Source organism: Cellulosimicrobium sp. GQ32, assembly GCF_059758455.1.
In genome coordinates this window covers 1-225,798 of the sequence record NZ_JCAXEP010000002.1, presented here as the reverse complement: position 1 = coordinate 225,798, position 225,798 = coordinate 1, and the positions used below count along the sequence as shown (strand labels likewise).

Genomic DNA, 225,798 nt, shown 5'->3' with positions numbered 1-225,798 from the left:
ACGCGTTGCTGCACCCCCGCTGCGTGGGCGTCGGGCCGGACGGGTCCGTCTTCTCCAAGGAGGACGACCTGGAGAGCCACCGCTCGGGTGCGCTGCGGATCACCCGCCTGGAGGAGGAGTCGCTGGACGTCCAGGAGGACGTCGCGAGCGGGGTGACCCGCCTGGTCGCGGCCGTCGAGGCGATCCAGGGCAGCGCCGCGGTCTCCGCTCGGCTGACCTACACGCGCCTCTGGGTGCGGGCGGACGACCGCTGGCAGGTGCTGGCCGCGACGCTCGCACCGGCCTCCGAGCCCACCTGAACCGCGCCGGGCGTCACCCTCCGGTGAACATGTCGATGGTCAGCGGTGCGCCGACTGCGTCGCACGCGTCGCCGAGGTCACCCTCGGCGTCGTCCCACTCCGGGGAGTGCACACCGGTCGACTCCGCGAACGCCCCGGGCGGGAGGGCCGGCGCGACCTGCTGGAGCTCGCCGATCGCGGTCTGCACGGCAGTGTCCCCGTCGGACGGCAGACGATCGAGCACGCGGGCCGCCAGCCGGTACCAGCCGTCGTGCTCCTGCGCGTCCATGCGACCGTCGGCCAGGCTGAGGTCGGCGTTCTCAAGGATCGTCAGGACGTCGCCGTAGGCGGCGCAGGCGGCAGCGTCCTCCGCGGTGTCGTCCCCCGCGGCGTCCTCGACCGCAGCGGCGTCCGGGGCGGCCGGCGGAGCGGCATCGGCCTCACCGTCGCTGTCGCAGCCACTGAGAACCACGGCGCCCAGCACCACCGCCGTCACCACGGCCCACCGCTTCGCTCGCACCTGCGCACGCTCCCGACGTCGATTCTTGGGGGACGACTGACGGCGAGAGTCTGCCGCGAGCACGCCACGACGTCGAGAGACACGCCCAGCGCGCGAGCACCGGTCGGCACGACGCCCCCAGCGCGCCGTGCCGACCGACCCCCTCGTCGTCCCCGTGAGGTCGTGGTGACGGCCGCGCGTCTCAGCCGACCGCGCGGAACGGGCCCCACGAGCCGGCGCCCGGCTCCTGCCCGCGCGACCACCACTGCGCGACCCACACCGCACCGTCGTGCACGACCGCGTCGCCGGCCCGGAACACGCGCGTCGGGGTCCAGACCGGCACGCCGCGCCCGTCGGTGGCGAGCTCCTCCCACGGACCCCACGCCGAGCCCGGGCTCGTTCCCCGCGCGTACCACTGGGCGCGGAACACCGCGCCGTCGTGGACGACGACGTCGCCCGCGCCGTACGTCGCGGTCGGGTCGTAGGCCGGGGCTTCGACCGGGCCGAGACGGCCCGCGCCCGCGGACGACCGCACGATCGCGGGGACGGCCCACGTCGGGTCGATGCTCCCGTGCAGCGTCGGCGTCCAGCGCGCCTCGTCGGCGAGCCGGTCCGCCTCGCCCACCGAGGCGTTGTAGGCCGCGAGGAGGTCGACGGGCTCGCCGTTCACGGTCGAGCCGGTCTCGAAGAGCCGCTCGCCCTTGTACCGGCCGATGATCCGGGCCGGGTCGACGCCCCGGGCGAGCTCGAACGCGTTGTTCTCCGCGTAGATGCTCGAGTCGACGCCCGCGCCCCAGTAGTACTGGAAGATGCCCTCGCGCGTCTGCTCGTACAGCTCGTTGTAGACGTGCACGTCGCCGAACCGCACGCGCGGGGCGCGCTGCCCGACGTCGGTCCACCGGTTGTGGTGGTAGGTCACCTTGTGCTTGCCCGCGTCCTGGGTGCGGCTGTCCGAGGAGCCGAGGATCGCCGTCTTGTCGTGGTCGGAGAAGTGGTTGTACGACACCGTCACGTGGTCCGAGCCGTGCGTGATGTCGAGCAGCCCGTCGTGGATCTCGTACGGGCGGCCGAACACGGTGGGCAGCGACGATGGCGGGCGCTCACCGTCGTCGAACGTGCTGTGATCCACCCACACGTTCTCCGACGTCCACACCGACACGTTGTCGTACGCGGAGTTCCAGTTGCCGGCCTCGCCGTCGCTCGGGTCCCACGCGGGGAAGCAGTCGCGCGCGTCGGAGAAGGTGACGTTGCGGACGATGACGTTGCGCGCGTCGCGGATCCGCAGGCTCGCGCCCACGAGCTGCGCGTCCGCGCCCAGGCCGACGATCGTCACGTTCGACCCGACGTGCTGGAGCGTGAGCCTCGCCTGCTCTCCGGCCGCGACCACGCGCGCGTCCTCGAGCGGACCGACCGGGTCCACCCACCCGTACGTCGCGGGGTCGTAGGCCGCGACGTAGTCGTCCATCGAGAACGGCGCGTCGCTGCCTGCGACCGGGACGGTCACGGCGATCGCCTCGCAGCTGGTCCCGGCGAACGCGTCGATACGTCCGTCGACGTACACGATGCGCGGCGTCGTGTCCGTCCGCGCCCCGGCACCGCCCAGCGCGGCGCGCAGCTCGTCCCAGGTGTCGACGACGTACACGTGCTCGGCGCTCGCCGCGCTCCCGCCCGTGGTGCCGCCGTTCGCGGCGCCCCAGCCGTCGTCCGCGCCGAGCACCTGCCGGCCGAGGTCCGCCGCACCCGGGCCGCCCGGCGTCGCGCCACCTCCTCCCGCGGCGTCCGGCGCTGCGCTGCTCGTCAGCGCGGTCCCCGTCACCGCCATCACGACCACGGTCGCCGCGGCCAGCGGGACCCTCACCCACCGTCCTGCCATCACCCAACTCCTTCGTCGGTGCGAGAAACCGGTTTCACGCCGGCGCCGCCGAGTCTGGCACACGGAGGACGGAAAGCGCTACCCCGCCGGGCTCTCGCCCCGGGTGGCCGCCGAGCGGGTGTCGCGCGCCCCGCTCCAGGCACGCTCGGCGGCGAACGCAGCCGTGAGCGGCCCGACCACGAAGGGCCACGCGCCGAGCACCACCACCGCGGAGCTCTCGCCTGCGTCGAGCGCCGACAGGGCCAGGGTGCCGAGGAGGTTCGGTACCACCGCTGCCGCGAGGGCGACGCTCGCGATCGACCAGAGCGGCAGCGGCTGCGCTCGGTCGACGGGGTCTCGGGCTCGCCCCCGAGCGACGAGGATCCCGACGCACGCGAGCCCGACGGCGGCCAGCGAGACCCCCGCGACCAGCAGCACGGCCCCCACGCCGACGACCTCGACCTCGACCGGCGGGCTGCTCGAGCGCGTGGGTGGCTGGACCGACCAGAGCAGCCGACGCGACGGCGCGGCGAGCACCAGCAGGACGGCCGCCGCGACGCTCGCCAGCCAGACCACGCCGGCGCCGACCGCGATGCGCCGCGCCCGGGCGAGCGCCCACCGTGCCGCGGCGACGCGAGCGGCCCGCGCCGTCGCGCGCCGCTCACCCCGACGGGGTCGCCCTCGTGACACCACGGGCACAGTGTGCCGTGCGCCGGGACGTCGGAGTGCGCGGACGTCACCCGCGCGCGGACCGGCGAGCCAGGCCCGGGGCGGCGAGGGCGACGAGCACCGCGGTCGCGGCGGCGAAGACGACGACCATGAGCCGCAGCGGCTCGACGGTCAGCGAGAGGCCCAGGAGCAGCACGGGCACCGCGAGCCCGACGTACGCGACGAGGAAGATCCCCGCGAGCACCTCGCCGCGCCGCTGCGGTTCGGCGAGCGACCCCGCCGTCGCGAGAGCGCCGCGGAAGAGGATGCCGACCCCCGCCCCGGCGACGACCGCGCTGGCGACGAAGCCCGACAGGGACGCGAGCCCGACCGACACGGCGAGGACGACGAGCCCGGACAGCGTCAGCGCGACCGCGAGCACCACCTGCCGCGCCGGGGCGAGCCGCCCCGAGGCGAGCTGCGCGAGAGCGGCGGACGCGAACACCGCGGCGGACACGAGTCCTGCGACGAGTCGCGACTCCTCGTGCATGACCGTGGCGAGGACGCTCGGCGTGAGGGACGTGAAGAGCCCGAACACGGCGAAGCCGGCGAACGCAGCTGCCGCCGCGGCGACGAACGTGCCGCGACCGGACCGCGGCACCGCGACGCGCTGCGGGCGGTAGGCGTACGGGCCGGCTGACGGCGCGACCGTCTCGGGCACGAGCGCGGCGGCGAGCACCGCGGCGGCGAGCAGGACGGCGAACGCGACGTACGGCGTCGTGAGCGGGGCGGGCGCCGCCTGGGCCAGCAGGCCGCCGACGAGAGGCCCGAGCGCGAGGCCGCCGATGTTCGCCAGTCCCGCGACGGCGCTCGCGTCGCGCGAGCCGTCCGGGCGCGCGACGGCCCGCAGCTCGGCGAGGTGCGCCGTCGCCGTCGCGGTGACGGCGCCGATCCCCGCTCCGGAGACGAGCCGCGCGACCACGAGCCCGCCGAGCCCGTCGAGCGCGAGGAACAGCACCGCCGCGACGAGCTCGGCCGCGAGGCCGAGGAGCAGCACGCGCCGGCGCCCGAACCGGTCGCTGAGGTGGCCGACGAGGTAGAGGCTCGCGGCCACCCCGACCGCGTAGGCGGCGAAGACGACGGTCACGGCGACCGTGGGGAGCCCGTCGCGCACCTGGTAGAGGGGGTAGAGCGGGGTCGGGACGGTCGAGAACGCCATCGCGGTGGCGAACGCGAGCGCCACGACGAGGAATCCGGAGCCGTGGGAGACGACCGGACGCCGCCGGGTCGCCAGCGGCGAGGTTCGGACGACGTCCGGGGTGTGCGTCGAGGTCGAGTTCGAGGTCATGTGCACCACCGTGCGCCCGAACGGGTGATCGCGTCCAACGACTTCTATCGATACGCGTGATCGTCTGGACCGATTTCTGAGTACCCTCGCTCCATGGAGACGCGCCAGCTCGAGTACTTCGTCGCCGTCGCCGAGGAGCTGAGCTTCACGCGCGCCGCCACGCGCGTGTTCGCCGTGCAGTCGAGCGTGTCCGCGGGGGTGCGGGCGCTCGAGGCCGAGCTGGGCGCCCGGCTGTTCGAGCGCACCAAGCGCACCGTCGCGCTCACCTCGCAGGGCGAGGCGCTGCTCCCCCGAGCCCGCGCGGTCCTCGACGCCGTCGACGAGGCGCGCGCCGTCGTCGCGCCCGGCCCGCACCTCGTGCGCGGCACCGTCCGCCTCGGGGTCTTCACCAACCTCGGCTACCTCGGCCTGCCGCGCGTGCTCGCGGCGTTCCGCGAGCACCACCCCGGCGTCGAGCTGCGCCTGACGCCGAGTCCTGCCGGCTCGACGGGACTCGGGGAGGACGTGCGCCGCGGGGTCGTCGACGTCGCGTTCACGGGGTTGGACCCGCAGGACCATCCTGGCCTGCAGTACACGCGCCTCACGTCCGCGACGTTCGTCGCGGTCCTGCCCACCGGGCACGCGCTGGCGGAGGCGGCGTCGGTCGCGCCGGGCGACCTGGCCGACGAGCGCGTCGTGACGACGCCGCGCGGGTTCGGCAACCGCGTGGTCGCCGAGCGCGCGTTCGCGCACGCGGGCGTCGCGCCGCGGGCCGACACGGAGGTCGCGGACGTCGGGGACCTGCCCGCGTTCGTGGCCGCGGGGTTCGGGGTCGCGGTGGTGCCGGCCGACATGTACGAGCCCGCCGACGGCGCGGTCGCGGTCCCGCTCGACGCTCCCGAGGCGTGGTCCCTCGGCCTCGTGACACGCCCGCACCCGAGCGCGGCCGCCGCGGCCCTGGTGGCCGGGCTCGTGCACGCGCTGGGGAGCAGGCCGACGCCGGACTGAGGCGCGCTGATAGCATCGGCACGTGCTCATCGAGGTCGACAGACTCTAGCCGCCGAGCCGTCGGCGGCCCGTCCCAGCGCACCCCTCTCGCCCCGGCTCCGTGACGGAGCCCTCGCGGGCGAACCCTCCCGGCTGCTGCCGTGGCTTCGTCGTGCCTGGACCCGCCGCACCGCTCCGCGCCAACCTGTCCTTCCCCAGCACGATCCTGCCCGCGCCCGCGCGGGCACGAGGAGCACCTCATGTCCACCCTGCACCGCTCCGCGGTGACCCTGACCGACCTCTCGTTCGAGTGGCCCGACGGCACCGTCGCGCTCTCGCACCTCACCGGCACGTTCGGCACCGGCCGCACGGGCCTCGTCGGCGACAACGGCGCCGGCAAGTCCACCCTCCTGCGCCTCGTCGCCGGCCTGCTCACGCCGACGTCGGGCCGCGTCACGACCAGCGGCGACGTCGCCTACCTCCCTCAGACGCTGACCCTCGGCCAGGGCGCGAGCGTCGCGCGCCTCCTCGGCATCGACGGCACGCTCGCCGCGCTGCGCGCCATCGAGTCCGGGGAGGTGGACGTGCGCCACTTCGACGCCGTCGGCGACGACTGGGACGTCGAGGCGCGCGCCGCACAGGCGCTCGCCGAGATCGGGCTCGACGGCGTGGGCCTCGACCGGCGCGTGGGCGAGCTGTCCGGCGGCGAGGCGATGCTCGTCGCGATCAGCGGGCTGCGCGTGCGGCGCAGCGCGATCACGCTGCTCGACGAGCCGACGAACAACCTCGACAGAGGCACCCGCGCACGGCTCGCGGCGCTCGTCGACGACTGGCCCGGGACGCTCGTCGTCGTGAGCCACGACCTCGACCTGCTCGAGCACGTGGACGACACGGCGGAGCTGCACGCCGGCCGCCTCAGCACGTTCGGCGGTCCGTACAGCGCGTGGCGCGACCAGCTCGAGGCGGACCAGGCCGCCGCGGCACAGGCCGCGCGGACCGCCGAGCAGACGCTCCGGGCCGAGAAGCGCCAGCGCGTCGAGGCCGAGACCAAGCTCGCACGCCGCGAGCGGACCGCGCGCACCGCCCAGGCGAACCGCACCGGGTCACGCATCTCCATGGGCCTGCGGGCGTCCGCCGCGCAGGTGTCCGCCGGCTCGATGCGCCAGGGCCTGGACGCGAAGGTCCAGGCGGCGCAGGACGCGCTCGACGCCGCGGCGGCCCGCGTGCGCGACGACGAGCACGTGCACCTCGTGCTCCCCGACCCGGACGTGCCACGCGGCCGACGCCTCGCCGAGCTGCGGGGGACGAACCGGACGGTCGTCGTGCAGGGGCCCGAGCGCGTCGCGCTCGTCGGCGCGAACGGGACGGGCAAGACGACGCTCCTGGAGAACCTGCTCGCCGGTCGCGCCCCGGAGCCGGGACGCGCGGGCGGCGTGCTGCTCACCGACCGCGTCGGCTACCTGCCCCAACGGCTCGACGGCCTCGACGACGACCGGAGCGCGCTCGAGAACGTGCGCGACGGGGCGCCCGGCACGGCCCCGGGAACGATCCGCAACCAGCTCGCGCGACTGCTGCTGCGCGGGTCGAGCGTCGACCGCCCGGTGTCCACGCTGTCGGGCGGCGAACGGTTCCGCGTCTCGCTCGCGCGGCTCCTGCTCGCCGAGCCGCCCGCCCAGCTCCTCGTGCTCGACGAACCGACGAACAACCTCGACGTGCGCAGCGTGGACCGGCTCGTGGAGGCCCTGTCGGGTTACGCGGGCGCGCTGCTCGTCGTCAGCCACGACGACGGCTTCCTCGCCCGCCTTGGCGTCGATGTCGTGCTCGAGCTCGACGCCGCGGGTGCCCTGCACGAGGTCCCGGCGGCGCGCCGCTGACGCACCGGACGGCGCCCCGATCACCGCCGGGGCGCCGTCAGACCGGGTCCGGTCACGTCAGGTCAGGTCGGGCGCGTCCCGCACGACGGCGGCCATCGTCGCCGTGGCCGCGGCGTCGGCGTCGGCGTAGGGCCAGCCAGGGCTCGCGACGCGCGCGTGGTCGTTGAGCGCGCCCAGCACGTCGAGCGCCCGAGCGCCCACCGCGCGAGCCTGCGGCGTGAGGCCGCCGCGGATCTTGAGCTGCCCGAGCACGATCGCGACCTGCGCCCGTGCCTCCGCCGCGAGCGCCTCCTCGTCGAGCGCGCCGGAGCGCAGCCCGTCGGACGCGGCCTGCCGTCCGGCGGACCAGACGTCCTCCGGCACCCCGAGGTCCCAGGCGGCGAGGAGCCCGTCGACGAACGCGGGCAGCGCGTCGTCACGACCCTCGGCCGCGTACCACTCCTCGAGGTCCCGCAGCGCGTCGTGCCCCGAGTCGTTGCCGAACGGCGAGAAGTCCTCGCCCTCGTCGTAGAACGGCTCGGGGGCGAGGGACACGAACGCGGGGTGGCTCGTCGCGGGAGACAGGCCCTCGTCGCGGTCGTCGAGGTAGAGCGTCATGGGGGCGACCCTAGACCCGTGCCGGACCGTCGTCGCGCCGTCCGGGTGTCAGTCCCGGTTCCACCGCTCGAGCTTGGACGGGCTGAGCACCACCCACGCCTCGACCACCCGGCCGGACCGCACCGCGACGCTCACGACACCGGTCACGACGCCGTCCTGGCGCACCACGAGGCCCGCGGCGCCGTTCACCGAGCGCGCCGCCACCTCGACGCCCGGGCCGGGGCGCAGGACGCGGCACAGCGCCCGCGCCGTCTCGTCGGCGCCCTCGACCGTCCCGGGCGTCGCGGCGGCGCTGCCCGCCGCGTCGACCCACAGGGTCACCGCCGGGTCCAGCAGCCCGCGCACGGCGGCCCGGTCCCCTGCCGCGGTCGCGCGCAGGAGCACCTCGACGACGCGGTCGTGCGCGGCGCGGTCTGCCTCGAGCCGCGCCACCGCCCTGTCTCGCTGGGGCATGCCGGGCCTACGCGGGGACGGCCGCGAGCTTCTGCGGATTCATCATCCACAGCACGCGGTCGATGCCGTCGGTCGTGGCGCGGACCGTGAGCACGGCGAAGAGCTCCCCGTCGCGCGAGAGCTTGACGGCCGGGTACCCGTTGACGTCGGCGGGCTCGACCTCGACGCCCGCCCAGAAGTGCTCGGCGAACGCGTGGTGGTACTTCGCGACGCGCGGGCGCCCGACGACCGGGAACTTCGACGCGCGGACCACGCCCCCGCCGTCGGAGTAGGAGATCACGTCCTCGGCGAAGAGCTGCTCCAGGAGCGCGACGTCGCCCGCCTTGGCCGCCGCGACGAAGGCGGTGAGCAGACGGCGCTGGGCCTCCGGGGCGACGGGCGTGCGGCGCTCCTCGCCGAGGTGGCGGCGCGCCCGGCTCACGAGCTGGCGCACGCTGGCCTGCGAGTGCCCGATGATCTCCGCGATCTGCTCGTACGGGTAGTCGAACGCCTCGCGCAGCACGTACGCCGCACGCTCGGTCGGGGTGAGCTTCTCAAGCAGCATGAGCAGCGCGACCTCGAGCGCCTCGCCCCGCTCGGCGCCGAGCGTCGGGTCGGCGCTCGTGTCCACGGGCTCGGGCAGCCACGGGCCGATGTACGTCTCGCGGCGCACGCGCGCGGACTGGGCGACGTTGATCGCGAGGCGGGTCACCGTCGTGGTGAGGAACGCGTCCGGGTTGCGCACGGTGGACCGGTCGTACGTCTGCCAGCGCACCCAGGCGTCCTGGAGCACGTCGTCGGCCTCGGCCGCGCTGCCCAGGATCCGGTACGCGATGCCGAACAGCCGGCGCCGCGCCGCGCTGAACTGCCGCTCCGCCGACTCCAGGTCCGTCCCTCGTCCGTCCACGTCCGACATCCTCGCCCGCCCTCGCCTCGCCGTGAAGCCCTGCCGGTCGGCAGGACGCTCTCGTGGTCCCGACCGGACAGGGTCCGGATCTGTGACAAGGGCACGACGAACGGGCCGTGCGTGGGTCCGGCGGCGGGTGGGACCAGCCGCGATCTGCTTGGCGCGTACCCACGAAGGGCCGCCTGAAACCCGGTGCTCCCGCTCTTACCTCACGACTCGACCGGACCCGTCCGACGCGCGTCGTCCTGCTGCCGTCTCGACCGGGCGAGCGTCTGGCGTGTGACACGCGGCCCGCCACGCACGAGTCCTGCGTGCGTTCTTCGTGGTGCTCTGGCCCGGCGGTCCGGAGGCTGGAGGGGCAGGGGACGACCGATCGCACGAAGGAGAGATGACCATGAGCAAACCCGTCCTGGAACCGGAGGCACAGGCGTTCGCCGACGCCGTCGCGACACCCCCGTTCGTCGACGAGCTCGGCCCCGAGCGCGCCCGCAAGGTCCTCGACGACCTGCAGGCGCAGCTCATCGAGATGGCACAGGTGGAGGAGGTCTGGGTGACGGTCCCCGCGGGCGACGGCTCGGTCCGGGTCCGCGTCGTCAAGCCCCGTGGCACGACCGGGACCCTGCCCGTCGTCCTGTACATGCACGGCGGCGGTTGGGTGCTCGGCGACGCCGGCACGCACGACCGCCTGGTGCGCGAGCTCGCGGTGGGCGCCCGGGCCGCCGTGGCGTTCGTCGAGTACGACCGCTCCCCCGAGGCCCGCTACCCCGTCGCTCTCGAGCAGGGGTACGCGGCGGCGCGATGGATCACGACCGAGGGCGCCACCCTTGGTCTCGACGCGTCCCGCCTCGCCGTCGCGGGTGACTCGGTGGGCGGGAACCTGACCGCCGCGCTCACGCTGCTCGCCAAGCAGCGAGGTGACGTGACGTTCGTCCACCAGTCGCTGTACTACCCCGTGACCGACGCGGCGCAGGACACGGCCAGCTACCGCGAGTTCAAGGACGGCCCGCACCTCACGGCCCGGGCCATGGCGTGGTTCTGGGACAGCTACCTGCCCGACGTCGACCGCCGGTCCGAGATCACGGCGTCACCGCTGCGCGCCTCGCTCGACGACCTCGCGGGCCTTCCGCCCGCGTTCGTGATCGTCGACGAGAACGACGTGCTGCGCGACGAGGGCGAGGCGTACGCGCGTCGGCTGCTCCAGGCGGGCGTCCCGACGACGAGCCTGCGCTACAACGGCACGATCCACGACTTCATGATGCTCAACCCGTTGCGCCCGACGCGTGCCACCACGGCCGCGGTCGAGCAGGCGGTACACGTGCTGCGCACCGCGCTCGGCACCCTCTGACCGGTCATGACCCGGTCCTCGCCCGCGCCGTCCGGTCGCCGGGCGGCCTTTCCCGCACCGAGAGAAGGAAGAACTATGACTACCACCCAGCCCCTCGTCCTCCTGGTCCACGGCGCGTTCGCCGGCTCCGACAGCTGGGACGGGGTCGTCGAGCGCCTCCTCGCGCGCTCGGTCGACGTCGTCGCCCTCGCCAACCCGCTGCGCTCCGTCACGGGCGACGCCGCGTACGTCCGCGACGTGGTCACGGCGGTCGACCGTCCGGTCGTCCTCGTCGGGCACTCCTACGGCGGCATCGTGGTGACCGGCGCCGCCGCGGACAACGAGGCCGTCAAGGCCCTCGTCTACGTCGGGGCGTTCGCGCCCGACGCCGGGGAGTCCGCCCTCCAGCTCTCGGGCAAGTTCCCGGGCAGCACGCTGGGCGACACCCTGATCGGCTACCCGCTCACGAGCGGGGGCAACGAGCTGCGGATCCGCGGCGACGCGTTCCCGTCGCAGTTCGCGGCCGACGTCCCCGTCGAGCGCGCCGTGGTCATGGGCGCCGAGCAGCGTCCCGTCACCGAGCTCGCGCTGAGCGAGGGCCTGCCCGGCACCGACGCGGCCTGGCGGCACGTGCCGTCGTGGTTCGTCTACGGCGAGGAGGACCGGAACATCCCCGCCGAGCTCCAGCGCTTCATGGCCGAGCGTGCCGGGTCGCGCGGGATCACCGCGGTCGCCGGCGGGTCGCACGCCCTGTCGGTGTCGCGCCCCGCGGAGGTCGCGGCCACGATCATGGACGCGGTCGCCGCCGTCTCCTGACGCGCCGACCGGCGCGGCCCCCGTCGTCCCGGCGACGGGGGCCGCCGTCGTCCCCGGTCCGGACGAGGGCGCCTGCCGCGCGCGCGGCGGCGAGGCCCTCGGCGTCGCCCGAGCCCTCGAAGAGCTCGACGGCCCGCGCCAGGTCAGCGCGCGCGCCCGCGTGGTCGGCCTCGGCGCGTCGAGCGCGGGCGCGGTACACGTGCATGTGCGCCGCCGACGGCCGGGCGCCCTGCGCCAGGAAGCCCGTGATCGCCTCGGCGGCGACGTGGCGCGTGGTCGCCCAGTCCTGCCGGTCGAGGCTGATGCGCGCGATCGCGCCGAGCGCGTGCAGCGCGGTGAACTCGGCGACCTGCCCGCGCGGTGCGGTGCGGGGGTCGCGCACGAGCGCGACGACGTCGCGCAAGTTGGCGATCGCCTCCTCCTCCCGGCCCAGCCCGGCGAGCCCCTGGGAGCGCTGGAAGAGCGCCTGCGGCAGGCCCTCGCGGTCGCCGGCGCGCCGGAAGAGGTCGGCCGCCTCCTCCGACGCCGCCACGCACAGCTCACGGTCGCCGGCCGCGCTCGCGCACCATCCCACGTAGTAGGCCGCCCAGGCGCGCAGGCCCGGGTCGCCGTCGCGCTCGGCCGACTTCCGCGCACTCCGGGCAGCGGCCATTCCCGCGACCACGTCGCCCTGGCAGTGCACCGCCGCCCAGGCGAGATAGCCCTGGTGGGTCGCGAGCAGCGCGTCGTCGCCGAGCGCCGCCGCCGCGGCGGCCGACGCCCCGTAGACCTCATGCCAGTGGCCCCAGTAGGGCCACAGGTCGGAGAACCAGTGCAGGGCCTCCGCGACCTCGACCACGACGGCGTGGTCCCCGCCGCGGGCGGCCCTCTGGAACGCGGCGAACCAGGCTGTCGCCTCGTCGACGAGCCAGGCCCGGGCGCCGTCGCTCGACGCCAGGCCGACGACGTCGGCGGGGTCCGCGGAGCCCTCCCCCAGCACGTCCGGCTCGAACCAGCGTCCGGCCCGCACCGTGGTGCGCAGGAGCCAGGCGTCCGCGCGCCGCCGCACGGCGGCGCGCTCCCCGGCCGGCTCGGCGTCCTCGAGCGCCCGGTGCGCGTAGAGGCGCAGCAGGTCGTGCAACGCGTACCGGTCGTGCTCCGCCGGGCGGACGAGGCTCAGTGACACGAGCTCGTCGAGCAGCTCCTCGGTCGTCCAGACCGGCTGCTCCGCGAGCGTCGCGGCGAGGCCGGTGCCGACGTCGCGCCCGTCGACGAGCGCGAGGCGCCGGAACAGCCGCTGCGCCGCCGGCCCGAGCTGGTCGAACGAGAGGTCGATCGCGGCCCGCACCGAGAGGTCGCCGGCGGACAGCGCGTCGAGGCGCCGGTCGGCGACCGCGAGGCGCGAGGCGAGCGCGTCGACCGTCCACGTCGCGCGGCTCGCGAGCCGGTTCGCCGCGATGCGCAGGGCGAGCGGGACGTCGTCGCACAGGGCGGCGAGGCGCGCGAGGTCGTCCGCGGACGCCTGCTGCTGCGGGACGAGGCGCGCGAGGAGGGTGCGCGAGTCGTCGGGGCGCAGCGGCCCGAGGTCGACGCGCACGACGTCCTCGAGCCCTTCGAGGTGCCGCCGGCTCGTGACGAGCACCGCCGCCGGTGCCGCCGACGGCAGCGCGGCGCGCACCTGCGCCTCGTCGTGCGCGTCGTCGAGCACGACGAGGACGCGCCGGCCGTCGAGGAGCGCGCGCAGCCGGGCCGGGTCGGAGCTGCCCCGCGTGCCCGTCCCGACGAGCGCCTGGACGAGCCGCGCGACGACGCTTCCGGGGCTGACCGCGTCGGGAGACGTGCCCGCGAGCTCGAGGAAGAGCTGGTCGTCGAACTCGCCCTGGAGTCGCTGCGCGGCGCGGACCGCGAGGCTCGTCTTGCCGTATCCCGGTGGTCCCGTGACCACGACGACGGGCGCGGGCGACCCCGGGGCCGCCCGCAGCGCGCGCGTCACCCGGTCGAGCTCGTGCTCGCGCCCGGTGAAGTCGGCCGCGCCGCGCGGCAGCGGCAGCCGCCAACCGGGCCCGGGGCGGGACCGGCGTCGTCCCTCGCGCGCCGCGCGCAGGACGAGCGCCCGGTCCTCCTCGTCGAGGTCGAGCGCGTCGACGACCGCGAGCATCGTCCGGTGCTGGGGGCCGAGGGCGGCGCCCCGCTCGATGTCGCTCAGGGTGCGGTCGCTCACGCCCGACAGCTCCGAGAGCCGTTCGAGCGTGAGGTCGGCGGCGAGCCGGAACCGGCGCACCGTCGGGCCCAGCGCTTCCGTGTCCATGCGCGCCTCGCCGTCGTCTCGGGGTGAGTCCTCGGGTGGAGCGGGGACGCGCACCCCGCGGCGTTCGACCGCCGGGCGCGCGTCCGGTCGTGCTAGCGCCCGGCAACCGCCTGCTGCTGGCGCCAGTCCGCGAGGCGGGTGCTCGCGATCACGGCCCCCTCGCCCGGGACGAGCGAGTCCTCGGACAGCGGTGCGCCGAAGTACCGCGCCTGCGGGTCGGCGACGACCTCGCGCGGGTCGCCGAGCGACGCGAGCGTGGTCCGCACGAGCTCGTCGAGGCGGAAGACCTCGGGCCCCGCGACCTCGACGATCCCGCGCACCGGCGCGCCCGTGGCCACGTCCGCGACGGCGACCGCCACGTCGGAGGCGGCGATCGGCTGGAACAGGACGGGAGCGAGGTGCACGACGCCGTCCTGCGTGGCGCCGTCCGTGATCGACTTCAGGAACTCGAAGAACTGCGTCGCGTGGACGATCGAGTACGGCACCGGAGAGCCCGTGACGAGCTCCTCCTGCGCGATCTTCGCGCGGAAGTACCCGCTCTCGGTCAGGCCCTGCGTGCCGACGACGGACAGCGCCACGTGGTGGCGGACGCCGGCCTTCTCCTCGGCCGCCAGGAGGGTGCCCGTCGAGGTGCGGAAGAAGTCGAGGACCGCCTGGTCCTCGAACGAGGGCGAGTTCGAGACGTCCACCACGACGTCCGCGCCCTCCAGCACCTCCGCGACGCCCTCCCCGGTGAGGGTGTTGACGCCCGAGTTGGGCGAGGCGGGCACGGCCTCGTGGCCGCGGTCCCGCAGCACGGTGACGAGCTTCGAACCGATGAGCCCCGTACCGCCGATCACGACGATCTTCATGGTGTCCTCCTGTCGCTGCGTGCGGCGCGCGCCGCCCTGTCACCCCTGTCGACCGGACGCCCGCGCCGCGTGTGACACGTCCCGGCGCCCTCCCCGGCGCAATCTGCTCGATCCCCGTCGGTGACGCGTGCCAGGGTGGTGCCCATGGCCGACACCACCGACGTCCGTCCGGACGCCCTCGACCGGGTCGCCTGGCCCGTGACGACCCCGCGCCTCGTGCTGCGCCGCGCCCGGCGCGAGGACGCCGACTCCCTCTTCGCCTACCGCAGCCTGCCCGCCGTGGACCGCTGGCTCACGCAGCGGTTCACCGACGCCGAGGAGTGGCGCGAGCACCACGCCGATCCCGGCCGGCTCGCGACGACGCTCGTCGTCGAGCTCGACGGCGAGGTCGTGGGCGACCTCTACCTCGCGGTGCGCGACGGCTGGGGCCAGCGCGACGTCGTCGACCGCCCCCGACCGGACGAGGCGGAGATCGGCTGGGCGCTCTCGCCGTCGCACCAGGGGCGGGGGTACGCGACGGAGGCCGTCCAGGGCCTTCTCCGCGTGTGCTTCGAGGACCTGGGCCTGCGGCGGGTCGTCGCGAACGCGTTCCTGGCGAACGAGCCGTCGTGGCGGCTCATGGAGCGCGTCGGCATGCGGCGCGAGGGCGTGGGCGTGCGCGACTCGCTGCACCGCGACCTCGGCTGGGTCGACGGCGTGACGTACGCGCTGCTCGCCGAGGAGCGGCGCGCCGGAGCCTGACCCCACGCCCCAGGAACGCGCTACGTCGCGCTCGACCGCGTCGCGCGCCACATCGCGGCGACGTCCCGGACGGGGTAGCGCAGGTAGGTCCGCTGCGGTCGGGTGCCGCGCACCAGCGCGTCCGTCCCGCCGTCGCAGTACACGACCTGTCCGGTGGTCAAGCGGTTCTCCGCGGAGGCCAGGTGCGCGAGCAGGTGCGCGACGGGCGCGACCGGTCCGGGGGCGCCGAGCGGTTGCGGGAGCGCCGTCTCCAGGAGCGCCCGGTCGCGCTCCCACGTGGCCAGGACGGGCTCCGTCGCGACGATGCCCGGCGCGACGGCGTTGAGGACGATCCCCGCACCGGCCCACTCCTCGCGCACGGCCGTCGTCCGCACCCAGTGGTTCAGCGCGATCTTGCTCGACCGGTACAGCTGGCTCCCCCGCCGCGTCCGGACCAGGTGCCGGGCGATCGCGAGCGCCCGCTCCTCGTCGCCCCGCTCGCAAGCACGGACCAGCGTGCCGCTGCCCCGGTGGAGGGTCGAGGAGGACGACACGACCACGGCCGTCGGCGCGGAGGACGCGACGAGCGCGGGCCGGAGGCCGTCGAGCACCTCGACCGTGCCGAAGTAGTTCAGGGCCACCGTCTCCGGGCGCGGGGCGCCGGACCCTGCGACCGCGACGACGGCGTCGAGCCGGTCGTCCGTCCGCCGACGGACCTGCTCGACCAGCGCGGCGCGACCCGTCCGGGTCGTGAGGTCGGCGCGGACGTCGACGTCCGCGCCCACCCCGCACGCGACGACCTCGCCGGTCCTGGCGAGGAGCCGGGCGACCTCTCGCCCGAGGCCGGAGTCCGCTCCGGTGACGACGTAGCGACGGGGGTGGCGGGTGTGCTCCATGGACCCACCCTGCCAGGACGCCGCGCTCGCCGGCTTCCGGGACTGAGCGACCCGGGATGTCGGTGCGCCCGGCCACGGTCGCCCCGAGCGCCTCGCACCGGGACGTCGCACCCGACCGGGCGGAGCCTGCGCACGCCCGTGACCGCCGACGACCTCGACGCCGCGACCGCGAGCGTGGCCCGGGCGCGGGGACCCCGTGCGGGCATGCGAGCGGCCCGCCCCCGGGTGAGGCTGTGACTCCGCCGCACCACCGTCCGAGGAGTCGTCGATGTCCGGCACCTCCGCCCGCGGGGCGGTCCCCACCAGCACCGTCCACGCGCGGGCCGGGCTCGTCCCGGGCGACGTGGTGCGCGCGGCGGCGGCGGCGAGCGTCGTGGTCGCCGTGGGCCTGGACGGCGTCGCGGTCGCGCTCTTCCTGCTGGTCCTGGGCGCCACGATGGTGCCGCGTGCGCTCGGGCTCGCCGCTCCCCTGGACGTGGCGTACGGCGCCACGCTCCTCGCCTCGGCCTGGGCCGCGCAGCTCGAGTGGTACCGCGCCGTGCCGTGGCTCGACCTCCCCGTCCACGCCGCGTGCACCGGCCTCGTCGCCGCCGTCGCGTACGTCGCCCTCGTCCGCGCGGGCATGCTCGCCGACCCGGGCACGCTGCGTCCCGGACGGGCCAGGGCCGGCGTCCTCGTCGTGACCACCGGACTGGGCGCGGTGCTCGCGATCCTGTGGGAGCTCGGCGAGTGGGCCGGGCACACGTACCTCGACGACCGCATCGGCGTCGGCTACGGCGACACCGTGACCGACCTCGCCGCCGGGCTGCTCGGCGCCGTCGTCGCGGGACTCCTCGTGCCCGCGTCCCTCCGGCGCGGAGGGACGCCGTGAGCCGCCCCACGGTGTCCGTCGTCGTCCCCGTCCGGGACGACGCCGACGCGCTCGACCGGTGCCTCGCCCTGCTCGCCCGCCAGACGGTCGCACCGCTCGAGGTCGTGGTCGTCGACAACGCCTCGAGCGACGACTCGGCGCTCGTCGCGCGCCGCTGGGGCGCGGTCGTGGTGCGCGAGGCCCGCGTGGGCATCCCCGCGGCGGCCGCCGCCGGGTACGACGCGGCGCGCGGCGACGTCATCGCCCGCCTCGACGCCGACTCGCGCCCGGACGCCGGCTGGGTGCAGCGGGTCGTCGACCGCATGGCTGCCGACCCCTCGCTCGACGCCATGACCGGCACCGGGACGTTCGACGACCTGCCGCGCGGCGCGCGCACGGCCGTCGCGATCGCCTACCTCGGCGCGTACTACGTCCTGTGCCACCTCGCCCTCGGGCACACCGCGCTCTGGGGGTCGTGCATGGCGCTGCGCCGCACGGCCTGGGCGGCGGTGCGCGACGTCGTCGTGCGCGAGGACCCGGAGGTGCACGACGACCTGGACCTCTCCTTCCGCCTCGGGCCACGGCGGCGCACCGCCCTCGTCCGGTCGTGGCGCGTCGGCGTCTCGGCGCGGTCGCTCCGGGGACGGCGCCAACGGCGGCGCCGTCTCGACCGTGCGTGGCGCACGCTGCGCGTCAACTGGTCGGTCGCGCCCCCGTGGGAACGGTGGCGCGACCGCTGGCGCTGACTGCGCTCACGCGACGCTGTTCCGCCACGTGCGCCGACGCGCCGCCCTCGTGCCGTCCTCGCGGTCGAGCCGTGCGAGGAGGCCCGCGAGCGCCGCGGCGATCGGCTGCCCGGTCGCGTACTCGACGAACAGCCACTGCCCGGCCGGGTTGATCTCGAGGAAGACGTACTCGCCCGCGGGGGTACGACGCAGGTCGACCGCCCCGTACCAGAGCCCGAGGACGTCCATGAGGCGCAGGAGCGCGGCGGCGACGTGCTCGGGGAGGTCGTGGGCCGTCGTCGGGCAGTGGTGGGTGTCGACCCGGAAGTCGTAGGCGTACCCGGACTCCTCGGTCCGCAGCTCGGCCGCGAAGAGCTGCGTGCCGACGATCGTCACGCGCACGTCCGACCCCGCGACGGCCTCCTGGAAGATGACCGGCGCGAACCGCACGCTCTCGAGGAGGTCGAGGTCCGCCTCGCGCACCGGGCGGGTCTCACGCCACGTCGCGGGCGTGCCGCTGAAGGGCTTGAAGATGACCGGACCCGGCTCGCGGCGCAGGAACTCGCGGGCTCGGGCGGGGTCGTTGGTCATGCACGTGCGGGGCACGCGCAGCCCGAGCCGCGCGGCGACCTGGAGCTGCCACATCTTGCGGGACCCGGCCTCGTCGCGGTCCGGGTCGTTGACCCAGGTGGCGCCGAGGCACGACCACAGCCCGGACACCGCGGCGGCGATCTCCCCGTGGGCGAAGCCGCGGTCCTGGGGCGAGCGGACGTCGTCGTGCAGGGCGAAGGGCTGTGGCCGCCGCCACCACACGGCGCGCAGCTGCGTGGCGTCCACGGCGCTCACGCCCTCGGCGCTCGTGTCGACCCAGTCTGCCCGCCACCCGGCCGCGTCCTGCGTCGAGGTGAGCGACACCGACCGTGGGGCGTGCCCGGTGTCGAGGAGCACGTGGGGCGCGCCGAGCGCGTCCAGGTGGCGGACGACCTCCGTGGTGTGGAGGTCGTCCGCGTGGGACACGATGCCGATCATCGCGTCACTGCCCAGCCTGGAGCTGGGTGAGGGCCGCCTCGACGGCCTCGAGCGTCGCCCGCGCCTCGGCGACGGCCTCGACCAGCGCGCCGACGACGTCGCCGGGCTCCGCCTCCGTCTCCTCGTCGACGAGCGACTCGGCGCCCTGGACGAACGGCCGCGCGCCCGCGAGCGCGCCCGCCTGGACGAGCCGTCCGATCGCGGGGTTCACCACGGGGTCGAACAGGTCGTCGATGTCCAGGATGCCCTCCTGGAGCGTGTCGCCGGGTCCGGTGCCGACGTCGCCCGCGAACCCGGTCGCGACGGGGTTGTCGGCGGCGAACCGGGTGTCGGCCTGGAAGATCGAGTCCAGCGCCAGCGGGGTCCCGCCCTGGTCCCGGAGGAACGAGGTACCGATCTGGTCGGCGACGGTATGGGAGTCGGCCTGCCGGATCGTGAGCACGTCGACGGCCCGTGCGGTGTCGGCCGCGCGGAGCGTGCCGACCTGGTCGGCGGCCTTGACGGTCGCGATGACGTCCTGCGCCAGGGACGTGAACCCGTCGTCGGCGGTCGCGGTGCGCGCCCCGTGCGGCAGGGCCTGGAGCGTCGGCGACACGGCCCGGATGCCCGCGATCGCGGTGCCGAAGTTGGAGCCGGTGCCCGCCGCGTTGCAGCCGCCGTTGGTGTGCACGCCGACGAGCTCGCCCGCGGGCCCGAGGATGCCGGACCCGGAGTTGCCTCCGAGCGTGTCGATGTCGTCGTAGCGGATCTGGTTGGTCGTCACGGTGGTCGCGGGGCCGGCCTCGACCCGCTTCGGCATCCCCGCGGGGTGGCCGATGATCGCGAGCATGTCCCCGACGGCCGGGTTCGCGGTCGCGACGGCCGTGAACCCGTACGTGTTCCCGGGGTTGCCGCCCACGCGGACGACCGCCATGTCGAGCCCGCCGAGCCGGTACTCGACGAGAGCGACGATCGGGAAGCTCACCTCGGTGCGCAGCACGCCGCTCGCGTCCACCTGGTAGAGCACGTTGATGTGCATGCTCGTCGCGATCTGCTGCGGCGTGACGACCTGCATCGAGCCGTTCTGGCGAGGCAGGACCCAGCCGTCCGCGCTCTGGTCGAACAGGTGCCCGCACGTGAGCACGAGGTCCGGGGCGATGAGCGTGCCGCTGCCCCAGCGGACGCCGTCCACGTTGCCCGGGTTGGTGAAGACGCCGCCGAGCCCGGTGTTCCACTGCACCTGCACGGCCTGCTTCTGATGGGCGCTCACGTACGCCTGGGTGACGCCCAGCGTGCCGTCGTACTGCTCGACGGGCTGGGAGTCGTCGGTGGCGCCGCAGATGGACTCGAGCATCTCGGCGTAGGTGGGCTCGTCGCCCGCGATGGACTCGAGCGTGAGCGGTATCCGCTCGGGCAGCGGCGGGTAGAGCGCGTCGACCGTGTCGGGCGTCTCCGGCACCTCGCGCCGGCTCGGCTTCTTCGGTGCCGACTTCCTGGTTCCAGCCATGGGGTCCCCCTCGGTTCGGTCCCCTGCACCTGGAGAGAGGCGGGGACCCGCCCGCGCGGACGCGGACGGGGCGGGTGAACCGCGCGGGCGGGCCCCGGCCGCGGCCGGGCGCCCCCGCGTCGCGAGGGCGCCCGGCCCGCGGGTCAGCGGCTCGCGGCGACGTCGAGCACCCAGGTCACGCCGAACCGGTCCGTGAGCATCCCGTACAGGGGCGCCCAGTCGGACGACGCGAGCGGCGCGACGACGGTCGCGCCGTCGGCGAGCGCGTCCCAGTAGCCGCGGACCTCCTCGACGTCGTCGCCGCGCACCGAGACGAAGAACGGCGCCTCGCCGGGGCTCCAGGGTCGTCCCGCGGGGACGTCGTAGGCCATGACGCGGAAGCCGCTCGGCGCGCTGACCTGGCCCCAGACGACGAGGTCGGCCTCGGCCGGGTCCGGGGCCTGGCCCAGGTCGCAGTACGTGGTGAGGACGAGGTCGCCGCCGAACACCGCGCGGTAGTGCTCGAGCGCGGCGCGGGCGTCGCCGCGGAAGTTGAGGTGGGGAGTGGTCTGGACGGACATGGCGTCGCCTCCGGGTCGGTCGTCGGGCCCGCGGTCGCGGCGCCCGTCGGTCCCGGACGTCGCCCGGGCTCGTGCCACCACACTCTCGACCCATCAGGGCGAATAGCGTCCGCATTGTGCGCGAGCATGGGCGCATGACCGAGACGTCGCGCCGGACCCTCCTGCTGCTGTCGCTCCTCCAGGCGCGCCCCGACCGCACGGGTCCCGAGCTCGCCCGGCGGCTCGGCGTCGACCCGCGCACGGTGCGCCGCGACGTCGAGCGCCTGCGCGACCTCGGCTACCGCGTCGTCGCGACCCGCGGGCGCGACGGTGGCTACCGCCTCGACGCCGGCGCCGAGCTCCCGCCCCTGCTGTTCGACGACGAGCAGATCGTCGCGCTGACCGTCGCGCTGCGCACCGTCGCGGCGAGCGGACCGGGCGACGCGATCGAGGAGGCGGCCGTGCGGGCGCTCGCGACCGTGCGCCAGGTGCTGCCCGCGCGGCTGCGCCACCGGGTCGACGCCGTCGACGTGGCCCCGGTGCCCGCGCACCCCGGGCGGCCGGCGCCGTCGGTCGACCTGGACGTCCTGCTCGCCGTGAGCATCGCGGTGCGCCGGCGAGAGGTGCTGCGCCTCGACTACGCGCCACCCCTCGCCGCCACGGGAGCAGGAGCCGAGACCGGGAGCGCGGACGGCCCGGGCACCGGCGTGGGCCGTGCCGCGACGCCGCCCCGGCGCGTGGAGCCGCACCACGTCGTCGTGCGTGACGGACGGTGGTACCTCGTCGCCTGGGACCTCGACCGCGCGGACTGGCGCACGTTCCGCCTCGACCGCACGACTCCCCGGGAGCCGACGGGGCCGCGCTTCGTGCGCCGCGAGCTCCCCGGTGGCGACGTGGGTGCGTTCGTCGCGGCCCGCTTCGCCGGGTCGACGCCGTCCCTCGGGTCCGCGTCGCCCGCGGGCGAGGCGGGATGGCCGTGCCGCGGGTGGGTCGAGCTCGCCGCCCCGGCCCAGGCCGTCGTCCCGTTCGTCGAGGACGGCGCGGTCGAGGTGCTCGGGCCCGACCGCTGCCGGGTCGCGCTGGGCTCGTGGTCCTGGGTCGCGCTCGCCGCGCGGGTCGCCGCGTTCGACGCGGACGTGCTCGCGGCGGGTCCGGCGGAGCTCGTCGCGGCGTGCGCGACCGTCGCCGGACGGCTGGGACGGCAGGCGACCGGGGGGCAGCCGTAGCGCGGCTACGACGACGCGGGTGCGCCGTCGACGGTCTCGTGCCGCTTCTGCCGGGCGAACCGCGCCGGGAGGTCCGGCCCGTCCCACACCTGGATCGCGCGCCAGATCGAGGCCGCGATCGGGACGGCGAGCACGGCGCCGGTGAGGCCTGCGAGCACGGTGCCCGCGGTCAGCGCGACGAGGATCACGAGGGGGTGGAGCCGCAGCGTGCGGCCCATGACGACGGGCTGGAGCAGGTCGCCCTCGAGCTGGTTCACGGCGATGACGATCGCGACCACGATGAGCGCCTCGACCGGCCCGACGGCCACGAGCGCGACGAGCGCGCACAGGATGCCGGCGAGCGTCGCGCCGACGAGCGGGATGAAGGCGAGCAGGAACACGAGCACGGAGAGCGGGATGACGAGCGGCACCCCGACGATCGCGAGGCCGATGCCGATGGCGACGGCGTCGACCGCTGCGACGATCGCCGTCCCGCGGACGTACCCGCCGAGCGTGCGGACCGTCGTCTCGCCGATCCGCTGCCCCCGCTCGTACCGCGCGCCCTCGAACGGGCGCAGCAGGAACTCCCAGATCGCCGGGCCGTCCTTGAGGAAGAAGAACAGCACGACGACCATGACGAAGAACCCGGCGACGAAGTCGACCGTCTGCGAGGCGCCCGCGAGCGCCCCGGCGCCCACGGCGTCGGACTGGAGCAGGCCGACGAGCGAGTCGCGCACCGAGGCGAGCTGCTCCTCGGTGATCTGGAACGGCAGGTCCTGCACGTAGGCCTGGAGCTCGTCGAACCCGTCGATCGCCTGGTCGCGCAGCTGGGGCCACTGGTTGACGACCGCCGCGACGACCAGCCACACGACCACGCCGAGCACGACGACCAGGGCGAGCAGCGCGACGACCGTCGCGAGGAAGGACGGCACGCCCTTGCGCCGCAGCAGGCTCACGAGCGGGGAGATCGCCGCGGCGAGGACCAGCGCGATGAGCACGGGGATGACGATGAGCGTCAGCCGCGTGACCGCGAACACCGCGACGGCGACGAGAGCGACGATCGCGAGGACCTGGACCGAGCGCGTGCCCGCGCGCCCGACGCCGTCCGACCACAGCGCGGAGACGCCCGACGGGTGCGACGGCGCGTCGGACGTGCCGATGTCGGCCGCGCCCGGGTCCGCCGCTGGGGTGTCGCGGACCGGTTCGTCGCGCGACGCGACGGCTCCCGCGCCCACTGCCTCGGTGGGCTCGCCCGTCCGCTTCCCCGACCGCCGTCTGCCCAGCCCCATCCCGACTCCCTCTCGCCGCACGTGACGGTCAGGCTTTCACGATCGCGACTCCCCCGCCGGGTGCCGGCACCGCGGGCTCCGTAGAGTGCGTCACATGGCATCCCGCATCAGCGAGCTGGTCCTCGACTGTGCCGCCCCGGAGCTGCTCGCGCGGTTCTGGTGCGACGTCCTCGGCTACGTCGAGCTCGACCGGGAGGGCGACGGCTCGATCGAGATCGGCCCGCCCGACGCCGGGTTCGGCGGCCTCCAGCCCACCCTGATCCTCAGCCCGAGCACCGACCCGCGGGCGGGCAAACTCCCGCTGCACCTCGACGTCAACCCCACCGACCGCGACCAGGACGCCGAGCTCGAGCGGCTCCTCGCCCTCGGGGCGCGACCCGCCGACGTCGGGCAGACGGGCGACGAGCCGTGGCACGTGCTCGCCGACCCGGAGGGGAACGAGTTCTGCCTGCTGCGCCGGCGCCTCGACCCCTGACGACGGGCGTCGGCTCACGCCGTGGCGCGCACGGGCCGGTACCGCACGGCGAGCGCGCCCGACCGGAACGGGGTGCGTTCCACCAGCTCGAGCGGGATGCGCTCGTGCAGGCCGGCGAGCAACGTCGGCCCGTGCCCGGCGAGCACCGGCTGCACCACGAGCTCGTACTCGTCGATCAGCCCCAGGTCCGCCAGTGCCAGCGGCAGGTTCACGCCGCCCACCCACAGGCCCTCGCCCGCCTCGTCCTTGAGCCGCCGCACCGCCTCCCCGAGGTCGCCCCGCACCAGCTCGGCGTTCCAGTCGACGTCGCTCAACGTGCTCGACACGACGTACTTCTTCGCCCGGTCGATGGCCTCGGCGAAGGGAACCTCCCACTCGTCCATCCAGTCGGGCCACACGCCCGAGGCAGGCCGGCGCCACGCCGACTCCATCATCTGGTAGGTCACGCGCCCGAACAGGAGCGCGTCGGCGCGCTCCATCTCGGCGGTCCAGTAGCGCATCGACTCCTCGTCCGGGGGAAGCCCGGCCTCGTGGTGGCAGCAGCCGTCGAGCGTGACGTTGATCGAGTAGCGCAGCGGTCTCATCTCGTCGATCTCCCTTGATACGCGATTGCCCGGACCAGGCTCAGACCACCGCCGACCCGCTTTCTCATCGGCGCCCCGTGGCACCGCCGCCCACGAGGTCCTGCGTCCCGACGACGCCGAGCAGCCGGATCCTCTCCGCCGCCTCCGTGCCCGGCGCCGCCGTGAGCACGAGGAGCACCTGGAGCTGGTCCTCCGTCACCAGCGCCTGGCAGTCCACCTCGATCTCCCCCACCACCGGGTGCACGAGCGTCTTGTGGTCCACGAACCGGCGCGCGACCTCCTGCCGCTCCCACAGCGCCGCGAACTCCGGGCTCGTGCGCCGCAGGACGCGCACGAGCTCGCCCGCGCGCGACGACGGGCCCAGCACCGCGACGGCGGAGCGCAGGCTCGCCACGAGCGCCCGACCCTGCCGGTCCCGGTCGTCCGCGGGGTAGATCGCGCGCGCCGTCCCCGGGTGGGCGAACCACCGGTAGATCTCGCTGCGGTCCCAGCCCGAGTACGCCGTCGCGTCCCCGTACAGCGCACGGGCCAGGTCGTTCTGCGCGAGCGTCTCCCCCAGCGGGTTGAGGATGAGTGCCGGGGTGTCGCCGAGGCGGTCGAGGACGCGCTGCAGCGCGGGAGCCACGTGCCCCGGGTCGGTCGCCCGGTCGGGGACGCCGTGCCCGGCGACCCGGTAGAGGTAGTCCCGCTCGTCGTCGGACAGGCGCAGCGCCCGCGCGATCGACGCGAGCATCTGCGTGCTCGGCTGCGGCCCGCGCTGCTGCTCCAGGCGCGTGTAGTAGTCCGTGGACATCAGCGCGAGCTGCGCCACCTCCTCCCTGCGCAGGCCCGGTGCCCGACGGCGCAGCCCGGCCGGGAGCCCCACGTCGCCCGGCTGCAGCGCCTCCCGGCGACGGCGGAGGAAGTCGGCGAGCGCGGCACGGTCCATGCGCCCATCGTCCGGTGTGCGACGCGCCCGTGCCAGGGATCGCCGGTCCCCCGATGACCGGACTCTGCCGCGGCGCTCGCCGCGCGCCCAGGATCGAGGCATGGACCTCACGAACAGCACCGTCTTCATCCCCGGCGCGACGAGCGGCATCGGGCTGGCGCTCGCGGTCGCGCTGCACGAGCAGGGCAGCACCGTCGTCGTCGGCGGGCGCCGCACCGACCTCCTGGAGCGGATCGCCGCCGACCACCCCGGCCTCGACACCGTGCGCATCGACACGACCGACCCCGAGAGCATCGCGTCGGCGGCCAAGGAGGTGCTCGACCGCCACCCCGACCTGGACACGCTCGTCACGATGGCCGGCATCATGCGTGCCGAGGACTGGCACCACCCCGAGGGCTTCCTCGACACGGCCGAGCAGATCGTCACGACCAACGTGCTGGGGCCGATCCGGCTCATCGGCGCGTTCGTCGAGCACCTCCAGACCCGACCGCACGCGACCATCGTCACGGTGTCCTCCGGGCTGGCGTTCGCGCCGCTCGCGGTCACCCCGACGTACGACGCGTCCAAGGCCGCGATCCACATGCTCAGCGAGGCGCTGCGCCTCCAGCTCGCGGACACGAGCGTCGACGTCGTCGAGCTCGTCCCGCCGTCCGTCGCGACCGACCTCATGCCGGGCCAGCGCGAGAGCGCGTTCGCGATGCCGCTCGACGAGTTCGTCACCGAGGTCGTCGACCTGCTGCGGGCGCAGCCGGACGCGCACGAGATCCTCGTCGAGCGCGTGAAGTTCCTCCGGTTCGGCGAGGCGCGCGGCGACTACGACGAGGTCGTGCGCGTGCTCAACGCGGCGGACCCGCACGGCCGCTGAGCCGCGGGACGTCCGGCGCGCGTGGCTGGGTGTCGTGCCCCGACGCCTTCGACGCGGTGGGCTAGAACAACGGCCAGGGGACGGCGGGCATGTCGCCCTCCGGCGCGGGGAACCGTGCCGTGCGGAGCAGCCGGTCGCAGCGCTCGGCGAGGGCCGCCACCTCGTCGGGCGTGAGAAGGCCTCGGAGCCGGTGGCCGAGGTCGCCGTCGGTGCCGGACGTCGTGCCGGTACCCGTGGCGGAGCCGGCCCCGAGGCCGGCGCGCACGCGCTCGACGCCCGCGAGCTCGTCGTCGTCCAGGCCCTCCCCGAGCCAGCCCCACAGCACGGTCCGCAGCTTGGGCTCGACGTGGAAGGTGACGCCGTGGTCGACGCCGAGGCGACGCCCGTCGGGCAGCGGCAGCACGTGCCCGCCCTTGCGGTCGGCGTTGTTCACGACCGCGTCGAACACAGCCATGCGCCGCAGCGACGGCGAGTCCTCGTGGACGACGCTCACCGGGCGGTCGTCCTCGTCGACGCCCTCCAGCACGGTCCGCACGCCGTCGCGCGGCACCTCGTCGGTGGGCACGACGTCGACGGGCGACTGGGCCGTGTCCACGTTCTGCCAGAGCTGCACCATGCCCGGGCCGAGCGGTCCGTCACGCAGCCACGTGCGCGGCACGACGCCCCAGCCGAGCGCCTCCGAGACGAGGTACGCGGCCACCTCGCGGCCGGCCAGCGTGCCGTCGGGGAAGTCCCACAGCGGCTTCTCCCCCGCGACGGGCTTGTACACGACCGGGACCTCTCCGATCCGGGCCAGGAACGTCGCGTTCGACGCCGCGCGGATGCGTCCGACGACCTCGAGCGGCTCAGTGTCTTGTGACGTGGTGTCGCGCGGTATGGCGTCGAGCGGTGCCGCGTCGAGTGGCGCCGCGTCGACGTCGTCGTGCGGGGACGTCACGCCTCGTCGGGCAGCACGCACTCGTGCCCGTCGGGGTCCACCGGCCGACCGCAGCGGGGGCAGGCCGGGCGGCCCGCCTGCACGACGGCGCGCGTGCGCTGGGCGAAGGCGCGCGCCGTCCCCACCGGCATGCGGATGAGGAACGACTCCGCGGGCTCGGGCTCGTCCGCATCGGGGTCGGGGTCGTCGTCCTCGTCCACGAGCGGGAACGCCTCGACGACCACCTGCGCCGTGCGCGGGTCCCAGCTCAGCCGCATCGACCCCGTGCGGAACTCCTCCTCGACGGGAAGGTCCAGCGGGTTGTCGTCGACGAGCTCGGCAGGCACGTCGACGGGGACGCTGTACCGGTTGTCGGGCGCCTCCATCAGCTCGTCGAGCAGGCGCTGGATGGTGTCGGCGAGGACGGCCGACTGCTCCTTCTCGAGGGCGACGCTCGTCGTCCGGGTGCCCGTGCGGGCCTGGAGGTAGAAGGTGCGGGAGCCGGGCATCCCGACGGTTCCCACGACGACGCGGTCGGGCCAGTCGTGCTCGTGGACCAGAGTGGGCATGCCCTCACTCTACGAGCGCTCGGCCCGTCCGCACCGGACGGCCACGGGTCGGACGTCAGGACGGCGGAAGATCGCTCGGGTCGTCAGATCGAGCCGGGCCTGCACCGCCGCCGACGGGCGCGTCGCCGACCGGCGCAGCCGTCCGCAGCCACGAGAGGTCGCCGGCCTCGGTGTTGACGGCCACGACCTCCGGGCGGTGCGGCCCGTACCGGACGATCGAGATCGACGCCGGCCCGACAACGATGCGCTGGAACAGGTCCAGGTGCATCCCGAGCGCGTCGGCGAGAACAGACCTGATCACGTCCCCGTGCGAGACGGCCGCCCACACCGCGTCGGCGCCGTGGCGCGCGGCGACCTCGGCGTCGTGCCGTCGGACCGCCTCGACGCCCCGCGCCTGCATCGCGGCCAGCGACTCCCCGCCCGGGAACACCGCCGCCGACGGCTGGGTCTGCACGACGGACCACATCGGCTCCGTGGCCAGGTCCTTCAGCGCGCGGCCTTGCCACTGCCCGTAGTCGCACTCGGTGATGCCCTGCTCGGTGACAGACTCCGGCGCTACGGTCTGGTGGTCGAGCAGGGCTTGCGCGGTCTGTCGGCACCGCTCCAGCGGGCTCGTCACGACGCGAACGAGCGGCGCGCCCGCGACACGCTCGGCGGTGCGGGCCGCCTGGTCGCGACCGACCGCGTCCAGCCGGACCCCGGCGGACCGCCCAGCGAGGATCCCTCCGGCGTTCGCGGTGGTGCGGCCATGACGGACGAGAAGGACGGTCGGCATGCCCTGAGCGTAGGCGGGTCCGCTCTCCGGTGCGGACGGCGCGCGGGCGGCGGGCCCACCTCAGGCAGCGAGGGCGAGCACGACGACGGCCGCCCCCAGGACGGCGTCGAGCGCACAGCAGAACGCCGCGAGAGAGGCGGAGACGACGCGACCCGTGCGCAGGTGGTGGACGTCCCACGCGGCGTGGGCGAGCAGCCCAGCCCCGACGACCAGCCCGGCCCACGGCTGGCCGAGCACGGCGACGGCCGCCGCGATGCCCACGACGACGGCCATCGCCGCGGCCTGGAGCGGCAGCCCCCAGGCTGGGCGAGCGGCCCCGCGCGCGAGGCCGTAGACCGCCAGCACGACGACGACGCCGAGCATCGCCCAGAACGGGTCGAACCCGGGGACGGCGAACCCGACGCCGATGAGCACGAACGTGAGCCCGAAGAGCGGCCAAGCGGCGTCACGGCGGCCGAGCGCGGCGGCGCCGAGGTAGACGAACGCGGCGGCGGTCAGCACGAGCGAGGACTGAGCGGTGTCGGAGAAGCCGACCCACGCGGCCACGGCGAGCGCGGCTCCGAAGAGCGCGCCCGCGGCGACGGGCCACCATCGCGCGGGTCGGGCGGCCGCCGCCTCTCCCGCGGTGGCCTCGGGGGTGCGGTCCGCGGTTGTCATCGCGCCACCTCGTCCGGGACGGCGGGCACCGGCGTGCCGGGCGGGGTGAACGCGGCGAGGACCGTCGCGGTGATGGTCGTCGCCGCGTCATCGGGCGCGAGCCGGCCCGCGTCGATCTCCTCCGCGGCACCATGCATGACCCGGTGCAGGGTGCCGACCAGCCAGGACGACGGTAGGTCGGCCCGGAACACCCCGTCGGCACGACCCCGCTCGACGAGCCGCTCGACCCGGGACGCCGGCCGCTCGTGCAGCGCGAGCACCCGCTCGGGCCCGAGTGCCTCCGTCGCCGCGGTGAGGAGCGAGCCCACCTGCACGACCGTCAGCCAGCTCTGCCTCACGAGCCGTGCCAGCGCGTCGCGCGCGTCGCCGGACAGGTCGACGGCGTCGAGCGCCGCGTCACCCTCGTCGATCGCGCGCACGACGACCGCCTCGACCAGCACGGCACGGTTCTCGAAGTGTCCATAGAGGGTGACCCTGCCGACTCCCGCGGACCGCGCGATCTCGGCGACGCTCGCGTCCGGGTCGCGGCTCAGACAGACGGCCGCAGCGTCGAGGATCGCCTGGACGTTCCGGCGCGCGTCGGCACGCCGAGGCTGTAGTTGGGTCAGGCCTCCGGACATCTCGCCCTCCATAGTCGAACACCGCTGTACGAGTTACACGACCGACTCCACCGCAAGTTCGTGGCCGAGTCAAGGATTCGGCGCGGGCGAGCAGCGCGCCGGTGCGGATCAGCCGATCACGCGGACGGACAGACCCCGCGACGGGAACGCCGTGGCACGCTCTCGCACACCCGACATGTCAACGTGCGTCGCCAGCCCAGCACGGGATAGACGAGGAAGCGCACAGTCGTCCCCGTCGTGCCGTCGTCGGCGAGCGGCACGAGGTCCGTCAGCGAGACTCCCGCGGCGTAGCGCCGAGTCCAAGAGCCGTCGAATCGGCGGTTGGTGTGTGCAATAGCTCGACACCGAGCGCGCTGACGACCGGCATTCCCCGTCGGGCAAGGATCTTCCAGCACGCCACGTCCAGGCGTGGCGGCGGAAACCAGATCGACGCCCAGCGCGCTGAGTCATGCGGGTGATAGGTCAGGATCGATCACCGCCCGGCCTCGGTCTCGACCGCGCGCCGGCGATGTGCCTTGCCTCAGGTATCACGAGAAGGCCCGGCTTAGCGAACTCGTACTCGATCCATGCCCAGAGCCAGAGGACCGCGAGCACCACGCAGAGGGACGCCAGGGCCCGATCTTCGTAGGCGGCGTAGGAGCCCCCGAGAACGCCGATCCCGAGCGGGAAAGCGCTGACACAGACCAAGCCTGCCGTGAGCTGCACCAGGATGCGCCCCTTCGGCCCGTTCACCTGGAGCTTCGGGCCTCGTCCCCGCAGCCGTAGAAGCAGACGCACGAGCATCCACCCGAAGAGCAGAACGCCGCCCAACCCGACAAGGACCAGCGTCACGCGAACGTCCAGCGCGTCATATCGCGCCTCGCGCCACTCCAGGGTCGTCTCCATCGAGCCCATCCCATCTCGTCCCCACACCCTGGCTCACGGTCGTCGGGAGAGGGAGTCACGCGCGGCGGGCGCGCTGCACGGCAGCGTACCGGTGGTCATCGTCATCCAACGACGAGGCATGTGCGGCGCACCGGAGAAACCAGAGGTGGGCGCCCACCCCCGAACGACGAAGGGCCGCACCTACGAAATGTAGGTCCGGCCCTTCGGAAGTCATGCAACATCACACTGTCGGGCTGACAGGATTTGAACCTGCGACCCCCTGACCCCCAGTCAGGTGCGCTACCAAGCTGCGCCACAGCCCGTGGCTGGATCACTGGGCCCGATCCGTGCGGACCGGACCCCGTGAAGCCTCGGATACTCTACCCCATCCGCGACGCCGCCAGCGCACCGTTTGGCCCGGTCGGGGCTGTGCGGTCGGTCTCGTCGACAGCACCCGAGGTGGCGTCCCGCTCCCCCGTCGGCAGGTGCGCGCGCCACGCGCTGGCGACGACCGCCAGGCAGACCGCGGCGATGACCAGTCCGCCGAGGAACATCTGCGCGTACGTCCACCGCACGGACAGCGCCGCGAGCGCCACGGGCACACAGAACCCGACGTAGGTGAGCGAGTAGTAGACGGCCGTGAGGCCGGCGAGGTCGTCGGGCGTCGCGATGCGCTGGACCTCGCTGAGCCCGGCGACGAGCGCGAGGCCGTACCCCGCGCCGAGCACCATGGCAGCCACCAGCGCGGTCGGCAGGTCGAGCCGCGCCGACGCGTAGGCGCCGAAGCCCATCCCGACGACGACGATCGACATCGCCACCACGGATGCCCGCGCGCTGTGGCGGGTGTCGATGAGGCGACCGAGCACCTGGATCCCGACCCCGCAGCCGAGCCCGAGCACGGTCATGAGCCCGGAGAACGCGATGGGCGCGCTGCCCGCACTCGCCGACACGAGCCCGGGCAGCACGGCGTAGGCGCTACCGGCGCACCCGAACACCCACGGCGCCACCGGCACGACGACGCGCAGGAACCGCCGGTGCGCGACGGCCGGCACGCGCAGGTCGTCGCGCAGCCGACCCCGCTCGCTGCCCGACGAACCCGCACGAGCACGGGTCTCCGGCACACCCAGCACCCACACCCCGGCGGCGACGGCCAGCACGCCGTGCAGCAGGTAGGCCGTGTGCGTGGGCCAGGGCGCCCACTGCGCGAGCACCGCCGCGACGCCCGCCCCGACGAGGAACCCCAGCGTGAGGGCGAGGCCGGCACGCCGGGCGCCAGAGCCGCCGTCGGGGTCGCCGGACGTACGGGCGGCCGCGTCGCTGAGCTCCTTGACCCACGTGGTCCCGACCGCCATGACGAGCCCGAGCGCGACGCCGCACAGCACGCGGCCCGTGGCGAGCAGCGGGGCGGACGACTCCCCCGCGGCGAGCACGAGCGACCCGACGAGCGCGATCGGCGCGGCGGGCAGCAGCAGCGGACGGCGCCCGTACCGGTCGGACAGCGGCCCGCCGAGCAGGAGCGCGGGGACGATGCCGAGGACGTATGCGGCGAGCAGCGCGTCGACGGTCACCGCCGAGAAGTGCCCAACCTCCCGGTACATGACGAGCAGCGGCGTGAACTCGTTGCCGCCCCACGCGACGGCGAACATCACCGCAGCGACGGCGAGCCACGCCTGCGGCCCGACGACGGCGCTTGCCCCGCGAGCGGACGCGGCGGTCTCACTCTCGGTCACCGAGGTCGACCCGGAGGTCACCGCGCTCACAGACCCGCCCTCGCGTCCTCGAGGTGGCGCTGGATGCGGCGCTTGTAGGTGCGGGTGTCGCGTACCTCGAGCGCGTCGACGAGGGCGCGGTGGCCCGCGACGAACGTCGCGGCCCGCCGCGGGTCCCACCGGACGCTGTGCGCGACCATGCGCTGCTGGCGCTCGCGCAGGCTCACGGAGAACGTTGTCAGAAGCGCGTTGCCGCCGGCCGCGACGATCTCCTGGTGGAATCGCGCGTCGAGCGTCGCGTACTCCGCGACGTCCCCGTCTGCCACCGCCGCCTCTTGCGCGGTGACGAGGTCGCGCAAGAGAGCGACGAGCGTGGCGAGCTCGGTGTCGGGCAGGCGCACGACGCTCTGCGCCGCGTGCGTCTCGACGAGCAGACGCGCGTCGAGGACGTCGTCCGCCTCCCCCGGCGCGACGGGCACGACGAGCGCACCCCGCTTGGGGTAGAGGCGCAGCAGACCCTCGGCCTCCAGGCGCAGGAACGCCTCTCGCACGGGCGTGCGACTCACGCCGAGCTGCTCCGCGATCTCCCCCTCGCTCGTCATGGACCCGCCGGGCAGGCTCCCGCCGAGGACGAGGGACTTCACGTGCCGATACGCCTGCTCGGTGGCAGAACCGCTGGTCGTTCGAGGCATAGATACATGATGCATCTATCTGGTGCGCGACATCGACACCAGCGGTGTCCGGAAAGCGTGGGCCTCGCCACACCCGGTGCGCGACCCTCAAGTGACCGTCCAGACCACTTCATACTTACAGTTTCGACGAAACTGTAAGTAAGGGCGTCGTGGTGCACCCAGTCGTACGCGCGTTCGGCAGCATGACGGGATCCTCGGTCTACACGGCGTCGACGCGCGGGGATCCGGCGCCGCTGTGCGCGCCTTGCGCACCTCAGTGGTGGTGCCCGCTCCGGCCCAGCGTCTCCTCCGGCGTCACGCCGGGACGGGTCCACTGCGGCACGGGCCGGGTGGTCGGGCCCCAGCCCGCGACGCCGTCGGCGTCCGCACGCCAGTACCAGCACACGCCCTCGCCCTCGGGCCAGTCGTCGGGAGTGTCCTCCCACGCCTCCCGGCGGCCGTAGGGGGTCATGTCGAGCAGGGCGAAGTGCGGGCTGGTCGGCTCGTTGCCGCGGCCCGTCGTGCGGTACGTGAGGAACACGCGGTCACCGTCGCGCAGGAAGCAGCTCACATAGCCCATCTCGCCGCCGATCGGCTCGTCCAGCCCGCGCACCGAGTACCAGGGCTGGGTGTAGCCCATGAAGTCCACGTAGGGCGCGACCTCCTCCCACCGCCCGACGGTGAGGATCGCGAACGAGACGCCACGCGCGTTGAGGTAGACGGCGTCCCGCAGGCCCCACGCCGTCCAGGTACACCCCTCGCACTGCCCCTGGTGCGGGGCGCCGTCGTGCCACATGTGCTGGTAGACCACGAGCTCGTCGCGCCCCTCGAACAGGTCGACGAACGGGACCGGCCCGTCGGGCCCGACGACCTCCACGGTGCCGTCGATCTCCACCATGGGCAGTCGGCGTCGCGCCGCCGCGATGGCGTCGCCCTCATGGGTGTGCGCCTTCTCGCGCACGAGGAGCTCGTCCCGGGCGGCCTGCCAGGTGGCGAGGTCGACGACGGGGGGTCGTCCCGGCAGGGTGGCGGCCGGGCTGCTGGGCGTGGTCGTCATGGTGTCCTCCGCGGTGTCGGACGCCGGACGGCGCACACCGCCCGACGGGTCACCTGCGCCGACCGACCGTGCCTCGCAAACTCATCGCTGCCACCCTTCCTGGGACGCCGCCTCTCGCAGCTCGGTGTCGAGGCGGCCGACCAGCTCGCCCACGCGCCCGCCCCCGCCGGGCGCGGGCGGGTACCGGCGCAGCACGTCGACGACCTCAGGCGTCGAGAGCGCACGCGCGGCGTCGAGGAGTCCTGTGGCGGCGGCCTCGTCCCCGCCCGCCGCGAGCTGCGTGGCGTGCGCCGCGTGGGCCGCCGAACCGAGGATGTGCTTCACCTGGTGGGCGTCGGCGATCGGGTGCAGGTACGCGGCGCCGGCCGCCGCCATCGCGGCCCGCGCGGCCTCGGCGGCGTCCGGCTGCTCCGCCTCCTTGGCCGCCCGGAGCGCCGCCCACGCGGTGTCCCGCAAGGCCTTGCCCCGCGCGCCGCCGCGGGCGAAGGCCCACGCCGCCTCGATCGCCTCGCGGGGGCGGGCGTCGTCCGGCCGCACCCCCTCGACGATCTCCAGCACCTGCTCCGCACACCGGGCCGCGTACCCGGCGACCTCCCGCAGGTCGTCGGTGCTCAGCTCGACCCCGCCGGTCGTCGCCACGTGCCGCTCCCTCCGCCGCTCCCGTTCACCCGTCCGTCACGGGCCGCAGGTCCCGCCCGAGCACACTACCCAGCCGTGCGACCGCCCCGGCGAGCGCGTCGTCCGGCGCGCGACCGCCGTCGAACCACGCGACGTGCACCTCCTCGCCCGCGAGCACCCAGGTCCCTGCGACGACCCCGCCCACGGTGACGGCGGCCGACCCGCGGCTCACCACGCCGCGGTGCGCCGGTGGCACGACGTTCGGGTCCGCGGTGCCCGGGCCGAGCACCCACTGGTCGAGCGCGGGAAGGAATCGCACCGCCTCCGACGCGCGCGTGCCCGCGAGCTCGTCGACGTGCTCGCGACGCACGAGGGCGCGGTCGCCCTCGACGTCGACCTCGACGAGCGCGTCGTCGCGCAGCTCCGCCAGCCACCGGTTCAGCCGGGCACGGCCGGTGCCCAGTCCCTGCCCGAGCCAGTAGTGCACGTGCTCGGGCGTCGCGGGACCGTACGTGCCGACGTACGCGAGGATCGCGTGCCGGCCCGCGGCGTCGAGGTCGGGCCAGTGGACCCACCGCGGGTTGGTGTCGAGGCGCTGGAACGTCGTGCGCCCGTCGCGCGCGGGGGCGAAGCTCATGTCGCCGAACCACGTGAGCGGCTTGAGCAGCGTGTCCGTCCCGTCGCCGAACGACGGCCGCAGGTGCGCGAACCGCGCGTGCGCCGCGATGGCGTCGCCCAGCGCGGACCGCGTGAGCGGGCCGTCGGCCAGCGCGTCGCGCACGACGGCCCGCAGGTCGGGCCAGTCCTCGGGCTCGAGCCGGTAGTACTCCCGCCAGCTCGCGCGCTCCCACATGCGGCCCGCCCGGCGCAGCGCCAGGTACGCACCGCCGTCCTCGGGCGTGACGAGGTGCGTCGCCCCGCGGAACGCATACGTGCGGACGAGCCGCCCGTCCGCGAGCGCCCGCCCGACCTCGCCCGCCTCGGACGCGCGCTGGCGGACGCGGACCGCGAGCCCGGCCACGTCGTCCGAGGCCGCCGGGACGGCGCCCAGCCGCCCGACGACGCCCTCGGCCGGGTCGTCGCCGACCGGGTCGAGCAGGTGCCGCCGCGCGCGCCAGGCGAGGGCCTGCGCCCAGGTGATGGCCACGTCCGCAGGCTAGCCCCGGGCGCCGACACCCGCGCCGGTCAGACGACGGGGCCGGAGCCGTGGGCGATCTGGAGCACGCGGGAGACGCCCGGCTGGTCGGGGTCGTCGGTGATCTCGCGCCCGTCGAGCCAGCACTCGATGACGTGGGCGAGCTCGCCGGGGTGGCTGAAGTTCATGGCGTGAGCGGCGCCGTCGATCGCGACGATCGTCACGTGCGGGGGCGCGAGCGTGCCGACCTCGTGCACGCGCCGTGGCGGCGGCATCAGGGGATCCCGCGTGCCGACGACCGCCAGGGTCGGCACGGGGACACGGATCACGCGTTCGAGCGACGGGAACCGGACGAGCTCGGCGAACAGGTGCAGCGCGTTGACGGCGCCGAAGCGCGCGTAGTCGGGCACCGCGATCCGGGCCATGCGCGGGCTCTCGCGCCCGGCGTCGCGCGCGAGCTGGGTGAGGGCGCGGGCGAACGGCTGGTTGTGCACGCCGCCGGCGGGCGACGCGAGGACGATGCCCGCGACGCGCTCCGGTGCCGCGTGCGCGACCTCGAGGCTGATGGGGCCGCCCATGGAGTTGCCGACGAGGATCACCCGCTCGAGCTCGAGCGCGTCGAGCAGCGAGAGCAGCGCCCATGCGAGCGACGGGATCCCGAGGGTGTGCCCCCACCGCTCGCTGCGCCCGTAGCCGGGCAGGTCGGGCACGACGGCGGTCGCCCGGTGGGCCAGGCGTTCGGCGGTCGGGAGGAGGTACGTGCCGGAGACCGCGAAGCCGTGCACGTGGACGATCGGGACGGCACCCGGCACGTTCGGCCCGATCCGCACGAACACGTCGTGCCCCTCCACGTCGACGTGGCGCGAGCGCCACCCGTCAGCAGCCATAGGCCGATGGTGGCACCGCGCGCGTCGCGGCGCCCGGGCAGCGGGAGCACCCTCGGCGGGTGAGGCGCGGGAGCCGTGCGGCCCGTGAGCATGGACGGCGGACGGGGGTCGACGTGGAGCAGAGCACCGAGAACACCGCCGGCCGGCCGACCGCGGCCGCCCGGCGCCTCGCGCTGCTCCTCGCGGCCGCGATGTTCGTCCTCGTCGTCGACACGTCGTTCATGAACGTGTCGATCTCGGCGGTCGTGCGCGACCTCGACACGACCGTGAGCGGCGTCCAGACGGCGATCGCGCTCGAGGCGCTCGTGTCCGCGTCGTTCATCCTCGTGGGCAGCAAGGTGGGCGACCTCGTCGGCCGGCGCCGGGCGTACGTCGTCGGCCTGCTCGCGTACGGCGCGGGCGCGATCGCGATGACGCTGGCGCAGAGCCTCGTGGCGGTCGTGATCTTCTGGTCGGTCATCGGCGGCCTGGGCGCCGCGCTGCTGCTGCCCGCCATGCAGTCGCTCGTGCACGGCAACTTCGACGGCGCCGCGCGCAAGTCCGCCTACGCGCTCGTGGGGGCCGCGGCGTCGATCGCGGCGGCCGTCGGGCCGCTGCTCGGCGGCGTCATCACCACGACGCTGTCGTGGCGCGTGGCCTTCGGGCTCGAGGCCGTGGTGATCGTGGTGGTGCTCCTGGGCGTGCGGCTCGTGCGCGACGTCCCGTACACCGGCGACCGCACGGTGGATGTCGTGGGGACGATCCTGTCCGTGGTCGGGATGGGCGGCATCGTCCTCGGCGTCCTCGTGTGGCAGGAGGGCGGGGAGGCCGTCGGGGCGTTCGTCGTCGTCGGCGCTGCGGGCCTCGTGGGTCTCGCGGCCTGGCTCGTGCGGCGTGCGCGGGCGGGACGGACGACGCTCGTCGACCCGAGCCTGTTCCGCTCCCCCGCGTTCCGCATCGGCGTCTCGCAGCAGCTCCTGCAGCAGGTCGCGCTCGGTGGCGCGATGATCGCGCTGCCGATCTTCCTCCAGATGGCGCTCGGCTACGACGCGCTGCTGGCCGGCCTCTCGCTCGCCCCGCTGTCGCTGACGATGTTCGCCGCCGCGCTCGTCGCGGGCAAGCGCCCCGGCCGACGTCGACCGGCCACGCGCGTGCTCGCGGGATTCGCGCTGCTCGTCCTCGGGATCGCGGCAGCGGTCCTGGTGGTGCCGCGTGCGACGTCGGGCTGGTGGCTGGCTCTGCCCCTCGTCGTCGCGGGCGCCGGGCTCGGCCTGCTCGTGTCGCAGCTCAACGCCTACACGCTCTCCCCCGTCCCCGAGGAGCGCGCGAGCGAGGCCGCGGGCGTCAGCTCGGCGGCGGGTTCGTTCGGGCTCTCGCTCGGGCTCGCGGTCGCCGGCGCGGTGATGCTCGCCTCGCTCGCCACGGGCTTCACCGCGCAGGCCGAGTCGAGCACCGTCCTGCCCCCGGACGACAAGCAGCAGGTCGCGGCGGTGCTCGAGGACGACGCCGAGATCATGAGCGACGCCCAGCTCGTCGAGCTGCTCGCCGACGAGCCGCCCGAGGTGCAGGACGAGATCCTGCGCATCAACGACGACGTCCGGGCCCGCGCGCTCCAGGTCGCGCTCCTCGTCCCGCTCGTCGCCGGGCTGCTCGGCGTGGTCGCCGCGCTGCGCATGCGGCGGATCCCCGATCCCGAGGTGCGCGAGGACGCGCCCCCGGCCCTCGGCTGAACCCGCCCGGACGCCCGACGACGGCGCACCGTGGGGCGAACCGCCCCGGAGCGCCCGTGACCGGAACGAGACACGCTTCGTTGCTCGCGCTAACCGTCGTGAAACGCCCGGGAAACAGGCTCTTGTGAGCATCGGTCCCGGCAGGGGGCTCCACCACCACCACGGTCGTGCGCGCAGTCGGCGCGCGCCCGAGGAAGGACCAGCTCCTCCATGACGCCCTCTCCCTCGCGCCGACGGCTCGGCCGGCGCGCCGCGCTCGTCGGCAGCCTGGCGGTCGCCGCGACCGCCCTCACCGCCCCGGCGCACGCCGTGCCGTCCGTCTCCGCCGTGGCCCTCGACGCGCCGTCGAGCGTCGAGGTCGGCGCCCCGATCACGGTGACGGTCGCCGCGACCGGAGCCGTCGACCTCTACGCCTACGACGTGGCGGTCTCCTACGACCCCGACCTCGTCGAGCTCTCCGAGGACTCCGCCGTCACGCCCGACGGCGGGTTCTCCGACGTGGCCGACGACGGGTCCGGGACAGTCGCCGTCACGCACACGCGGCTCGGCACGTCCCCCGGCCTCGAGGGCGACGTCACGCTCGCGACCCTCACGTTCACCGCCGTGGCCGGGGGCGACGCTCCGTTCGCCGTCCCCACGGCCACCCTCGTCGGTGCCGACGGAACGACGGCGTCGCTCACCGACGCCGCGTCCGCCACGACGACCGTCACCGCCGTCGTGACGGCACCGCCCACGGGCGACCCGACGGACGGCGCGACCTCCGCGCCGCCGACCGGTGACGGCACGACCGCCCCCGGGGCCGACGACGCGTCCGACTCGCCGTCGACCTCGACCGGCTCGGGCGCCCTCGCCTCGACAGGCGCGAGCGTCGCCTGGCTCGCCGGTGCCGCGCTGCTCGCCGTCGTGGTGGGTGCCGGGATCCTCTGGGCCCGGCGCCGGGCGGTGGTCTCCCGATGAGCCACGACCCGACGCCCGTCGCACCCGCCGTCCGCGCACCACGACGGCCCACCACCACGAAGGAGCAGCCCGTGCCCACCATCCACCGGCGAGCCGCGGCGGGCGGGCTCGCCGCGCTCAGCGTCACCGGCCTCGTGCTCGCCGTCGCCGCGGCTCCCGCCGCGACGGCGGCCCCCGTCACCGCGCCGTTCCTCGCGCCGTACTGGACCGAGCTCGACCTCACGGGCGACGACCAGGTGACCGTCGCCGACCTCGACGTCGTCACCGCGGCGCTCGGCGCGACGGCCGACGACGCCGCGTGGGACGACGTCGCGGCGGCCGACACGGACGGCGACGGCACGATCACCGTCGCGGACCTCGCGGCCGTCTCCCAGCGGATGATCTACGACGACGGACCGTTCGAGCTCGTCGAGGCCTCGGTGCTCGACATGCAGGCGGCGATGAACGCCGGGGTGACGTCGTCGGTCGCGATCACCCAGGAGTACCTGGACCGCATCGCGGCCTACGACACGACGCTCGTCGACACGGGCGCGGGCGGGCGACCCCTGCACTCGATCATCACGACGAGCGAGGTCGCGCTCGAGGCCGCGGCGCGCGCGGACGCAGCACGGGACGCGAACGGCATGACGAGCCTGCTCCTCGGCGTGCCCGTCGCGGTCAAGGACAACTACGACACGAAGGACATGCCCACCACGGGCGGCTGCGGGTGCTGGGACGCCAACCAGACCGCCACGGACGCGACGATGGTCGACGGGCTGCGCGCCGACGGCGCAGTGATCCTCGCCAAGGCGAGCCTCGACGAGTTCGCGTTCGGGTTCGTGTCCGAGTTCTCGGCGTTCCAGGACGCGGGGACGAGCACGCTCGTCGCGAGCCCGTACGTCACGAGCCGTAGCGCAGGCGGGTCGAGCGGCGGCACGGGCGCGGCGATCGCCGCCAACCTCGCAGGGGTCGGGTTCGGCACGGACACGGGCGGCTCGATCCGGGTGCCGTCGTCGTACAACCAGCTCGTGGGTGTGCGGCCGACGGTCGGGCTCGCGAGCCGCGACGGCATCATCCCCCTCGCGCTGAGCCAGGACACGGGCGGCCCCATGGCGCGCACCGTCCTGGACGCGGCCGTCGCGCTCGATGCGGTCGTGGGCGTCGACCCTGCGGACCCCGTGACGTCGCGCCAGGAGGGAGCGGTCCCCGCCTCGTACACGCAGTACCTGGACGCGGACGCGCTCGACGGCGCCCGCATCGGGTACGTGCCGTCCATGCTGGGGAGCAACGCCACGACCCTGCGCCTCTGGGCGCAGACGCGGGCCACGCTGGAGTCGCTCGGCGCCACCGTCGTCGAGGTGACGCCGCCCACGACCTGGTCGCCGGTCCTCCCGAACGGGTTCGCGAGCGTGCTCAACGAGGGGTCGGGCTCGACGAACGAGTTCAAGCACGACCTGGACGAGTACGTCGCGAACCACCTCTCGCCCGACGTCGAGGCCCGGTCCCTGGCCGGCATCGTCGAGTCCGGGCGGTACGTCCCGTCGCGGCGCGGCACCTATGTGTCGCGCGACGCCGTCACCCCGGAGACGTACCAGGCGTGGGCCGGCCCCGCGGGCACGCACACGAAGGTGCTCGCCGAGGGCAAGCAGCTCGTCACCGCGATGCTCGACGACGCCGACCTCGACGCGCTCGTCTACCCCAGCGCGAACCCGTACGGGACCATCGGCACCAACCTGCGGCTCAGCCCCAACACGGGCCTTCCCGCCGTGACGGTGCCGATCGGACAGGCGACCGAGGCCGACGCGACCGTCACGGGCGGCGGCGTCAACCTCGAGCTCCTGGGCCGTGACTTCGAGGAGGGCCCGATCCTCGGTCTCGCGTTCGCGCTCGAGCAGGCGACGCACGCACGGACCTCCCCGGCGCTCTACGGCCCGCTCGGCTGAGCTGGGACCGTCCACGTCTCTTCGGACGCCTCCACGGCTTGACGACGGTCGGATCTCTCGCAGGTCCGACCGTCGTCGGGCGTTGCTCGATCATGGGTGACCGTGCCCACCGACCACGTCCGTCGCGCGACCCGGACGACCTCCACGCCGTCGCCCGACGCGGTCAGGGACGCGTGACGTCGAGGAGGGCGTCGATCGACCCGACCTCCTCGACGAGTCCCGACCACCCGACCTGCGCGGCGGTCTGCGCCTCCGAGTCGGTGAGCAGCCGCAGGGTGCGGACGTGGCCGACCACGCTCCCTGCCGGATCGAGCACGTCGTCCAGCGCGGCACCCCACCGCGAGCCCGTCGCCATGATCGCGGAGATCCGCGTCCCGGACAGGAACGGGTCACCGTTGCGCCACGGCGTCTCGAACGGTGGGGTGCGGCGGTTGACGGCGATGTCGTCGCACACGATCCGCAGGGCGACGAGCGCGGCGCCCTCCTGACCCTCCGGCACCTCGACCGCCAGCTCGACGGGAGGCCCAGTCTCCACCGGCAACCGGGACACGCCCGCGGTGAGGAGTGTGAGCGGCCCGTCCGTCGGCTGCTTGGCCACGACCATGACGGAGCCGCCGATACGCTCGTCGAGCAGCGCCGGCGGGACGCCGAACGCGTCGAAGACGTGGTTCGGAAAGGCATCGTGGCTGGCCGCGAGCGGAAGGTCGGTCATGGCCCTCGACCCTAGGGCACCGGAGACGGGCTGACCGCGCTGTCCCGTCCTGCCGAGGGTCGTCAGTCCCAGACCAGCGACAGCACCCGGTAGCCGTCGGGCACGACCGGGACGTCCGAGAAGTCGCCCTCCTCGTACACGAGCCCGTCGAACGCGCCGTCGTACTGCAGCTCGTCCACGACGAGGCGCTCGTCGACCACCCGCTCCTCCAGCGTGGTGCAGACCGCGATGCCCTCGGCGAGCACGTCCCCGACGGAATCCTCGAACGTCTCCTCGTGGAGCTGCACCCGCACCCACGCGACGGCGTCGTCCCGCTCCAGCTCGCGCAGCCTGCGGCCGATCTCAGCCAACGGCGGACGGCCGAACCCCCACTGGTTCGGCGCGAGGGACTCCTCCTGCTCGTTGCCGTCGAAGAACTCGTCGAGCGTGAGCATCGGGTACGCGCCGTCGGCCGCGGCCGAGCGCACCATGACCTCGTCGTGGGTGATCACGCGCCGACCCTACGCGAGCGGTACGCGGTGCGGGCACGCGTCCCGCACCGGTACGTTCGTCCGGTGCGTGACTGGGACTACCTCCTCGACGTGATGCTGGCGCGGCCGGGCGTGTACGTGGGGCTGCCCTCGTTCGTGCACCTGAGAGCGCTCCTCTCCGAGTTTCGCGCGAGCGAGAAGGACGCCACCCGATGAGCTTCGACGTGTTCCTCCAGCGATTCGTCGACGGCGAGGCCACAAACTGCGACGCCCGCGCCCTGCTCGCCGTCCTCGATCCGTACGTCGAGCGCGATGTCCGCACCGGTGAGTTGACGAGAGCTGTGTTCGAGGACGGCGATGCCGAGGTCTACGGCACCGACGTCTCGCGTGGACTGATGCTCAGCCACATCGTCGGGCTGGCGGCGTGGGAGACGGTCACGGACCTCGCGAGAGCGGGCTCGCTGGCGATCCTCGCCGTCGGCTGCCCGGCAGCGGTGCCGCGCGGGAACCTCTTGCCGCATCTTCCGGCCGAGCTGCGCGAGGGCGCGGTCGTCGTGACACGCGGGAGCGAGTTGCGCGCGGCCCTCGGGATCCGCTGACGCGCGGGGCGCTCCTACTCGAGGTCGCCCACCTCCGCGACGACGCGCTCGGCGAGTGCCGCGAGCGCCGCGAGCTCGGCTGGCGTCGCGAGGTCGACGAGGTGGCGGCGCACGGACTCGACGTGCGCGGGCGCGGCGGCCGCAAGCGTCGCGAACCCGTGGTCGGTGAGCACGACGACGGCGTTCCGGCCGTCATCGGGGTCCGGCTCGCGGGCGACGAGCCCGCGCGCCTCCATGCGTGCGAGGTGGTGCGAGAGCCGGCTCCTGGACCAGAGCATGCGGGCCGCCAGCTCGCGGAGCTGCCACCGGTGGCCGGCCTGCTCGGACAGGGTCGAGAGCACGTCGTAGTCCGGGTCGGACAGCCCGGAGTCCCGCGCCAGGTCGCGCGCGAGCGCGACGGGCAGCACGGTCTGCATGCGGCGGTAGGCGCGCCACGCGCGCTCTTCGTCGGGCGAGAGCCATCGAGGCTCGGCAACGTCGGTCATGGGGCCAGCATCGCACACTCGTTGACATGTCATCGAGACTCGTGCTTGTATCGATGACATGTCAACGACACGTCGGCTCGTCCAGCTGATCCTCGGGCTCGCCCTCTTCGGCGCGAGCATCGCGCTGCTCGTGCGTGCCGAGCTCGGGCTGTTCCCGTGGGACGTCCTGCACCAGGGCGTCGCCCGCGCCACCGGCCTGCCGCTGGGCGTCGTCGTGATCCTGGCGAGCGTCGTCGTGCTCGCGCTCTGGATCCCGCTGCGTCAGCGCCCGGGCCTCGGGACCGTCGCGAACGTCGTGCTCGTCGGCGTGTTCGTCGACCTCACCCTCGCCGTCCTCCCGACGGTCGAGCCGCTCCCCTGGCGCATCGTGACGCTCGTCGCGGGCGTCGTCATCAACGCCGCAGCCACCGGCCTCTACATCGGCGCCGGGTACGGACCCGGCCCCCGTGACGGCCTCATGACCGGCCTCGCCGCCCGCGGCTGGTCGTTGCGCTGGTCGCGCCTCGGGATCGAGCTCGGTGTCCTGGCCGTCGGCTTCGCGCTCGGCGGCACGGTCGGTGTCGGCACCGTCGTCTACGCGCTCACCGTCGGGCCGCTGGTCCAGCCCTTCCTCACCGTGTTCACCGTCCGAGCGCCGCGACCCGCGGACCGCGCCGGCTCCCTCCCCACCCCCTCAGGAGACCCCTCGTGAAGCTGCTCGTCGTCGTCGCCAGCACCCGCCCCACCCGCGTCGGCCCCGCAGTCGCCGACTGGTTCCTCGCCCAGGTGCCCGTCGACCCGGACCTCGAGATCGACGTCGCCGACCTCGCCGAGATCGCCCTGCCGTTCCTCGACGAGCCCGTCGACGCGCACTCCGGCGGCTACGTGCACGCGCACACGCTCGCGTGGAGCGCGCGCGTGGACGCGGCGGACGCCGTCGTCCTCGTCATGCCGGAGTACAACCGCGGGTACACCGCCCCGCTGAAGAACGCGTTGGACTACCTCGCGGACGAGTGGCGCGACAAGCCCGTCGGGTTCGTGTCGTACGGGATGTCGTCGGGCGGCATGCGCGCGGTCGAGGCGATCACGCCTGTCGTCGTCGCGCTCGGCATGGTCCCCGTCGCGAACGCCGTCACGATCCACCTGCGCCGCTGGCTCGACGACGACGGTCGCCTCCAGGACGACGGCACGCTCGCACGGGCCGCCGCGCGGACGCTCGACGAGGTCCGCCGGCTCGCCGCCCTCCTGCGACCGGTCACCGTGGCCGGCTGACGCGCGCTCCCTGGTCCGACCCGTGCCGCGGTGTCCGGCGGCGCTCGTCGTCCCCGCCGAGGGCGGCGCCGAGCGCGGCGAGCACGAGCAGGTCCACCGCCAGCCCGGCGACACCGACCCACTGGAGCGCCCGGAACACGAGGAGCTGGGTGAGGAGCAGGGAGACGAGCACGCCACGCCGGACCCAGACGGCGCCCGCGCGCCGGGCGTCGGGCCGGCCGCTCCGCGCCGCCACCACGCCCGTGACGACGCACGCGATCGTCCCCGCCACCCCGACGACGATCCCGCCGCCGACCCACGCAGGCACGTCGATGTCTCCGGTGAGCACGCGGAGGCCCGCGAGCAGCGACCCGACCGCGGTCCCCACCACGAGGACCACGACCACGACCGCCGCCCAGCGCCGCTCCAGCGCCGCGGCGAACCAGGACGACGCGCGGCGCACGAGCGCGCGGACCGGGTCGGGGAGGTCGACGTCGTCGCGCGGCACGGCCTCGACGAGCGCCGCGACCTCGTCCGCCCCGGGCTCGCCCCGGCCGAGCGCGACGAGCGCCCGGGCCTCGTCGCGGGCGTCGTCGGTGAACCCGCCCGCGACGCCGGCGACCGCGCGGTCCGTCGCGACCGCGAGGTACTCCGCCGGGTGGTGGCGGCGCCGACCGTGCAGCGCCTCGACCACGAGCACGAGGACCACGACGGTCGCGTAGATGAGCGCCGCGGTCGGCTGGTAGAAGTAGTCGTTGTCGGCCGTGACGAACTTGCCGATCTCGTCGACGAACAGCCCGAACCCCACGCCGCCGAGCACCGCCCCGAGCGAGCGCAGCGCGGGGCCGACGAACGACAGCAGCACGACGACCGCGAGCGCCATCCCGAGCCCGCCCCAGAGCACGTGCGCGACGTGCAGGTCGCCCCCGCCCACCTGCGGATACCCGGAGGCGGCGAGGAGGAAGCGCGTGACGAGCACGGTCGCGACGGTCACGACGAGGAACGTCACGACGTGGCGCGTCGCGGCGGTGTCGCGCGCGACGCCCAGGCGCAGCGCACGTCCCCGCCGGGTGACCCCCGCGGGGACGTGGGCAGCGCCGTCGCTCACCGCTTGCGCTTCTCCCGCACGCGCACGCTGATCTCGATGGGCGTGCCCTCGAACCCGAACGTCTCGCGCAGGCGGCGCTCGATGAACCGGCGGTACCCGGCCTCGAGGAAGCCGGTCGCGAAGATCACGAACCGCGGCGGCCGCGTGGACGCCTGGGTCGCGAAGAGGATGCGCGGCTGCTTGCCGCCGCGCAACGGGTGCGGGTGGGCGGCGACGAGCTCGCCGAGGAACGCGTTGAGGCGACCGGTCGGGATGCGCGTGTCCCACGACTCGAGCGAGCGCTGGATCGCGGGCACGAGCCGGTCGGTGTGCCAGCCGGTGCGCGCGGAGACGTTGACGCGCGGCGCCCACTGGACCTGGACCAGGTCCTTCTCGATCTCGCGCTCGAGGAACGGGCGACGGTCCTCGTCCATGAGGTCCCACTTGTTGTAGGCGATGACGAGGGCACGACCGGCGTCGACCACCTGCGAGATGACGCGCGTGTCCTGCTCGGTGAGCGGGACCGACGCGTCGACGAGCACGACCGCGAGCTCCGCCTTCTCGATCGCGGCCTGCGTGCGCAGCGACGCGTAGAAGTCGGCGCCCTTGGTCTGGTGCACGCGGCGCCGGATGCCGGCCGTGTCGACGAGGACGTAGGGCACGTCCTTGATCGTCACGAGCTCGTCGACGGGGTCGCGCGTGGTGCCGGCCGTCTCGTCCACGACGACGCGGTCGGCGCCGGCGATCTTGTTGAGCAGCGACGACTTGCCGACGTTCGGCCGCCCGATGAGCGCGACGCGGCGCGGGCCCGTGGGCCGCACCTCGCCGTGCGCGGACTCGGTCGGTAGGGCCGCCATGGCGGCGTCGAGCAGGTCGCCGGTCCCCCGGCCGTGCAGCGCGGACACGGGGTACGGCTCGCCGAGCCCGAGGCTCCACAGGTACGCCGCGTCCGCCTCGCCCGACTGGCCGTCGACCTTGTTGGCGCACAGCACGACCGGCTTGCCGGACTCCCGCAGGAGGCGCACGACGCGCTCGTCCGTGGACGTGGCGCCCACCGTCGCGTCGACGACGAACAGCACGGCGTCCGCGAGCGAGATCGCGACCTCGGCCTGCTCGGCGACCTTCGACTCGATGCCCGCGACGTCGACCTCCCAGCCGCCGGTGTCCACGAGCGTGAACCGGCGCCCGGCCCACTCCGCGGGGTAGCTGACACGGTCGCGCGTGACGCCGGGCTTGTCCTCGACGACGGCCTCGCGGCGCCCGATGATGCGGTTGACGAGCGTCGACTTGCCGACGTTGGGGCGCCCCACCACGGCGAGCACGGGCAGCGGCGCCTCGGGCTCGTAGCCCTCGATCACCTCGCCGTCGGCGTCGAGGAGGACGAGGTCGGTGTCCTCGAGCTCGTAGTCCTCGAGGCCGGCGCGCAGCGCGCGCTCGCGCGCCGCGTCGTCCGCCGAGTCCGCGAGGTCCGCGGGCGCCAGGGGCTCCTCGGCCTGCCCGGCGTCGTCGATCTGTCCGGGCGTGCCGGGCTGGGCGGGGTCGGGTGTGGTCATGGCATCCATTCTCCCAGGCCGCGGGCCGGGCTCCGAACCGGCGGTCTCGGCGCGGCGCGCGCGTCCTCGCCGACCGCTCCCGGTCAGCCCGCGGCGCCGTCGCGCCGCGCGGCCAGACGCTCGACGACGGCCCGCACGACGTCGTCGGGCACGGGCTCGGCGAGCGGGAACCGCAGCGTGCCCTTGCCGTCCTGGTAGCGCGCGATGCGGCGCGCGAGCTCGTCGTCGACCTCCGGGACGGGGTACAGGGAGACGTGGTGCGCCCAGCCTGCGAGGTAGACGACGTACCGCCCGTCGCGCGTGAACGTCGGGATCCCGTAGCTGATGCGCTCGTCGAGGCCCGGCACCGTGTCGTGCACGACGGCGCGCAGGTGCGCGACGACCTCGCGCGCGTCCGGGGCGAGCGTCGCGAGGTACTCGTCGACGGTCGAGGGCTTGCCCGGAGCGTCCGTCATCCGCTCACTCCCTCCGCACGTGCTGGTCCGCGTCCGCGACCTCGCGACGGCACGGCCTCCTGACCGGCTACGCGCGAACCTACCGCGCGGCGGGCGACCCCGCGAGGCGCACGAGCACCACGCCGGCGACGACGAGGACGCCGCCCGCGGACTGCACGAAGGTCGGCACCTCACCGAGGAGGAGCCAGGCGATGACGACGGCGAACAGCACCTCGGACAGCCCGACGAACGATGCGAGGCGCTCCCCCATGCGCACGGTCGCGGCGACACCGGAGACGTACGCGAACGCCGTCGCCACGAGCACGACGACGGCGAGCGGCACGTACCAGGGCGCGGACGAGCCGAGCAGCGTGACGTCGACGAACGGTGCGGCGAACGGCAGGACGCCCACGAACCCGGCCACGCCCAGGGCGAGCGCCCCGACACCCAGTCCCGACGCGGCGAGCGCGACGGGCGGCAGGCGGGTGGGGCGCGCCGACAGCACGAAGTACGCCCCCAGCCCCACGGCCGCGCCCAGCGCGAAGAGGAGGCCGAGCAGGTCGGGGCGCGCCCCGGCGGGGTCCACGACGAGCACGAGCCCGGCGACCGCGACCACGCAGCCCGCGAGCGTGAGCCGTGGGGGTACGTGCCGGGTGCGCAACCACGCGAGGCCCACGAGCAGCACGGGTGCGAGGTACTCGACGAGCAGCGCGATGCCGACGGGCATGCGCGCGACGGCCGCGAAGTAGCAGAGCTGCGTCCCGGCGACCGCGACCAGGCCGAACCCGAGGACGAGGCGCCACTCCTCGCGCGGCAGCCGGTGGCTGCCCCGCAGCGCGACCGCCGCGACCGGGGCGAGGACGAGCGCCGAGCACAGCGCCCGCGCGAAGACGGCCGCTCCCGGCGTCCATCCGGCCTCGAGCAGCGGCTTGACGAACGGGCCGCTCGCGCCGAACGCGAGCGCGGACGCGAGGCCGACGAGGATGCCCGTGCCCGGGCGGTCGCCCACGACGTGCGCCGTCGTAGGTCCCGCCGGCCCGTCGAGGCGCCCCTCCGGCGACGCGGTCACGGCGCCGCCCGCCGCTCCCGGTTCGGGTCGTCCGTGGGCAGGGCCACACCCGTCGCGGCGACGGTGTCCGCGACGAGGTCCGCGAGGGCGGTGCGGATGCTCTCGTTCGCGTCCTCGAGCGCCTGCTTGCCACTCACGCCGCGCGCCCGCTCGACGGCGAACGGCTCGCCGAACCGGACGACGAGCCGGCGACGCAGCCCCGGGATGCGGTTGACGCCCTCGCCCGTGCGGCGCGTGCCGAGCACGGCGACGGGGACGACGCGTGCGCCCCCGTTGAGCGCGAGCCACGCGACCCCCGCGCGCGCGGACGTCGCGTCGCCGCGCCCGCGGTTGCCCTCAGGGAACACGCCGACCGCGCCGCCCCGGCGCAGCACGCCCAACCCGGTCGCGAGCGCTCTCCGGCCGCCGCTGCGGTCCACGGGGATCTGGCCTGCGGCGCGCAGGACCCAGCCGACCGGCCCGACGAACATCTCCTCCTTGACGAGGACGTGCAGCGGCCGGGGGGCGACGCCGAGCACGACCGGACCGTCGACCACGCCCGTGTGGTTCGCCGCGAGCACGACCGGCCCCTCGGCCGGGACGTTCTCCGTGCCGAGGACCTGCGTCGACCAGACGACGCGCGCGAGGAAGCGGCCCACCCAGCGTGACCAGGCCGGTCCTGCGGGCGACGGCACCCGCACGCCCGGCGAGGCCGTGCTCACGAGCCCTGGCGCGGGCCGACCACCCGCCCGGTGACCTGCTCGACGACGGCGAGCACCGCGTCGATCGTCTGCTCGAGGTCGAGCTCGGAGGAGTCGACCGTCACGACCCCGTCCGCCGCGACCTGGAACTGCGAGACCGTCGCGTCGTCGCGGTCCCGGCGCAGCACCTGGTCCTTGGTCGCCTCGACGGCGGCGGCGTCCGCCGTCCCGTGCACGTCCAGGGAGCGGCGCGCCAGGCGCGCCTCCTCGCTCGCGGTGAGCAGGACGCGCGCGTCCGCGTCGGGCGCGACGACCGTCGTGATGTCCCGACCCTCCGCCACGACGCCACGGCCCCCGGCGAACCCGGACGGCGTGCGCTCGGCCTCGATCACCGCGCGCTGGAGGCGGCGAAGCTCTGCGCGGACGTCGAGGTTGGTGGCGACCGCGCTCACGGCCGTGGAGATCTCGGTCGAGCGGATCGCCTCGCCGACGTCGGTGCCGTCCACGTGGACCGTCGGCCCGGTCGGGTCCAGCCCCATGACGAGGGGCATGACCCGCACGGCGTGCGCGACCGCCGCCTGGTCGGCGAGGTCCTCGCCGCGGTGCAGGCACCACCACGTCGCCGCGCGGTACATCGCACCCGTGTCCAGGTACGCGAGCCGGAGCCGACGCGCGACGCCCTTGGAGACGCTCGACTTGCCGGACCCCGAGGGCCCGTCGATCGCGATCGTCAGCGCGGCGCCCCCGGTGCTCGCGGCGCCCCCCTCCCCCGCGCTCACTGGGCCAGGTCCTTGCGCAGCGACGTGGCACCGTGCAGGTACACGTGCTGGACGGCGGACCGCTCCACGTCGAGGTCGGCGTGCGCCATGAGGCGCACGACACGCGGGAGCGCGTGCGGCACCGCGATCTCCGTCGCGCACATGAGCGGCACGTCGCCGAGCCCCATCTCGCGCGCCGCGGCCGCCGGGAAGTCGGCGACGAGGTCGGGCGTGCACGTGAAGAGGATCGAGATGAGCGCGTCGGTGTCGACGGCGTTCGCGTCGAGCACCTCCTGGACGAGCTCGCGCGTCCGCTCGAACAGGTGCTCGCGCTCGTCGACGTCGAGCTGGGTCGCGCCCCGGATCGCCCGGACCGGCATGGGTGGTGCTCCTTCGTGCGGGACGGCCCGCCTCACGGCGGTCCGTCGGGATGGTGCGGACTGGTGGTCAGGCGCCTAGAGCCCGACGCCCGCCATGAGCGTGCCGAGCTCCGTGCGCCCGAGGACTCGCGTCGTCCCCGGGCGCAGGTTGCCGAGGGCGATGGGGCCGATGCGCGTGCGCACGAGGCGCGTCACGGGGAAGCCGACCTCCTCGAACATCCGCCGCACGACGCGGTTGCGGCCCGAGTGCAGCACGACCTCGATCATCGTCTGGTCCGCGACCTGGTCCACGACCCGGTACGCGTCGGCGCGCACGACCCCGTCCTCGAGCTCGATGCCGTGCAGGAACTTGTTGGCGACGTTGCCCGGCACCTTGCCGCGCACCGTGACGAGGTAGGTCTTGGCGACCTCGTGCGACGGGTGGGCGAGGTGGTTCGCGAGCTCGCCGTCGTTCGTCAGCAGGAGCAGACCCTCGCTGTCCGCGTCGAGCCGCCCGACGTGGAAGAGGCGCTCGGAGCGGTCCGCGACGAGCTCGGCGATGGACGGACGACCGTCGGGGTCGTGCATCGTCGACACGACGCCGCGCGGCTTGTTGAGGGCGAGCGTCACGCGCGACGAGTCGAGCTGGAGCCGCATCCCGTCCACGTGCACGACGGCGCGCGCCGGGTCGATCCGCACGCCCAGCTCGCTCACGCGGACGCCGTCGACCTCGACCCGCCCCTGGGTGATGAGGTCCTCGCACGCGCGGCGGGACCCGAGCCCCGCCGAGGCGAGCACCTTCTGGAGGCGCACGCCGTCCTCGACGTGCACGTCCCGCTGGGGCTCCGTGGGCTGCGCGCGCACCGGGCGCCGCGGTCGCCCGCCCTGCTGCCCGCCGCGGGACGGCGTGCTACCACGCCCCGCACCACCCTGGCCACCCCGGCCCGCGCTCGCGCCCCGGCCCGCGGACGCGCCCTTCGACCCGGAGCCGGCGCCCCGCGGGGCACCGCCCGAGCGTGCGGCGTCCCCGCGTCGCGGGCCACCGCGACGCGCGTCGCCCGCCCCGTCACGCGGGGAGCGCCCGCGCCCCCCGTCACCGGGCTGGCGTCCGTCCTTCGAGCTCATGCGTGTCCTTCGTCCGTCGTGTCCTGCGTGGCGTCGTGCGCCACGTCGTGCGGCGTCGGGGCCGGCGCCGGTGCGTCGTCCCCGTCGTCAGCCGCGCCGTCGGAGAGGTCCGTCGCGGGCGCGACGGCGGCGGCCCGCGCGGGTCCGCGCAGGTCGGCGAGCCCGTCCATGCCCTCGAGGTCGTCCATGTCCGGCAGGTGCGGCGCGAGCGGGGGCAGCTCGTCGAGCGACGTGAAGCCCATGCGCTCGAGGAAGTAGCCCGTGGTGCCGAACAGGCCGGCACCGGTGTGCGGGTCCTGACCGACCTCGGCCACGAGCCCGCGCGCCACGAGAGTGCGCACCACGCCGTCCACGTTGACCCCTCGCACCGCCGACACCTGGCCGCGGCTGACCGGTTGACGGTACGCGATCACGGCCAGAGTCTCCAACGCCGCCTGCGTGAGCCGCGCCGTCTGGCCGCCCTGCACGAACCGTCCCACGACCTCGGCGTGCGCGGGCGCGGAGTAGACGCGCCAGCCGCCGCCCGCCTCGCGCAGCTCGAACCCGCGGGGTCGGCCGCCGTCGTCGCCGCGGTACTCGGCGGCGAGGTCGTGCAGCGCGCTCAGCACGTCGTCGACCGGGACCGCGAGCGCCGTCGCGAGCTCGAGGACGGGGATCGGCTCGTCGGCGACCATGAGCACGGCCTCCAGGGCGGCGGGAAGCCCGCCCGGGAGGTCGTGCACGGCCGGCGCGAGGACCTCGTCGAGGACGGGAGCACCGTCGGGCTGCGTCACGCGGGGACCTCCTGGTCGGTGGGTGCGAGGGCCTCGACCGGCTCGGAGCCGTCTCCCTCGTCGAACTCGCTGCCGACGTCGGCGAGGGCGGGCTCCGGAGCGTCGTCGTCGCCCGACCACCGCACGGTGAGCTCGCCGAGCGGCGTCACCTGGTCGAACGCGACGAGCGCCTGGCGGAACAGCTCGAGCAGGGCGAGGAACCGGGCGACGACCACGGCGGTCTCCCCCGCGTCCGCGACGAGGGCGCGGAACGTCGTCGTGCCGTGGCTGCGCACCCGGTCCACGACGATGCCCGCCTGCTCGCGCACGCTCACCGCGGGCGCGTGCAGGTGGTCGAGCGAGACGCCGGGAGGAGGCGCCTTGGGCGCGAGCGCCCTGGCCGCGAGCGCGGCGAGCTGGTCGGGCCCCATGGTCCACACGAGCTCGGGCAGGAGCGCGGCGAGGTGCGGCTCGAGCTGCACGACGCGCGGGAAGCGGCGTCCCGCGCTCTCGAACCGCTCCGCGAGGACGCCCGACACGTCCTTGTACGCGCGGTACTGGAGGAGGCGCGCGAACAGCAGGTCGCGCGCCTCGAGCAGCGCGAGGTCCTCGTCGTCCTCGACGCTGCCCGTGGGCAGCAGGCGCGCGGCCTTGAGGTCGAGCAGCGTCGCGGCCACGACGAGGAACTCGCTCGCGGTCCCCAGGTCCCACCCGGGGTGGTCCTCCCCCGCGGCGCGCGCTGCGGCGGCCGCTCGCTCGGCGTCGCGGATGTACGCGATGAAGTCGTCCGTCACGCGCGCGAGCGCGACCTCGGTGATGTCGAGCTTGTGCTTGGTGATGAGCGACAGCAGGAGGTCGAACGGGCCGCTGAAGTTGTCGAGCCGGACCTCGAAGCCGGTCCGCGCGGTCGAGGCCGGGCCGGGCGGTGACCCGGGCGGTGGCTCGGAGGGCGCGTCAGGCGGCGTCGCCACGGGCGACCAGCTCCCGGGCGAGCTGCCGGTAGGCGACGGCGCCGGGGTGCGTCGGCGCGTAGACGGTGATGGGCTCGGCCGCGACGGACGCGTCCGGGAACTTCACGGTGCGCCCGATGACGGTCTGGAGCAGCTTGTCCCCGAACGCCTCGTGCACGCGCGCCACGACCTCGCGCGAGTGGAGCGTGCGCGAGTCGAACATCGTCGCGAGGATCCCGTCGATCTCGAGACGCGGGTTGAGCCGGTCGCGCACCTTCTCGATCGTCTCGACGAGCAGCGCCACGCCGCGCAGCGCGAAGAACTCGCACTCGAGCGGGATGAGCACGCCGTGCGCGGCGGTGAGCGCGTTGACCGTGAGCAGGCCGAGCGACGGCTGGCAGTCGACGAGGATGACGTCGTAGTCGTCGACGACGGGCCGCAGCACGCGCGACAGCACGGACTCGCGCGCGACCTCACCGACGAGCTGGACCTCCGCGGCCGAGAGGTCGATGTTGGCGGGCAGGAGGTCGAGGTTCTCGACGTCCGTCGGGACGAGCACGTCGTGGATGTCCGCGCCTCGCTCCATGAGCAGGTTGTAGACCGTGCGGTCGAGCTCGTGCGGGTTGACGCCGAGCCCGACGGACGCGGCCCCCTGCGGGTCGAAGTCGACGAGCAGGACCTTGCGGCCGTACTCGGCGAGCGTCGCACCGAGGTTGATGGTGGTCGTCGTCTTGCCGACGCCGCCCTTCTGGTTGCACATCGCGATGATGCGTCCGGGGCCGTGCGACGCGAGCGGCGCGGGGACCGGGAACTCGGGCAGGGGGCGGCCGACCACGTCGGTGGGCGCCGCGGTCGCCTCGCGGCTCGCGCCGTTCGTGGCGTGGTCGACGACGGGTGCGACGTCGGGCTCGGAGGAGGTCACGGGGGCGGCCGGACGGACGGCGTCACCGTGCGAGCTCTGCGCGCCGCGCGTCTCGGGCTGGGTCTCGGCCTGGCTGCTCACGCTCGCCACGGTATCGCAGGACCCCGCCCCCGCCCGTGCGTACGCGCCCGCGCGCCGCGTTCCCGCCCGTGGCTCCGGGAACGGTTCCGTCAGCCGAGCGCGCGGGGATGGGCGGCGGCGTACACCTCGCGCAGCGTGTCCGGCGTCACGAGCGTGTAGATCTGCGTCGTCGTGACTGACGCGTGCCCCAGGAGCTCCTGGACGACCCGCACGTCCGCGCCGCCCGCGAGCAGATGGGTCGCGAACGAGTGCCGCAGCGTGTGCGGCGAGATCCGCTCGGGGTGGTCGATGCCCGCGCGCTCCGAGGCGGTGCGCAGCACGGCCCAGGCGCTCTGCCGCGACAGCCGCGCGCCCCGCGTGTTGAGGAAGACTGCGGGCGTGCCGCGCCCGTGCGCGGCGAGCGCCGCACGGCCCCGCACCAGGTACGCGTCGAGCGCGCGCCGGGCGAACGACCCCACGGGCACCACGCGCTCCTTGCCGCCCTTGCCGAGCAGTCGGACGGCGCCGGTACCGAGGTCGAGGTCGTCGACGTCGAGGCTCACCGCCTCGGTGATGCGCGCGCCGGTCGAGTAGACGAGCTCGAGCAGCGCCCGGTCGCGCAGCGGGGCGGCGCCGTCGCCGACGCCCGCCGCCTCGAGGATGCGCGCGACCTCGTCGGTCGAGATCGCCTTGGGCAGCCGCTTGCCCTGGGCGGGCGGGCGGACGTCGGCCGACGCGTCGGCGTCGGCCAGGCCCTCCGTGGCGCAGAAGCGGTGCCAGCCGCGCACGGCGGCCACGGACCGGGCGGTGGACGACGGCGAGAGGCTCGCCCCGCCGTCGGCCCCGGTCCGCAGCGCGGTGACGTACGCCGCGACGTCGTCCGCCTCGACCTCGCGCACGGCGTGGTTGCCGCGCGCGGCGAGGAACGCGACGTAGCGCGCGAGGTCGCGCCGGTAGGCGGCGACGGTGTTCGCGGACAGGCCGCGCTCGACGGCGAGGTGCGCGAGGTACTCGCGCGCGGCGCGGTCCAGCGCCTCGGGCACGTGCGCCTCGCCGGACCCCATCGTCCTACCGTCCCTCCGGCACGGCCGGGCTCACAGCGGGAGGAAGACGTCGACCGCCACCGCGACGAAGAGCAGGGTGAGGTACGTGATCGAGGCGTGGAAGACCTTCATCTCCCCGACCTTGCCGCCCTTGCCGTCGGCCCTGTCCCCCGCGCGACGCAGCATGGTCACGCACGACGAGAGGAACCAGACCCCGAGCACGGTGGCGACGACGCCGTAGACCCAGGTCATGCCGGCGAGAGGCCACAGCGCGAGCGACGAGGCGATCATCGCGACGCTGTAGACGATCATCTCGCGCGCGACCTTGCGGTCGTCCGCGACGACCGGGAGCATCGGCACGCCGGCGTTCGCGTAGTCGCGCTTGAACTTCATGGACAGCGGCCAGTAGTGCGGCGGCGTCCAGAAGAAGATGACGAGGAACAGCGCGAGCGCCGCCCAGCTCAGCGAGCCCGTGACCGCCGACCAGCCGATGAGCACCGGCATGCAGCCCGCGATGCCGCCCCAGACGATGTTCTGCGGCGTGCGGCGCTTGAGGATCATCGTGTAGCCGACGACGTAGATCGCGATCGCGGCGAACGTCAGCCAGGCCGAGACCACGTTGACCAGGAGCGCGAACCACACGAGCGACACGACGCCGAGGACGGTCGCGAAGACGAGCGCGGCCCGCGGCGTGACCTCACCCGTGACGAGCGGGCGCCGCTTGGTGCGGTTCATGACCTCGTCGATGTCGCGGTCGAGGTAGCAGTTGTAGACGTTGGCCGACGCGGCGGCGAGCGTGCCGCCCACGAGCGTCGCGAGGATCAGCCCGATGCCCGGCAGCCCACCCTGGGCCAGGATCATCGTCGGCACCGTGGTCACGAGGAGGAGCTCGATGATGCGCGGCTTGGTGAGCGCGACGTAGGCGCCGAGGCGCTCACGCACGGTGCGGGCCGCGCGCACCGCCTCGGCCGGGGCGACGGAGGTCGCGGGGCTCGTCGGCGAGGACGGCTGCTGGGTCGACGCGGCGCCAGACGGGCTTCCGGTCCCGTCGATCGGTGCCTGGCTCGTGGTGTGCACGCGCTTCGGTGTTCCGTTCTGAGGTGGGGGGCGAGCTGGGACGGACCGCCGGTCGTCCTCGCTCATCGTACGTCCCCGCCTGCGCCGGGGCCGACCGGACGGCCCGGGCGATTGTGTGACATCCGACCGAAATCCAGCACGTGGGCACCGCCCGGGCACGAACGGCGTCCGCGTATAGGCTGGGTCTGCAACCGTCCCGCGTCGGACCGCCCGTCAGGACCTGTGGCCCGCGGACGACGTGACCGGCACCGGGCCGCCCCGCCCCCTGAGGCGTGAGGCCGGGAAATGTTCAACGGTTGTTTCGAGTTGTCGCGAGGATCCGGGGCGCGCGCTCCGGACGGGAATGAGGTTCGGTGAACGCGTTGTCCCCTGCTCACACGCCCCTGGACTGGACGGACCTGGACGACCGGGCCGTCAAGACGATCAAGGCGCTCGCCGCCGACGCGGTGGAGAAGGTGGGCAACGGCCACCCCGGCACCGCGATCTCGCTGGCCCCGGCCGCCTACCTCCTGTTCCAGAAGGTCATGCGCCACGACCCGTCGGACGACCACTGGGTCGGCCGCGACCGGTTCGTGCTCTCGGCGGGCCACTCGTCGCTGACGATCTACCTCCAGCTCTTCCTCGCCGGGTACGGCCTGGAGATGGCGGACATCGAGGCGCTGCGCACGTGGGGCTCCAAGACCCCGGGCCACCCCGAGTACAAGCACACCCGCGGCGTCGAGATCACGACCGGCCCGCTCGGCCAGGGCCTCGCGTCGTCCGTCGGCATGGCGTTCGCGGCCCGCCGCGAGCGCGGCCTGCTGGACCCGTCGACCGCCCCGGGCGAGTCGCCGTTCGACCACCACGTCTACGTCATCGCGTCCGACGGCGACCTCCAGGAGGGCGTGACGAGCGAGGCCTCCTCGCTCGCGGGCCACCAGCAGCTCGGCAACCTCGTCGTCATCTGGGACGACAACAAGATCTCCATCGAGGACGACACGGACATCGCGTTCACCGAGGACGTCCTCGCGCGCTACGCGGCGTACGGCTGGCACACCCAGCGCGTCGACTGGACCAACGGTGGCACCGGCTACGGCGAGGACGTCGACGCGCTGCACGCCGCGATCGAGGCCGCCAAGGCCGAGACCGGCAAGCCGTCGATCATCGCGCTGCGCACGATCATCGGCTACCCGTCGCCGACCAAGCAGAACACCGGCGGCATCCACGGCTCGGCCATGGGCGCCGACGAGATCAAGGGCCTGAAGATCGAGCTCGGCCTCGACCCCGAGGCGAGCTTCGCGATCGACGACGAGGTGCTCGCGTACACGCGCGCCGTCGGCGAGCGCCAGGGCGACGCGCGCGCGGCCTGGGACACGGCCTTCGCGGCGTGGAAGACCGCGAACCCGGCTGGCGCCGAGCTCCTCGGCCGCCTGGAGAACCGCGAGCTCCCGGCGGGCTGGGAGGACGCGCTGCCGACGTTCGAGGCGGGCAAGGCCGTCGCGACGCGCTCGGCGTCGGGCAAGGTCCTCACCGCGCTCAAGGACGTGCTCCCCGAGCTCTGGGGCGGCTCCGCCGACCTCGCCGGCTCGAACAACACGACCATGGACGGCGAGCCGTCGTTCGTGCCCGTCGAGCACGCGACCAAGAAGTTCCCGGGCCACGAGTACGGCCGCACGCTGCACTTCGGCATCCGCGAGCACGCCATGGGCGCGATCCTCAACGGCATCGTCCTGCACGGCGGCACGCGCGCCTACGGCGGCACGTTCCTCCAGTTCAGCGACTACATGCGCCCCGCGGTGCGCCTCGCCGCGCTCATGGAGATCCCGACGACGTTCGTGTGGACGCACGACTCGATCGGCCTCGGCGAGGACGGCCCGACGCACCAGCCCGTCGAGCACCTCGCCGCGCTGCGCGCCATCCCGGGCCTCGACGTCGTCCGTCCGGCCGACGCCAACGAGACGTCGTGGGCGTGGCGCACGATCCTCGAGAACACCGAGCGACCGGCGGGCATCATCCTCACGCGCCAGAACGTCCCGACGTTCCCGCGCGGTACCGAGGGCTACGCCGACGCGTCGGGCACCGCCCGCGGCGGCTACGTGCTGCTCGACACCGACGGCACGCCCGACGTCATCCTCATCGGCACCGGCTCCGAGGTGCAGCTCGCCGTCGAGGCGCGCGAGATCCTCGCGGGCGAGGGCGTGCAGGCGCGCGTCGTGTCGCTGCCGAGCCGTGAGTGGTTCGACGGCCAGGACGACGCCTACCGCGAGTCGGTCCTGCCGTCCGCCGTCCGTGCGCGCGTGTCCGTCGAGGCAGGCGTGGCGCAGGGCTGGCGCGAGCTCGTCGGCGACGCGGGTCGCTCGGTGAGCCTCGAGCACTACGGCGCGTCGGCCGACTACCAGGTGCTGTACCGCGAGTTCGGCATCACGTCCGAGGCCGTCGCCTCGGCGGCGCGCGAGTCGATCGCGGCCGCGCGCGGTGGCGACACCCCGGGCGCCGCGCCGACGCCGTCGGTGGGCGGCACTGGCGACCAGCGCTGACCCTTCGTAGATTCCGAGGTGGGGCCGTGCGCGGCCCCACCTCGGAACTGCCCCGGGAACCGGCCGCCGTGCGCGACCGCCCGGGAGCACGCCCGCAGCGAGAGCACCACCGAGAGGAAGTCCGATGACGCAGTCCCCCACCGTCCCCGGCCCCATCGAGCAGCTCACGGGAGCGGGCGTGGCCATCTGGCTCGACGACCTCTCGCGAGAACGGCTGCGCACCGGCAACCTCGCCGACCTCGTCGCGACGCGCGGCGTCGTCGGGGTCACGACGAACCCCACGATCTTCGCGGCGGCGCTCTCGAAGGGCGACGCCTACGACGCGCAGCTCGCCGAGCTCGCGCCCGACGGCGCGGACGACGCGGCGGTCGAGGCCGCCGTCGAGCGGATCACGACGGACGACGTGCGCGCCGCTGCCGACCTGCTGCGTCCCGTGTACGACGCGACCGACGGTGTCGACGGGCGCGTGTCGATCGAGGTGGACCCGCGCCTCGCGCACGACGCCGACAAGACGGTCGTCACGGCCGAGCGCCTCTGGGCCACCATCGACCGGCCCAACGTCTACATCAAGATCCCCGCGACCGTCGCGGGCCTCGACGCGATCTCCCGCACCCTCGCGCAGGGCATCAGCGTCAACGTGACGCTCATCTTCTCGCTCGCGCGCTACCGCGCGGTCATGGAGGCGTTCGCGATCGGGCTCGAGCAGGCGCGCGCGGACGGCATCGACCTCGCGCCGGTGGGCTCCGTCGCGTCGTTCTTCGTCTCGCGCGTGGACACCGCGGTGGACGCCGCGCTCGAGAAGGTCGGCACCCCGGAGGCGCTCGACCTGCGCGGCCAGGCCGCGATCGCCAACGCGCGCCTCGCGTTCGAGGCGTACGAGGAGTTCCGCCAGACCGACCGGTGGCGCTCGCTCGCCGCGTCCGGTGCGCACCCGCAGCGCCCGCTCTGGGCATCGACCGGCGTGAAGAACCCCGAGTACCGCGACACGATGTACGTCGACGAGCTGGTCACCGACGGCATCGTCAACACGATGCCCGAGGCGACCCTCCAGGCGTTCGCCGACCACGGCGTCGTCACGGGCGACACGATCACCGGCACGGCCGCCGCCTCCCGCCGCACGCTCGAGACCGTCGAGTCCTTCGGCGTCTCGCTCGTCGAGGTCACCGACCGCCTCGAGGAGGAGGGCGTGCGCAAGTTCGAGGACAGCTGGACCGAGCTGCTCGCGACGACGCGCGACAACCTGCGCCGCATCGCCTCCTCCTGATCCCGGCGCGCCTGACCGCCGGGCGGCGGTCAGGCGTCCGACCTGCGGGAACGACGACGCGACGACGCGCGCCGCCCGTATCATCCGCAGACGCCTCAGCCTTCTGCAGTCCTCCCGACCCCTCCTCGAAACGGAACGGTGCCACCAGGTGAGACCGGCCAAGATCACGCCAGAGCACAACCCGCTGCGCGACCCCCTCGACCTGCGCCTGCCCCGGATCGCGGGCCCCTGCGGGCTCGTCATCTTCGGCGTCACGGGCGACCTCGCCCGCAAGAAGCTCATGCCCGCGGTGTACGACCTGGCCAACCGCGGCCTGCTCCCCCCGGGCTTCGCGCTCACGGGCTTCGCGCGCCGCGACTGGGAGGACCAGGACTTCGCGCAGGTCGTGCACGACGCCGTCAAGGAGCACGCGCGCACGCCGTTCCGCGAGGCGACGTGGCGACAGCTCGCCGAGGGGATCCGGTTCGTGCAGGGCACGTTCGACGACGAGGACGCCTTCGAGCGCCTGCGCGAGACCGTCGAGACGCTGGACGCCGAGCGCGGCACGGGCGGCAACCACGCCTTCTACCTCTCGGTGCCGCCGAGCGCGTTCCCCGTCGTGTGCCGGCAGCTCTCCCGCTCCGGGCTCTCCCGCTCGGAAGGAGACGCCTGGCGCCGTGTCGTCATCGAGAAGCCCTTCGGCCACGACCTCGAGAGCGCCCGCGAGCTCGACGCCGTCGTCTCGGAGGTCTTCCCGCCCGACTCGGTGTTCCGCATCGACCACTACCTCGGCAAGGAGACGGTCCAGAACCTCCTCGCCCTGCGGTTCGCCAACCAGATGTTCGAGCCGATCTGGAACGCGAACTACGTGGACCACGTGCAGATCACGATGGCCGAGGACATCGGCATCGGCGGCCGCGCGGGCTACTACGACGGCATCGGCGCCGCGCGCGACGTCATCCAGAACCACCTGCTCCAGCTCCTCGCGCTCGTCGCGATGGAGGAGCCCGTGTCGTTCGACGCCCCGTCGCTGCGCGCCGAGAAGATCAAGGCGCTCTCGGCCGTTCGCCTGCCGCGCGAGCTGTCGAAGCACACCGCGCGCGGCCAGTACGCGGCCGGGTGGCAGGGCGGCGAGGAGGTCATCGGCTTCCTCGACGAGGACGGCATCCCCGCCGACTCGACGACCGAGACGTACGCCGCGATCCGCGTGGACATCGACAACCGACGCTGGGCGGGCGTCCCGTTCTACCTGCGCACGGGCAAGCGCCTCGGGCGCCGCGTGACCGAGGTCGCCGTCGTGTTCAAGAAGGCCCCGCACCTGCCGTTCGAGACGTCGCAGGCCTCCGACCTGGGCAACAACGCGCTCGTCATCCGCGTCCAGCCCGACGAGGGCGTCACGATGCGCTTCGGCGCGAAGGTCCCGGGCACCGCGATGGAGGTCCGCGACGTCACGATGGACTTCGGGTACGGGCACGCGTTCACGGAGTCCTCCCCCGAGGCCTACGAGCGCCTCATCCTCGACGTCCTGCTCGGCGACCCGCCGCTCTTCCCGACCCGCGAGGAGGTCGAGCTCTCGTGGAAGATCCTCGACCCGATCACCGCCCACTGGGCCGCCAAGGGCACGCCCGACCAGTACCGGTCCGGCACGTGGGGCCCGGAGTCGGCCGACGCGATGCTCGCGCGCGACGGCCGTTCGTGGCGGCGCCCATGACGGCCGCCGTCCCGGCGTCGACCCCGCGGAGCGCGGCGCCCCCGAGAGAGACCTACCGACCCCGTCGTGCCCCGCAGGGCGGCACGACCCTCCGACCGGCGAGGACCCCGCGATGATCATCGACCTGCCCGACACGACGACGAACGCGGTGAACAAGCGCCTCGTGCGGCTGCGCGACGAGGGCGGAGCGATCGCGCTCGGTCGCGTCCTCACGCTCGTCGTCATCGCGCGCGACTCCGACGTCGAGACGTCGATCGAGGCGGCGAACGACGCGAGCCGCGAGCACCCGTGCCGCGTCATCGTCGTGGCGCCGTCCGGCCGGAGCACCGTCCCGCACCTCGACGCCCAGATCCGCGTCGGCGGCGACGCCGGGGCGTCCGAGGTCGTCGTGCTGCGCACCGCGGGGCCGCTGCTCGAGCACGCCGACACGCTCGTCATGCCGCTCCTGCTCCCCGACGCGCCGATCGTGGTGTGGTGGCCGGGCCAGCCCCCCGCCTCCGTCGACGACGACCCGGTCGGTGCGATGGCCCAGCGCCGCATCACCGACTCGATCACGTCCAAGGACCCCGAGGCGACGCTCGCGCAGCTCGCGACGACGTACGGCCCGGGCGACTCCGACCTGGCGTGGGCACGCGTCACCCTGTGGCGCGGCCTCATCGCCGCCGCGCTGGACCAACCGCCGTACGAGCCCGTGACGAGCGTCCTCGTCGAGGGCCAGGCGAAGCACACCTCCCTCGACCTGCTCGCGGCGTGGCTCGGCTCTCGGCTGCGCTGCCCCACGCAGGTCGTGCGCCGTCGAGGCGCGGAGGCGATCACGCGCGTCACGCTCGAGCGCAAGAGCGGGCCGATCATCCTCGACCGTCCGGACGGGCGCATCGTGACCATCAGCCAGCCGGGCAAGCCCGACCGCCGCGTCGCGCTGCCCATCCGTACGCTGAGCGAGGCGCTCATCGAGGAGCTGCGCCGCCTGGACCCGGACGAGATCTACGGCGAGGTGCTCACCAAGGGGCTCCAGAAGGTGGGCGCGTGACCGCCGCCCAGCCCGGGGGCGCGACCGCGTCCCACGGGCGCCTCGTGGTCGTCCACCCCGACGCGGGCGTCCTCGCCGAGGCGGTCGCGTCGCGGCTCGTGACGCGCCTGCTCGACGTGCAGTCCGTGCGCAGCCCCGTGCACGTCGTGCTCACCGGCGGCACCGTCGGCATCGCGAGCCTCGCGGCGCTCGAGCGCCACCCGGCGCGCGACGCCGTCGACTGGTCGGGCGTGCACCTCTGGTGGGGCGACGAGCGCTTCCTGCCGGCCGGGGACCCGGACCGCAACGAGACGCAGGCGCGCGACGCGCTGATCGCTCACCTCCCCCAGCTCCCTGCCGCGAACGTGCACCCCATGCCTGCGGCGGACGTCGTGGCGACCCCCGAGGAGTCCGCCGCCTCGTACGCGGCGACGCTCGCCGAGCACGCCCCGGACGGCACCGAGGTGCCCGACTTCGACGTCCTCCTGCTCGGGATGGGACCCGACGGCCACGTCGCGTCGCTCTTCCCCGGGCACCCGGGGCTCGACGTGGCGGGCGTACCGACCGCCGGCGTCCACGGTTCGCCCAAGCCCCCGCCGGAGCGCGTGACGCTGACCTTCGAGGCCATCGCGCGCGCCCGTCAGGTGTGGGTCGTCGCCGCGGGCGCCGAGAAGGCCCCGGCCGTCGCGTCGGCGCTCGGCGGGGCTCCTGCGGCCGAGACCCCGGCGGCCGCGGTCACCGGCACCGAGCGCACGCTGTGGCTCGTGGACGCCGCGGCGGCAGGCACGCGGGACGCCGACCGATGACGCCGGGCGGCGAGCGCGTCGAGCCCGCAGCGACTTGGGACGCGGTCGACGCGTATTTCGCCCCGCTCGTGGGCGAGGACGAGGTGCTCGCCGCCGCCAGCACCAGGGCACGGGCCGCCGGCCTGCCCGAGATCCAGGTCTCGCCCGCGCAGGGCCGCTTCCTGCAGCTCCTCGCGCTCGCGACCGGCGCGCGCCGCGTGCTCGAGGTCGGCACGCTCGGCGGCTACTCGACGATCTGGCTCGCGCGCGCGCTGCCGCCGGACGGGGCGCTCGTCACGTGCGAGATCGACGCGGCTCATGCCGCGGTCGCGCAGGAGTCCCTGGCCGACGCCGGCCTCGCGGGGGTCGTCGACGTCGTGCTCGGTCCGGCCGCGGACACGTTGCGGCGCCTCGTCGACGAGGGCGTCGAGCCGTTCGACCTCGTGTTCGTCGACGCCGACAAGCCGTCGAACCCGGTCTACCTCGACCTGGCGATCCGGCTCTCGCGCCCGGGCACGCTCGTCGTCGTCGACAACACCGTCCGTGGCGGCGCCGTCGCCGACGCGGAGAGCACCGACCCGAACGTGCTCGGGGTCCGGGAGATGGTCGACCGCGTCGTCGCAGACCCCCGGCTCGACGCCACGGCCGTCCAGACCGTGGGGTCCAAGGGCTACGACGGGTTCGTGCTCGCGCGCGTGCGCTAACCAGCGCGCGAGGCCTCCGGCGCCCGGCCCGGAAGGTCAGCGACCCCGGCGAGCCCGCAGGGCGGCGAGCGCCTCGTCGAGGATCGCGACGCCGTCCTCGTCGCTGCGACGCTCCTTCACGTACGCGAGGTGCGTCTTGTAGGGCTCGTTGCGCGACGGCGTCGGCGGGTTCTCCCGGTCCTGCCCGGCCGGGAACCCGCAACGCGGGCAGTCCCAGGTCTCGGGCGCCTCGATCTCCGCCTCCGAGGAGAAGCTGGGCCGCGTCTCGTGACCGTTCGCGCACCAGTACGACACCCAGAAGCGCGGCGCGATCTCGCCGCGCTCGGACTCCCCGAGCGGTCCCGCCCCGACGCGCGACCCGCGGATCGCGTTACCACCTGCCACGTGCTCTCCCCCGTCCGTGCCGTCGTCGGCACTCGATCCTGCCCGTACCGCGCCGTCCGGCGCGGCTGCCCCCTGCCGACTCCTCGAGCCCTGCTCGACCGCGCGACGCCCCGTGTGGGACGTCTGCGGGTCAGCTCACCTTCTGGAGGAGCCCCAGGAGCACGATGACGACCGCCCAGACGAGGGCGAACGACACGGTGATCCGGTTGAGGTTGCGCTCGGCGACGCCGGAGCTGCCCACCGAGCTCGAGATCCCGCCACCGAACATGTCGGAGAGCCCGCCGCCCTTGCCCTTGTGCATGAGCACGAGCAGGGTGAGGAAGCCGCTGGTGAGGACCAGCAGGATCTGGAGGATGATGCGCAGCACGTCCACGAGTACGTCCTTGAGGCTCAGGGCCGTCCCGACCGATGTCGAGCGCGACCGCACGGTTGTCGTGCGCAGGCGTGACCTGCCGCACAGGGGACAAGAGTAGGCGACGGGAGGCCGCTGCGGCCAACCCCGGCCGCCGTCGTCTCACGTCAGCGGCCGACGGCCCCGGGATCCGCTCCCGGGGCCGTCGGCGCGAGGGTCTCGCGGAGGTCAGGCCCCGGTCGCGTGCGACTGGTAGCGCGCGATCTTCGCGAACTCCTCGGGGTCGAGGCTCGCGCCGCCGACGAGCGCGCCGTCGACGTCAGGCTGCGCCATGATCGCGGCGACGTTGGACGACTTGACCGAACCGCCGTACAGGATGCGCGTCGCGTCCGCGAGGTCCGCGTCGTACAGGTCGCCCAGCGCGCCGCGGATCGCACCGCAGACCTCCTGCGCGTCCTCCGGCGTCGCGACCTCGCCCGTGCCGATGGCCCAGACGGGCTCGTACGCGATGACGAGCGTCGCGAGCTGTGCGGCGGGGATGCCCGCGAGGGCGCCCTCGACCTGGGCCAGCGTGTAGGCGATCTGCTCGCCTGCCTTGCGGACGTCCAGGCCCTCGCCCACGCAGAGGATCGGGGCGACACCCTGACCCACCGCGGCGACGATCTTCTCGTTGACCAGCGCGTCGGTCTCGCCGTGGTACTGACGGCGCTCGGAGTGGCCGATCGCCACGTAGCTCACGCCGAGCTTGGCGAGCATCGTCGCCGAGATCTCGCCCGTGTAGGCACCCTCGAGGTGCGCGGACACGTCCTGCGCGCCGTACTTGAGCTCGAGCTTGTCCGCGTCGACGAGCGTCTGCACCGACCGGAGGTCGGTGAAGGGCGGCAGCACGGCCACCTCGACGGCCGCGTAGTCGTGCTTCGCGTCCTTGAGGGTCCACGCGAGCTTCTGCACGGTGTGCGTCGCCTGGTGGTGGTCCAGGTTCATCTTCCAGTTGCCCGCCATGAGCGGGGTACGGCTGTTCGCCACGGTCCTTCTTCTCTCTGTGGGGGTCGCACCGCCCGCGCGCACGGCGTGCCGCGGGCGGTGCGTGAGGATGGTTCGGGAGGGGCGCTCAGCCCTCGAGGACGGAGATCCCCGGGAGGTCCTTGCCCTCGAGGAACTCGAGGCTCGCGCCACCACCGGTCGAGATGTGGCTGAAGCCCGCCTCGTCGAAGCCGAGGATGCGGACCGCGGCGGCCGAGTCGCCGCCACCCACGATCGTGAACGCGCCGTTCGCGGTCGCGTCGACGAGCGCCTGGGCCACGGCACGCGTGCCGCCCGAGAACGCCTCGAACTCGAACACGCCGGCGGGACCGTTCCACACGACCGTCTTCGCGTCGACGATCTTGCTCGCGAAGAGCCGCGCCGACTCGGGGCCGATGTCGAGGCCGATCTTGTCGGCCGGGATCGCGTCCGCGGCGACGACCTCGTGCGGCGAGTCCGCGGCGAACGCGTCGGCGACCACGATGTCGGTCGGCAGGACGATCTCGACGCCGTTCTTCTCGGCGTCCGCGAGGTAGCCCTTGACGGTGTCGATCTGGTCCTCCTCGAGGAGGGACTTGCCGACGCCGTAGCCCTTGGCGGCGAGGAACGTGAACACCATGCCGCCACCGATGAGCAGGCGGTCCGCCTTGGTGAGCAGGTTCGCGATGACGCCCAGCTTGTCCGAGACCTTCGACCCGCCGAGCACGACCGCGTACGGACGCGCGGGGTCTTCCGTCGCCTTGCGCAGGGAGTCGACCTCCTTGAGGACGAGCTCGCCGACCGCGGACGGGAGCACCTGGGCGACGTCGTAGACCGACGCCTGCTTGCGATGCACCACGCCGAACCCGTCGGAGACGAAGACGTCCGCGAGCTGCGCGAGGTCGCGCGCGAGCGACTGACGCTCCGCGTCGTCCTTCGACGTCTCGCGCGGGTCGAACCGGATGTTCTCCAGGAGCGCGACCTCGCCGTCGCCGAGGGCGGCCACGGTCTCACGCGCCGAGTCGCCGACGACGTCCTGTGCGAGGTGGACCGGCACGCCGAGCAGCTCGCCGAGGCGCGCGGCGACGGGAGCGAGGGAGTACTTCGCGTCCGGCTCGCCCTTGGGGCGGCCCAGGTGTGCCGTGACGATCACCTTCGCGCCGGCGTCCGTGAGCTTCTTGAGCGTCGGGAGCGCGGCGCGGATGCGGCCGTCGTCCGTGATGGTCGTCCCGTCGAGCGGGACGTTGAAGTCGGAGCGGACGAGGACGCGCTTGCCGCGCAGGTCGCCCAGGGAGTCGATGGTCAACATGTGGTCTCCTACGGTTCGGTCGCCGTCGTACGGGGCGCCTGCCGAGGACCGGCCGGGCCCGCACATGAGGACGTCCGCGTGCGCGTCACCGGGCGGTGCCGGGACGCGCACGCGGACGCATGGTTGCTACGCAGGGTCGTGCTGCGTCAGCAGGTGGCTCAGAGCTTGTCGCCGACGAGCTGCGTGAGCGCGACGAGGCTGTTCGAGTAGCCCCACTCGTTGTCGTACCAGGAGACGACCTTGACCTGGTCGCCGATCACCTTGGTCAGCTTCGAGTCGAAGATGCTCTGGTGCGGGTCCGTGACGATGTCGCTCGAGACGATCTCGTCCTCGACGTAGGCCAGGACGCCCTTGAGCGGGCCCTCGGACGCGGCCTTGACCGCGGCGTTGACCTCGTCCACCGTGACCTCGCGCGAGGCGGTGAAGGTGAGGTCCGTCGCCGAGCCGGTGATGACCGGGACGCGCAGCGCGAAGCCGTCGAGCTTGCCCTTGAGCTCCGGCAGGACGAGCGACACGGCCTTGGCCGCACCCGTCGAGGTCGGGACGATGTTCTGCGCGGCGGCGCGGGCGCGACGCAGGTCGCGGTGCGGGCCGTCCTGCAGGTTCTGGTCACCCGTGTAGGCGTGGATCGTGGTCATGAGACCGCGCTCGATGCCGATCGAGTCGTTGAGCGCCTTCGCCAGCGGGGCGAGGCAGTTCGTGGTGCACGACGCGTTCGAGATGATGTGGTGCGCGGCCGGGTCGTACTGGTCCGAGTTCACGCCGACGACGAACGTCGCGTCCTCGTTCTTGGCCGGGGCCGAGATGATGACCTTCTTGGCGCCGGCGTCGATGTGCGCCTTCGCCTTGGTCGCGTCGGTGAAGAAGCCGGTCGACTCGATGACGATGTCGGCACCCAGCTCGCCCCAGGGGAGGTTCGCGGGGTCGCGCTCGGCGAGGGCACGGATCTTCTTGCCGTCGACGATGATGTTGTCGTCGTCGAAGTCCACGCTCTTCGGGAAACGGCCGAGGACCGTGTCGTACTTGAGCAGGTGCGCGAGCGTCTTGTTGTCCGTGAGGTCGTTGACGCCCACGATCTCGATGTCGGCGCCCGACTCGACGATGGCGCGGTAGAAGTTCCGTCCGATACGACCGAAGCCGTTGATACCGACGCGGATGGTCACAATGCCCTCCTCAGGGCGCGCCGGTTGTCCCGACGCACACGGTTGATGCCGAACGATCACGTACGCCGTCGTACGCAGGTGGTGATCGCGCCCGTGCCCCGCTGCCCGAGATCCCGGCACAGCACCCTCCGTGCCCGTGGACCGTCACGGCGACAGCCGGGACCACCCACGCCCACGAGGGGTGTCAGCGAAGGAGCACGTCGTTGTCACCTGACGCATCCGAGCCTATACCAACACCACGCCAGCGTGTGACCTGGATCCCACGGTTCGGGACCATCGTCCCGTCGGTGCATGACGTCCAGGTGCCGGGCGGGTCGCCGGCCTGGTCGCCGGACTGCTCGCAGGCCGGCAGCGTCAGAGGTCGAGCAGCTCCGGGCTCAGGCCCGCCTCGGTGTCGGGGATGCCGAGCTCGGCCGCGCGCTTGTCGGCCGTGGAGAGCAGGCGGCGGATACGGCCCGCCACGGCGTCCTTGGTCAGCGGCGGGTCCGCGAGCTGCCCCAGCTCCTCCAGTGACGCCTGCTTGTGCGCGAGCCGGAGCTCGCCGGCCTCGCGCAGGTGGTCGGGCAGGTCCGGGCCGAGGATCTCGAAGGCCCGCTCGACGCGCGCGCCGGCCGCGACCGCGGCCCGGGCCGAGCGGCGCAGGTTCGCGTCGTCGAAGTTCGCGAGCCGGTTAGCGGTGCCACGCACCTCGCGCCGCGCCCGGCGCTCCTCCCAGACCTGCACGGTCTCGGTCGCACCCAGGCGCGTGAGGAGCGCACTGATCGCGTCCCCGTCCCGGATCACGACGCGGTCGACGCCACGCACCTCGCGCGACTTCGCGGAGACGCCCAGGCGGCGGGCCGCGCCGACCAGGGCGAGCGCGGCCTCCGGCCCGGGGCAGGTGATCTCGAGCGCCGACGACCGGCCCGGCTCGGTGAGCGACCCGTGCGCCAGGAACGCGCCGCGCCACGCCGCCTCGGCCTCCTCCACCCCGCCGGAGACGACCTGCGGCGGGAGCCCTCGCACGGGCCGACCTCGCTGGTCCAGGAGGCCCGTCTGGCGGGCCAGCGACTCGCCGTCGCGCACCACGCGCACGACGTACCGGCTGCTCTTGCGCAGCCCGCCCGCCGACACGACGATCAGCTCGCTCGTGTGCCCGTAGACGTCCGCGATCGTCTCGCGCAGGCGGCGCGCCGCGATCGCGGTGTCGAGCTCGGCCTCGATGACGACGCGGCCCGAGATGAGGTGCAGCCCGCCCGAGAAGCGGAGCATCGCCGAGACCTCCGCCTTGCGGCACGAGGTCTTGTCCACCCGCAGTCGAGCCAGCTCGTCCTTCACCTGTGCCGTGAGCGCCATGCGGGACATCCTGCCATCGATGCCGTGGCGTCGCGGCGGCTAACCGGGCGCCCGTGGGCCGCCGGTGCCTGCGTCCCCGCAGGCTCAGCGCGCGGGCGAGCCGACGTCGCCGAGGAAGTCGTCGAACACGTCCCGGTACGCCGCCGCCAGGCGCAGCGCGTCGTGCCGCGGCGTGCCGTCACCGCGCCGCACCTGCCGCAGGAGAAGGCGTGCACCCATGCGCGCGGACGCCTCTGCGAGCTGCTCCGTGTCCTCGACGGCGGACGGGTCCGCGACGACGGCGTCGATCCGGAGACCGGGCGCGTGCTTGTGCAGCGCCTCGAGGTGGTCCGTCGCCGACAGCCCGTAGGTCTCCCCCGTCTCGCTCGACAGGTTGAGCGTCACGCAGCGGCGCGCGGAGCTCTCGTGCAGGGCGCGCGCGAGGTCGGGCACGAGCAGGTGGGGCATCACCGAGGAGAACCACGACCCCGGTCCGAGCACGACCCAGTCCGCCTCCTCGACGGCCTGCACCGCCTCCGCGCACGCGGGCGGGTCCGCAGGCACGAGTCGCAGCTGCTCGATGCGACCGTGCGTGACGGCGACGTGGCTCTGCCCGACGACCGTCTCCAGCCGGTCCCCGGTCCGCACGTCGGCCTCGATCCCGAGGGGCACCGACGCCATGGGCAGCACGCGCCCGCGGGCGCCGAGGAGCTTGCCCACCCAGTCGAGCCCGGCGACCGGGTCGTCGAGCAGCTCCCACAGCGCGACGATGAGCAGGTTGCCCACCGCGTGGTTGTCGAGGTCCCCCTCCGACGTGAACCGGTGCTGGAGGAGCGCGCTCCACGTGCGGCCCCACTCCGAGTCGTCGCACAGGGCCGCGAGCGCCATGCGCAGGTCTCCCGGTGGCAGGACGCCGAGCTCGGTGCGCAGGCGCCCGGACGACCCGCCGTCGTCGGCCACGGTCACGACGGCGGTCAGCCGGTCGGACATGAGGCGCAGCGCGGACAGGCTCGCGGACAGACCGTGGCCGCCGCCCAGGGCGACGACGGCAGGGTTGCGCTGGGCGACCACGATCACTCCTTGCCGAGGTCGCGAGCGGTGACGATGACGCGCTGGCCCTGCGCGCGCAGGCGCGCGGCGATCGCCTCGCTGATCGCGACGGAACGGTGCTTGCCCCCGGTGCAGCCGACGGCGATCGTCACGTAGCGCTTCTCCTCGCCCAGGTAGCCGGCGAGCACCGGCTCGAGCGCGTTCACGTAGCGGTCGACGAACTCGAGCGCACCAGGGCGCCCGAGCACGTAGTCCCGTACCGGGGCGTCTCGCCCGGTGAGGTGACGCAGCTCGGTGATCCAGTACGGGTTCGCGAGGAACCGCACGTCGACCACGTGGTCGGCGTCGAGCGGCAGCCCGTACTTGAACCCGAACGAGACGACGTTGATCCGCAGGGTCTCGGGCGTCCCGTCCGCCACGGCGGCACGGACCTCGCGTGCGAGGTCGTGCACCGTGAGCTCGGACGTGTCGATGACGACGTCGGAGCGCTCCTCGAGGCTCGCGAGCAGCCGCCGCTCCTCGGCCAGGCCGTCGAGGATGCGCCCCTCCCCCTGGAGCGGGTGCGGGCGCCGGACCTGCTCGTACCGGCGCACGAGCACCTCGTCGGACGCGTCGAGGAACAGGATCCGGTAGAACACCCCGCTCTGGCGGAGGTGGTCGAGCACCTCGACGAGGTCGGTGAAGAACTCGCGGCCGCGCACGTCGACGACCGCCGCGATGCGCTCGAGCGCCGAGCCCGACCGCGTCATGAGGTCCACGAGCGGGACGATCATGCGCGGCGGCAGGTTGTCGACGACGTACCAGTCGAGGTCCTCGAGCACGGCCGCGGCCCGGGTGCGCCCGGCGCCGGACATGCCCGTGATGATGAGCACCTCGGCCTCGCGCGGCTCCGGGGCGTGGGTCGCCGCCTCGATCGCGGGGATCCCGCTGGGGACCGTGGTCGGTGAGGGCTCCGGCGCGCGGGCGGGCGGCCCCTGCGGGCTGAGGTCCGGGGTCGGCTCCGAGGTCATGGCACCAGCATGCCAGCCGCTCACGCCCGGGCCGTGGCCCCGTCGCCCACCGGAGTGTCCCCGGCGCGCTCGGGCACGTCCTCCGGGCGCGCGGCGCCGTCCGCGGGCGCCGACGCCGTGGGGGCCGCGTCCGTGGACGGCTCGGCGGCTCCGCCCAGGGCGGCGACCACGGCGCGCGCCGTGCGCTCGCCCATGCCCCGCACGGTCGCGATCTCCTCGACGCTCGCGGCCCGCAGCCGCTTGAGCGAGCCGAAGTGCTTGAGGAGCGCGGTGCGCCGCGCCGGACCGAGGCCCGGGACGTCGTCGAGCGCGGACGCGGTCATGCCCTTGCTGCGCTGCCTGCGATGCTGGGCGATGGCGAACCGGTGCGCCTCGTCGCGCACGCGCTGGAGCAGGTAGAGGCCCTCCGACGAGCGCTGGAGGATCACCGGGTAGTCGTCTCCCGGGACCCACACCTCCTCGAGGCGCTTGGCGAGGCCGCACAACGCGACGTCGTCGATCCCGAGGTCGGCCAGCGCCCGGGCGGCGGCAGCGACCTGCGGGGGGCCGCCGTCGACCACGACGAGATTCGGCGGGTAGGCGAACCGCGCTCGCTTGTCCACGGGGGCGTCGGCGTCGACCTCGCCGCTGCGCGGGACGTACCCCGCGGCCTCCGCTGCCCGCTCCGCACGGCGGTCCGGGGCGTCGGACCCGGTCGCGACGTCGTCGGCCTCGAGGTCCAGCTCGACCTCGCCCGAGCGCGAGCGGTCGGACAAGTAGCGCTTGAACCGACGCGTGATGACCTCGTACATCGCCGCGGTGTCGTCCGCGGCCCCGTCGCCGTCGGGCCCGCGCACGGTGAAGTGGCGGTACTCGCTCTTGCGCGCGAGGCCGTCCTCGAACACGACCATCGACGCGACCTGGTACGTGCCCTGGTTGTGCGAGACGTCGTAGCACTCGATCCGCAGCGGGGCGGTGTCGAGGTCGAGCGCCTCCTGGATCTCGCGCAGCGCCTGGCTGCGCGTCGTGAGGTCGCCCGCGCGGCGCGTGCGGTGCAGGGCGAGCGCGTGCTCCGCGTTCGCCCGCACGGTGGCGGCGAGCTCCTTCTTGTCGCCGCGCTGCGGCACGCGGACGTCGACGCGAGCGCCCCGCAGCCCCGAGAGCCAGGTCGTGACCTGCTCGGTGTCCGGTGGCAGGACGGGGACGAGCACCTCGCGCGGGACGACGTCGCGCGCGCCGGCCCGGCCCTGACCGGTCCCCTGGTCGGCCGCCGCGGCCTCCTCGGCCGCACCGTAGACCTGCTGGAGCAGGTGCTCGACCAGCTCCGCGTCGGTCACGTCCTCGACCTTCTCGACGATCCAGCCGCGCTGGCCGCGGATCCGCCCGCCGCGCACGTGGAACACCTGGACGGCCGCCTCGAGCTCGTCGCCCACGAGCGCGAAGACGTCCGCGTCGGTGCCGTCGCCGAGCACGACCGCGTTCTTCTCGGTCGCGCGCTGGAGCGCGACGATGTCGTCGCGCAGGCGCGCCGCGGCCTCGTACTCCATCGCGGCGGCGGCCTCGTTCATCTTGCGCTCGAGACGGCGCACGAAGCGCTGCGTGTCTCCCGCCATGAAGTCGCAGAAGTCCTCGGCGAGCGCCCGGTGGTCCTCGGGCGTGATGCGCCCGACGCACGGCGCCGAGCACTTGTCGATGTACCCCAGGAGGCACGGGCGGCCCGTCTGGTGGGCTCGCTTGAACACGCCCGCCGAGCACGTGCGCACCGGGAAGACGCGGAGCAGGAGGTCGAGCGTCTCGCGGATCGCCCACGCGTGCCCGTAGGGACCGAAGTACCGGGTGCCGGGCCGCTTGGCGCCGCGCATGACCTGGGCGCGGGGGAACTCCTCCCCCATCGTCACCGCGAGGTACGGATAGGACTTGTCGTCGCGGTACTTGACGTTGAACCGCGGGTCGAACTCCTTGATCCAGGAGTACTCGAGCGCGAGCGCCTCGACCTCGGTGCCGACGACGGTCCACTCGACGGACGCCGCGGTCGTCACCATCGTCTGCGTGCGGTGGTGCAGGTTCGCTACGTCCTGGAAGTAGTTCGACAGGCGCGCGCGCAGGTTCTTGGCCTTGCCGACGTAGATCACGCGCCCGTGGTCGTCGCGGAACCGGTAGACGCCAGGCGAGGTGGGAATCTCCCCCGGCGCCGGGCGATAGGTCGCGGGATCAGCCATGCTCTCCAGCCTAGGTGAGGCCACCGACGCTGCGGTGGCACGGGACGTGCGGGTACGGCCGTGCGGCGGAGACGTGGTGTGACCTGCGCCACTGCCCGTTAGGGTGGCCGCCATGAGCGCACAGCACGGGTACGCCGCCACGGTCCGCTGGACGGGCGCGGGCGACAGGGGCACGGCCTCCTACACCGCCTACGGCCGGGACCACGACGTCCTCCTCGAGGGAAGGCCGCCGCTGCCCGGGTCCGCGGACCCCGCGTTCCGGGGCGACCCGACGCGCTACAGCCCGGAGGAGCTGTTCGTCGTGAGCCTCTCGCAGTGCCACATGCTGTGGTTCCTCCACCTCGCCGCGGCGGCGGGCGTCGTCGTGCGGGAGTACGTGGACGACGTCACCGGCACGATGCGCGTCGAGTCCGGCGGCGAGGGACAGTTCACCGACGTCACGCTGCACCCCCGCGTCGTGGTCGACGACGGTCCGGGGACCGACGAGGAGTCGCTGGCCGCCCTCCACCACCGCGCGCACGACCACTGCTTCATCGCGCGCTCGGTGAACTTCCGCGTGCTCGTCGAGCCTGCGCCCGCGCGGCGGGCCGCCGCCTGAGCACTCCGTCCGTGGTCGTCGACGCCCGCGGTGACGCTCCGTGGACGCGTCACCGCGGGGTCGCCCGACGACGGCGCGCCGAGTCTCCGCTGCCGGGTCGCGGCTAGGCCGCGGAGGCCTTGCGGCGCGAGCGCGTCGTGCCCTCGTCCGTCGCCCGGCGGGCCTTCGCCGAGCGGCCCTTGGCCCCCTTCGCGGCGGGTGCCTGCGCGGCGCCGGGCTTCGTCGGCGTACCGACCGGCACCGGGTCGTGCTGGTCGAGGATCTCCGCGAGGAAGCGTCCGGTGTGGCTCGCCTCGACGCGCGCGACCTGCTCGGGCGTGCCCTGCGCCACGACCTTGCCGCCCCCCGAGCCACCCTCAGGTCCCATGTCGACGACCCAGTCCGCGCTCTTGATGACGTCGAGGTTGTGCTCGATGACGAGGACGCTGTTGCCCTTGTCGACGAGCGACTGGAGCACGCCCAGCAGCTTCCGGATGTCCTCGAAGTGCAGGCCCGTCGTCGGCTCGTCGAGCACGTAGATCGTGCGCCCCGTCGAGCGCTTCTGGAGCTCGCTCGCGAGCTTCACGCGCTGCGCCTCACCGCCGGAGAGCGTCGGGGCCGGCTGACCGAGACGGACGTACCCGAGTCCGACCTCGACGAGCGTCTTGAGGTGCCGCGAGATCGCGGGCACGGCCGCGAAGAACTCCGCGGCCTCCTCGATCGGCATGTCGAGGACGTCGGCCACGGTCTTGCCCTTGAAGTGCACCTCGAGCGTCTCGCGGTTGTAGCGCGCGCCGTGGCACACCTCGCACGGCACGTAGACGTCCGGGAGGAAGTTCATCTCGATCTTCAACGTCCCGTCGCCCGAGCACGCCTCGCAGCGGCCGCCCTTGACGTTGAACGAGAAGCGCCCGGGCGTGTACCCGCGCACCTTGGCCTCGGTCGTCTCCGCGAAGAGCTTGCGCACGTGGTCCCACACGCCCGTGTACGTCGCCGGGTTGGACCGCGGCGTGCGTCCGATCGGCCCCTGGTCCACGTGCACGACCTTGTCGAGGTGGTCCAGGCCCGTGACGCGCGTGTGCCGGCCGGCGACCTGCCGCGCGCCGTTGAGCTCGTTGGCGAGGACCGTGTAGAGGATCGAGTTCACGAGCGTCGACTTGCCCGACCCCGACACCCCGGTCACGGCGGTGAACGTCCCGAGCGGGAAGCTCACGTCGATACCCGTGAGGTTGTGCTCTCGCGCGCCGACGACCTTGACCTGGCGGCTCGGGTCCGTCGGGCGGCGCTCGGCCGGGAGCGGGATGCTGCGACGGCCCGCGAGGTAGGCGCCGGTGACCGACTCCGGCGCCTCCAGCAGACCGGCGTAGTCGCCGGAGTGCACGACGCGACCGCCGTGCTCGCCCGCGCCCGGGCCGATGTCGACCACCCAGTCCGCGGTGCGGATGGTGTCCTCGTCGTGCTCGACGACGATGAGGGTGTTCCCGAGGTCGCGCAGGCGCGTGAGCGTCTCGATGAGGCGGCGGTTGTCGCGCTGGTGCAGGCCGATGCTCGGCTCGTCGAGGACGTAGAGGACGCCGACGAGGCCGGAGCCGATCTGCGTCGCGAGGCGGATGCGCTGCGCCTCGCCGCCGGACAGCGTCGCGGCGGGGCGCTCGAGCGAGAGGTAGTCGAGGCCGACGTCGAGCAGGAAGCCGAGCCGCGCGTCGATCTCCTTGAGCACCTCCGTCGCGATGGCGCGCTCGCGCGCGCCGAGCTCGAGCGCCCCGAGGAACGCCGCGGCCTCGCGCAGCGGGAGACGGCACACGTCCCAGATGGACTTGCCTCCCACCTTGACCGCGAGGACCTCGGGCTTGAGGCGCGCGCCCTGGCACACGGGGCACGGGACCTCGCGCATGAAGGCCTCGTACTTCTCCTTGGACCAGTCCGACTCGGTCTCCGTGTGCCGGCGCTCGAGGAACGTGATGACGCCCTCGAACCCGGTCGAGTACTGCCGCTCACGACCCCAGCGGTTCTTGTACCGCACGTGGACCTGGTGGTTCTGACCGTGGAGGACGGCCTTCTTGGCGCGCTCGGGCAGCGCCCGCCACGGCGTGTCCATGGAGAACCCGAGGTCGTCCGCGAGCGCCGTGAGGACCCGCTCGAAGTACTCCGAGGAGATCTGCGCCCACGGTGCGACCGCGCCCTCGGCCAGCGACTTCTCGACGTCCGGCACCACGAGGTCGGGGTCGACCTCGAGGCGGAAGCCGATGCCCGTGCACTCGGGGCACGCGCCGTAGGGAGCATTGAAGGAGAACGTGCGCGGCTCGATCTCGTCGAGCGCGAGCTCGTGGTCGTTGGGGCAGGCCCGCTTCTCGGAGAAGCGGCGCTCGCGCGCCGGGTCGTCCGCGTCGGCGTCGACGAGCTCGATGACGACGAGACCACCCGCGAGGCCGAGCGCGGTCTCGACCGAGTCGGTGAGCCGGCGCTGCACGCCCTCGCGTGCCACGAGGCGGTCGACGACGACCTCGATGTCGTGCTTGAGCTTCTTCTCCAGCGCGGGCACGTCGGTGAGCGTGCGCACCTCGCCGTCGACGCGGGCGCGCGCGAAGCCCTTGGTCTGGAGCTCCTTGAAGAGCTCTGAGTACTCTCCCTTGCGCCCGCGGACCACCGGCGCCAGCACCTGGTACCGCGTGCCCTCCGGCAGCTCGAGGAGCCGGTCGACGATCTGCTGCGGCGTCTGCGCGGTCACGCGCTCGCCGCAGACCGGACAATGCTGCGTGCCGGCGCGCGAGAAGAGCAGGCGCAGGTAGTCGTAGACCTCGGTGATGGTGCCGACGGTCGAGCGCGGGTTGCGGTTCGTGGACTTCTGGTCGATCGACACCGCGGGCGACAGGCCCTCGATGAAGTCGACGTCGGGCTTGTCCATCTGCCCGAGGAACTGGCGCGCGTACGCGGACAGCGACTCGACGTAGCGGCGCTGCCCCTCCGCGAAGATGGTGTCGAAGGCGAGCGACGACTTGCCCGAGCCGGAGAGCCCCGTGAAGACGATGAGCTTGTCCCGCGGGAGGTCGAGGTCGACGTTGCGGAGGTTGTGCTCGCGGGCACCGGAGATGACGAGGCGATTGCTCACCGCAGCATCGTACGACCGACCGCCGACATTCGCACAGGTGTTCGACGTCACCTTCGCGCGTCCTCCGACGAACGCTCACCGCAGGCCCACCCGCGGTCCTGACGCGGACCGGCGCGGCAGACTGACCCCATGGTGTACACGGGACAGGTCGTCGTCGGCGGGCCGAGCGACCGGCGCCGCCTCGACGAGGTCGAGATCCGCAAGCTCGCCGTCGGACCGCTCGCGAACGACGTCTACCTCCTCACGTGCCGGCGCACGGGTGCCCAGGTCCTGATCGACGCCGCGGACGCGCCCGACGACGTCCTCGCGCTGGTCCGCGACGGGTCGCCGGCCGCACGCCTCGACGTCGTCGTCACGACGCACCGCCACGCGGACCACCTGCGCGCACTCGCCTCGATCGTCGCGGTCACCGGCGCGACGACGGCCGTCGGGGACCTCGATGCCGACGCGGTCGCGGCGGCCGCGGACGTGCACGTCACCCGCCGTCTCCGTCATGGCGACGTCGTCCGCGCCGGGGACCTCGCACTCGAGGTCGTGGCGCTGCGCGGGCACACGCCGGGATCCGTCGCGCTGGCCTACCGCGAGCCCGCCGAGGTGCACGAGCCGGAGGCGGTGGCGGGCCGGGTGCACCTGTTCACGGGCGACTCGCTGTTCCCGGGCGGCGTCGGGAACACCCAGCGCGACCCGGCCCGCTTCGAGCGGTTGCTCACGGACGTCTCGGAGCGCGTCTTCGACCGGTTCGACGACGCGACGTGGGTCTACCCCGGCCACGGCGCGGACACGACCCTCGGCGCCGAGCGCCCGCACCTCGGCGAGTGGCGCGAGCGCGGCTGGTAGCGGGGGGCCGACCAGCCCGGGTCGCCGCCGCCGGTGACGACCGAAGCGCGGACCCGACCGCGCGCCGTCGGGCGGTCCTGGTTCACTGACGGCATGCCGATCCACGCCGTCACCTACGTCTACGCCGATCGCGTCCCGGAGCTCGACGCCCTGCGTCCGGAGCACCGCGCGTTCCTGAGCGACCTGTACGCCCGGGGCACGCTCCTGGCGTCCGGCCCGCTGCCCGCGCACGAGGGCGCACCCGCCGGGGCGCTGCTCGTGCTCGACGGGGAGACGCCCGACGCCGTCGCCGCAGTCCTCGACGACGACCCGTTCGGGCGGGCGGGCCTCGTCGCCGAGCGCACGGTCCGCCCGTGGGCGCCGGTCATCGGCGACTGGGCCCACCGGGCCTGACCAGGCGCGCTAGCGCGCGGCGCCGTCCTGCGCGCCCGTGCCCCACGGCGGCGCCTCGCCGGTAGACGCGACCTCGTCGACGGTCTCGTCCGCAGGCGCCTCGACCGCGTCCTCGACGGGACCGGCGACGTCGTTCGTGGCGACCGTCGCGGCCGGGCCGTCCTGGGCGTGCAGCGCGCGCGTCCGCAGCAGGCTCGCGACGGTCGTGACGGCGAGCGCACCGACGATCACGACGAGCGACAGCCAGATCGGGACCGTCGGGACGGCGTCGAGATGCTCGCCGCCGTTGATGAACGGCAGCGTGTTCTCGTGCAGCGCCTCGAGGACGAGCTTCACGCCGATGAACCCGAGGATCACCGCGAGACCGATCGGCAGGTAGACCAGCCGCTCGAGCAGGCCGCCCAGCAGGAAGTAGAGCTGGCGGAGCCCCATGAGCGCGAAGACGTTCGTCGTGAAGACGATGAACGGGTCCTGGGTGAGCCCGAAGATCGCCGGGATCGAGTCGAACGCGAAGAGCAGGTCGGTGCTGCCGATCGCGAGGAACACGATGACCAGCGGCGTGAAGACCCGCTTGCCGTCCTCGACCGTGCGCAGCCGGCCGCCGTCGTACTGCGTGCCCAGCGGCAGCACCTTCCGCAGTGCCCGCACGGCGCGGTTCTCGTGGTACTCCTCCGGCTCGTCCCCGCCGGCCACGAGCTTGATCGCCGTGTAGATGAGGAAGGCGCCGAACAGGTAGAACACCCACACGAACTGCGCGATGATCGCCGCGCCCGCAAGGATGAACGCCCCGCGCAGGACGAGCGCGACGATGATGCCGACCATCAGCACCCGCTGCTGCTGGTCCCGCGGCACCGCGAACCTCGCCATGATGATGACGAACACGAAGAGGTTGTCCACGGAGAGGCTGTACTCCGTGAGCCACCCGGCGTAGAACTCCCCGGCCGGTGCCGCCCCGCCGACCGCGCCGACGATCGCCCCGAAGACGAGGGCGAGCGCGACGTAGAAGCCGACCCACAGCGCGCTCTCGCGCATCGAGGGGACGTGCGGGCGACGCCCCACGACGAACAGGTCGACCAGGAGCAGCACCGCGAGCGCCGACAGCGACGCCCACTCGAACCAGACGGGGAGCTCGTGAACCATCAGCGTGAGCCCTCCGAGCTCTCGACGGAGCGCCGGCGGTCGGCGCGGTCCTTGGCGAGGCTCGCGACCGTGGTGATCGTGAGCACGACGACGATGAACCCGAGGGACAGCGCGGTCGGGATCTCCGGGATGACGGTGATGTGCTCACCGCCGTTGATGAACGGCACCTCGTTCTTGTGCAGCGCGTGGATGAGCAGCTTGACGCCGATGAAGCCGAGGATCGCCGCGAGGCCGTACGCGAGGTACACGAGGCGGTCGAGGAGGCCGTCGATGAGGAAGTAGAGCTGGCGCAGGCCGAGCAGCGAGAACGCGTTGGCGGCGAACACGAGGTAGGTCTCCTGCGTGAGCCCGAAGATCGCCGGGATCGAGTCGACCGCGAAGAGCAGGTCGGCGCTGCCGATCGCGATCATCACGATGAGCATCGGGGTGATGTAGCGCTTGCCGTCGATCTTCGCCGTCATCTTGTCCTCGACGTACGTCTCCGTCGTCGGGAACAGGCGGCGGGTCAGCTTGAGCGCGCCGTTCTCGTGGAACTCCTCGTCGTGGCCCGAGCCCGCCTTGACCTGCGTCCACGCGGTGTAGAGCAGGAACGCGCCGAAGACGTAGAAGATCCAGCTGAAGTTCTCGATGAGGGCCGCGCCGAGGAAGATGAAGATCGTCCGCAGGACCAGCGCGATCGTGATGCCGATGAGCAGCACCTTCTGCTGGTAGAGCCGCGGGACGCGGAAGCTCGTCATGATGAGGACGAACACGAAGAGGTTGTCGACCGACAGGCTCTTCTCCGTGATGTAGCCGGCGAAGTACTCGCCGCCGTACGTCGAGCCCCAGACGGCCCAGACGATCCCGCCGAAGGCGACCGCGACGGCGACGTAGCCCGCGGACCACCAGGTGGCCTCGCGCAGGCTCGGGGCATGCGGGGTGCGCACGTGCCCGACGTAGTCGACGGCGAGCATCGCGAGGATCACGCCGATGGTGACGAGCCAGGCCCAGACAGGCACATCCATGAAGATTCCTCCGGTACGTGGGGAGCACTGTGTACCGAAGGTCTCTTCCGCCACGCACCGCCACGCGCACCCGCACGGGACGCGGGCTGGTGGTTGCGGGACCGGTGACACCGGGCCGACGACTGCGCCGGCCGTGATGACGACATCACCGCGGAGGAATACTCCCCTTCAACGAGGTGCCAGCATAGGCCATCGCTCCTCCTGACGTGACAACACCACGCCACCGTGGACTGTTCCTCGGGCGTTCGTGAGGTGCACGCCCGTGCCTGGCGAGCACCGCTCAGGCGGTCGCGGCCTGCATCTGCCGCAGCTCCTTCTTGAGCCCCGAGATCTCGTCGCGCAGCCGGGCGGCGAGCTCGAACTGGAGCTCGCCCGCGGCCGCGTGCATCTGGTCGCTGAGCTCCTGGATGAGCTGGGCCAGGTCGCTCGCCGCGGCGCCCGCGAGCCGGTTGCCCGACGACGCGCCCTCCTTGGGCGCTCCCGGCACCGGCGCCTTGCCCTTCGCGCCCTTGCCGGGCTGCCGGTACCCGCCCGCCAGGAGCTCGGCCGTGTCGACGTCCTCGCGCGCGAGCATGTCCGTCACGTCGGAGATCCGCTTGCGCAGCGGCGTCGGGTCGACCCCGTGCTCCGTGTTGTACGCGATCTGGCGCTCGCGTCGGCGCTCGGTCTCCTCGATCGCCGCGGCCATCGCCGGGGTGATCTTGTCCGCGTACATGTGCACCTGGCCCGAGACGTTGCGGGCCGCGCGGCCGATCGTCTGGATGAGGGACTTGGGCGAGCGCAGGAAGCCCTCCTTGTCGGCGTCGAGGATCGCGACGAGAGACACCTCGGGCAGGTCGAGCCCCTCGCGCAGGAGGTTGATGCCGACGAGGACGTCGTACTCGCCGAGGCGCAGCTCGCGCAGCAGCTCGACGCGCCGCAGGGTGTCGACCTCCGAGTGCAGGTACCGCACCCGCACGTCCTTCTCGAGGAGGTAGTCGGTGAGGTCCTCCGCCATCTTCTTGGTGAGCGTCGTGACGAGCACGCGCTCGTTCCGCTCGACCCGCTCACGGATCTCGTGCAGCAGGTCGTCGATCTGCCCCGTGGTGGGCTTGACGAGCACCTCCGGGTCGACGAGGCCGGTCGGGCGGATGATCTGCTCGACGACGCCGTCCGCCATCGAGAGCTCGTAGTCGCCGGGGGTCGCCGACAGGTACACGGTCTGGCCGATCCGCTCGACGAACTCCTCCCAGCGCAGGGGCCGGTTGTCCATCGCGCTCGGCAGGCGGAACCCGTGGTCGACGAGGCTGCGCTTGCGCGACATGTCGCCCTCGAACATCGCGCCGATCTGCGGCACGGTCACGTGCGACTCGTCGATGACGAGGAGGAAGTCCTCCGGGAAGTAGTCGAGCAGCGTGTTCGGCGCCGATCCCGCCTCGCGGCCGTCGATGTGCCGCGAGTAGTTCTCGATCCCGGACGCGGTGCCGATCTGGCGCATCATCTCGATGTCGTACGTGGTGCGCATGCGCAGCCGCTGCGCCTCGAGCAGCTTGTTCTGCCGCTCGAGCTCGTCGAGCCGCTCGGCGAGCTCGGCCTCGATCGAGGAGATCGCGCGCTCCATGCGCTCCGGCCCCGCGACGTAGTGCGTCGCCGGGAACACGTGGATGCTCGGCTCGGACCGGATCACGTCGCCCGTGATCGGGTGCAGGGTCTGGATGCTCTCGATCTCGTCGCCGAAGAACTCGATACGGACCGCGAGCTCCTCGTACACCGGGATGATCTCGACCGTGTCCCCGCGCACGCGGAAGGTGCCGCGCGTGAACGCCATGTCGTTGCGCGTGTACTGCATGGTCACGAACTGCCGCAGCAGGTCGTCGCGCTCGACCTGCATGCCGACGTCGAGCCGGACCATGCGGTCGACGTACTCCTGCGGCGTGCCGAGGCCGTAGATGCAGGACACGGACGCGACCACGACGACGTCGCGCCGGGTGAGCAGCGAGCTGGTCGCGGAGTGCCGCAGCCGCTCGACCTCGTCGTTGATGGACGAGTCCTTCTCGATGTAGGTGTCCGTCTGCGCGATGTACGCCTCGGGCTGGTAGTAGTCGTAGTACGAGACGAAGTACTCGACCGCGTTGTTGGGCAGCAGCTCCCGGAACTCCGTCGCGAGCTGCGCGGCGAGCGTCTTGTTGGGTGCCATGACCAACGTCGGGCGCTGGAGCTCCTCGATGAGCCACGCCGTCGTGGCCGACTTGCCCGTCCCGGTCGCGCCGAGGAGCACGACGTCTTTCTCCCCCGCGCGGATGCGCTGCGAGAGGTCCGCGATCGCCGCCGGCTGGTCGCCGGAAGGCTGATACTCGGAGATGACCTCGAACGGGGTGGTCGCACGCTGGAGATCGGTCACGGGACGCATGACTCCACGGTACGTCGAGCCACCCACACGGACCCTTCCGCACGCGGCCGGAGCATCCCCTCGGAGCCGTGCCGAGAAATCACCCCGACGTAATTCGGAAGGCGTCATTCCAAACCTCTAGTGTCACCTCGACCCTGCCGCGCTCCCCGACGCCCGTGGAGCAGCCCGACAGCACGGGCCACGGGCGCCGGAGTCCGCCCGCAGTAAGTCAGCGCCGCTAGCGAACCCTCGACCTGGAGCCGACATCATGCGCCTTCACCCCGCGCGCCCCCGCGAAATCCCCCTGCTCGCCCTCACCGCGCTCGCCCTGACGACCGTCGGCCTCGCCGCCCCCGCGACCGCTTCGCCGCTGGCTGCCTCGCCCACGGTCACCGCCGACGACGTCTGCACCGCGGACCCGTCCACGCGGCCGGTCGGTGTCTACGAGCTCACCGCCGTGGAGGACGCGGGCGTCGGCATCTGGGCGGGCGGCGGGCTCACCGTCACGACGGCGACCGAGCTCGAGGGCCGTGTCGTCGTGGGCGGGGACGCCGACCTCTCCGGCGCAGGGAGCCTCAACGTCGGGACCGCGGGTGGTGGCGGCTCGGCCATCACCCCTTCCGGTGGCACCGACATGCTCGTCGTCGGGGGCGACCTCGCGACCGCGACGAACACCCAGGTGGGCTTCCACGCGTCGAGCGGCGGCAACGTCGTCGTCGGGGGCGAGATCACCGGTGCGGCCCCGAGCACCGAGAGCCGCAACGCCCCGGGCCGCCCGGGCACGGTCACGCAGGGCGTGGGCCGCGAGGCCGCCCTGAGCCCCTATACGGCTCTCCCTGCGCTCGTCACGGGCATGGCGGCCGACGCCGCCGACGGCGCCGTCGCCGCCGCCCCCGAGGGCGGCGTCCTGACGGTCGCGGCGGGCGCACGGTACACGCTCACCGCCGCCCAGGCCGCCACCCTGACCACGCTGTACGTCACCGGGAGCGGTCCGGTGCTCCTCACCGTCACCGGGTCCTCGGTGGACGTGTCGGGACTGAAGCACGTGGAGTACGGCGGCGAGCGCGTCTACCAGAGCAGCCAGTACCTCTCGGCGCACTTCCTGTGGAGCTTCCCGGACGCGACGCAGGTGACGCTCGGCACGAACGACCAGTTCCCGGGTACGGTCGTCGTCCCGCGCACGGACGCGGCCCTCACCGTCGCGACGTCGACCAACGGGCGCATCCTGTCCAACGGCGCCGTGAGGTACACCGGGGGCGCCGGGATCGAGCACCACAACTACCCGTTCGCCGGACCGTGCGAGTCGACGCCATTCGTCGAAGAGCCCAAGCCGGAGCCGTCGCCGGAGGGGCCCCACCCGGGCGAGGACGTGACCACGCCGCCGACGACCACCGAGGAGACCCCCGCCACCGAGGAGCCGAGCGAGCCCTCGCCGGAATCGACACCGGCGGCCGAGTCCTCGGCGACGCCGAGCGCTGACGCACCCCCCGCGTCCGCCGAACCGGGCGACGAGACGCCGGAGAGCGGCCTCGCGACGACGGGCGGCTCGGTCGTCGTGCTGGCCGTGGTGGCCGCGCTGCTGCTCGCCGGGGGCGCGACGATCCTCGTCCTCGCACGTCGGCGCGCGACGAGCTGACGCTCCCAGCACGCGCCGAGGGCCCGGCAGGACGATGCCGGGCCCTCGGCGTCCCTGCGCCGCGCTCAGCTCTCCGTGCCGCCGGCGAGGACCGGCTCGGGGGTGCCGAGGAGCGCGTGCCGCACGACGGCGGCCACGGCAGAGACCTGGTCCTCGATCGGGACGACGTCGACCCCGGGGACGTGGACGAAGCCGGCACGCCGCCCCCGCACGGCACCCCAGTGGTGCATGAGGGCGTAGAAGACGTCGTTGCACACGTAGGTCCCCGCGGTGCTCGACACCGCCACCGCTACGCCCGCCGCGCGGATCTCCGCGAGCGATGCCTTGAGCGGGAGCGTCGACCAGTACCCGACCGGCCCTCCCTCCACGACGGGGACGTCCACCGGACGGTCGCCGGCGTTGTCGGGGATGCGCGCGTCACGCACGTTCACCGCGACCCGTTCGAGGCGCACGCCCGGCGCACCGCCCGCCAGGCCGAGCGCCACGACGACGGCGGGGTCGTGCTCGCTGATCGCCGCGTCGAGCACCGGCCACGCCCCGGCGAAGGTCACGGGGAGCCGGACGGCGACCACCCGGTCGCCCACGAGCTCTTCCCCGCGCTCGGCGAGTCGCGCGGCCGTCTCCCACGACGGGTTCGTGTGGGCGCCGTCGAACGGCTCGAACCCGCTGACGACGACGGTCACGCCTCGTGCTCCTCGATCTCCGCCTCGACCTCGGCGTCGACCTCGGCGCGGACCCGCACCCAGAGCTCGTCCACCTGCTCGCGCAGCGCCTCCGGCGAGCCGGAACCGTCGAGCGTCACGTCCGCCGCGGCGAGCCGCGCCGCATCGTCCGCCTGGGCGGCGAGGCGCGCACGGGCCTCGTCCTCGCTCAGCCCTCGCCCTTCGACGAGCCGGGCCACCCGCACGTCCGCGGGCGTGTGCACGACCACGACACAGTGGAACCTCGCAGGGTCGCCCGTCTCGACGAGGAGCGGGATGTCGTGCACGACGACGGCCCGCGGGTCGGCCGCGCCGGCCGCCGCCTCGTGCTCGGCCGCGAGCCGGCGCACTTCCGGGTGGACGATCGCGTTGAGGCGGTCGCGCGCGGCGTCGTCGCCGAACACGACGCGACCGAGCGCGGCGCGGTCGAGCGCGCCGCCGGGGTCGAGGACGCCCGGCCCGAACGCCTCGACGACCTCGTCGAGGCCGACCGTCCCGGGCGCGACCGCGTCGCGGGAGAGCGCGTCGTAGTCCACGACGACGGCGCCGAGCTCCGCGAAACGTGCGAGTGCGACGGACTTCCCCGCCGCGATTCCTCCGGTCAGGCCGATGCGAAACATGCGCCCCATCCTGCCAGTCGGTGGGCGACCTCGCGCCGGGACGCTCGACCCGGGAGGGAGGCCTCAGCCGTGCGCGCCCCGCGGCTCGCCCCCGCCGTCCACCGGCCGGTCGCCGGCGCGCGCATCGTCCTGCCGCTCGCCCGCGACGGCACGCAGGAGCCGCAGGAGCTCGGCGCGCTCGGCGGCGTCGAGGCGCGCGAGCAGCGTGCCGGCGCTCGACGAACGCTCCGCTCCGACCTGGGCGACGACCTCCCGCCCCCGCGGGGTGAGCTCGACGAGCGTCGCTCTCCGGTCGTGCGGGTCGGGGGTGCGCAGGACGAGACCGGCCTGCTCGGCGTCGTCGACCTTGGACGTCACCGAGCGAGGGGCGACGTCCAGCGCGGACGCGACCGCACCGAGTCGGCACGGCCCGTCGCAGCGCGCGAGGAACCGCAGCATCCGGTACTGGCCGGGTGTGGTCCCCGCCGGCTGGGCGCGCTCGCTCGCCTCGCGTCGCACGCTCCGGAGCGCCGCGTGCAGGAGCGCGAGGAACTCTCCCGCCTCGTCCGTCGAGGCCGGGTCGCCCACCATGCCCGGTGCGGGGCGCGCGCTCGCATCGCTCGTCACGAGGCCGAGCGTACCCGGCAGGACGGGGTCTTGCTGAGAACACTCATTGTGAGTTAGACTCACTATCGTTGTCGCGCCAGCGGTCCAGCGATCGAGCCCCCCAGCCGGCCGCACCGGCCGGCGCCACGCCGCCGCGGACGACCGCGCCCCTCCCCCACCCAGGAGGCCCCATGTCTTTCACCTCACCTCTTCCCGGCTCCGGCGGCGGGCGCGGCATGCGCTCGTTCCGCCAGGACTCCTCCGTCGCGTCCCGTCGGCTGCACCGCGGCACGATCCGACGCGTCCTCACCTTCGCCCGGCCCTACCGGCGCCAGCTCGCGGCCTTCCTCGTGCTCATCTCGGTCGATGCCGCCGCGGGCGCAGCCACGCCGCTGCTGTTCCAGCGGATCATCGACGACGGCATCACCGCGGGCGACGTCGGCGTCGTCGTCGCGCTCTCGCTCGTCGCCGCCGGGCTCGCGATCCTCTCCGGCGCCCTCGGCGTCGCCCAGCGCTGGTTCTCCTCCCGCATCGGCGAGGGTCTCATCGTCGACCTGCGCACCGCCGTCTTCGACCACGTGCAGCGCATGCCTCTCGCCTTCTTCAGCCGGACCCGCACCGGCGCGCTCGTCCAGCGGCTCAACGGCGACGTCCTCGGCGCGCAGCAGGCCTTCACGTCGACGCTCTCCAACGTCTTCTCGAACCTCCTCACCGTCGTGTTCGTCCTCGCCGCCATGCTCTCGATGTCCTGGCAGCTCACCCTGCTCGCCCTGACGTTGCTGCCCGCGTTCGTGCTCCCGGCTCGCTGGGTCGGCAAGCGCCTCGCCGCGATCACCCGCGAGAGCTACGAGCTCAACGCCGAGGCGGCGCAGACCATGAACGAGCGGTTCAACGTCGCGGGCGCCCACCTCGTCAAGGTCTTCGGCGACCCGGCGCGCGAGTCGTCGCGGTTCGCCGCCCAGGCCGGCCGCGTGCGCGACATCGGCGTGAGGCAGGCCATGTACGGAACGGTCTTCCGTGTCGGCCTCACCGTCGTCGCCTCCGTCGCCGTCGCGATCGTCTACGGGCTCGGCGGCGTCATGGCGATCTCGGGCTCGCTGACCGTCGGAACGGTCGTCGCGCTCACCGCCTACCTCGGGCGCCTCTACGGCCCGCTGACGGCCATGTCCAACGTCCAGGTGGACGTCATGACCGCGCTCGTGAGCTTCGAGCGCGTGCTCGAGGTGCTCGACCTCGAGCCGACCGTCACGGACCTACCCGACGCCCACGACCTCGCCCAGGACGTCGAGCGCAACGGCGCGAGCCTCGAGCTCGACGCCGTGACCTTCCGCTACCCGAGCGCCGCCGAGGTCTCCCTCGCCTCGCTCGAGTCAGTCGCGGTCGAAGGGGCGGACCCCACCACCGACACGCTGCACGACGTCTCGTTCTCCGTCCCCGCGGGGGCGATGGTCGCCCTCGTCGGCTCGTCCGGTGCGGGCAAGACGACCGTGTCGCAGCTCGTCACGCGCATGTACGACCCGACCTCCGGGCACGTGCGGATCGCTGGGCGCGACCTGCGCGAGGTCTCGCAGGAGAGTCTGCACGACGCCGTCGGCGTGGTCACGCAGGAGGCCCACCTCTTCCACGACTCCATCGCCGAGAACCTCCGGTACGCCAAGCCCGACGCGACCGACGCCGAGCTCGAGGCCGCGCTGCGCCGCGCGCACGTGTGGGACGTCGTCGCGGCGCTGCCGTCGGGGATGGACACCGTGGTCGGCGACCGCGGTTACCGGATGTCCGGCGGGGAGCGCCAGCGCCTGGCCATCGCGCGCGTCTTCCTCAAGGCGCCGCACCTCGTCGTCCTCGACGAGGCGACCGCGCACCTCGACTCCGGCTCGGAGGCGGCCGTCCAGGCCGCGCTCGCCGAGGCGCTGCGCGGGCGCACGTCGCTCGTCATCGCCCACCGGCTCTCGACCGTGCGCGAGGCGGACCTCATCGTGGTCCTCGACGCGGGACGCGTCGTCGAGACGGGCACGCACACCGAGCTGCTCGCCCACGACGGCCGGTACGCCGAGCTCTACCGGACGCAGTTCGCGGACTCACCCGCGCCGTCGGCCCCCGAGCCGGCGACCGCCACGGCCTGACGGCCGGATCGCCGGATCGCCAGGATCGCCGACCGGGCGATCCCGCACCACCGAACAGGTGGTTCGCGCTCGTCCGCGGCCGTCGACGGAACAGGACCATCTGCTCGGCACTGGTCGCCGCCCTCGTCGGGCATGGCGAAGGCCCGCCACCCCTCGGGGTGGCGGGCCTTCGTGCGACCTGCGACGTCTCCGCCGGAACGGCGGAGAGAGTCAGGAGATCAGTTGCCGGTGAGCTTCTCGCGGAGCGCGGCGAGCGCCTCGTCCGACGCGAGCGTGCCCGTGGCCTCGGCCGGGGCCGACGAGTAGGACGTGCTGCTCGAGGACGACGAGCTCGACGAGCCCGAGTCGCCCGACGCGGCGTCGAAGTCGGCCTTGACGGCCTCGGCGACCTGCTTGCGGTGCGCCTCCCAGCGCTCGTGCGCCTTGGCGTACTCCGCCTCCCAGGCCTCGCGCTGCGTCTCGAAGCCCTCGAGCCACTCGTTGGTCTCCGGGTCGAAGCCCTCGGGGTACTTGTAGTTCCCCTGCTCGTCGTACTCGGCGGCCATGCCGTAGAGCGCAGGGTCGAAGTCGTCCGACTCCGGGTCCACGCCCTCGTTGGCCTGCTTGAGCGAGAGCGAGATGCGACGACGCTCGAGGTCGATGTCGATGACCTTGACGAAGACCTCGTCACCGACGTTGACGACCTGCTCCGGCAGCTCGACGTGGCGCACGGCCAGCTCCGAGATGTGCACGAGGCCCTCGATGCCGTCCTCGACGCGCACGAACGCACCGAACGGGACGAGCTTGGTGACCTTGCCCGGCACGACCTGACCGATCGCGTGGGTCCGGGCGAACGTCTGCCACGGGTCCTCCTGCGTCGCCTTGAGCGACAGCGAGACGCGCTCGCGGTCGAAGTCGACGTCCAGGACCTCGACCGTGACCTCCTGGCCGACCTCGACGACCTCGGAGGGGTGGTCGATGTGCTTCCAGGAGAGCTCGGAGACGTGCACGAGGCCGTCGACGCCGCCGAGGTCCACGAACGCACCGAAGTTGACGATCGAGGAGACGACACCGGGGCGCACCTGGCCCTTCTGCAGCGTCTGCAGGAAGGTGGAGCGGACCTCGGACTGCGTCTGCTCGAGCCAGGCACGGCGCGAGAGGACGACGTTGTTGCGGTTCTTGTCGAGCTCGATGATCTTCGCCTCGATCTCCTTGCCGACGTACGGCTGGAGGTCGCGGACGCGACGCATCTCCACGAGGGAGGCCGGGAGGAAGCCACGGAGGCCGATGTCGAGGATGAGACCACCCTTGACGACCTCGATGACGGTGCCGGTGACGACGCCGTCCTCCTCCTTGATCTTCTCGATCGTGCCCCAGGCGCGCTCGTACTGCGCACGCTTCTTGGACAGGATCAGACGGCCTTCCTTGTCCTCCTTCTGGAGGACGAGGGCCTCGACCGCGTCGCCGACGTTGACGACCTCACCGGGGTCCACGTCGTGCTTGATGGACAGCTCGCGGGAGGGGATGACGCCCTCGGTCTTGTAGCCGATGTCGAGGAGGACCTCGTCGCGGTCCACCTTGACGATCGTGCCTTCGACGATGTCGCCGTCGTTGAAGTACTTGATGGTCGCGTCAACGGCGGCGAGGAAGTCCTCCTCGGTGCCGATGTCGTTGACGGCAACCTGGGGTGCGGACTTCGCGGGGGTAGAGATGGTCATTGAGTTCGATGCTCCGATGCGGACAGGTGTAGTCGAGCGGGTAGGGTTCTCGGCGCGCCGCTGCCGCTGACCCGTGGACGTCATGGTTGGCGTCGTGTTCCGGGACGAAGGCAGGCGCAACGCACCGCCGTCCACCTTATCCGGGTGTCACCCCGGTGGTCAACGCGGCGCCGGAGGCCGGGCAGGCGTCACCCGTTCCTGCGTCAGGCGAGCACGCGCGCGACGCGCAGCAGCTCCTCGGGCACGCGCTTGGGCCGTCCGGCCACCTCCGCCAGCGACACGAGCTCCACGCGCTCCCCGCGCAGCGCCGTCATCACGCCAGACGTCCCCGCGCTCACCGCGTCGACGGCGGCGACGCCGAACCGGCTGCCGAGGATGCGGTCGGTGGGCGTGGGCTCGCCACCGCGCTGCACGTGCCCGAGCACCGTGAGCCGCGTGTCGAACCCCGTGCGCTCCGCGATCTCCGCGCTCACGCGCTCTCCGATGGACCCCGCGACGATCTCGCCGAAGCGGCCGAGCTGCTGCGTGAACTCCATCGACGAGCCCTCGCGCGGGACGGCGCCCTCCGCGACGACGACGATCGAGAAGTTCGCGTGCGCACGGTGGCGGTGCCGCAGGAACTTCACGAGCTGGTCGATGTCGAAGGGCTCCTCGGGGGCGAGGACGACCTCGGCACCTCCCGCGATGCCGGAGTTCACCGCGATCCACCCGGCGTGGCGGCCCATGACCTCGACGACCATCACGCGGTTGTGGCTCTCGGCCGTGGTGTGCACGCGGTCGAGGGCCTCGGTCGCGATGTTCACCGCGGTGTGGAACCCGATGGACAGGTCCGTGCCCTCGACGTCGTTGTCGATCGTCTTGGGGATCGCGACGATCTTGACGCCCGCCTCGGCGACGCGGCTCGCGGCGTGCAGCGTGCCGTCCCCGCCGATGCAGATGAGCGCGTCCAGGTGCTCCGCCTCGACCGTCGCGAGGACGGCGTCCATGCTGCCGTCCTCCGCGCGCGGGTGGAACCGCGCCGTGCCGAGCAGCGTGCCGCCCACGGGGAGGACGTTGCGGATGTCCTGGCGGCCCAGCGGGTGCACGTCGCCGTCGACGACGCCGCGCCAGCCGTTGCGGAAGCCGATGATGGTGTGCCCGTACTCCCCCGTCCCCTGCTTGACCACGGCCCGGATCGCCGCGTTCAGGCCGGGGCAGTCGCCTCCGCCGGTGAGAAGTCCGATGCGCACCTGTTCCTCCGTCTCGTCGTCGCGTCGCGCGTCCTCGCGCGCGTGCCCGGCGTCGACGGAGGTGCCGACCTCCGCGGCACCGCGTCGCCCTCAACCCTAGTCAACCCGGCGCCGTGGGTCACGGTCCGTCCCGGTCCGCGGGCACGCCGACGACCAAGGTCCCGAGCGCCCGGGCCGTGCGGCGCGACGACGCCAGGAACGACACCGCCCGGGAGAATGGCCGCATGAGCGCGACCCCGCCCCCCGTGGCGCCCCAGGTCCCCGCCCCGCACGACGTCCTGCCCGGCCCGACGGCTGACGCCGGCTACCGCGACGTGCCCGCCGCCGAGGGCGGCCGCGCCGGGCGCGGATGGTGGGACGCGAACGCCGCAGAGTACCTCGACGAGCACGGGGCGTTCCTCGGCGCCGCCGACTTCTGCTGGTGCCCCGAGGGGCTGCGGGAGCGTGACGCCCGGCTGCTCGGCGACGTGGCGGGACTCCGCGTGCTCGAGGTCGGCGCGGGCGCGGCCCAGTGCTCGCGCTGGCTCGCCACGCAGGGGGCGCACGTGGTCGCGACGGACGTCTCCCGGGGGATGCTCGCGGCGGGGACGGCGCTCGACCGGGCCACGGGGGTCCGGGTCCCGGCGGTCCAGGCGGACGCGCGCCGCCTGCCGTTCGCGGACGACGTCTTCGACGTCGCGTTCACCTCGTTCGGCGCGATCCCCTTCGTCCCCGACGCCGACGCGATCCACCGCGAGGTCGCGCGCGTCCTGCGGCCCGGCGGGACGTGGACCTTCTCCGTCACGCACCCCACGCGCTGGGCGTTCCCCGACGACCCGAGCGAGCACGGTCTGACCGCGAACCGCTCCTACTTCGACCGTCGGCCCTACGTCGAGACCGACGACGTCGGCCGCGTCGTCTACGCGGAGTACCACCGCACTCTGGGCGACCACGTGCGCCAGGTGGTCGCCGCCGGGCTGGAGCTGTGCGACGTCGTCGAGCCGGAGTGGCCCGCCGACAACACGCAGGTGTGGGGCGGCTGGGGCCCGGTGCGCGGCGCCTACCTGCCCGGGACGGCGATCTTCCGCACGCGCCTCCCGGGCTGACGCCGCGCGGTCAGTGCCCCGCGTCGTGCCACGTGGCGCCGACGCCGACCGACACGTCGAGCGGCACGTCGAGGTCCGCCGCCGCGCCCATCTGCGTGCGCAGCACCTCCTCGACCGCGTCGCGCTCGCCGGGGGCGACCTCGACCACGAGCTCGTCGTGCACCTGGAGGAGCAGCCGCGAGTCCAGCCCGCGCTCGTCGATCGCGCGCTGGACGCCCAGCATCGCGACCTTGATGATGTCGGCCGCGCTGCCCTGGATCGGCGCGTTGAGGGCCATGCGCTCGGCCATCTGCCGGCGCTGCCGGTTGTCGCTCGTGAGGTCGGGCAGGTACCGACGGCGCCCGAGGATGGTCGCCGTGTAGCCCGTGGCGCGCGCCTCGTCGACGACGCCCGTGAGGTAGTCGCGCACGCCGCCGAAGCGCTCGAAGTAGTCGTCCATGAGCTTCTGCGCCTCGCCCACCTCGATGGTGAGCTGCTGCGAGAGCCCGAACGCCGACAGCCCGTACGCGAGGCCGTAGGACATGGCCTTGATCTTCGAGCGCATCGCGGGCGTCACCTCGGCCGCCGGGACCTCGAAGACGCGCGACCCGACGTAGGAGTGCAGGTCCTCCCCGGACCGGAACGCCTCGATGAGCCCCTCGTCGCCCGACAGGTGCGCCATGATGCGCATCTCGATCTGGCTGTAGTCCGCGGTCATGAGCGTCTCGTAGCCCTCGCCGACGACGAACGCGCGCCGGATGCGCCGGCCCGCCTCGGTGCGGATCGGGATGTTCTGGAGGTTCGGGTCGGTCGAGCTGAGCCGGCCCGTCGCCGCGATCGTCTGCTGGAACGTCGTGTGGATCCGTCCGTCGTCCGCGACGGACTTGAGCAGGCCCTCCACCGTCTGGCGCAGGCGCGAGGCGTCGCGGTGCGCGAGCAGGTGCTCGAGGAACGGGTGCTGCGTCTTGACGAAGAGGTCCGCGAGCGCCGACGCGTCGGTCGTGTAACCCGTCTTGATCTTCTTCGTCTTGGGCATCCCGAGCTGGTCGAACAGCACCTCCTGGAGCTGCTTGGGCGAGCCCAGGTTCACCTCGCGCCCGATGACGGCGTACGCCTCCGACGCGGCGGTCGCGACGAGGTCGCCGAAGTGCTGCTCGAGCTCGCGCAGGTACGTGACGTCCGCCGCGATGCCGCGCTGCTCCATGCGCGCGAGCACCTGGGACAGCGGCAGCTCGAGGTCGGCGAGGAGCGTCGTGGCCCCACGGTCCTCGAGCTCGCCCGCGAGGACCTCGCCGAGCTGGGCGACGGCGAGCGCACGCACCGCGTCGCGCTCCTGCTCGCCGCTGCCGTCGAGCGAGAGGTCGAGCGCGCCCTGCGCGTCGTTGCCCGCCTCGGTGTCGGGGCGCAGCTCGCGGTGCAGGTGCCGCACGACGAGGTCGCCGAGGTCGTAGCCGCGCTGGTCGGGGTGGCACAGATAGGCGGCGAGCTCGGTGTCGAAGGTGACGCCCGCGAGGTCGTAGCCGCGCGCGGCGAGCTCGTGCCAGGCCGACTTCGCGCCGTGCACGACCTTGGGGCGCTCCGGGTCCGCGAGCCACGCGGCCAGCGCCTCGTCGTCGGCACCCGCCACGTCGGCGAGCTCGAGCGCGACGGCCGCCCCGGCGTCGTCGGACACCGCGAGGCCCCACGCGTCCCCGCCGCCCGGCACGGCCTTGCCGGCCACCTCGACGCCCAGCGGGCGCGCGCCGCGCTCGGCGAGCCACGCGCCCAGGCCGCCCGGCAGGACGTCGGCGAGCGTGACGTCGAACCCCGCCTCGGCCTCGACCTCGCCCTCGGGGGCGATCGCGAACAACCTGTCGCGCAGGGCCCGGAACTCCAGGGCGTCGAGCACGCGGTGGGCGGCCTCGCGGTCCCACGGGCGCGTCGCGAGGTCGTCGGGACCGACGGGCAGCTCGAGGTCGCGCAGGAGCGCGTTGAGCTGTCGGTTGAGACGGACCTGGTCGAGGTGCGCGCGCAGGTTCTCCCCCGCCTTGCCCTTGATCTCGTCCGCGTGGTCGAGCAGGCCCTCGAGGTCGCCGTAGGCCGCGATCCACTTGGCGGCGGTCTTGGGACCGACGCCCGGGATGCCCGGCAGGTTGTCCGACGTCTCGCCGACGAGCGCGGCGAGGTCCGGGTAGCGCTCGGGCGGCACGCCGTACTTCTCGACGACCGCGGCGCTGTCCATGCGCGAGAGCTCGGAGACGCCCTTCTTGGGGTAGAGCACCGTAACGTCGGGGCCGACGAGCTGGAACGAGTCGCGGTCCCCCGAGCAGACGAGGACCTCCATCCCGGCCGCGGCTCCCTGCGTGGCGAGCGTCGCGAAGATGTCGTCCGCCTCGTAGCCCTCGCGCTCGAGCGTCGGGATGTGCAGCGTCTCGAGGATCTCCTTGATGAGCGGGACCTGACCGCGGAACGGCTCGGGCGAGGACTCGCGCGTGCCCTTGTAGCTCGGGAGGATCTCGGTGCGGAACGACTGGCGACCCGCGTCGAACGCGACGGCGACGTGCGTCGGCTCCTCGTCCCGCAGGAGGTTGATGAGCATCGACGTGAACCCGTACACCGCGTTCGTGTGCTGCCCCGTGGTCGTCGAGAAGTTCTCCGCCGGGAGCGCGAAGAACGCGCGGTAGGCCATGGAGTGTCCGTCGATGAGCAGGAGGCGAGGTCGCGCGGAGGTCGTCACGGGTGCCAACCTACAGTCCATGACCGACACGCACGGCCCCGACCGGGCCACCGACCCCACCGCGCCCACGCCCACCGCGACGGAGGCCGCCGAGGCCCCGCGCCACGCCTACGAGGCCATGGGCCTGCGCACCGAGGGCACGCTCATCGAGCGCATGGGCATCGAGCTGGGGGAAGTGAGCGCCGAGCGCGTCACGGCGCGCATGCCGGTCGTCGGCAACACGCAGCCCGCCGGCCTGCTGCACGGTGGCGCGTCGGTGGTGCTCGCCGAGACGCTCGGGTCGATCGCCGCCCAGCTCCACGGTGGGCCCGGGCGCGCCGCCGTGGGGATCGAGGTCAACGCGACGCACCACCGAGGGGTGCGCGACGGCTGGGTCCACGGGGAGGCCGTCGCGGTGCACCGGGGCCGTACGACGGCGAGCTACGAGATCGTGGTGTCCGACGATGCGGGGCGTCGCGTGTGCACGGCGCGTCTCACGTGCATGATCCTCAGCCTGGACTGACGAGTGGCCGCGGCGCGCAGCCGGGAGGGTGGCCGTCCGATCAGCCGGGCAGGGTCTCGTGGGCCTCGACGGGCGTCACGACGCCGCTGCGGCTGCGGTACTCCGCCTGGAACTCGCGCAGGTCGACGGGGCCGGACATCGTCTCGGTCCGGGCGCGGCGGCGGCGTGCGATGAGGTCCTCGAGCGACCGGGTGCCCCGGCGGGTGGGCGTGAGGTCGGCCGCGAGGCGGCGCTGGAGCACCGCCGTCGACACGACCCGGTGACCCGCGACCGGGCCGAAGCCGAGCCGCGCCAGGAAGCGCTGCACGCCGCGGGAGCCCGGGATCGGCACGGAGTAGACGTGCGTGGCGCCGGAGGACGCGGCGAGCTCGGCCGTCGCACTGAGGAGCGCGTGGCCCACCCCGCGACGCCGGGCGTCCTCCCCCACGTACACGGCCTCGACGTACAGGCTCGGCTCGTCCGCGAACAGGTGCGGGTCGAGCACGCGCGCCAGCACGAACCCGACGGGGCGGCCGTCGTGCAGGGCGACGAGCACGTTGCCGCCGGGCAAGGTCAGCAGCACCGACAGGTGCCGGACCAGGCGGTCCTCGTCGGGCGCGCAGATCTGGGCGCCCGACGCCGACTCGCGGCGGGCCTCCGAGCACAGCACAGCGATCCCCGGCAGGTCGTCACCGACCGCGGGCCTGACCTCCACTGCTGGGCGCACCGCGCTCCTCCTCGTTCGCACCGTGGGACCGACGGAACCGAGGGACGTGGGGCGTGAGATGGTTCCACGTCGCTCGGACGGCGCCGTCGGCCGTCGACTGAGCATTACGTGGCGACCGCGTGTCCACCGCCCCGGGAACTGCTGGACGCCAGTCCAAGACGATAGCCCGCTCGGGGCGCCGTGACAAAGGTCCTGCTCAGGACCCTCGGCCACGGCCGATCGGTCGCCGATCTGGGCTCAGGCGCCGCCGACCTGCTCGATGACGGCGTCCGCGACCTCGCGCATGGTGAGGCGGCGGTCCATCGACGTCTTCTGGATCCAGCGGAACGACTCCGGCTCCGACAGACCCATCTTGGTCATGAGCAGACCCTTGGCGCGGTCCACGCGCTTGCGTGTCTCGAAGCGCTCCGCCAGGTCCGCGACCTCGGACTCGAGCGCCGTGATCTGCGAGTACCGCGACATCGCGATCTCGACCGCGGGCAGCAGGTCCGCCGGCGTGAACGGCTTGACGACGTAGGCCATCGCCCCGGCGTCACGCGCACGCTCGACGAGCTCCGCCTGCGAGAACGCCGTCAGCAGGACGACCGGCGCGGCGTGCGCCTTGCCGATCTGCTCCGCGGCGGAGATGCCGTCGAGCTCGGGCATCTTCACGTCCATGACGACGACGTCGGGCTTGAGCTCGAGCGCCAGCTTCACCGCCGTGGCGCCGTCGCCGGCCTCGCCGACGACGTCGAACCCGGCGTCGCGCAGCGTCTCGACCACGTCGAGGCGGATCAGGGCCTCGTCCTCGGCGACGACCGCGCGGCGCGCGGGGCGGCCCGACGGGGCGGGGGTCGCGGCGGGCTCGGGCTCGATCATCGGGGGAAGGTCGAGCGGCTGCTTGTCCTCGGGCTGCGCTGTCTGGTCACTCACGGGGTTCACTGTAGTGCGCCGCACCCCCTGCCGCCCCCGCGTTTCGCCCTCGGAGGAGTGTGATTCTCGTGAAGGCGCGCAGGTGTGGTTCGATGGTGCACGCGCTGCGGACCGGTCGCGCCGGTCCCGACGCGCACCGCCCCGGTAGCCCAACCGGCAGAGGCGTTCGGCTCAAACCCGATCCAGTGTGGGTTCGAATCCCACCCGGGGCACCCTCTACCTCCTGACCGCGTCCCGACGTCGTGACGCGCAGGAAACCGCACGAAACACCCTCGACACACCTCGCTCGTACCGTCCCGAGCAGGGCACGTTCCTCGTGCCCGGGACGGAGGTGACGGTGCTCGAGCACGTGGACCCGTTCGTGGGGACGGGTGTGACCGATCTCCCGACGCCGACCGGCCTCGCCGCGACGTGGTGGTCCCCCAAGCCCCTCGTCGGCAACACCCACCCCGGGGCCGCGCACCCGCTCGGCATGGTCTCTGCGTGCGCCTACTCGGGCGCGTACCCGACGGGGTACGGCCGCTACGACCTCGGCACCGAGGGCGTGCCGACCACCCTGTTCGACCGCCCGGTCGCGTCGGGCTTCACGCACTTCCAGCAGTCCGGCACGGGAGCGATCCGCAAGTACTACAACTACGTGCGCGTGACGCCCATGCTCGAGCCGCTCGACGCGCTCGGCCGGCGGTGGGACCTGCTCGACGAGCACGCCTCCCCCGGGTACTACGCCGCCACGCTCGGCAACGGGGTCCGGTGCGAGGTCACGGTCGGGCCCAAGAGCGCCGTCCACCGCTACACGTTCCCCGCGCACCGCGACGCGCGCCTCGTCGTCGACCTCTCGCTCGGTGGCCTGGCGATCCCGTACGGCGCGACCGTCCCGCTCCGCGCCCACCTCGCGACGCTCGGGCCGGGGAGGGCCGCCGGCGAGATCGTCGTCGAGGGCGCGCCGCTCGCCGTCCACCTCGAGTGCGACGTGCACCCGTGGCGGCAGATGCTCTGGTACGACCGCCGCCTCATGCCGGGCAGCACCCGTCTGGACTTCGCAGACATCCGGCCGACGACGCTGCGCCCCTTCGGCCTCCTCTGGGCGGGCCCGACGACGGCCGGTCAGGTCGTCGAGGTCCGGCTCGGCTTCTCGCTGCGGGGGCCCGAGCAGGCGCGCGCGAACCTCCGCGCGGACTGCGGCCCCGGCCCCGCGGCGTTCGCCGCCCGGCACGAGGGCACCACGACGACCTGGGCGCAGCACCTCGACCGGATCGAGGTCGAGTGCCCGGACCCGGCACGCCGCACCGTCTTCTCGACGGCCCTGTACCACGCGCTGCTCAAGCCCTGCCTCGCCCCGGACGAGAGCCCGTTCTGGCCCGGCGACACGCCGTTCGCCTTCGACGTGTCGACGATGTGGGACGTCTACAGGACCCAGCTCCCGCTCCTCACGACCTTCTGGCCCGACCGCGCCGTCGAGCTCGCGACCGCGCTCCTGCACGTCTGCGAGGAGGAGGGGAACTTCCCGATCGGGTACCGGATGGCCCGCGGGGCCGACCGGTTCTCCCGCCAGGCGAGCGCGCTCGCGCACACGTTCCTCGCCGACCTGTGCGCTCTCGACCTCCCCGGCATCGACTGGGACTGGGCGCTGGTGCACCTGCACGCCGACCTGCGCCGGACCTACGGCGAGGACTACCTCCTCCACGGCGTCGCGCACCCGATCAGCCACACGCTCGACCTCGCGTTCGGCTACTGGTGCACCGCGCGCGTGGCGCGCCGCGTCGGAGACCGTTCGCTCGCCGAGGAGCTCGCGCTGCGCGCGCACGGCTGGACCGCGGCGTTCGACCCCGCCACCGGGCTCCTGCGCGACTCCACCTTCTACGAGGGCGGCCGGTGGAACTACTCCTTCCGCCTGGTGCACGACATGGCGGCCAGGATCGCGCTCGCGGGCGGCGACGACGCGTTCGTCGCGCTGCTCGACCAGTTCTTCGGGTTCGGCGCCCCGCCCGTCACCCAGCCCGGGGAACGGCCCGGCGCTGCCGAGATGGCCGCCGGGTACGCGCTGAACCGGTTCGAGGGCCTCAACAACGAGCCCGACATGGAGGCCCCGTGGGCGTACCACTACGCGGGCCGCCCGGACCGCACCGCCGAGGTGGTGCACGCCGCGGTCCACCAGCGCTTCGGCACGGGCCCCGGTGGCCTCCCGGGCAACGACGACTCGGGAGCGCTCAGCTCGTGGTACGTCTGGGCCTCGCTCGGGCTCTTCCCCGTCGCCGGGCAGGGCATCTTCCTCGTGAACGCGCCGTCGTTCGCCGAGTCACGCCTCCACGTCCCCGGCGGAACGCTGACGATCGAGACCACCGGCTTCGTCGAGCCCGGCCCGCGCACGCCACCGCAGCACGTGCGCGCCGCGTGGCTCGACGGGCAGCCGCTCGACCGCACCTGGCTCCCCGCGACGCGCGTGCGTCGCGGCGGGCGGCTCCTGCTCGAGCTCGGGCCCGAGCCCGCCGGGTGGGGCACCGCGCCCGAGCACCGACCGCCGTCGTACCCCGACGGGAGCACGACGCCCCACGCCCCCGACCAGACCCCGGAGACGTCATGACCACCACCCCGCGCCAGACGCCCGCCCGCCGCCTCGTCGTCGTGGTGCGCGCCGACCCCGTGATCTGCGGGCACTCCGGCGAGGCCCGCAACCTCGCGGAGGCCGCCCTGCACCGCGGCTTCACCGAGGTCCGCGTCGTCACGTGGCCCGTCGAGCGCCTCGAGGCCGCCGGGCTCCCTCTCAAGCCCGTCGACTCCGTCCTCCCGTACAGCGCGGGCATCACGGTCGAGCGCCCCGAACCCGTCGGCGACTACAAGGTGCCCGACGGCCGGTACCTCGCCGGGATCACGGGCCGCCTCGTCGAGCTCTTCACCGACGGCGTCCCCACCGTCTGCCTCTCCCTCTACCTCAGCCCGCACACGACCGCCGTGTCCGACGCCGTGCGCGTCGCCCGCAGCACGGGCCTGCCCGTCGAGGTCGCGACGATCGCGGAGGCCGTCGGCTCCGACGTGACGAACGTGGTGCGCTCGTGCGTCGAGGAGGGGCGATTCGGTGCCGCCGCGCACGTCCTGTCCGGGTACCTCGCGAGCGACCTGTGCGTCGCCGTCTCCCGGTACACGCGCGACCTCGTCGTGGCCTGCGCCCAGGAGATCGACGACCGCCACGGGACGTTCTTCGCCGAGCAGTGCGCCGAGCGTGTGCAGGTCTCCTACCCGGCCATCGACACGAGCGCCTACACCGACCTCGACACCACCGTCACGCGTGACGTGCTCGCGCGCCGCGGCCTCGCCGACCGCCCGTACGTGCTCTTCCTGTCCCGGCTCGCGGCGGCGAAAGGCGTCGACGACCTGATCGACGGCTTCGCGCTGTCCGCGGGGGCATCGGGCGCGCGCCTCGTCGTCGCCGGGCGCGGTCCGGCGGAGGCCGACCTGCGTGCGCGCGCCGCAGCGAGCGGCGCGGCCGACCGGATCGTGTTCCTCGACGACGTCGACGACGCCACCAAGCCCCACCTCATGGCCGGCAGCGCCGCGTTCGTCCTCCCGAGCAAGCCGCGCCCCGAGTTCGTCGAGACGTTCGGCATCGCGCTCGCCGAGGCGATGCTCGCGGGCGGCGGGCCCGTCGTCACCACGGACACGGGCGGCATCGGCGAGGCCGTCGGCCCGCACGCGACGATCGTCCCGGCCCGCTCCCCCGCGTCGATCGCCACGGCGCTCGACGACGCCCTCGCCCTCGACGGAGACGCCCGGCACGCCCGGGCCCGGGCAGCCCGGGCGTACGCGCTGCAGTTCGACCGCGCTGCCGTGCTCGACGCGATGCTCGCCCGCCTCGCGACGTCGCCCACCGCCCCGCGCTGGGTCAGCGACCTGCGGCCGGTGCGGGCCTGAGGGCTGCTCCGGGCCCAGGGGTGGGGACGGCGTCCGGCGGGGCGTACCGCGCGACGAGGTCCCGGAAGGACGCGGCGGCGACCGCTCGCGCGGCCGCCCGGTCGCCGTCGTGCCCCTCCCCTGCCGCAGACGCGAGGGCGAGCTCGTCGGACACGAACCGCGCGAGCGGAACCGGTACCGCGCCCGCGCCCATCTCGCGGGAGACCGCCTTGAGCGCGACCAGGTCCGACGCCGCGCCCACCACGTCGTCCGCCACCTCGCCCTCCACGAGCAGGGTGGCGAGGTCCATCGGCGGCACCGCGACGTCCGGACGCACGCGCAACCATCGCAGCGTCGCCGCGGGCCGCACGGCGTAGAAGACCTTCTTGAGCGGCACCTCGCGGTCCGCCCACCATCGGTCCCGCTGACCGCGCGCGACGTGCAGGTAGTGCCTCCGCAGCGCGTCACGGTTGACCACCTGCCCCGCGAGCGCGAGCAGGTCGGCCCGGAGCTCGGCGTCCGCCCGGTAGACGATCGGCGACCGCAGCCACTCCAGCAGCGTCGCGTTCCCCCGCACGAGGAGACGCACGGCCTTGAGCAGGTCCCACCCGTTCACGTCGAGCACCGCGTCCAGCGGCGTCTCGACGACGTCGCGCCGCGGCCACGGGTCCAGGTAGTCCGCCTGCGACCGCACGTACACGAACCGGCAGTCGTAGTCCGAGTCCGGCGACGGGAACCCCCACGCACGGCTCCCGCTCTCCACCGCGAGCGGGATCGCGACCCGCTCGTCGCGCACGACGGCGTCCAGCCGCGCGTCGACCCGACGCACGACCGCAGGGTCCAGGGAGTCCGGCACGGGACGCATCCCGCGAGGGTAGGGGTACCGAGAACCCCGTGTCGTGCACTTTCCGACACGGTGCGGGTCGGAGGTGACGTCCCCCCGGAGCGGGCCGGAGAGGAGGAGGGCGTCGCGAAGGCGACCGATCGAGCCCGGCCCGGAACGACGGACGGCGGCGCCCCCACGGGAGGGGCGCCGCCGTCCGACGTCTTGCGCGGTACACGCCCTCACGGGCGCTCTCGCGTCAGGCGCGCGTGTCGGAGTGGTCGCCGATCTTGTGCACGAGGATCGAGTTCGTCGTACCCGGCTGCCCCACCGGGGCGCCGGAGACGACGACCACGAGGTCGCCGACCTCGGCGAGGCCGTTGGCCTGGAGGGTCGTGTCGACCTGACCGACCATCGCGTCGGTGTTCTCGACCTCGGGCACCTGGTACGTCTGGGTGCCCCACGTGAGCGACAGGACGTTGCGCACGTGCTCGCGCGGCGTGAAGGCGAGCAGCGGGATGGACGAGCGCAGGCGCGACATGCGGCGCGCGGAGTCGCCCGACTGCGTGAACGTCGCGAGGTACTTCGCGCCGAGGATCTCGCCGATCTCGGCGGCGGCGCGCGTGATGGCGCCACCGCGCGTGTGCGGCGTCGAGCCGAGCGGCGCGATGCGCTCGCGGCCGGCCTCCTCCGTGGCCTCGATGATGCGGGCCATGGTCTGCACCGTGAGGATCGGGTACTCGCCCACGCTGGTCTCGCCCGAGAGCATGACCGCGTCGGCGCCGTCGAGGACGGCGTTGGCGCAGTCCGACGCCTCGGCGCGCGTCGGGCGCGGCGAGTTCGTCATGGACTCGAGCACCTGCGTCGCGACGATGACGGGCTTGGCGTTACGACGCGCGAGCTCGACGATGCGCTTCTGGACGAGCGGGACCTGCTCGAGCGGGAGCTCGACCGCGAGGTCGCCGCGCGCCACCATGACGCCGTCGAACGCGTCGACGATCTCGGCGAGGTTGTCGACCGCCTGCGGCTTCTCGATCTTGGCGACGACGGGGACCGTGCGGCCCTCCTCGTCCATGATCCGCTTGACGTCCTCGAAGTCCTTCGCGGACCGCACGAACGACAGCGCGATGATGTCCGCACCGAGCTTGAGCGCCCAGCGCAGGTCGTCCTGGTCCTTCTCGGACAGCGCCGGCACAGAGACCGCGACGCCCGGGAGGTTCAGGCCCTTGTTGTTGGACACCGGGCCGGCGACCTCGACTCGCGTGACGACGCGCGGGCCCTCGACGGCGGTGACGCGGACGAGCACCTTGCCGTCGTCGATGAGGATCGGGTCACCGACGCGCGCGTCGCCCGGCAGGCCCTTGTGCGTCGTGGAGACGAGCTCCTTGGTGCCGACGACGTCCTCGGTCGTGATCGTGAAGGTGTCACCCTCCTCGAGCCAGTGCTTCTCGTCGCCGCCGAAGCGGCCCAGGCGGATCTTCGGCCCCTGGAGGTCGACGAGCACCGCCACGGACCGGCCCGACTCGGCGGCGGCCTCGCGCACGCCGCGGTACACGGCCGCGTGCTCCTCGGCGCTGCCGTGGCTGCGGTTGATCCGCGCCACGTCCATCCCGGCGTCGACGAGCGCGCGGAGCTGCTCCTTCGACTCGGTCGCGGGTCCGATGGTGCAGACGATCTTTGCTCTGCGCATATCTCCAGCCTCTAGTCTTCCGACCGGCCGGGAGCCGGTCGTCGCGGGGTGCCCCTCCCTAGGATGCCCCGCTCATCGTCCCGGCGCCGGACACCCGACGTCGGGGTGCACGTCAAGCGCGCAAGGACACGGTGTTCGCGCGCACGGGCGCGGGCAGCTCGGTCCCTCCCTGAAGGTAGGCGTCGACGGAAGCCGCCGCCGCCCGACCCTCGGCGATCGCCCACACGATCAGCGACTGCCCACGACCCGCGTCGCCGGCCACGAAGACCCCCGGCAGCGACGACGCGAAGTCGTCGCCGCGTGCCACGAGACCGCGGCTCGTGAGGTCCGTGCCGGCCTGGGTCGTGATGGTCGCCGTCTCCGGCCCGGTGAAGCCCATCGCGACGAGCACGAGGTCCGCGGGGATCTCGCGCTCGGTGCCCTCCTTGGGCACGCGACGGCCGTCGGGCAGGTACTCGGTCTCCGCGACACGCAGCGCGCGCACGGCCCCGGTGTCGTCACCCAGGAACTCGACGGTGGACGCGAGGAACTCGCGCTCACCGCCCTCCTCGTGGGACGAGGACACCTCGAACAGGATCGGGTCCGTCGGCCACGGCTGGGTCGCGGACCGCTCGAGCGGCGGCTGCTTGCCGATCGCGAGCGTCGTCACGCTCGCCGCGCCCTGGCGCAGCGAGGTGCCGAGGCAGTCCGACCCCGTGTCGCCGCCACCGATGACGATGACGTGCTTGCCCGTGGCCGTGATCTGGTCGGGGACCTCGCGCCCGGCCACGACGGCGTTCGCCTGGTGCAGGAAGTCCATGGCGAAGTGGATGCCGTCGAGCTCGCGCCCGGGGACGGACAGGTCGCGCGGGACGGTCGCGCCCGTGGCGACCACGACGGCGTCGTAGCGCGCGCGCAGGTCGTCCCACGTGATGTCGACGCCGATCTCGACGCCCGGGCGGAAGCGCGTCCCCTCGGCCTCCATCTGCGCCACGCGGCGGTCGATGTGGTGCTTCTCGAGCTTGAAGTCGGGGATGCCGTAGCGCAGCAGCCCGCCGATCGCGTCGTCCCGCTCGTAGACGGCCACCGTGTGGCCGGCGCGCGTGAGCTGCTGGGCGGCGGCGAGGCCGGCAGGGCCCGAGCCCACGACCGCGACGGTCGACCCCGTGAGGCGCTGCGGCACCTGCGGCGTGACGTAGCCGCGCGCGAACGCCTCGTCGATGATCGAGACCTCGACGTTCTTGATCGTCACGGCCGGCTGGTTGATGCCGAGCACGCAGCTCGACTCGCACGGCGCCGGGCACACGCGACCCGTGAACTCCGGGAAGTTGTTCGTCTCGTGCAGACGGTCGATCGCGTCGGCCCACTGGTCGCGGTAGACGAGGTCGTTCCACTCGGGGATGAGGTTGCCGAGAGGGCACCCCTGGTGGCAGAACGGGATGCCGCAGTCCATGCAGCGTCCCGCCTGCTCCTTGAGGAACGGCTGGCCCTCCTCGAGGTGCGCGTGCACGTCCTTCCAGTCCCGCAGGCGCACGGCGACCGGGCGGTTGGGCGGGAGCTCGCGCTCCCGCACCTTCAGGAATCCGCGGGGGTCAGCCACGGGCCACCTCCAAGATCTGGTCCCAGACGCCCGGGGCCGCGGGGTCGAGCCCGGCCGACTCGGCCTTCTCGAGCGCCGAGCGCATGCGGGCGAAGTCGGTCGGCAGCACGCGCGTGAAGCGCTGGACGGCCGCGGGGAAGTCCTCGAGGAGCTCGGCCGCGAGCGGCGACCCCGTCTCCTCGTGGTGACGACGCACGAGCTGCTCGACGAGCGCCACCTCGGCGTCCTCGAGCGGGCTCAGGCCGAGCTCGCCCGTCGCGAGCGCGCTCGTGTTCACGGCGCCCTCCCGCAGGTCGAGCACGTACGCGGTGCCGCCGGACATGCCGGCGCCGAAGTTGCGGCCCGTCGGACCGAGCACCAGCACCGTGCCACCGGTCATGTACTCGCACCCGTGGTCGCCCACGCCCTCGACGACGAGCGTCGCGCCCGAGTTGCGGACGCCGAAGCGCTCCCCGACGCGACCGCGCAGGAAGATCTCGCCCGACGTCGCGCCGTAGCCGATGACGTTGCCCGCCACGACGTTGCTCGACCCGGTGAGGACCGCGTTGCGGTCCGGGCGCACGACGATCCGCCCGCCCGACAGTCCCTTGCCGACGTAGTCGTTCGCGTCGCCGAAGAGGCGCAGCGTGACGCCGCGCGGGAGGAACGCACCGAGCGACTGGCCGGCGGACCCGGTGAGGGTCACGTCGATCGTGTCGTCGGGCAGGCCCTCGCCGCGGAACCGCTTGGTCACCTCGTGGCCGAGCATCGTGCCCACGGTGCGGTTGACGTTGCGCACCGGCAGGGAGATACGGACCGGCTCGCGGCGCTCGAGCGCGTCCTCGGCGAGGGCGACGAGCTGGTTGTCGAGCGCCTTCTCCAGGCCGTGGTCCTGCGTCGTGGTGTTGCGCAGCGACGCACCCTCGACCGGCACGGGCCGCTCGAGCACGGGCCCGAGGTCGAGGCCCTGGGCCTTCCAGTGGTCGATCGCCTTGCGCGTGTCGAGGTACTCGACGTGGCCGACGGCCTCCTCGATGGTCCGGAAGCCGAGGCGCGCCAGGTACTCGCGCACCTCCTCGGCGATGAACTCGAAGAAGTTCACGACGAACTCCGGCTTGCCCGTGAACCGGGCCCGCAGCTCGGGGTTCTGCGTCGCGACGCCGACCGGGCACGTGTCCAGGTGGCACACGCGCATCATGACGCAGCCCGACACGACCATGGGGGCGGTGGCGAAGCCGAACTCCTCGGCGCCGAGCAGCGCCGCCACGACGACGTCGCGTCCGGTCTTCATCTGGCCGTCGACCTGGACGACGATGCGGTCGCGCAGGTTGTTGAGCACGAGCGTCTGCTGGGTCTCGGCGAGGCCGATCTCCCACGGCGTGCCCGCGTGCTTGAGCGACGTCAGCGGGCTCGCGCCCGTGCCGCCGTCGTGCCCCGAGATGAGGACGACGTCCGCGTGCGCCTTGGACACGCCCGTCGCGACCGTCCCGACGCCGAACTCGGAGACGAGCTTGACGTGGATGCGCGCCGCCGGGTTCGCGTTCTTCGCGTCGTGGATGAGCTGCGCGAGGTCCTCGATCGAGTAGATGTCGTGGTGCGGCGGCGGCGAGATGAGCCCGACGCCCGGCGTGGAGTGCCGGGTCTTGGCGACCCACGGGTACACCTTGTGCCCCGGGAGCTGACCACCCTCGCCCGGCTTGGCACCCTGGGCGAGCTTGATCTGGATGTCGTCCGCGTTCGTCAGGTACTCGCTCGTGACGCCGAAGCGACCCGACGCGATCTGCTTGACCTTGGAGCGGCGCTCCGGGTCGTACAGGCGCTCCGGGTCCTCGCCGCCCTCGCCGGTGTTGGACCGGCCGCCCAGCCGGTTCATCGCGATCGCGAGGGTCTCGTGCGCCTCCGCGGAGATCGACCCGTAGGACATGGCGCCCGTGTTGAACCGCTTGACGATCTCGCTCACCGGCTCGACCTCGTCGAGCGGGACCGCGGGACGCTCGCCCTCGCGCAGCGCGAGGAGGCCACGCAGCGTCATCAGCCGCGAGGACTGCTCGTCCACGCGGTGCGTGTACTGGCGGAAGATGTCGAACCGGCGCTCGCGCGTGGCGTGCTGGAGGCGGAAGACCGTCTCCGGGTCGAACAGGTGCTCCTCGCTGTCGCGGCGCCACTGGTACTCGCCACCCGTCGTGAGGCGCACGTGCGGGCGGTGGTTGCCGGACTTGGGGTACGCGTCGACGTGCCGCGCCGCGACCTCGGCCGCGACGACGTCGAGGCCGATGCCGCTGAGGCGCGACGTCGTCCCCGTGAAGAACGCCTGCACGAGGTCGTGGGACAGGCCCACCGCCTCGAACACCTGGGCGCCGCGGTACGAGGAGATGGTCGAGATGCCCATCTTGCTCATGACCTTGAGCACGCCCTTGCCGAGCCCCTTGATGAGGTTCGCGACCGCCTTCGCCGGGTCGACCGTGAGGTAGCCGCGCCGCGCGAGGTCCTCGACCGTCTCCATGGCGAGGTACGGGTTCACCGCGGCGGCGCCGTAGCCGATGAGCAGCGCGACGTGGTGCACCTCGCGCACGTCGCCGGCCTCCACGACGAGCGACACCTGGGTGCGCGTGTGCCGGCGCAGCAGATGGTGGTGCACCGCGCTCGACAGGAGCAGCGACGGGATCGGTGCGTGCTCGGCGTCGGAGTCGCGGTCCGACAGCACGATGAAGCTCGCGCCCGCGGCGACGTGCTCGTCGACCTCGGCGAAGATCTCCTCGAGCCGGGCGAGCAGCGACTCGCCGCCGCCCGAGACGCGGTAGAGGCCCTTGATCGTCACGGCGCGGAAGATGCCGGCGAGCTTGGGGTCCTTGTCGACGCGGATGATCTTGGCGAGCTGGTCGTTGTCGAGCACGGGGAACGGCAGCATGAGCTTGCGCGCGTGCTCGGGCGTGTCGACGAGGAGGTTCGGCTCCGGGCCGATCGCGCCGCCGATGGACGTGACGAGCTCCTCGCGGATCGCGTCGAGCGGCGGGTTCGTCACCTGCGCGAACATCTGCGTGAAGTAGTCGAACAGCAGGCGCGGTCGCTTCGCGAGGACGGCGATGGGCGTGTCCGTGCCCATGGCGCCCAGCGGCTCCGCCCCCGTGTTCGCCATGGGGGTGAGGATGACCTTGAGCTCCTCCTGCGTGTACCCGAAGGCGCGCTGGCGGCGCTCGACGGACGCGGGGCTGTGCGCGACGTGCTCGCGCTCGGGGAGCTGGTCGAGGTAGACCGCGTTCTCCGCGACCCACTGCGCGTACGGGCGCTGCGCGGCGAGCTGGGACTTGATCTCCTCGTCCTCGATGATCCGGCCCTGGCCGGTGTCGACGAGGAACATGCGCCCCGGCTCGAGGCGGCCCTTGCGGACGATCGTCGCGGGGTCGAGATCGAGCACGCCCGCCTCGCTCGCGAGCACGACGAGGCCGTCCTCGGTCACCCAGTACCGCCCCGGGCGCAGGCCGTTGCGGTCCAGGACCGCCCCGATGAGGGTGCCGTCCGTGAAGTTCAGGCACGCGGGCCCGTCCCACGGCTCCATGAGCGTCGAGTGGTACTCGTAGAACGCGCGGAGCTCCGGGTCCATGTCGGCGTGGTTCTCCCACGCCTCCGGGATCATCATGAGCACGGCGTGCGGCAGCGAGCGGCCCGACAGGTGCAGGAGCTCGAGGACCTCGTCGAAGCTCGCCGAGTCGCTCGACCCCTCCGAGCACACCGGCAGGAGCGGCGCGAGGTCGCCGACGGCGTCGCTCGCGAGGGTGCCCTCGCGCGCGGCCATCCAGTTGCGGTTGCCGCGCACCGTGTTGATCTCGCCGTTGTGCGCGATCATCCGGAACGGCTGCGCGAGCGGCCAGGACGGGAACGTGTTCGTCGAGAACCGCGAGTGCACGAGCGCGATCTCGCTCGCGTACCGCGGGTCGGACAGGTCCGGGAAGAACGGCTCGAGCTGCGCCGTCGTGAGCATGCCCTTGTACGTGAGGGTGCGCGCCGAGAGCGAGGCGAAGAACAGGCCGAGCTCGTTCTCCGCGCGCTTGCGCAGGCGGTACGTGCGGCGGTCGAGCTCGACGCCGGACAGCTCGCGCGCGGGGTCCGCGACGACGACCTGGCGGAACAGCGGCATGGACGCGCGGGCGCTCGGGCCGACGAGGTCGGCCGTCACGGGCACGTCGCGCCACGCGAGGACCTCGAGCTTCTCCTCGGCCGCGATCGCCTCGACGCTGCGGACCGCCTCGGCGGCCGCGCCGGCGTCCTGCGGGAGGAAGGCCATGCCGATGGCGTAGTGCCCGGCGGGCGGGAGCTCCGCGTCGACCACGTCGCGCACGAACGCGTCGGGGATCTGCGTGAGGATCCCGGCGCCGTCGCCGCTGTTCTCCTCGGCGCCCACGGCGCCGCGGTGGTCGAGGTTGAGCAGGGCCGTCAGGCCCGCGTCAACGATGTCGCGTCCGGGCGTGCCGCGGAGCGTCGCCACGAAGGCGACGCCGCACGCGTCGTGCTCGGCGGCGGGGTCGTACAGACCGGATGCCGTGGGAGGGGCGGACAGGGCAGGTGCCCGGTGCGCGTCCCGATACTGCGGCGTGGTCATCAACACCGTCCTCACAGGCGCCCGACCGAGACGGCCGGGCTGGTTCCAGCTGGGGGATTCGGGACGTCGTCGGCCCTATGGACATGACAGAACCCACCGGGCGGTCGCCCGGCGGATTCGCCTATGAATGACGGATGCTCAGCGACCGGGGTCTGGTCGCGCGGCATCTGCCTGCTCGGACTCCTCCGAGTCGTCGGAGTCCTCGGTCGTCGAGGTGTCCTCGTCGTCGGTCGACTCCTCGACCGGCTCCTCGGACCCCGTGGTGGACGCCTCGTCCGGAGCGTCGAGGGACACCGTCTCCTCGCGCCCGGGGTGGCGACGCCCGACAACGATAAACGCAATCAACGCACCGACGCCGACCAGGATCGAGGTCCAGACGTTCAGCCGGAGGCCGAGGACGAGCTCGGCCTCGTCGATGCGCAGCATCTCGATCCACACCCGACCGAGCGTGTAGACGAAGACGTAGAGCCAGAATACCCGACCATGACCCAGCCGGAACCGACGGTCCAGGTAGATCAGGAGCAGGGCAGCACCGATGTTCCAGACCATCTCGTAGAGGAACGTCGGGTGGAACAAGGTGCCCGGCGGATAGCCCGCCGCGGCGGCCACGGAGTCGTCGACGCGAAGCCCCCAGGGCAGGGTCGTGGGCGCGCCGAAGAGCTCCTGGTTGAACCAGTTGCCGAGGCGGCCGACGGCCTGCGCGAGCAGCAGCCCGGGCGCGAGGGCGTCGGCGAACGCGGGGAAGCTCACGCGCTGGCGGCGGCACCCGATGTACGCGCCGACCGCGCCGAGCGCGACCGCGCCCCAGATGCCGAGGCCGCCCTCCCACACGTAGAGCGCGCGGACGGGGTCGCCGTTCGGGCCCCAGTACGGGTCCGGCGTCGAGAACACGTGGTACAGACGTCCGCCGACGATCCCGAACGGGACCGCCCAGAAGGCGATCTCCAGGACGTCGTCCGCCTCTCCCCCGCGCTCCACCCAGCGGCGCCGGGTGAGCCACAGAGCCACGGCGATTCCCGCGAGGATCGCGAGCGCATACGCCCGGATCGGGAACGGCCCGACGTACCACGTGTGCTGCGGGGGGCTCGGGATCGCGGCGGGCAGGGCGCCCGCGGCCTCCACGAGCTGCCCGACGGCGAGCGCGGCGCTCATGCGACCACCTCTCCGGACGTCGTCGTGGCGGCCGGGACGTCGTCGCCGGCCCCTTCCCGACCCGAGCGCACGCCCGCGGCGAGACCGGCCGCGACGGTCTTGAGGGCGGCGATCCGCTCGTCCCACGGCGCGTCGGCCAGCAGGGGGCGGACGAACGCAGAGCCGACGATGACGCCGTCGGCGTACCGCCCGACCTCGGCGGCCTGGGCGCCCGTCGACACGCCGAGCCCGACGCACACGAGGTCGGCCCCGGCCGCGCGCGTGTCGGCGACGAGGCGTGCCGCCTGCGGTCCGACGGCCGCCCGCACTCCCGTGACGCCCATCGTGGAAGCGGCGTAGACGAACCCGCGCGACGCGCGCGCGGTGAGCCGCAGCCGCTCCGCGGTCGAGCTCGGGGCGACGAGGAACACGCGGTCCAGGCCGTGCGCCTCCGAGGCGTCCAACCAGGCGCGACCCTCGTCGGGGATGAGGTCCGGCGTGATGAGGCCGGCGCCCCCGGCGGCGGCGAGGTCGCGCGCGAACGCGTCGACGCCGTAGCGCAGGACCGGGTTCCAGTAGGTCATGACGAGCACGGGCACCCGCCCGCCCGTGCGCTCCGTGACGGCCGCGACGACGCGGAACACGTCCGCGACGCGCACGCCGGCGTCGAGCGCGGTCTGGGCGGCGGCCTGGATGACCGGGCCGTCCATCACCGGGTCGGTGTACGGGACGCCGAGCTCGAGCACGTCCACGCCCGACTCGACGAGCGCGAGCGCCGCCTCGATGGAACGGTCCACGGTCGGGAACCCGACCGGCAGATAGCCCACGAGCCCGGCGCGACCCTCCGCGCGGAGCTCGAGCAGCCGACGCGCCGTGACCGAGGTCGTCCCCGCGGTCGGCGCCCCGGGGGCGTCCTTGGTCTGCGCCGCGCTCACAGCTGTCCCTCCGTGCCCGTCGCCGTCTCGGCGATCGCCTCGTCGTCCACCAGGTCGAACCACCGGGCGGCGGTCGCGACGTCCTTGTCCCCGCGCCCCGAGAGGTTCACCAGGATCACGTGGTCCGTACGGCCGGCCTCGGCGGCCCGGCGACCTACCCGCAGCGCGCCCGCGAGCGCGTGCGCCGACTCGATCGCAGGGATGATGCCCTCCGTGCGGCACAGCAGCCGGAACGCGTCCATCGCCTCGGAGTCGGTCACGGGCTCGTAGGTCGCGCGCCCGAGGTCGTGCAGCCACGAGTGCGCCGGGCCGACGCTCGGGTAGTCCAGCCCTGCCGAGACGGAGTGGCTCGGAAGCGTCTGCCCGTCGTCGTCCTGGAGCAGGTACGAGCGCGCACCGTGCAGGACGCCCGGGGCGCCACCGCTGAACCGGGCCGCGTGCCGACCGGTCTCGACACCCTCACCGCCGGCCTCGAAGCCGTAGAGCTCCACGCCCTCGTCGTCGAGGAACGCGTTGAAGAGGCCGAGGGCGTTGGACCCGCCGCCGACGCACGCCGCGAGCGCGTCCGGCAGGCGACCGATGCGGTCGAGGATCTGCGTGCGCGCCTCCTCGCCGATGACGCGGTGGAACTCGCGCACCATCTCGGGGAACGGGTGCGGGCCGGTCACCGTACCCAGGAGGTAGTGGGTCGTGTCGACGTTCGCGACCCAGTCGCGCAGCGCCTCGTTGATCGCGTCCTTGAGCGTGCGCTGCCCGATCGTCACGGGGACGACCTCCGCGCCGAGCAGGCGCATGCGGGCCACGTTGAGCGCCTGGCGCTGCGTGTCCTCCTCGCCCATGTACACGACGCACTCGAGGTCGAGCAGGGCCGCGGCCGTCGCCGTCGCGACGCCGTGCTGGCCTGCCCCGGTCTCGGCGATCACGCGCGTCTTGCCCATGCGCTTGACGAGCAGCGCCTGGCCGAGGACGTTGTTGATCTTGTGCGAGCCGGTGTGGTTGAGGTCCTCGCGCTTGAGGAAGACGCGCGAGCCGCCCGCGTGCTGCGCGAAGCGCGGCACCTCGGTGAGCGGGCTCGGACGCCCGGTGTACTCGCGCTGGAGCCGCGCGAGCTCGTTGACGAACGCCGGGTCGTCGAGCGCCTTGCGGTACTCGGTCTCCAGCTCGTCCAGCGCGGCGATGAGCGCCTCGGGGACGAACCGTCCGCCGAACTCGCCGAAGTAGGGACCCTCCTGGGTCGCGAGGGAGCGTGTCAGGTCGGCGCGCACGGAGTGCTCGGCGCTCCGGGAGGTGGTCGAAGGTGTCGAGTCGGGCACGGGGCCGGTCCTCCTGCGTGGTGGGGTGTGCTGGGCCAGGGCGCGGCGCCTGCGGCGTGACGGACGGGGCCGTCGTGCCTCAGGGCCGCACGGACCACAGCGACGGGTGCGACCCGGCCGCGACGAGGTCCGCGACGGACGCGCGCGGGGCGTCGTCGGTCACGAGCGCCTCGCCGACGAGCACCGCGTGCGCACCGGAACGGGCGTAGTCCATGACGTCGTGCGGCCCGCGCACGCCGGACTCGGCGACGCGGACGACCTCGTCCGGGATGGCGGGAGCGAGGCGCGCGAACGTCGTGCGGTCGACGTCGAGGGTCTTGAGGTCGCGTGAGTTCACGCCCACGACGCGTGCACCGGCGTCGAGCGCCCGCGAGACCTCGTCCAGCGTGTGCACCTCGACGAGCGCGGTCATGCCGAGCGAGTGGACGCGCTCGACGAGCGACGTGAGGACCGTCTGCTCGAGCGCGGCGACGATGAGGAGGACGATGTCGGCGCCGTGCGCCCGCGCCTCCCACACCTGGTACGGCGTCACGACGAAGTCCTTGCGGAGCACGGGGACGTCGACCCGGGCGCGCACCGCGTCGAGGTCGGCGAGGCTCCCGTTGAAGCGGCGCTGCTCGGTGAGCACGGAGATCGCGGCCGCGCCGCCCTTCTCGTACTCCCCCGCGAGCTCGGCCGGGTCGGAGATCGCCGCGAGCGCACCCTTGCTGGGGCTCGAGCGCTTCACCTCGGCGATCACCGCGACGGCGTCGTCCGCCTTGAGACGACTCACGACCTCGAGCGCCCCGGGGACACGGGCGGCACGTTCCTTCAGCTCGTCGAGCGAGGTCGCCGCCTGACGCACCGCGAGGTCCTCGCGCACGCCCGCGACGATGTCGTCCAGAACCGTCATCGTCCCACCACTCCCCGTGTCGTTCCCGCCCCCCGGCCGGGCCGGTCGGCCGTCGTGCACCCACAGGTTCGGCCGACCCGTTGACAGGGAGGTACCTGCCATCGTAGAGCCGACCCCGAGTGACGATGACCACGGCCCAGCCCCCGAGACGACCGGCGCGGGGCTGCCCGACCGTCTCAGACCACCGCCGGGCCGAGCCACGGGACGAGGGCGGGCACGTTCCGCAGGACGCCGAAGAGCACGAGGACACCCAGCGAGGCCCACGCGAGCCAGGCCGGGAGCCGGGGAGCCGGGCGCCCGCGCCAGGCCCGGACGAGCCAGGTGGCCCACAGCGTGACGAGCAGCGGTGCGACGAGGACCCACAGGGGATTCATCGACCAGGCGGCGGCGAGGTCGAGGTGCACGAGGTCGTGCGTGGCGCGCAGCCCCCCGCACCCCGGGCACGCGAGGCCGGTCAGCGCGAGCAGGGGGCACGTGACGTAGTGCCCGGGGCGGTTCGGGTCGACGGCGCCGACGTAGGCCGTCGCCGCCGCGACGAGCGCGCCGACCGCGAGCGGTGCCTGCGCCGCGCGCGGGACCCGACGGCGTCGCACGGCCTCGGACGTCACGTGCGCGCCCGTCAGTACTGGTCCGGGATCGTGCCGACCCAGGCGAAGAAGGCGGGGAAGAACAAGAGGAGGAAGAGGACGCCGACGACCGACAGCCCGATCGCGACCCAGCCGAGGATGATCCCGGCCGTCGCCATCCCGTCGTTGTCCGCCTGCCCCTCCGCGACCGCGCGCTTCGCGGCGTTGCCGACGATCACCGCCGGGATGCCTGTGAAGAAGCCGCAGCTCAGCACGAACGCGGCGATCCCCAGCACGAGCGACCAGATGGCCAGACTGTTCTTGGGGTAGTACGGCGGGGCCCCGTAGGCGCCCGCCGGGTACTGCTGGCCGGGGTACTGCTGGCCGGGGTACTGCCCGGCGGGGTACTGCGGCTGCGCCGCGTAGGGCGCGCCCGCGGGGTCGCCCGTCGGCGGCTGGGGGCCGCCGGGCGCCGACGAGCCGTACGGCGCCTGCGACCCGTCCTGCGAGCCTGCGGGGTCGTACGGGCCGGGTCCCGGCGGCTGCGTCATCGCGACTGCTTCTGGCCGTAGCCCATGTTGCGGAGCACGAGGCCGCCGACGAGCGCCACCGCCACGAGGCCCATGCCGACCCAGAAGAGCCACACGCCGGACACCTGGGCCATGCCCGGGAGGAGGACACCGATCGCGGCCACGAGGGACCCGACCATGATGCCGATCATCGTGAACCAGGCGGCGACGGTGTGGCCGTGATTCGTGGGCGGAGCCGCGGGCGGCAGGTAGGCGATCTCGGTGGTCTGCTGGTTCTCGGCCATGAGGGTCGTGCCTTTCGTCAAGATGTGGTCAGAGCCTATCGGACCGGGCCGGTGCCCGTCCCCCGCGCGGTCCGCGCTGCGACGGCGCGAGGGGGTGTCCGCGCTGCTCAGCGGTCCGTGGGGTCCTCGCCGCGGGACAGCGCGTCCCATGCGTCGTGGTCGGTGAGGTCGTCGGGCGAGGCGGGCTCCGTGGCACCGGACGGGTCCGAGGGCCCTTCGGGCACCGTCGTCCCCGCTGCCGCCGAGGCGGCGGGCGCGGTCCCACCGGTCGCCCGCTCGTGCCGCGTCGACGCGCCGGCCCACGACCGCGAACCGACGGCGACCCACACCACCGCGAGCACCGTGAGGACGCCGAGCGCCGCCGCGAACCAGGGCGCGACGGTCAGGTCGACCGGGGCCGTGAGCTCCGTGACCCCCGTCGCGTCCGCGACGGCCGACCGCGCGCTCGGCTCCGGGTCGAGCGCCACGCCGAGCGCGGAGACGGTCGCGACGACGCCGCTCGCCGCGGCGACGGCGAGCACGACCCACCGGCCGATGCGACCCACGAGCCCCAGCGCGAGCGCGGCGGCGACGAGCACGAGCGCGGACGCGCTCACCCCGGGGGCCGCCGACGTCCCGGCGACGGTCACCTCGACCTGCGGGTCGAGCGCCGTCGCGCCGGTCGTGCTCAGCCAGGTCGGCACGGCCGTCGCGAGGGTCGCGCCCCCGAGCAGGAGCAGGACCCAGATCGCGGTGCGCCGGCTCGGCCCGGCCGGCCGGCTCACGCGAGCCCCCGCAGCCGTGCGGCGACCTGGACGGCCCGGACCGCGGCGGCCGCCTTGTTGCGCGACTCCGCGTACTCCAGCGCCGGCACGGAGTCCGCCACGATCCCGCCGCCGGCCTGGACGCTCGCCCGACCGTCGCGGATCAGCGCGGTCCGGATCGCGATGGCCATGTCCATGTTCCCGTCGAAGTCGAAGTACCCCGCGGTCCCACCGTAGATCCCGCGCGACGCGGGCTCGAGCTCGTCGATCAGGGCGATCGCGCGCGGCTTGGGCGCGCCCGAGAGCGTGCCGGCGGGGAACGTCGCCCGGAAGGCGTCCAGCGCGGTGGCGCCGTCGCGCAGCGTCCCGACGACCGTCGAGCACAGGTGCATGATGTGGCTGAACCGCTTGGTCGCCATGAACTCCACGACCTCGACCGACGTCGGCTCGCACACCTTGACGAGGTCGTTGCGCGACAGGTCCACGAGCATGATGTGCTCGGCGAGCTCCTTGGGGTCCTGGAGGAGCTCCTCGCCGAGCGCCACGTCCTCCTCCGGCGTCGCGCCGCGCGGGCGCGAGCCGGCGATGGGGAACGTCGTGACGCGGCCGTCCTCGACCTTCACGAGGGTCTCCGGGCTGGACCCGACGACCGCGAAGTCCCGCCCGTCCGCGTCCGTGAGCTGGAAGTAGTACATGTACGGGCTCGGGTTGATCGTCCGCAGCGCGCGGTACACGTCGAGCGGGTCCGCCGGGCAGTCGAGGTCGAGGCGCTGGGACAGCACCACCTGGAACACCTCGCCCTCGCGGATCGCGTCCTTGCCCGCGACGACCGACGCCTCGAACTCGTCGCGCGTCGAGCGGAACTCGAGCGCGGGCTCGGCGGCGTTCGGCGCCACGACCGACGCGACGTGCGCGCCCCCGGCGACCAGCCGGGCCTGCATCGCGTCCAGGCGCGTGACGGCGTCCGCGTAGGCCTCGTCCACGCGCTCGTCCGTGTCGTCGAAGTTGATCGCGTTGGCGACGAGCCACACGCTGCCCTCCGCGTGGTCGACGACCGCGAGGTCCGTCGCGAGGCACAGCGTGAGCTCGGGCACGCCCAGCTCGTCGGGCGCGTCCGACGGCAGGGTCGGCTCCCAGTGCCGGATGACGTCCCAGCCGATCGCGCCCGCCAGCCCGCCCGTGAGCGGCGGCAGGCCCTCGACGGCCGGCGTGCGGAGCACGTCGAGCGTCGCCTCGAGCACCTTTACGACGTCCCCCTCGAGCGGGACGCCGGCGGGCACGTCGCCGGACCACACCGCCCGGCCGTCACGCGCCGTGAGCGTCGCCCGGGACGCCACGCCGACGAACGAGTACCGAGCCCAGCGGCCGTCCGACTCCGCCGACTCGAGGACGAACGTGCCCGGCCGGCCCTGCGCCAACGTGCGGTACAGGCCGACAGGGGTGACGTCGTCGGCCAGGAGGCGCCGCACGACGGGGACCACCCGGCGCGACGTGGCGAGCGCACGGAAGCCGTCGAGCACGGGCCACGTCGCGCCCCACGCGGGACCGCCCGCGGGGACGGTGGTGGTCTCGGCCGGTTCGACGGTCGCGCTCACTGGTTCTCCTCCTCAGGATCAGGGTCGGGCGTGGTCGAGGGGTCGGCGGCGCCGGGAGGCAGGTCGCCGACCACGGCGCCCAGGTCTCCCCCGGCCTCGAAGCACGTGCGCGTGCCGGTGTGGCACGCGGCCCCCACCTGGTGGACGCGCACGAGCAGCGCGTCCCCGTCGCAGTCGAGCGCCACCGAGCGCACGACCTGCACGTGGCCGGAGGTGTCGCCCTTGCGCCAGTACTCCTGCCGGGAGCGGCTCCAGAACGTCACGCGTCCGGTCGTCAGCGTCCGGTGCAGCGCCTCGTCGTCCATCCAGCCGAGCATGAGCACGTCACCCGTGTCGTGCTGCTGGACGATCGCGGCGACCAGGCCCGCGTCGTCGCGCTTGAGCCGCGCGGCGAGCTGGGGGTCGAGCGCGGAGACGGTCGTGGGTCCGGTCGTGGAGTCGGGCACCCGAGAATCCTGCCAGACGCCGGGGCGGCCTCGGACCCCCGTCTCGCCGCCCTCCGCCCCCCGTCGCGAGTCGTCGCACCAGGCCCGCACAGGGCTCACCGGGTCTGGGAGACCCAGGCGTCGTGCATGCGGGCGTAGACGCCGCCGACGCGCGCGAGGTCGTCGTGGTGGCCGACCTCGACGACGTGGCCCGCGTCCACCACGACCACGAGGTCGGCCGCCTCGGCGGTGGAGAGCCGGTGGGCGATGGTCAGGGTGGACCGGCCCGCGGTGAGCGACGCGAGCGCCCGGGCGATGCGGACCTCGGTCGCGGGGTCGACGGCGGACGTCGCCTCGTCGAGGACGAGCAGGTCGGCCTCGGCGAGATAGGCGCGCACCAGGGCGACGAGCTGCCGCTCCCCCGCGGAGAGCGACTCGCCGCGCTGACCGACCGGGGAGTCGAGCCCGTCCGGCAGGTCCGCGACCCAGTCGGTGAGCCCGAGCCGCTCGACGGCGGCCTCGATCCGGGCACGGCGGGCGGCGTCGGGTTCCTGCTCTGCGTCGCCGCGCAGCCCGTACGCCACGTTGTCGGCGAGCGTGCCGTCGAAGAGAAAGCCCTCCTGGGGCACGAGCACGACGCGCTCGCGCAGGGACGCGACGGCGAGGTCGCGCAGGTCGGTGCCGTCGAGCAGCACGCGCCCCGCGGTCGGGTCCATGAGCCGCGTGACGAGCTTGGCGATCGTCGTCTTCCCGGAACCGGTCGCGCCCACGACGGCGACGGACGCCCGCGCGGGGAGATCGAGGTCGACGTCGTGCAGCACCTCCGGGCCGTCGGGGTAGGCGAACCGGACGCCCTCGAGCCGCACGTGGGCGGGCCCGCGCGGGCTGCGCTCCCCCGCGTCACCCTTGTCGGCCACCTCGACGGGCGTCTCCAGGACCGCGAGGACGCGGCGCCAGCCGGCGACGGCGTTCTGGAGCTCGTTGAGGATCTCGGTCGCCATCTGCACGGGGCCCGTGAAGAGCTGGACGAGGAAGAGGAACGCGAGGAGCTGGCCGACCGAGATGTCGCCCGCCACCCCGAGGTACGAGCCGACCACGACGACCACGGCGAGCACGAGGTTCGCGACGAGCACGCCGCTCGAGAAGACGACGGCGACGAGCTTCTGCGCCCGGACCATGGCGCGCCGGGTCGCGTCGACCGCGGCGTCGACACGTCGCGCGGTGCGGGCGCCCGCGCCGTACGCGCGGATGGTCTCGGCACCGACGATCGACTCCGAGATCGCGCCGAGCATCCCCCCGACGCGCGCGCGGACCTGCGTGTACGCGTCGTTGACGCGCGCCTGCGCGGGCCGCAGGACGAGGAACAACGGGACGAAGCACGCCCAGACGACGAGTGTGAGCTGCCACGAGTAGACGGCCATGAGGACCGTCGCGACGCCGATCTGGAGCACCGAGACGAGCAGCATGATGCCGCCCCACTGGACGAAGAGCGAGATGGTGTCGACGTCGCTCGTCACGCGGGACACGAGCGACCCGCGCCGCTCGGTGTTCTGCGTGAGGACGGAGAGGTCGTGCACGTGCCGGAACGCCCGCACGCGCAGGCCGGCGAGCCCCGCCTCGGTCGACCGGAACAGCCGGACGTTGACGAAGGCAGAGCAGAGGCCCGCGAGGACGATGACGACCGCGGCCACGCCGACGAGCACGGCGACGCGGGTCGTGTCCGGCCCGCCGTCGGCGAGCACGCCGGTGTCGACGGTCTGCTGGACGGTCACCGGGACGACGACACGGCCCAGCGCGGCCGCGACCGCGAGCCCGAGCGTGACCCAGATCCCGTCGAGGATCTGCGGCGAGACCTGGACGCCTCGGCGCAGGGTGGCGAGGACGCCCAGCGAGCTCGCCGAGGCGATGCGGGCCTCGGCCGCCCGGCCCGGCGCGCCGGCCGGGGCCGGCCGCTCCGTGGTGGTGGTCCGGCTCATTCCTCCAGCGCCCCCGTCTCGACGTGCTGCACGACGTCGTCCTCCTCGATCTCCTCGCGACGCGCGAGGTCGTCCTCCCGACGGTCCTCGTCGTGAACGTCCCGCCCGTCCTCGGCCGCCTCCCGCGCGGTGTCGTCAGTGGCGTCCGCACGCTCCTGCTCGCGCCGCTCGGCCTCACGCGCGTACGCGGTCGCGAGCTCGCGGTACCCGGCGTCGCGCGCGAGCAGCTCGTCGTGCGTCCCGACGTCGACCACACGGCCGGACTCCACGTGCACGACGACGTCCGCGAGCGCGACGCTCGACATGCGGTACGCCACCATGACGACGGTCGGGCGTTCCGCCCCGTCGCGAGCGAGACCCGCGAGGATCTGCTGCTCGACGCGCGGGTCGACCGCTGACGTCGCGTCGTCGAGGACGAGCAGGCGCGGGCGACGCACGAGGGCGCGCGCGATGGCGAGCCGCTGGCGCTGGCCGCCGGACAGGTTCGCACCGCGCTCCCCCAGCGGCGCGTCCAGGCCCTCCGGCAGGCGGGAGACGACGTCGTCGACGCGCGCCAGGCGCAGCGCCTCCCAGACCTGGTGGTCGTCCGGACCGGGGTCGCCGTCGTCGACGAGCGTGACGTTGGCGCGGACGGTGTCCTCGAAGACGAACGCCTGCTGCGCGACGAGCGCGACCTGGGCGGTGAGGTCGGCCTCGCGCACGTCGCGCACGTCGGTGCCGTCGAGCAGCACGCGACCGCGCGTCGGGTCGGAGAGCCGAGCGAGCAACGACACGAGCGTCGTCTTCCCCGCGCCCGTGGGACCGACGACCGCGACCGTGGTCCCGGGATCGACCTGGAGGTCGATCCCGTCGAGCAGGGTGATCACGCGTCCGCCGGCGCGGACGTCCACGCCGACGCCCTCGAGGCGCACGCCCAGACCGGAGCCACCGCCGGGCAGGCCGCCGGTCCCGGGGCGCAGGACCCCGCCCGCGTCGACGACGCGGCTGATGCGCTCGTACCCGACGAGGGCGCGCGGGAGCTCGCCGAGCACCCAGCCGAACGCCCGGACGGGCACGGCCATGACCGTGAGGAGGTAGGCAGCGGTGACGATGTCCCCCGCCGCGACCCCGCCCGACGTGAGGCGGACGGTCCCGACGGCCAGGACGAGGAGCGTGCCGAGCGACGGCAGCAGCTCGATGACCGGGTCGAAGAACGCGCGCACGACGCCGACGCGGACGTTCGCGGCGCGCAGCTCGTCCGTGCGCTCGGCGAAGCGGCGCTCCTCGCGGTCCGCGGTCCCGAGCGAGGTGACGAGCAGGGCGGCCTCGAAGCTCTCGTGCGCGACGTCGGACACCTCGGCGCGGAGCTGCTGCGCACGCGTGATCGCGGGCGACATGTAGCGCTGGAAGACGATGTTCACGGCGATCGCGAGCGGGATCACGACGAGCGCGGCGCACGCGAGCCAGACGTCCACCCGGAACAGCATCACCGCGGCGACGCCGATCATGACGACGACACCGAGCGCGAACGGGAGCGGGTTGAACACGCCCGTCGCAGCCTCGACGTCGGAGTTCGCGTTGGAGAGGAGCTGCCCGGCGGGGTGCGAGCGGTGCCACGACATGGGCAGGCGCAGGTACTGGCGCGTCACGGCGGTGCGGTGCCGTGCCTGGAGCGCGGCGTACCCGTTCCCCGCGAAGATGCGGCGCGCGGCCACGCTCGCGGCGAGCGAGACCGCGATGCCGGCGAGCACGAGGCCCGCGACCCAGATGCGGCCGCGCGCGGCCTGATCTCCGGCGAGCGCCGGGACGACGACCTCGTCCGTCGCGGTGCCGATCGCGCTGCTCACGGCGACGGTGAGCGCGCCGAAGAGCGCGGACGACCCGATCGCCAGCGCGTACGTGCGCGGCTCGTCGCGGATTCCGCGGCCCATGAGGACGAGCGACCGGCGCACGCGGGACCCGGTCAGGGCGTGCGGGCGGCGGACGGTCGGCTCGTCAGGGAGCGGGTCGGGCCGGTCCGTCGGGGCCGGCAGGTCGGTCGGAGCGGGCTGGGCGTCGGCGCCGGTGGGGCGCGTCCTGCTGCCGGGCACGGGACGGTCCTCGTCTTTCGTTCAGGGGGTTGCACGATCCTCTCATGCAGCCCTGACAGGGCCCGACGGTATTCCGCGGCGCGACCTCGTCGGGCCCGCAGGCCCGCGCGCGACCCGCTCAGCGCACCTCGACGCCCTGCGCGCGCATCGCGTCCTTGACCTGCGCGACCGTCAGGGCGCCGAAGTGGAAGACGCTCGCGGCGAGCACGGCGTCGGCCCCGGCGCGCGCCGCGGCCACGAAGTGCTCGGGTGTCCCCGCCCCGCCGCTCGCGACGAGCGGGACGCGGACCTCGGAGCGCACCGCGGCGAGCATCTCGAGGTCGAAGCCCGCGGTCGTGCCGTCGGCGTCCATCGAGTTGAGGAGGATCTCGCCGGCCCCGAGCCCCGCGGCGCGCGCGGCCCACCCCACCGCGTCGATGCCCGTCCCCCGGCGCCCGCCGTGGGTCGTGACCTCGTACCCGGACTCCGTGCGCACGTCGCCCGTCGTGCGCCGCGCGTCGACGGACAGCACGAGCACCTGGCTGCCGAAGCGGTCGGCGATCTCGGCGATGAGCTCGGGGCGCGCGATCGCCGCCGTGTTGACTCCCACCTTGTCCGCGCCGGCGCGCAGGAGGCGGTCCACGTCCTCCGCCGAGCGCACGCCGCCGCCGACGGTGAGCGGGACGAAGACCTGCTCGGCGGTGCGCCGCACGACGTCGTACGTCGTCTCCCGGTTCCCCGAGGACGCCGAGACGTCGAGGAACGTCAGCTCGTCCGCACCCTCGGCGTCGTACCGGGAGGCGAGCTCCACGGGGTCGCCCGCGTCGCGCAGGTTCTCGAAGTTCACGCCCTTGACGACGCGCCCTGCGTCGACGTCGAGGCACGGGATCACGCGGATCGCGACGGTCATGGGGACTCTCCTTGGTCGGTCGGCGCGTCGCCGGTCGTGTCGGTACCGGCACCGTCGGCGCCGCCCTCGGCGGCCTCCTCCGCGGTCACCGGGAACTGGGCATCGAGGATGTCGACGACGTAGACGAGGGTCTCGCCTGCGAGCGGGTTGGCCGTCTCGCCGTAGGCGAGGTCCGGTGGGACGACGAGCAGCACCTGGCTGCCGACCGACTGCTCGAGGAGGCCCTGCTCCCACCCCTCGATGACCTCCCCGATCCCGATCATGATCGACAGCGGCGCCGTGTCGTCCGTCCAGGTCGAGTCGAACACCTCACCGTCGGACCAGCGCACGCCCGTGTACCGGACGGTGACGACCTGGCCCACCTCGACCTGTCGGCCGTCGCCGCGGATCAGCGGCTGCACGACGAGCCCCGCGGGCGCCGCCGTCTCGGGCGGCACCGCGACGCTGGGCGCACCGTCCTCGGCGAGCGTCACGGTCGGCAGGCCCTCGACGGGGGCGACCGCCTCGCCCGAGGCGCGGGTCGGCAGCACGTCCACGACCAGCGCGACGGGGACGCCGTCGTCCTCCTCGAGCCGCAGGAGCCGCGCGCCCACCCGCTGGCCGCGCAGGAGGTCGCGCAGGTCGCGCCCGATCGACTCGTCCGTCAGCTCGCGCCAGCGCGGGGCGTCGGTGTACGTGTTCTGGAGGACCGTCCCGTCGCTCACGTCCTGCGCGTAGAGGTTGAGCAGGAGCGGACCGCCGTCGACGAGCTCGGCCCCGGCGCCCGGCCACACGACCTCCGAGGTCGCCTCGGGGACGTCGAGCGGGGCGCGGTACTGGAGCTCGGGCGGCGCGCCCGACGAGCCGGTCACTGCGAGGTCGGTGTTCAGTGGCGTCGGGGTCGCGTCCTCCGGCTCCGTGCACGCGGCGAGGACGAGGGTCCCGACGAGCGCCACGAGCAGCGCGAGAGCCGCCCGGACCGCGGACGCACGACGACGGACGGGCCGCGCGCCCCGCACGGGGCGCCCGGCCGCGAGGGCCAGGTTCGTCACATCACGTCCCGCGTCACATCGACTCGATGAGGCGTTCCACGCGCTCGTCGACGTTCCGGAACGGGTCCTTGCACAGGACCGTGCGCTGCGCCTGGTCGTTGAGCTTGAGGTGCACCCAGTCGACCGTGTAGTCCCGGCGCGCCTCCTGCGCGGCGCGCACGAAGTCGCCGCGCAGCTTGGCGCGCGTCGTCTGCGGCGGGACCGCCGTCGACTCGAACACCTCGAGGTCCGTCGTGACGCGCTCGACCATCCCGCGCGCAGCGAGGAGGTTGTACAACCCCTCGGTGCGCGAGATGTCGTGGTACGCGAGGTCCAGGCGCGCGATCCGCGGGTCGTCGAGCTCGAGCCCGTGCTTGGCCTGGTACCGCTGGATCAGCCGGTACTTGATGACCCAGTCGAGCTCGCGGTCGACCAGCGAGAGGTCGCCCGACTCGAGCGCGCGCAGCCCCCGCTCCCACAGGTCGAGGACCTGCTTGACGACCGGCGTCGGTGAGACGTCCTGCTCGACGAACTCCTTGACGCGCTGGAGGTACTCGCCCTGGAGGTCGATCGCGGTGACCGTCCGACCGCTCGCGAGCTGGACGGGCTGCTTGCCGGTCATGTCGTGGCTGATCTCGCGGATCGACCGGATCGGGTTCTCGAGCGCCAGGTCGCGCATGGGCACGCCCGCCTCGATCATGCGCAGGATGAGGTCGGTCGAACCGACCTTGAGCATCGTCGTCGTCTCCGCCATCGACGAGTCGCCGACGATGACGTGCAGGCGCCGGTAGCTCTCGGCGTCGGCGTGCGGCTCGTCGCGCGTGTTGATGATCGGGCGGGACCGCGTCGTCGCGCTGGAGACGGCCTCCCAGATGTGGTCGGCGCGCTGCGACAGGCAGTAGACCGCGCCGCGCGGCGTCGCGAGGACCTTGCCCGCGCCCGTGAGCACCTGGCGGGTGATGAGGAACGGGACGAGCACGTCGGACAGTCGCGCGAAGTCGCCCTGGCGGCGCACGAGGTAGTTCTCGTGGCACCCGTACGAGTTGCCCGCCGAGTCGGTGTTGTTCTTGAAGAGGTGGATGCGCCCGGGCAGGCCCTCGTGCTCGAGACGCTGCTGCGCGTCGGCGACGAGGCCCTCGAGGATCCGCTCCCCGCCGCGGTCGTACGCGACGAGCTGGTGCACGTCGTCGCACTCGGCCGTCGCGTACTCGGGGTGCGAGCCGACGTCGAGGTACAGTCGCGAGCCGTTGCGCAGGAACACGTTGGACGAGCGCCCCCACGCGACCACCTTGCGGAACAGGTAACGCGCCACCTCGTCCGCCGACAGCCCCCGGCCGTCGTCGGACGCGCACGTCACGCCGTACTCCGTCTCCAGCCCGAAGATCCTGCGGTCCATCGCGGTCCTACCCCTCGTCCGTCGCGGGGTCGGCGCCCGTCGCGTCGTCCGCGTCGTCGGTCACGGCGTCGGGGACCGCCGTCCGGCCGTCGCCGTCCGCGAGGAGGTCCTCCAGCGCGCTCCCCGAGATCCGGCGGAACGCGCGGCGCGGACGGGTGCGGTCCAGGACGGCGACCTCGAGCTGCGCAGCCGGGATGGCCCGCGCCCCCTCCCCCTCGCCGCCCGCACCGAGCGCGCGCACGGCGAGCCGCAGCACGTCGGCCAGGCCGAGGCCGGGCTCCCACGCGTCCTGGAGCACGCGACCGAGCTGGTCGGCCTGCCCGCCCATGACGACGACGCCCTGCTCGTCGGCGACGGACCCGTCGTAGGAGATCCGGTAGAGCTGGTCCTGCGCCGAGGTGCGCCCGACCTCCGCGACGACGAGCTCGACCTCGAGCGGCTTGGACTCCGTGGTGAACACCGTGCCGAGCGTCTGGGCGTACGCGTTCGCGAGCCCGCGCGCGTTGACGTCGGTGCGGTCGTAGGAGTACCCGCGCAGGTCCGCGTAGCGCACGCCCGCGACCCGCAGGTTCTCGAACTCGTTGTACTTGCCCACCGCGGCGAACGCGATGCGGTCGTAGATCTCCGAGATCTTGTGCAGCGCGCGCGACGGGTTCTCCGTCGCGAACGCGATCCCGTCCTCGTACGCGAGGACGACGACGGACCGGCCGCGCGCGATGCCCTTGCGCGCGAAGTCCGCCCGGTCCTTCATGAGCTGCTCGGGCGAGACGTAGAAAGGCATGTTCACTCGGCGTCACCTCCCGACGCGGGGCCCTGCGACAGGTCGTGCGGCTGGTCGTGAGGGACCGCCTCCGCGTTCGTCACGGCCGGTCGCCGACGTGGCACGCCCGTCCCCGACCGCTCGGCCACGATCTGCTCCACGACGGCGGCCAGCTCGTCGTCGCCGACGCGCTCGTACCCGGCCTGCGTCACGACCGCGACGACGGGCCAGATGCGACGTACCGGGTCCGGGCCGCCCGTGGCCGAGTCGTCGTCCGCCGCGTCGTACAAGGCCTCGACCGCGACGCGCACCGAGGACTCACGATCGAGCTCGGTGCGCCAGAGCTTCTTCAGCGAGCTCCGCGCGAACACCGACCCGGAGCCCACCGAGTGGTAGGCGCGCTCCTCGTACCGGCCGCCGGTGACGTCGTAGGAGAAGATGCGGCCGCCACCGCGGTCGAGGTCGAACCCGGCGAACAGCGGGACAACCGCGATCCCCTGCATCGCGAGGCCGAGGTTCTGCCGGATCATCGTCGACAGGCGGTTGGCCTTGCCGTCCAGCGAGAGCAGGGAGCCCTCGATCTTCTCGTAGTGCTCGAGCTCGAGCTGGAACAGGCGCACGAGCTCGACCGCGATGCCCGCGGTCCCCGCGATCCCGACCGCCGAGAACTCGTCGGCCGGGAAGACCTTCTCGATCTCGCGGTTCGCGATCATCGAGCCCATCGTCGCGCGGCGGTCGCCCGCCATGACGACGCCGCCCGCGACACCCTCGGCGCCGAACGTGAGCGCCACGATCGTCGTCGCGTGCGGCGCGTCGGGCGCGACGCCCGCGGACGGGTGCCCTGCGGCGCGGTGCGACGGCAGCAGGTCCGGGGCGTGCCCGGACAGGAAGTCCAGGAAGGACGACGACCCGGGGGTCGTGAACGCGTCGGGCAGGCGCCCTGGCTGATCCGTGCTCATCGGGTTGCCGTCACCCTTCCTACTCGCCGCCCTTCTGGACGAAGCCCCGGACGAAGGACTCCGCGTTCGTCTCCAGCACCTCGTCGATCTCCTCGAGGAGCGCGTCGACCTCCGCGTCACGCGACTGCGCCTGCGGCGCGACCGGGACCTCGGGGCCCTCGGGCTCGTCGTCGGGACGCCGGTCCTCGTGCGACGCGTGGGTGCGTTCGGTACCCGCCATGGCTGCCTCCTCGTCCGTCGGCCCGGTGCCGCGCCGACGCTCTGTCCGTTCCAACCCGGTCGGGGCTCGCGCCCTTCCCGGCCCTGCTCGCACGCGGCGCCCGTTCCGCGAGGGGCGGGGCGCCGTCGTACCTCCAGCCTAGTCGCCGCCGCTCACGACGGGCCCGCCAGACCCGCCAGGAGCGCCGCCGCGTCCGGGCTCGCCTCGAGCAGCGCGCCGATGTGCGCCCGCGTCCCCCGCAACGGGTCCATCATCGGGACTCGCTGGAGCGACGGGGCACCGGGCACGTCGAAGATCACGGAGTCCCAGCTCGCGGCCGAGACCTGGTCGCCGTAGCGCGCCATGACCTCGCCGCGGAAGAACGCACGCGTGTCCTCCGGCGCGTGGTGCACGGCGGCCCCGACCTCGCGCTCCGTGACGACGCGGTCGACCGCGCCCGCCGCGAGGAGGCGGTGGTAGATGCCGCGCTCCGGGCGCACGTCGGACCACTGGAGGTCCATCGCCGCGAGCCGCGGATGACCCCAGTCCAGACCGTCGCGCTCGCGCAGCCGGTCGAGGAGGCGCAGCTTGGCGACCCACTCGACGTCGCGCGCGCACGCGGCACGGTCCGTCCCGAGGCGGTCGAGCACGGAGGCCCACCGGGCGAGCACGTCGCGCGTGGGCGCGTCGACGCCGTCGGCGCCGGCGAGCCGTTCGGACGCCTCCGCGGCCACCGCGAGGTACTCGCGCTGTACCTCCAGCGCGGTCAGCTCGCGCCCGTCCGCGAGGGTGAGCCGACGGGTCAGGTCCAGGTCGCGGCTGACCCGCTGCACGTCCGCGACCGGGTCCGCCAGCCGCAGGCCGGCCAGCCGCGCCCGCACCCGCGGCCCGAGCTCCTCGAGGTGCTCGACGACGAACAGCACGAGCGACGTCGTGCCCGTCTTGAGGTACGTCGCGGTCTCGAGCATGTTCGCGTCGCCGATGATGAGGTGCAGCCGACGCCACCGCTGCCGGTCGGCGTGCGGCTCGTCACGCGTGTTGACGATCGGGCGGCGCAGCGTCGTCTCCAGACCGACCTCCGCCTCGACGTAGTCCGCGCGCTGCGAGATCTGGAAGCCGTGCTCCTCACCGGTCGGGCCGAGACCCACCCGACCCGAGCCGGCGAACACCTGGCGCGTCACGAGGAACGGCGTGAGCATCTCCACGAGCACCCCGAAGGGGACGTCCCGGTCCACGAGGAAGTTCTCGTGCGTGCCGTAGCTCGCACCCTTGCCGTCGACGTTGTTCTTGTACAGGACCACGGACCCGCCGGGCACCTGGTCCAGCTCGCGCGACGCCGCGAGCATCACGCGCTCCCCCGCCACGTCCCAGCACACGACGTCGTGCGGCACCGTGACCTCGGGCGAGGAGTACTCCGGGTGCGCGTGGTCGACGTACAACCGAGCACCGTTCGTGAGGATCACGTTCGCCGCACTCGGGTCGTCGTACTCCTCCGTCGTAGGCCGCGCGACCTCCTGCAGCGAGCCCTCGGGCACCCCTTCCCCGGCGGGCTCCGCCACCGGCCCCGACGGCGCGGGCCGGGCCGGGTCGTCGGTGAGCAGCGACGGGTGGGCCGACGCGCGCGGGACGTGGAAGCCCCGCGCGTCCTGGAGCGGGTCCTCGTCGTCGTAGTCCCACCGCGCCCGGCCCCGGGCACCATCGCTGCGCGCGGCGATCGCCCGGTAGGTGGTGACGACCTGGCTCGACATCAACATCGGGTTCGCCATCGGCTTCCCCGGCTGCAGGACGCCGTACTCGGTCTCGATCCCCATGACCCGTCGAACGCTCACGCGCTCACCCTATGTCGGTCCGCCGACGACACGCGGTCCGTGTCCACCGACGACGACGCCCTCCCGCGGCGCGGCAAGACCCCGCCGGGGCGGCGGCCCGCGCGTGCAGCTCGCCGCCCGGACGGGGTCTCGGGGCGTCGGTCGGGTGGTCCTACAGGTACTGGCCGGTGTTGGTGACCGTGTCGATGGTGCGCGGAGAGCCGCCCTCGCCCTTCTTCTGGACGATCGTGCGGATGAAGACGATGCGCTCGCCCTTCTTGCCGCTGATGCGCGCCCAGTCGTCGGGGTTGGTCGTGTTGGGCAGGTCCTCGTTCTCCTTGAACTCGTCGACGCACGCCGAGAGGAGGTGGTCGACGCGGATGCCGCGCTGGCCGGTGGCGAGGAAGTCCTTGATCGCGGACTTCTTGGCCCGGTCGACGACGTTCTGGATCATCGCGCCCGAGTTGAAGTCCTTGAAGTACAGGACCTCCTTGTCGCCGCTCGCGTAGGTGACCTCGAGGAACTGGTTCTCGTCCTCCTCGGAGTACATCCGCTCGACCACGGACCGGATCATCGCGTCGAGCGCCTCGCGCTGGTTGCCGCCGTGCTCGGCGAGGTCGGCGGCGTGGATCGGCAGGTCCTCGGTGAGGTACTTGGCGAAGATCTCCTTGGCGCCCTCGGCGTCGGGCCGCTCGATCTTGATCTTCACGTCGAGGCGGCCGGGCCGCAGGATCGCGGGGTCGATCATGTCCTCGCGGTTGGACGCGCCGATGACGATGACGTTGTCGAGACGCTCCACGCCGTCGATCTCGGCGAGGAGCTGGGGCACGATCGTCGTCTCGACGTCCGACGAGAGCCCGGTGCCGCGTGTGCGGAACAGCGACTCCATCTCGTCGAAGAACACGACGACGGGGGTGCCCTGCGACGCCTTCTCCCGCGCCCGGGCGAAGATCAGGCGGATGTGCCGCTCGGTCTCGCCCACGTACTTGTTGAGCAGCTCGGGGCCCTTGACGTTGAGGAAGTAGCTGCGCGCCGCGCCCGACCCGTCCTCGACCTGCTCGCCGCGCGCCCGCGCGACGGTGTGCGCGAGCGAGTTCGCGACGGCCTTGGCGATGAGCGTCTTGCCGCACCCGGGCGGCCCGTACAGGAGGACGCCCTTGGGCGGGTGCAGCCCGTGCTCGCGGAAGAGGTCGGGGTGCGTGAACGGCAGCTCGACCGCGTCGCGGATCTGCTCGATCTGCGGACCGAGGCCACCGATGTCCTCGTACTCGATGTCCGGGACCTCCTCGAGGACGAGCTCCTCGACCTCGGACTTGGGGATCACCTCGAACACGAACCCGCTGCGCGTGTCGATCGTCAGCGAGTCCCCGACGCGCAGCGACGTGTGCGCGACCGAGCCCGCGAGGCGCACGACGCGCTCCTCGTCGGCGCGACCCACGACCAGCACGCGGTCGGCGTCGAGGATCTCCTTGGCCGTGACGATCTCGCCCGTGCGCTCGTACCCGCCCGCCGCGACGACGGTCATCGCCTCGTTGAGCTTGACCTCCTGGCCGGGGCGCAGCCGCTCCACGTCCAGGCTCGGGCTGGCTCCGACGTGCATCTTGCGCCCGGCGGCCGACACGTCGACCGACCCGTCCGGGTGCGCGGCGAGGAACACCGCGTACGTGCCAGGGGGCTTGGCGAGGTCGTCGATCTGCCTCTTGAGGTCGAGGATCTGGTCCCGCGCAGCTCTCAGCGCCTCGGCGAGCCTCTCGTTCTTCGCGGACAGCAGCGCGAGCTCTCGCGCGCTGCTCTGCGGGGCCTCGTCGCTACGGCCGAATGTCTCGCTCATCGGGTGTTCCCCTCTCGCCGGCGGCTCGCCCGACCGCGTGCTGGACGGCGGACGGCGGACCCGTGGGGGCACCCGTGCCGACCACCGTCCGGCGGTCGGGTGTAGACCTTAGGCACAATCTTCGTCCGAGCACACGGACGACACCCAGCGTGAGACGACCGGCTCCCGATCGTTACCGGACCGTCATGCCTCCGACACGTCCGTGGAGCGCTCGTCCCGCGACCCGGGGGCCTCCGCCTGCTCCGGGCCCTGGCCGACGTCGCGCCGCACGCGGCGGATCTTCTTCTCCGACACCGGACGCTCGCCGAGCTCCTCGGGCGACCACTGCTCGGCGTCGGTCGGGTACGCGCCCTTGGCGGGGCGGCGCTTGCGCTCCGGCGGCGCGACGCCGTCGGCAAGACGGCGTGCGGTGAGCAGGAAGCCCGTGTGCCCGATCATGCGGTGCTGCGGGCGCACCGCGAGGCCCTCGAGGTGCCAGCCCCGCACCATCGACTCCCACGCGACCGGCTCGGCGTAGCGCCCGTCGGCGCGCAGGTCCTCCGCGAGACGCGAGAGCTGCGTCGTCGTGGCGACGTAGCAGACGAGCACGCCGCCGGGGACGAGCGCGCGGGCGACGACGTCGAGGTTCTCCCACGGCGCGAGCATGTCGAGGACGACGCGGTCGACGGTGCCGTCCTCGGCGACGGTCGGGAGCACGTCGGCGAGGTCGCCGACGGACAGCGTCCAGGCCGGGTGCTCTCCGCCGAAGAACGTCTCGACGTTGCCGCGCGCGATCGCGGCGAAGTCCTCGCGCCGCTCGATCGAGTGCAGCTCGCCCGCGTCGCCGACGGCGCGCAGGAGCGACATGGTCAGCGCGCCTGAGCCGACGCCCGCCTCCACGACGCGCGCGCCCGGGAAGATGTCCGCCATCGCGACGATCTGCCCCGAGTCCTTGGGGTAGACGACCGCCGCGCCGCGCGGCATGGACAGCACGTAGTCCGCGAGCAGCGGGCGCAGCGCGAGGTACTCGATCTCGGCCGTGTTGCGGATCACGCTGCCCTCGGGCTGCCCGATGAGGTCGTCGTGCCGCAGGTAGCCCTTGTGCGTGTGGAACGTCGCGCCCGGCGCGAGCGTGATGGTGTGCAGGCGTCCGCGCGGGTCGGTGAGCTGCACCTTGTCGCCCACGCGCAGCGGGCCGCGGCGCTCGTCCGCGCCGGTCGCCGCCACGCGGTCCGTGGTGGTGCCCGCAGGCACGGGAGCGCCGCCCGGTCCGGAGGGCGTCGTCTGGGGGCCGGGCGTAGCGGCGGGCTCGGGGGTCACGGGCGACCATCCTACGGGCCGGTCGGCCACGCCCCGCGGCGGGTCGCCGGACCGTGCGCTCGGCGGCGTGGGCGGGCCCGGTCAGCGGCCGCGCTGCGCGTCCCGCAGAGCCGCCACGACGCGGGCGACCTCGAGCGCCCCGACGACCCGGCCGCCGTCGGTCACGGCGACGACCGCGCAGTCCCGGCCGACGCGTGCGAGCACGGCGAGCATGTCCTGGCCCTCGAGCTGCGCGTCGATCGTGGCTCCCGCAGGCAGCGGGACCGCGACGGCGCCGACGGGGGTCGACTCGGCGGCGTCCGGCGGCACCGCCGCGGCCGCGGCCGGGTCCGCGTACCCGACGGGTCGTCCCGACCCGTCGACGAGGACGGCGAGGACGTGCGGCCCGCCCGCGAGCGCCACGGACCGGCCCACGGCCGCGACCGTCGCCGTGGACGGCACGGCGACGGCCGGCCGCGCGAGGCCGCGCACCGAGAGCCCGGAGACCGCCTCGCGCGAACGCCCTACCGTGATCGCCTGCCCGGCACCGCTCCACAGGAAGGCTCCGATGAGCGCGGCCCACGCGACGGTCCACAGACTGGGCCGCCCGCCGTACGTCAGCGGCCACACCAGGGCCCACGCGACGACGCCCACGGCGACGGCACGCCCGACCCACCCCGCTGCGACCGTGCCCTGGGTCCGCGAGCCCGTCGCCGCCCACACGGCCGACTCGAGGATCTGGCCGCCGTCGAGCGGCAGACCGGGCAGCAGGTTGAAGAACCCGACGAACGCGTTGGCGAACGCCCCCGCGTAGAGCAGCAGCGCGGGCACGGTGAACGTGGGCTGGGCCAGGAACGCCACCCAGAAGGCGACCGCGAGCGCCAGGTTGGTCAGCGGCCCCACGACCGAGATGAGGAACCCGTCGAGCGGGCGCGACGACGTCCCCGAGTACGCGGTGTGCCCGCCCCACAGCGTCACGGCGAGCTCGGTGACGTGCTGCCCCCGGGCGCGCGCGACGAGCGCGTGCGCCACCTCGTGCAGGAACACCGACGCGAAGAGCAGGAGCACGAACGCGAACGAGACGAGGTACACCTCGGTGCCGAGGTGCGGGGCGAGGTTGTCCACGGTCGGCTTGAAGAGGACCGTGAGGATCACTGCCGCGAGGAACCACGAGGGCGTGAGGATCACGGGCGCACCGGCCACCCGGCCGATGACCCACCCCTTCGTGCGCGGGCCGGTCGGGGCGGGCGTGCGGGGGGCTCGGGGCTCTGGTCCGTCCACCCCGGAAGCCTATGCGGTCGCGAGCTCCTGGGCGCCGGGAGGAAATGCCCTGCGGGCGGAGGATCGGACCGTGTCACCATCGGTCGGTGCGCACCGACGACCCCGGCCCCGTCGAGCTCGCGCTGTCGGGCGGCAACGTGAACGAGGTCGTCCGCGTCGGCGACACGGTGCACCGGACGGCGGGGCCCTGGACGCCGACGATCCACGCGCTCCTCGCGTGGGTCCGCGCCCAGGGGGTCTCGGTGGCGCCCGCCCCGCTCGGCCTCGACGAGACCGGGCGCGAGGTCCTGACCTGGACCGAGGGCGAGGTCGGTGGCTGGCCGCTGCCCGACTGGCTCTGGGACCGCGCGACCCTCCGCGAGTCAGGCGTGATGCTGCGCGCATGGCACGACGCGACCGTGGGCTTCGCGCCGTGCGGGGCCGTCTGGCGCTCGCCGGTGCGCGAGCCCACCGAGGTCGTGTGCCTCAACGACGCCGCGCCGTACAACATGGTCCGCGCGGACGGCACCCTCGTCGGGTTCATCGACGTGGACATGGCGTCACCCGGGCCCCGGGTCTGGGACGTCGCCTACCTCGCCTACCGGCTGTGCGGCTGGTGCGAGGACATGCCCGCCCCGCCCGGGCTCGCACCCGAGGAGCGGCTCGCCGAGCTGCTCACCGGCTACGGCCGCGACCGCGCGCCGGCTCCCGACGACGTGCTGTCGGTGATGCACGACCGTCTCCTGGACCTCGCCGACTGGACGGACACGCACGCCCGGGACACCGATCGGGCGGGCCTGCACGACCACGCCGCGCTGTACCGCCGCGACGCGTCGCGCCTCGCGGGGGCTAGGCCGCGTCGTCGGCCATGAGGTCGACGACCTCGCCGGAGACGAGCCTGGCGAGCAGGTCGAGGTCGACGAGCTCGAGCGACGGCGTCCGGCTCAGCCCGGGGGCGGGGAGCACGGGGACGACCGCCTCGACGCCCAACGTCGCGGCGCCTGCGGCGCGCGCGGACGCGATCCCCGCGGGCGAGTCCTCGATCGCGACGCAGCGCGTCACGTCGACGCCGAGCCGCTTCGCCGCGAGGAGGTACGGCTCGGGGTCGGGCTTGCCACGCTCGACCTCGTCCCCGCACACGAGCACCTGGAACGCGTCGTCCGGCGCGAGCTCGGCGACCGGCGCGGCGAGCTCGCGGTACGACATCGTGACGAGCGCGCACGGCACGCCCGCCTCGCGCAGCGCCGTGAGCAGCTCGCGCGCGCCGGGCTGCCACGGGACCTCCGCCCGGACCTGCTCGATGACGCGACCCATGAGGAACGCGACGATCTCGTCGATCGGCAGGTCGACTCCCCCGCGGTCCCGGATGATTCGTGCGGACTCGCGCAGGGGGTTGCCGACGAGGGACATGGCGTCCTCGTGCGTCCACGTGCCCCCGTGCGCGTCGACGAGCTCGTGCTCCGCCGCGATCCAGTAGGGCTCGGTGTCGACGAGCGTCCCGTCCATGTCCCACAGGACGGCCTGCGGGAGGGCGGGATCGGTGGCGGGGCGCGGGGACGTCACGGCATGGCTCCAAGGACGAGGGGTGGGGTCCGGGCGGGGCACGACGCGGTGCACCCGGTCGCTCCACCCTACGTGCGGCTACGCCACGCGCGAACCCGCTCCGCCGTCGTCGGGCCCGGCCGCATAGGCTGGGGCGATGACCGAGAACGCGACCGAGGGCACCCGGCAGACCGTGATGATCGCGGCGTTCGAGGGCTGGAACGACGCGGGGAGCGCCGCCACGGCCGCCCTCCAGCACCTGCACGAGGTGTGGGGGGCCGAGGACGTGGACGAGCTCGACCCCGAGGAGTACCACGACTTCCAGGTGAACCGCCCCGTCGTCACGACCGACGACGACGGGCTCCGCGAGATCACGTGGCCGACGACGACGATCGCCTCCGCGGTCCTGTCGCCCGGCGGGCGCCGGGTCGTGCTCGTGCACGGCATCGAGCCGTCGATGCGCTGGCGCCGGTACTGCCGGGAGCTGCTCGACATCGCGGAGGAGCACGACGTGCGCACGGTCGTCACGCTCGGCGCGCTGCTCGCGGACGTACCGCACACGCGACCCATCCCCATGACGGCGACGTCGGAGAGCGTCGGGCTCCAGGCGGTGCTCGACGTCGAGCCGAGCACGTACGAGGGGCCGACGGGCATCGTCGGGGTGCTCCAGCACGCCGCCGCCGAGCGCGGGCTCCAGTCGGTGTCGCTGTGGGCGGCGGTGCCGCACTACGTGGCGCACCCGCCGTCACCCAAGGCGACGCTCGCGATCCTCGCGCGCATCGAGGAGCTCCTCTCGGAGCCGATCCCGCTCGGGGACCTGCCCGAGGACGCCGAGGCGTGGCAGCACGGCGTCGACGAGCTCGCCGCGGAGGACGCCGAGATCGCGGAGTACGTCCAGCAGCTCGAGGAGGCGAAGGACACCGCGGAGCTGCCCGAGGCGAGCGGCGAGGCGATCGCGCGCGAGTTCGAGCGCTACCTGCGACGCCGCGACCGCGGCAACCCGGGCAAGGGACCGACGGTCTGACGCACCCGCGCCGCCGCGGGCGTGCGGCGGCGCGTCAGAGGCGCACGCCGAGCAGCGCGTTGACCGCGCGGGCGACCACACCGGGCGCGCCCTCGTCGTCGTCGGACGTGTCGCGCCCGGGACGCAGCGACTCCGCGGCCCAGGCGTCGACGGCCGCGAGCGCCGCGGGCGCGTCGAGGTCCTCGGCGAGGGCGGCACGCACGGCGGCGAGCGTCGCGGTGGCGTCGGGACCGCCGTTGCCGGAGACGGCGTCGCGCCAGGTCTCCAGACGCCGCGCGCCGGCGGGCAGGTCGTCGTCGGTCCACTCCCACTCGCCGCGGTAGTGGTGCGCGAGCAGCGCGAGGCGGATCGCCATGGGGTCGACGCCCGTGGCCCGCAGCTTCGAGACGAGCACGAGGTTGCCACGCGACTTGCTCATCTTCTCGCCCTCGTACGCGACGAGGCCGGCGTGCACGTGGGCGCGGGGCGCGCCGCCGCCGGAGAGCATGCGGTCGTGCGAGGACGACATCTCGTGGTGCGGGAACAGCAGGTCCGCTCCCCCGCCCTGCACGTCGAACGGCAGGCCGAGGCCGTCGCGCGAGATCACGGCGCACTCGACGTGCCAGCCGGGCCGCCCGGTGCCGAGCGTGCCGCCGTCCCACGCGGGCTCGCCCGGGCGCTCGCGGCGCCACAGCAGCGGGTCGAGCGCGTCCTTCTTGCCCTCGCGGTCGGGGTCACCCCCGCGCTCGGCGAAGAGGTGCTGCATGACGTCGCGCGCGAGGCGCGAGACCGACCCGAACGCGGGGTCGGCCGAGAGGTCGGCGTAGACGTCGCCGAGCCCCGGGTCGGTCCCGCCCGCACCGGGCTCGACCGGCACGCGGTAGGCGAGCCCGGCGTCGAGGAGCTGGGTGACCGCCTCGACGACGGCGGGGATCGTCTCGACCGCGCCCTCGTAGACGTCCGGCGGGACCACACCGAGCGCGGTCATGTCCTCGGCGAAGAGCGCCGTCTGGTCGACGGCGAGCGCGCGCCAGTCGACACCCGTCGCGGCGGCGCGCTCGAGCAGCGGGTCGTCCACGTCGGTGACGTTCGACGCGTACCGCACGCGCTGGCCGGCGTCCGTCCACGCGCGCACGAGCAGGTCGAACGCGACGTAGGTGGCCGCGTGGCCGATGTGGGTCGCGTCGTACGGCGTGATGCCGCACACGTAGAGGGTGGCGTCCTCGCCCGGGGCCGCGACGACGAGCTCACGGGTCGTCGAGTCGTGCACCCGGACCGGGAGGCCTCGTCCGGGGAGCTCGGGGATCTGCGGGGCGGGCCAGCTGTGCACGCGTCAACCTTATCGGTCGGGACGTCGGCGCCGGACCGTCGTCCGGGGGCCGGGCACCGCACGCACGGCGCGCGGGCGGCGAACCCGCGCGCCCGGGCAGGTCCGTGCCGGGCGCGGGACAATGCGGACGTGACGAAGCCCACCGATCCCCGCGTCGACGCCCCGCGGGACAGGTCGCGCGACGACGGCCCGCTGCTCCCCGGCGTCCGCGTGCTGGCGGCGTGGACCGTGGACCCGGGAGCGGCCGAGGTGCGCGAGGTCGATCCCGGCACGCTCGAGGACGCGCGCACCAGGGACGACGCGACCGGCGACCACGAGGACGGCGAGCGCGGGGACCGTCGGACCGGGCGGGGAGCGGCGACATGGGCGCGGGTCGCCGACCTCGACGCCGTGCTCGACGCCGCGGCCAGGGTCTCGACGGGCCCCGGCCCGACGCGCCACGAGCTGTCCCGGCACGCGCACCACCCGCTGGCGCACGTGCGCCGCCTCGCGGCCGACTGGCTCCTGCTCGTCACGCCGACGGCGTGGTTCACGGAGGCGGACCGCCAGGTGCACACCGGCCAGTTCGCCGCGCTGCTCGGGCCCGGGACCGTCGTCACCGCCGAGGAGGGGGACGCCGACGTGCACGCGACCATGCTCGACAAGCTCGCGGCCCCGGGCGACCCGCGGGGCACGCCCGTCCAGCGGATCGTGTCCGCCGCCGTCCTGGCGATCGTGGGCGGGGCGTCGCAGGTCGAGCTGAGCCTGGGCGACGCGGTCGCGGACACGGAGCGGGTCGTGTTCGACCAGCAGCGCGAGGACCCGGTCGAGCGCATCTACGACCTCAAGCGCGAGATCACCGAGGCGCGGCGCGCGCTCATGCCCGTCTCGGCCGAGCTGCCCGAGCTCCTCGACCCCGACGTTCCCGACCATCTCGCGGTGAACCGGCGCATGCTCGAGCGCGTGGTGACGACCGTCGAGCGGATCGACCGCCACCTCGACGCGCACGACGACCTGCTCTCGGACATGCTCCAGGTCCACATGTCCCAGGTGTCGGTGCGCCAGAACGAGGACATGCGCAAGATCTCGGCCTGGGCCGCGATCCTCGTCTACCCGACGATCGTCGCGGGGGTCTACGGCATGAACTTCCGGAACATGCCCGAGCTGCACTGGGCGTTCGGCTACCCGTTCGCGCTCGGGCTCATGGCCGCGGGCTGCCTGGTGCTCTACCGCGTGTTCAAGCGGGTCGGCTGGCTCTGACCGCAGGTCACGGGGTGGATGCGGCGGTCCCGCCGGGCTCGAGCACGCCGGTGAGCAGGAGCAGCACGACGAGCGCCGCGAGCACCAGGCGGTAGATCACGAACGGCGTGTAGCTGAAGGTCGAGACGATCTTGAGGAACGCGATGATGACGAAGTAGCCGACGACGAACGCGACGAGCGTGGCGATGAGGGTCGCGCCCGCACCGGGCGCGCCGGGCGCCGGCTCGTCCGCGGACTTGAAGAGCTGGTAGAACCCCGAGCCCATGACGGCGGGGATCGCGAGCAGGAACGAGTAGCGCGCCGCGGCCTCGCGGGTGAACCCCATGAGGAGGCCCGCCGTGATCGTGCCGCCGGACCGGGAGACGCCCGGGACGAGCGCGAGCGCCTGCGCGAACCCGAACGCGACGGCCTGGCCGGGCGAGAGCTCGCGCAGCGTGCGCCGCTTGGCGCCGATCCGGTCCGCCCAGCCGAGCAGGAGCGCGAAGACCGCGAGCATGAGCGCGGTGAGGTAGAGGTTGCGGAACGTGTTCTCGATCGCGTCCTGGAAGAGCAGGCCGAGGACGACGATCGGGACGGAGCCCAGGGCGATGTACCAGGCCATCGCCGCGTCGTGGTCGTGCCTGCCGAGGCGCGCCTTCCAGTCCGTCCCGTGGTCGCCGCGCACCGAGCGCCACCACGCCGCGCAGATGCGCGCGATGTCGCGACGGAAGTACAGGAGGACCGCCGTCTCGGTCCCGATCTGGGTGATCGCCGTGAAGGCGGCCCCCGGGTCCTGCGAGCCGATGAGCTCGCCCACGATGCGCAGGTGCGCGCTCGAGGAGATCGGGAGGAACTCGGTCAGGCCCTGGACGAGGCCGAGGAGGACGGCTTCCCACGCGTTCACGAGCGGCCACGATACCCGCTCGGGCAGGCCCTCCTGGCACCTCGCCGGCGGGTCGGCGCCCCCGGATGAACGCCGGGCGACGGGCACGTGAACACCGTCTGCGGACCTGTCCGTCAGGCTCGGGGCGGAGGGTGAACCTCGCCGCTCCCGGCGCCCTGCCGCGCGCCCCGACGGTCGCGCGGCAGGGTCCGCCGGTACCCTCGGCTCCCATGGAACACCGCCACCTCGGCAGCACCGGCCTGCGCGTGTCCGAGCTCGGCCTCGGCACCATGACGTGGGCCCGGGACACGGACGAGCTCGACGCCGCCGAGCAGCTGCGCGACTTCGTCGACGCGGGCGGGACCCTCGTCGACACGGCCGCCTCGTACGCCGACGGGGACGCCGAGTCGCTGCTCGGGTCGCTGCTGGGAGCGAAGGTCGACCGGCGCGACGTGCTCCTGTGCACCAAGGCCGGCGTGCGCCGCACGGCGCAGGGTCCGGTCGTCGACGCGTCCCGCGGGGCGCTCCTCGACTCGCTGGACGACTCGCTCGCTCGCCTGGGCACCGACCACGTCGACCTGTTCCTCGTGCACGCGCCCGACCCGCGCACCCCGTTCACCGAGACGCTCTCCGCGCTGCGCCACGCCGTGACGTCCGGGCGCGCACGCTACGTCGGCCTGTCCAACCACCCCGCGTGGGCGACCGCGCGCGCCGCGACGCTGCTCGGCGGCGCCGACGACGTGGGCCTCGCCGCGGTCGAGCTCGAGTACTCGCTGCTCCAGCGCGGCGCGGAGCGGGAGGTCGTCCCGGCGGCCGAGGCGCTCGGCCTCGGGCTGCTCGCCTGGTCGCCGCTGGGGCGGGGCGTGCTCACGGGCAAGTACCGCCGCTCGCTCCCCGCGGACTCGCGCGGCGCGTCGCCGCACCTGTCCGCGTTCGTCGAGCCCTACCTGGACCAGTCCTCGTCGGGGATCGTCGAGGCCGTCGTCACCGCGGCCGACGGCCTGGGCCGGGCCCCGCTCGACGTCGCGCTGTCGTGGCTCCTCGGCCGCCCTGCGGTGGCGAGCGCGATCGTCGGCGCGCGGACCCCCGCCCAGCTCCGGACGTCGCTCGCCGCGACGGACCTCGAGCTCCCCGACGCGGTCCGTGCGGCGCTCGACGACGTGAGCGACCTGGAGGTCGGCTACCCCGAACGGTGGTGACGCCGGCTCCTCAGCGCGCGCCGTCGGTCTCCAGCTCGCCGGTCAGGACGTCGTCGTCGAGCGTGTCGTCGAGGTCGTCGACCTCGTCCTCCTCGTCCTCCTCGTCGTCCTCGTCGTCCTCGTCGTCGTCCTCCTCCGCGAGGTAGAACGGCGTCGCCTCCCCGTGGACCTGGCCGAGGGCCTCGTCGTAGACCTCGAAGGCGTCCGCGAGCACGTAGTAGGCGTCGTCGACGGCGGGGTCGTCCTCCCCGCGGCGTGCGGCGACGGCGTTGTAGTGGGCCTCGAGCGCGGCGATGAACCTGTCGAGCGCGGCACGCGGGTCAGCGGTCATACCCTGACGGTAGCGCCGAGAGGGGCACAATGGCACTCGTTAGCCGAGCAGGTTCTCCCGCCCGGCCGACGACCGAGACAGGCGAGAGAGGACGGTGGCACGTGGAGGAGAGGCCGACGTCACGTCGGCGGTCCGGATGGGCCGCGCACGGCGGGCAGTACGAGTACCGCGTCCTGACGATCGACCGCTCCACGAGCCGGTCGGACGCGAGCAGGCTGCTCACCGACGAGGCCGAGTACGGACGCTGGGAGCTCGCCCGCACGCGGCTCTACGTCGGGGGCGAGCGCCGCGTCTGGCTGCGCCGCAAGATCATCCGGGTCAGCTCGACCCTGTGACCCCCGGACCATGAGGAGCCCTGGGGGCGCGCCATCGGGCGTCTTCACCAAGTCCCGCACCGACGCGCCCTCGGGGTTCTTCGCGTGCGAGGCCGCAGGGCTCGCATGGCTCGGCGACGCGGGCGGGCCCCGCGTCGCCCGGGTGCTCGACGTGGGCCCGACGCACCTCGGCCTCGAACGTGTCCTGCCCGCCGCGCCGACGCCCGAGGCGGCGCGGGCGTTCGGCCGGGCGCTCGCCGTCGTGCACGACGCCGGTGCCCCCGCGTGGGGCGCACCGCCACCAGGCTGGACGGGCGACGCGTTCTTCGGTCCGCTGGACGACCCGCTGCCGATGCCCACCGGAGCGTGGTCCGACTGGCCGACCTTCTACGCCGAGGCGCGCCTGCTCCCGGTCGCGCGGCAGGGCCGGGACCGCGGCGCCCTCGACGCCGACGACGCCCGCCTGCTCGAACGGCTGGGCGAACGCCTCGCGGACCTCGCCCGCCCCGCGCTCGACGACTCCCCCGCACGCGTGCACGGCGACCTGTGGTCGGGCAACGTGCTCTGGGCCCGGCGCGTCCCCGGCCCGGACGGCGCGCGGGACGCCGTCGAGGCGGTCCTCGTCGACCCCGCCGCGCACGGCGGCCACCGTGAGGCCGACCTCGCGATGCTCGCACTGTTCGGCGCGCCCTACCTCGACGAGGTCGTCGCCGGGTACGACGCCGCGCACCCGCTCGCGCGCGGGTGGCGACACCGGGTCGCGCTGCACCAGGTGTACCCGGTCGCGGTGCACGCGGTGCTGTTCGGCGGCGGCTACCGCGCGCAGCTCCGCTCGTCGGTCCAGGCGCTGCTGGGCGACGCCTGAGCGGTCGACCCGGACGGCGTCAGCAGGTGCGCAGCAGGCGGTCCAGCACGCGCACGCCGAACCGCAGCGAGTCGACCGGGACCCGCTCGTCGACCCCGTGGAACATCCCGGAGAAGTCGAGGTCGCCGGGCAGGCGCAGCGGCGCGAAGCCGTAGCCCGTGATGCCGAGGCGCGCGAGCGACTTGTTGTCCGTACCGCCCGAGAGCGTGTACGGCAGCACGGTCGCCTCAGGGTCCTCGGCGAGCAGCGAGTCCACCATCGCGTCGACCAGGTCGCCCTCGAACGGCACCTCGAGCGCGATGTCCCGGTGGATCTCCTCGACCCGCACGTGCTCGCCCGCGAGCGCGCGCAGCGTCGCGAACCCCTCCTCCTCGTGCCCGGGCAGCAGGCGCGCGTCGATCGCCGCCTCCGCCCGACCGGGGATGACGTTCGCCTTGTAGCCCGCGGTGAGCTGCGTCGGGTTGGAGGTGTGGCGCACCGTCGCCCCGACGAACCGCGACGCTGGGCCGAGCGCGGCGACGAGCGCCGCGACGGACGACGGGTCCTCGGGGTCGTACCGGAGCCCGGTGAGGTCGGCGACGCCCCGGAGCAGCCTGTCGACCGTCGGCGTGAGCGTAGTGGGCCAGTGGTGGGCGCCGATGCGCGCGACCGCCTCCGCGAGCCGCGTCACCGCGTTGTCGTCGTTCACCTGCGACCCGTGGCCCGCGCGGCCCTCGGCGACGAGGCGCAGCCAGGCGATGCCCTTCTCCGCCGTCTGGAGCAGGTAGGCGCGCCGCCCCCCGACCTCGACCGAGAACCCGCCGACCTCGCTGATCGCCTCGGTCGCGCCCTCGAACAGCTCGGGCCGGTGGTCGACGGCGTAGCGCGCCCCGTACACGCCCCCCGCCTCCTCGTCGGCGAAGAACGCGACGACGACGTCGCGCGCGGGCTTGCGCCCCTCGCGCGCCATCTGGCGCACGACCGCGAGGATCATCGCGTCCATGTCCTTCATGTCGACGGCGCCGCGGCCCCACAGCAGGCCGTCGATCTCCTCGCCCGCGAACGGGTCCACGGACCAGTCGGCGGCCTGCGCCGGCACCACGTCGAGGTGCCCGTGGAGCACGAGCGCCGGCCGCGTCGGGTCCGCGCCCTCCAGGCGCACGACGACGCTCGCCCGGCCGGGCTCCGACTCGAACAGCTCCGGCTCGAGCCCGACCTCGTGCAGCAGCCCCATGACGTACTCCGCCGCGCGCCGCTCTCCCGGCCCGGTCCCGTCGCCGAAGTTCGACGTGTCGATCCGCAGCAGCTCCCGGCAGATCCGCACCACCTCGTCCTCCGCCCGCGGCACCGTGCCGGAGGGGACGTCGACGGTCGCCGGGGTGCGGGCGCTGGCCAGGGAGTCCGGGTGCGGAGCGGTCATGGCCACACGCTACCCGCCGCCGTCGGCCCGGCCGACCGCCTCCGCCGCCCGCCCACATCCCGGACATCACCGAGCGAGAACCCCGGTGGGCCGAGGTAGAGCCCTGGTCACGCGAGGTAGAACCGTGGTCCACCGAGGTAGAACGCTCCCCGTTCGGGGTAGAACCGTGGTCGTGTCCGACGGCGGCCGGTCGCCCGTCGCGGTCGGGCCACCGTCGCGGCTGGGTCACCATCCGAGGTGGTCGTCCCCGCCGGCCAGGGCGCGACACCAGGGTGCAGCCGTGAGCGCCGCCGTGCGACGCGAGAGAAGTGCACCGCGACGCGCGAACCACGGCTCTACCTCGCGCAACCACGGCTCTACCTCGCGTGACCACGGCTCTACCTCGCGCAACCACGGCTCTACCTCGCGGGACCACGGCTCTACCTCGGCGGGTCAGTGGTCAGGGTCGTGCTTCCCGTCCGGTGCGAGGGTGTGGCGGGGGCCGGTGCCGTCGCCCGGGAGCGCGCCGGCGTCGTGCTCCTGATGGGTGCCGCCGTCGGGGACGTCGGTACGGGACGGCGCCTGCTCGCCCGGGGCGACGACGACGAGCTGGCCCATCATGCCGCGGTCCTCGTGCGTGAGGAGGTGGCAGTGGAACATGTACGGGGTGGTCGGGTCGGTCGTGCCCTCGGCGGCGTCGAACCGGACGAGCAGGCGCGTCACGTGCCCCGGCTGGACGTAGACCGTGTCCTGCCATCCGGCGAGGTCCGGCCCGGGCGGCTGCCCGGCGACGTCGAGGACGCGGAACTGGACGTCGTGCACGTGGAAGTTGTGCGGGGTGTCGTCGAGCCCGGTGACCTCCCACACCTCGGTCTCGCCGACCGTGACGACCTCGTCGATCCGCGCCATGTCCATGGAGCGCCCGTTGATCGCGGTACCCGCGAGCTGGAAGCGGCGGGTGCGCACGGCGTCGGACTCGTCGAGCGCGTCCGCGGGGTCGGCGGCGCCGAGCGTGCCCGGGACGTCGGGGCTCGGCTCGAGCGTGCCGGCCGCGCGGAGCTCGAGGAGGTCGAGGAGGTCGTCGCCGCCCGAGAAGCGCTCGAACAGCGGGTTGACGCCCAGCTCGGGCGGGAAGCTGCGCAGGACCGCGCGCTGCCCCGGGGCCATGGTCACGACGACCTCCGCCCGGTCGCCCGGGGAGAGGCGCACACGCTCGACCGTCTGCGGGGCGGGGAGCAGCCCGCCGTCGGTCCCGACGAGCTGGACCGTGCCGCCGTCGGCGAGGCCGACGTCGTAGACGCGTGAGTCGGAGCCGTTGAGCAGGCGCAGGCGGACGCGCTCGGTCGTGACGTCGAGGTAGGGCCCCGGGGTGCCGTTGACGAGCACCGTGCCACCGAGCGGGCCGACCGGCGAGAGGAAGGAGACGGCGTCGTCGAGCCGCCCGTCGGCGTGGAAGCTCTTGTCCTGGAGGATGACGGGGACGTCGTCGACGCCGTACTCGTGCGGCAGGTCGGCGGCCGGGCCGTCGGCGGCGGCAGGGTCGTCGAGGAGGAACATCCCCGCGAGCCCCCGGTACACCTGGCTCGCGGTCTGCCCGTGCAGGTGCGGGTGGTACCAGAGCGTCGCGGCGGGCTGGTCGATCGTCCACGTGGGCGACCACGTCTCGCCCGGCTCGACCATCTGGTGGGGGCCGCCGTCCATCGCGGGCGGCAGGTGCATTCCGTGCCAGTGGAGCGTCGTCGTCTCGTCGAGAGCGTTCGTCACGTCGACGCGCACGCGCTCCCCGCGCGCGGCCCGCAGGGTGGGCCCAAGGTAGTCGCCGTTCAGCCCGATCGTCGGAGTGGGGGCGGACGCGCCGAGGTCGGCGACGCCCTCGCGCGCCTCGAGCTCGAAGACGCGCACGCCGTCCTCCACGCGCGACTCCGCGAGCGGCGGGACGGCGAGCGGCCGCGTGAACTCCACGGCTCCCGCCGTGCTCGTCGCGGCGCGCGCCCACGCGACGCCCACGACCACGGCGACGGCCCCGACGAGCAGGACGACGACGAGCCCGAGCACGAGGAGGACGCGGACGAGCGGGCGACGCCGCCGTCGCGGGCGACGTCCGGGCGGTCCGCCGGGTGCCCCGGGGGTCGGGGGGACGGCGGGCGGCGGGGTGGTGTACGTGGTCGTCATCGGGTCTTCTCCAGGGTGGACGACGGCAGGCGGCGGGTGCGGTTCGACGGCGGCCCGGCGGTGCGGGCGACGCTGTCGACGCTAGGTACCGGGCGGTGCCGGGCGCGTCCGCCCGGAAGCGTACGCACGCCCGGAGCCGACCCCGAGCGCGCGCGGTCGCGGCTCGGGGTGGTGCCAGGGACGGGGCGGTCTCGGAGTCGGGGAGGCGGGGTGGCGCGGCGAGACGTCGGCTGGTGGGGCCTCAACGACGTCGGGCCGCGAGGAGACCGAGCGCCACGGCCCCCGCGACCGCGCCCCAGGCCGCGTTGGTGAGCAGCATCGGAACGATCGCGACGGGGTGCGCGACGGGCCCCTGGAGCTCGCCGGTGAGGATCGGCGACAGCAGGGCGCTGAGGATCAGCGCGAGGACGCCGTAGGCGAGCCCGACGGCCACGCCGGTCGCGAGCGGGTGCGCCGGGCGGGCGACGACGATCGCGCCGACCCACACGACCGTGAGCACGAGGGTCGTGAGCAGGGGCGCCGCGGGCCGTCCGATCGCGTCGTCGAGGCCGGTGACGCTCAGGAGCGGTCGGACGAGCGCGAGCGCGCCGAGCCCGAGGACGAGCGGCCAGCTCAGCGAGCGGACCGTCTCGCCGAGCGTGGGGCGCGGCGGGCCGGGCGGGACCGGGCGGTGGGGTGCGGGTCCGGGAGTCGGGTTCATGACGTCGACGCTAGGGAGCGGCGGTGCAGCGCCGCGTCCGCCCCGGCGCGTGACGCGATGCGTCGTCCCGCGCCCCGCGCGTACGCGTCTCGACGTAGTCGACCCCTGACGTGGACCCGCCCCACGACGGACGCGCGTCGGGGTGCGTCTTCCTAGACTCGGTGGTCGTGACGTCTCGCGATCTCCCGCACGACCGGCCCGCCGGGTCGCCTCCCGCGACCCGGCCGTCGCGCTCGTCGCCCCCGCCGTGGCTCGTCGACGCCCTGCTGGGGTTCGCGGTGTTCGACGTCGTCGCGTTCGCCATCGCCGCCGACGTCGGGGGCACGCGGGCCGACCCGTGGGTCGCGTACCCGATCGCCCTCGTGCTGGGGCTCCTCGTGCTCGGCCGGCGCCGCTTCCCCGTCGGGGTCCTCGTCGCGACCGCGCTGGTCATCTGCGCCTACTACACGCTCGACCTGCCCGCGATCGGCCTCGCCCTGCCCGTCTCCGTCGCCCTGTACTCGGCGGCCGTCGCGGGCCGGCTCGGCTGGGCCGTGGGGGTCGCGGCGGCGCTCGTCGTCGCCTCGACGTACTTCCGGCTCGCCGAGGGCGACGACGTCCGGTACGTCGTCGGCTACGAGCTGGCGACGACCGTGGCGCTCATGGCCGCGGCGATCGCCCTCGGGCACGGGTCGTTCACCCGCCGGCAGCGCGACGAGCAGCGGCGCCACGCGGACGCGCTGCGTGAGCAGACGCTCGAGCTCGAGGCCGCCGACCGGCTCGCGCACGACCGGGAGGCCGTCGCCCGCGACCTGCACGACGTCGTCGGGCACCACCTCGCCGTCGTCTCGCTGCACGCGGCCGTCGCCCGCGAGGCACTCGACGACGTGGACGCCGTCGGTGCCGCACAGTCGGACGCGCTCGCGACCGCGCGGGCCGAGCTCGAGCTCGTCCGGACGGCCACGACGACCGCCTTGGCGGACCTGCGCGCCACGGTGCGCGCGCTGCGCGGGACGGCCGCGCCCGCGGGGCTCGCGGACCAGGCGCGCATCGACCGGCTCGACGACCTCGCGCGCACGGCCCGGTCGGCCGGGCTCGACGTCACCCTCGACGTCGACCTGCCCTCGGGGACCGCGGAGGGTACCGCCGCGGGCGCGGCGGCGTACCGGGTCGTCCAGGAGGGCCTGACCAACGTGCTGCGGCACGCCGGCGCGCACGCCGCCGTCGTCCGCGTGGCGTTGGAGCGTGCGCCTGGTGCACCGGGCGACGTGCTCGCGGTCGAGGTGCGCGACGACGGCCCCGGGGCACGGGGCGCGGGTGACGCCACGGACCGTGGCGGGCTCGGGCTGCGCGGGCTGCGCGAGCGCGTCGCGGTCCTGGGCGGCACGGTCGAGACCGACACGCCCGACGGCGGCGGGTTCCGGCTGCGGGCGCGCGTGCCGGTCACGCCCGGCGCCGCGGTGCGCGGGACAGCCGCCGTGCGGGGCCCGCAGTCCTCGGGCGGGGGTGCCCCGTGATCCGCGTCGTGCTGGTCGACGACCAGCCCCTCGTGCGGACGGGCATCCGCGCGCTGCTCGAGCGCGCGGACGACGTCGAGGTCGTCGGCGAGGCGCCCGACGGTCGCGAGGGCGTCGCGCTCGTGCGCCGCGTGCGCCCGGACGTCGTGCTCATGGACCTCCAGATGCCCGTGCTCGACGGGATCGCGGCCACGCGGCAGATCGTCGACGACGCGGCCCCCGGCTCGGGGCTACCGGACGGCGCGACGGGCGCGGACGGGGCGGCGGCCGGACCGCGCGTCGTGGTCCTCACGACGTTCGACGACGACGCGAACCTCTTCGCGGCGCTACGGGCGGGGGCGTCGGGCTTCCTGCTCAAGGACGCGAGCCCGGACGAGCTGCGCGGCGCGGTGCGCACGGCCGCGGCGGGCGACGCGCTGCTCTCCCCCGCGGTGACGGCGCGCGTGGTCGCGCAGGCGGTGGACGCCGGGCGACGGGACGAGGCGCTCGTCGCCGCGGTCGCCGACCGGCTCACGGACCGCGAGCGCGAGGTGCTCGCGCACGTCGGCCGCGGCCTGACGAACGACGAGATCGGCGCGGCCCTGTTCATGAGCCCGGCGACGGCCCGCACGCACGTGGGCCGCATCCTCGCCAAGCTGGGGGTGCGGGACCGGGCCGGTCTCGTCGTCGTCGCCTACGAGACCGGCCTGGTCCGCCCGGGCACCCCGCCCAGGTAGAGCCGAGGTCCGCGAGGTAGAGCCCTGGTCATGACCAGGGCTCTACCTCGCGCTACCACGGCTCTACCTCGCGACGGGAGGGGCCCACACCTCAGGCGTCGAGACCGCGGCGGGCGAGCAGCGGCGCGATGTCGGCGTCGCGGCCGCGCAACTCGCGGAACGACTGCAGCGGGTCCTGCGAGCCGCCGCGCGCGAGCAGCACGCGGCGGAAGCGCTCGCCGTTCTCGCGCGACAGGCCGCCGTTCTCGCGATACCACTCGACGGTGTCGGCGTCGAGCACCTCCGACCAGATGTAGGAGTAGTACCCGGCCGCGTACCCACCCCCGAACACGTGGTTGTAGTACGTGGTGCGGTAGCGCGGCGGGACCGGCGCGAACGCGACGCCCGCCGCCTCGAGCGCAGCCGCCTCGAAGGGCACGACGTCCGCCTCGGACGACGGCACGCCGTCGGGCCCGACCTGGTGCCAGGCCTGGTCGAGCAGCGCCGCGGCGAGGTACTCGGTCGTCCCGAAGCCCTCGTTGAACTGACGCGAGGCGAGCATGGTGTCGACCCACTCGGCCGGCATCGGCTCGCCCGTGACGTGGTGCACCGCGTACGAGCGCAGGACCGACGGCTCCCACGCCCACATCTCGTTGACCTGCGACGGGTACTCGACGAAGTCGCGCGGCACCTCCGTGCCGGACTGCGACGGGTAGCGCACGTCGGAGAACAGGCCGTGCAGCGCGTGCCCGAACTCGTGGAACAGCGTGATGACCTCGTCCCAGACGAGCAGCGTGGGCTGCCCGGCCGGCGGCTTGACGATGTTGAGGTTGTTGACGACGACCGGCTTCTGCCCGAGCAGGTGGTTCTGGTCGACGAGGTTGTTCATCCAGGCGCCGCCGCGCTTGGACTCGCGCGTGTACCAGTCGGCGAGGAACAGGCCGAGGCCCTGGCCGGGCTCGCCCGGCGTCTCGGCGTCGAAGACCTCGAACACCCGCACGTCCGGGTGGTAGCCGACGAGGTCGTGGCGCTCGGCGAAGGAGACGCCGAACAGGCGGTTCGCGGCCAGGAACACGCCGTCGTGCACGACGCGCTCGAGCTCGAGGTACGGGCGCAGCAGCGCGTCGTCGAGCGCGAAGCGGTCCTTGCGCACGCGCTCGGCGTAGAACGACCAGTCGGACGCGCGGAGCGTGGCGCCCGGCTCGTCGGCGCGGAGCGCGACCTCGAGGTCGGCAGCCTCGCGCCGTGCGTTCACGACGGCCGCCGGAGCGAGGCGAGCGAGCATCGCGTCGACGGCCTCGGTGGTCTTCGCAGTCGCGTCCTCCGCGACGTACGCGGCGTGGTGCTCGTACCCGAGCAGGCGCGCGCGCTCGGCGCGCAGGCGCACGGTCTCCAGCACGATCTCACGCGTGTCGTGGTCGTCGCCGGTCGCCCCGCGCGACTCCGACGCCCGCTGCACGCGCTCGCGCACGTCGCGGCGCGCGAGCGAGGCGAGGACGCCCTGCTGGGTGGGGAGCTGCATCTCCAGCAGCCACGCTCCCTCGTGCCCGCGCGCGGCGGCGGCCGCCGCCGCTCCCGCGACGGCGTCCTCGGCGAGGCCCTCGAGCTCGGCGCGGTCGGTGACGAGCACGCTCGCCGCGTTGGCCCCCGCGAGGAGCTTGCGGCCGAACGCGGCCTCGAGCGTGGTGAGGCGGCCGTTGAGCGCGCGCAGGCGCTCCTGCTGCTCCGCGTCGAGCTCGACGCCGGAGCGGCGGAAGCGGACCAGGAGCGTGTGCAGCAGCCACGCGGCGTCGGGCTCGAGGGTCTGCTCGCCGGCGTCGACGGCGTCCTGGAGCGCGCGGGTACGCGCGTAGAGGCGCGCGTCCATGTAGATCGCGTCGTGGTGCGCGGCGAGCTCGGGCGCGAACTCCTCCTCGATCTGCTCCAGCCCGGGCGTCGCGTCGGCCGAGAGCTGGTTGTAGAACGCGTTGAGCACGCGCGCGAGGTCCCGGCCCGACCGCTCGAGCGCCGCGAGGACGTTGGCCTCGGTCGGGAGCGCGTCGTCGGTCGCTACAGCCTCGATCGCGGCGCGCTGGGCCGCCGTCGCGGCGCGCAGCGCGGGGAGGTAGTGCTCCTCGCGGATCGCGTCGTAGTCGGGCAGCTCGTACGGCAGCGCGGAGGGGGCGGCGAACGGGTTGGCGGGATCGAGGTCGATCAGGGCGGAGGTGACAGCGGGCGCGAAGGTGGGCGCGGGCGCGTCGGTGCGCGTCGTGGGCTCAGAGGTCATGGTGCCCATCTTGACCCGCGTGCGGGCGCGACGGAAACGCATTCGCGGACGCGCCGGGTCACCGGGTGCGCGGTGCGTCAGGCGGCGCGGCCCGACGACGGCGCGTCCGTCGGCCAGGGCTCGTTCGGCTCACGCGGGTCGTCCGGCAGGAGCGTGCCGAGCCATGCGTCGCGCCGCTCGCCGCGCTGGAGCGCGAACCCGCGCACCGCGCCCTCGACCCGGAAGCCGACCCGCCAGGCGGTGCGCCGCGAGGGCCAGTTGCCGACGTACGCCTGCCAGAAGAGCCGCGCGAGGCCCGCGCCCTCGGGGTCGAACGCCCAGTCGACGGCGAGCCGGCACGCCGCCGTCATGAGTCCGCGGCCCCGCGCCTCCGGTGCCGTCCAGTAGCCGATCTCGGCCGACCGCCGGCCCTCGGGCGCGTCGTCGAGGCTCAGTCCGATCATGCCGAGGAGCCGCCCGGCGCCGTCGCGACCCGGGACGCCCGACGGGCCGGCGCTCGCGCGCACGGCCCACGTCAGGACGTCCCCACGTTCCCACCCGGGGCCGACGTACTCCTGGACGAACTGCACCGCGTCCTCGCGCGCGTACGGGGACGGCACGACCGTCCACGCGGCGACCTCCGGGTCCTGGCACGCGGCCGTGATCGCGTCGACGTCGTCGAGGGTCGGGGTGGACAGATGGACGCGGCCGTCGTCGAGGGCGAAGGGGTGCACCGCCCGAGCCTGGCACGTCCCGGCCCGCGCCGTCACCCGGATTGCCGCCGGCCCCCGCGCGACGACGCCGCCCGTCCGCCCCGCCGGCGCGGGCGGCGTCAGGCGCGCAGGGCGTCCTCCGCGGGCGTCCACGGCAGGTCGTGCGCCGCCGCGACGGCCTCGTTCAGCAGGGCGCCGCGGTGCGTGGACGCGCCCGACCGCAGGAGCGGGACGTCGCGCACGGCGTCCACGCCGCCGTCCGCGAGCGCCGCGAGGTACGGCAGCGTCGCGCTCGTGAGGGCGAGCGTGCTCGTCACGGGGACCGCGCCGGGCATGTTCGCGACGCAGTAGAACGTCGTGCCGTGCACCACGAACGTCGGGTCGTCGTGCGTCGTGGGTCGCGACCCCTCGAAGCAGCCGCCCTGGTCGACGGCGACGTCGACTAGCACGGCGCCGGGTCGCATGCGCGCGACGAGGTCGTCGGCGACGAGGCGCGGGGCGCGCGCACCGGCGACCAGGACCGCCCCGACGACGAGGTCGGCCTCGAGCACCTCGCGCTCGATCGCGTACGCGCTCGACACGACGGTGCGTACGTGCCCCGAGAACTCCTGGTCGACGGCGCGCAGCACGGGCAGCGACAGGTCGACCACGGTCACCTCAGCGCGCATGCCGACGGCGATCTCGGCCGCGTTGCGGCCCGCGGTCCCGCCCCCGAGCACGACGACGCGACCGGGACGCGTCCCGGGCACGCCGCCGAGCAGGACGCCGCGGCCCCCGGCGGGGCGCTGGAGGAGCCAGGCGCCCACCTGGGTCGCCATGCGACCCGCGACCTCGCTCATGGGCGCCAGCAGGGGCAGGGTCCCGTCGGGGGCCTGCGCCGTCTCGTACGCGACGGACGTCATGCCCGCGTCGAGCAAGGCGCGCGTGCAGTCGCCGTCGGCCGCGAGGTGCAGGTAGGCGAAGAGCAGGAGGTCGTCGCGCAGGTGCGCGTACTCGCTCGCGACCGGTTCCTTGACCTTGCACACGAGCTCCGCCTCGCCCCACACCTCCTCCGCCGTCGGCACGACGCGCGCGCCCGCACCCTCGTACTCCGCGTCGGACAGGTGGGAGCCGGTCCCGGCCCCGGACTGGACGAGCACGTCGTGCCCGGCCCGCACGAGGTGGTGGGCGCCGGCGGGTGTGAGCGCGACGCGGTCCTCGTGGTTCTTGACCTCGGTGGGTATGCCGATCCTCATGGTCCAGTGTGGTCGCACCACCCCTCTCCGCGCAGGGTGGCAGGATCTTGCCGGAGAACGACTTCTCTGCCGCTCGTCCCTGGAGCGCCTTGCGGCGAGGGTGGAGCGCGTGGACACGTCGACACCTCTCGCAGCGCCGCGCGCCGCCCCCGACCACGCCGCGCCGGCGATCACCGCTCCCTCGCGCGAGCACGCGCCGTCGGGCACGCTCGGGCTCGCCCGCGGCAGCGCCCTGTACGTCGCGAGCGTGCTCGGCACGGGCGTGCTCGCGCTGCCCGGGCTGGCCGCGCGCGTGGCGGGCCCCGCGTCCGTGCTCGCCGTCGCCCTCGTGCTCGTCGCGAGCGTGCCGCTCGCGGGCACCTTCGCGGCGCTCGCCGCGCGGCACCCCGACCGGGGCGGCGTCGCGAGCGCGGTGCGCGCAGCCCTCGGCCCGACGGCGGCCCGCGCCACGGGCTACTGGTTCTACCTCGGCGTGTGCGTCGGCGTGCCCGTCGTGGCGGTGCTCGGGGCGGAGTACGTCGTCGCGGTGGTCGGTGCGGACCGGGGCGTCGTCCCGGTCGTGGCCATCGCGCTCGTCGTCGTGCCGGCCGTCGCCGTGGGGCTCGGCATCCGCGTGGCGGGCGCGGTCCAGCTCGGGCTCACGTCCCTGCTGCTCGCGGCCGTGGTCGTGGTGGTCGCGGTGGCGGCACCGGCGGTGAGCGGCGAGCGGTTCACGCCGTTCCTCAGCGAGGGCTGGTCCGGCGTCGGCTCCGCGGTGAGCCTGTTCGTCTGGGCGTTCGCGGGCTGGGAGGTCGGTACGCACGTCTCGGCCGACTTCCACGACCCGCGCCGCACGATCCCCGCCGCGACGGGGATCGCGCTCGTCGTCGTGGGGGTCGCCTATCTCGCGCTCCAGGTGACGACGGTGGGGGCCCTCGGGGCCGGAGCGGGTTCCGGGACCGTCGCGCTGCTCGACCTCGCCCGCACGGGCTCCCGCCGCGGGGCCCCTCGTCGTGAGTGTCGTGGCGGCGATCGTCACGTCCGGCGTGCTCACCGCCTACCTCGCGGCCTTCGCGAACCTCGGCCAGGCGCTCGCACGCGACGGCGACCTCCCGCGCCCCCTCGCCGCGCTCTCCGGCCGCGCCGGGGTACCCCGCCGGGCGCTCGCGGTCACGCTCGTCCTGAGCGCGGGATACCTCGCCGTCCTCGTCGCCACGGGCCTCGACCTCGAGCCGTTCGTCCGCGTGCACACGAGCTGCATGGTCGCGGTGTACGCGCTGGGGATGCTCGCCGCGCTGCGGCTGCTCCCCCGCCGCACCGTCGGCTGGTGGCTCGCCGCCGTCGCGACCGTCCTCACCGGCGTCCTGCTCGTCCTCGCGGGGGCGTCCCTCGTCGCCCCGGCGCTCCTCGCCGTCGGCGCCGTCACGGTCACGCTCGTACGGCGCCGGAACGCCACGTCCTGAGCGCGCCGCCCGGCCGCGAGAATCGCCCTCCCGACCCGTTCCCCGCCACGGCGCCGTCCGCTACGGTCGACGGCATGCCCACGTGGACGGACCCGGGCCCGGTGGAGTTCGACGCCGTCGTGATCGCCGCCGGGACTCGGTCGGGAGCGTTCGTGGCGCTCCCGTACGACGCCGTCGACCTTTTCGGCACGCGCGGCCGGGTCCCGGTGGTCGCCGAGGTCGACGACGTGCGATACCACGCCTCGCTCGTCGCCTACGGCGGCCCGCACCTGCTCGCCGTCCTCCGGTCGGTGCGCGCCACGACCGGCAAGGACGTCGGGGACACCGTGCGCGTCGTGGTCCGGCTCGCCGCGGAGGTCTCGGCCGTCCCTCGGTGAGGTCCGCCCCGCCCGGCTCCCGCGGGTCGACCGGGACTCAGTCCACCGCGTCGTCGGCCGTGCGACCCGCCGACCCGGGCAGGGCGTCGCCGAGCGCGATCTCCTTCGCCGTCGGCAGGTCCTCCTCCATGGGCGGGTCCTTGTGCCGCAGGTGCGAGAACACCGACCAGGCGACGGCGACCAGCGGCACGGACACGACCGCCCCGAGTATCCCCGCGAGCAGCGTCCCCGCGGTCACCGCGATCGCCACCACGACCGGGTGCAGCGACACCTGCTTGCCCATGACGAGCGGCTGGAGGATGTGGCCCTCGAACTGCCCGATGAGGGCGATGCCGATCGTCACCACGAGCGCGATCCACAGGCCCTTCGCGGCGAGCGCGACGATCGCCGCGATGATCATCGCGAGCGGCGCGCCGATGATCGGGATGAACGCGCCGATGAACACCAGCACCGCGAGCGGTGCGGCGAGCGGCACGCCCAGGATCCCGAGGAAGATGCCCGCGAGGATGCCGTCCGTGAGCGCGATGATCACCGTCCCGCGCGCGTACCCCGAGAACGTGTACCACCCCGCGCCGCCCGCGATCTTCCAGCTGTCGCGCGAGCGTGACGGGAGCTGGTTGAGGAACCAGGTCCACATGTCCTTGCCCTTGGCCAGGAAGAACACGGTGCAGAAGATCGCGAGGGCGATCGCGGCGAACGCCTCGAACACCGAGCCGGCGCTCGCGGCCGCCTGGCTCGCGATGTCGCCGCCGTGCTCGGTCAGCCACTGCCGACCGTTCTCGATCCAGCCGTTGACGTCGTCCGCGGTGATCGTCACCGGCAGCGGGCCGTTCTCGAGGAACTCGAAGATCTGGTCGATGCCGTTGCTGAACTGGTCCGCGAGACTCTGCCACTGGCCCGCCACCGACGTGATGACGTACGTCAGCAGCCCGGCGATGAACAGCAGCGCGGAGAGGATCGCCAACCCTGTCGCCAACCCCCGGGGCATGACCTTCGCGTAGAAGTCCGTGACGGGCCGCAGGACCGACGTGATGACGAGGGCGAGGAAGACCGCGACGAACACGAGCTGCACCTGCGCCGTGGCGAAGAAGATGAGCGCGACCGCCGCGACGATCAGGAGCAGGCGCCACGACCAGCCCGCCGTCGTGCGCAACCACGCGGGCACCGATTCGTCGTACCCGACGACCGACGGGTTGCGCCGCGCCCCGGCGACCTTCCGCGCCGCGCTCGACGCCCCTGCGAGGTGCTTCACCGACGCCGCCGAGCGGTCCGATCCGGAGCCCGGTCGCGGGGTGGGCACCGCTGCCGCCGGTCGCTGCTCGTCCGTCACACGCGCCTCCGCCCGGTCGTGGCCACCATCCCGCCCAGTGTGCCCCAGGTCGTCCCCTCACGCCGGGTGCCGCACCGGACCGTCCTCCCACGTCGGCCCGGTGCCGGTGGGCGACCGCGATGTGAGGACCACGCCCGAACCGTGCTATGTTTTTCCCCGCACCGGAACGGCGGAAACGCCGGGAAGGTCCACTCGTCCGGGTGGCGGAATGGCAGACGCGCTAGCTTGAGGTGCTAGTGCCCTTTATCGGGCGTGGGGGTTCAAGTCCCCCTCCGGACACTCTGTGAACGGCCCCTGTCCTGCAAGAACGCAGGACGGGGGCCGTTGTCTTTCGTCCACCCCTCGCACCTCGCGTACCTATCCGGTACCGGCCTTCCGGCGTCCGGCGCCCCGGAATACGCACCGGTGCGGGCGGGACCTTCGACCCTGGGGCCAGGACCGCGGCCGCAGAATCCTGAGGGCATCGACGACGATCGGAGCCCTCATGAATCGTCTGGTGATCCTCGGGGCCGGCACCGCAGGGACGATGGCGGCCAACCGTCTACGACGCCGCCTGCCGCGCGACTGGTCCGTCGCCCTCGTCGACCGCGACGACATGCATCTGTACCAGCCGGGCCTGTTGCTGCTCCCGTTCGGGGTCTACGAGCCGCACGACCTGCTGCGGCCGCGTGACCGCTTCCTGCGCGACGGTGTCGAGCTCGTCCTCGCGGAGGTCGAGCGCGTCGACGCCGACGCTTCGCACGTCCGTCTCCGCGACGGCCGCAGCCTGGGGTACGACCTGCTCGTCATCGCTACCGGTACCTCGCCGCGCCCCGATCAGACCCCGGGCATGACGGGCGCAGCGTGGCGACGCAGCATCTTCGACTTCTTCACGCTCGACGGCGCGCTCGCGCTGCGCGACGCACTCGAACGATGGCCCGGCGGCCGTCTCGTCGTCCACGTCACCGAGATGCCGATCAAGTGCCCGGTCGCCCCGCTCGAGTTCTCGTTCCTCGCCGACGCGTACTTCGCGGAGCGCGGGAAGCGCAGCAGCGTCGACCTCACCTACGTGACACCGCTCGAGGGGGCCTTCACCAAGCCGGTCGCCTCGCAGCAGCTGGGCGCGATGCTCGCCGAGCGGGACATCTCCGTGGAACCGGACTTCGTCGTCGACCACGTCGACCCCGATTCCCGGCTCCTCGTCTCCGTGGACGACCGCGAGATCCCGTTCGACCTGCTCGTGACCGTACCGCTCAACATGGGCGACGAGCTCGTCGCGCGCTCAGGTCTGGGTGACGAGCTCAACTACGTGCCCGTGGACAGGTACACCCTGCAGTCGCGCGCACACGCCGACGTCTTCGCGATCGGGGACGCCAACGACATCCCCGCCTCGAAGGCCGGGTCGGTGGCGCACTTCTCCATGGACGGCTTCGTGGAGAACGTCGTAGACCACGTCCGCGGACGGCCCATGACGCACCGGTTCGACGGCCATGCCAACTGCTTCGTGGAGTCGGGACACGGCAAGGGCCTGCTCATCGACTTCAACTACGACACCGAACCGCTGCCCGGGGTCTATCCGTACCCGCGGATCGGCCCGCTCAGCCTGCTCAAGGAGACCCGCGCCAACCACCTGGGAAAGCTCGCGTTCCGCCACTTGTACTGGAACGTGCTGCTCCCCGGGCGGTCGATGCCCGTCCCGTCGCTGATGTCCATGGCCGGCAAGGAGCCTGCCGGCGCCCCGGGGAGGTAGTCATGCCCACGATCGAGATCCACGACAAGATCGTCCACGTCGACGACGAGGGATTCCTCACCGAGTACGGCGAATGGGACGAGGACGTCGCGCGCGTCCTGGCGCAGCAGATCGGCGTCGAGATGTCCGACCGGCACTGGGACGTGGTGCGCTTCCTGCGCCGGGACTACGCCGAACGCGGCGAGACTGCGACCACGCGGCGCGTGGACGTCGTCGGCCACGTCCCCGTCAAGGAGCAGTTCGCGCTGTTCCCGAAGAAGCCCGGCAAGAAGATGGCCTACGTCGCCGGGCTGCCCAAGCCGCACGGCTGCGTCTGAGAGGTCCTCATGACCACCACCGACCGTCCCGGTCTCACCATCGTCCCGAGCTTCGACGACGAGGACGAGCCGGGCCGCAAGCTCGCCATCATCTGCTCCAAGGGCAACCTCGACATGGCCTACCCGGGCCTGATCCTCGGCAACGCCGCCCTCGGCGAGGGCGTCGAGACCCACCTCTTCTTCACGTTCTGGGGCTTCGACATGATCATGCGCTCGCGCGCGGACGACCTGTCCTTCTCCCCCGTCGCGAACACCGCGATGCACCTGCCGATCAAGGACGTGCGCCTGCCGCAGGCGCTGGCTCCCGCCCCGGGAGTCAGCGCGATGACGACTCGCATGATGAAGAAGCAGATGGAAGAGCTCGGCATCCCCCCGGTACCGGAGTTCCTCGACCAGATCGTCGCTGCCGGCGGCCACCTGTGGGCCTGCCGGCTCACGGCCGAGATGCAGAAGCTCGACGCGTCCGACTTTCGCGACGATATCGAGGGCGTGATCAGCGCCGCCGACTTCATCGACAAGACGGCCGGCGCGCAGCTCCTGTTCATCTGACCCGCCGTTGCGGAAGCGAGGTCGACGCCGTGCGCCGCTGGATCGTGCTCTGCGCCACGGCCGAGGCGGTCGGGATGGCGGCCTCGGCCGCCGCTGCCCGCGCCGGCACGGCGCTCGTCACGGCCGGCAGGGGCAGCGTGCTGGCGTGGACGATCGTGGTTCTTGGAGGGCTCGTCGAAGGCACCGCCCTGGGGCTCGCCCAGCGAGCCGCACTCACCCGTCTCGCGCCCACGCTGCACCGGCGCCGCTGGCTCCTGGTGACCGTCGCCGTCGCGGGGCTGGGGTGGGCGGCCGGCTCCGTGCCCTCGGTCCTCGCCACGGACGACGGCGCGACCGCACCGGGACCGGTCGCCGCGCTGGGTGGTGCCGCGGCTCTCGGCCTCGCCATGGGTGCGGTCCTCGGAGCGGCTCAGTCCTGGGTGATGCGACCCGCCACCCAGCACCCGTGGCGCTGGGTCGGTATCAGCGCAGCGGCATGGACTCCCGCGATGGTCCTGATCTTCACCGGCGCGAGCATCACCCCTGCGGACTGGCCGTTGGGAGCGGTGGTGCTCTTCGGGACGGCGACCGGCGCGGTCGCCGGCGCCGTGCTCGGCGCGGTGTGCGGCGCTCTCGCTCCCGCACTGACGGCGCCGTAGCCGTCCCCGCCCTCGTCCGGACGGGGCCGAAGGGCTCTACCGGACCCCGGCGCACCCGCTCACCCTGAGAAGACGACAGCCCACGACACGCACACCAGGGAGGACGTCACGGACATGGTCGTGGTCTACGAGACCCACTTCGGGCAGACCCGCGAGATCGCCGAGGCCGTCCCCGACGGTGCGCGACGGGCCGGGGCGGTCGCGGAAGCCGTCGAGCTCGCGACCGCCGGTCCCGACGTCGTGGCGCGGGCCAAACTGCGGGTCGTCGGCGCACCGACGCACGTGCGTGGCATGAGCCGACCCTGGACGCGGGGCCGGGCGCACGCCCAGGAGGTCGGCACCCAGGGCGAGATCCCCGACGGGGTCCGCGAGTGGCTGGCGACGCTGCCCGAGGGGAAGGGCGGCCCCGCCGCCGCCTTCGACACCCGCCTGCGCTCCCCCGCTGCCGGTGGCGCGATGCACGGCATCGTCCGTGGACTGCGACGCCACGGCTTCACCGTGATCGCCGACGGCGAGGGGTTCGTCGTCGACGGTGCGGAGGGGCCGCTCGGCGCCGGCGAGTCGGACCGCGCACGAGCATGGGGTCAGAGGCTCGCGCGCGCTGTGGCCCCGCGCCGCACGGAGGCCCGGCCATGACTCGCGCAGCCCCAGGGGACCGGATCATCGTCCGGTCCGGCCGGATCGGCGGACACGACCGCGACGGCGAGGTCCTCGAGGCCCGCGGACCGGGCGGGAGCCCGCCCCTCCTCGTGCGCCGGTCCGACGACGGCCACGTGACGCTCTACTTCCCCGGACCTGACACGGTCGTCCACGACGGGACCGGCGACGACCTGACGGCAGACACCATCACGCGCACACCCGCGTGAGACCCTGGCGACGTGATCAGGCGTGGCAGCCTCACGGCGTCAGCACCGCCGCGGCACGGACGGAGTCTGGTGTGAAGGACGACACGCGGGTCTTGGTCGTCGAGGACGACCGCCAGCTTGCGCGGATGCTCGCGGAGATCCTCGTCGGAGAGGGCTACGTGGTCGACGTCGCGCACGACGGACAGCGGGGCCTGCACCTGGGGCTGACCCAGGAGTACGACCTGCTCGTGCTCGACCGTGGCCTGCCCGCGATCGAGGGCCTCGACCTGTTGTCGCGGCTGCGCTCGCGCGGTGTCCTGACCCCGGTGCTGGTCCTGTCGGCGCTGGGCAATCCTGCCGACCGGGTGGTGGGCCTGGATGCCGGGGCGGAGGACTACGTGGGCAAGCCGTTCGACGTCGAGGAGCTCTTGGCTCGCCTCCGCGCCCTACGCCGTCGCACCGAGGCCTCGCCGTCCGGCTCGGGTGTCGTGCGCCTGCCCGGTGGCACGTTCGACGCGGCCTCTCGGCGGGTGACGACCGACGATGGGACCACGGTCGACCTCTCGTCCCGCGAGTCGGTGCTCACTGAGCTCCTGGCCCGGCATCCCCGCCAGGTCTTCCGTCGAGAGGATCTGCTGCACCGGGTGTTCCCCGACGCGACCGACCCCGGGGTGGTGGACACCTACGTCTACTACCTGCGCCGCAAGCTCGGGCGTCAGGCGGTCGAGACCGTGCGGGGCCTCGGGTACCGGTGGGGCGAGCTGTGATCACGGGCGCCGAGCGCGACCTCCTGCGGCGCACGAGCCGGCGACTCGCGATCCAGACGGGCCTCCTCGTGCTCGTGAGCCTGCTCGTGGTGGCGGCGGTCGTGCTGGTCGTCGTGACGCACGCGCTCGGCGAGGCGGACGACCGACGGCTGGAGTCGGCCGCGGCGTCGATCGACGACGTCGCCGACGCGGGCCCGGGGGTCTGGGTCGCCGTGGCCTCTCCGCGCGGAGTCGAGGTCTCGCCCGGGATGCCGTCCGGCCTTCCCGACCTCGACCTCGTCGAGCAGGTGGCCCGCACCGGGACGAGCACGCACGAGCGGGTTACGACGTCCGCGGGGACGTTCGAGGTGCTCACGGTAGGCCGGAGGGAGGGAGTCGTCCAAGCGGTCCTCGACCCGTCCGAGACGCGCGAGGAGCTCGCGCGCCTCCTCGCCGCGCTCGGCGTCGCGACGGCCGTGGGGGTCGTGCTCGCCACCGTCGGCGGCTGGTGGCTCGGGCGTCGCGCCGTCCTCCCGGCCGCCCAGGCCCTCGCGATGCAACGGCGCTTCGTGGCCGACGCGAGCCATGAGCTGCGGACCCCCCTCACCCTGCTCTCGACGCGCGCGCAGCTCCTGCGGCGCCGTCTCGAGCGACCGGGACCGGAGACGCCGGACCAGGTGGCGCGCGACGTCGACGGGCTCCTCGAGGACACGGCCGCGCTGAGCGACGTGCTCGACGACCTGCTGACGGCCGCGGACACGCGATCCGTGGACCTCGTCCCCGTCGACCTCCCCGCGCTGGCCGACGCCGTCGTGCGCTCGGCCGAGGCGCGCGCGGCGTCTCGCTCCGTCGCGCTGCGGCGCGCAGGGATGGACGAGCTCACGGTCGCGGGGGCGCCGGCGGCGCTGCGCCGCGCGCTCACCGCGCTCGTGGACAACGCGGTCGACCACGCGGCGCACGAGGTCGTCGTCACGGTGCGGCGCGCCGGGTCGGCCGCGCAAGCGCTCGTCGACGACGACGGACCCGGTCTGGGCGAGGACGCCGGAGACCTGTTCGCACGCTTCGCCTCCCGGCGCCCCGGTCCGGCCGTGGACGACGACGGCCGGCGCCACTACGGGCTCGGGCTCGCTCTCGTCGCGGAGGTCGCGGCGCAGCACGCCGGCACGGTGGCGGCGACGAACCGTCCCGACGCGCCGCACGGGGCTCGTCTCGTGCTCACGCTGCCGCTCGGCCCGCCGGCCCGTCGCTGACGACCGTCCCGTCCGGGAGGACGGCGAGCACGAGGGCGGCCCCCTGGTCCACCGCCCACGCGACCCCCTCCTCGCCCAGCGCGAGGACGCTCGTCGCGAGGACGTCGGCGGTCGTGAGGTCGGGCGCGACGACGGTCGCCGACAGGAGCCCGCGCGCGGCGGCACCCGTGCGCCCGTCCCACACGTGGAGACCGCGCTCGTACGTCCCCGACGTCGCCACCGCGCCGTCGTGCAGCTCGACCCGCGCCACGAGCTCGTCCGCGCGCAGCGGGGAGCGCACGCCCACCACCCAGGGCCGGCCAGGCTCCGGCCCGCCACGGACGGCGACGTCCCCGCCGGCGTTGAGGCACAGGTCGGAGAACCCCGCGGCGACCAGCCGGTCCACCGCGCGCTGCGCGGCCCAGCCCTTGACGACGCCGTCGGTGTCCAGGGTGCCGTCCGGCCGGTGCACGTCGAACGCGCCCCCGCTCGCGACGCGTGCCGCCTCCGCGAGGTCGAGCACCTCGCGCAGGTCCCGGGAGGGCCGCACGACGAGCCCGCGCCGGTGGCGGGACAGCTCGCTGTCCGCGCGTCGCCCGCTGAACCGCGCGTCCGCGGCGTGGAGCACCGCGAACGCCGCGCGGACCGCGGCCCGCGCGCGCGCGTCGTCGGGCGCGCGCAGGTCCAGCGACATCGGCAGGCCCATGACCGTCTCCGTCCGGCGCACCGTCAGCCCCGCGCGTCGATCGCGGCCTGGAGGGACTCGCGGTAGCCCTCGGAGGTGTAGGTCGCCCCGGACACGGTGTCGATGCGCGCAGACTGCGCCCGCACGGCCTCCTGCGCGAGCAGCGGCGTGGCGCGCGCGGAGACCTGGGAGCTCTCTCCCCCGCTGGGCGACCGCACGGTCTGCACCGCGTCGAGGTGCGTCCCGGTGAACGTCACCGCGACCTGCACGGGCCCGTACCGCGTCTGCACGACGGACCCCGTCACGGTCGCCCGCGTCGGGTCCGGCGTGCCGGTGCCCGGGCTCGCCGGGGACGTGCCCGGGGCCGTCGAGCCGGCGGTGGAGGGCGCCGGCGTCGGGGTCGCGGGGGTCACGGGCTCCGACCCCGCGACGACGGCGGGAGCTCCCGACGTCGCGGACGCGTCCCCGGCGAGGCCCGGCACCCCGCCGTACCGCGCGAGCGCGGCGGCGCCGAGCGCGAGCACGCTCCCCGCGTAGACGATCGTCCCTCTCCAGCGGCGTCCGGTCATGACAGGCTCAGCTCCTCGTGGTGGACGGCGGACCGCGGCACGCCCGCGCGGCGTGCCGAGTCCTCGACGGTCGCGACCATCGCGGGCGGGCCGCACACGAAAACGTCGCGCGACGCGAGGTCGGGGACCAGGGCGTCGAGCCGCCCCGGGCCCAGGGGGTCGTACCCGAGGTCGGCCCGGCGGCCCACGACGGGCAGGTAGGTGAGCGGCGCGTCGGCGAGCTCGTGGCCGAGGCCGAGGTCCGCCCGGGACCGGGCGCGGTGCACGACGACGACGTCGTGCCCGCGCGCGACCAGGTCCTCCGCGAGCGCCCGCACGGGCCCGACGCCCGCGCCCCCGGCGACGAGCAGCACACCGCGGCGTCGCGCCCGGGCGGCGGTGAAGCGGCCGAACGGCCCCTCGAGGAGCACGCGCGTCCCGGGCCGCAGGTGCGCCACCGCGCGCGAGTGGTCGCCCAGGCCACCGACGGTGAAGCGCAGGTGCTCGCCGTCGGGCGCGACGGAGACCGAGTAGGGGTGGGCGGTGACGACGTGGCCCCGCGCGAGGAAGCGCACGAGGAAGAACTGGCCGGCCCGTGCCCCGACGTCCGCGAGCGCCGGACCCGACACCCACACGCTCGTCATCCCCCCGGCCTCCGGCACGACGGCGCTCACGCGCGGCGCGTCCCGGAGCACGCCCAGGAGCGGCAGCACCACGCGCCACGTGAGGAGCGCCGCGGCGGTGCCCGCGTAGAGGAGCACCCAGGCGGCGCGGGCCGTCGGGTCGCCGACGAAGTGCGCGCCCGCCGTGACCTGGTGCGCGAACGTGAGGTACACCCCGGCGTAGATCGTCAGGTGCACGAGGAACCACGCCTCGTACGACAGGTACCGCCGCACGAGCCGCGCGCCGGACGCTCCGACGACGACGAACAGGCCCGTGCCGACGAGCGCGGCCGTCATGTCCGGCTCCACCAGCACGAGGGTGAGCGCGTGCCACCACGACGCGGCCTGCGCCGGCAGGGCGGTCCCGGCCACCATGAGGAGCGCGTGGGTGACGACGAGGAGCACGACGGTCGTCCCGAGGACGCGGTGCCACGCGACGAGCCGGTCCAGGCCGACCGCGCGCTCGAACCAGGGGACGCGCCCGACGAGGAGGAGCTGCGCGCAGACCAGCACCGACGCGACGAGCCCCACCAGCTCCCCGACGCCGGTGAGCGCACCGGCCGACGTCGCACCGGCGGACGGCGGCGTGCCCTGCCACCAGAACGCGACGACGAGCGCGAGGACACCGAGCAGCACCGCGCGCAGGGCGACCGCGCCCGGAGCGGGTGCGCCAGGGCTGCGCGGTGCACGGGCCTCGGCCCGGGGCGGGGCCTGGGCCGACGTCCGGCGTGTCGTGAGGATGCTCATGCGAGACAGCGTGCCCGGCGATTCTCAGAGCATTCTCGGAGGCGGTGCTCCGGGGTCGGACCTTTCGTCCGCGCGCGGGGCGGGTGGACGCCCGGTCTCAGCGGGACGACGCCGGCACGCGCGGCTCGGCGGCCCGGGCGGCGGACGCCTTCCGGGGCGGCCCGGGCGGGGTCTCGTCCCTGCCCGGGCGGGTGGCGAGCAGCGCCCACAGGATGCATGCGAGGTCGACGCCCTCCTGGAGCCACGCGCCAGCGAGCGCGGGGAGCCGTCCCGTCGCGGCCACGACCATGAGCAGCCCCGACAGGGCGATCCCGATGCCGATGGCCTGCCACGCGACCCGCACGGTGCGGCGCCCGATCCGCACGGCCCCGACCGCGCGCGCGAGGTCGTCGCGGACGACGACGGCGTCCGCGGTCTCGGTCGCCGCCGTCGAGCCCCGTGCGCCCATGGCCATGCCGACGTCGGCCACCGCGAGGACCGGGGCGTCGTTCACGCCATCTCCGACCATCATCACGGGGCGGTCCGGCAGCCCTCGCACGGCGTCGACCTTGTCCTGCGGGAGGAGGCCGGCCCGGACGTCGTCGATACCGACCGCGTCCGCGACGTGCCGGGCGGTCGCCGCCGCGTCGCCGGTGAGCATCACCGTGGTGCGGACCCCCGCCGCGTGGAGGGACGCGACCGTGGAGCGCGCCTCGGCCCGCAGCTCGTCCGCGAGGAACAGCGTCCCGGCGTACGCGCCGTCGACGCTCACGTGGACGGCGCTCCGGCCCGCTCCGGGGGTGGGCACCCCCGCTGGCTCCTCCGCGACGACGAAGCCCAGCCGGCCCACGGCCACGACGTGGCCGCAGACCGTCGCCCGCGCGCCCCGCGCGGTCTCCTCCACCGCGTCGCGCGCGGCGGGGAGGGCGAGGCCGCGTTCCTGGGCGGCGCGCACGACTGCAGTGGCGAGAGGGTGCACCGAGTACTGCTCGACGGCGGCCGCGAGGGCGAGGAAGCGGTCCGCAGGGAGGTCCCCCGCGGGACGGACCTCCACGACCACCGGCGCTCCGTGGGTCAGGGTTCCCGTCTTGTCGAACGCCACGGTCCGCACGCGGGAGAGCTGCTCGAGCGTGCCCGCCGACTTGACGATGATCCCCTTCCGGGCGGCGCGCGACATGCCGGACATGAAGGCGACCGGGGCGGCGATGATCAACGGGCACGGAGTGGCGACCACGAGCACCTCCGCGAAGCGCGCCGCCTCACCGCTGAGCGCCCACGCCGCGCCAGCGAGCACGAGGGCTACCGCCGTGAACGGCACCGCCACGCGGTCGGCGAGCCGTACGAACGGCGCTCTGGACGCCTGCGCCTGCTTCACCAGCTCGACGATCGCCTGGTACTGCGACCCTGCAGCCGTCGCGGTCGCCCGCACGCGCGCCGCACCGCCGCCGTTGACCGAGCCGGACAGAACCGTGTCCCCCCGTCGGTGCTCGACGGGGAGCGACTCGCCGGACAGGGACGACTCGTCGAGCACCGCTGCCTCGCTGAGCAGGACGCTGTCCACCGGGACGACCTCGCCCGGCCGTACCCACACCTCGTCGCCGGGGCGCACGTCGCCGACTGGGACGTCGGTGAGCGCGCCGTCCGGTGCGGCCCGGTGGGCGACACGCGGCGCCGCGGCGAGCAGGTTCGACAGCTCGCGCCGAGCCCGCCCGTTCGCGTAGTCCTCGAGCGCCTCGCCACCCGAGAGCATGAGGCACACCACGAGAGCGGCCCAGTACTCTCCGACCAGCACCGTCGCGGAGACCGCGAGGACCGCCAGCATGTCGACGCCGTACAGGCCGGCACGGAGATCGGCCACCATGCCGCGCGCGGTGACCACGACGACCGCCGCCGCGAACGACGAGATCACGAGCTGCGCGGAGCCCGCCGGACCCGCCAGCTCGAGCAGCCCTGCGAGGCCGCCCACGGCCACCGTGGCCGTCACCCAGGGGTAGCGACGGACGGCCCGCGCCAGGTATCGGCGAGGACGAGTCATATCCCAGCAGTAGCTCGACCCGGGGCGTCCGCCACAGGGGCGAACGACTCGTCGGCACAGGGCCTTGGACCGTGGGGCGCGACGTCGACGCGGCGTCGCTCCGGCGGTCGCGCCCGGGGCCCGATGGCGGCCGGATGGCGGCCGGATGGCGGCCGAAAAGGCAGAGCGGCCCTGGCGGTCGGGTCGGCAGGTCCGCTTCCATGGCGGTGGGAGGACCCGATGCCCGCAGAATGGAGCCGAGGGGTCGTCGTCGGGTTCGACGGCAGCCCAGGCAGCATCCACGCCCTGGAGTGGGCGGCCGACGCCGCCGACCGGCACGGGAGCGCGCTGCACGTGCAGTTCGTCCTCGAACCCTCGGGCCACGGCGAGCGGCACGATCTGTTCGACGAGGGCTACCGCGCGGGCCGCGTCCTGGACCTGGCCATGGACATCCTGGCCGGGTCTCGTCCGGGCCTGCACGACGTGTCGACGTCCGTGGTGCGCGGGATGCTCCTCCCGTCGCTGCTCGCGAGCTCGCGTGCGGCCGACCTGCTCGTCCTCGGCCGCAGTGGGACCGCCCTGCCTGCCGGACCTCTGACGTCGCGCCCCCAGGCATCGGTGAGCACGCGGGTCGCTCGCCGTGCCCGGAGTGCCGTGGCAGTCGTCCCGCGGGGGTGTCCATCGCATCTGGATGGCCGCGTGGTCGTCGGCGTGGCCGGCGCCGACGACGCACCGGCGATCGAGGTGGCGTTCGCGGCGGCGAACGAGTCGCACGCCGTGATCGTCGTGCACGTGCTCGAGCACGTGGGTGCGCTCCAGGCGGCGGACGGGTGCGGCTACCTGCGCTGGTGGAGATGGTCCACCTTCTCCCAGCTGTGGTCGGTGGCCGAGCGGTGCGCCGACCGGTACGGGGTAGATCGGGGGATGCTCGTCCTCTCCGGGTGCGCCGCGACCCAGCTCGCCGGCCAGGTCGGCCCCGAGGACATCCTGGTCCTCGGGTCGCCGGCTGGGTCGGGGTCGAAGGGCGCTGTGCCGGTCCTGGCGACGGTTCTTCGGAGTGTGGGGTGTCCGGTGCTCGTGGCCGGCCGGGGCTCGGCGCGCGTAGAGCGCCGGGACTCCGCCGACGCTGGAACCGGGGCCGGCGAGAGGCGAACAGGACGTCCGTCTCGGTCGGTCCCCCCGGGGATCGCAGACGGGAGCGTGCGCTCGGGTCGGTCGGGAACCAGAGCTCAGCCGGGCACGAGGACGAGCGAGCCGCTCGCGCGCCCGGAGCGTAGCTCCTCGAGCGCGTCGGGTGCCTGGTCGAGGGGGTAGGTCGTGACGGTCGGGGTGATGCGCAGCGCCGCGGCGAGGCGCAGCAGCGCCGCGCCGTCCGCCCTGGTGTTGGCCGTGACCGTGCGCAGGTCGCGTTCGTTGAAGAGGTGATGGTGGTAGTCGAGGACCGGTACGTCACTCATGTGGATGCCGGCCAGGACCACGGTTCCGCCGCGCGTGGTGGCAGACAGCGCGACTGGGACGAGCTCGCCTGCGGGGGCGAAGACGATGGCAGCGTCCAGCGGCTCGGACGGTGCACCTGTCGCGTCGGTGACGAACGTGGCTCCGAGGTGCCGAGCGAGGTCACGGTTCGCTTCGCCGCGGGTCATGGCGAAGACGCGTGCGCCGGAGGCGATGGCGATCTGCGCGGTGATGTGGGCGCTGGACCCGAAGCCGTAGATGCCGAGGTTGCCGCCGGGTGGGAGGTTGGCTCGGGTCAGCGCTCGGTAGCCGATGATCCCGGCGCACAGCAAGGGCGCGGTGGCGGGCGCGTCCGCCTCGTCAGGGAGCGGATAGACGTACGCCGCCGGTGCGGTGACGTACTCGCTGAAGCCTCCGTCGACGTCCCATCCGGTGTACCGGGAATCGGGGCACAGGTTCTCCCGGCCGGTCCGGCACCAGCTGCACTGCCCGCACGTCTGGTGGAGCCAGGCGACGCCGACGCGATCGCCGGGGCGCAGGTGGTGGACCTCTGCCCCGGCCCGCGCGACGGTTCCGACCACCTGGTGCCCGGGGACCACGCCGGGCCGGTGGACGGGCAGCTCCTGGTCGATGACGTGCAGGTCGGTGCGACACACCCCGCAGGCTTCGACCGAGACGGACACCTCGTGCGATGCGGGGACCGGGGCATGCTCGTCGACCAGGCGCAGCTCGCCCGGGTGCTCCCCGGCTCTCCATGCCCTCATGGGGTGTTCTCAGCGGTCGCGCCGGGAGGGGTGCACCACGATGACCGTCCCGGGGGACCGTCGCAGCAGCCGGTCGGCGACCGATCCCAGCGCACGGGCGGTGGCGGGATGATGGTGGCGCCCGCCGACGACGAGGACGTCCTTGGTCGAGACCTGAGACAGGACCTTGTCGGCGACGGGTCCCTCGGCGACGTAGAGGAAGGTATGGACGCCCGCGCGAGCCGCGACGGGGGTCACCATGGCGCTGATGCGCGAGGTCGCGACGGACTTCCAGGGCTCCCCTGCCCCCCAGTCCTCGTAGAGCGCGTGGACGAGGGCTGGCGTCTGGACGGCGTGGACGACACGCAGCGGGCAGCCCGCGAGCCGGGCTTCCTCGACCGCGTACCGGACGAGGTCGTCCTGATGGTCCTCGTCGGACAGCGCGAGCACGACGTGGTGAGGCGTGTCCGTGATGGCTATGGCGGGCACCACGACTGTGACGCCGCGGCCCGCGAGAGCCAGCCTGGTCGCGGTCGCGCCCAGGGTGGAGCGCTCGATGTGCTGGACGTTGCGTCCGACCACGACCATCGGGGCGGCCCCGACGCGGTCTCGGACCGCTGCGGCAACGTCGCCCGGCGCGATCTCGGTGTGCAGGTACGGGTGACCGGGGTAGACGTGGTCGAGGTGCGCGGTCGTGGTGCGCAGCACGTCGCGGGCGTGCGCCGTCCGGGACGCGCGCTCCTCCGCGCGCCGTGACGGCCGGACGTCGCTGTCGTCGACAGCACTGAGCAGGGTGACGTCCTGTCCGTGGCGTGCCGCGGTCCGTGCGGCCCACAGGGCTGCGTGCAGGCTCGCTGGTGAACCGTCGACCCCGACGACGATGTCGTTGCCTGACATCGTGCTCATCTCCCTCGTGTCCTAGTCGCGCTGCCCGTGCTGGTTGGTGTCGGCGAGCTTGCGGGTGTGGGCGATGACCAGAGCGCACGGTGCGTTCACCACGACCTTGTCCGGCACGGAGCCGAGCAGCCGCCCGACAGCACGGGGGTGGTGGCGTCCGCCGAGCACGAGCAGGTCGAAGGCGGTGACCTGGTCGAGCAGGACGGTCGCGGGGTCGCCGGGGCGGGCCGTGGCATGGCAGGTGACGTCGGGGTAGCGGTCGGACCAGCGGGCGGTCAGCTCCTTGAGCTCAGCGTGGATCTCGGGTTCTTCGCCGGCACCGGCGGCCTGTGCGACCTGTGTCGCCGGCTCGATCGCGTGCACGATCTCGACGGGACGGGTGCAGCTGCGCGCCTCGGCGAACGCCACCTCGAGTGCTGGGGTGGGGTCGTCGTCGAGGTCGACGCCGACCACGATCCGGTCCGGGGCGAGCCCGCGAGCCGTGGTCGGGATGATCGCGATCGGGCCGTGGGCGCGCGCCGCGGTCGCTGCCGAGACCGACCCCAGACCGCCCTGGTCCTCGCCCGAGCCGCGCTGCCCGACGACGACGAGGTCGGCATCGCGCGAGAACTCCACGAGCACGGCGGCGGCAGGACCGATGCTCACCGTGGCTTCGATGTCCGTCGCGCCGGGTGGGCGGGGATTGGCTCTGCCCAGGGCCCGGCGCAGGATGGCGTCGACCTCGGCGTCGAGCGCCTCAGGGATGTACGCCGGGACGGGCACGATCGGGCCGACCGGGACCGACTGGGCGTGCACGGCGCGCAGGCGCGCATGGTGCCGGTCCGCCACCGCGACCGCCCAGTCGAACGCGTGAAACGCCTCGGGCGACCCGTCGATGCCGACGACCACCCCTCGTGACCATGTGTCGCTCATCGTTGATCATCTCCTCACCTCTCAGCGCACCACCGGCGGGCGGGAGCGACCAGGTGCGGGATACCCGGTACCACCGGTGACCTTGGGCCCTGGTGTCGTCCGCGGTCCGCCGCCGGGTGCCGGGGCCGTTCGGCTCTTGGCCCGCGAGCGGCAGGAGACCTGTGATGGAGCATGGGCAGTTCTGAGGACCGCCCGGCCGGCTCGAGCCCGACCGAAGCACGTGAACCCGTCGCCCGCGGCCTGTCGGACGAGCACGCGGCGCGCGAGCTGGGGCGCCACGGGCCCAACGCGTTGCCTCAGGTCCGGGGACCCTCCGCGCCGCGGCGCCTGCTCGCCCAGCTGAGCAGCGTGTTCGCCGTCGTGCTGTGGTGCGCGGCGGGGCTGGCCTGGCTCGCAGGGATCCTCGAGCTCGCCGTCGCGATCGCGATCGTCGTGGTGCTCAACGCGGTGTTCGCCTTCTTGCAGGAAGCGCGAGCGGGTCGGGCGGCAGAGCGCCTGCGTGCGCTGCTGCCCTCGCGGATCATCGTCCGCCGCGACGGACGCGAGCTCGGTGTGTCGACGAGCGAGGTCGTCGTCGGCGACATCGTGTGCCTGCGTGCCGGCGACCGCGTCCCCGCCGACGCCACCGTCACGGGAGCAGGGGTTCTCCTGGTGGACATGTCGCTGGTCACCGGCGAGAGCGAGCCGGTCACCCGGTCCCGTGGGAGCGCGGTCGTCGCCGGGTCGTTCGTCGTGGAGGGGTCCGCGGACGCACGCGTGGACGCCATCGGGGCGCAGACCGCGATCGCGCGGATCTCGCACTTGACGGCGGACGTACCCGACCCCGTCACACCGCTCGCCCACGAGCTGCACCGCACGGTGCGCACGATCGCCGTCGCGGCACTGTGCGCCGGAGCATGCTTCGCCCTGGTGTCCTGGGCGGTCGGTCGAGAGCTCTCTGACGCCTACGTGCTGGGGATCGGTGTCGTCGTGGCCCTGGTACCCGAGGGGCTGCTGCCGACCGTGACCCTGGCACTCGCGTGGGGAGCCGAGCGCATGGCCGACCGCAAGGTCCTCGTGCGTCACCTCGAAGCCGTGGAGACCCTCGGGTCGGTCACCCTGGTGTGCACCGACAAGACCGGCACGCTCACCCAGAACGAGATGACCGTCGTCCGGGTCTGGACCCCCGAGGGGGCGGCAACCTGTGCTGCGCCCGGATACCGCCCCGACGGGCAGGTCGCGTGCCCCTTCCAGGCGCGCGAGGCAGTCGTCGCGACAGCGCGGTCCGCGGCGGCGGCCTCGGTCGGGTTCGCACAGCTCTCCGAAGGGCGATGGGTCCCGCACGGGGACCGTATCGACGTCGCGATCGACGTGCTCGCCCGGCGCCTCGGCGTGGACGTGGACCAGGACCGAGCCGCCCTGCAGGCCGCGACCAGGTACGCGTTCGACGCTCGCCGACGCCGAACGTCCACCTACGTGGACAGCCCTGGCGGCGGCCGTGTCTTCGTCAAGGGTGCGCCCGAGTCGGTGCTTCCGCTGTGTACCGACCCACCGGAGATGCTGGCCGCCGCCCACCGGGAGGCGGAGCGGGGGGCCGCCAACGGGCTGCGCGTCCTGGCGGTCGCTTCCCGCCCAGCGGTCCGGCTTCCCGAGGGGCCCGGGGACGCCGAGGCCGGGCTGACCTTGGGGGGCGTCCTGTCGCTCGAGGATCCTCCGCGCGAGGACGCCGCCCACGCGCTGCAGGAGTGTCGGCGGGCCGGGGTCAGGGTCGCGATGCTCACCGGCGACCACCCGCAGACGGCGAAGAGCATCGCCGACCAGGTCGGGCTCCGGGGTGCGCAGGATCCCGTGCTGGTCGGCGCCGACCTGCCTCAGGGCGACGCGGAGCTCGCGGCGGTGTTCGCTCGTTCTGGTGTGGTCGTGGCGCGCCTGGCACCCGAGGACAAGCTGCGCGTGGCGCACGCCCTTCGGGCCCAGGGCGAGGTCGTCGCGATGACGGGAGACGGGGTCAACGACGCGCCGGCCCTGCACGAGGCGGACGTCGGTGTCGCCATGGGACTCTCCGGCACCGACGTGGCCCGTGAGGCCGCGGACGTCGTCCTGCTCGACGACCGGTTCGCCTCCATCGTGGCAGGCATAGAACAAGGGCGTGCGACCTACGTCAACATCCGGCGCTTCATCACCTACCACCTCACCGACAACGTCGCCGAGCTCATGCCGTTCGTGGTCTGGGCGCTCACCGGCGGACAGTTCCCGCTCGCGCTCGGCATCCTGCAGATCCTCGCGATCGACATCGGTACCGACACCGTCTCCGCCGTCGCACTGGGCGCCGAGCCACCCGCCCGGCACCTGCTGACCGACCCGCCCGCCGCCGGGCGGCTGCTCAACGGCACCGTCCTTCGCCGTGCGTTCGCACTGTTGGGCCCGGTGTCCGCAGCGGCAGCCCTGCTCACGTTCACCGTGTGCCTGTGGTCCCAGGGGTGGAGGTACGGCGAGCCGGTCGGCGCTGCCGTCCTCGCCGCTGCCTCGGGGGCGGCGTTCCTCAGCGTCGTGCTGTCCCAGGCGGCGAACGCCTTCGCGTGCCGCAGCTCGACCAGGTGGCCGGGATCGCTGGGATGGACGACCAACCGGCTGCTCGTCGCCGCCGTACCGATCTCCCTCGCCATCTCCCTGACGCTCGTGCTCGTCCCGCCGGTCGCACGCGTGCTGGGACAGGCTGCCCCCGAGCCCCTGGGGTGGGCGCTGGCGCTCGGCTCGGCTGGGGTCCTGCTCACCGCCGACGCCCTCGACAAGGCATGGCGCGCGCGCCGACGGCCCCGGCGGGGGTGACGCATGCCTCCCTCGGCGGGCTCGGAGAGAGCAACCACGGGGACCGGCTACGCCCTGGCGACGCGCGTGACGACGTCGTCGACATCCCTGCGTGGGGTGTGTGGTCCGGGCGCGCCGCGGGCCAGCCGCAGGAGCATCTGGGCGCTGGCGTCCGGGCAGTAGGCGGTCTCGATCCCGCGCCGCGTCGTGGGGTTCTCCAGGGCCCGGGTGGCGAACGCAGCCTGCACGTCGTGCGTCGCCGCGACCAGGAGCATGCGCTCGAGCGCCTGCCCGGCGACGAGCCAGTTGTACGGTCCGTCGCCCACCGTGGTGAGGATCGCCAGATGCTGCCGGCCCTCGAACGTCCGGGCCCCGCTCGTCTCGTCACGCGTCGCATGGTGGACGTCGGTGATCGGGTCCGCATAGCCGGCGAGCATCACGTCCGCGGGCACCCCGTCAGGGCGCCCGTAGGGCACACCCATCCAGCTCCGGTCGGTCTCCAGCGCGACCGAGGACGTCGAGGCAGCGGCTTCCGCACGGCGCATCTCACCCACGAGGTGTCCCGAGCTGATGTCGCCGGCTCCGAGGAAGACGACGTCCGCCTGCTCACGGCGCACCGCTCGACGCAGCTCCTGCAGCACCTCGACCTCCGGCACGCGTCCCCGGGCGTCGCCTCGCAGGGTGTGGCGGGAGAGGATCGCGGCGAACATCCCGGGCTCGTCGACCGTCGCGACGACCCCAGGGCCCAAGGTCACGGTCGCGACGAGCAGCTCGTCGTCCCGGTCGGGCAGCAACCGGACGGCGGCGTCGAACCCCTCGTGCTCGGCCGCGACGCGAATGTTCATCAAGAAGGCTCCGCAGCTGATGAACATCTCTCGCCCGCTGGGATCGATCTCGTGGATCTTGCGGGCAGGGTCGGCCCGGACCTGCAGGACTGCGCCATCGCAGTCCACGGACCAGGGCTGGCTGTTGAGCAGGCTCGGGGCGCGCGTCCCGGCCGTCAGGACCCGATCGATCCTCCTGCCTCGGCTGTCCATGTCCCCACCCCGCTCGTCAGGCCAGGCGGCGCCCCGCACGACGACGCCACCTCCCACGCTCGGCGCCGCCGCTGCCCGGCGGTAGGGCCGAACGACCCGTCACCGGGCGCCGGACGGTTCGACATGCCGGACGCCCGCTCGCCTCACGCACCCCGCTGCCGGGCCGAACGGCCACAGGCCCCGATCCGTTCCACCCTGGTGCCGGGTCACTCTGTCGTCGTCTGCTGGAGGTACGAGCAGCTCGCGCGGCGATGAGCCGCCGAGGAACTCATCACGCCGCATCGGCGAGTACCGGGAGGAGCCGGTCATGGACGTCTTGGACTCACGGGTCGAGAGGATCCTCGCCGCGGCGGTACGCGCCCCCAGCGTGCACAACACCCAACCCTGGCAGGTGCGCACGACCGGCGACACGATCACGGTCCACGCGTACCCCTCCCGCTGGCTGCGTCACACCGATCCTCGACGTCGGGAGATGTTCATCAGCTGCGGAGCCTTCGTGCTCAACGCACGCGTCGCAGCCCGCCGCGAGTCTCTGACAGCCCAGGTCCGTGTCTTGCCAGATCCGGACGACGAGCTGCTGGTCGCGACCGTGACCCTGATCCCCGCGCTGGGTCCCGACATGGACGAGCTCGAGCTGTCCCTGGCCATCGGGCGCCGTTCGACCTCACGTGAACCGTTCGAGGACCAGCCGCTGGACGCCGACGTGCTGCAGGAGATCCAGACGGCGGCCCACGAGGAGGGGTGCGCGCTTCGTCTCGTCCAGCCCTCGGACCCGGCACGCGGACACGTGCTCGACCTCGTGCGTCGCGCCGAGGACCTCGCGGCCGAGGACGACGTGGCCCGCGAGGAAGAGCTCGCGTGGACGGCTACCGGTCCTGAGCGCGAGGACGGCATCCCGCGCGAGCTGCTCGGCCCCTCCAGGGCGGGTGAGGACCAGGCGCCGGTCCGCCGCTTCTCCCTCAGCACGGGGCACGCCGCGTTCGAGCGTCGCTCCACCCTGGCGGTGCTCTCGTCCCCGCGCGACGACCCGCGCGACTGGATCGCCGCGGGCCAGGCGACCGAGCGCATGCTCCTGGTCGCGACGACCTACTTCGTGCGGGCCTCCTTCGCCACGACGGTGCTCGAGAACCCGACGACGCGTCACGAGCTCCGCGAGGCACTGAGCCTCGACGGCTTCCCGCAGATGCTCGCGCGGATGGGATACAGCACGCTGCGCCGGTACAGCCCGCGGCGTTCGGTCGAGCAGATCCTCGCCCCCACGAGCGACGGCCCACCACCCGCCTGACGACCTGACGACCTGACGACCTGACGACTGATGGTCGTCGCAGGAGAGCGTCCCGTACTCGTGCTCCGTCCTTCGCACGGACGACGCTGCCCCGCCTCGTCCTCGGCGAGGATCACCTCGGTGTCAGCGCGACGGAAGACAGGTCCGCAACGGCTGGCCGCGCAGCTCGTCAGGCGGTGACGACGACCTTGAGAGCGCCGGTGTCCGCCGCGTGCCCGAACACGTCGTAGGCACGGTCGATGTCGTCGAGCGCGAACCGGTGTGTGACGAGCTGCTCGACCGGTAGCTGCCCGTTCTTCACCATGGCGAGCAGCGTCGGGGTGGTGAACGTGTCCACGAGACCGGTGGTGATGGTCAGGTCTCGGATCCAGTCACGCTCCAGGTGCAACGTCGCGGGTGCTCCGTGCACGCCGACGTTCGCGACGTGTCCGCCCGGGCGCACGGTCTCGACGCAGAGCTCGAACGTGCCGGGCGTCCCGACGGCCTCGATCGAGACGTCGGCGCCCAGGCCGCCGGTGAGCTCGCGCACCTGGGCGACCACGTCGGCCCGCGCGTCGAGGGTGTGGGTGGCGCCGGCGCGCTGCGCCGCGGCCACGCGTTCGGACGCGAGGTCGACCACGATGATGGCGCTCGGGGAGAAGAGCCTGGCAGTCAGGGTCGCGGCGAGACCGATGGGTCCGGCGCCCACGACGACGACGCTGTCGCCGGGGCGGACCGCACCGGCAAGGACACCGATCTCGTAGGCCGTGGGAAGGATGTCGGCGAGCATCAGTGCCTGCTCGTCGTCGATCGTGTCGTCCAACCGGTGCGTGGACAGCTCTGCGAAGGGCACGCGGACCGTCTCGGCCTGGGTCCCGTCGATCCTGTGCCCCAGGATCCAGCCACCGCCGCCCAAGCACTGGCCGAAGCGGCCCTGACGGCAGTAGGAGCAGCGGCCGCAGGCGGTGATGCAGGAGACCAGCACGCGGTCCCCTTCTCGCAGCGTGCTCACGGCGCCGCCGACCGCGGTGACCGTGCCCACGGCCTCGTGCCCGAGCACGCGCCCGACGTCGACCGTCGGGACGTCTCCCTTGAGAATGTGCAGGTCGGTGCCACAGATGGTCACCGCGTCCACGTGCACCAGGGCGTCCTGCGGTTCCTGCACGACCGGGTCGGGCACCTCCCGCCAGGCGCGGCGGCCCGGACCGTCGAACACCAGAGCCTTCATGATCTCCGCCTCCTCGATCTTGCCCTCGCTCGCTGCCCTCTCCACGTCAGCACCTCGCACCGCGTGCTGCTAGGACCACATGTCCCGTGACGGGTGGGGCCGTTCGGCGCCCCTGTCCACTCCCGCCGTCCGCAGGGCCCGCGCCCCACCAGCCGAAGTGCTCACCCGCCCGAGAGCACCACGGCACTGGTCCCGGGTCGGTGTCGCGACGAACGTGGGAGCAAGCGCGAACCACCGTGTCGGGAGGGTCATCATGAGAACCACGTCGGACTGGCCGATCGTCGTCGGGATCGACGGCTCCCCGGAGGCCTCGCACGCCCTGCGATACGCCGTCCGCGAAGCCGAACGCGAAGGCTGCTACCTGTGGCTGGTCAACGCCATCCACGAGATCGTGCCGCTGGCACCGATGTGGCCGCTGCTGACCAGCGACACCCTCGTCGACGTCGGCCACGAGCTTCTTGCCGAGGCGCAGACGGTCGTCGAGGAGCTGTCCAGCGGTCGCGTGTCCGTCCGGGTCCAGGCGGCCCTGGGCCCGGCGGTCGAGGTCCTTGCTGCCGCCGGGGAGCACGCGCGTCTCATCGTCCTGGGCCACCGGTCCCCGGCGCTGATGGAGCGCATCTTCACCGGCAGCACCACCTTCGGTGTGGCCGCACGCGCCTCGTGCCCGGTGCTGAGCGTGCCGCGCGACTTCGACGCGGACCGAGAGCACGGCATCGTCGTCGCGGCCGTCGACGGGACGGAGATCTCCCCGTACGTCCTCGACCGCGCCTTCACGGTGGCGGCCGAGCGCTCCGCACGTCTGGAGATCGTGCACTGCTGGCGCCTCGACCCGTTCTACAGCTATCTGATCGACGAGTGGTCGGTCCAGGACGAGTGGCGCGGTCACACCTCGGAGGTGATCGACCGCCTGGTCGCGGAGGCCTCCTCGACCCACCCGTCCGTGTCGTTCGAGACGTGGTTGGAGTACGCCGACGTCACCGACACCCTCGTCCGCCACTCCAAGGACGCCGACGTGCTGATCCTGGGCCGTCACGGCCACGGCACCCGCCCTTCGGCTCTCGTCGCAGCCGTGCTCGGGAGCGTGACCCGGGCCGTGCTGCACCACGCGCACTGCCCGGTCGAGGTCGTCCCCGCACCCCGCCCCGCCGAAGCGCACGACGAGGCCCCGCTGCCGTCCCCGGCCCGCGTTCCGGAACCTGCCGACGTCATCGACACCTGACCGTCACCCACGCCGCCCGGCCAGGACGGCACGCACCAAGGAGAAGAACGATGAGCACCATCCACGAGCCGCGCCGAGCCTCTCAGTCGAGCTCGGCCCCCACCGCTGCACCGAGCACCGCGGTCGAACGCGAGACGGTAGTCGTCGAGACGCAGGCGCAGGTCGCGCTGAGGTATGTCGGCGCCGTCATCCGTATCGCCCTCGGCTGGGTGTTCCTGTGGGCGTTCCTCGACAAGGCCTTCGGCCTCGGCCACGAGACCCTCTCGGAGGACGCCTGGGTCAACGGCGGCCAGCCCACGGCGGGGTTCCTCGGCAACGCCACCAGCGGCCCCTTTGCCGACTTCTACCAAGGGCTCGCTGGACAGGCGTGGGTCGACTGGATCTTCATGGTCGGGCTGCTGGGCATCGGGCTCGCGCTCATCCTCGGCATCGGGATGCGGATCGCGGCCGTCGCCGGCGCGATCATGCTGGTCCTGATGTGGACGGCCGTCCTGCCGCCCGCGAACAACCCCTTCATGGACGACCACCTGATCTACGCCCTCGTGCTCGTTGCCCTGGCCCTGGGCAACTCCGGGCGCACGCTCGGCCTGGGCACATGGTGGCAGAACACCCGACTGGTCCAGCGTTGGCCCGCCCTCACCTAGTGCCGCGCACATCGCGCCGCGCCGACCGGCGTGCGCCGTCCATCACGAGGCTCGACGGGCCCCCTGCCCGGCGGGCCTCTCCCCTGCCCTCTCGTCAACGCCGCAGCGCCGCAATATCCTCGAAGGCGTGGACCGGACCTCGGTCGAGGTGCAGGAAGCGATACTGCAGGCCGTCAGCGGCATCTCGACCGACTTCGACCTGCGCGACCTGCTCGCCGGCGTGGTGCGCGCAGCCTGCACGCTGTCCGGCGCACGCTACGGGGCGCTCGGGGTCATCGGACGCTCACGCCGTCAGCTCATCGAGTTCATCGCCGAAGGCATGAGTCGGTCCGAGCGCGAACGCATCGGCCACCTACCCACCGGGCGCGGACTCCTGGGTCACCTCATCACCCACCACGAAGCCTTGCGCCTCGAAGACCTGACCAGTCACCCGTCCTCGTCCGGCTTCCCGCCCGGGCATCCACCGATGACGACGTTCCTCGGCGTGCCCGTCAAGGTCCGCGGCCGCGTCTTCGGCAATCTCTACCTCACTGACAAGTCCACCGGTCCCGCGTTCACCGCCGACGACGAGGAAGCCGTGACCGCGTTAGCGGGTCTGGCCGGTCTCGCCATCGAGCACGCCAAGCTCCTCATGACGACCGAACGGCGGGCACGATGGCTCGAAGCCACGGCAGCGATGCAGCCCGACGTCCTTCGCGCTACCGAGCCGCGCCAAGCGCTCGAAGCCGTGCTGCGACGAGCGCTGCAAGGCGCCGACGCCACCACGGCCCTCGCGATCGCGCCGGGCGCAGGAGGACGGTTCACCGTCCGCGCAGCAGTCGGGGGTCGCGCCGACGACCCGGACCAGATCCTGCAGGAGATTCACCAGCCCGCCATGCTCGCCATGGCGACCGACCGCACCCGCTGGGCCGACCTGCCCGACGGAGGCGCCATCATGACGCGGCTGGCGATCGACTCCGTCACCCGAGGTGCGCTCGTCGTCGTCCTGCCCCGGCGCCGCTACGCCGAGAATCTCAGCGCCGACACCGACTTCATCACCAACTTCGCCAACCAGGCCTCACTCGTGCTCGAACGACATCACACCCGCGCCATCCAGCAACAGCTCGCCGTCATGGCGGAACGCAACCGGATCGCCCGCGACCTGCACGACGTCATCATCCAGCGCCTGTTCGCGCTCGGGCTCCAGGTCCAGGCCATCACCCAGAAGAGCCCGGACACCGTCCGCGAGCCCCTGACCACAGTCCTGGGAGACATCGACGCCACCATCCGCGAGATCCGCCGCTCCATCGTCGATCTGCGACCGGCCCAGGAGCGCCAGCACTCCCTGCGCTCCAAGGTGCACGACCTCGTCGTCGAGTACGCCCACGTCCTCGGCAGGGCTCCCGCGCTCAAGGTCGACGGGCCGCTCGACACCCTCGTCGATGCCGAGATCCACCACCACGTCCTGGCGGTGCTGCGGGAGGGTCTGTCCAACGCAGCACGCCACGCGGTCGCCGAGCACGTCTGGGTCGACGTGACGGTCCGCACCGAAGAGCTCGTGTGCACCATCAGCGACGACGGCATCGGACCCCAAGGCGGTGTGGCTCACGGCGGCTTGCTCAACCTCGCCGACCGAGCCGGTGAGCTGGGCGGGCAGGTGGACATCCGCGCACGCGAGCCGCAGGGAAGCGTCCTGACCTGGCGCGTCCCATTCCGACAACCCCACGCCGAGGAACCGCACTAGCGTGGGCACGTCCGCCACCGCAGCACGACCCTCGACCCTCGTGCTTCGTCCGTTCGACTGCCTCGAACCCGCCGGAACGGCCCTAGCCCGGCGGCCCTTGCTCCCGCTTGAGTGGTAGTGGAGCGTCAGAGCCCAGCCTCCCGGCGTACGTCGGAGCCGGACGGCTCTGGGACTGCTCGCTGAGCACCAGGGAAGGACTCGGGTGATGAGCCGATCGAGGAGCGACGACAGCACCGTGCCGCGGCAAGGGGGCCGACCTTCCCTCTCTGCGCGTCGCGGCGGCTACGTCGTCGCCGTGCTGATCGACGCGGCACTGCTGGTCTTCATCCACGTCTGGCCAGGATGGCAGGTGGTGCCGTTCCTCACGACCGAGCTCGTCGAGGTGCTCCCGGCCGTGAACGCCACCCTGGTCGCGGGCATCGCCGCCAACACGGTGTACGTCCTGGCCGACCCGCCGTGGCTGCGCGCGCTCGGTGACGTCATCGTCACCGGCGTGGGGGTCGTCGCCCTCGTGACGTTGTGGCGCGTCTTCCCGTTCAGCTTTCCCGAGGAGGGCTTCGACTGGACGCTCGTGGTTCGCGTCATGCTGGCGCTCGGCGTCCTGGGGAGCGTGATCGCCATGATCGTCTCGACGGTGCGACTCCTACGGCCCACCACGACGGATGCCGACAGACCTGGGCCGGTGCCCCGCTGACGGCCAGCGCCCTGATGGCCCGCCCGGGCCTTCGCGGACCGAGGCAGCTCACCCGAGACGCTATCCGAGGAGCCTCGTGGCCAGCACCGCCGCCTGGGTCCGGGACTCGAGATCGAGCTTCGTCAGGATGTTGGAGACGTAGTTCTTCACCGTCTTCTCGGACAGGAACAGCTTGCTCGCGATCTGGCGGTTCGTCAGTCCCTCGGCGATCGCCGTCAGGACGTTGAGCTCCTGCTCGCTCAGTGCCGCCAACGCCGGCTCCTGAGCCGGGCCGGCTCGTAGCCGCTCGAGGACGCGCGAGGTCAGCGCGGGGTCGATCAAGGACTGGCCTGCGGCCACCCTCCGCACGGCATCCACCACGTCCGATCCGGTGATGACCTTGAGCAGGTATCCCGACGCACCCGCCATGATCGCCGAGAAGAGCGCCTCGTCGTCGTCGTACGACGTCAGGATCAAGGACCGGACGTCCGGCGCCGAAGCGTGCAGCTCCCGGCAGACCTCGATCCCTGAACCATCGGGCAGGCGCACGTCGAGCACCGCGACGTCAGGACGCAGCTGAGGGATCTCTCGGATGGCCGTTCGTGCCGTGCCCGACTCGCCGACGACCTCGAGCCCGTCTTCGGTCACGAGCAGACCCTTGAGGCCGCGCCGCACAACCTCGTGATCATCAAGAAGGTACACGCGCACCTGCTCCATCGTTCTGTTGTACTCCCGCTCCTGAGGTCCTTCCACTCCTGGGAGGGCGAGGACGGTAGGCGTCGCGGGGTGGGCGACTCCCGTCGCTCGGAGCAACCACGTCCCGTGCCGCCGGAGGACTACCGCCAGGTGTGACCTTCTCCCCTACGTCGCGATCGCGACCGGCGTGAGCCTGAGAACGAGACAGCGAACCGGTCCACAAACGATCACAGAGGGGTAGAGACGGTCATGAGTCACACCTGGAGCATCACCGTCGAGCTGTTCGACGCCGACGACATCGAGCCAGAAGGCGCGATCACGACGGCTCACGCCGTACTGACGACCTCGAGCGGAACCACGCTGACGGGGCACGGTCGAGCTCGTCGCAGCCCCGGCGACACCCCGGTCAGGGAGATCGGGGAAGAGCTCGCCACGGCACGCGCACTGCGAGAGCTCGCAGACCGGCTGCTACGAGCGACCTCGAACGACATCGCGGCGATCGAGCACCAACCGGTCCGGCTGATGGGTTGACTGCCGCCAGGAACGAAGAGGTGACCATCATGACCGCTCGCACCACACGGTGGCACGGCCTCGCCGTAGCCCTTCTCGTCGCAGCGGCGCTCCTTCTCGGAGCCTGCGCAGCCGGTCCCAACGTCGTCGCGAACCCCGGTGGCTACGGCTTCTGGTGGGGCCTGTGGCAAGGCATCATCCTGCCGGTCACGTTCATCGTCTCGCTCTTCACCGACACGGTGAGCATCTACGAGGTCGACAACAACGGAGGCTGGTACGACTTCGGCTTCGTGCTGGGGATCGCGATGTTCTCCGGACCTGCGATCGCGATCGGCGGCCGCAGGTCCTGACAGCGGCACTATCCCGGGAGAGCCTGTGACGGAGCCGAGCATGACCGACGACATCAGACTGACACAGTGGTCCGACGACGTCGAACACACGGTCGGGCTGCGCCAGCTCCTCCCGTGGGATCGCCTCAGCGACGTGTGCGGCCGCGCGTTCCCGGCCCTCTCCCGGGCCCTGGAGGACGCGGGCGTGCGGATCACCGGGCCGCCCTACGCCCGCTACCGCGACAGCTCGGAGGAGCGGTTCGACGTCGAGGTGGGATTCCCCGTGAAGGAGGCGGTGGCCCCGGGCCGAGTCACGGTTGCGGTCCCCGTGGGCGGCTCGCTGGAGACCGGCGGTCTGCCGAGAGGCCGTGCCGTCGAGGCCGTGCACGTGGGGTCGCACGGCACCCTGCCTCTGACGTACGCCCACATGGAAGAATGGGCACGGGCGCGCGGGCTGGAGCCATCGGACCAGCTCTGGGAGTTCTACGAGATCGGACCGGACACGGATCCGGACCCGAGGACGTGGCGCACCCGGGTCTTCATGCCCGTCAGCGCGCCGGTGCACGAGACCTGCGAACGCGACACCCGCTGAGCGACCGCGCGACTCGGCACCCGTGACACAGTTCCACTCCGAGCCGATGCGCACGGTGGGTGATCTGCATGTCAACCCTGGCGGTGAGCTCCGAGGGTCACGGGCGGCGCCTCGGCCCCGCCGATACGTGGACGTCGACCAGCGCGAGATGAGACGACCAAGCTGGCATAGCAGGCAGCGCCGACAGGGATCGGCAGCCAGAACTGCAGCAGCCGCCAGGCCACGACGCCGAGAACGACCGGGCCCGACGGCTCGCCGAGACCGGTCAGGACGGAGATGACACCGGCTTCGACCACACCGAGGCCGCCGGGGGCGATGGGAACACCGGCCATGACGTTGGCGACACCGTAGGCGACACAGAGCGCGACAGGATTCGGCCGTACGCCGAAAGCTGCCAGGAAGACCCACAAGGCAGCCGCGTCCAGACACCAGTTGAGCGATCCCCAGACCGCGAACCTGCCCAGCAGGCGCCGCTCGGACAACAGGTCGACCACCCTGACCATGGTCGGTCGCACCCATCCCTGCAGTCGTGCACGCCACCGGGAGGACGACCACCGGGTGATGCGCTCTGCAGCAGCGGGAAGCCCGTCCGGGTGATGCTCCACAGCCCGCACGACGGCGAGCTCGGCCATCAGGACACAGATGACTGCCACTGCAACCCCCGCGTAGAGACCCGGCGCGACGCCGAGCAGCACGCCGGTCAGAGCAGCCACGCCGAGAATGAGCTGCAGAGTGGCTGCCGAGCCGAACCCCTGGACGGCTACGGCTGCGACGGCCTCCTCCACGCGCACGCCCCCTCGGTGCAGCAGACCGACACGGACGACGTTGCTCGTCGCCGCCCCCGCCGGAGTCACGTGCGCGACGCTCAAGGCTGACAGGTCCGTCCGGAACAGCCAGCTGAAGGCGGGTCTGCCCTCGCGGGGCAGAACGACCGAGGTCAGCACCGAATAGGTGGCCAGACTCAGTGCCTCGAGGAGCACACCCAGCGCCAAGAGGGTCGGCTCGACGTGGGAGAGCACCTCCAGGGCCCGTTCTGCAGCGGGCACCGACGGGACCAGGAGGAACCGCACGACGAGGAAGATCACCAACAGACGAGCTCCACGGCGAAGCCACACGTGCCGCGCACGATCGAGATGCCGAGGCACGTGACGTCGAGCAACCGAGCACCGCCGCGCGAGATGCGCCATGGCCTCCACGCTAGGCATCCGCGAGCACCACCGAACGAGGAAGAGTCCTCTGGTTCCCTGGGTCGAGTGGGACAGCCCCCGTCAGGGCCGGTCGACGGCAGATCTCAGCACTTCCCGTCCTCTCACAGGGACTCGCCGACCTGGCTGCTCGAAGCCCCGTGCGGCATCACGGATATCGCTTTAGGGTGTCGTGTCCCTTCTGATGCTTTTGAGGCGGTATGCAATGCTCGACGTCCATCACTTCACCTACGGAGCGGTGACGCCGCTCATCTCCTACGCGGCGGCGGTCTCCGGGTCGGCCTGCGGCCTGTCCGCGGTGTCCCGGTCCCGGATCGACGCGCCGTGGCACGTGCGGTCGGCGTGGCTGTGGCTCGGAGCCGCGGCCATCGGCGGGACCGGCATCTGGGTGATGCACTTCGTGGCGATGCTCGGGTTCACGGTCACGGGCATGCCGATCCACTACGACGTCCCGCTGACCGTCGCCTCCGCCCTCGTCGCCGTCGTGGTCGTCTCGATCGGGCTCCACCTCGTGATGATGTTCGGCTACCGGCCCGTTCTGCTGGTAACGGGTGGCGCCGTGGCCGGGCTCGGCGTGGCCGGGATGCACTACATGGGCATGGCCGCGATGCGGATGCACGGCACCATGCACTACAGCGCGCTCTCCGTCGCCCTGGCGGTGCTCATCGCGGTCGCGGCCGCGACGGCGGCACTGTGGCTGTGCGTCCACGCGAGAGGCGGGCTCTCGATGACCGTCTCGGCTCTCGTCATGGGGGTCGCCGTCGCCGGGATGCACTACACCGGGATGTGGGGTGTCTCGGTGACAGGCCAGCCGGGCACGCCCGACGACGGTGTCCCGATGCTGGACCTCCTCGGCGCCCTCCTGGTCGGTGGCGGCGGCTCCGTCGTGCTCCTCGTGTTCGTCGTGGTCGGTTCCCGGACCGAGTCCGAGCGCCTGCGGCACTCCGCCTTCCGGGACCGCCTGTCGCAGGAGACCGTCTCGCTCGGCAAGTAGCGCACGAGGGCGGGAGACGCTCGTCACGGACGACGTGCACGCACGCGGTCCTCCGCCTCGAGCACACGGCGGAGCCCGGTGAAGTCGCGTCGGAGGATCCCTGCCAGGACGGGCGTCGGGAGCAGCGCGAGGACGCGGAGCCAGTCGGCGACGTCGCCGTGGTAGTCGGCCAGGACGCGCGTGCCGGCGCCGTCGGGCGACGTGACGTACTCGACGCGGGAGTTCCAGGGCGCCGTGGAGTGCCAGACGACCCGCCGGTCCGGCTCGACGACCTCGAGCACGTCGGTGAACCGCACCCGGAACGGCCCGATGCGGTCCACGGCGGCCCACCGGTCACCCACCTGGAGCGGGGTGCCGTCCACCGCGCGACGCGAGTCGACCGCGGGCGCGAACTCGGGCCACCGACCGGGGTCGGCGAGGTACGGGAAGACGCGCGACGGCGGGTGGTCGAGGTGGACGTCGAGCGTCACGCGTCGCCACACGGCTCGGTCCTTTCCGTCCGGGCGTCAGACCATCGCCGGCACGGGGCGGTCCGGGTAGAGCTCGCGCATCGCCGCGTCGTACCGCCGCTTGAGCAGGAGCAGGTACAGCACCCGGACCGGAGCCGGCACGTTCGCGCGGAACCAGTCCTCGCGGTCGGCCTCGGGGACGCTCGCGACCAGCAGGCCGAGCTGGAGCGCCATGACGTCCTTGCCGAGCTCCTTGCGGTGCGCCAGCAGCGTGGCCCGTGTGTGCTCCTCCATGAAGTCCCACTCCTGCTGCGACATCACGTCCCCCGCCACGGGAAGGACGTCGACCTCCTCCTGCCCGAGGTGCGCCGAGAGGACGTCCCGCAGGCCCTCTATGTCCGTGGCGAAGTGGTCGCGGAGCAAGGGTTCGGCGGTGGCCACCCAGGGCTCCAGCTGGGGCTCGATCCGGGCGAGGTGCGCTGCGACCTCGGCGTGCTGCGCACGCATCTGCCCGACGTGGAGGGCGCAGGCCGGTGCGCGCGCCTCCAACCGGTCCCACAGCACCAGGTCCTCGGTCTCGTGGTGCATGTGCAGCGCGAAGAAGTCCAGGTGGGCGTAGCGGCCCACGATCGCCGAACGTGCGGTGTCCCCTGGCTCGACCTCGCGCACGAGCTCGGGGAGCTCCCGGTACAGCCAGCGGAAGATCCGGTGGACGAGGAACATGCCGGACGTGTCGCACCCGGGGTGCTGCCCTGGGGGCAGCGGCCCGGGGGGAGGAAGCCTGCTCGTCATCTCGTCCTCCGCCCGATCGGTCGACCTCGATGTCGTCGTGGCGTACTGCGAACGCTACTCCCGCCCAGGAACGGGCCACAATGCTCGCCCGGCACGTTCACCCGGGCAGCGAGAAGCCCCGCCGTGTGGAGCGACGGGGCTTCTCGATCCGCTGTCTCATCGGATCCCGCCGGCGTTCTCACGCCGGAAGCATGCGCCCAGCCTATAGCGTCGTCGGGTGACGACGAGCACCCGTGGCACCGACGACCGGGTCGAGCTGCTCTGGCTGCCGGTCGGCGCCGGCGGCCACGTGGTGCGGCGCACGAGCGCGTGGTGGGAGCGCGCGTGCGCCCTCCTCGAGCGCCGCCGCCCGGGCCCGCTGTTCCACGCCGCGCTCGAGGTGCACCTGGAGGGCGTCCCCTGCACCGTCGAGATGACTCCCGCGTGGGGCCACGGCCCGGACGTGCGCGGGGTCGTCGCCACCGGACCGGTCGGCGCCCGTCCGCTCGGCCGCTCACGCCTCTTCCGGTACGAGGTGCGCCGCTGGCCCTACGGGCTGATCCCCGACCGCTCCCACGCCGTGGGACCGGCCGTCGTCGTGACCCGTGACGCCGCCGCGGCCGCGCGGCTCCTGCACGCGGTCCCCGCGGTCCCGACGTTCACCTGGGGTCGCAGGCCGCCGGGCGCCCACGACATGTGGAACTCCAACTCGCTCGTCGCCTGGCTGCTGGTGCGGGCCGGACTCCCCGTCGACCAGGAGCCGCCCGAGGGAGGTCGCGCCCCAGGGTGGGAGGCCGGCGTCCTGGTGGCGGAGCGCACGGTGGACGCGTCCCGGCCCGACGCGCCGTGACCCCCGGGCCCGGACCGCGCCTGGTTCCACCCCCGGTAGGACCGCCTCCTCCTCGAGGAGGAGGGCGCTCCCCGGCGGATCTCGGCCGACGGCGGGAGCCGGCGACCCCGCCCCGTCCGTAGCGTCGACGACGGCGGCACCCGAGGACCGGGCGCCCCGCGACGACGGGAGGACGCATGATCCAGGTGGAGGCGCTCACCAAGCGCTACGGGCCGACGACGGCGGTGGACGGCCTGACGTTCACGGCGCGGCCCGGCACCGTGACGGGCTTCCTCGGCCCGAACGGGGCGGGGAAGTCGACGACGATGCGTGTGGTGGTCGGCCTCGAGCGCCCGACGTCAGGAACGGCGACCGTCGACGGCCACCGGTACGCCGACCTCCGGGCGCCGCTCCACGCCGTCGGGTGCATGCTCGACGCCCGGTCCGTGCACCCGGGGCGCACGGCGTTCCGACACCTGAGAGCCCTCGCGCGGACCCACGGGATCGGCCGGGGCCGCGTCGACGAGGTGATCGGGATGACCGGTCTCGAGAGCGTCGCCGGGCGGCGCGCGGGGACCTTCTCGCTGGGGATGGGACAGCGCCTCGGCATCGCGGCGGCGCTGCTCGGCGACCCGGGCACGCTCATCCTCGACGAACCCGTCAACGGACTCGACCCGGACGGCGTCCTGTGGGTGCGCGGCCTCGTGCGCGGCCTCGCCGCCGAAGGGCGGACCGTGCTCCTCTCCTCGCACCTCATGCACGAGCTCGCGCTCTGCGCGGACCGGGTCGTCGTCATCGGCCGGGGCCGGCTCCTCGCCGACGCACCGGTCCAGGAGCTCGCCGAGGACGCGGGCTCGCTCGAGGACGCGTACCTGCGGCTCACCGCCGGAGCGGTCCAGTACCGAGGCCGCGCCACCGGCGAGAGCGACCGCGCCGCCGCGGGCGGTGCCCGATGACCGCCGCGACCCCGGTCCCGGCCCGCACTCCCCCGGCCCCTGCGCGGACGACGCCCCTGGGCCCGACGCTCGCGCGCGCCGTCGGCTCCGAGTGGACCAAGCTCACGAGCCTCCGGTCCTCCTGGTGGGCCGCCGCGCTCACGGTCGCGGTCTCGGCCGCACTGACCTACCTCTCGGCCCAGGCGTCCTCCGTGGACCCGGGGTTCGACCCGCTGGGCTCCCTCACGTCGGGGCTGCTGCTCGCCCAGGTGCCCCCGCTCGTCCTGGGCGTCCTCGTCGGCACGGGCGAGCACAGCACCGGGACGTTCCGCACGACGTTCGTCGCCGTCCCGCGGCGCTGGCCGGTGCTCGCCGCGCAGACGGTCGTCACCGCCGCGTTCGCCGTGCTCACGGCCGTGCTCGCGGTCGGCGCCGCCGTCCTCGCCCTGGTCCCCTCGTCACGTGCCCGGGGGATCGCCCTCGACCTCGCGAGCGACGGCACGCCCCGGGTCCTCGGTGGGATGGTGCTCCTGCTCGTCGCGATGGCCCTGCTCGGCCTCGCGCTCGGCGCGCTGCTCCGGCGGCCGGTGCCCGCCCTGACGGTCGCGGTCCTCGTCGTCCTCGTCCTGCCCGTCGCGCTGGTGCTCGCGGCCGACCTGGCGGGCGACCCGCTCGCCGCGTCCTCGGACGTGCCGTCCGCCCAGGCCGCTGTCAACACCGCCGTGACGTTCCTCCCCGCCGGAGCGGGATCCCTGCTGACGGCCGAGGGCACCGTCGAGGGTGCGCCGGACCTCGGCGCGCTGGGCGGTGGGCTCGTCCTGGCGGCGTGGGTCGCTGTCCCCCTGGCCCTGGCTGACGTCCGCCTCCGCACGCGGGACGTGGTGTGACGTGGCCGCGACGAGACCGGCCCCCGCCGCCCTCCCCGCGGACCGCTCGCCGGTGACCCTCCGCAGCGTGCTCGCGGCCGAGTGGGACAAGCTCACGAGCCTGCGCGCGACGGGCTGGCTCGCCCTCGCGACGGTCGCGGCGTCGGCCGCGAGCGCCTGGGCGCTCGGCCTGTTCGCCCGGCCCGACGACGGCGCGTCCGGCGCGCCCGTGGCCGTCGCCGGGTACGTGCTCGCCCAGCTCGGGTTCCTCGTCCTGGGCGCGACGACCGGCGCGGGCGAGTTCCGCACCGGTGCGGCACGCGTCACCTTCGTCGCGGTCCCCCGGCGTGTCCCCGTGCTCGTGGCCCAGGTGCTCGTCACGACGGCGGTCGCGGCCCTCACGGCCGCGGTCGCGCTGGGGGCGGCGCTCGCGGCGACAGCCGGGCAGCGCGCGGCGGTCGGGCTCGTGCTGGACGTCGCGGACCCGGAGACGGCGCGCCTCCTCGGGGGGTTCGTGCTCTACCAGACCGGGGTCGCGCTCGTCGGGCTGGGGCTCGGGGCGCTGCTGCGCCGGCCCGACGTCGCGCTGGTCGCCGGCGTGGTCCTGGTCGTCGTGCTCGACCACCTCCTCGCGACGAACCCCGGCCGGGTCGCGGACACGGCGCGCGCCCTCCTCCCGGGCGCCGGGGCGCGGCTCCTCCAGGGCGACGAGCGGCTCGCCGCCCTCGACGCGACGACGCCAGGCCCGCACGTCGGTCCGTGGGCGGGCGGTCTCGTGCTCGCCGCGTGGGCCGCCGTCCTGCTCGTCGCGGCGGGGTACCGCCTCCGGCACCATGACGTCACCTGACGTGGACCGGCACGAATGGGAGAGTGGGGCCATGCCCCCGCCGTCCCCCGCCGCTGCCGTGCGCACGGCGACCGACGACATCCCCCTCACCACGCCCGACCTCCGGCGGCGCGGGCCGCTCGGCCGGTTCCTCGCAGACCGGCCGCGGGCCGCGGACGCCGCACTCGTCGCCGGTGTCGTGGTGCTCGGGCTCCTCACCGCGGTCCTCGGGCTCGCGACGGTCGAGGGTTCCACCGGGCTCGGCCTCTTCCGGCCCGACGAACCTGTCGCCCAGGTGGTCGTCACGACCTGGCTCGCCGGGGCCGTCCTCGGGGCGTTGCTCCTGCTCGGCCGCCGCACGCGACCGCTCGTCGTCGCGGCCGTGCTCACGGCGCTGGCCGTCGCGTCGCTCGCGACCGCGGGGGTGCTGGGGGTGCTCGGAGTGTGCCTGGCGTGCGCGGTGCACGCCGTCGCGGCGTCCCGTCCGCCGCGCACGGCGTGGCTGACGTGCGCGGCGGTGCTCGCCGTCGTCACGGTGGCGCTGTGGTGGTGGCAGGACATCGGCCTCGCCGAGATCCTGCTCTGGAGCGACCCGGTCGTGACACCGGACGGCGACCCCGTGCGGGACCTCGCGGAGCCGCCCTTCTCCCCCGGCCGCCGGTCCGCGTCCGTCTCGCTCCTGCTGGCGCTCCTGCTCCTCGGCATGGCCACCGGCTCCGGCACGCGCGCCCGCCGGCTCCACGCCGAGGACCTGGCGGAGCGCTACCGGGCCATGGCCCGGGACCGGGACCAGAGCGCCGCGCTCGCCCGTGCGGCCGAGCGCGCCCGCATCGCCCGGGAGATGCACGACGTCGTCGCGCACAGCGTCTCGGTGATGGTCGCCCTCTCCGACGGCGCGGGCGCCGCGCTCGACCGCGCACCCGACCGCTCGCGCGAGGCCCTGCGAGAGCTCTCCCGGACCGGGCGCGACGCGCTGACCGACATGCAGCGCGTCCTCGGCGCGCTCGACCCCGGCGACGAGGAGCCCGAGGCACCGGACGGGCGGCCCGAGCCGACCGCGACCGACCTCGCGGCCGTCGTCGCGCGCTTCCGCGCCGCGGGCGTGCCCGTGACGGCGACCGGCCTCGACGTCCCGCTCCCGGACGACACCTCGCTCCGGCTCGCGGTCGTGCGGGTCGTGCAGGAGTCGCTGACGAACGTCCTGCGGCACGCGCCCGGGACGTCGACGGCCGAGGTCGAGGTCCGGCGCGGCGCGGACGTCGTCGAGGTCGAGGTCCGCGACGCCGGCGGCACCCGTCCCGGCGCGGGCGGCGGGACCGGCCGCGGCATCCTCGGCATGCGCGAGCGCGCGGCCCTGCTCGGCGGCAGCGTCGCGGCCGGCCCGCGCCCCGAGGGCGGGTGGGTCGTGCGCGTCGTGCTCCCGTGGGACCGGCCGGAGGAGCTGCGACGGGACCTGCGGGAGGATCTGCCGGAGGACGAGGACGACGGAGGGGCCCCGTGACGACCGTGCTGCTCGTGGACGACCAGGCGCTCCTGCGCATGGGGTTCCGGCTCGTGATCGAGTCGGAGCCCGACCTCGAGGTGGTCGGCGAGGCGTCCGACGGCCGGGTCGCGCTCGACCAGGTCGCGGCGCTCGCGCCCGACGTCGTCGTCATGGACGTCCGGATGCCCGGGATGGACGGCATCGAGGCGACCCGCCGCGTCGTCGCGGAGCACCCCGGGACGCGCGTGCTCGTGCTGACCACGTTCGACGTCGACGAGTACGCGTTCGCGGCGCTGCGCTCCGGCGCGAGCGGCTTCCTGCTGAAGAACGCCCGTCCGCACGACCTCGTCGAGGCGATCCGCACCGTCGCGGCGGGGAGCTCGGTGGTCGCGCCTCGCGTGCTGCGCCGCATGCTCGACCTCTTCGCACCGCACCTGCCCGCCGGGGAGCAGCCGGCGGACGACGGCCTCGACCCGCGCCTGCGGTCGCTCACGCCTCGCGAGCTCGACGTGCTGCGGTGCGTGGCCGAGGGCCTGTCCAACGCCGAGATCGCCGAGCGCCTCGTGCTGTCGTCGACGACGGTCAAGACGCACGTGGGCAACCTGCTCGCCAAGCTCGGGGTCCGGGACCGCGTCCAGGCCGTGATCGTCGCCTACGAGAGCGGGCTGGTCGGGTCGCGGTCCTGACCGGCGTGCCCGGCCGTGGCCGGTGCGCCGCGTTCACCCCCGACGGGTGAGGCTCCGCCCCGGGTCCGCTGCGACCGTGGTGACGAGCGCCGGAGAGGAGCCCACGATGACGGCTGCGCAGATCCCCCGACAGCAGGTCCCTCCCGCCACGGGCCCGTGGCACACCGCCTCGACGGAGGCCGTGTGCGCGGCGCTCGACGTCGACCCGGCGGTCGGGCTGACGTCGGCGCAGGTCGCCGAGCGGCGCGCCCGGTACGGGCCCAACGCGCTCGCGGAGGAGCGCAAGGAGAAGCCGTGGCAGGCGTTCCTGCGCCAGTACCGGGACCTCATGCAGCTCGTCCTCGTCGGCGCGGCGGTGGTCAGCATCATCGCGCTCGGCGACGTCACCACGGGCGTCGTCGTCCTCGGGCTCACCGTGCTCAACGCCCTCATGGGCCTGCACCAGGAGGGCAAGGCCGCCCAGAGCGTCGCGGCGCTCCAGCAGATGCTCGTCATGACGGCCACCGTGCGCCGCGACGGGCGCCAGGAGCAGGTGCCCGCGGAGGAGCTGGTGCCGGGCGACGTCGTCGGCTTCGAGGCGGGGAGCAAGATCCCGGCCGACGGGCGGCTGCTCGTCGCGGCGTCGCTGGAGATCGAGGAGGCCGGCCTCACGGGCGAGAGCACCCCCGTCGCCAAGGGCGTCGAGACCGTCGTCGCGGACGACGCGCCGCTCGGGGACCGCACCGACATGGCGTACATGAACTCGCAGGTGACGCGCGGGCGCGGCGAGATGGTCGTCACCGCGACGGGCATGACGACCGAGGTGGGCCGCATCTCCGGGATGCTCAGCGGAGTCGAGCAGGACAAGACCCCGCTCACGCGCCAGCTCGACCGCATCACCGTGATCATCACCGTGATGGCGGCGATCGCCCTCGTCGTCGTGGTGGTCCTGGGCCTGGTGCGCGGCGAGGACTTCGACAGCCTCTTCGTGGTCGGGATCAGCCTCGCGATCGCCGCGATCCCGACGGGCCTCCCCGCGGTCGTGACGATGCTGCTGTCGCTCGGCACCCGGCGGCTCGCCGAGGAGGGTGCGATCGTCAAGCGCCTCAAGTCGGTCGAGACGCTCGGCTCGACGTCGGCCATCTGCTCGGACAAGACCGGGACCCTCACGCTCAACCAGATGACGGCGCGCCGGCTGGTGCTCGCCGGGCGCCGGTTCTCCGTCGACGGCGAGGGCTACTCCACGACCGGCCGCATCCTCGCGGCCGCCGGCGCGACGGACGTCCCGCTCGAGCCGGTCGCGCTGCCCCTGGCGCTCGCGAGCGACGCCGTCGTGCGCGACGGCGAGTGCATCGGCGACCCCACCGAGGGCGCCGTCGTGGTGCTGGCGGCGAAGGCCGGGCTGGACGTCGAGGAGACGCGCGCGGAGCACCCGCGCGTCGCGGAGGTCCCGTTCGACGCGGCGTACAAGTTCATGGCGACGTTCCACGACATCGACGGCGCGCTCACGTGCTTCGTCAAGGGCGCCCCGGACGTGCTGCTCGCCCGGTCGAGCCGCTACCTCACCGCCGACGGCGGGACGGCGCCGCTCGACGACGACGCCCGGGCGCGCGTCGTGGCCGAGAACGACGCGCTCGCGGGCGAGGGCATGCGCGTGCTCGCGGTCGCGCGACGGACCGTCGGCCGGGACGAGCTGTCCGGGGAGCTCCTCGACGCGGTGCGCGACCTCGAGCTGGTCGGGCTCGTCGGCATCGTCGATCCCCCGCGGCGCGAGGCGCGCGACGCCATCGCGGAGTGTCGGGACGCCGGCATCCGCGTCCGGATGATCACGGGCGACCACGTGACCACCGCGGCCGCGATCGCCGGGCAGCTCGGCATCGAGGGCCGCGCGCTGACCGGCGCCGAGTTCGCCGCGATGTCCGACGCCCAGCTCGAGGCGGAGGTCGGGGAGATCGGCGTGGTCGCGCGCGTCGCGCCCGAGGACAAGGTGCGCCTCGTCGACGTGCTCAAGCGCAAGGGCGACGTCGTGGCCATGACCGGCGACGGCGTCAACGACGCCCCGGCGCTCACGCGCGCGGACATCGGCGTGGCGATGGGCATCACCGGCACCGAGGTGACCAAGGACGCCGCGGAGATGATCCTCACCGACGACAACTTCGCGACGATCGTGGCCGCCGTCGAGGGAGGCCGCGGGCTCTACGACAACCTCATGAAGTACATCCGCTTCCAGATGGTCGTGCTCGTGGGCTTCATCCTCACGTTCGTGGGCGCCGGCATCTTCACCGTCGCGGGCGGCACGCCGCTCACGCCGCTCCAGATCCTCTGGGTGAACTTCGCGATCGACGTGCTGCTCGCCATCGGTCTCGGCTTCGACGCCGCGACGCCCGGCCTCATGCGCCGCCGTCCCCGGCCGCCGACCGAGCCGGTCATCGGGCGCGGGCTCGGGGTCCGGCTCGCCGTGGGCGGTGTGCTCATCGCCGTCGGCTCGCTCGTCGCCGTGGCGTGGGGCGAGGCCGACGCCGACCTGGCCGTCGCGACGACGATGGGACTCACCGCGATGTCGCTCCTGCACGTCGTCGCCGCGCTCGAGTGGCGCGACCCGCGGGCCAGCATCCTGTCGTTCGAGACGCTCGCCAACGGCCGGTTCGTCGTGCTGCTCCTCGCGTCCCTGGGTCTGACGTTCCTCGTCACGACCCTCGACGGCCTCCAGCGGATCTTCGGCACGGTCGACCTCGACGGGGGCCAGTGGGGCGTGTGCGCGCTCGTCGCGCTCGCGTTCCTCGTCCTGGCCGAGCTCGGCAAGCTCGTGCTGCGGCAGGTCGACCGGCACCGGGGCACGCCTGCCGACGCCGGCACCCCGGCCCAGGTCTCGCCCGCCCGGGTCTGAGGCGGCGGCTCAGGGCACGACGCCGAGCTCGCGGCCCCGTCGCACGGCGTCGCGGCGCGAGCTCACGCCCAGCTTGCGGTAGACGGACTTGAGGTGCGCCTTCACGGTGTTCACCGAGACGAAGAAGTCCTCGGCGATCTCGACGTTGCTGGCCATCGAGGGCAGGACGGCGAGGATCGCCAGCTCCCGCTCGGTGAGGGGCTCGACGAGCGGGGCCGGCTCCGGCGCGCGGTCCGCGGGGTCGAGGTGGGCGCGCAGGCGCGCGGCGAGCGCGTCGCCGCGCGCGGCGACCGCGCGCGCGAGAGCCGGGCGCAGCTCCCGCACGACGGTGAGGAAGGGGCGAGCGACCCGCTCGACGGCGGCGAGGTCCAGGGCGCGGGCCAGCGGGACCTCCACGCGGCGGGTTCCCGCCCGGGCCAGGGCCGACGCCTCGACGAGCGCCGCCTCGACCCGGGCGACGACGTCGACCTCGTCCTCCCCCGCGTCCACGAGCCCCGCGACGGCGCGCGCCGCGGCCCCGGTCCGCCCCGTGGCGAGCAGCTCGCGCGCGCCGCACACCGCGACGACGGCGGCCGTACCCAGCCCCTCCCGCCGGGCGCGCACCGGCAGCGCGGGCTGCGTCCCGTCGTCGAGCAGCCGGACCGCGGCCGTCGCCCGGACCCACAGGTCGGCGAGGACCGGGGGCGTCGCGACGGGCCCGAGCGCGCGGTCGGCCGCGACCAGCGCGTGCCGCGCGGCCGCGGCGTGCCCGCGGTCCGCCGCCACCAGGGCCTGGAGGAGCCGGACGGCCGCCTCGGACGCCGGCTCGCGCCCCCCGGCGTCGGCCGCCAGCGCGTGCGCGAGCTCCCGGTCGAGGGCGTCGTCCGACGCGCGCAGGTACAGCACCCACGCCCGGGCCGCGTGCGCCGGGCGCACGTGGGCGTACCCGTCCCACCCGCGAGGCTCGGCCTCCGCGACGACCTCGCGCGCGGCCGCGTCGCCTTCGTCGAGCCGGCCCTCCGCGACCGCGAGGAGGGACGCCGCGGCCCGTGCGCCCAGGACGAAGAGCTGGGGAGCCCGCCAGTCACGGCCGGGAGGCGGCGCGGACGCGGCCGCCGCCGGCTCGGGTCCCACCGAGCACCAGGCGAGGCCCGCGGCGCGGTGGGCTCGCGCGAGGCCGCGGTAGGTGTCGAGCGCGGGGAACGGGTAGGGCGCGGCGTCCGTGGTCGCGAGGGCGGCGCCGGCCGCCGTCGCGAGGCCGCGCACGTCCCCCGTCGCGCGCGCGATCGAGGCGTCGAGCAGCTCCAGGAGCACGGCGGCGGCGGGCTGATCGGCGGGGTCGAGGAGGTCGCGGGCCGTCGCGACGTGCTGGCGGGCGGCGTCGAACCGCTCGTCGACGTACGCGAGGGCGCCTGCGCACAGGTGCAACCGCGCGTCCACCCCGATCGTCGGGTACGGCACGCGGCGCAGGACGTCCGCGACGGTCTCGCGGTGGGGGCCCGCGAGCTGCGCGGCGGCCCCCTCGACGAAGACCTCACCCACGAGGGGCCAGTCCTCCGCGGCGGCCGCGTGCTCGAGCGCCCGCACCGCCTCGCCGTCCTGCGCGAACCAGCGCGCCGCCGCGCGGTGCGCGTCACGCAGCCGGGCCGGGTCCTCGACCCGGAGCTGGCTCAGGAGCATCTCGCGCAGGAGCGGGTGGTACCGGTACCAGGTGCGGTGCGCGCCCGCCGTCATGACGAAGCCGTCGGCCGCGGCGAGGCCCGGGAGCAGCCGCTCCGCCGGCGCGCCCGGGTCCAGCGCGGACGCGAGGTCGGGGCACACGGCCGACGTCACGCTCGTGCGCAGGAGGAAGCTGCGGGTCGCCGGGTCCTGGCCGTCGAGGACCTCGGCCAGGAGGAACTCCGCCGCCGAGCGGTCGGCGCGCGCCCGGCTCGCGGCGTCGTCGGCGTCGACCCGGAGGCGGACGCCCACCGCCCAGCCGCCGGTCTCGTCGAGGACGCGCCCCGCGTCGGACGCCGAGAGCGGCTTCCCCTGCACCGCGGCGAGCGTCGTGACGGCCGGGGCGTCGAACGCGAGGTCCGCGGCACCGACCTCGGCGACCTCACCCTGCGCGCGCAACCGCTGGAGCCGGACCAGCGGGTCGACGCGCGTGAGCACGACGAGGTGGAGGGGCAGCGGGTAGCGCAGCATGTCGTCGACGGTCGCCGCGACCTCGGCGCACGCCGCGTGGTGGAAGTCGTCCAGCACGAGCACCACCGGCTCGGGAAGCTGCTCGAGCGCGGCGAGCACCCGCCGCAGGAGCGCCGGCGAGAGCCGTGGCGGGACGACGAGCGTCTCGAGCGGGTGCCCCGGGGGGACGGCGCCGGCGCCGCGCAGCGCGGACAGGACGTCGGCCCAGAACGCGGCCGGCTTGTCGTCGAACGGCTCCAGCGTCAGCCAGGCGACCCGCAGGCCGGTCGTGGCACGCGCCCACCGAGCCACCGCGGTGGTCTTGCCCCAACCGGGCCCGGCCGACACGAGCGTCAGGCGCCGCGCCACCGCGGCAGCCACGAGCGCCTCGACCGCGGGCCGCGGGACCGTCGAGGCGGGGAGCGCCGGGACCGAGGTCCGGGCACGCATCGTCTCGAAGACGTCGGCGACGAGCGCGACGTCCTCCTGCTCGGCACGTTGCTCGACCGAGGTCATGAGGGCAGGCTATTCCCGCGGCCGGGGAGGCGCAGGGCGAACGCCGGGTGGAACAGGTCAGGTCGGTCGGACCCGGGACGGCGGGTCGACAGCGTCGATCACGACGAGCTCGCCGGCTCGGTGACCACGGGCGGTCGGGCGAGGATCTCGACCACGACGAGCAGGAGGCCGGCGACGAGCGCGACGCCGACCACGAGGCCCGGTGTCAGAGAGCCGGCGAGCAGCAGGACGACCGCCGCGGCCCCGACGACCACGACGCGTACGAACGCCTTGTGCCGCCCGAGCCAGTCGCCCACGGGACCCGCCGAGACCCCGCGGCCCTCGCCCCATCCCCGTACCGTGGCGCCCATGCGCCCGAGCCCTGCGCGCAGGCTGCGCGCCGACTCGCTCGGCCCGCCGAGGTACGCGGCGAGCGCGACGACCAGGCCGAGCACTCCCACCGTGCGGAGCGTGAGGCGCAGGTACCCCACGGCCTGGTCGAACACGACCTCGGCCGCGTCGAGCCGCAGGACCTGCCCGGAGAGCGCACCGAGGTAGAGTCCCCGCGCCACGGCGAGGCCGACGCCGAGCGCGACCATCGCCCCGGTCAGCGCCAGCCCCGCCACGACGAGCGCACGCGACCGACGGTTCGCGACGAGGACCCCGGCGGCGAGCAGGCCGAGGGCGACCCATGGCAGCCACGTCGTGAGCGTCACGATCTGCGCGTACCGGTTCTGGAGCATGACGAGCTCCGCGGACTGGGCGATGGTGAACGTCGCGTCGACCGACGGGATGCGGGCGGCGACGCCCAGCCCGCGGTCGACCAGCCGCTCCTTGAGCAGGTCGATCAGACCGGAGAGCTGGATGCTGAGGCGACCGTCGTCCACCTGGAGGATGTCGCCGTCCTCGCCGCGCATGACGGCGAGGAGCTGCTGGTGCGCCACGCGGTTCGCCTGGAGCCAGGCGCCCTCGAACGCGTCGCTCTCGACGAGCCGGGTCGCGGTCTCGTGCACGAGGGACTCGACGCCGCTGCGGAGCGGCGCCTCGAGCGCGGCGAGCGCCTGGGTGGCGCGCGGCGGGACGTCGCGCTCCTCCAGCCCGCCGACGAGGTCGTCGACGAGCGCCCCGACGTCGATGCGGGACATGACCTCCTCGGTGAGCCGCCCCGCGACCGCGGACTGCACGACCGGGTCCGCGGCGAGCGGACCGACCGTCGCGACGTAGCGGTCGGTGTCCGTCAGCTCTCGCTGCGCCCACGCCGAGACCGCACCCAACGGGGCCAGGAGCGCCCCCAAGGTGATGAGCACCGCGCACGCCACGGCCCGCAGGCGGCGCCGCGGACGGCGGACGGCGGTCGGCGGCTCCCCGCTCCCACCGGTGCCCGCGCCGCCCCCGCCGTCGAGCGCCGTCGGCCGCTCCTCGAGCCGGCGCCGCAGCTCGGCGTTCTCCCGCTCGAGCGCGGCGAGCCGTGCCGCGACGTCGGCGGTCTCGCCGCCCGCCGTCTCGGTCGTCTCGCCGGTGCCCGTCCCGGTGCGCGCGGCCCGGTCGGTGCCGGTCGCGGTCGTGCGCTCGCCCTCGTCCGCCATCACCGGGTCCTCAGGCGAGCGCCCGGGCCTTGAGACGGGCGAACTCGTCGGCGTCGATCGTCCCGGCGTCGTACAGCGCCTTCGCGTCCGCGATCTCGCTCGCCGGCGACCTGCCGGTGCCCGCGGTCGCACGGACGTAGTCGTCCATGACCTGGCGCCGTGCGCGGTCCTCCTCGGCGTGACGCTCCGCCATGCCGCGCCCGCGGGCGATGACGTAGATCAACGCGGAGAGGTAGGGCACGAAGATCAGCGCGATGATCCACAGTGCCTTCCACCAGCCGCTGAGCGCCTTGTCGCGGAACAGGTCCGCGACGATCTGGAACAGCACGACGAGGTAGGCGATGAAGAAGAACCACCACACCATGAGCCAGAACCAGTCCCAGAAGCCGTCCATCGGGCACCCCTCGTGTCAGGTCGCGAACGTTCGCGATGCTCCCACTGTGGGTCGCGGGGCGCCACCGGTGCTCACCCGCCGGGGGTAGTCGCCCGGCGCCCCACCCGGGTGCCACCCGCGCCGGGTGATCCGCGCCGCCCGGCGCGCACGCATCCTGGTGCGACGTGGGCGACCCAGGAGAGGCGCATGGACGGCACGACGATGATCGAGGTGACGGTGCTGGGTCCCGTGGCGCTCCCCGCGGCCGACCTGGCCGAGCTGGGCGTGCACCGGACGGCGGAGTGCACCCTGCTCGAGGCGACCGTGCGCGACCAGGCCGCGCTGTACGGGCTGCTCCAGCGCCTCGCCGCGCTCGGCCTCGACCTGCTCGAGCTGCGCACCGCGGCGCCGGGGCAGCGGGTCGACGTCGAGGTCGTCGTCCGTGGTCCCGTGGGCGCGCTGGTGCAAGAGATGCTGCGCGACGTCGGCCGCGCCCTCCCAGGGTCGCTCACGTCCTACCGGCTCCGGGACACCGACCTGGCCGACCTGCTCGCCGTCGCCTCCGGCCTGCGCGAACCCGCCTCCGGCGACGACCCGCCGCCCACCTCTCCCCCGGATCCGCCCGCCACGCCGGGGCAGCGCGCGTCCGACGCGATGGACGTGCGGATCGCGCAGCTGCGCGAGCTCGCGGCACTGCGCGACCAGGGGATCCTCACGGACGCGGAGCTCGCGACGCAGAAGGCGCGCATCCTCCGGCGGTAGCCGGCGTCCGTCGGGCAGGTGCGGCCTCGGACGCACCGCACGCGCGTGTCCCTTGACACTCGGAAAGCGCCTTCCCTACGCTGCGAGGGTCGCGCACACGGACGTGCAGCTCGAGCCGGACAGGAGAGCAGGACGCGGCGGCCGAGGGGCCGTCACCGACCGTGCGTGCGGCCCGTGCGGACCCCGGCGCAACGACGCGGCCGAGGGGAACCGGCGGTGCGCAGGAGCCCGACCCGGCGACGGACGGCCGGCGGGTCGGAGACATGACAGCGCTCACCGCTGTCGTGCCAGCACCATCCGACGAAACGGAGCAGACGATGACGTCTACGCATTCGAGCCGACGAGGGAGAGCGGCGATCGCCCTCTCCCTCGCGGCCGTCCTGGGAGGAACCCTCCTCGGACCACCGGCGGCCGCGGAGGAGGCCGCGGACGAGTTCAGCGAGATCCTCAGCTTCGAGGCCTACCAGCGCACCGCCCTGAACGGTCAGGACGGCTGGTCCGCCTCGTCCGCGGCGCGGGTCGTCGCCGACCCGCTCAACGGCAACAACCAGGTCCTCGAGATGGTCGGGGGCACCCAGCGCGCCCACCGCGCCGTCCCCGGGATCGCGGACGGTACGACCGGGACCGTGTTCTTCCGCTTCATGCGGACGGGCAGCGTCGACACGTCCTTCGGCATCACGGACCTCGACGCGCCGTCCGACTACGCGCACAGCCGCGCGTACGTGAACAACCAGAACAACGACGTCATGCTCGTGCGCGACGGCGGCGCGTTCAAGCCCGCCGGCGTCTGGTCGCGCGACACGTGGCAGTGCGTCTGGATCGTCGCCGACAACGCGACGGACAAGGTCAGCGTGTACAGCCAGGGCGGCCCCTACGAGGAGATCACCCGGCTGCCCGAGGGCACGGAGCAGCAGTTCGGCTTCCGCCAGGGCGTGACCTCGGCGCTCGACCGGTTCTTCTGGATCAACGGCGCCAGCAGCGCGGGCCGCCTCATGCTCGACGACGTCGCGGTGGACACGGCCGGGCAGAACCTCGCGATCCCGACGGGCAACCCGGCCGACTGCGCCGCGGGCGGCACGACGCCCAACGAGCCGCTGCTCAACCCGCTGCCCGACCCGACGCCGTCGACCCTCGGCATCGAGGTGACGGAGCTGGCCCAGCTCCCGGCGTCGCAGACGACCCCGGCGACGCAGGACCCGCGCCTCGTGCGCCACAACCGCATTACGCACCTCGACGAGATCCCCGACGGCTCGGGCCGCCTCATGGTGCCGGACAACAACGCGGTCCTCTACACCGTCGACAAGGACACGGGCGCGTACGTGCCGTACCTCGACGTGCGCCAGCAGTTCCTCGACAACTTCCACAACAGCGCGGGTCTCGGCACCGGCCTCGGCTCCGCCGAGTTCCACCCCGACTTCGCCGAGAACGGCCTGTTCTACACGGTCCACACCGAGGGCGGCACGGCGCTGACGGAGGACACCCCGGACTACCCCGCGTACGGCAACACGCAGTTCCACAGCGTCGTCACGGAGTGGAAGGCGACGGACCCGTCCGCAGCGGTCTTCGCGGGCACGAGCCGCGAGGTCCTGCGCGTGCCGTTCGCCGGCCGCGTGCACACGGTGCAGCAGATCGCGTTCAACCCCACGGTGACCGAGGGGGACGCCGACTACGGCAACCTCTACGTCCTCGTGGGCGACGGCGGCAACGGCGTCGGCAACGGCAACCCGCAGAACCTCGCGACACCGCAGGGCAAGGTCTTCCGCATCGACCCGCTGGGCACGGACGCCGCCAACGGGCAGTACGGGATCCCCGCGGACAACCCGTTCGTCGGCACGCCGGGCGCGCTGCCGGAGATCTACGCCGTCGGCCTGCGCGACCCGCACCGCATCAGCTGGGACCCCGAGGGTGACCACACGATGTACCTGGGGCACATCGGCGAGTGGCAGGTCGAGTCGGTGTACGCCGTCGAGCCGGGCGACAACTTCGGCTGGTCCGTGCGCGAGGGGTCGTTCCTCGCCGACAACCGCCAGATCTACCCGCTGCCCGCCAACGACGCCGAGAACGGGTTCACGTACCCCGTGGCCGCCTACGACCACAACCGCGACCCCGGTCAGACCGGCGACGCGGGCGTCGCGCTCAACGGCGGGTTCGTCTATCGCGGCGACATCCCCGAGCTGCGCGGACGCTACCTGTTCACGGACCTCGTGCGCGGCTGGGTGCTGGCCACCGAGCAGGACGAGATGGTCCGCAACGACGGCGACCTGGAGGACCTGGCCGAGATCGAGCACCTGCGCGTGTTCGCCGACGGCGCGGAGACGACCTTCCAGGAGCTCGTCGGCGACCAGCGCGTCGACCTGCGCTTCGGGTCCGACGCCGACGGCGAGCTCTACCTGATCTCGAAGGCCAACGGGAAGATCTGGCAGGTCACCGGCGCGCGGCGCGTCGGGGCGTCCTCGCCCGTCGTGCTCCCCGAGCTCGCCGGGAACGTCGCGGCGCACTACGACTTCGACCACCCGGTCGCGGGCTCGACGACGTGGGAGGCGGACCAGGGCTGGTCCGGCACGAACATCCAGCTCGTCAACGGCGGGGTCGAGATGCGCGTGGCCGACCGGGCCTACCCCGGCGCGGGCGAGGCGCTGCAGACGCAGCAGATGAGCCCGCGCACGGCGTCGAACGACGACTGGAAGGCCGGCGTCTACGACCCCGCGGGCGTGGACTCGCTCGGGGCGTTCGCGGGGGCGGACGAGATCTCGGTCATGGGCTGGTTCAAGCCGACCGGTGAGCACCCGGCCCTCAACTCGGGCACCGCTAACCCCGACGACCGCTACAACGCGATCGGGCTCGCGGGCGTCCTCACCGGGACCTCGGACGGCCACGCGGTGCGCGCGCTGCTCGAGGTCATCACGGTCGGGAACGAGCTCAAGCTCGTCGCGCTCGGCCGCCGGGTCGACGGCGCCGGGTCCTGGACGTTCGCGGCCGACCTGCCGTGGGACCAGATCCTCGAGCGCAACCGCTGGGTCCACCTCGCGGCGACGTTCGACTTCGCGGGCGGCGAGATGAAGCTCTACATGAACGGCGAGGAGCTCGAGGGCGAGTACACGGCCTCGAACCCCTGGGGCGCCGGGGCCACGTCCCCGACCGACCCCGCGGGGCTCAAGATCGGCGGCAGCTTCCCGCAGGACACGCGGGAGGCCAACCCGTTCAACGGCCGCATGGACGACCTCATGTTCCTCGACGTCGTCCCGACGCCGGAGCAGGTCGCGGCGCAGTACGCCCGGTTCGGCGCCCAGCCGGTCGAGCCCCCGGCCCCGCCGTCGTGCGCGCCGGCGGGCGAGCCGATCACGGACGTCATGGCGGCCGAGCACTGGGCGCCGCGGACGCCGGCCAAGTGGCAGTTCCCCGGCGACGCTGTCGTCCTCGCCCAGGCGGGCGACAACCCGAACGACGGCATCCGTCGCCCGTTCGAGTACGCCGTGCTCACCGAGGGTCCCGAGCTCGGCTCGTTCGCGCTCGACGCGGAGGTCAAGCTCGACGCACCGGCATCGGTGAACAACCGGGACGTGATCGTGGTGTTCGGCTGGCAGTCCGACACCGAGTACTACTACGCCCATCTCTCGCAGGACAACACGATCTATGCCCACAACGGCATCTTCAAGGTCGACGGAAAGGACCGGGAGCGGATCGACGACCAGTGGGACGGCGCGGTCGGTGCCCCGCCTGCGGTCACGGACGAGGAGTGGCACGACGTGCGCGTCGTGCGCTGCGCGGACAGCGGCGACATCGCCGTGTACCTCGACGGCCTCGACACCCCGCTCCTCACGGCGAACGACACGACGTTCACCGAGGGGCGCGTCGGCTTCGGCTCGTTCGACAACACCGGGAGCCTGCGCGGCCTCGTGGTCACGCCGGCCGCGGAGCCGTCCGGGGTCGAGCTCGACGTGGCGGTCTCCCCGCGGTGCCTCGCGGGCAAGGCGTACCTCGCCGTCGCGGCGACGAACGCGTCCGACGTCCCGGCGGACGTGACGCTCACGACGGCGTTCGGGTCGCGGACGGTCGCGGACGTCCAGCCCCGCAAGGCCGCCTACCAGTCGTTCGCGACGCGCGCCACGACGGTCGACGCCGGTGAGGTCACGGTCTCGGCGACCGCGACGGTCGACGGCGAGGAGGTGACGAGCGAGGTCGTGGTCGAGCACGACGCGCACACGTGCGGGTGACCCTGCGCGTGAGCGCCACCTCCTGACCGCGTGAGCCGCCCCGGCCCCGCGACGGCTGCGTCCGACCAGCCGGCGGGACCGGGGCGGCTCGTGCGTCCCGGTCCTGCGGTGGTGCGGGAGCGACGGAGCGAGACCGCGGTCAGGTGGCGGCGAGGACCCCCGCACCGCGCCGGAGGGCGAGCACGACCGCGCCCGCGACGAAGTAGTCCTCGTCGTCCTCCTGCCGCGCCGCCCGGACCGCCCTGCGCAGGTCCTCGGCGCGGGCGGCCAGGGCGCGCAGCGCCTCCTCGTCCGCGGGCTCGGTGCCGACGGAGCGCAGGGCGGCGGCGTAGGCGTCGAGCGCACGGGCCGCGAGCGGGCGCAGGCGGGCTCCCAGCGCCAGGTCGTCGCGCCCCTCGCGCTCCCACTCGACGAGGAGCCGGACGAGCGACCCCACGACGTCCGCGGACACCTCCAGCTCGTGCGAGCGGCGCACCTGGGAGAGCGCCCAGTCCCGGTGCCGGCGCAGGCGGAGGTTCGCCCGAGCGGCCTCGCGCGTGCGCGCGACGGCGTCGCGCGCACGGGCGAGCGTCGGCTCCAGCTCGCGGCGGCGTCCCTCCCACTCCTCCGCGGACGGCGGCCGCTCCCCCTCGAGCCCGTCCGCGAGCGCCTCGACCTGGTCGACGAGCGTGTCGCGCAGCCCGTCGAGCGCCTCCTCGGTCGGCGTGAGGGGCAGCGGAGGGACCAGCAGGTTGATCCCGACGCCGATCGCCGCGCCCACGACGACGAGCCCGGCGTAGGCGCCGACGAACTCGACCTTGGCCGCGTTGCCGATGATGAGGACGAACAGCGCCGACGTCACCGCCCACGTGCCCATCTCGCCGAAGCGACGCCACCCCGAGCACAGGAGCGCGAGGCCGACGACGAGCGCGACGGACAGCGCGCTCGGGGAGAGGACGAGGTCGACGCCGCGCGCGATGGCCGCGCCGACGAGGATCGCGAGGATCGCCTGGGTGGACTCGCGGACCGAACGTGCGAGCGTGCTCGTCGTCGCGACGACGGCGCCCAGCGGCGCGTAGTAGGGGTAGTCGGAGAACGGCTCGGGCGCGAGCACGCCGACGAACCACGCGACGGCAGCGGCGACCGCGCCCTTGACCGCGAGCGACCAGCGAGGGTGCCGCACCCAGCGCCGCGCCGCGGCGGCGACGGCACGGCGCGCCCAGGTCGCCCCCTCGCCCCCTGGCACGTGGGGCGCTGCCCGGTCGTCGGTCGTCACGAGCACGAGGATCGCGCGTCGTCCCCGCACCCGCACGTCGCCTCGGCCGCGGCGGCCCGGGGTGTGAGCGGGGCAGGCCGGTGCTTCACTGACGAGGTCGGTGCAGAGTCCCGCCGACGCCGTCGGGCACGGTGGCGTCTCAGGCGTGCTGACGCCGCCGCGGTCGGCACGACGACCACGGAAGGACGACGAGCCATGCGAGCACTGACCTGGCAGGGACGCGAGAAGGTGAGCGTCGAGGACGTGCCGGACCCCCGGATCGAGCAGCCCACGGACGCGGTCGTCCGCGTCACGTCGACCGCGATCTGCGGCTCCGACCTGCACCTGTACGGGGTGCTCGGGATGTTCCTCGACGCGGGCGACGTCCTCGGCCACGAGGCGATGGGCGTCGTCGAGGAGGTGGGGCCGGAGGCCGGGAACCTCCGGGTCGGCGACCGCGTCGTGATCCCGTTCAACATCGCGTGCGGGCACTGCTGGATGTGCGAGCGCGGCCTCCAGACGCAGTGCGAGACGACGCAGGTCCGCTCGCAGGACAAGGGCGCCGCGCTCTTCGGGTACACCAAGCTCTACGGCCAGGTCCCCGGCGGCCAGGCCCAGTACCTGCGCGTGCCGCAGGCCCAGTACGGGCCCGTCGTCGTGCCCGACGACGGGTCGCCGGACGAGCGCTACCTCTACCTGTCGGACGTCCTGCCGACCGCGTGGCAGGCGGTCGAGTACGCCGACGTCCCGCAGGGCGGCGCGGTCGTGGTCCTCGGCCTCGGTCCCGTCGGGCAGATGTCCGCCCGGATCGCGCTCCACCGCGGGGCGTCCCGCGTCGTGGGCGTCGACCTCGTCCCGGAGCGGCGCGCGATGGCGGAGCGGCACGGCGTCGAGACCCTCGACCCGTCCGCCGTCGACGACCTCGCCGCGGCGGTGCGCGACCTCACGTCCGGTCGCGGCGCCGACTCCGTGATCGACGCGGTCGGCATGGAGGCGCACGGCTCCCCTCTCGCCGAGGCCACGCAGAAGGTCGTCGGCGTCCTGCCCGACGCGATCGCGGCGCCGCTCACCGAGCGCGCGGCGACCGACCGCCTCGCGGCCCTCTACACCGCGTTCGATCTCGTCCGCCGCGGCGGCACGGTGTCGATCTCGGGCGTCTACGGCGGCGCCAAGGACCCCCTGCCGATGATGCAGCTGTTCGACAAGCAGGTGACGCTGCGCATGGGCCAGGCGAACGTACGGCGGTGGACCGACGACGTCCTGCCCCTCGCCGCCGACGCCTCCGACCCGCTCGGCGTGCTGGACCTGCGCACGCACCGGCTGCCGCTCGAGTCGGCGCCCGACGCGTACCGCACGTTCCAGCGCAAGGAGGACGGCTGCATCAAGGTCGTGCTCGACCCGTGGGCCTGACCGCCGTCGACGCGGTCGTCGTCGGCGCGGGGCCCAACGGCCTCGTCGCCGCGAACGCGCTGGCGGACGCCGGCTGGGACGTCCTCGTCCTGGAGGCCCAGGAGACGTACGGCGGCGCGGTCCGCTCCGCCGAGGTCGCGGCGCCAGGCTACGAGACGGACCTCTTCAGCGCGTTCTACCCGCTCGCCGCCGGGTCGCCCGTCGTCCGAGGGCTGCACCTGGAGGACCACGGGCTGTCGTGGTCGCGCGCGCCGGACGCCCTGGCCCACGTGCTCGACGACGGGCGCGCCGCGGTCCTGCGCGAGCGCCCCGTAGACACCGCCGCGGGTCTGGAGGAGTTCGCGGCCGGAGACGGCGACGCGTGGCTCGAGCTCGTCGCGGGCTGGGACCGGGTGCGCGAGCCGCTCCTGGACGCGCTCTTCAGCCCGCTCCCGGCCGCCGGGCCGGTGCTGCGCGTGCTGCGCCGCCTGGGGGCGGCAGGGACGCTCGACCTCGCGCGCCTCGCCGTGCTGCCCGTGCGCCGCCTCGCCGACGAGTCGTTCCGCGGCGAGGGGGGCGGCCTGCTCCTCACCGGCAACGCGATGCACGCCGACGTCCCGCCCGACGCCGCCGGCAGCGGCGTCTTCGGCTGGCTGCTCGCCATGCTCGGACAGGACGTCGGCTTCCCCGTCCCGACCGGCGGCGCCGGGCACCTCCCGGACGCGCTGGTCGCGCGGCTCCGGGCCCGGGGCGGCGACGTCGTCACGGGCGCGCGCGTCGACCGGGTCCACGTGGTGCGCGGCCGGGCGGTCGGCGTCAGCACGGCAGACGGCCGGCACGTGCGCGCCCGCCACGCCGTGGTCGCCGATGTCAGCGCTCCCGCGCTCTACCTCGACCTCGTGGGCGCCGACCTGCTGCCACCGCGCCTCGTGCGCGACCTCGGCCGGTTCCAGTGGGACCACCCCACGGTCAAGGTGAGCTGGGCGCTCGACCGGCCGATCCCCTGGACCGCGCCAGGCGCCCGGTCGGCCGGGACGGTGCACCTCGGGGTCGACCGGGCGGGGTTCGTCGACGTCGCGGCGGCGCTCTCCCGCGGCCACGTCCCCGAGCGGCCCTTCCTCGTGCTCGGCCAGATGACGACCTCGGACCCGTCGCGCTCCCCCGCCGGGACCGAGTCGGCCTGGGCGTACACGCACGTACCGCACGGTGTGCGCTGGACGCGCGAGGCGGTCACGGAGGAGGTGCGGCGCGTGGAGAACACGGTCGAACGCGCCGCACCCGGGTTCGCCGACGCCGTGGTGGGCCGGTTCGTGCAGACCCCCGCCGATCTCGAGGCCGCCGACGCCAACCTCGCAGGCGGGGCCGTCAACGGCGGGACGTCCGCCGTGCACCAGGAGCTGTTCCTACGGCCGACCCCCGGCCTCGGCCGGCCGGAGACGCCGGTCGTGTCGCTCTACCTGGCGAGCGCGTCCGCCCACCCGGGCGGCGGCGTGCACGGAGCGTGCGGGTGGAACGCGGCGCGCGCCGCGCTCGCCGCCGCGGGCGCACGCGGGGCGCTCCGGCGCGCGCTCGTGCGGACCGCGTGGGCGCGCCTCCTGCGCGATCCCTGACCCCGCCCGGCGGGCGATCGACCGCCTGACCGTCGACATGCCCCGGGCGCAGGACCCGCTAGGGGTTCCGGCGCTCGGCCAGGAACGCGAGCCGGCGCAGCGTCTCGACGTTGCGCGGGCCGATCACCGCGCTGCGCACGGGCCGCGGGACGAGCTTCCCCGGTCCCTTCTCCGCGTCCTCGGCGATGCGGACGACGCACCCGTCCGCGGTGGGCGCCACCTCGATCCGGACGCGCGCCTCCCCGGCGGGCCAGCCCCGCGCCTGCAGGTCGATCCCGCGGCCGGGCTCCCACGCGCGCACGACGGTCTCGTCGTCGAGCAGCGCGGGCCAGAGCCCGACCGAGTGGAGGATCCGCGACCCGGGCGCGGGCCAGGTGTCGTCGACGGCGCGGATCCGCGCCGTCCCGACGACCCACGTCGAGTACGACCACCCGTCCGCGAGCACGCCGAGCACCGCGTCCGGGGGGCATCCGACGGCTCGTGCGACGGTCACCATGAGGCGACGCTAGTCCTGTGCCCGGCACTGGCAACCGCTCACGGTCGGGGCGCGAGTGCGCGCGTGCTCACGCCTCGCGACGTAGCGTGAAAAGTCCTCGCGACGACGCGAGGACGACCCTCAGAAAGGGGCGCGCGCCATGGGCATCGCCAGCTTTCCGCAGGAGTTCGCGGTGCGCGCCGCGACGATCCTCGATCACGGCCTCGAGGTCAGCGTCACGATGCGCCAGGCCGGCGTCAGCGTGCGGGCCGGCAGCAGCAGCGACGCCGCAGCGCGGTGCGACCAGGCCGAGGTGCTGGACGACGCGGGTCCGTGCGTCGACGCGATGGACGCCGGCTCGCGGCTCGTCGTCTCGGTGGAGGAGGCCGCGCACTGGGAGCAGTGGTCGCGGCAGGCCCGTGCGGAGGGCTACGTCTCCGCCGCGGCCGTCCCGGCGGCCGTCGCGGACGACGTCGCCGTCGCGCTCAACCTCTACTCCCGCACCCCCGACCCGTGGACCGCCGAGCTCCTCACCGCAGCCGACTCGTTCGCCCAGCTGGTCGCCTCGGCGGTGCGGCTGCGCCTCGAGCTCGCGGAGCTCGAGGACTCGACCGCGGGCTTCTACCGTGACATGTCGGACGCCGTCGCCACGGAGCGCGCCGTCGGCGCGATCATGCAGACGAACCAGTGCTCCGCCGACGAGGCACGCCGCATCATCGACTCGGCCTCGCGGCACCGGAACGTGAGCCCGCGCGAGGTCGCGGAGCAGCTGCTGCGCGCGCTCGTCGTATCGGAGCCGTCCGAGGACGAGCAGGGCACGTGAGGGCTCGCGTCACGTCCCGTCGTCGCCCGCGTCGAACACCGCGCTGTAGAGGCGTCCGGCCTCCTCGACCACCAGCGGGTCCACCGACGCCGCGGGCACGACGTCCACGAGGAGGGGCTCGCAGTCGGGCCCGCGCCCCACGACCTCGCCCGTGAGCAGCCACGGGAAGCGCTCGGGCGTCATGAGGTGGGCGTACTGGCAGAGCTGGCGCGCGACCCAGTGCTCGACGGGGCGGTCCCACCACGGCTCGGGGTTCATCGGGTTGACGCTCAGTCCCGGCAGCAGGCAGCCGCTCTCGTGATCGCGGCTCACGGTCGACCGGTCCTGGTCGGGTCCGCCGCTGAACCGCACGTAGAGGGGGTGCACGACCGCGACGAGCTCGGCGACCTCCGCAAGGCTCCGCAGGCGGGGCAAGGCGTCGAGCGCGCTCGTCTCCTGGGACATCGGGACCTCCTGACAAGCGTGGCTGCGTGCCGGTCGGCCCCTTTCTCGACTCGCCGTGACGGCGTCCGCCCACCCGGGACCGCCTCCGTCCCCGCCAGGTTACGAGCGCCCGGCGGTGCAGGCACCCCGGGGGCCTGCGAGCGTCGCGGCGGCGTGCGACGGTGGCAGGACCGCGCCGCCCGGGCGCGGCCCGAGCATCGAGCACCGACCGAGGAGGCCGACATGAGCGAGAACGACGAGCGCGGCTACGACCCCGCCGAGGACCCCGACGCCGACCCCCGGTCGCTCAACCCTCGCGAGGGGCGCCAGGCGAGCGGCTCGGGGTCGGACGACGACACCGACCCCGACTCCGAGCCCGGGAACGTCAACCCGCGCACCGGCGGCGAGGCGTCCGGCGACTCCTGACGCTCGGCAGGACGAGGGCCCGGGTGCAGCGCACCCGGGCCCTCGTCGTGCGACCGCCTACGCCGCCGCGGAGGCAGGCAGCTCCGCGTCGCTCCGAGCAGTCCCGCCGCGCAGCCCGAACCGCAGGCCCAGGTGATCCATCGTCGGCGGGAGCGGGTCCTGCGCGAGGTAGCGACCCCGCCCGACGGCGAGGTCGAGGCGCGCGAGGCGCGCGAGCGTGTGCGACGCCAGCAGGAGCACGACGTTGCGGCCCGGGCACGACACGGGGCCGCCGCTGAAGGGGACGAGCCCCCAGTCGGCGTCGGCCCGGCCGTCGAGCCACGCTTCGGGGGTGAACGCGTCGGCGAACGGGAGACGGTCCGCGTCCCGGTGGAACCAGGCGCTCAGGACGACGAACCCGGTCCCCGCCGGGAGGACGCGCGCGCCCCAGCGCACCGGCGACGTCGCGTCGCGCAGGATCGCGAGCGTCGTCGGCCAGAGACGGACCGACTCGAGCACGCACCCGCGCGCGAACGGCAGCACGGCCGGGCCCGGCCCGGCGGTCGCCCGCTCGGCGAGCAGCCGCTCGCGCACGGCGGGCCGCGCCGAGGCCACGGCCAGCGCCCGGAAGGTCGCGGCGCCCGCGGCGTCGAACGCGAAGAGCCAGTGCGGGATCTGCCGACGCACCGCGTCCGCACCGCCCGCGTCGCGACCCCGCGCGGCGAGCGTCCCCGGCTCGGCCACGGCGACGTGCTCGGCGATCCGTCGTTCCAGGGCCGCCCGGAGCCACGGGCGGCGCGGCCGGAACCAGGACCAGTTCCCGTCTCGCCGCAGCGCGTCGAGCATCGCGACGAGCCGCTCGTCGTCCCGGGCGGCGCGGCCGAGGACCACCGTCCGCACCACGCGCCACCAGGACGCGGCGAACGCGTCCCAGTCGAGCCGTCCGGACTCCTCGACGGCGGCGACGAGGTCGCGCGTCTCTCGCTCGACCGCGGCCACGAACGCGCCGCCGTCGTCGTGGACGGGCTCGGACATGTCGAGCACCGCCTCGTTGTACGGGCGTCGCTCTCGTCGCGCGTCGAGCGACGAGATGAGGACGCCGTCGGGCTGGAAGTGCGCGAGGGCGCCCCGCTTCTCCCACGACGCCGGGGTGAACGGCTCGGGCGACCCGGCGAGGATCCGCTCGACGTGCTCGGGCCTGGTGGCCAGGACGAGCCGACGTGCACCGAGCCGGAGCACGAGCGGCGCCCCGTGGTACCGGGAGCGCAGACGGTCCAGCAAGCGGCGGGCCGTGCGGTCCACCTGGCGCCGCTCTGCCCACGCGGTCGCGCGGGGTCGGCGCACGATGGCGCCCTGCGCGACGAGCGGACCGAGCACGTCCCGCAGGACGCGCCCGGTCTCGCTCGCCGTGAGGTCGACCGGCGTGTCGGTCATGCGCCCGTCCGGGTGGTCGGCGTCGCCGGTCCGGTCTCGTGGCGCGCGGGCCACAGGGCGATCGCGAGGCCGGCGGCCGCGCTCACCGCGTGCAGCACGTTGTCCGCGCCGTTGATGTTGAGGACGTTGGCCTCAGCGTCGTTGACCACGATCAACCCGTAGACGAACGCCGCCCCGTAGCCGATCGCGAGGATCCAGCCGTACGTCCGGGCACTGGCCGACCGGCTCCACAGGAGCACGCCGAGCAGGCCGATGACGAGATGGACCACGTTGTGCAGCGGGTTGATCGCAAAGACGAGGAGCGTCTGCGAGTGGTCGTGCACGGTCCACCCGTCGAATCCCGTGATCGCGAAACCGACGACGCCCACGAGCAGGTAGACGACACCGATGACGAGGGCCAGGTACTGATGAGCGCCCCGCGCGGGGCGGTCCCGCGCGACGCTCCGGGGTGCGGATGCGGCGGTCATGACGGACTCCTCTCAGTCCTTGTGCAGGGCGTCCTTGACGGCACCCTTGGCCTTCTCGAGCGTCGACGGCTTGCCCGTCGTGCCGTGGAACCGCTCGTCGGGCGTCGTGGGCGGCGGCATCGGCACGCCCGCCGGGGGCTCGGCGACGTAGGTGAACTCGCCCTTGCCGTCCGGCGTCGGGCCGCTCGCCCAGCGTCCCTCGGACGCGTGCTCGCCGTCGGAGAAGTTGATGTACTGGTACGCCACGTCGCGGTCCTCCTTCGAGAGCGGGAACGTGCTGGGCACGGGCAGCTCCTCGACACCCTCGTCGCGCAGCTCCTGCGCGGCGGCGAGCCACTGGTTCTGGTGCATCGTGTCGCGCGCGAGCAGGAACGCGAGGAGGTCCTTGACGCCCGCGTCGTCGGTCATGTGGTAGAGCCGGGCGACCTGGAGCCGGCCCTGCATCTCGGCGTTCGCGTTCGCCGTGAAGTCGGCGAGCAGGTTGCCGCTCGCCGTCACGTATCCCGCCGACCACGGGTTCCCGTTCGAGTCGACCGGGCGGGCGCCCGCGCCCGCCACGATCGCCTGCTGCGGGTCCGTGCCGCCGACGATCGCGGCCACGGTCGGGTCGTCCTGCACGGCACCCTCGACCAGGCCGACGGGCGCCTTCTCCAGGAGCTGCGCGATCATCGTCGCCAGCATCTCGACGTGCCCGAACTCCTCCGCGCCGATGCCGTAGAGCAGGTCGCGGTACTTGCCGGGGAGGTGGGCGTTCCAGGACTGGAAGCCGTATTGCATCGCGACGGTGATCTCGCCGTACTGCCCGCCCAGCACCTCCTGGAGCTTGCGGGCGTAGACGGCGTCCGGGCGGTCCGGGGTGGCCTGGTGCTGGAGCTCTTGACGGTGGAAGAACATGGTCTCTCCCTCGGGGAGGTCGGCCCTCTCCGCACGGCGTGCGCGGGAGGACCACGGCACGCGCCCCGTTCTCGACGCGTCGAGCGTCCCTCCAGCGTGGGGCGGCCGGGACCCGGTCGCATCTGGGGAGAGCCGCGACCGGCCGAGCGGCGCTCAGGCGACCCGCGTGCCGGGACCCGGGGCGCCCAGCACCGCGACGATCGCGTCCCGGGCGTCGGCGGGAGCCGCCTCCCCCGCGCGCACGACGAGCGCGGCGAGCGTGCGCACCGGGACGTTGCGGTCGTTCGAGGTGCGGCGCAGCAGCGCGAACGCCTCGTCGGCGCCCACCCCGACCGCGAGCATGATCATGCCCTTGGCCTGCTCGATCGTCCCGCGGGTCTGCGCCGCAGCACGGATCTGCGCGCCGGCCTCCTCCGCCGCGCGGCTGCCGACGTACGCGGTGACGTCGGCCGCCCAGCCGCTGAGCTCCACGACCGCGCCCGTCGACGGATCACGGCGCACCCGACAGGTGGCGACGACGGTGCGCTCGCTCCCGCTCGCGGAGACGATCCGGTGCGGCAGGGAGAACGAGGTGCCGCCCGTCGTCGCCGCCTCGAACACGTGCGTCGCGCGGTCGAGGTCGTCGGGGTGCTTGTGCGCGAGGGCGAGGGCCGTCGTCGGCACCACCTCGCCGGGCGCGAACCCGTGGAGCGCGAACATGTCCGGGGACCACCACCACTCCTCGCGCACGAGGTCGTAGCGGTACTCGCCGAGGGGGCCGTCGTCCGGCAGCGCGCGGACGCGGTTCTGGTCGTGGTCGGTGCGGTCGGTGCTCATGGAGGTCTGCCTCGTCGACGAGACGGTCGCGAGCCACGTCCTGACCCGGAGCGACGACCCTAGCCCCCGCGAGCGCGGAGCGCAGGGCGAGCCAGTGCACGCGCCCCTCGGAACTTCACCCGCCGCCGGAGGGCGACGTGCGGCCCGAGAACCTAGCGTGGTTCCCGTCGCACGGCAGCCGGTGAAGAAGCCCGCCGCACGCCTGCCCCGCGACGACCGCCCTCGTCCCGGCCCCGCCAGGACGGGGGCGACGTGCGTCCGGGACGCTCGCGCGCGAGCGCGAGCGATCGCGCCTACGGTCGAGACCGGGCTTCGAGAACGGGAGCGCGACGACCCGAGGGGCGCCCATGTCCGATCCGCGCAGCACAGCCACCCGCGACGCCGCGGACTCCCCCGTCCTCCTGCGCCTCGCGCGGCGGCTCGAGGACGCGACCGCGCTCGACGACCTCTCGAGCACGGTCCGTGGCGTCGCGCTCGCCGTCGTCCCCTCCCACGGCCGCCTGCGCGAGGAGCTGCACGGCCGCTCGCTGGGCCACGCGCTCCACGCGACCCTCACCGACGTCCCCGTCGGTCTGTGGACCGGCGCCGCCGTGCTCGACCTCGTCGGGGGCGAGCGGAGCGCCCCGGCGGCGCAGCGGCTCGTCGGGCTCGGCCTGCTGACCGTCGCGCCGACGGCCCTCACCGGGCTCGCCGACTACCTCGACGTCGACCGGCGCGCCCGCCGCGTCGGCGCCGTGCACGCGGCCCTCAACACGGGTGTCTCGCTGCTCTACGGGACGTCGTGGCTCCTGCGCCGCGGCGGGCGGCACCGGTCCGGGGTCGCGGTCTCGATGCTCGGCTACGCCGTCGCCGGCGCGAGCGCGTTCCTCGGCGGGCACCTCGCCCAGGCGCTGCGGGAGCCGCCCGCGGAGGTCGCGCTCGGCGACGACGACGCCCCGGACCTGCCGTGACCGCCGGACGACCGTCCCGCCCCGCGCGGCCGCCGGCGGACCGCGGCGCCGCCCTCGTGACCGGCGCGACCAGCGGGATCGGGCGCGCGCTCGCGGTCGAGCTCGCGCGCCGGGGGAACGACGTGCTCGTGGTCGCGGACCGGGACGTCGAGCCCACGGTGCGCGACCTCTCCGCGCACGGCGGCGCGCACGAGGGGCTCACGGTCGACCTGGCGACACCCCGCGGGGTCGAGGCGACCGCCCGTCGCGCGCGCGAGCTCGGCGTCTCGACCGTCGTGCTCAACGCGGGGGTCGGCGTGCACGGCGCGTTCGCGCGCACCCCGCTCGAAGACCAGCTGCGGCTCCTCGACGTCAACGTGCGCTCGGTGGCGCACCTGACCCACCTGATGCTGCCGGACCTCCTGGCGGAAGCGCGCGGCCGGATCCTCGTCACGTCGTCCGTCGCCGGAGAGATGCCCGCCCCGCACTTCGCTGCCTACGCCGCCTCGAAGGCGTTCCTGCGCTCGTTCGCGTGGTCGCTGCGGGGCGAGCTCGCCGGGACGGGCGTCACGGTCACGGCGCTCCTGCCGGGCCCGACGCGCACGCCGTTCTTCCGCGAGGCGGGCATGGAGCGCACCCACGTCGGCCGGCTGCCCAAGCCCCGACCTGCCGCCGTGGCGCGGCGCGCGGTGGACGCGCTCCTCCACGGTCGGCCCGAGGTGGTCACGGGCGTCCAGGGCGGCGTGATGCTGGCCGCCGCGCGCGTGCTGCCGCAGCCCGCACGGGCCGCGTTCCACGGCTGGTTCTACGCGCCCGTCCCGGCCTCGCTCGCCGTGGAGCGGCCGTCGTCGTCCCCGCTGCGGTAGCCGTTGACCTTGTGCGTCCCGTCGCACCACGGCGGGATCGCGCTGCCGCCGCACCGGCACAGCGCGACGGTCGCGCGGTGCCGCTCGATCTCGTTCCCCTCCTGGTCGACGAGGCGGGCCGGGCCGCGCACGAGCAGCGGGCCGTCGGGGCAGGCCGTCACGACGACCTCCTCCGCGTGTTCTTGCGGCTCTCCCGTCACCGCGACGCCTCCCCGCTCGCGCCGCGCAGCTCCGCCAGCGAGTGGGCGGCGCGACGGATCCGCGTCCCGCGGTAGGGCACTCCGCCGCGCACCCACCACCCGAGGGCGACCCACGCGCACACCGCGCGCTCCAGCAGCCACGCGGGCGCCCACAGGGCGGCCGTCGGCGGCCAGACGGCGGCTCCCCCCGCGGCGCGCCGCCCCACCTCGGCGAGGAGGGCCGAGCTCCCCAGCACGGCCACGACCGTCACCGCCCACGCCGCGCGCCGGGCGCCGTCGGAGCGCGCCGCCCCGGCGACGCACGCGGCGAGGACCGGGGCGAGCGCGAGCTCCCCGGCGAGCCGCGCGGGCTGGGCGGACGAGTCGTACGCCTGCCGCACCCGCTGCTCCAGGAAGGTGCGGACCGTCGGCGGCCGACGGTCCACGAAGAGGTCGGGGCGGTGCACGACGCGTCCGCCCCGGACGAGCGCGGTGCGCTCGAGCTCCAGGTTCTCGAACAGCACCCGGGCGTCGTACCCCTCGGGTCCCAGCGCGTCGCGCCGCAGCACGACCGTGCCCGCCCAGTCGTGGCCGCGCGCCCGGTTCACGAGCGAGCGCGCGGTGTCCCAGCGCGCGTGCCACGGCGCCGGGCGAAACACGTTCTGCGGCACGACGACGTCGGCGTCGTCGAGCGCCGCGAGCGCCCGGTCGAGCGTCGCGGCGTCCCACCGCACGTCGTCGTCCGCGAGGACGACGACGGCTGTGGACACCGTGGCCAGCGCGGCGACCACGCCGACGACCTTGCCGTTGCACCCGGGCGGCGGCGCGGGGACGGCGATCGTCCGGGCCGCGTCGGGCCACGACGCCGCGTGGCGCGCGCGGACCGGGGCGGGCGAGCCGTCGGCCACGACGATCTCGGTCCGGGCCGAGAGGTCCGCCAGGTACCGCGACAGCTCCGCCGTCGCGCGCTCGTCGAACCGGTCGCGGCGCAGCGGGAGCACGTAGGTCACGTCAGGCACGCGGGCGGTCACCGTCCTCGGCGGGTTCCCCCGTCGTCGGGCTCGCCACGACGGGCTCGAGCGGCGCGCGCAGCGCCGACTCCCCCGCCTGCCAGCGTTCGAGCGCGTGCGCCGCGACGTCGCCCTCGACGGCGAGGCAGGCCGCCGCGCCCAGGAGGACGTCGTCGCGCAGCGCGGGCTCCTGCTCGACGAGGCGGCCGGCCAGGTCGCGCGCCGCGATCTGCTCGTGGACCGCGTCCGCCTCGACGTGCTCGTCGAAGTACCAGGTGGTGTCCGCGTCGTGGCCCAGGCGCCGGAACCCGTTGCCGTACAGCCGGCTCGGCACGGACGACGTCATCTCGAACGCGGCGAGGTGCCCGACGATCGCGCCCCGCAGCCGGCGGTGCAGGCCGAACAGCGACATCGTGTTGACCGCCGCGAGGGCCACCGCGGGCGCCGCGTCGACGTAGCGCCCATAGGTGTCGTCGAGCCCGACGCCGCGCATCGCGCGCGCGAACAGCTCCGCGTGCATCCGGCCGGGGCGTCCACCGCCGTACTCGTCGGCCTGGATCTCCACGAGCGCGGCCTTGGGCGTCCCGGCGAGCCGGGGCACTGCCCACGTGTGCGGGTCGGCCTCCTTGAGCTGGTAGAGCGACTTGAGCGCCAGGAGCTCGCGCGCCTGCTCGGCGTCCGCGCGCTTGGCGACGTAGCGCGACAGGCTCGGGCCGTCGTCGGCGGCAGCGAGCTCGAAGAGCCGGCGGGCCACGCCCGCGGCGTCCGTCTCCGTGCAGGCGGGCCGGCCGGCGCGCTCGCGCACCGCGGCCTCGAACGGGGCCTCGAGCCTCGCGCGGACGGCGAGCAGCGCCGGCTCCCACTCCCACGCGTCGTCGACGCCGTGCACCCCGCGGTAGTGCAGCTCGTAGAGGACGGCGAGCGCGAGCTGGACGTCGTCGTCGCGCAGGACGCGCGACGCAGCCGCCTCCAGCGTGGGTCCGACGGCATCGCGGACGGGGCGGAGCCGCACGTCCGCGTCGGCCGCGGGCGGACCGTCGACGAGCACCCCGAGGAGGGCTGCGGTGAGCGGTCCGCGCGGTCGCGGCAGCGGGAGCCGACCCGTTCCCGGCGCCGCGGGGGCGCCGGGGACGGGGTCGCTCGCTGCCGGGGCGGTCCGGGACGCCGGTGCGGCGTCGGGGACCTGGGCGGGGACGGCGGTGGAGGTCATGCTGGGGGCTCCTCGCGCTCGCGCGGACGGCGCCCCTGCTCGACACCACCGCCATGGTCCCCATGGTCGGCTCCGCTCGCGAGCCGAGACGCTGCTCGCGAGCGGCACCGTGCGGCGTCAGCCCTGCTGGGAGCCCTGCGGCGACGTGGCGGACGTCCCGTGCTGCGTGAGCTGGGCGAGGAAGCGGTGGCACTGCTGGGCCCGCTCGGAGTCCTCCGCCATGACCTTCTCGAAGAAGGTGGCGATCTCCTCCTTGCCCGCGTTGCGTGCGTCCCGCACGTACTGGCCGTAGTCGTGCCCGGCCTTGAGCGAGTGGTACTGCACCGAGATGAGGTCGAACGTGACGTCGTCGAACCCGGTCTCTCCTGTGGCCATGATCGGAAACCTCCTGCGCCCGGGGGCGCCGTGCTGCCGGGCGGCGCCCGGCACGGTGGCGGCCGGCTGCTCGACCACTCCCACCGTCGCAAGGGTGCCTGCGCTCGCAACCGCGGGCCGGGGTGCTCTCCAGTTGTGTGCGCCCGACCGCGACCTACCGTGGGAAGTGGTCCAGGAGGTGGCCGTACCGGCGGAGCGAGAGCCCGGCACGGCCTGCGCTCCGTCGCCAGTCACGCCGCACCAGCGCGGCGACGACGACGGGAGTCCGACCATGAGCGAGACGAACGTGCCGTACGGCTCGGGGCCCGGTTCGCCGGGTGTCGGGACGTCGCAGGGAACCGCGGACAGCGGCAGCGCCGCGACCGGGGTGAAGGAGCGCGCGAGCGAGGCCGCGTCCCACGTGGGCGACGCGGGTCGCGACGTCGCGCAGGACGCGAAGGAGAAGGCGCGCGACGTCGCGCACGAGGCGAAGGACCGCGCACGCGGTCTGGTCGACCAGACCCGCACGGAGCTCACCGACCAGGCGCGCACGCAGCAGGAGCGCCTCGCGGGCGGGCTCCGGTCCCTCGGTGACGAGCTCCGCCAGATGGCGGACGGCACCGAGGACCCCGGCTACGCGACCGACCTGGTCCGACGCGCCGGGGACGCCACCGGGCAGGTGGCGCAGTGGTTCGAGGACCGCGAGCCGTCGTCCGTGCTGCACGAGGTCGAGAGCTTCGCCCGGCGTCGTCCGGGCACGTTCCTCCTCCTCGCCGCCGGTGCGGGCCTGCTGGTCGGACGCCTCGTGCGCGGCATGAAGGACGCGCCGGACACCGGTGCGGACCGCGCGGACGACGCGACCGGCGTCGGCACGACGGGGACGCGCGGCGCCCACGCCGCCCCGGTCGGGACGTCGACCGGCAGCGCGGGGCTCACCGGCACGACCGGCACCACGGGCCTCACCGGGACCGCGGGTTCGACCGGCACCACGGGCCTGGGCGGTGAGACGGGGACGGGCGGCGCCGGCACGGCCGGGACGACGGGCACGCGGGGCGAGCCCGACATCGGGACCGCCGGGGCGTACCCGGGCCTCGCGAACGACCGGCTCGCCCAGGACCCGGACGTCGCGACGTCGGCGGAGGGACACCCGACACCGCCGACGTTCCCGCCGACGACGCCCGGCACGGGCGCCGCGCGACCGGGAGGTGGCCCCGATGTCGTACACCCCTGACCCGTTCGCCGCGGCGCACACCGCCCGGCACACGGCGGGCAGCGGGCCCGACCCGGGCGCCCCGCCCGCCCCGGCGACCGCCGCGGGCACGGCCGGCCCGACGGGGACCGGTGAGCAGCAGAGCCTCGGCGAGCTCGTCGCCGAGGTGAGCCGTGACCTGTCCACCCTCATGCGGCAGGAGGTCGAGCTCGCCAAGGCGGAGGCGAAGCAGTCGGCGCAGCGCGCGGGGAAGGGCGCCGGCATGCTCGCCGGCGCCGGGGTCGCAGAGCACATGGTGCTGCTGTTCCTCTCCGTCGCGCTGTGGTGGGCGCTCGGCGCCGTCATGGGCCGCGGCTGGTCGGCCGTCGTCGTCGCGGTGCTGTGGGCGATCGTCGCCGCGGTGCTCGCGGCGCGCGGACGCAAGGAGCTGCGCACGGTCGAGGGCATGCCCGAGACGACGGACACCCTCAAGAAGATCCCGAACGCCGTCCGAGGACACGAGGAGATGAACTCATGAGCAGCACCGATCCCGAGGAGATCCGCGCCGACATCGAACGCACGCGGACCGAGCTGAGCCGCGACGTCGACGCGCTCGGGGAGAAGGTCAAGCCCGGCAACGTCGCGCGGCGCCAGGTGGACCGCGTGCGGACCGGCGTGACGAGCGTCAAGGACCGGGTCATGGGCACCGCGCACGACACGGTGGACTCGGCGCGCGACTCGTCGCACGGCGTCGCCGAGCGCGGCCGCGAGGCGGCGTCGTCGGTCGCCGACACGGCGCGCAGCACCGCGTCCTCGGTCGCCGAGACGGTCGGCTCCGCGCCGCGCGCGGTCCGCGAGCAGACGCAGGGCAACCCGCTCGCGGTGGGCCTCGTCGCGTTCGGCGTCGGCCTCGTCGTCGCCTCGCTCCTCCCCTCGACCCGCACCGAGCAGCGCGCCGCCGTCGGGGTCAAGGAGAAGGCCGCTCCGCTCGTCGAGGACGTGAAGTCCACGGCGCAGGAGGTCGTGCAGGACCTCGAGGAGCCTGCGAAGGAGGGCGCGGAGGCCGTCCGCGACGCCGCGAAGGACGCGGCGCAGTCCGTGGGGCAGCACGGCAAGGAGGCCGCGGCCGACGTCCGCGACCAGGTCAAGGAGGGCTGAGGCCCGACGCGCACCGCGAGGCCCGGGAGACGAGACCTCGTCTCCCGGGCCGTCGTCCGTGCGGAGCCGGCGAGAGGCCGGGTGAGGCGGCGTCGGACGTCCGCCTCACCCGGCCTCGGCCGTGCGTCAGACCTGCGTCGGTGGCGTCAGCCGCACGACAGGGCGTCGTACCCGGACGTGGTGGTGCCCGTCCGACCCTCGGCGTCGGTCACCGTGACCGTCGCCGTGCCGGCAGCGACCTCGTCGGCCCGCGCGTTGAACGACTGGTACGCGTTCTTTCCCGGGGCCACGTTCTCGAAGGTCCTGCTGCCGTACGGCGTCTCCAGGGTGACCGTCAGCGGGACCTCGTCCTCGTTGAGGACGCGGACCGCCACGTACGCGTTGCCCGCGAGGCAGCGTGCCTGCGCGGTCACCGCGACGTCGGGCGCGGGCTCTCCGGCCGGGAGGCCGGTGAGGTACTCGAACCCGGTGGTGGCGAAGTCCTCGCCGTCCGGCGCCTGGTCGTACTCCATGACGTAGAACACGACGCCGGCCTCGGCCGCGGCGGACAGGATGTCCTGCAGGGGCACGTCCCCGTCACCGAGGTTCGTGAACCTGATGCTCCCGCCGAGCCCGGTCGCGTCCTTGATGTGGAGGAGCTCGATCCGGTCGCCGTGCTGCTCGAGCAGAGCCGCGACGTCGACCCCGGCGTGCGCCGCCCAGGCGACGTCCACCTCGAAGGTCACGTACTCCGGGTTCGTCTCCGCCACGAGGATCTCCCAGGCGGACATCTCGACGCCGTCGTGCATGTACTTCGTCGTGAACTCGCGGTCGTGGTTGTGGCCGAAGAACTTCTCGAAGCCGGCGTCCACTGCCCGCTCCCCGAGACGGTTCATCGCCTCGGCGGTGGCCAGCGTGTTCTCGTAGGTCCCGATCCCCGGGGAGGGGAAGCCGCCCGAGCCCACGTACTGCTGCCCGACCTCGCCCACGTACTCGAGGGTCGTGTCGAAGTCGGCCTCGCCCACGTTGTAGTGCGACGACGGCGCCTTCAGCCCCGCTGCGTCGGCCTGGGCACGGAACTGCTCGGCCGTCAGGCCTGCGTAGTTGCCGCCGTACGGCTCGACGTTCTGGAACCCGATCTCGCCCAGGCGGTCGAGCACGGCCTCCTGGCCGTCCGCCCGGACCCACGGGATCAGCGAGTAGAGCTGGATCGACACCTGGTCGGCCGGGACGACGACGTTCCGCCCGAACGTCAGGTTGTCGACGTCCACACCACCGGTGCTCGTCACGACGAGCGTCCCCGTGCCCTCCGGCACCTCGGTGAGCGTGCGGGTGACGTCCTTCCAGGTGTCACCGGCGAAGCGGAACTCCGCGAGCGAGTCGACGGTCTCGCCGTCCGCGCCCACCCAACCCAAGGAGACGGTGCCCTCGCCGCGGCCGATCATGGTCACGCCGTTGATGGCGTCACCGGTCGGGGCGTGCGTGAACGCGATCGGCTGGTACGAGAACGAGTCACCCTCGTCGAGCGAGGAGACGTAGTACCCGGCGTCCGCCGTGTCGTCCTGCACGAGCTCGACGCCCTCGGCGGCGTCGTACCACTCCGCCTGCTGCTCCTCGGGCTTGAGGATGTGCGTGGCCTCGCCCCGGATGGCCGGGACGCTGCCCTGCGCCTGGTCGGTGTAGGTCACGACGAGGGTGCCGTAGATCTTCTCGCCCTCGCCGTGCTCGACCGCGTCGGGGCTGGTCTGGATCGTGAACCCGCACCCGTCCGCGGTGTCCGCGGCCCGCCCGCTCACCTCGGGGTGCGCGTGGGTGTTGTGGCCGAGACCGAACGTGTACTGGATGTTGCGGCACGTCGGCTGGTCGCCGTCCTCGGCGTCCTCGACCGACACCGTGTACGGGACGGCGTCGCCCCAGGTGAAGATGGCGCCGTCCGGCTGGTCCAGGGTGATGACGGGGGCGGTGTTGCCGACCGTGATCTGCTGGATCGCGAGGCCGAAGTTGCCGCCCGCGTCGGTGACGCGCAGCTGGACGTCGTACTGGCCGAGCTCGGTGAACGTGTGCGTGACGGTGACGCCCTGGGCGTCGTAGACGCCGTCGGAGTCGAAGTCCCAGTCGTAGACGAGCTCGCTCGCCGGGGTCTCGGCGTCGGTCGAGGCCGACGCGTCGAAGGTCACCTCGAGCGGGGCGGCGCTGCCCGAGACCGGGCCGGCCGAGATGAAGGCCCGCGGGTGGGTGTTCGACGACCCGTAGACGACCTTGTACAGGCCGGCGTCCGGGTTCTGGCGGAAGAAGCCGTCACCGTACTCCAGCACGTACAGGGCGCCGTCCGGACCGAACTCCATGTCCATGACGTTGTCCCAGATCGGCTGGTTGACCGTCTCCAGGTGGTCGTTCGGCAGGAAGTTCTCGACCGCGGTGACCTCGCCGGCCGAGGTCAGCTCGTCCAGTGCGAACGCGGCGACGTAGTCCTGCGAGAACTCCGCCATGAGCGGGTGCCCGTCCCAGTACTCGGGGAACTTGACGTCCGAGTCGAGGTTCTCGTCGAAGCGGTAGATCGGGCCACCCATCGGGGCCTGACCGGTGCCGCCCCACTCGGTCAGCGGGTCGAGCACCTCGGGCTGGTCGCCGGCCTTGTCGCCGTAGTAGACCTGCGGCGCGGTTGCCGGCGGCAGCACCTCCAGGCCGGTGTTCCACGTCGAGTTGTTGACGGCACCGGCCTCGCAGTCGAAGAAGTCGCCCGGCGTCGACGTCGCGTAGTCCCACTCGTTGTAGTTCGCGTTGGGACCGTGGCAGTACGGCCAGCCGCCGTTCATCGGCTCCGTCGTG

Annotated in this window: 210 protein-coding genes, 3 tRNA genes and 1 pseudogene (1 of these 214 only partly in view); 83 read left to right on the top strand and 131 right to left on the bottom strand. The window is 74.0% G+C overall.

Going from position 1 to position 225,798, the window contains the following annotated elements; all coding sequences use genetic code 11:
• Window positions 1-299: the 3' portion of a nuclear transport factor 2 family protein gene (locus AC6CH9_RS04715; RefSeq protein ID WP_498153873.1), read on the top strand. 67 nt of this gene lie to the left of the window's left edge; 299 of the gene's 366 nt are visible here — the last part of the coding sequence; its start codon lies off the left edge, out of view; it ends in the stop codon at window positions 297-299.
• 13 nt (window positions 300-312) lie between these two features.
• Here AC6CH9_RS04715 and AC6CH9_RS04710 read toward each other — a convergent pair whose 3' ends face one another.
• From AC6CH9_RS04710 to AC6CH9_RS04695, 4 genes are all read right to left on the bottom strand, one after another.
• A complete protein-coding gene (locus AC6CH9_RS04710) occupies window positions 313-798 on the bottom strand; it encodes a hypothetical protein (protein WP_498153872.1) in 486 nt (161 codons plus the stop codon).
• Window positions 799-979: 181 nt separating this feature from the next.
• Window positions 980-2,650 (bottom strand): pectate lyase family protein, encoded by a 1,671-nt coding sequence (locus AC6CH9_RS04705; RefSeq protein ID WP_498153871.1) that lies wholly within the window; start codon window positions 2,648-2,650, stop codon window positions 980-982.
• A 78-nt stretch (window positions 2,651-2,728) separates the two neighbouring features.
• Window positions 2,729-3,322, bottom strand: a complete 594-nt coding sequence (locus AC6CH9_RS04700) for a hypothetical protein (RefSeq protein ID WP_498153870.1) — start codon at window positions 3,320-3,322, stop codon at window positions 2,729-2,731.
• Between the two features lie 43 nt (window positions 3,323-3,365).
• The gene (locus tag AC6CH9_RS04695; RefSeq protein WP_498153869.1) at window positions 3,366-4,625 is read right to left on the bottom strand and encodes an MFS transporter; all 1,260 of its coding nucleotides are present in this window, start codon (window positions 4,623-4,625) and stop codon (window positions 3,366-3,368) included.
• 93 nt (window positions 4,626-4,718) lie between these two features.
• Between AC6CH9_RS04695 and AC6CH9_RS04690 the strand changes: the two genes are divergently transcribed.
• Together AC6CH9_RS04690 and AC6CH9_RS04685 are read left to right on the top strand one after the other, a co-directional pair.
• Complete coding sequence (locus tag AC6CH9_RS04690; RefSeq protein ID WP_498153868.1) at window positions 4,719-5,612, top strand: LysR family transcriptional regulator; 894 nt, start codon at window positions 4,719-4,721, stop codon at window positions 5,610-5,612.
• A gap of 239 nt (window positions 5,613-5,851) precedes the next feature.
• Entirely contained in the window at window positions 5,852-7,465 is a 1,614-nt protein-coding gene (locus AC6CH9_RS04685; RefSeq protein WP_498153867.1) for an ABC-F family ATP-binding cassette domain-containing protein, read from the top strand.
• Window positions 7,466-7,522: 57 nt separating this feature from the next.
• On the opposite strand, the gene AC6CH9_RS04680 is transcribed toward AC6CH9_RS04685, so the two are convergent.
• From AC6CH9_RS04680 to AC6CH9_RS04670, 3 genes are read right to left on the bottom strand one after another with little or no spacing between them, the layout of a single operon-like run.
• Window positions 7,523-8,062, bottom strand: coding sequence for a hypothetical protein (locus tag AC6CH9_RS04680; RefSeq protein ID WP_498153866.1), 540 nt, complete (start codon window positions 8,060-8,062; stop codon window positions 7,523-7,525).
• 48 nt (window positions 8,063-8,110) lie between these two features.
• Window positions 8,111-8,515, bottom strand: a complete 405-nt coding sequence (locus tag AC6CH9_RS04675; protein ID WP_498153865.1) for a sigma-70 family RNA polymerase sigma factor family protein — start codon at window positions 8,513-8,515, stop codon at window positions 8,111-8,113.
• Between the two features lie 7 nt (window positions 8,516-8,522).
• Complete coding sequence (locus AC6CH9_RS04670) at window positions 8,523-9,401, bottom strand: RNA polymerase sigma-70 factor (RefSeq protein ID WP_498153864.1); 879 nt, start codon at window positions 9,399-9,401, stop codon at window positions 8,523-8,525.
• 394 nt (window positions 9,402-9,795) lie between these two features.
• Between AC6CH9_RS04670 and AC6CH9_RS04665 the strand changes: the two genes are divergently transcribed.
• On the top strand, window positions 9,796-10,746 hold the full coding sequence (locus AC6CH9_RS04665) for an alpha/beta hydrolase (RefSeq protein ID WP_498153863.1): 951 nt from the start codon (window positions 9,796-9,798) through the stop codon (window positions 10,744-10,746).
• 75 nt (window positions 10,747-10,821) lie between these two features.
• A complete protein-coding gene (locus AC6CH9_RS04660) occupies window positions 10,822-11,541 on the top strand; it encodes an alpha/beta fold hydrolase (protein WP_498153862.1) in 720 nt (239 codons plus the stop codon).
• On the opposite strand, the gene AC6CH9_RS04655 is transcribed toward AC6CH9_RS04660, so the two are convergent.
• Both AC6CH9_RS04655 and AC6CH9_RS04650 read right to left on the bottom strand, forming a co-directional pair.
• Complete coding sequence (locus tag AC6CH9_RS04655; protein ID WP_498153861.1) at window positions 11,513-13,828, bottom strand: ATP-binding protein; 2,316 nt, start codon at window positions 13,826-13,828, stop codon at window positions 11,513-11,515. The genes AC6CH9_RS04660 and AC6CH9_RS04655 overlap by 29 nt on opposite strands.
• A gap of 92 nt (window positions 13,829-13,920) precedes the next feature.
• The gene (locus tag AC6CH9_RS04650; RefSeq protein WP_498153860.1) at window positions 13,921-14,679 is read right to left on the bottom strand and encodes an SDR family oxidoreductase; all 759 of its coding nucleotides are present in this window, start codon (window positions 14,677-14,679) and stop codon (window positions 13,921-13,923) included.
• Between the two features lie 144 nt (window positions 14,680-14,823).
• Between AC6CH9_RS04650 and AC6CH9_RS04645 the strand changes: the two genes are divergently transcribed.
• Window positions 14,824-15,420 carry a GNAT family N-acetyltransferase gene (locus AC6CH9_RS04645; protein WP_498153859.1) on the top strand — a complete coding sequence of 199 codons (597 nt, stop codon included), beginning with the start codon at window positions 14,824-14,826 and terminating at the stop codon, window positions 15,418-15,420.
• Between the two features lie 20 nt (window positions 15,421-15,440).
• On the opposite strand, the gene AC6CH9_RS04640 is transcribed toward AC6CH9_RS04645, so the two are convergent.
• Window positions 15,441-16,295, bottom strand: a complete 855-nt coding sequence (locus tag AC6CH9_RS04640) for an SDR family oxidoreductase (protein WP_498153858.1) — start codon at window positions 16,293-16,295, stop codon at window positions 15,441-15,443.
• A 268-nt stretch (window positions 16,296-16,563) separates the two neighbouring features.
• Between AC6CH9_RS04640 and AC6CH9_RS04635 the strand changes: the two genes are divergently transcribed.
• Together AC6CH9_RS04635 and AC6CH9_RS04630 are read left to right on the top strand one after the other, a co-directional pair.
• The gene (locus tag AC6CH9_RS04635; RefSeq protein WP_498153857.1) at window positions 16,564-17,166 is read left to right on the top strand and encodes a DUF2238 domain-containing protein; all 603 of its coding nucleotides are present in this window, start codon (window positions 16,564-16,566) and stop codon (window positions 17,164-17,166) included.
• Window positions 17,163-17,891, top strand: a complete 729-nt coding sequence (locus tag AC6CH9_RS04630) for a glycosyltransferase family 2 protein (RefSeq protein WP_498153856.1) — start codon at window positions 17,163-17,165, stop codon at window positions 17,889-17,891. The genes AC6CH9_RS04635 and AC6CH9_RS04630 overlap by 4 nt, the downstream gene beginning before the upstream one ends.
• A gap of 6 nt (window positions 17,892-17,897) precedes the next feature.
• Here AC6CH9_RS04630 and AC6CH9_RS04625 read toward each other — a convergent pair whose 3' ends face one another.
• From AC6CH9_RS04625 to AC6CH9_RS04615, 3 genes are all read right to left on the bottom strand, one after another.
• Window positions 17,898-18,899 carry an MvdC/MvdD family ATP grasp protein gene (locus AC6CH9_RS04625; RefSeq protein ID WP_498153855.1) on the bottom strand — a complete coding sequence of 334 codons (1,002 nt, stop codon included), beginning with the start codon at window positions 18,897-18,899 and terminating at the stop codon, window positions 17,898-17,900.
• A 4-nt stretch (window positions 18,900-18,903) separates the two neighbouring features.
• Window positions 18,904-20,385, bottom strand: a complete 1,482-nt coding sequence (locus AC6CH9_RS04620) for a trypsin-like serine peptidase (RefSeq protein ID WP_498153854.1) — start codon at window positions 20,383-20,385, stop codon at window positions 18,904-18,906.
• Window positions 20,386-20,528: 143 nt separating this feature from the next.
• A complete protein-coding gene (locus AC6CH9_RS04615; RefSeq protein WP_498153853.1) occupies window positions 20,529-20,945 on the bottom strand; it encodes a VOC family protein in 417 nt (138 codons plus the stop codon).
• A gap of 134 nt (window positions 20,946-21,079) precedes the next feature.
• Between AC6CH9_RS04615 and AC6CH9_RS04610 the strand changes: the two genes are divergently transcribed.
• The gene (locus AC6CH9_RS04610; protein WP_498153852.1) at window positions 21,080-22,150 is read left to right on the top strand and encodes a helix-turn-helix transcriptional regulator; all 1,071 of its coding nucleotides are present in this window, start codon (window positions 21,080-21,082) and stop codon (window positions 22,148-22,150) included.
• A 5-nt stretch (window positions 22,151-22,155) separates the two neighbouring features.
• On the opposite strand, the gene AC6CH9_RS04605 is transcribed toward AC6CH9_RS04610, so the two are convergent.
• Window positions 22,156-23,418, bottom strand: a complete 1,263-nt coding sequence (locus AC6CH9_RS04605) for an AI-2E family transporter (RefSeq protein ID WP_498153851.1) — start codon at window positions 23,416-23,418, stop codon at window positions 22,156-22,158.
• 94 nt (window positions 23,419-23,512) lie between these two features.
• Between AC6CH9_RS04605 and AC6CH9_RS04600 the strand changes: the two genes are divergently transcribed.
• Window positions 23,513-23,893, top strand: coding sequence for a VOC family protein (locus AC6CH9_RS04600; protein ID WP_498153850.1), 381 nt, complete (start codon window positions 23,513-23,515; stop codon window positions 23,891-23,893).
• A 14-nt stretch (window positions 23,894-23,907) separates the two neighbouring features.
• Here the strand turns inward: AC6CH9_RS04600 and AC6CH9_RS04595 are convergent, their stop codons facing one another.
• Window positions 23,908-24,477, bottom strand: a complete 570-nt coding sequence (locus AC6CH9_RS04595) for a dihydrofolate reductase family protein (protein ID WP_313663294.1) — start codon at window positions 24,475-24,477, stop codon at window positions 23,908-23,910.
• A gap of 64 nt (window positions 24,478-24,541) precedes the next feature.
• A complete protein-coding gene (locus tag AC6CH9_RS04590) occupies window positions 24,542-25,405 on the bottom strand; it encodes a helix-turn-helix transcriptional regulator (protein ID WP_498153849.1) in 864 nt (287 codons plus the stop codon).
• A gap of 100 nt (window positions 25,406-25,505) precedes the next feature.
• Here AC6CH9_RS04590 and AC6CH9_RS04585 point away from each other — a divergent pair, with 100 nt between their 5' ends.
• Window positions 25,506-26,270, top strand: coding sequence for an SDR family oxidoreductase (locus tag AC6CH9_RS04585; protein ID WP_498153848.1), 765 nt, complete (start codon window positions 25,506-25,508; stop codon window positions 26,268-26,270).
• Between the two features lie 61 nt (window positions 26,271-26,331).
• Here AC6CH9_RS04585 and AC6CH9_RS04580 read toward each other — a convergent pair whose 3' ends face one another.
• From AC6CH9_RS04580 to AC6CH9_RS04520, 13 genes are all read right to left on the bottom strand, one after another.
• Entirely contained in the window at window positions 26,332-27,147 is an 816-nt protein-coding gene (locus AC6CH9_RS04580) for an SCO1664 family protein (RefSeq protein ID WP_498154119.1), read from the bottom strand.
• 56 nt (window positions 27,148-27,203) lie between these two features.
• On the bottom strand, window positions 27,204-27,755 hold the full coding sequence (locus AC6CH9_RS04575; protein WP_498153847.1) for a DUF3090 domain-containing protein: 552 nt from the start codon (window positions 27,753-27,755) through the stop codon (window positions 27,204-27,206).
• 55 nt (window positions 27,756-27,810) lie between these two features.
• The gene (locus AC6CH9_RS04570) at window positions 27,811-28,530 is read right to left on the bottom strand and encodes a histidine phosphatase family protein (protein ID WP_498153846.1); all 720 of its coding nucleotides are present in this window, start codon (window positions 28,528-28,530) and stop codon (window positions 27,811-27,813) included.
• 60 nt (window positions 28,531-28,590) lie between these two features.
• Window positions 28,591-29,187, bottom strand: a complete 597-nt coding sequence (locus AC6CH9_RS04565; RefSeq protein WP_498153845.1) for a hypothetical protein — start codon at window positions 29,185-29,187, stop codon at window positions 28,591-28,593.
• Window positions 29,184-29,807 carry a TetR/AcrR family transcriptional regulator gene (locus tag AC6CH9_RS04560; protein WP_498153844.1) on the bottom strand — a complete coding sequence of 208 codons (624 nt, stop codon included), beginning with the start codon at window positions 29,805-29,807 and terminating at the stop codon, window positions 29,184-29,186. The genes AC6CH9_RS04565 and AC6CH9_RS04560 overlap by 4 nt, the downstream gene beginning before the upstream one ends.
• Window positions 29,808-30,269: 462 nt before the next feature.
• Window positions 30,270-30,692, bottom strand: coding sequence for a hypothetical protein (locus AC6CH9_RS04555; protein ID WP_498153843.1), 423 nt, complete (start codon window positions 30,690-30,692; stop codon window positions 30,270-30,272).
• Between the two features lie 228 nt (window positions 30,693-30,920).
• Window positions 30,921-30,994: transfer RNA gene (locus AC6CH9_RS04550), tRNA-Pro, on the bottom strand.
• A gap of 57 nt (window positions 30,995-31,051) precedes the next feature.
• The gene (locus tag AC6CH9_RS04545; RefSeq protein WP_498153842.1) at window positions 31,052-32,401 is read right to left on the bottom strand and encodes an MFS transporter; all 1,350 of its coding nucleotides are present in this window, start codon (window positions 32,399-32,401) and stop codon (window positions 31,052-31,054) included.
• Window positions 32,402-32,427: 26 nt separating this feature from the next.
• Entirely contained in the window at window positions 32,428-33,072 is a 645-nt protein-coding gene (locus tag AC6CH9_RS04540; RefSeq protein ID WP_498153841.1) for a GntR family transcriptional regulator, read from the bottom strand.
• 253 nt (window positions 33,073-33,325) lie between these two features.
• Window positions 33,326-34,108, bottom strand: a complete 783-nt coding sequence (locus AC6CH9_RS04535; protein WP_498153840.1) for a DUF899 family protein — start codon at window positions 34,106-34,108, stop codon at window positions 33,326-33,328.
• Between the two features lie 81 nt (window positions 34,109-34,189).
• Window positions 34,190-34,747, bottom strand: coding sequence for a putative immunity protein (locus AC6CH9_RS04530; protein WP_498153839.1), 558 nt, complete (start codon window positions 34,745-34,747; stop codon window positions 34,190-34,192).
• Between the two features lie 25 nt (window positions 34,748-34,772).
• On the bottom strand, window positions 34,773-35,873 hold the full coding sequence (locus AC6CH9_RS04525) for a DNA glycosylase AlkZ-like family protein (RefSeq protein WP_498153838.1): 1,101 nt from the start codon (window positions 35,871-35,873) through the stop codon (window positions 34,773-34,775).
• A gap of 38 nt (window positions 35,874-35,911) precedes the next feature.
• Window positions 35,912-36,748 (bottom strand): alpha/beta fold hydrolase, encoded by an 837-nt coding sequence (locus AC6CH9_RS04520; protein WP_498153837.1) that lies wholly within the window; start codon window positions 36,746-36,748, stop codon window positions 35,912-35,914.
• Window positions 36,749-36,939: 191 nt separating this feature from the next.
• On the opposite strand from AC6CH9_RS04520, the gene AC6CH9_RS04515 reads away from it, so the two are divergent.
• From AC6CH9_RS04515 to AC6CH9_RS04505, 3 genes are all read left to right on the top strand, one after another.
• The gene (locus AC6CH9_RS04515; RefSeq protein WP_498154118.1) at window positions 36,940-38,457 is read left to right on the top strand and encodes an MFS transporter; all 1,518 of its coding nucleotides are present in this window, start codon (window positions 36,940-36,942) and stop codon (window positions 38,455-38,457) included.
• 210 nt (window positions 38,458-38,667) lie between these two features.
• The gene (locus AC6CH9_RS04510) at window positions 38,668-39,414 is read left to right on the top strand and encodes a cohesin domain-containing protein (protein ID WP_498153836.1); all 747 of its coding nucleotides are present in this window, start codon (window positions 38,668-38,670) and stop codon (window positions 39,412-39,414) included.
• Window positions 39,415-39,485: 71 nt separating this feature from the next.
• Entirely contained in the window at window positions 39,486-41,336 is a 1,851-nt protein-coding gene (locus AC6CH9_RS04505) for an amidase family protein (RefSeq protein ID WP_498153835.1), read from the top strand.
• 163 nt (window positions 41,337-41,499) lie between these two features.
• On the opposite strand, the gene AC6CH9_RS04500 is transcribed toward AC6CH9_RS04505, so the two are convergent.
• Together AC6CH9_RS04500 and AC6CH9_RS04495 are read right to left on the bottom strand one after the other, a co-directional pair.
• Entirely contained in the window at window positions 41,500-42,048 is a 549-nt protein-coding gene (locus AC6CH9_RS04500) for a suppressor of fused domain protein (protein WP_472863779.1), read from the bottom strand.
• A 62-nt stretch (window positions 42,049-42,110) separates the two neighbouring features.
• The gene (locus AC6CH9_RS04495; RefSeq protein WP_472863778.1) at window positions 42,111-42,539 is read right to left on the bottom strand and encodes a YfbO family protein; all 429 of its coding nucleotides are present in this window, start codon (window positions 42,537-42,539) and stop codon (window positions 42,111-42,113) included.
• Window positions 42,540-42,602: 63 nt separating this feature from the next.
• Here AC6CH9_RS04495 and AC6CH9_RS04490 point away from each other — a divergent pair, with 63 nt between their 5' ends.
• Together AC6CH9_RS04490 and AC6CH9_RS04485 are read left to right on the top strand one after the other, a co-directional pair.
• Window positions 42,603-42,734, top strand: a complete 132-nt coding sequence (locus tag AC6CH9_RS04490; RefSeq protein ID WP_498153834.1) for a hypothetical protein — start codon at window positions 42,603-42,605, stop codon at window positions 42,732-42,734.
• The gene (locus AC6CH9_RS04485; RefSeq protein ID WP_498153833.1) at window positions 42,731-43,117 is read left to right on the top strand and encodes a hypothetical protein; all 387 of its coding nucleotides are present in this window, start codon (window positions 42,731-42,733) and stop codon (window positions 43,115-43,117) included. The genes AC6CH9_RS04490 and AC6CH9_RS04485 overlap by 4 nt, the downstream gene beginning before the upstream one ends.
• A 14-nt stretch (window positions 43,118-43,131) precedes the next feature.
• Here the strand turns inward: AC6CH9_RS04485 and AC6CH9_RS04480 are convergent, their stop codons facing one another.
• Entirely contained in the window at window positions 43,132-43,602 is a 471-nt protein-coding gene (locus AC6CH9_RS04480; RefSeq protein WP_472863775.1) for a MarR family winged helix-turn-helix transcriptional regulator, read from the bottom strand.
• Window positions 43,603-43,660: 58 nt separating this feature from the next.
• Between AC6CH9_RS04480 and yczE the strand changes: the two genes are divergently transcribed.
• A complete protein-coding gene (gene yczE, locus AC6CH9_RS04475) occupies window positions 43,661-44,293 on the top strand; it encodes a membrane protein YczE (protein WP_498153832.1) in 633 nt (210 codons plus the stop codon).
• Entirely contained in the window at window positions 44,290-44,853 is a 564-nt protein-coding gene (locus AC6CH9_RS04470) for an NADPH-dependent FMN reductase (protein ID WP_498153831.1), read from the top strand. Before yczE ends, AC6CH9_RS04470 begins: the two co-directional genes overlap by 4 nt.
• Here the strand turns inward: AC6CH9_RS04470 and AC6CH9_RS04465 are convergent.
• The 13 genes from AC6CH9_RS04465 to AC6CH9_RS04405 form a co-directional block, all read right to left on the bottom strand.
• Window positions 44,837-45,940, bottom strand: coding sequence for a hypothetical protein (locus AC6CH9_RS04465; protein ID WP_498153830.1), 1,104 nt, complete (start codon window positions 45,938-45,940; stop codon window positions 44,837-44,839). The two genes, AC6CH9_RS04470 and AC6CH9_RS04465, sit on opposite strands and share 17 nt — an antisense overlap.
• Window positions 45,937-47,472, bottom strand: a complete 1,536-nt coding sequence (der, locus tag AC6CH9_RS04460; protein WP_389353846.1) for a ribosome biogenesis GTPase Der — start codon at window positions 47,470-47,472, stop codon at window positions 45,937-45,939. Before der ends, AC6CH9_RS04465 begins: the two co-directional genes overlap by 4 nt.
• 83 nt (window positions 47,473-47,555) lie before the next feature.
• Window positions 47,556-47,927 carry an iron chaperone gene (locus tag AC6CH9_RS04455; protein WP_498153829.1) on the bottom strand — a complete coding sequence of 124 codons (372 nt, stop codon included), beginning with the start codon at window positions 47,925-47,927 and terminating at the stop codon, window positions 47,556-47,558.
• 79 nt (window positions 47,928-48,006) lie between these two features.
• Window positions 48,007-48,915 carry an EamA family transporter gene (locus AC6CH9_RS04450; protein WP_498153828.1) on the bottom strand — a complete coding sequence of 303 codons (909 nt, stop codon included), beginning with the start codon at window positions 48,913-48,915 and terminating at the stop codon, window positions 48,007-48,009.
• Window positions 48,916-48,971: 56 nt separating this feature from the next.
• Entirely contained in the window at window positions 48,972-49,676 is a 705-nt protein-coding gene (locus AC6CH9_RS04445; RefSeq protein WP_498153827.1) for a lysophospholipid acyltransferase family protein, read from the bottom strand.
• On the bottom strand, window positions 49,673-50,434 hold the full coding sequence (cmk, locus tag AC6CH9_RS04440; RefSeq protein ID WP_498153826.1) for a (d)CMP kinase: 762 nt from the start codon (window positions 50,432-50,434) through the stop codon (window positions 49,673-49,675). The genes AC6CH9_RS04445 and cmk overlap by 4 nt, the downstream gene beginning before the upstream one ends.
• A complete protein-coding gene (aroH, locus tag AC6CH9_RS04435; RefSeq protein ID WP_047234608.1) occupies window positions 50,431-50,793 on the bottom strand; it encodes a chorismate mutase in 363 nt (120 codons plus the stop codon). The genes cmk and aroH overlap by 4 nt, the downstream gene beginning before the upstream one ends.
• A 75-nt stretch (window positions 50,794-50,868) precedes the next feature.
• Entirely contained in the window at window positions 50,869-51,897 is a 1,029-nt protein-coding gene (locus tag AC6CH9_RS04430) for a pseudouridine synthase (RefSeq protein ID WP_498153825.1), read from the bottom strand.
• Window positions 51,894-52,670, bottom strand: a complete 777-nt coding sequence (gene scpB, locus AC6CH9_RS04425; protein ID WP_498153824.1) for an SMC-Scp complex subunit ScpB — start codon at window positions 52,668-52,670, stop codon at window positions 51,894-51,896. Before scpB ends, AC6CH9_RS04430 begins: the two co-directional genes overlap by 4 nt.
• Complete coding sequence (locus AC6CH9_RS04420) at window positions 52,667-53,620, bottom strand: segregation and condensation protein A (RefSeq protein WP_498153823.1); 954 nt, start codon at window positions 53,618-53,620, stop codon at window positions 52,667-52,669. Before AC6CH9_RS04420 ends, scpB begins: the two co-directional genes overlap by 4 nt.
• A complete protein-coding gene (locus AC6CH9_RS04415; protein ID WP_336723400.1) occupies window positions 53,604-54,434 on the bottom strand; it encodes a ParA family protein in 831 nt (276 codons plus the stop codon). Before AC6CH9_RS04415 ends, AC6CH9_RS04420 begins: the two co-directional genes overlap by 17 nt.
• A 257-nt stretch (window positions 54,435-54,691) precedes the next feature.
• The gene (gene xerD, locus AC6CH9_RS04410; protein WP_498153822.1) at window positions 54,692-55,645 is read right to left on the bottom strand and encodes a site-specific tyrosine recombinase XerD; all 954 of its coding nucleotides are present in this window, start codon (window positions 55,643-55,645) and stop codon (window positions 54,692-54,694) included.
• 30 nt (window positions 55,646-55,675) lie between these two features.
• Window positions 55,676-56,701: a heme o synthase gene (locus AC6CH9_RS04405; RefSeq protein WP_498153821.1), complete on the bottom strand. Its 1,026-nt coding sequence runs from the start codon at window positions 56,699-56,701 to the stop codon at window positions 55,676-55,678.
• Between the two features lie 353 nt (window positions 56,702-57,054).
• Here AC6CH9_RS04405 and tkt point away from each other — a divergent pair, with 353 nt between their 5' ends.
• The 6 genes from tkt (at window position 57,055) to AC6CH9_RS04375 (ending at window position 64,669) form a co-directional block, all read left to right on the top strand.
• A complete protein-coding gene (gene tkt, locus AC6CH9_RS04400) occupies window positions 57,055-59,217 on the top strand; it encodes a transketolase (protein WP_498153820.1) in 2,163 nt (720 codons plus the stop codon).
• A gap of 124 nt (window positions 59,218-59,341) precedes the next feature.
• Complete coding sequence (tal, locus tag AC6CH9_RS04395) at window positions 59,342-60,481, top strand: transaldolase (protein ID WP_498153819.1); 1,140 nt, start codon at window positions 59,342-59,344, stop codon at window positions 60,479-60,481.
• Between the two features lie 148 nt (window positions 60,482-60,629).
• Window positions 60,630-62,171, top strand: coding sequence for a glucose-6-phosphate dehydrogenase (zwf, locus tag AC6CH9_RS04390; protein ID WP_047232815.1), 1,542 nt, complete (start codon window positions 60,630-60,632; stop codon window positions 62,169-62,171).
• 112 nt (window positions 62,172-62,283) lie between these two features.
• Window positions 62,284-63,201: a glucose-6-phosphate dehydrogenase assembly protein OpcA gene (gene opcA / locus AC6CH9_RS04385; protein ID WP_389271032.1), complete on the top strand. Its 918-nt coding sequence runs from the start codon at window positions 62,284-62,286 to the stop codon at window positions 63,199-63,201.
• The gene (gene pgl, locus AC6CH9_RS04380) at window positions 63,198-63,986 is read left to right on the top strand and encodes a 6-phosphogluconolactonase (RefSeq protein ID WP_498153818.1); all 789 of its coding nucleotides are present in this window, start codon (window positions 63,198-63,200) and stop codon (window positions 63,984-63,986) included. The genes opcA and pgl overlap by 4 nt, the downstream gene beginning before the upstream one ends.
• On the top strand, window positions 63,983-64,669 hold the full coding sequence (locus tag AC6CH9_RS04375) for an O-methyltransferase (RefSeq protein WP_498153817.1): 687 nt from the start codon (window positions 63,983-63,985) through the stop codon (window positions 64,667-64,669). The genes pgl and AC6CH9_RS04375 overlap by 4 nt, the downstream gene beginning before the upstream one ends.
• A gap of 36 nt (window positions 64,670-64,705) precedes the next feature.
• On the opposite strand, the gene AC6CH9_RS04370 is transcribed toward AC6CH9_RS04375, so the two are convergent.
• The 9 genes from AC6CH9_RS04370 to uvrC all read right to left on the bottom strand — a co-directional run bounded on the left by AC6CH9_RS04370 (window position 64,706) and on the right by uvrC (window position 74,451).
• Complete coding sequence (locus AC6CH9_RS04370; RefSeq protein WP_047232819.1) at window positions 64,706-65,053, bottom strand: RNA polymerase-binding protein RbpA; 348 nt, start codon at window positions 65,051-65,053, stop codon at window positions 64,706-64,708.
• A gap of 130 nt (window positions 65,054-65,183) precedes the next feature.
• A complete protein-coding gene (secG, locus tag AC6CH9_RS04365) occupies window positions 65,184-65,426 on the bottom strand; it encodes a preprotein translocase subunit SecG (protein WP_087472975.1) in 243 nt (80 codons plus the stop codon).
• 207 nt (window positions 65,427-65,633) lie between these two features.
• The gene (tpiA, locus tag AC6CH9_RS04360) at window positions 65,634-66,407 is read right to left on the bottom strand and encodes a triose-phosphate isomerase (protein WP_389273089.1); all 774 of its coding nucleotides are present in this window, start codon (window positions 66,405-66,407) and stop codon (window positions 65,634-65,636) included.
• Between the two features lie 109 nt (window positions 66,408-66,516).
• On the bottom strand, window positions 66,517-67,716 hold the full coding sequence (locus AC6CH9_RS04355; RefSeq protein ID WP_498153816.1) for a phosphoglycerate kinase: 1,200 nt from the start codon (window positions 67,714-67,716) through the stop codon (window positions 66,517-66,519).
• A 158-nt stretch (window positions 67,717-67,874) separates the two neighbouring features.
• Window positions 67,875-68,879, bottom strand: a complete 1,005-nt coding sequence (gene gap / locus AC6CH9_RS04350; RefSeq protein ID WP_498153815.1) for a type I glyceraldehyde-3-phosphate dehydrogenase — start codon at window positions 68,877-68,879, stop codon at window positions 67,875-67,877.
• A gap of 354 nt (window positions 68,880-69,233) precedes the next feature.
• Window positions 69,234-70,214: a DNA-binding protein WhiA gene (gene whiA / locus AC6CH9_RS04345; RefSeq protein WP_378216391.1), complete on the bottom strand. Its 981-nt coding sequence runs from the start codon at window positions 70,212-70,214 to the stop codon at window positions 69,234-69,236.
• A gap of 84 nt (window positions 70,215-70,298) precedes the next feature.
• A complete protein-coding gene (locus tag AC6CH9_RS04340) occupies window positions 70,299-71,270 on the bottom strand; it encodes a gluconeogenesis factor YvcK family protein (RefSeq protein WP_498153814.1) in 972 nt (323 codons plus the stop codon).
• On the bottom strand, window positions 71,267-72,253 hold the full coding sequence (rapZ, locus tag AC6CH9_RS04335; protein ID WP_498153813.1) for an RNase adapter RapZ: 987 nt from the start codon (window positions 72,251-72,253) through the stop codon (window positions 71,267-71,269). Before rapZ ends, AC6CH9_RS04340 begins: the two co-directional genes overlap by 4 nt.
• A 20-nt stretch (window positions 72,254-72,273) precedes the next feature.
• On the bottom strand, window positions 72,274-74,451 hold the full coding sequence (gene uvrC, locus AC6CH9_RS04330; RefSeq protein ID WP_498153812.1) for an excinuclease ABC subunit UvrC: 2,178 nt from the start codon (window positions 74,449-74,451) through the stop codon (window positions 72,274-72,276).
• Between the two features lie 112 nt (window positions 74,452-74,563).
• On the opposite strand from uvrC, the gene AC6CH9_RS04325 reads away from it, so the two are divergent.
• The gene (locus AC6CH9_RS04325; RefSeq protein ID WP_378233327.1) at window positions 74,564-75,049 is read left to right on the top strand and encodes an OsmC family protein; all 486 of its coding nucleotides are present in this window, start codon (window positions 74,564-74,566) and stop codon (window positions 75,047-75,049) included.
• Window positions 75,050-75,152: 103 nt separating this feature from the next.
• Here the strand turns inward: AC6CH9_RS04325 and uvrA are convergent, their stop codons facing one another.
• Window positions 75,153-78,137 carry an excinuclease ABC subunit UvrA gene (gene uvrA, locus AC6CH9_RS04320; protein WP_498153811.1) on the bottom strand — a complete coding sequence of 995 codons (2,985 nt, stop codon included), beginning with the start codon at window positions 78,135-78,137 and terminating at the stop codon, window positions 75,153-75,155.
• Between the two features lie 129 nt (window positions 78,138-78,266).
• On the opposite strand from uvrA, the gene AC6CH9_RS04315 reads away from it, so the two are divergent.
• Both AC6CH9_RS04315 and AC6CH9_RS04310 read left to right on the top strand, forming a co-directional pair.
• Complete coding sequence (locus tag AC6CH9_RS04315) at window positions 78,267-78,974, top strand: MBL fold metallo-hydrolase (RefSeq protein WP_498153810.1); 708 nt, start codon at window positions 78,267-78,269, stop codon at window positions 78,972-78,974.
• A gap of 93 nt (window positions 78,975-79,067) precedes the next feature.
• On the top strand, window positions 79,068-79,367 hold the full coding sequence (locus AC6CH9_RS04310; protein WP_498153809.1) for a YciI family protein: 300 nt from the start codon (window positions 79,068-79,070) through the stop codon (window positions 79,365-79,367).
• Window positions 79,368-79,376: 9 nt separating this feature from the next.
• Here the strand turns inward: AC6CH9_RS04310 and AC6CH9_RS04305 are convergent, their stop codons facing one another.
• The 3 genes from AC6CH9_RS04305 to uvrB all read right to left on the bottom strand — a co-directional run bounded on the left by AC6CH9_RS04305 (window position 79,377) and on the right by uvrB (window position 83,900).
• Complete coding sequence (locus AC6CH9_RS04305) at window positions 79,377-80,507, bottom strand: TerC family protein (protein ID WP_498153808.1); 1,131 nt, start codon at window positions 80,505-80,507, stop codon at window positions 79,377-79,379.
• The gene (locus AC6CH9_RS04300) at window positions 80,507-81,511 is read right to left on the bottom strand and encodes a TerC family protein (RefSeq protein ID WP_047232829.1); all 1,005 of its coding nucleotides are present in this window, start codon (window positions 81,509-81,511) and stop codon (window positions 80,507-80,509) included. Before AC6CH9_RS04300 ends, AC6CH9_RS04305 begins: the two co-directional genes overlap by 1 nt.
• Window positions 81,512-81,791: 280 nt before the next feature.
• Window positions 81,792-83,900 (bottom strand): excinuclease ABC subunit UvrB, encoded by a 2,109-nt coding sequence (gene uvrB / locus AC6CH9_RS04295; protein WP_498153807.1) that lies wholly within the window; start codon window positions 83,898-83,900, stop codon window positions 81,792-81,794.
• Window positions 83,901-84,147: 247 nt separating this feature from the next.
• Here uvrB and AC6CH9_RS04290 point away from each other — a divergent pair, with 247 nt between their 5' ends.
• Complete coding sequence (locus AC6CH9_RS04290; protein ID WP_498153806.1) at window positions 84,148-85,515, top strand: choice-of-anchor A family protein; 1,368 nt, start codon at window positions 84,148-84,150, stop codon at window positions 85,513-85,515.
• A 65-nt stretch (window positions 85,516-85,580) separates the two neighbouring features.
• Here AC6CH9_RS04290 and AC6CH9_RS04285 read toward each other — a convergent pair whose 3' ends face one another.
• The 3 genes from AC6CH9_RS04285 to AC6CH9_RS04275 all read right to left on the bottom strand — a co-directional run bounded on the left by AC6CH9_RS04285 (window position 85,581) and on the right by AC6CH9_RS04275 (window position 87,442).
• Window positions 85,581-86,198 carry a pyroglutamyl-peptidase I gene (locus tag AC6CH9_RS04285; RefSeq protein WP_498153805.1) on the bottom strand — a complete coding sequence of 206 codons (618 nt, stop codon included), beginning with the start codon at window positions 86,196-86,198 and terminating at the stop codon, window positions 85,581-85,583.
• The gene (coaE, locus tag AC6CH9_RS04280) at window positions 86,195-86,836 is read right to left on the bottom strand and encodes a dephospho-CoA kinase (protein WP_498153804.1); all 642 of its coding nucleotides are present in this window, start codon (window positions 86,834-86,836) and stop codon (window positions 86,195-86,197) included. Before coaE ends, AC6CH9_RS04285 begins: the two co-directional genes overlap by 4 nt.
• A 63-nt stretch (window positions 86,837-86,899) precedes the next feature.
• Window positions 86,900-87,442, bottom strand: coding sequence for a MarR family winged helix-turn-helix transcriptional regulator (locus AC6CH9_RS04275; protein WP_498153803.1), 543 nt, complete (start codon window positions 87,440-87,442; stop codon window positions 86,900-86,902).
• A gap of 170 nt (window positions 87,443-87,612) precedes the next feature.
• On the opposite strand from AC6CH9_RS04275, the gene AC6CH9_RS04270 reads away from it, so the two are divergent.
• Window positions 87,613-89,544: an ABC transporter ATP-binding protein gene (locus tag AC6CH9_RS04270; protein WP_498153802.1), complete on the top strand. Its 1,932-nt coding sequence runs from the start codon at window positions 87,613-87,615 to the stop codon at window positions 89,542-89,544.
• 218 nt (window positions 89,545-89,762) lie between these two features.
• Here the strand turns inward: AC6CH9_RS04270 and rpsA are convergent, their stop codons facing one another.
• Window positions 89,763-91,241: a 30S ribosomal protein S1 gene (gene rpsA / locus AC6CH9_RS04265; RefSeq protein ID WP_498153801.1), complete on the bottom strand. Its 1,479-nt coding sequence runs from the start codon at window positions 91,239-91,241 to the stop codon at window positions 89,763-89,765.
• Between the two features lie 203 nt (window positions 91,242-91,444).
• Complete coding sequence (locus AC6CH9_RS04260) at window positions 91,445-92,470, bottom strand: 6-phosphofructokinase (RefSeq protein ID WP_498153800.1); 1,026 nt, start codon at window positions 92,468-92,470, stop codon at window positions 91,445-91,447.
• Window positions 92,471-92,694: 224 nt separating this feature from the next.
• Between AC6CH9_RS04260 and AC6CH9_RS04255 the strand changes: the two genes are divergently transcribed.
• A complete protein-coding gene (locus AC6CH9_RS04255) occupies window positions 92,695-93,555 on the top strand; it encodes a class I SAM-dependent methyltransferase (protein ID WP_498153799.1) in 861 nt (286 codons plus the stop codon).
• Window positions 93,556-93,565: 10 nt separating this feature from the next.
• Here the strand turns inward: AC6CH9_RS04255 and polA are convergent, their stop codons facing one another.
• Window positions 93,566-96,271 (bottom strand): DNA polymerase I, encoded by a 2,706-nt coding sequence (gene polA / locus AC6CH9_RS04250; protein ID WP_498153798.1) that lies wholly within the window; start codon window positions 96,269-96,271, stop codon window positions 93,566-93,568.
• Between polA and AC6CH9_RS04245 the strand changes: the two genes are divergently transcribed.
• Window positions 96,270-96,752, top strand: a complete 483-nt coding sequence (locus AC6CH9_RS04245; protein WP_498153797.1) for a hotdog fold thioesterase — start codon at window positions 96,270-96,272, stop codon at window positions 96,750-96,752. The two genes, polA and AC6CH9_RS04245, sit on opposite strands and share 2 nt — an antisense overlap.
• A 40-nt stretch (window positions 96,753-96,792) precedes the next feature.
• Here AC6CH9_RS04245 and AC6CH9_RS04240 read toward each other — a convergent pair whose 3' ends face one another.
• Entirely contained in the window at window positions 96,793-97,458 is a 666-nt protein-coding gene (locus tag AC6CH9_RS04240) for a GNAT family N-acetyltransferase (RefSeq protein ID WP_498153796.1), read from the bottom strand.
• 237 nt (window positions 97,459-97,695) lie between these two features.
• Window positions 97,696-98,316, bottom strand: a complete 621-nt coding sequence (locus AC6CH9_RS04235) for an ANTAR domain-containing response regulator (RefSeq protein WP_498154117.1) — start codon at window positions 98,314-98,316, stop codon at window positions 97,696-97,698.
• 192 nt (window positions 98,317-98,508) lie between these two features.
• On the opposite strand from AC6CH9_RS04235, the gene AC6CH9_RS04230 reads away from it, so the two are divergent.
• The 3 genes from AC6CH9_RS04230 to AC6CH9_RS04220 all read left to right on the top strand — a co-directional run bounded on the left by AC6CH9_RS04230 (window position 98,509) and on the right by AC6CH9_RS04220 (window position 102,276).
• A tRNA-Leu gene (locus AC6CH9_RS04230) sits at window positions 98,509-98,582 on the top strand.
• 125 nt (window positions 98,583-98,707) lie between these two features.
• Entirely contained in the window at window positions 98,708-100,951 is a 2,244-nt protein-coding gene (locus AC6CH9_RS04225; RefSeq protein WP_498153795.1) for a glycoside hydrolase domain-containing protein, read from the top strand.
• Window positions 100,948-102,276, top strand: a complete 1,329-nt coding sequence (locus tag AC6CH9_RS04220; protein WP_498153794.1) for a glycosyltransferase — start codon at window positions 100,948-100,950, stop codon at window positions 102,274-102,276. Before AC6CH9_RS04225 ends, AC6CH9_RS04220 begins: the two co-directional genes overlap by 4 nt.
• On the opposite strand, the gene AC6CH9_RS04215 is transcribed toward AC6CH9_RS04220, so the two are convergent.
• The 26 genes from AC6CH9_RS04215 to AC6CH9_RS04090 all read right to left on the bottom strand — a co-directional run bounded on the left by AC6CH9_RS04215 (window position 102,248) and on the right by AC6CH9_RS04090 (window position 134,793).
• The gene (locus tag AC6CH9_RS04215) at window positions 102,248-103,120 is read right to left on the bottom strand and encodes a nucleotidyltransferase domain-containing protein (RefSeq protein ID WP_498153793.1); all 873 of its coding nucleotides are present in this window, start codon (window positions 103,118-103,120) and stop codon (window positions 102,248-102,250) included. The genes AC6CH9_RS04220 and AC6CH9_RS04215 overlap by 29 nt on opposite strands.
• A gap of 217 nt (window positions 103,121-103,337) precedes the next feature.
• Window positions 103,338-104,768, bottom strand: a complete 1,431-nt coding sequence (pyk, locus tag AC6CH9_RS04210) for a pyruvate kinase (RefSeq protein WP_498153792.1) — start codon at window positions 104,766-104,768, stop codon at window positions 103,338-103,340.
• Between the two features lie 112 nt (window positions 104,769-104,880).
• Entirely contained in the window at window positions 104,881-106,347 is a 1,467-nt protein-coding gene (locus tag AC6CH9_RS04205) for a glutamate synthase subunit beta (RefSeq protein ID WP_498153791.1), read from the bottom strand.
• Window positions 106,340-110,923 (bottom strand): glutamate synthase large subunit, encoded by a 4,584-nt coding sequence (gene gltB / locus AC6CH9_RS04200; RefSeq protein WP_498153790.1) that lies wholly within the window; start codon window positions 110,921-110,923, stop codon window positions 106,340-106,342. The genes AC6CH9_RS04205 and gltB overlap by 8 nt, the downstream gene beginning before the upstream one ends.
• Window positions 110,924-111,061: 138 nt before the next feature.
• Entirely contained in the window at window positions 111,062-112,075 is a 1,014-nt protein-coding gene (gene lgt, locus AC6CH9_RS04195) for a prolipoprotein diacylglyceryl transferase (RefSeq protein WP_498153789.1), read from the bottom strand.
• Window positions 112,072-112,989, bottom strand: coding sequence for a tryptophan synthase subunit alpha (gene trpA / locus AC6CH9_RS04190; RefSeq protein ID WP_498153788.1), 918 nt, complete (start codon window positions 112,987-112,989; stop codon window positions 112,072-112,074). Before trpA ends, lgt begins: the two co-directional genes overlap by 4 nt.
• Window positions 112,986-114,254, bottom strand: coding sequence for a tryptophan synthase subunit beta (trpB, locus tag AC6CH9_RS04185; protein ID WP_498154116.1), 1,269 nt, complete (start codon window positions 114,252-114,254; stop codon window positions 112,986-112,988). Before trpB ends, trpA begins: the two co-directional genes overlap by 4 nt.
• Window positions 114,255-114,381: 127 nt before the next feature.
• The gene (gene trpC / locus AC6CH9_RS04180) at window positions 114,382-115,194 is read right to left on the bottom strand and encodes an indole-3-glycerol phosphate synthase TrpC (RefSeq protein ID WP_498153787.1); all 813 of its coding nucleotides are present in this window, start codon (window positions 115,192-115,194) and stop codon (window positions 114,382-114,384) included.
• Window positions 115,195-115,370: 176 nt separating this feature from the next.
• Window positions 115,371-115,802, bottom strand: a complete 432-nt coding sequence (locus tag AC6CH9_RS04175; RefSeq protein ID WP_498153786.1) for a DUF2752 domain-containing protein — start codon at window positions 115,800-115,802, stop codon at window positions 115,371-115,373.
• Window positions 115,803-115,813: 11 nt separating this feature from the next.
• Window positions 115,814-116,311, bottom strand: coding sequence for a DUF4190 domain-containing protein (locus AC6CH9_RS04170; protein ID WP_498153785.1), 498 nt, complete (start codon window positions 116,309-116,311; stop codon window positions 115,814-115,816).
• Window positions 116,308-116,595: an HGxxPAAW family protein gene (locus AC6CH9_RS04165; protein ID WP_498153784.1), complete on the bottom strand. Its 288-nt coding sequence runs from the start codon at window positions 116,593-116,595 to the stop codon at window positions 116,308-116,310. The genes AC6CH9_RS04170 and AC6CH9_RS04165 overlap by 4 nt, the downstream gene beginning before the upstream one ends.
• Window positions 116,596-116,681: 86 nt before the next feature.
• Window positions 116,682-117,338, bottom strand: coding sequence for a Trp biosynthesis-associated membrane protein (locus AC6CH9_RS04160; protein ID WP_498153783.1), 657 nt, complete (start codon window positions 117,336-117,338; stop codon window positions 116,682-116,684).
• Window positions 117,335-118,912, bottom strand: coding sequence for an anthranilate synthase component I (locus tag AC6CH9_RS04155; protein ID WP_498153782.1), 1,578 nt, complete (start codon window positions 118,910-118,912; stop codon window positions 117,335-117,337). Before AC6CH9_RS04155 ends, AC6CH9_RS04160 begins: the two co-directional genes overlap by 4 nt.
• Window positions 118,909-119,358 carry a phosphoribosyl-AMP cyclohydrolase gene (gene hisI / locus AC6CH9_RS04150; protein ID WP_498153781.1) on the bottom strand — a complete coding sequence of 150 codons (450 nt, stop codon included), beginning with the start codon at window positions 119,356-119,358 and terminating at the stop codon, window positions 118,909-118,911. The genes AC6CH9_RS04155 and hisI overlap by 4 nt, the downstream gene beginning before the upstream one ends.
• Before the next feature lie 95 nt (window positions 119,359-119,453).
• A complete protein-coding gene (locus AC6CH9_RS04145; RefSeq protein ID WP_498153780.1) occupies window positions 119,454-121,313 on the bottom strand; it encodes an ABC transporter ATP-binding protein in 1,860 nt (619 codons plus the stop codon).
• On the bottom strand, window positions 121,310-123,223 hold the full coding sequence (locus tag AC6CH9_RS04140) for an ABC transporter ATP-binding protein (RefSeq protein WP_498154115.1): 1,914 nt from the start codon (window positions 123,221-123,223) through the stop codon (window positions 121,310-121,312). The genes AC6CH9_RS04145 and AC6CH9_RS04140 overlap by 4 nt, the downstream gene beginning before the upstream one ends.
• 277 nt (window positions 123,224-123,500) lie before the next feature.
• Complete coding sequence (gene hisF / locus AC6CH9_RS04135; RefSeq protein WP_498153779.1) at window positions 123,501-124,271, bottom strand: imidazole glycerol phosphate synthase subunit HisF; 771 nt, start codon at window positions 124,269-124,271, stop codon at window positions 123,501-123,503.
• On the bottom strand, window positions 124,268-125,302 hold the full coding sequence (locus tag AC6CH9_RS04130; RefSeq protein WP_498153778.1) for an FKBP-type peptidyl-prolyl cis-trans isomerase: 1,035 nt from the start codon (window positions 125,300-125,302) through the stop codon (window positions 124,268-124,270). Before AC6CH9_RS04130 ends, hisF begins: the two co-directional genes overlap by 4 nt.
• A gap of 13 nt (window positions 125,303-125,315) precedes the next feature.
• Window positions 125,316-126,677, bottom strand: a complete 1,362-nt coding sequence (pafA, locus tag AC6CH9_RS04125; RefSeq protein WP_498153777.1) for a Pup--protein ligase — start codon at window positions 126,675-126,677, stop codon at window positions 125,316-125,318.
• Between the two features lie 7 nt (window positions 126,678-126,684).
• Window positions 126,685-127,464 (bottom strand): proteasome subunit alpha, encoded by a 780-nt coding sequence (gene prcA / locus AC6CH9_RS04120; protein ID WP_498153776.1) that lies wholly within the window; start codon window positions 127,462-127,464, stop codon window positions 126,685-126,687.
• Window positions 127,461-128,396 carry a proteasome subunit beta gene (gene prcB, locus AC6CH9_RS04115; protein WP_498153775.1) on the bottom strand — a complete coding sequence of 312 codons (936 nt, stop codon included), beginning with the start codon at window positions 128,394-128,396 and terminating at the stop codon, window positions 127,461-127,463. The genes prcA and prcB overlap by 4 nt, the downstream gene beginning before the upstream one ends.
• 19 nt (window positions 128,397-128,415) lie before the next feature.
• Complete coding sequence (locus tag AC6CH9_RS04110; RefSeq protein ID WP_047232853.1) at window positions 128,416-128,616, bottom strand: ubiquitin-like protein Pup; 201 nt, start codon at window positions 128,614-128,616, stop codon at window positions 128,416-128,418.
• Between the two features lie 152 nt (window positions 128,617-128,768).
• Window positions 128,769-130,406, bottom strand: a complete 1,638-nt coding sequence (dop, locus tag AC6CH9_RS04105; protein WP_498154114.1) for a depupylase/deamidase Dop — start codon at window positions 130,404-130,406, stop codon at window positions 128,769-128,771.
• 169 nt (window positions 130,407-130,575) lie between these two features.
• Window positions 130,576-132,234 (bottom strand): proteasome ATPase, encoded by a 1,659-nt coding sequence (arc, locus tag AC6CH9_RS04100; RefSeq protein ID WP_047232855.1) that lies wholly within the window; start codon window positions 132,232-132,234, stop codon window positions 130,576-130,578.
• A 183-nt stretch (window positions 132,235-132,417) separates the two neighbouring features.
• Complete coding sequence (locus tag AC6CH9_RS04095; RefSeq protein ID WP_498154113.1) at window positions 132,418-133,467, bottom strand: tRNA (adenine-N1)-methyltransferase; 1,050 nt, start codon at window positions 133,465-133,467, stop codon at window positions 132,418-132,420.
• 147 nt (window positions 133,468-133,614) lie between these two features.
• The gene (locus tag AC6CH9_RS04090; protein WP_498153774.1) at window positions 133,615-134,793 is read right to left on the bottom strand and encodes a site-2 protease family protein; all 1,179 of its coding nucleotides are present in this window, start codon (window positions 134,791-134,793) and stop codon (window positions 133,615-133,617) included.
• Between the two features lie 86 nt (window positions 134,794-134,879).
• Between AC6CH9_RS04090 and AC6CH9_RS04085 the strand changes: the two genes are divergently transcribed.
• A complete protein-coding gene (locus tag AC6CH9_RS04085) occupies window positions 134,880-135,644 on the top strand; it encodes a phosphotransferase (protein ID WP_498153773.1) in 765 nt (254 codons plus the stop codon).
• Here the strand turns inward: AC6CH9_RS04085 and AC6CH9_RS04080 are convergent.
• On the bottom strand, window positions 135,622-136,335 hold the full coding sequence (locus AC6CH9_RS04080) for an HAD family hydrolase (protein ID WP_498153772.1): 714 nt from the start codon (window positions 136,333-136,335) through the stop codon (window positions 135,622-135,624). The two genes, AC6CH9_RS04085 and AC6CH9_RS04080, sit on opposite strands and share 23 nt — an antisense overlap.
• 136 nt (window positions 136,336-136,471) lie before the next feature.
• Between AC6CH9_RS04080 and AC6CH9_RS04075 the strand changes: the two genes are divergently transcribed.
• A complete protein-coding gene (locus AC6CH9_RS04075) occupies window positions 136,472-137,338 on the top strand; it encodes a PAC2 family protein (RefSeq protein WP_047232858.1) in 867 nt (288 codons plus the stop codon).
• A 34-nt stretch (window positions 137,339-137,372) separates the two neighbouring features.
• On the opposite strand, the gene mshC is transcribed toward AC6CH9_RS04075, so the two are convergent.
• Window positions 137,373-138,647, bottom strand: coding sequence for a cysteine--1-D-myo-inosityl 2-amino-2-deoxy-alpha-D-glucopyranoside ligase (mshC, locus tag AC6CH9_RS04070; RefSeq protein WP_498153771.1), 1,275 nt, complete (start codon window positions 138,645-138,647; stop codon window positions 137,373-137,375).
• A gap of 129 nt (window positions 138,648-138,776) precedes the next feature.
• On the opposite strand from mshC, the gene AC6CH9_RS04065 reads away from it, so the two are divergent.
• Window positions 138,777-139,886, top strand: a complete 1,110-nt coding sequence (locus AC6CH9_RS04065; RefSeq protein WP_498153770.1) for a magnesium and cobalt transport protein CorA — start codon at window positions 138,777-138,779, stop codon at window positions 139,884-139,886.
• Window positions 139,887-139,893: 7 nt separating this feature from the next.
• Here the strand turns inward: AC6CH9_RS04065 and AC6CH9_RS04060 are convergent, their stop codons facing one another.
• Window positions 139,894-140,769 carry an undecaprenyl-diphosphate phosphatase gene (locus tag AC6CH9_RS04060; protein WP_498153769.1) on the bottom strand — a complete coding sequence of 292 codons (876 nt, stop codon included), beginning with the start codon at window positions 140,767-140,769 and terminating at the stop codon, window positions 139,894-139,896.
• A 209-nt stretch (window positions 140,770-140,978) separates the two neighbouring features.
• On the opposite strand from AC6CH9_RS04060, the gene AC6CH9_RS04055 reads away from it, so the two are divergent.
• Window positions 140,979-141,947, top strand: a complete 969-nt coding sequence (locus tag AC6CH9_RS04055; RefSeq protein WP_498153768.1) for an aldo/keto reductase — start codon at window positions 140,979-140,981, stop codon at window positions 141,945-141,947.
• Window positions 141,948-141,957: 10 nt separating this feature from the next.
• Here the strand turns inward: AC6CH9_RS04055 and AC6CH9_RS04050 are convergent, their stop codons facing one another.
• Window positions 141,958-142,278 (bottom strand): primosomal protein, encoded by a 321-nt coding sequence (locus AC6CH9_RS04050; protein WP_498153767.1) that lies wholly within the window; start codon window positions 142,276-142,278, stop codon window positions 141,958-141,960.
• Window positions 142,279-142,379: 101 nt separating this feature from the next.
• Here AC6CH9_RS04050 and AC6CH9_RS04045 point away from each other — a divergent pair, with 101 nt between their 5' ends.
• Together AC6CH9_RS04045 and AC6CH9_RS04040 are read left to right on the top strand one after the other, a co-directional pair.
• Window positions 142,380-142,613: a DUF5703 family protein gene (locus AC6CH9_RS04045; RefSeq protein ID WP_009861400.1), complete on the top strand. Its 234-nt coding sequence runs from the start codon at window positions 142,380-142,382 to the stop codon at window positions 142,611-142,613.
• Window positions 142,614-142,623: 10 nt separating this feature from the next.
• On the top strand, window positions 142,624-143,457 hold the full coding sequence (locus AC6CH9_RS04040; RefSeq protein ID WP_498153766.1) for a fructosamine kinase family protein: 834 nt from the start codon (window positions 142,624-142,626) through the stop codon (window positions 143,455-143,457).
• A 19-nt stretch (window positions 143,458-143,476) separates the two neighbouring features.
• Here AC6CH9_RS04040 and AC6CH9_RS04035 read toward each other — a convergent pair whose 3' ends face one another.
• From AC6CH9_RS04035 to AC6CH9_RS04025, 3 genes are all read right to left on the bottom strand, one after another.
• Entirely contained in the window at window positions 143,477-144,856 is a 1,380-nt protein-coding gene (locus AC6CH9_RS04035; RefSeq protein WP_498153765.1) for a M20/M25/M40 family metallo-hydrolase, read from the bottom strand.
• Between the two features lie 432 nt (window positions 144,857-145,288).
• Window positions 145,289-147,007 carry a multicopper oxidase family protein gene (locus tag AC6CH9_RS04030; RefSeq protein ID WP_498153764.1) on the bottom strand — a complete coding sequence of 573 codons (1,719 nt, stop codon included), beginning with the start codon at window positions 147,005-147,007 and terminating at the stop codon, window positions 145,289-145,291.
• Window positions 147,008-147,248: 241 nt separating this feature from the next.
• Complete coding sequence (locus AC6CH9_RS04025; RefSeq protein WP_498153763.1) at window positions 147,249-147,707, bottom strand: hypothetical protein; 459 nt, start codon at window positions 147,705-147,707, stop codon at window positions 147,249-147,251.
• Window positions 147,708-147,874: 167 nt separating this feature from the next.
• On the opposite strand from AC6CH9_RS04025, the gene AC6CH9_RS04020 reads away from it, so the two are divergent.
• Together AC6CH9_RS04020 and AC6CH9_RS04015 are read left to right on the top strand one after the other, a co-directional pair.
• On the top strand, window positions 147,875-149,203 hold the full coding sequence (locus AC6CH9_RS04020; RefSeq protein ID WP_498153762.1) for a sensor histidine kinase: 1,329 nt from the start codon (window positions 147,875-147,877) through the stop codon (window positions 149,201-149,203).
• Window positions 149,200-149,919 (top strand): response regulator, encoded by a 720-nt coding sequence (locus AC6CH9_RS04015; RefSeq protein WP_498153761.1) that lies wholly within the window; start codon window positions 149,200-149,202, stop codon window positions 149,917-149,919. Before AC6CH9_RS04020 ends, AC6CH9_RS04015 begins: the two co-directional genes overlap by 4 nt.
• A gap of 91 nt (window positions 149,920-150,010) precedes the next feature.
• Here the strand turns inward: AC6CH9_RS04015 and AC6CH9_RS04010 are convergent, their stop codons facing one another.
• From AC6CH9_RS04010 to ald, 3 genes are all read right to left on the bottom strand, one after another.
• Window positions 150,011-152,164, bottom strand: a complete 2,154-nt coding sequence (locus AC6CH9_RS04010) for a M3 family metallopeptidase (protein ID WP_498153760.1) — start codon at window positions 152,162-152,164, stop codon at window positions 150,011-150,013.
• Between the two features lie 77 nt (window positions 152,165-152,241).
• Entirely contained in the window at window positions 152,242-152,877 is a 636-nt protein-coding gene (locus tag AC6CH9_RS04005; RefSeq protein ID WP_498153759.1) for a GNAT family N-acetyltransferase, read from the bottom strand.
• Window positions 152,878-152,975: 98 nt separating this feature from the next.
• Window positions 152,976-154,091 carry an alanine dehydrogenase gene (gene ald, locus AC6CH9_RS04000; RefSeq protein ID WP_498153758.1) on the bottom strand — a complete coding sequence of 372 codons (1,116 nt, stop codon included), beginning with the start codon at window positions 154,089-154,091 and terminating at the stop codon, window positions 152,976-152,978.
• Between ald and AC6CH9_RS03995 the strand changes: the two are divergent.
• The 3 genes and pseudogenes from AC6CH9_RS03995 to AC6CH9_RS03985 form a co-directional block, all read left to right on the top strand.
• Window positions 154,078-154,950 (top strand): annotated as a pseudogene (locus tag AC6CH9_RS03995) (APC family permease); the annotation flags it as partial. The gene ald and the pseudogene AC6CH9_RS03995 sit on opposite strands and share 14 nt — an antisense overlap.
• A gap of 142 nt (window positions 154,951-155,092) precedes the next feature.
• The gene (locus tag AC6CH9_RS03990; protein WP_498153757.1) at window positions 155,093-155,533 is read left to right on the top strand and encodes a hypothetical protein; all 441 of its coding nucleotides are present in this window, start codon (window positions 155,093-155,095) and stop codon (window positions 155,531-155,533) included.
• A 74-nt stretch (window positions 155,534-155,607) separates the two neighbouring features.
• Window positions 155,608-155,910: a DUF1905 domain-containing protein gene (locus AC6CH9_RS03985; RefSeq protein ID WP_047234660.1), complete on the top strand. Its 303-nt coding sequence runs from the start codon at window positions 155,608-155,610 to the stop codon at window positions 155,908-155,910.
• Between the two features lie 37 nt (window positions 155,911-155,947).
• On the opposite strand, the gene AC6CH9_RS03980 is transcribed toward AC6CH9_RS03985, so the two are convergent.
• The gene (locus AC6CH9_RS03980; protein ID WP_419865536.1) at window positions 155,948-157,240 is read right to left on the bottom strand and encodes an AI-2E family transporter; all 1,293 of its coding nucleotides are present in this window, start codon (window positions 157,238-157,240) and stop codon (window positions 155,948-155,950) included.
• Window positions 157,241-157,434: 194 nt separating this feature from the next.
• Between AC6CH9_RS03980 and AC6CH9_RS03975 the strand changes: the two genes are divergently transcribed.
• The 9 genes from AC6CH9_RS03975 (at window position 157,435) to AC6CH9_RS03935 (ending at window position 163,314) form a co-directional block, all read left to right on the top strand.
• Window positions 157,435-157,519: transfer RNA gene (locus AC6CH9_RS03975), tRNA-Leu, on the top strand.
• A 205-nt stretch (window positions 157,520-157,724) separates the two neighbouring features.
• A complete protein-coding gene (sqr, locus tag AC6CH9_RS03970) occupies window positions 157,725-158,969 on the top strand; it encodes a type III sulfide quinone reductase, selenoprotein subtype (RefSeq protein WP_498153756.1) in 1,245 nt (414 codons plus the stop codon).
• A gap of 2 nt (window positions 158,970-158,971) precedes the next feature.
• Window positions 158,972-159,286: a TusE/DsrC/DsvC family sulfur relay protein gene (locus AC6CH9_RS03965; RefSeq protein WP_452108653.1), complete on the top strand. Its 315-nt coding sequence runs from the start codon at window positions 158,972-158,974 to the stop codon at window positions 159,284-159,286.
• A 9-nt stretch (window positions 159,287-159,295) separates the two neighbouring features.
• The gene (locus tag AC6CH9_RS03960; RefSeq protein ID WP_047234663.1) at window positions 159,296-159,835 is read left to right on the top strand and encodes a DsrE/DsrF/DrsH-like family protein; all 540 of its coding nucleotides are present in this window, start codon (window positions 159,296-159,298) and stop codon (window positions 159,833-159,835) included.
• A 29-nt stretch (window positions 159,836-159,864) separates the two neighbouring features.
• A complete protein-coding gene (locus AC6CH9_RS03955) occupies window positions 159,865-160,473 on the top strand; it encodes a hypothetical protein (RefSeq protein ID WP_052877814.1) in 609 nt (202 codons plus the stop codon).
• Window positions 160,474-160,593: 120 nt separating this feature from the next.
• Complete coding sequence (locus tag AC6CH9_RS03950) at window positions 160,594-161,109, top strand: flavodoxin family protein (protein ID WP_197088868.1); 516 nt, start codon at window positions 160,594-160,596, stop codon at window positions 161,107-161,109.
• Window positions 161,106-161,339 (top strand): DUF1918 domain-containing protein, encoded by a 234-nt coding sequence (locus tag AC6CH9_RS03945; protein ID WP_498153755.1) that lies wholly within the window; start codon window positions 161,106-161,108, stop codon window positions 161,337-161,339. The genes AC6CH9_RS03950 and AC6CH9_RS03945 overlap by 4 nt, the downstream gene beginning before the upstream one ends.
• Window positions 161,340-161,410: 71 nt before the next feature.
• The gene (locus AC6CH9_RS03940) at window positions 161,411-162,085 is read left to right on the top strand and encodes a response regulator transcription factor (protein ID WP_269430030.1); all 675 of its coding nucleotides are present in this window, start codon (window positions 161,411-161,413) and stop codon (window positions 162,083-162,085) included.
• On the top strand, window positions 162,082-163,314 hold the full coding sequence (locus AC6CH9_RS03935) for a sensor histidine kinase (RefSeq protein WP_498153754.1): 1,233 nt from the start codon (window positions 162,082-162,084) through the stop codon (window positions 163,312-163,314). The genes AC6CH9_RS03940 and AC6CH9_RS03935 overlap by 4 nt, the downstream gene beginning before the upstream one ends.
• Here AC6CH9_RS03935 and AC6CH9_RS03930 read toward each other — a convergent pair.
• From AC6CH9_RS03930 to AC6CH9_RS03915, 4 genes are all read right to left on the bottom strand, one after another.
• Window positions 163,280-163,999, bottom strand: coding sequence for an FAD:protein FMN transferase (locus tag AC6CH9_RS03930; protein ID WP_452108655.1), 720 nt, complete (start codon window positions 163,997-163,999; stop codon window positions 163,280-163,282). The genes AC6CH9_RS03935 and AC6CH9_RS03930 overlap by 35 nt on opposite strands.
• A gap of 23 nt (window positions 164,000-164,022) precedes the next feature.
• On the bottom strand, window positions 164,023-164,547 hold the full coding sequence (locus AC6CH9_RS03925; RefSeq protein WP_498153753.1) for an FMN-binding protein: 525 nt from the start codon (window positions 164,545-164,547) through the stop codon (window positions 164,023-164,025).
• Window positions 164,544-165,935 (bottom strand): ferredoxin reductase family protein, encoded by a 1,392-nt coding sequence (locus tag AC6CH9_RS03920; RefSeq protein ID WP_498153752.1) that lies wholly within the window; start codon window positions 165,933-165,935, stop codon window positions 164,544-164,546. The genes AC6CH9_RS03925 and AC6CH9_RS03920 overlap by 4 nt, the downstream gene beginning before the upstream one ends.
• 97 nt (window positions 165,936-166,032) lie before the next feature.
• On the bottom strand, window positions 166,033-167,898 hold the full coding sequence (locus AC6CH9_RS03915; RefSeq protein WP_452108657.1) for a heavy metal translocating P-type ATPase: 1,866 nt from the start codon (window positions 167,896-167,898) through the stop codon (window positions 166,033-166,035).
• A gap of 174 nt (window positions 167,899-168,072) precedes the next feature.
• On the opposite strand from AC6CH9_RS03915, the gene AC6CH9_RS03910 reads away from it, so the two are divergent.
• Window positions 168,073-169,242 carry a universal stress protein gene (locus AC6CH9_RS03910; protein ID WP_498153751.1) on the top strand — a complete coding sequence of 390 codons (1,170 nt, stop codon included), beginning with the start codon at window positions 168,073-168,075 and terminating at the stop codon, window positions 169,240-169,242.
• On the opposite strand, the gene AC6CH9_RS03905 is transcribed toward AC6CH9_RS03910, so the two are convergent.
• Genes AC6CH9_RS03905 through AC6CH9_RS03895 form a run of 3 tightly spaced genes read right to left on the bottom strand, consistent with a single transcriptional unit; the run spans window position 169,158 to window position 171,935 of the window.
• On the bottom strand, window positions 169,158-170,147 hold the full coding sequence (locus AC6CH9_RS03905) for a zinc-dependent alcohol dehydrogenase family protein (RefSeq protein WP_047233295.1): 990 nt from the start codon (window positions 170,145-170,147) through the stop codon (window positions 169,158-169,160). The genes AC6CH9_RS03910 and AC6CH9_RS03905 overlap by 85 nt on opposite strands.
• Before the next feature lie 9 nt (window positions 170,148-170,156).
• Window positions 170,157-171,032, bottom strand: a complete 876-nt coding sequence (locus AC6CH9_RS03900; RefSeq protein ID WP_498153750.1) for a universal stress protein — start codon at window positions 171,030-171,032, stop codon at window positions 170,157-170,159.
• A 12-nt stretch (window positions 171,033-171,044) separates the two neighbouring features.
• Complete coding sequence (locus tag AC6CH9_RS03895) at window positions 171,045-171,935, bottom strand: universal stress protein (RefSeq protein ID WP_082141275.1); 891 nt, start codon at window positions 171,933-171,935, stop codon at window positions 171,045-171,047.
• A gap of 171 nt (window positions 171,936-172,106) precedes the next feature.
• Between AC6CH9_RS03895 and AC6CH9_RS03890 the strand changes: the two genes are divergently transcribed.
• Window positions 172,107-174,743 (top strand): cation-translocating P-type ATPase, encoded by a 2,637-nt coding sequence (locus tag AC6CH9_RS03890; protein WP_498153749.1) that lies wholly within the window; start codon window positions 172,107-172,109, stop codon window positions 174,741-174,743.
• A 47-nt stretch (window positions 174,744-174,790) separates the two neighbouring features.
• Here AC6CH9_RS03890 and AC6CH9_RS03885 read toward each other — a convergent pair whose 3' ends face one another.
• On the bottom strand, window positions 174,791-175,759 hold the full coding sequence (locus tag AC6CH9_RS03885; protein ID WP_047233292.1) for an Acg family FMN-binding oxidoreductase: 969 nt from the start codon (window positions 175,757-175,759) through the stop codon (window positions 174,791-174,793).
• A gap of 307 nt (window positions 175,760-176,066) precedes the next feature.
• Between AC6CH9_RS03885 and AC6CH9_RS03880 the strand changes: the two genes are divergently transcribed.
• Window positions 176,067-177,044 carry an Acg family FMN-binding oxidoreductase gene (locus tag AC6CH9_RS03880; RefSeq protein ID WP_498153748.1) on the top strand — a complete coding sequence of 326 codons (978 nt, stop codon included), beginning with the start codon at window positions 176,067-176,069 and terminating at the stop codon, window positions 177,042-177,044.
• A gap of 169 nt (window positions 177,045-177,213) precedes the next feature.
• On the opposite strand, the gene AC6CH9_RS03875 is transcribed toward AC6CH9_RS03880, so the two are convergent.
• A complete protein-coding gene (locus AC6CH9_RS03875) occupies window positions 177,214-178,296 on the bottom strand; it encodes a zinc-dependent alcohol dehydrogenase family protein (protein ID WP_498153747.1) in 1,083 nt (360 codons plus the stop codon).
• A 208-nt stretch (window positions 178,297-178,504) separates the two neighbouring features.
• Between AC6CH9_RS03875 and AC6CH9_RS03870 the strand changes: the two genes are divergently transcribed.
• The 4 genes from AC6CH9_RS03870 (at window position 178,505) to AC6CH9_RS03855 (ending at window position 182,531) form a co-directional block, all read left to right on the top strand.
• Complete coding sequence (locus AC6CH9_RS03870) at window positions 178,505-179,470, top strand: universal stress protein (protein WP_498153746.1); 966 nt, start codon at window positions 178,505-178,507, stop codon at window positions 179,468-179,470.
• Window positions 179,471-179,520: 50 nt separating this feature from the next.
• Window positions 179,521-180,114 carry a DoxX family membrane protein gene (locus AC6CH9_RS03865; RefSeq protein WP_452108663.1) on the top strand — a complete coding sequence of 198 codons (594 nt, stop codon included), beginning with the start codon at window positions 179,521-179,523 and terminating at the stop codon, window positions 180,112-180,114.
• Between the two features lie 127 nt (window positions 180,115-180,241).
• Complete coding sequence (locus tag AC6CH9_RS03860) at window positions 180,242-181,837, top strand: GAF domain-containing sensor histidine kinase (RefSeq protein WP_052877647.1); 1,596 nt, start codon at window positions 180,242-180,244, stop codon at window positions 181,835-181,837.
• Window positions 181,838-182,042: 205 nt separating this feature from the next.
• Window positions 182,043-182,531, top strand: a complete 489-nt coding sequence (locus AC6CH9_RS03855) for a hypothetical protein (protein ID WP_047233287.1) — start codon at window positions 182,043-182,045, stop codon at window positions 182,529-182,531.
• Between the two features lie 60 nt (window positions 182,532-182,591).
• Here AC6CH9_RS03855 and AC6CH9_RS03850 read toward each other — a convergent pair whose 3' ends face one another.
• Window positions 182,592-183,227, bottom strand: a complete 636-nt coding sequence (locus AC6CH9_RS03850) for a response regulator (protein ID WP_498153745.1) — start codon at window positions 183,225-183,227, stop codon at window positions 182,592-182,594.
• 228 nt (window positions 183,228-183,455) lie between these two features.
• On the opposite strand from AC6CH9_RS03850, the gene AC6CH9_RS03845 reads away from it, so the two are divergent.
• Genes AC6CH9_RS03845 through AC6CH9_RS03835 form a run of 3 tightly spaced genes read left to right on the top strand, consistent with a single transcriptional unit; the run spans window position 183,456 to window position 184,637 of the window.
• Window positions 183,456-183,737 (top strand): dsRBD fold-containing protein, encoded by a 282-nt coding sequence (locus AC6CH9_RS03845; RefSeq protein ID WP_498153744.1) that lies wholly within the window; start codon window positions 183,456-183,458, stop codon window positions 183,735-183,737.
• Window positions 183,738-183,766: 29 nt separating this feature from the next.
• Window positions 183,767-184,066 (top strand): hypothetical protein, encoded by a 300-nt coding sequence (locus AC6CH9_RS03840; protein WP_047233320.1) that lies wholly within the window; start codon window positions 183,767-183,769, stop codon window positions 184,064-184,066.
• 40 nt (window positions 184,067-184,106) lie between these two features.
• Window positions 184,107-184,637 (top strand): GyrI-like domain-containing protein, encoded by a 531-nt coding sequence (locus AC6CH9_RS03835; protein WP_452108664.1) that lies wholly within the window; start codon window positions 184,107-184,109, stop codon window positions 184,635-184,637.
• A gap of 71 nt (window positions 184,638-184,708) precedes the next feature.
• Here the strand turns inward: AC6CH9_RS03835 and AC6CH9_RS03830 are convergent, their stop codons facing one another.
• Window positions 184,709-185,722: a lysylphosphatidylglycerol synthase transmembrane domain-containing protein gene (locus AC6CH9_RS03830; RefSeq protein ID WP_047233284.1), complete on the bottom strand. Its 1,014-nt coding sequence runs from the start codon at window positions 185,720-185,722 to the stop codon at window positions 184,709-184,711.
• Window positions 185,723-186,047: 325 nt separating this feature from the next.
• On the opposite strand from AC6CH9_RS03830, the gene AC6CH9_RS03825 reads away from it, so the two are divergent.
• Entirely contained in the window at window positions 186,048-186,836 is a 789-nt protein-coding gene (locus AC6CH9_RS03825) for an MHYT domain-containing protein (protein ID WP_498153743.1), read from the top strand.
• A gap of 23 nt (window positions 186,837-186,859) precedes the next feature.
• Here the strand turns inward: AC6CH9_RS03825 and AC6CH9_RS03820 are convergent, their stop codons facing one another.
• Together AC6CH9_RS03820 and AC6CH9_RS03815 are read right to left on the bottom strand one after the other, a co-directional pair.
• On the bottom strand, window positions 186,860-187,318 hold the full coding sequence (locus AC6CH9_RS03820) for an SRPBCC family protein (protein WP_498153742.1): 459 nt from the start codon (window positions 187,316-187,318) through the stop codon (window positions 186,860-186,862).
• 24 nt (window positions 187,319-187,342) lie between these two features.
• On the bottom strand, window positions 187,343-188,077 hold the full coding sequence (locus AC6CH9_RS03815) for a hemerythrin domain-containing protein (RefSeq protein WP_498153741.1): 735 nt from the start codon (window positions 188,075-188,077) through the stop codon (window positions 187,343-187,345).
• A 217-nt stretch (window positions 188,078-188,294) separates the two neighbouring features.
• Between AC6CH9_RS03815 and AC6CH9_RS03810 the strand changes: the two genes are divergently transcribed.
• The 7 genes from AC6CH9_RS03810 to AC6CH9_RS03780 all read left to right on the top strand — a co-directional run bounded on the left by AC6CH9_RS03810 (window position 188,295) and on the right by AC6CH9_RS03780 (window position 196,547).
• Window positions 188,295-188,906: a hypothetical protein gene (locus AC6CH9_RS03810; RefSeq protein WP_498153740.1), complete on the top strand. Its 612-nt coding sequence runs from the start codon at window positions 188,295-188,297 to the stop codon at window positions 188,904-188,906.
• 176 nt (window positions 188,907-189,082) lie between these two features.
• Complete coding sequence (locus AC6CH9_RS03805) at window positions 189,083-189,841, top strand: ABC transporter ATP-binding protein (protein ID WP_498153739.1); 759 nt, start codon at window positions 189,083-189,085, stop codon at window positions 189,839-189,841.
• Complete coding sequence (locus tag AC6CH9_RS03800) at window positions 189,838-190,707, top strand: hypothetical protein (RefSeq protein WP_498153738.1); 870 nt, start codon at window positions 189,838-189,840, stop codon at window positions 190,705-190,707. The genes AC6CH9_RS03805 and AC6CH9_RS03800 overlap by 4 nt, the downstream gene beginning before the upstream one ends.
• 1 nt (window position 190,708) lies before the next feature.
• Window positions 190,709-191,533 (top strand): hypothetical protein, encoded by an 825-nt coding sequence (locus AC6CH9_RS03795; RefSeq protein WP_498153737.1) that lies wholly within the window; start codon window positions 190,709-190,711, stop codon window positions 191,531-191,533.
• A gap of 31 nt (window positions 191,534-191,564) precedes the next feature.
• On the top strand, window positions 191,565-193,013 hold the full coding sequence (locus tag AC6CH9_RS03790; RefSeq protein WP_498153736.1) for a sensor histidine kinase: 1,449 nt from the start codon (window positions 191,565-191,567) through the stop codon (window positions 193,011-193,013).
• Window positions 193,010-193,681, top strand: a complete 672-nt coding sequence (locus tag AC6CH9_RS03785; protein WP_389351267.1) for a response regulator — start codon at window positions 193,010-193,012, stop codon at window positions 193,679-193,681. Before AC6CH9_RS03790 ends, AC6CH9_RS03785 begins: the two co-directional genes overlap by 4 nt.
• Before the next feature lie 106 nt (window positions 193,682-193,787).
• Window positions 193,788-196,547, top strand: coding sequence for a cation-translocating P-type ATPase (locus AC6CH9_RS03780; RefSeq protein ID WP_498153735.1), 2,760 nt, complete (start codon window positions 193,788-193,790; stop codon window positions 196,545-196,547).
• 9 nt (window positions 196,548-196,556) lie between these two features.
• On the opposite strand, the gene AC6CH9_RS03775 is transcribed toward AC6CH9_RS03780, so the two are convergent.
• The 3 genes from AC6CH9_RS03775 to AC6CH9_RS03765 form a co-directional block, all read right to left on the bottom strand.
• Window positions 196,557-199,211, bottom strand: coding sequence for a winged helix-turn-helix domain-containing protein (locus AC6CH9_RS03775; protein ID WP_498153734.1), 2,655 nt, complete (start codon window positions 199,209-199,211; stop codon window positions 196,557-196,559).
• 98 nt (window positions 199,212-199,309) lie between these two features.
• Window positions 199,310-200,776: a hypothetical protein gene (locus AC6CH9_RS03770; protein ID WP_498153733.1), complete on the bottom strand. Its 1,467-nt coding sequence runs from the start codon at window positions 200,774-200,776 to the stop codon at window positions 199,310-199,312.
• A 10-nt stretch (window positions 200,777-200,786) separates the two neighbouring features.
• Window positions 200,787-201,170 (bottom strand): SHOCT domain-containing protein, encoded by a 384-nt coding sequence (locus tag AC6CH9_RS03765; RefSeq protein ID WP_498153732.1) that lies wholly within the window; start codon window positions 201,168-201,170, stop codon window positions 200,787-200,789.
• A gap of 186 nt (window positions 201,171-201,356) precedes the next feature.
• Between AC6CH9_RS03765 and AC6CH9_RS03760 the strand changes: the two genes are divergently transcribed.
• Together AC6CH9_RS03760 and AC6CH9_RS03755 are read left to right on the top strand one after the other, a co-directional pair.
• A complete protein-coding gene (locus AC6CH9_RS03760; protein ID WP_498153731.1) occupies window positions 201,357-201,911 on the top strand; it encodes an SHOCT domain-containing protein in 555 nt (184 codons plus the stop codon).
• A 317-nt stretch (window positions 201,912-202,228) separates the two neighbouring features.
• Entirely contained in the window at window positions 202,229-206,125 is a 3,897-nt protein-coding gene (locus tag AC6CH9_RS03755; RefSeq protein WP_498153730.1) for a PQQ-dependent sugar dehydrogenase, read from the top strand.
• Window positions 206,126-206,264: 139 nt separating this feature from the next.
• Here the strand turns inward: AC6CH9_RS03755 and AC6CH9_RS03750 are convergent, their stop codons facing one another.
• Entirely contained in the window at window positions 206,265-207,380 is a 1,116-nt protein-coding gene (locus AC6CH9_RS03750; protein WP_498153729.1) for an FUSC family protein, read from the bottom strand.
• Window positions 207,381-207,575: 195 nt separating this feature from the next.
• Between AC6CH9_RS03750 and AC6CH9_RS03745 the strand changes: the two genes are divergently transcribed.
• Window positions 207,576-208,769 (top strand): zinc-dependent alcohol dehydrogenase, encoded by a 1,194-nt coding sequence (locus AC6CH9_RS03745; protein WP_498153728.1) that lies wholly within the window; start codon window positions 207,576-207,578, stop codon window positions 208,767-208,769.
• A complete protein-coding gene (locus AC6CH9_RS03740) occupies window positions 208,760-210,358 on the top strand; it encodes a phytoene desaturase family protein (RefSeq protein ID WP_498153727.1) in 1,599 nt (532 codons plus the stop codon). Before AC6CH9_RS03745 ends, AC6CH9_RS03740 begins: the two co-directional genes overlap by 10 nt.
• A gap of 58 nt (window positions 210,359-210,416) precedes the next feature.
• On the opposite strand, the gene AC6CH9_RS03735 is transcribed toward AC6CH9_RS03740, so the two are convergent.
• Window positions 210,417-210,854, bottom strand: a complete 438-nt coding sequence (locus AC6CH9_RS03735; RefSeq protein ID WP_498153726.1) for an SRPBCC family protein — start codon at window positions 210,852-210,854, stop codon at window positions 210,417-210,419.
• Window positions 210,855-210,993: 139 nt separating this feature from the next.
• Between AC6CH9_RS03735 and AC6CH9_RS03730 the strand changes: the two genes are divergently transcribed.
• A complete protein-coding gene (locus AC6CH9_RS03730; protein ID WP_498153725.1) occupies window positions 210,994-211,656 on the top strand; it encodes an ANTAR domain-containing protein in 663 nt (220 codons plus the stop codon).
• Between the two features lie 9 nt (window positions 211,657-211,665).
• Here AC6CH9_RS03730 and AC6CH9_RS03725 read toward each other — a convergent pair whose 3' ends face one another.
• Window positions 211,666-212,100: a DUF6098 family protein gene (locus AC6CH9_RS03725; RefSeq protein ID WP_498153724.1), complete on the bottom strand. Its 435-nt coding sequence runs from the start codon at window positions 212,098-212,100 to the stop codon at window positions 211,666-211,668.
• A gap of 222 nt (window positions 212,101-212,322) precedes the next feature.
• Here AC6CH9_RS03725 and AC6CH9_RS03720 point away from each other — a divergent pair, with 222 nt between their 5' ends.
• Window positions 212,323-212,505 (top strand): hypothetical protein, encoded by a 183-nt coding sequence (locus AC6CH9_RS03720; RefSeq protein WP_498153723.1) that lies wholly within the window; start codon window positions 212,323-212,325, stop codon window positions 212,503-212,505.
• A gap of 57 nt (window positions 212,506-212,562) precedes the next feature.
• On the opposite strand, the gene AC6CH9_RS03715 is transcribed toward AC6CH9_RS03720, so the two are convergent.
• The 4 genes from AC6CH9_RS03715 to AC6CH9_RS03700 all read right to left on the bottom strand — a co-directional run bounded on the left by AC6CH9_RS03715 (window position 212,563) and on the right by AC6CH9_RS03700 (window position 216,095).
• Complete coding sequence (locus AC6CH9_RS03715; RefSeq protein WP_498153722.1) at window positions 212,563-213,918, bottom strand: cytochrome P450; 1,356 nt, start codon at window positions 213,916-213,918, stop codon at window positions 212,563-212,565.
• On the bottom strand, window positions 213,915-214,385 hold the full coding sequence (locus AC6CH9_RS03710; protein ID WP_498153721.1) for a DUF4383 domain-containing protein: 471 nt from the start codon (window positions 214,383-214,385) through the stop codon (window positions 213,915-213,917). Before AC6CH9_RS03710 ends, AC6CH9_RS03715 begins: the two co-directional genes overlap by 4 nt.
• 12 nt (window positions 214,386-214,397) lie before the next feature.
• A complete protein-coding gene (locus AC6CH9_RS03705; protein ID WP_471698513.1) occupies window positions 214,398-215,279 on the bottom strand; it encodes a manganese catalase in 882 nt (293 codons plus the stop codon).
• A gap of 153 nt (window positions 215,280-215,432) precedes the next feature.
• The gene (locus AC6CH9_RS03700; protein WP_498153720.1) at window positions 215,433-216,095 is read right to left on the bottom strand and encodes a PAS and ANTAR domain-containing protein; all 663 of its coding nucleotides are present in this window, start codon (window positions 216,093-216,095) and stop codon (window positions 215,433-215,435) included.
• Between the two features lie 347 nt (window positions 216,096-216,442).
• Between AC6CH9_RS03700 and AC6CH9_RS03695 the strand changes: the two genes are divergently transcribed.
• Together AC6CH9_RS03695 and AC6CH9_RS03690 are read left to right on the top strand one after the other, a co-directional pair.
• On the top strand, window positions 216,443-217,045 hold the full coding sequence (locus tag AC6CH9_RS03695) for a DUF2231 domain-containing protein (RefSeq protein WP_498153719.1): 603 nt from the start codon (window positions 216,443-216,445) through the stop codon (window positions 217,043-217,045).
• Window positions 217,042-217,890, top strand: coding sequence for an SDR family NAD(P)-dependent oxidoreductase (locus AC6CH9_RS03690; RefSeq protein ID WP_498153718.1), 849 nt, complete (start codon window positions 217,042-217,044; stop codon window positions 217,888-217,890). The genes AC6CH9_RS03695 and AC6CH9_RS03690 overlap by 4 nt, the downstream gene beginning before the upstream one ends.
• On the opposite strand, the gene AC6CH9_RS03685 is transcribed toward AC6CH9_RS03690, so the two are convergent.
• The 4 genes from AC6CH9_RS03685 to AC6CH9_RS03670 all read right to left on the bottom strand — a co-directional run bounded on the left by AC6CH9_RS03685 (window position 217,830) and on the right by AC6CH9_RS03670 (window position 220,664).
• Complete coding sequence (locus AC6CH9_RS03685; protein WP_498153717.1) at window positions 217,830-218,090, bottom strand: CDGSH iron-sulfur domain-containing protein; 261 nt, start codon at window positions 218,088-218,090, stop codon at window positions 217,830-217,832. The genes AC6CH9_RS03690 and AC6CH9_RS03685 overlap by 61 nt on opposite strands.
• On the bottom strand, window positions 218,087-219,088 hold the full coding sequence (locus AC6CH9_RS03680) for a glycosyltransferase family 2 protein (protein ID WP_498153716.1): 1,002 nt from the start codon (window positions 219,086-219,088) through the stop codon (window positions 218,087-218,089). The genes AC6CH9_RS03685 and AC6CH9_RS03680 overlap by 4 nt, the downstream gene beginning before the upstream one ends.
• Window positions 219,081-220,289 (bottom strand): iron-containing redox enzyme family protein, encoded by a 1,209-nt coding sequence (locus AC6CH9_RS03675; RefSeq protein WP_498153715.1) that lies wholly within the window; start codon window positions 220,287-220,289, stop codon window positions 219,081-219,083. Before AC6CH9_RS03675 ends, AC6CH9_RS03680 begins: the two co-directional genes overlap by 8 nt.
• A gap of 117 nt (window positions 220,290-220,406) precedes the next feature.
• On the bottom strand, window positions 220,407-220,664 hold the full coding sequence (locus tag AC6CH9_RS03670) for an acyl carrier protein (protein WP_498153714.1): 258 nt from the start codon (window positions 220,662-220,664) through the stop codon (window positions 220,407-220,409).
• A gap of 271 nt (window positions 220,665-220,935) precedes the next feature.
• Here AC6CH9_RS03670 and AC6CH9_RS03665 point away from each other — a divergent pair, with 271 nt between their 5' ends.
• From AC6CH9_RS03665 to AC6CH9_RS03655, 3 genes are read left to right on the top strand one after another with little or no spacing between them, the layout of a single operon-like run.
• Complete coding sequence (locus AC6CH9_RS03665) at window positions 220,936-221,874, top strand: hypothetical protein (protein WP_498153713.1); 939 nt, start codon at window positions 220,936-220,938, stop codon at window positions 221,872-221,874.
• Window positions 221,858-222,370, top strand: a complete 513-nt coding sequence (locus tag AC6CH9_RS03660) for a phage holin family protein (protein ID WP_498153712.1) — start codon at window positions 221,858-221,860, stop codon at window positions 222,368-222,370. The genes AC6CH9_RS03665 and AC6CH9_RS03660 overlap by 17 nt, the downstream gene beginning before the upstream one ends.
• Window positions 222,367-222,990 (top strand): DUF3618 domain-containing protein, encoded by a 624-nt coding sequence (locus AC6CH9_RS03655; RefSeq protein ID WP_498153711.1) that lies wholly within the window; start codon window positions 222,367-222,369, stop codon window positions 222,988-222,990. The genes AC6CH9_RS03660 and AC6CH9_RS03655 overlap by 4 nt, the downstream gene beginning before the upstream one ends.
• A 146-nt stretch (window positions 222,991-223,136) precedes the next feature.
• On the opposite strand, the gene AC6CH9_RS03650 is transcribed toward AC6CH9_RS03655, so the two are convergent.
• Window positions 223,137-225,798 (bottom strand): PKD domain-containing protein (locus AC6CH9_RS03650; protein WP_498153710.1); only part of this gene is annotated, 2,662 nt, incomplete at its 5' end.

Bases quoted from the DNA above. Each gene is read 5' to 3' on its own strand.
- AC6CH9_RS04705 (WP_498153871.1), bottom strand. From the start codon at position 2,650: ATGGCAGGACGGTGGGTGAGGGTCCCGCTGGCCGCGGCGACCGTGGTC.
- AC6CH9_RS04695 (WP_498153869.1), bottom strand. From the start codon at position 4,625: ATGACCTCGAACTCGACCTCGACGCACACCCCGGACGTCGTCCGAACC.
- AC6CH9_RS04690 (WP_498153868.1), top strand. From the start codon at position 4,719: ATGGAGACGCGCCAGCTCGAGTACTTCGTCGCCGTCGCCGAGGAGCTG.
- AC6CH9_RS04685 (WP_498153867.1), top strand. From the start codon at position 5,852: ATGTCCACCCTGCACCGCTCCGCGGTGACCCTGACCGACCTCTCGTTC.
- AC6CH9_RS04680 (WP_498153866.1), bottom strand. From the start codon at position 8,062: ATGACGCTCTACCTCGACGACCGCGACGAGGGCCTGTCTCCCGCGACG.
- AC6CH9_RS04675 (WP_498153865.1), bottom strand. From the start codon at position 8,515: ATGCCCCAGCGAGACAGGGCGGTGGCGCGGCTCGAGGCAGACCGCGCC.
- AC6CH9_RS04665 (WP_498153863.1), top strand. From the start codon at position 9,796: ATGAGCAAACCCGTCCTGGAACCGGAGGCACAGGCGTTCGCCGACGCC.
- AC6CH9_RS04660 (WP_498153862.1), top strand. From the start codon at position 10,822: ATGACTACCACCCAGCCCCTCGTCCTCCTGGTCCACGGCGCGTTCGCC.
- AC6CH9_RS04655 (WP_498153861.1), bottom strand. From the start codon at position 13,828: ATGGACACGGAAGCGCTGGGCCCGACGGTGCGCCGGTTCCGGCTCGCC.
- AC6CH9_RS04650 (WP_498153860.1), bottom strand. From the start codon at position 14,679: ATGAAGATCGTCGTGATCGGCGGTACGGGGCTCATCGGTTCGAAGCTC.
- AC6CH9_RS04645 (WP_498153859.1), top strand. From the start codon at position 14,824: ATGGCCGACACCACCGACGTCCGTCCGGACGCCCTCGACCGGGTCGCC.
- AC6CH9_RS04640 (WP_498153858.1), bottom strand. From the start codon at position 16,295: ATGGAGCACACCCGCCACCCCCGTCGCTACGTCGTCACCGGAGCGGAC.
- AC6CH9_RS04635 (WP_498153857.1), top strand. From the start codon at position 16,564: ATGTCCGGCACCTCCGCCCGCGGGGCGGTCCCCACCAGCACCGTCCAC.
- AC6CH9_RS04625 (WP_498153855.1), bottom strand. From the start codon at position 18,899: ATGATCGGCATCGTGTCCCACGCGGACGACCTCCACACCACGGAGGTC.
- AC6CH9_RS04620 (WP_498153854.1), bottom strand. From the start codon at position 20,385: ATGGCTGGAACCAGGAAGTCGGCACCGAAGAAGCCGAGCCGGCGCGAG.
- AC6CH9_RS04615 (WP_498153853.1), bottom strand. From the start codon at position 20,945: ATGTCCGTCCAGACCACTCCCCACCTCAACTTCCGCGGCGACGCCCGC.
- AC6CH9_RS04610 (WP_498153852.1), top strand. From the start codon at position 21,080: ATGACCGAGACGTCGCGCCGGACCCTCCTGCTGCTGTCGCTCCTCCAG.
- AC6CH9_RS04605 (WP_498153851.1), bottom strand. From the start codon at position 23,418: ATGGGGCTGGGCAGACGGCGGTCGGGGAAGCGGACGGGCGAGCCCACC.
- AC6CH9_RS04600 (WP_498153850.1), top strand. From the start codon at position 23,513: ATGGCATCCCGCATCAGCGAGCTGGTCCTCGACTGTGCCGCCCCGGAG.
- AC6CH9_RS04595 (WP_313663294.1), bottom strand. From the start codon at position 24,477: ATGAGACCGCTGCGCTACTCGATCAACGTCACGCTCGACGGCTGCTGC.
- AC6CH9_RS04590 (WP_498153849.1), bottom strand. From the start codon at position 25,405: ATGGACCGTGCCGCGCTCGCCGACTTCCTCCGCCGTCGCCGGGAGGCG.
- AC6CH9_RS04585 (WP_498153848.1), top strand. From the start codon at position 25,506: ATGGACCTCACGAACAGCACCGTCTTCATCCCCGGCGCGACGAGCGGC.
- AC6CH9_RS04575 (WP_498153847.1), bottom strand. From the start codon at position 27,755: ATGCCCACTCTGGTCCACGAGCACGACTGGCCCGACCGCGTCGTCGTG.
- AC6CH9_RS04570 (WP_498153846.1), bottom strand. From the start codon at position 28,530: ATGCCGACCGTCCTTCTCGTCCGTCATGGCCGCACCACCGCGAACGCC.
- AC6CH9_RS04565 (WP_498153845.1), bottom strand. From the start codon at position 29,187: ATGACAACCGCGGACCGCACCCCCGAGGCCACCGCGGGAGAGGCGGCG.
- AC6CH9_RS04560 (WP_498153844.1), bottom strand. From the start codon at position 29,807: ATGTCCGGAGGCCTGACCCAACTACAGCCTCGGCGTGCCGACGCGCGC.
- AC6CH9_RS04555 (WP_498153843.1), bottom strand. From the start codon at position 30,692: ATGGAGACGACCCTGGAGTGGCGCGAGGCGCGATATGACGCGCTGGAC.
- AC6CH9_RS04540 (WP_498153841.1), bottom strand. From the start codon at position 33,072: ATGCCTCGAACGACCAGCGGTTCTGCCACCGAGCAGGCGTATCGGCAC.
- AC6CH9_RS04535 (WP_498153840.1), bottom strand. From the start codon at position 34,108: ATGACGACCACGCCCAGCAGCCCGGCCGCCACCCTGCCGGGACGACCC.
- AC6CH9_RS04520 (WP_498153837.1), bottom strand. From the start codon at position 36,748: ATGGCTGCTGACGGGTGGCGCTCGCGCCACGTCGACGTGGAGGGGCAC.
- AC6CH9_RS04515 (WP_498154118.1), top strand. From the start codon at position 36,940: ATGTTCGTCCTCGTCGTCGACACGTCGTTCATGAACGTGTCGATCTCG.
- AC6CH9_RS04510 (WP_498153836.1), top strand. From the start codon at position 38,668: ATGACGCCCTCTCCCTCGCGCCGACGGCTCGGCCGGCGCGCCGCGCTC.
- AC6CH9_RS04500 (WP_472863779.1), bottom strand. From the start codon at position 42,048: ATGACCGACCTTCCGCTCGCGGCCAGCCACGATGCCTTTCCGAACCAC.
- AC6CH9_RS04485 (WP_498153833.1), top strand. From the start codon at position 42,731: ATGAGCTTCGACGTGTTCCTCCAGCGATTCGTCGACGGCGAGGCCACA.
- AC6CH9_RS04480 (WP_472863775.1), bottom strand. From the start codon at position 43,602: ATGACCGACGTTGCCGAGCCTCGATGGCTCTCGCCCGACGAAGAGCGC.
- yczE (WP_498153832.1), top strand. From the start codon at position 43,661: ATGTCAACGACACGTCGGCTCGTCCAGCTGATCCTCGGGCTCGCCCTC.
- der (WP_389353846.1), bottom strand. From the start codon at position 47,472: ATGACCACACCCGACCCCGCCCAGCCCGGCACGCCCGGACAGATCGAC.
- AC6CH9_RS04455 (WP_498153829.1), bottom strand. From the start codon at position 47,927: ATGACGGACGCTCCGGGCAAGCCCTCGACCGTCGACGAGTACCTCGCG.
- aroH (WP_047234608.1), bottom strand. From the start codon at position 50,793: ATGCCGGTCCGGGCGATCCGGGGCGCGACCCAGCTCGACGTCGACGAG.
- AC6CH9_RS04430 (WP_498153825.1), bottom strand. From the start codon at position 51,897: ATGAGCTCGAAGGACGGACGCCAGCCCGGTGACGGGGGGCGCGGGCGC.
- xerD (WP_498153822.1), bottom strand. From the start codon at position 55,645: ATGGGGTCCGGCGAGGCGCACGTGCCCGAGGCGCTGGACCGCGCCGCG.
- tal (WP_498153819.1), top strand. From the start codon at position 59,342: ATGACGCAGTCCCCCACCGTCCCCGGCCCCATCGAGCAGCTCACGGGA.
- opcA (WP_389271032.1), top strand. From the start codon at position 62,284: ATGATCATCGACCTGCCCGACACGACGACGAACGCGGTGAACAAGCGC.
- AC6CH9_RS04375 (WP_498153817.1), top strand. From the start codon at position 63,983: ATGACGCCGGGCGGCGAGCGCGTCGAGCCCGCAGCGACTTGGGACGCG.
- tpiA (WP_389273089.1), bottom strand. From the start codon at position 66,407: ATGGCGGGCAACTGGAAGATGAACCTGGACCACCACCAGGCGACGCAC.
- AC6CH9_RS04355 (WP_498153816.1), bottom strand. From the start codon at position 67,716: ATGTTGACCATCGACTCCCTGGGCGACCTGCGCGGCAAGCGCGTCCTC.
- whiA (WP_378216391.1), bottom strand. From the start codon at position 70,214: ATGGCGCTCACGGCACAGGTGAAGGACGAGCTGGCTCGACTGCGGGTG.
- rapZ (WP_498153813.1), bottom strand. From the start codon at position 72,253: ATGACCTCGGAGCCGACCCCGGACCTCAGCCCGCAGGGGCCGCCCGCC.
- uvrC (WP_498153812.1), bottom strand. From the start codon at position 74,451: ATGGCTGATCCCGCGACCTATCGCCCGGCGCCGGGGGAGATTCCCACC.
- AC6CH9_RS04325 (WP_378233327.1), top strand. From the start codon at position 74,564: ATGAGCGCACAGCACGGGTACGCCGCCACGGTCCGCTGGACGGGCGCG.
- AC6CH9_RS04315 (WP_498153810.1), top strand. From the start codon at position 78,267: ATGGTGTACACGGGACAGGTCGTCGTCGGCGGGCCGAGCGACCGGCGC.
- AC6CH9_RS04310 (WP_498153809.1), top strand. From the start codon at position 79,068: ATGCCGATCCACGCCGTCACCTACGTCTACGCCGATCGCGTCCCGGAG.
- AC6CH9_RS04305 (WP_498153808.1), bottom strand. From the start codon at position 80,507: ATGGTTCACGAGCTCCCCGTCTGGTTCGAGTGGGCGTCGCTGTCGGCG.
- AC6CH9_RS04300 (WP_047232829.1), bottom strand. From the start codon at position 81,511: ATGGATGTGCCTGTCTGGGCCTGGCTCGTCACCATCGGCGTGATCCTC.
- uvrB (WP_498153807.1), bottom strand. From the start codon at position 83,900: ATGCGTCCCGTGACCGATCTCCAGCGTGCGACCACCCCGTTCGAGGTC.
- AC6CH9_RS04290 (WP_498153806.1), top strand. From the start codon at position 84,148: ATGCGCCTTCACCCCGCGCGCCCCCGCGAAATCCCCCTGCTCGCCCTC.
- coaE (WP_498153804.1), bottom strand. From the start codon at position 86,836: ATGTTTCGCATCGGCCTGACCGGAGGAATCGCGGCGGGGAAGTCCGTC.
- AC6CH9_RS04270 (WP_498153802.1), top strand. From the start codon at position 87,613: ATGTCTTTCACCTCACCTCTTCCCGGCTCCGGCGGCGGGCGCGGCATG.
- rpsA (WP_498153801.1), bottom strand. From the start codon at position 91,241: ATGACCATCTCTACCCCCGCGAAGTCCGCACCCCAGGTTGCCGTCAAC.
- AC6CH9_RS04255 (WP_498153799.1), top strand. From the start codon at position 92,695: ATGAGCGCGACCCCGCCCCCCGTGGCGCCCCAGGTCCCCGCCCCGCAC.
- AC6CH9_RS04245 (WP_498153797.1), top strand. From the start codon at position 96,270: ATGACCGACACGCACGGCCCCGACCGGGCCACCGACCCCACCGCGCCC.
- polA (WP_498153798.1), bottom strand. From the start codon at position 96,271: ATGGACTGTAGGTTGGCACCCGTGACGACCTCCGCGCGACCTCGCCTC.
- AC6CH9_RS04235 (WP_498154117.1), bottom strand. From the start codon at position 98,316: ATGATCGAGCCCGAGCCCGCCGCGACCCCCGCCCCGTCGGGCCGCCCC.
- AC6CH9_RS04220 (WP_498153794.1), top strand. From the start codon at position 100,948: ATGACCACCACCCCGCGCCAGACGCCCGCCCGCCGCCTCGTCGTCGTG.
- AC6CH9_RS04215 (WP_498153793.1), bottom strand. From the start codon at position 103,120: ATGCGTCCCGTGCCGGACTCCCTGGACCCTGCGGTCGTGCGTCGGGTC.
- pyk (WP_498153792.1), bottom strand. From the start codon at position 104,768: ATGCGCAGAGCAAAGATCGTCTGCACCATCGGACCCGCGACCGAGTCG.
- gltB (WP_498153790.1), bottom strand. From the start codon at position 110,923: ATGACCACGCCGCAGTATCGGGACGCGCACCGGGCACCTGCCCTGTCC.
- lgt (WP_498153789.1), bottom strand. From the start codon at position 112,075: ATGAGCGCCGCGCTCGCCGTCGGGCAGCTCGTGGAGGCCGCGGGCGCC.
- trpC (WP_498153787.1), bottom strand. From the start codon at position 115,194: ATGACGGTTCTGGACGACATCGTCGCGGGCGTGCGCGAGGACCTCGCG.
- AC6CH9_RS04170 (WP_498153785.1), bottom strand. From the start codon at position 116,311: ATGACGCAGCCGCCGGGACCCGGCCCGTACGACCCCGCAGGCTCGCAG.
- AC6CH9_RS04145 (WP_498153780.1), bottom strand. From the start codon at position 121,313: ATGAGCCGGACCACCACCACGGAGCGGCCGGCCCCGGCCGGCGCGCCG.
- AC6CH9_RS04140 (WP_498154115.1), bottom strand. From the start codon at position 123,223: ATGGGCCGCGGAATCCGCGACGAGCCGCGCACGTACGCGCTGGCGATC.
- hisF (WP_498153779.1), bottom strand. From the start codon at position 124,271: ATGACCGTCGCGATCCGCGTGATCCCGTGCCTCGACGTCGACGCAGGG.
- pafA (WP_498153777.1), bottom strand. From the start codon at position 126,677: ATGGACCGCAGGATCTTCGGGCTGGAGACGGAGTACGGCGTGACGTGC.
- prcB (WP_498153775.1), bottom strand. From the start codon at position 128,396: ATGAGCACGGATCAGCCAGGGCGCCTGCCCGACGCGTTCACGACCCCC.
- AC6CH9_RS04110 (WP_047232853.1), bottom strand. From the start codon at position 128,616: ATGGCGGGTACCGAACGCACCCACGCGTCGCACGAGGACCGGCGTCCC.
- dop (WP_498154114.1), bottom strand. From the start codon at position 130,406: ATGGGGATCGAGACCGAGTACGGCGTCCTGCAGCCGGGGAAGCCGATG.
- arc (WP_047232855.1), bottom strand. From the start codon at position 132,234: ATGAGCGAGACATTCGGCCGTAGCGACGAGGCCCCGCAGAGCAGCGCG.
- AC6CH9_RS04075 (WP_047232858.1), top strand. From the start codon at position 136,472: ATGACCGAGAACGCGACCGAGGGCACCCGGCAGACCGTGATGATCGCG.
- AC6CH9_RS04055 (WP_498153768.1), top strand. From the start codon at position 140,979: ATGGAACACCGCCACCTCGGCAGCACCGGCCTGCGCGTGTCCGAGCTC.
- AC6CH9_RS04050 (WP_498153767.1), bottom strand. From the start codon at position 142,278: ATGACCGCTGACCCGCGTGCCGCGCTCGACAGGTTCATCGCCGCGCTC.
- AC6CH9_RS04040 (WP_498153766.1), top strand. From the start codon at position 142,624: ATGAGGAGCCCTGGGGGCGCGCCATCGGGCGTCTTCACCAAGTCCCGC.
- AC6CH9_RS04035 (WP_498153765.1), bottom strand. From the start codon at position 144,856: ATGACCGCTCCGCACCCGGACTCCCTGGCCAGCGCCCGCACCCCGGCG.
- AC6CH9_RS04030 (WP_498153764.1), bottom strand. From the start codon at position 147,007: ATGACGACCACGTACACCACCCCGCCGCCCGCCGTCCCCCCGACCCCC.
- AC6CH9_RS04025 (WP_498153763.1), bottom strand. From the start codon at position 147,707: ATGAACCCGACTCCCGGACCCGCACCCCACCGCCCGGTCCCGCCCGGC.
- AC6CH9_RS04010 (WP_498153760.1), bottom strand. From the start codon at position 152,164: ATGACCTCTGAGCCCACGACGCGCACCGACGCGCCCGCGCCCACCTTC.
- ald (WP_498153758.1), bottom strand. From the start codon at position 154,091: ATGAGGATCGGCATACCCACCGAGGTCAAGAACCACGAGGACCGCGTC.
- AC6CH9_RS03985 (WP_047234660.1), top strand. From the start codon at position 155,608: ATGCCCACGTGGACGGACCCGGGCCCGGTGGAGTTCGACGCCGTCGTG.
- sqr (WP_498153756.1), top strand. From the start codon at position 157,725: ATGAATCGTCTGGTGATCCTCGGGGCCGGCACCGCAGGGACGATGGCG.
- AC6CH9_RS03965 (WP_452108653.1), top strand. From the start codon at position 158,972: ATGCCCACGATCGAGATCCACGACAAGATCGTCCACGTCGACGACGAG.
- AC6CH9_RS03960 (WP_047234663.1), top strand. From the start codon at position 159,296: ATGACCACCACCGACCGTCCCGGTCTCACCATCGTCCCGAGCTTCGAC.
- AC6CH9_RS03945 (WP_498153755.1), top strand. From the start codon at position 161,106: ATGACTCGCGCAGCCCCAGGGGACCGGATCATCGTCCGGTCCGGCCGG.
- AC6CH9_RS03930 (WP_452108655.1), bottom strand. From the start codon at position 163,999: ATGGGCCTGCCGATGTCGCTGGACCTGCGCGCGCCCGACGACGCGCGC.
- AC6CH9_RS03925 (WP_498153753.1), bottom strand. From the start codon at position 164,547: ATGACCGGACGCCGCTGGAGAGGGACGATCGTCTACGCGGGGAGCGTG.
- AC6CH9_RS03920 (WP_498153752.1), bottom strand. From the start codon at position 165,935: ATGAGCATCCTCACGACACGCCGGACGTCGGCCCAGGCCCCGCCCCGG.
- AC6CH9_RS03910 (WP_498153751.1), top strand. From the start codon at position 168,073: ATGGCGGCCGGATGGCGGCCGGATGGCGGCCGAAAAGGCAGAGCGGCC.
- AC6CH9_RS03905 (WP_047233295.1), bottom strand. From the start codon at position 170,147: ATGAGGGCATGGAGAGCCGGGGAGCACCCGGGCGAGCTGCGCCTGGTC.
- AC6CH9_RS03900 (WP_498153750.1), bottom strand. From the start codon at position 171,032: ATGAGCACGATGTCAGGCAACGACATCGTCGTCGGGGTCGACGGTTCA.
- AC6CH9_RS03895 (WP_082141275.1), bottom strand. From the start codon at position 171,935: ATGAGCGACACATGGTCACGAGGGGTGGTCGTCGGCATCGACGGGTCG.
- AC6CH9_RS03890 (WP_498153749.1), top strand. From the start codon at position 172,107: ATGGGCAGTTCTGAGGACCGCCCGGCCGGCTCGAGCCCGACCGAAGCA.
- AC6CH9_RS03885 (WP_047233292.1), bottom strand. From the start codon at position 175,759: ATGGACAGCCGAGGCAGGAGGATCGATCGGGTCCTGACGGCCGGGACG.
- AC6CH9_RS03880 (WP_498153748.1), top strand. From the start codon at position 176,067: ATGGACGTCTTGGACTCACGGGTCGAGAGGATCCTCGCCGCGGCGGTA.
- AC6CH9_RS03870 (WP_498153746.1), top strand. From the start codon at position 178,505: ATGAGAACCACGTCGGACTGGCCGATCGTCGTCGGGATCGACGGCTCC.
- AC6CH9_RS03865 (WP_452108663.1), top strand. From the start codon at position 179,521: ATGAGCACCATCCACGAGCCGCGCCGAGCCTCTCAGTCGAGCTCGGCC.
- AC6CH9_RS03855 (WP_047233287.1), top strand. From the start codon at position 182,043: ATGAGCCGATCGAGGAGCGACGACAGCACCGTGCCGCGGCAAGGGGGC.
- AC6CH9_RS03850 (WP_498153745.1), bottom strand. From the start codon at position 183,227: ATGGAGCAGGTGCGCGTGTACCTTCTTGATGATCACGAGGTTGTGCGG.
- AC6CH9_RS03845 (WP_498153744.1), top strand. From the start codon at position 183,456: ATGAGTCACACCTGGAGCATCACCGTCGAGCTGTTCGACGCCGACGAC.
- AC6CH9_RS03840 (WP_047233320.1), top strand. From the start codon at position 183,767: ATGACCGCTCGCACCACACGGTGGCACGGCCTCGCCGTAGCCCTTCTC.
- AC6CH9_RS03835 (WP_452108664.1), top strand. From the start codon at position 184,107: ATGACCGACGACATCAGACTGACACAGTGGTCCGACGACGTCGAACAC.
- AC6CH9_RS03825 (WP_498153743.1), top strand. From the start codon at position 186,048: ATGCTCGACGTCCATCACTTCACCTACGGAGCGGTGACGCCGCTCATC.
- AC6CH9_RS03815 (WP_498153741.1), bottom strand. From the start codon at position 188,077: ATGACGAGCAGGCTTCCTCCCCCCGGGCCGCTGCCCCCAGGGCAGCAC.
- AC6CH9_RS03805 (WP_498153739.1), top strand. From the start codon at position 189,083: ATGATCCAGGTGGAGGCGCTCACCAAGCGCTACGGGCCGACGACGGCG.
- AC6CH9_RS03800 (WP_498153738.1), top strand. From the start codon at position 189,838: ATGACCGCCGCGACCCCGGTCCCGGCCCGCACTCCCCCGGCCCCTGCG.
- AC6CH9_RS03790 (WP_498153736.1), top strand. From the start codon at position 191,565: ATGCCCCCGCCGTCCCCCGCCGCTGCCGTGCGCACGGCGACCGACGAC.
- AC6CH9_RS03780 (WP_498153735.1), top strand. From the start codon at position 193,788: ATGACGGCTGCGCAGATCCCCCGACAGCAGGTCCCTCCCGCCACGGGC.
- AC6CH9_RS03775 (WP_498153734.1), bottom strand. From the start codon at position 199,211: ATGACCTCGGTCGAGCAACGTGCCGAGCAGGAGGACGTCGCGCTCGTC.
- AC6CH9_RS03770 (WP_498153733.1), bottom strand. From the start codon at position 200,776: ATGGCGGACGAGGGCGAGCGCACGACCGCGACCGGCACCGACCGGGCC.
- AC6CH9_RS03765 (WP_498153732.1), bottom strand. From the start codon at position 201,170: ATGGACGGCTTCTGGGACTGGTTCTGGCTCATGGTGTGGTGGTTCTTC.
- AC6CH9_RS03760 (WP_498153731.1), top strand. From the start codon at position 201,357: ATGGACGGCACGACGATGATCGAGGTGACGGTGCTGGGTCCCGTGGCG.
- AC6CH9_RS03755 (WP_498153730.1), top strand. From the start codon at position 202,229: ATGACGTCTACGCATTCGAGCCGACGAGGGAGAGCGGCGATCGCCCTC.
- AC6CH9_RS03745 (WP_498153728.1), top strand. From the start codon at position 207,576: ATGCGAGCACTGACCTGGCAGGGACGCGAGAAGGTGAGCGTCGAGGAC.
- AC6CH9_RS03735 (WP_498153726.1), bottom strand. From the start codon at position 210,854: ATGGTGACCGTCGCACGAGCCGTCGGATGCCCCCCGGACGCGGTGCTC.
- AC6CH9_RS03730 (WP_498153725.1), top strand. From the start codon at position 210,994: ATGGGCATCGCCAGCTTTCCGCAGGAGTTCGCGGTGCGCGCCGCGACG.
- AC6CH9_RS03725 (WP_498153724.1), bottom strand. From the start codon at position 212,100: ATGTCCCAGGAGACGAGCGCGCTCGACGCCTTGCCCCGCCTGCGGAGC.
- AC6CH9_RS03720 (WP_498153723.1), top strand. From the start codon at position 212,323: ATGAGCGAGAACGACGAGCGCGGCTACGACCCCGCCGAGGACCCCGAC.
- AC6CH9_RS03715 (WP_498153722.1), bottom strand. From the start codon at position 213,918: ATGACCGACACGCCGGTCGACCTCACGGCGAGCGAGACCGGGCGCGTC.
- AC6CH9_RS03710 (WP_498153721.1), bottom strand. From the start codon at position 214,385: ATGACCGCCGCATCCGCACCCCGGAGCGTCGCGCGGGACCGCCCCGCG.
- AC6CH9_RS03705 (WP_471698513.1), bottom strand. From the start codon at position 215,279: ATGTTCTTCCACCGTCAAGAGCTCCAGCACCAGGCCACCCCGGACCGC.
- AC6CH9_RS03700 (WP_498153720.1), bottom strand. From the start codon at position 216,095: ATGAGCACCGACCGCACCGACCACGACCAGAACCGCGTCCGCGCGCTG.
- AC6CH9_RS03695 (WP_498153719.1), top strand. From the start codon at position 216,443: ATGTCCGATCCGCGCAGCACAGCCACCCGCGACGCCGCGGACTCCCCC.
- AC6CH9_RS03675 (WP_498153715.1), bottom strand. From the start codon at position 220,289: ATGACCTCCACCGCCGTCCCCGCCCAGGTCCCCGACGCCGCACCGGCG.
- AC6CH9_RS03670 (WP_498153714.1), bottom strand. From the start codon at position 220,664: ATGGCCACAGGAGAGACCGGGTTCGACGACGTCACGTTCGACCTCATC.
- AC6CH9_RS03665 (WP_498153713.1), top strand. From the start codon at position 220,936: ATGAGCGAGACGAACGTGCCGTACGGCTCGGGGCCCGGTTCGCCGGGT.
- AC6CH9_RS03660 (WP_498153712.1), top strand. From the start codon at position 221,858: ATGTCGTACACCCCTGACCCGTTCGCCGCGGCGCACACCGCCCGGCAC.
- AC6CH9_RS03655 (WP_498153711.1), top strand. From the start codon at position 222,367: ATGAGCAGCACCGATCCCGAGGAGATCCGCGCCGACATCGAACGCACG.